Source organism: Paenibacillus sp. 276b (assembly GCF_900107875.1).
Lineage (GTDB): Bacteria > Bacillota > Bacilli > Paenibacillales > Paenibacillaceae > Paenibacillus > Paenibacillus marchantiae.
In genome coordinates, this window is the sequence record NZ_FNRR01000010.1 from 1 (window position 1) to 195,728 (window position 195,728).

General features: G+C 46.7%; 193 protein-coding genes, 2 tRNA genes, 1 rRNA gene, 1 other RNA gene and 1 pseudogene. 22 read left to right on the forward strand and 176 right to left on the reverse strand.

Annotated elements, in window-relative coordinates; genetic code table 11:
• From BLV50_RS29225 to BLV50_RS29275, 11 genes and pseudogenes are all read right to left on the reverse strand, one after another.
• Positions 1 to 92, reverse strand: a 16S ribosomal RNA gene (locus BLV50_RS29225); the annotation flags it as partial.
• Between the two features lie 781 nt (positions 93 to 873).
• A pseudogene (locus tag BLV50_RS29230) lies at positions 874 to 1,353 on the reverse strand (N-acetyltransferase family protein); the annotation flags it as partial.
• Between the two features lie 81 nt (positions 1,354 to 1,434).
• Complete coding sequence (locus BLV50_RS29235; protein WP_090811443.1) at positions 1,435 to 3,039, reverse strand: response regulator; 1,605 nt, start codon at positions 3,037 to 3,039, stop codon at positions 1,435 to 1,437.
• Complete coding sequence (locus BLV50_RS29240) at positions 3,036 to 4,346, reverse strand: sensor histidine kinase (RefSeq protein WP_090811445.1); 1,311 nt, start codon at positions 4,344 to 4,346, stop codon at positions 3,036 to 3,038. The genes BLV50_RS29235 and BLV50_RS29240 overlap by 4 nt, the downstream gene beginning before the upstream one ends.
• 5 nt (positions 4,347 to 4,351) lie before the next feature.
• On the reverse strand, positions 4,352 to 4,933 hold the full coding sequence (locus tag BLV50_RS29245) for a hypothetical protein (protein ID WP_090811447.1): 582 nt from the start codon (positions 4,931 to 4,933) through the stop codon (positions 4,352 to 4,354).
• Between the two features lie 27 nt (positions 4,934 to 4,960).
• Positions 4,961 to 5,809 (reverse strand): carbohydrate ABC transporter permease, encoded by an 849-nt coding sequence (locus BLV50_RS29250; RefSeq protein WP_072735806.1) that lies wholly within the window; start codon positions 5,807 to 5,809, stop codon positions 4,961 to 4,963.
• A complete protein-coding gene (locus tag BLV50_RS29255) occupies positions 5,806 to 6,756 on the reverse strand; it encodes a carbohydrate ABC transporter permease (RefSeq protein ID WP_090811449.1) in 951 nt (316 codons plus the stop codon). Before BLV50_RS29255 ends, BLV50_RS29250 begins: the two co-directional genes overlap by 4 nt.
• 46 nt (positions 6,757 to 6,802) lie before the next feature.
• Positions 6,803 to 8,137 (reverse strand): ABC transporter substrate-binding protein, encoded by a 1,335-nt coding sequence (locus BLV50_RS29260; protein ID WP_090811451.1) that lies wholly within the window; start codon positions 8,135 to 8,137, stop codon positions 6,803 to 6,805.
• A gap of 335 nt (positions 8,138 to 8,472) precedes the next feature.
• A complete protein-coding gene (locus tag BLV50_RS29265) occupies positions 8,473 to 10,770 on the reverse strand; it encodes a glycoside hydrolase family 88/105 protein (protein ID WP_090811453.1) in 2,298 nt (765 codons plus the stop codon).
• A gap of 256 nt (positions 10,771 to 11,026) precedes the next feature.
• Positions 11,027 to 12,601, reverse strand: coding sequence for an S-layer homology domain-containing protein (locus BLV50_RS29270; RefSeq protein WP_090811455.1), 1,575 nt, complete (start codon positions 12,599 to 12,601; stop codon positions 11,027 to 11,029).
• Positions 12,602 to 12,858: 257 nt separating this feature from the next.
• Complete coding sequence (locus BLV50_RS29275) at positions 12,859 to 13,677, reverse strand: endonuclease/exonuclease/phosphatase family protein (protein ID WP_090811457.1); 819 nt, start codon at positions 13,675 to 13,677, stop codon at positions 12,859 to 12,861.
• A gap of 282 nt (positions 13,678 to 13,959) precedes the next feature.
• On the opposite strand from BLV50_RS29275, the gene BLV50_RS29280 reads away from it, so the two are divergent.
• Both BLV50_RS29280 and BLV50_RS29285 read left to right on the forward strand, forming a co-directional pair.
• On the forward strand, positions 13,960 to 15,726 hold the full coding sequence (locus BLV50_RS29280; protein ID WP_218135450.1) for an SWIM zinc finger family protein: 1,767 nt from the start codon (positions 13,960 to 13,962) through the stop codon (positions 15,724 to 15,726).
• Between the two features lie 5 nt (positions 15,727 to 15,731).
• On the forward strand, positions 15,732 to 18,746 hold the full coding sequence (locus BLV50_RS29285) for a DEAD/DEAH box helicase (RefSeq protein ID WP_090811692.1): 3,015 nt from the start codon (positions 15,732 to 15,734) through the stop codon (positions 18,744 to 18,746).
• A gap of 104 nt (positions 18,747 to 18,850) precedes the next feature.
• Here BLV50_RS29285 and BLV50_RS29290 read toward each other — a convergent pair whose 3' ends face one another.
• Positions 18,851 to 19,315: a hypothetical protein gene (locus tag BLV50_RS29290; protein WP_090811461.1), complete on the reverse strand. Its 465-nt coding sequence runs from the start codon at positions 19,313 to 19,315 to the stop codon at positions 18,851 to 18,853.
• 306 nt (positions 19,316 to 19,621) lie between these two features.
• Between BLV50_RS29290 and udk the strand changes: the two genes are divergently transcribed.
• A complete protein-coding gene (gene udk, locus BLV50_RS29295; RefSeq protein ID WP_063566443.1) occupies positions 19,622 to 20,254 on the forward strand; it encodes a uridine kinase in 633 nt (210 codons plus the stop codon).
• 176 nt (positions 20,255 to 20,430) lie between these two features.
• Positions 20,431 to 20,760 carry a chaperone CsaA gene (csaA, locus tag BLV50_RS29300; protein ID WP_063566444.1) on the forward strand — a complete coding sequence of 110 codons (330 nt, stop codon included), beginning with the start codon at positions 20,431 to 20,433 and terminating at the stop codon, positions 20,758 to 20,760.
• 110 nt (positions 20,761 to 20,870) lie between these two features.
• Here csaA and BLV50_RS29305 read toward each other — a convergent pair whose 3' ends face one another.
• Entirely contained in the window at positions 20,871 to 21,710 is an 840-nt protein-coding gene (locus BLV50_RS29305; protein WP_063566445.1) for an AraC family transcriptional regulator, read from the reverse strand.
• A gap of 194 nt (positions 21,711 to 21,904) precedes the next feature.
• Between BLV50_RS29305 and BLV50_RS29310 the strand changes: the two genes are divergently transcribed.
• The gene (locus BLV50_RS29310) at positions 21,905 to 23,206 is read left to right on the forward strand and encodes an alpha-glucosidase/alpha-galactosidase (protein ID WP_064641282.1); all 1,302 of its coding nucleotides are present in this window, start codon (positions 21,905 to 21,907) and stop codon (positions 23,204 to 23,206) included.
• Between the two features lie 89 nt (positions 23,207 to 23,295).
• On the opposite strand, the gene BLV50_RS29315 is transcribed toward BLV50_RS29310, so the two are convergent.
• The 8 genes from BLV50_RS29315 to ytxJ form a co-directional block, all read right to left on the reverse strand.
• Complete coding sequence (locus tag BLV50_RS29315; protein ID WP_090811463.1) at positions 23,296 to 23,994, reverse strand: response regulator; 699 nt, start codon at positions 23,992 to 23,994, stop codon at positions 23,296 to 23,298.
• Position 23,995: 1 nt separating this feature from the next.
• Positions 23,996 to 25,576, reverse strand: coding sequence for an ATP-binding protein (locus BLV50_RS29320; protein WP_256338075.1), 1,581 nt, complete (start codon positions 25,574 to 25,576; stop codon positions 23,996 to 23,998).
• 8 nt (positions 25,577 to 25,584) lie between these two features.
• Positions 25,585 to 27,924: a histidine kinase gene (locus tag BLV50_RS29325; RefSeq protein ID WP_090811466.1), complete on the reverse strand. Its 2,340-nt coding sequence runs from the start codon at positions 27,922 to 27,924 to the stop codon at positions 25,585 to 25,587.
• Positions 27,925 to 28,052: 128 nt separating this feature from the next.
• Positions 28,053 to 28,613 carry a potassium-transporting ATPase subunit KdpC gene (kdpC, locus tag BLV50_RS29330; RefSeq protein ID WP_090811468.1) on the reverse strand — a complete coding sequence of 187 codons (561 nt, stop codon included), beginning with the start codon at positions 28,611 to 28,613 and terminating at the stop codon, positions 28,053 to 28,055.
• A 224-nt stretch (positions 28,614 to 28,837) separates the two neighbouring features.
• A complete protein-coding gene (gene kdpB, locus BLV50_RS29335; RefSeq protein ID WP_240321502.1) occupies positions 28,838 to 30,976 on the reverse strand; it encodes a potassium-transporting ATPase subunit KdpB in 2,139 nt (712 codons plus the stop codon).
• A gap of 67 nt (positions 30,977 to 31,043) precedes the next feature.
• Complete coding sequence (kdpA, locus tag BLV50_RS29340; RefSeq protein ID WP_072735798.1) at positions 31,044 to 32,723, reverse strand: potassium-transporting ATPase subunit KdpA; 1,680 nt, start codon at positions 32,721 to 32,723, stop codon at positions 31,044 to 31,046.
• 63 nt (positions 32,724 to 32,786) lie between these two features.
• Positions 32,787 to 32,864: a potassium-transporting ATPase subunit F gene (locus BLV50_RS33860; protein WP_072735816.1), complete on the reverse strand. Its 78-nt coding sequence runs from the start codon at positions 32,862 to 32,864 to the stop codon at positions 32,787 to 32,789.
• Between the two features lie 293 nt (positions 32,865 to 33,157).
• A complete protein-coding gene (gene ytxJ / locus BLV50_RS29350; protein ID WP_177031293.1) occupies positions 33,158 to 33,697 on the reverse strand; it encodes a bacillithiol system redox-active protein YtxJ in 540 nt (179 codons plus the stop codon).
• A 370-nt stretch (positions 33,698 to 34,067) separates the two neighbouring features.
• Between ytxJ and BLV50_RS29355 the strand changes: the two genes are divergently transcribed.
• Complete coding sequence (locus BLV50_RS29355) at positions 34,068 to 34,946, forward strand: hypothetical protein (protein WP_063566451.1); 879 nt, start codon at positions 34,068 to 34,070, stop codon at positions 34,944 to 34,946.
• A gap of 121 nt (positions 34,947 to 35,067) precedes the next feature.
• Here BLV50_RS29355 and BLV50_RS29360 read toward each other — a convergent pair whose 3' ends face one another.
• From BLV50_RS29360 to BLV50_RS29480, 27 genes are all read right to left on the reverse strand, one after another.
• Complete coding sequence (locus BLV50_RS29360; protein WP_090811470.1) at positions 35,068 to 35,499, reverse strand: VOC family protein; 432 nt, start codon at positions 35,497 to 35,499, stop codon at positions 35,068 to 35,070.
• 219 nt (positions 35,500 to 35,718) lie between these two features.
• The gene (locus BLV50_RS29365) at positions 35,719 to 36,120 is read right to left on the reverse strand and encodes a hypothetical protein (RefSeq protein WP_143038169.1); all 402 of its coding nucleotides are present in this window, start codon (positions 36,118 to 36,120) and stop codon (positions 35,719 to 35,721) included.
• Complete coding sequence (locus BLV50_RS32985; RefSeq protein ID WP_177031294.1) at positions 36,101 to 36,256, reverse strand: hypothetical protein; 156 nt, start codon at positions 36,254 to 36,256, stop codon at positions 36,101 to 36,103. The genes BLV50_RS29365 and BLV50_RS32985 overlap by 20 nt, the downstream gene beginning before the upstream one ends.
• An 80-nt stretch (positions 36,257 to 36,336) precedes the next feature.
• Entirely contained in the window at positions 36,337 to 36,564 is a 228-nt protein-coding gene (locus BLV50_RS29370) for a hypothetical protein (RefSeq protein WP_053782996.1), read from the reverse strand.
• Between the two features lie 118 nt (positions 36,565 to 36,682).
• The gene (locus BLV50_RS29375) at positions 36,683 to 37,474 is read right to left on the reverse strand and encodes a carbohydrate-binding protein (protein WP_090811474.1); all 792 of its coding nucleotides are present in this window, start codon (positions 37,472 to 37,474) and stop codon (positions 36,683 to 36,685) included.
• Between the two features lie 214 nt (positions 37,475 to 37,688).
• Complete coding sequence (locus BLV50_RS29380; RefSeq protein WP_063566455.1) at positions 37,689 to 38,561, reverse strand: sugar phosphate isomerase/epimerase family protein; 873 nt, start codon at positions 38,559 to 38,561, stop codon at positions 37,689 to 37,691.
• 12 nt (positions 38,562 to 38,573) lie between these two features.
• Positions 38,574 to 39,449 (reverse strand): sugar phosphate isomerase/epimerase family protein, encoded by an 876-nt coding sequence (locus tag BLV50_RS29385; protein ID WP_063566456.1) that lies wholly within the window; start codon positions 39,447 to 39,449, stop codon positions 38,574 to 38,576.
• A 139-nt stretch (positions 39,450 to 39,588) separates the two neighbouring features.
• Positions 39,589 to 42,690, reverse strand: coding sequence for an alpha-mannosidase (locus BLV50_RS29390; protein ID WP_090811476.1), 3,102 nt, complete (start codon positions 42,688 to 42,690; stop codon positions 39,589 to 39,591).
• Positions 42,687 to 44,999, reverse strand: coding sequence for a glycoside hydrolase family 3 N-terminal domain-containing protein (locus BLV50_RS29395; protein ID WP_090811478.1), 2,313 nt, complete (start codon positions 44,997 to 44,999; stop codon positions 42,687 to 42,689). Before BLV50_RS29395 ends, BLV50_RS29390 begins: the two co-directional genes overlap by 4 nt.
• Positions 45,000 to 45,043: 44 nt before the next feature.
• Positions 45,044 to 47,266: a helix-turn-helix domain-containing protein gene (locus BLV50_RS29400; RefSeq protein WP_176854836.1), complete on the reverse strand. Its 2,223-nt coding sequence runs from the start codon at positions 47,264 to 47,266 to the stop codon at positions 45,044 to 45,046.
• Positions 47,267 to 47,462: 196 nt separating this feature from the next.
• Positions 47,463 to 49,100 (reverse strand): type 2 periplasmic-binding domain-containing protein, encoded by a 1,638-nt coding sequence (locus BLV50_RS29405; RefSeq protein ID WP_090811481.1) that lies wholly within the window; start codon positions 49,098 to 49,100, stop codon positions 47,463 to 47,465.
• Between the two features lie 128 nt (positions 49,101 to 49,228).
• On the reverse strand, positions 49,229 to 50,137 hold the full coding sequence (locus BLV50_RS29410) for a carbohydrate ABC transporter permease (RefSeq protein ID WP_256338076.1): 909 nt from the start codon (positions 50,135 to 50,137) through the stop codon (positions 49,229 to 49,231).
• Between the two features lie 15 nt (positions 50,138 to 50,152).
• The gene (locus BLV50_RS29415; protein WP_090811484.1) at positions 50,153 to 51,133 is read right to left on the reverse strand and encodes an ABC transporter permease; all 981 of its coding nucleotides are present in this window, start codon (positions 51,131 to 51,133) and stop codon (positions 50,153 to 50,155) included.
• A gap of 313 nt (positions 51,134 to 51,446) precedes the next feature.
• Positions 51,447 to 52,859 carry an alpha-L-fucosidase gene (locus tag BLV50_RS29420; protein WP_090811486.1) on the reverse strand — a complete coding sequence of 471 codons (1,413 nt, stop codon included), beginning with the start codon at positions 52,857 to 52,859 and terminating at the stop codon, positions 51,447 to 51,449.
• A gap of 365 nt (positions 52,860 to 53,224) precedes the next feature.
• A complete protein-coding gene (locus BLV50_RS29425) occupies positions 53,225 to 54,283 on the reverse strand; it encodes a Gfo/Idh/MocA family protein (protein ID WP_063566462.1) in 1,059 nt (352 codons plus the stop codon).
• A 259-nt stretch (positions 54,284 to 54,542) separates the two neighbouring features.
• On the reverse strand, positions 54,543 to 55,409 hold the full coding sequence (locus tag BLV50_RS29430) for a sugar phosphate isomerase/epimerase family protein (protein ID WP_063566463.1): 867 nt from the start codon (positions 55,407 to 55,409) through the stop codon (positions 54,543 to 54,545).
• Positions 55,410 to 55,551: 142 nt separating this feature from the next.
• Positions 55,552 to 56,940, reverse strand: a complete 1,389-nt coding sequence (locus BLV50_RS29435) for an alpha-L-fucosidase (RefSeq protein ID WP_083584911.1) — start codon at positions 56,938 to 56,940, stop codon at positions 55,552 to 55,554.
• Positions 56,941 to 57,110: 170 nt separating this feature from the next.
• Positions 57,111 to 57,281, reverse strand: a complete 171-nt coding sequence (locus BLV50_RS32990; protein WP_161490621.1) for a hypothetical protein — start codon at positions 57,279 to 57,281, stop codon at positions 57,111 to 57,113.
• 186 nt (positions 57,282 to 57,467) lie between these two features.
• Positions 57,468 to 57,656 (reverse strand): hypothetical protein, encoded by a 189-nt coding sequence (locus BLV50_RS29440; protein ID WP_024629467.1) that lies wholly within the window; start codon positions 57,654 to 57,656, stop codon positions 57,468 to 57,470.
• A 101-nt stretch (positions 57,657 to 57,757) separates the two neighbouring features.
• Entirely contained in the window at positions 57,758 to 60,544 is a 2,787-nt protein-coding gene (locus BLV50_RS29445; protein WP_090811488.1) for a glycoside hydrolase family 3 C-terminal domain-containing protein, read from the reverse strand.
• A gap of 224 nt (positions 60,545 to 60,768) precedes the next feature.
• Positions 60,769 to 61,857, reverse strand: coding sequence for a low temperature requirement protein A (locus BLV50_RS29450; RefSeq protein ID WP_063566466.1), 1,089 nt, complete (start codon positions 61,855 to 61,857; stop codon positions 60,769 to 60,771).
• A gap of 60 nt (positions 61,858 to 61,917) precedes the next feature.
• The gene (locus tag BLV50_RS29455) at positions 61,918 to 62,880 is read right to left on the reverse strand and encodes a ring-cleaving dioxygenase (protein WP_072735784.1); all 963 of its coding nucleotides are present in this window, start codon (positions 62,878 to 62,880) and stop codon (positions 61,918 to 61,920) included.
• Between the two features lie 67 nt (positions 62,881 to 62,947).
• Positions 62,948 to 63,175 carry a DUF896 domain-containing protein gene (locus BLV50_RS29460; protein ID WP_090811702.1) on the reverse strand — a complete coding sequence of 76 codons (228 nt, stop codon included), beginning with the start codon at positions 63,173 to 63,175 and terminating at the stop codon, positions 62,948 to 62,950.
• Positions 63,176 to 63,376: 201 nt separating this feature from the next.
• Complete coding sequence (locus BLV50_RS29465; protein ID WP_063566468.1) at positions 63,377 to 64,393, reverse strand: SPFH domain-containing protein; 1,017 nt, start codon at positions 64,391 to 64,393, stop codon at positions 63,377 to 63,379.
• A 39-nt stretch (positions 64,394 to 64,432) separates the two neighbouring features.
• The gene (locus tag BLV50_RS29470; protein WP_177031304.1) at positions 64,433 to 65,212 is read right to left on the reverse strand and encodes a TPM domain-containing protein; all 780 of its coding nucleotides are present in this window, start codon (positions 65,210 to 65,212) and stop codon (positions 64,433 to 64,435) included.
• 23 nt (positions 65,213 to 65,235) lie between these two features.
• Complete coding sequence (locus tag BLV50_RS29475; RefSeq protein WP_090811492.1) at positions 65,236 to 66,267, reverse strand: TFIIB-type zinc ribbon-containing protein; 1,032 nt, start codon at positions 66,265 to 66,267, stop codon at positions 65,236 to 65,238.
• 46 nt (positions 66,268 to 66,313) lie between these two features.
• Positions 66,314 to 67,018, reverse strand: a complete 705-nt coding sequence (locus BLV50_RS29480) for a PspA/IM30 family protein (RefSeq protein WP_177031305.1) — start codon at positions 67,016 to 67,018, stop codon at positions 66,314 to 66,316.
• A 231-nt stretch (positions 67,019 to 67,249) separates the two neighbouring features.
• On the opposite strand from BLV50_RS29480, the gene BLV50_RS29485 reads away from it, so the two are divergent.
• The 5 genes from BLV50_RS29485 to BLV50_RS29505 all read left to right on the forward strand — a co-directional run bounded on the left by BLV50_RS29485 (position 67,250) and on the right by BLV50_RS29505 (position 74,347).
• On the forward strand, positions 67,250 to 68,932 hold the full coding sequence (locus BLV50_RS29485; RefSeq protein ID WP_090811704.1) for a sigma-54-dependent transcriptional regulator: 1,683 nt from the start codon (positions 67,250 to 67,252) through the stop codon (positions 68,930 to 68,932).
• 166 nt (positions 68,933 to 69,098) lie between these two features.
• Positions 69,099 to 70,085, forward strand: coding sequence for a 2-keto-3-deoxygluconate permease (locus BLV50_RS29490; RefSeq protein ID WP_063566472.1), 987 nt, complete (start codon positions 69,099 to 69,101; stop codon positions 70,083 to 70,085).
• A gap of 63 nt (positions 70,086 to 70,148) precedes the next feature.
• Positions 70,149 to 71,444, forward strand: coding sequence for a four-carbon acid sugar kinase family protein (locus tag BLV50_RS29495; RefSeq protein ID WP_090811496.1), 1,296 nt, complete (start codon positions 70,149 to 70,151; stop codon positions 71,442 to 71,444).
• A complete protein-coding gene (gene pdxA / locus BLV50_RS29500) occupies positions 71,441 to 72,442 on the forward strand; it encodes a 4-hydroxythreonine-4-phosphate dehydrogenase PdxA (protein ID WP_090811499.1) in 1,002 nt (333 codons plus the stop codon). Before BLV50_RS29495 ends, pdxA begins: the two co-directional genes overlap by 4 nt.
• A gap of 183 nt (positions 72,443 to 72,625) precedes the next feature.
• Complete coding sequence (locus BLV50_RS29505) at positions 72,626 to 74,347, forward strand: sulfatase family protein (RefSeq protein WP_090811706.1); 1,722 nt, start codon at positions 72,626 to 72,628, stop codon at positions 74,345 to 74,347.
• Between the two features lie 203 nt (positions 74,348 to 74,550).
• Here BLV50_RS29505 and BLV50_RS29510 read toward each other — a convergent pair whose 3' ends face one another.
• From BLV50_RS29510 to BLV50_RS29550, 9 genes are all read right to left on the reverse strand, one after another.
• Positions 74,551 to 75,060 carry a GNAT family N-acetyltransferase gene (locus BLV50_RS29510; protein ID WP_090811501.1) on the reverse strand — a complete coding sequence of 170 codons (510 nt, stop codon included), beginning with the start codon at positions 75,058 to 75,060 and terminating at the stop codon, positions 74,551 to 74,553.
• A gap of 150 nt (positions 75,061 to 75,210) precedes the next feature.
• Entirely contained in the window at positions 75,211 to 76,338 is a 1,128-nt protein-coding gene (locus BLV50_RS29515) for a glycoside hydrolase family 88 protein (RefSeq protein WP_072735776.1), read from the reverse strand.
• A 33-nt stretch (positions 76,339 to 76,371) separates the two neighbouring features.
• Positions 76,372 to 78,705, reverse strand: a complete 2,334-nt coding sequence (locus BLV50_RS29520; RefSeq protein ID WP_090811503.1) for a helix-turn-helix domain-containing protein — start codon at positions 78,703 to 78,705, stop codon at positions 76,372 to 76,374.
• Between the two features lie 49 nt (positions 78,706 to 78,754).
• The gene (locus BLV50_RS29525; protein ID WP_063566478.1) at positions 78,755 to 79,639 is read right to left on the reverse strand and encodes a carbohydrate ABC transporter permease; all 885 of its coding nucleotides are present in this window, start codon (positions 79,637 to 79,639) and stop codon (positions 78,755 to 78,757) included.
• Positions 79,640 to 79,669: 30 nt separating this feature from the next.
• Positions 79,670 to 80,596, reverse strand: coding sequence for an ABC transporter permease (locus tag BLV50_RS29530; RefSeq protein WP_063566479.1), 927 nt, complete (start codon positions 80,594 to 80,596; stop codon positions 79,670 to 79,672).
• Positions 80,597 to 80,676: 80 nt separating this feature from the next.
• On the reverse strand, positions 80,677 to 82,482 hold the full coding sequence (locus BLV50_RS29535; protein ID WP_090811506.1) for an extracellular solute-binding protein: 1,806 nt from the start codon (positions 82,480 to 82,482) through the stop codon (positions 80,677 to 80,679).
• Between the two features lie 106 nt (positions 82,483 to 82,588).
• Entirely contained in the window at positions 82,589 to 83,443 is an 855-nt protein-coding gene (locus BLV50_RS29540; RefSeq protein ID WP_063566480.1) for an aldo/keto reductase, read from the reverse strand.
• Positions 83,444 to 83,610: 167 nt separating this feature from the next.
• Positions 83,611 to 84,861, reverse strand: a complete 1,251-nt coding sequence (locus BLV50_RS29545) for a macrolide family glycosyltransferase (protein ID WP_063566481.1) — start codon at positions 84,859 to 84,861, stop codon at positions 83,611 to 83,613.
• Positions 84,862 to 85,087: 226 nt separating this feature from the next.
• On the reverse strand, positions 85,088 to 86,341 hold the full coding sequence (locus tag BLV50_RS29550; protein ID WP_090811508.1) for a mechanosensitive ion channel family protein: 1,254 nt from the start codon (positions 86,339 to 86,341) through the stop codon (positions 85,088 to 85,090).
• Positions 86,342 to 86,608: 267 nt separating this feature from the next.
• On the opposite strand from BLV50_RS29550, the gene BLV50_RS29555 reads away from it, so the two are divergent.
• Positions 86,609 to 87,265 (forward strand): hypothetical protein, encoded by a 657-nt coding sequence (locus tag BLV50_RS29555; protein ID WP_371129285.1) that lies wholly within the window; start codon positions 86,609 to 86,611, stop codon positions 87,263 to 87,265.
• An 88-nt stretch (positions 87,266 to 87,353) separates the two neighbouring features.
• Here the strand turns inward: BLV50_RS29555 and BLV50_RS29560 are convergent, their stop codons facing one another.
• The 10 genes from BLV50_RS29560 to BLV50_RS29605 all read right to left on the reverse strand — a co-directional run bounded on the left by BLV50_RS29560 (position 87,354) and on the right by BLV50_RS29605 (position 94,948).
• Complete coding sequence (locus BLV50_RS29560; protein WP_090811512.1) at positions 87,354 to 87,974, reverse strand: polysaccharide deacetylase family protein; 621 nt, start codon at positions 87,972 to 87,974, stop codon at positions 87,354 to 87,356.
• Positions 87,975 to 88,508: 534 nt separating this feature from the next.
• Complete coding sequence (locus BLV50_RS29565; RefSeq protein WP_090811513.1) at positions 88,509 to 88,871, reverse strand: hypothetical protein; 363 nt, start codon at positions 88,869 to 88,871, stop codon at positions 88,509 to 88,511.
• 462 nt (positions 88,872 to 89,333) lie between these two features.
• Positions 89,334 to 89,600 carry a uracil-DNA glycosylase family protein gene (locus tag BLV50_RS29570; protein ID WP_090811515.1) on the reverse strand — a complete coding sequence of 89 codons (267 nt, stop codon included), beginning with the start codon at positions 89,598 to 89,600 and terminating at the stop codon, positions 89,334 to 89,336.
• Positions 89,601 to 89,812: 212 nt separating this feature from the next.
• Positions 89,813 to 90,385, reverse strand: a complete 573-nt coding sequence (locus BLV50_RS29575; protein WP_090811517.1) for an ATPase — start codon at positions 90,383 to 90,385, stop codon at positions 89,813 to 89,815.
• Positions 90,378 to 90,575, reverse strand: coding sequence for a hypothetical protein (locus BLV50_RS29580; RefSeq protein WP_090811519.1), 198 nt, complete (start codon positions 90,573 to 90,575; stop codon positions 90,378 to 90,380). The genes BLV50_RS29575 and BLV50_RS29580 overlap by 8 nt, the downstream gene beginning before the upstream one ends.
• A gap of 162 nt (positions 90,576 to 90,737) precedes the next feature.
• Positions 90,738 to 93,266, reverse strand: a complete 2,529-nt coding sequence (locus tag BLV50_RS29585) for a hypothetical protein (protein ID WP_090811521.1) — start codon at positions 93,264 to 93,266, stop codon at positions 90,738 to 90,740.
• 57 nt (positions 93,267 to 93,323) lie between these two features.
• Entirely contained in the window at positions 93,324 to 93,818 is a 495-nt protein-coding gene (locus tag BLV50_RS29590) for a hypothetical protein (protein ID WP_090811523.1), read from the reverse strand.
• Positions 93,819 to 94,134: 316 nt separating this feature from the next.
• Positions 94,135 to 94,428, reverse strand: a complete 294-nt coding sequence (locus BLV50_RS29595) for a hypothetical protein (RefSeq protein ID WP_177031295.1) — start codon at positions 94,426 to 94,428, stop codon at positions 94,135 to 94,137.
• 2 nt (positions 94,429 to 94,430) lie between these two features.
• Positions 94,431 to 94,634: a hypothetical protein gene (locus tag BLV50_RS29600; protein WP_090811525.1), complete on the reverse strand. Its 204-nt coding sequence runs from the start codon at positions 94,632 to 94,634 to the stop codon at positions 94,431 to 94,433.
• A 98-nt stretch (positions 94,635 to 94,732) separates the two neighbouring features.
• A complete protein-coding gene (locus tag BLV50_RS29605; RefSeq protein WP_090811527.1) occupies positions 94,733 to 94,948 on the reverse strand; it encodes a helix-turn-helix domain-containing protein in 216 nt (71 codons plus the stop codon).
• A 116-nt stretch (positions 94,949 to 95,064) separates the two neighbouring features.
• Here BLV50_RS29605 and BLV50_RS32995 point away from each other — a divergent pair, with 116 nt between their 5' ends.
• Positions 95,065 to 95,202 (forward strand): hypothetical protein, encoded by a 138-nt coding sequence (locus BLV50_RS32995; RefSeq protein WP_177031296.1) that lies wholly within the window; start codon positions 95,065 to 95,067, stop codon positions 95,200 to 95,202.
• A gap of 191 nt (positions 95,203 to 95,393) precedes the next feature.
• Entirely contained in the window at positions 95,394 to 95,555 is a 162-nt protein-coding gene (locus BLV50_RS33000; protein WP_177031297.1) for a hypothetical protein, read from the forward strand.
• A gap of 76 nt (positions 95,556 to 95,631) precedes the next feature.
• Here BLV50_RS33000 and BLV50_RS29610 read toward each other — a convergent pair whose 3' ends face one another.
• Positions 95,632 to 95,841, reverse strand: a complete 210-nt coding sequence (locus BLV50_RS29610; RefSeq protein ID WP_090811529.1) for a LapA family protein — start codon at positions 95,839 to 95,841, stop codon at positions 95,632 to 95,634.
• Between the two features lie 106 nt (positions 95,842 to 95,947).
• On the opposite strand from BLV50_RS29610, the gene BLV50_RS29615 reads away from it, so the two are divergent.
• Positions 95,948 to 96,646, forward strand: a complete 699-nt coding sequence (locus BLV50_RS29615) for a hypothetical protein (RefSeq protein WP_090811530.1) — start codon at positions 95,948 to 95,950, stop codon at positions 96,644 to 96,646.
• A gap of 60 nt (positions 96,647 to 96,706) precedes the next feature.
• Here BLV50_RS29615 and BLV50_RS29620 read toward each other — a convergent pair whose 3' ends face one another.
• The 36 genes from BLV50_RS29620 to BLV50_RS29790 all read right to left on the reverse strand — a co-directional run bounded on the left by BLV50_RS29620 (position 96,707) and on the right by BLV50_RS29790 (position 126,241).
• Entirely contained in the window at positions 96,707 to 98,086 is a 1,380-nt protein-coding gene (locus tag BLV50_RS29620; protein WP_090811532.1) for a GH25 family lysozyme, read from the reverse strand.
• Positions 98,046 to 98,489, reverse strand: a complete 444-nt coding sequence (locus BLV50_RS29625; protein ID WP_090811534.1) for a phage holin family protein — start codon at positions 98,487 to 98,489, stop codon at positions 98,046 to 98,048. Before BLV50_RS29625 ends, BLV50_RS29620 begins: the two co-directional genes overlap by 41 nt.
• Positions 98,490 to 98,559: 70 nt before the next feature.
• Positions 98,560 to 98,703, reverse strand: coding sequence for a hypothetical protein (locus BLV50_RS33005; protein WP_177031298.1), 144 nt, complete (start codon positions 98,701 to 98,703; stop codon positions 98,560 to 98,562).
• 2 nt (positions 98,704 to 98,705) lie between these two features.
• A complete protein-coding gene (locus BLV50_RS29630) occupies positions 98,706 to 99,125 on the reverse strand; it encodes a hypothetical protein (RefSeq protein WP_090811536.1) in 420 nt (139 codons plus the stop codon).
• Positions 99,126 to 99,146: 21 nt separating this feature from the next.
• Positions 99,147 to 99,614: a hypothetical protein gene (locus BLV50_RS29635; protein ID WP_090811538.1), complete on the reverse strand. Its 468-nt coding sequence runs from the start codon at positions 99,612 to 99,614 to the stop codon at positions 99,147 to 99,149.
• Positions 99,615 to 100,229: a hypothetical protein gene (locus BLV50_RS29640; protein ID WP_090811540.1), complete on the reverse strand. Its 615-nt coding sequence runs from the start codon at positions 100,227 to 100,229 to the stop codon at positions 99,615 to 99,617.
• A gap of 2 nt (positions 100,230 to 100,231) precedes the next feature.
• Positions 100,232 to 103,000 carry a hypothetical protein gene (locus tag BLV50_RS29645; protein ID WP_090811542.1) on the reverse strand — a complete coding sequence of 923 codons (2,769 nt, stop codon included), beginning with the start codon at positions 102,998 to 103,000 and terminating at the stop codon, positions 100,232 to 100,234.
• Positions 102,993 to 103,313, reverse strand: coding sequence for a hypothetical protein (locus BLV50_RS29650; RefSeq protein WP_090811544.1), 321 nt, complete (start codon positions 103,311 to 103,313; stop codon positions 102,993 to 102,995). Before BLV50_RS29650 ends, BLV50_RS29645 begins: the two co-directional genes overlap by 8 nt.
• A 251-nt stretch (positions 103,314 to 103,564) precedes the next feature.
• Positions 103,565 to 103,966 carry a DUF2313 domain-containing protein gene (locus BLV50_RS29655; RefSeq protein WP_090811546.1) on the reverse strand — a complete coding sequence of 134 codons (402 nt, stop codon included), beginning with the start codon at positions 103,964 to 103,966 and terminating at the stop codon, positions 103,565 to 103,567.
• Positions 103,963 to 104,787, reverse strand: coding sequence for a baseplate J/gp47 family protein (locus tag BLV50_RS29660; protein ID WP_090811548.1), 825 nt, complete (start codon positions 104,785 to 104,787; stop codon positions 103,963 to 103,965). The genes BLV50_RS29655 and BLV50_RS29660 overlap by 4 nt, the downstream gene beginning before the upstream one ends.
• Positions 104,784 to 105,227, reverse strand: coding sequence for a DUF2634 domain-containing protein (locus tag BLV50_RS29665; protein ID WP_090811551.1), 444 nt, complete (start codon positions 105,225 to 105,227; stop codon positions 104,784 to 104,786). The genes BLV50_RS29660 and BLV50_RS29665 overlap by 4 nt, the downstream gene beginning before the upstream one ends.
• Positions 105,228 to 105,230: 3 nt before the next feature.
• The gene (locus BLV50_RS29670) at positions 105,231 to 105,554 is read right to left on the reverse strand and encodes a DUF2577 family protein (protein WP_090811553.1); all 324 of its coding nucleotides are present in this window, start codon (positions 105,552 to 105,554) and stop codon (positions 105,231 to 105,233) included.
• Positions 105,554 to 106,534: an XkdQ/YqbQ family protein gene (locus BLV50_RS29675; RefSeq protein ID WP_090811557.1), complete on the reverse strand. Its 981-nt coding sequence runs from the start codon at positions 106,532 to 106,534 to the stop codon at positions 105,554 to 105,556. Before BLV50_RS29675 ends, BLV50_RS29670 begins: the two co-directional genes overlap by 1 nt.
• A gap of 11 nt (positions 106,535 to 106,545) precedes the next feature.
• Positions 106,546 to 107,199 carry a hypothetical protein gene (locus BLV50_RS29680; protein ID WP_090811559.1) on the reverse strand — a complete coding sequence of 218 codons (654 nt, stop codon included), beginning with the start codon at positions 107,197 to 107,199 and terminating at the stop codon, positions 106,546 to 106,548.
• 3 nt (positions 107,200 to 107,202) lie between these two features.
• Positions 107,203 to 110,475, reverse strand: a complete 3,273-nt coding sequence (locus BLV50_RS29685; RefSeq protein ID WP_090811561.1) for a phage tail tape measure protein — start codon at positions 110,473 to 110,475, stop codon at positions 107,203 to 107,205.
• A gap of 153 nt (positions 110,476 to 110,628) precedes the next feature.
• Positions 110,629 to 111,039, reverse strand: coding sequence for a hypothetical protein (locus tag BLV50_RS29690; protein WP_062319527.1), 411 nt, complete (start codon positions 111,037 to 111,039; stop codon positions 110,629 to 110,631).
• 73 nt (positions 111,040 to 111,112) lie between these two features.
• Positions 111,113 to 111,352 (reverse strand): hypothetical protein, encoded by a 240-nt coding sequence (locus BLV50_RS29695; protein WP_090811563.1) that lies wholly within the window; start codon positions 111,350 to 111,352, stop codon positions 111,113 to 111,115.
• A 100-nt stretch (positions 111,353 to 111,452) separates the two neighbouring features.
• Complete coding sequence (locus tag BLV50_RS29700; RefSeq protein ID WP_090811565.1) at positions 111,453 to 111,896, reverse strand: phage tail tube protein; 444 nt, start codon at positions 111,894 to 111,896, stop codon at positions 111,453 to 111,455.
• 3 nt (positions 111,897 to 111,899) lie between these two features.
• Positions 111,900 to 113,252 carry a phage tail sheath subtilisin-like domain-containing protein gene (locus BLV50_RS29705; RefSeq protein WP_090811567.1) on the reverse strand — a complete coding sequence of 451 codons (1,353 nt, stop codon included), beginning with the start codon at positions 113,250 to 113,252 and terminating at the stop codon, positions 111,900 to 111,902.
• Positions 113,233 to 113,478, reverse strand: coding sequence for a hypothetical protein (locus tag BLV50_RS29710; protein ID WP_256338079.1), 246 nt, complete (start codon positions 113,476 to 113,478; stop codon positions 113,233 to 113,235). Before BLV50_RS29710 ends, BLV50_RS29705 begins: the two co-directional genes overlap by 20 nt.
• Positions 113,475 to 113,945 carry a hypothetical protein gene (locus BLV50_RS29715; RefSeq protein WP_256338080.1) on the reverse strand — a complete coding sequence of 157 codons (471 nt, stop codon included), beginning with the start codon at positions 113,943 to 113,945 and terminating at the stop codon, positions 113,475 to 113,477. Before BLV50_RS29715 ends, BLV50_RS29710 begins: the two co-directional genes overlap by 4 nt.
• Positions 113,945 to 114,469 (reverse strand): HK97 gp10 family phage protein, encoded by a 525-nt coding sequence (locus tag BLV50_RS29720; RefSeq protein WP_090811570.1) that lies wholly within the window; start codon positions 114,467 to 114,469, stop codon positions 113,945 to 113,947. Before BLV50_RS29720 ends, BLV50_RS29715 begins: the two co-directional genes overlap by 1 nt.
• Positions 114,459 to 114,782 carry a hypothetical protein gene (locus tag BLV50_RS29725; protein ID WP_090811572.1) on the reverse strand — a complete coding sequence of 108 codons (324 nt, stop codon included), beginning with the start codon at positions 114,780 to 114,782 and terminating at the stop codon, positions 114,459 to 114,461. The genes BLV50_RS29720 and BLV50_RS29725 overlap by 11 nt, the downstream gene beginning before the upstream one ends.
• Positions 114,779 to 115,165: a head-tail connector protein gene (locus BLV50_RS29730; protein WP_090811574.1), complete on the reverse strand. Its 387-nt coding sequence runs from the start codon at positions 115,163 to 115,165 to the stop codon at positions 114,779 to 114,781. Before BLV50_RS29730 ends, BLV50_RS29725 begins: the two co-directional genes overlap by 4 nt.
• The gene (locus BLV50_RS29735; RefSeq protein ID WP_090811576.1) at positions 115,143 to 115,472 is read right to left on the reverse strand and encodes a Rho termination factor N-terminal domain-containing protein; all 330 of its coding nucleotides are present in this window, start codon (positions 115,470 to 115,472) and stop codon (positions 115,143 to 115,145) included. The genes BLV50_RS29730 and BLV50_RS29735 overlap by 23 nt, the downstream gene beginning before the upstream one ends.
• The gene (locus BLV50_RS29740; RefSeq protein ID WP_090811578.1) at positions 115,472 to 116,404 is read right to left on the reverse strand and encodes a phage major capsid protein; all 933 of its coding nucleotides are present in this window, start codon (positions 116,402 to 116,404) and stop codon (positions 115,472 to 115,474) included. The genes BLV50_RS29735 and BLV50_RS29740 overlap by 1 nt, the downstream gene beginning before the upstream one ends.
• A gap of 29 nt (positions 116,405 to 116,433) precedes the next feature.
• Entirely contained in the window at positions 116,434 to 117,687 is a 1,254-nt protein-coding gene (locus BLV50_RS29745; RefSeq protein ID WP_090811580.1) for an XkdF-like putative serine protease domain-containing protein, read from the reverse strand.
• Positions 117,688 to 117,781: 94 nt separating this feature from the next.
• Entirely contained in the window at positions 117,782 to 118,612 is an 831-nt protein-coding gene (locus BLV50_RS29750) for a phage minor head protein (protein ID WP_090811582.1), read from the reverse strand.
• A complete protein-coding gene (locus BLV50_RS29755; RefSeq protein ID WP_090811585.1) occupies positions 118,605 to 120,086 on the reverse strand; it encodes a phage portal protein in 1,482 nt (493 codons plus the stop codon). The genes BLV50_RS29750 and BLV50_RS29755 overlap by 8 nt, the downstream gene beginning before the upstream one ends.
• On the reverse strand, positions 120,087 to 121,778 hold the full coding sequence (locus BLV50_RS29760) for a terminase large subunit (protein WP_090811587.1): 1,692 nt from the start codon (positions 121,776 to 121,778) through the stop codon (positions 120,087 to 120,089). It abuts the gene before it with no gap.
• Complete coding sequence (locus tag BLV50_RS29765) at positions 121,772 to 122,665, reverse strand: phage terminase small subunit-related protein (protein ID WP_090811589.1); 894 nt, start codon at positions 122,663 to 122,665, stop codon at positions 121,772 to 121,774. The genes BLV50_RS29760 and BLV50_RS29765 overlap by 7 nt, the downstream gene beginning before the upstream one ends.
• A gap of 255 nt (positions 122,666 to 122,920) precedes the next feature.
• Positions 122,921 to 123,130: a hypothetical protein gene (locus tag BLV50_RS29770; protein ID WP_090811591.1), complete on the reverse strand. Its 210-nt coding sequence runs from the start codon at positions 123,128 to 123,130 to the stop codon at positions 122,921 to 122,923.
• Positions 123,131 to 123,263: 133 nt separating this feature from the next.
• A complete protein-coding gene (locus BLV50_RS29775) occupies positions 123,264 to 123,872 on the reverse strand; it encodes a Mom family adenine methylcarbamoylation protein (protein ID WP_090811593.1) in 609 nt (202 codons plus the stop codon).
• Positions 123,865 to 124,380: a ParB N-terminal domain-containing protein gene (locus BLV50_RS29780; RefSeq protein WP_090811595.1), complete on the reverse strand. Its 516-nt coding sequence runs from the start codon at positions 124,378 to 124,380 to the stop codon at positions 123,865 to 123,867. Before BLV50_RS29780 ends, BLV50_RS29775 begins: the two co-directional genes overlap by 8 nt.
• A gap of 390 nt (positions 124,381 to 124,770) precedes the next feature.
• Complete coding sequence (locus tag BLV50_RS29785) at positions 124,771 to 125,004, reverse strand: hypothetical protein (protein WP_090811597.1); 234 nt, start codon at positions 125,002 to 125,004, stop codon at positions 124,771 to 124,773.
• Between the two features lie 892 nt (positions 125,005 to 125,896).
• Positions 125,897 to 126,241 carry a hypothetical protein gene (locus BLV50_RS29790; protein ID WP_063564844.1) on the reverse strand — a complete coding sequence of 115 codons (345 nt, stop codon included), beginning with the start codon at positions 126,239 to 126,241 and terminating at the stop codon, positions 125,897 to 125,899.
• A gap of 110 nt (positions 126,242 to 126,351) precedes the next feature.
• On the opposite strand from BLV50_RS29790, the gene BLV50_RS29795 reads away from it, so the two are divergent.
• Positions 126,352 to 127,179 carry a hypothetical protein gene (locus BLV50_RS29795; protein ID WP_090811599.1) on the forward strand — a complete coding sequence of 276 codons (828 nt, stop codon included), beginning with the start codon at positions 126,352 to 126,354 and terminating at the stop codon, positions 127,177 to 127,179.
• 55 nt (positions 127,180 to 127,234) lie between these two features.
• On the opposite strand, the gene BLV50_RS29800 is transcribed toward BLV50_RS29795, so the two are convergent.
• The 29 genes from BLV50_RS29800 to BLV50_RS29925 form a co-directional block, all read right to left on the reverse strand.
• The gene (locus tag BLV50_RS29800) at positions 127,235 to 127,726 is read right to left on the reverse strand and encodes a hypothetical protein (protein WP_090811601.1); all 492 of its coding nucleotides are present in this window, start codon (positions 127,724 to 127,726) and stop codon (positions 127,235 to 127,237) included.
• Between the two features lie 102 nt (positions 127,727 to 127,828).
• On the reverse strand, positions 127,829 to 127,954 hold the full coding sequence (locus BLV50_RS33640; protein WP_256338081.1) for a hypothetical protein: 126 nt from the start codon (positions 127,952 to 127,954) through the stop codon (positions 127,829 to 127,831).
• A complete protein-coding gene (locus BLV50_RS29805; RefSeq protein WP_090811603.1) occupies positions 127,955 to 128,134 on the reverse strand; it encodes a hypothetical protein in 180 nt (59 codons plus the stop codon).
• Positions 128,134 to 128,508, reverse strand: coding sequence for a LexA family protein (locus tag BLV50_RS29810; protein ID WP_090811605.1), 375 nt, complete (start codon positions 128,506 to 128,508; stop codon positions 128,134 to 128,136). Before BLV50_RS29810 ends, BLV50_RS29805 begins: the two co-directional genes overlap by 1 nt.
• Positions 128,505 to 128,960 (reverse strand): hypothetical protein, encoded by a 456-nt coding sequence (locus BLV50_RS29815; protein ID WP_090811607.1) that lies wholly within the window; start codon positions 128,958 to 128,960, stop codon positions 128,505 to 128,507. The genes BLV50_RS29810 and BLV50_RS29815 overlap by 4 nt, the downstream gene beginning before the upstream one ends.
• Positions 128,957 to 129,229 (reverse strand): hypothetical protein, encoded by a 273-nt coding sequence (locus BLV50_RS29820; protein WP_090811609.1) that lies wholly within the window; start codon positions 129,227 to 129,229, stop codon positions 128,957 to 128,959. Before BLV50_RS29820 ends, BLV50_RS29815 begins: the two co-directional genes overlap by 4 nt.
• Positions 129,229 to 129,654, reverse strand: a complete 426-nt coding sequence (locus BLV50_RS29825; protein ID WP_218135452.1) for a zinc-finger-containing protein — start codon at positions 129,652 to 129,654, stop codon at positions 129,229 to 129,231. The genes BLV50_RS29820 and BLV50_RS29825 overlap by 1 nt, the downstream gene beginning before the upstream one ends.
• Before the next feature lie 74 nt (positions 129,655 to 129,728).
• On the reverse strand, positions 129,729 to 130,604 hold the full coding sequence (locus BLV50_RS33010) for an ICP22 family protein (protein WP_177031300.1): 876 nt from the start codon (positions 130,602 to 130,604) through the stop codon (positions 129,729 to 129,731).
• 2 nt (positions 130,605 to 130,606) lie between these two features.
• Complete coding sequence (locus BLV50_RS29835; protein ID WP_090811613.1) at positions 130,607 to 131,140, reverse strand: crossover junction endodeoxyribonuclease RuvC; 534 nt, start codon at positions 131,138 to 131,140, stop codon at positions 130,607 to 130,609.
• Positions 131,137 to 131,289, reverse strand: a complete 153-nt coding sequence (locus tag BLV50_RS33015) for a hypothetical protein (RefSeq protein WP_177031301.1) — start codon at positions 131,287 to 131,289, stop codon at positions 131,137 to 131,139. The genes BLV50_RS29835 and BLV50_RS33015 overlap by 4 nt, the downstream gene beginning before the upstream one ends.
• Positions 131,277 to 131,411 (reverse strand): hypothetical protein, encoded by a 135-nt coding sequence (locus BLV50_RS33645; RefSeq protein ID WP_256338082.1) that lies wholly within the window; start codon positions 131,409 to 131,411, stop codon positions 131,277 to 131,279. The genes BLV50_RS33015 and BLV50_RS33645 overlap by 13 nt, the downstream gene beginning before the upstream one ends.
• A 53-nt stretch (positions 131,412 to 131,464) precedes the next feature.
• A complete protein-coding gene (locus tag BLV50_RS29845) occupies positions 131,465 to 131,659 on the reverse strand; it encodes a DUF6906 family protein (RefSeq protein WP_074092991.1) in 195 nt (64 codons plus the stop codon).
• A 12-nt stretch (positions 131,660 to 131,671) separates the two neighbouring features.
• Positions 131,672 to 133,105: a replicative DNA helicase gene (gene dnaB / locus BLV50_RS29850; protein WP_090811618.1), complete on the reverse strand. Its 1,434-nt coding sequence runs from the start codon at positions 133,103 to 133,105 to the stop codon at positions 131,672 to 131,674.
• Positions 133,068 to 133,409, reverse strand: coding sequence for a hypothetical protein (locus BLV50_RS29855; RefSeq protein WP_090811620.1), 342 nt, complete (start codon positions 133,407 to 133,409; stop codon positions 133,068 to 133,070). The genes dnaB and BLV50_RS29855 overlap by 38 nt, the downstream gene beginning before the upstream one ends.
• The gene (locus BLV50_RS29860) at positions 133,396 to 134,391 is read right to left on the reverse strand and encodes a MarR family transcriptional regulator (RefSeq protein ID WP_090811622.1); all 996 of its coding nucleotides are present in this window, start codon (positions 134,389 to 134,391) and stop codon (positions 133,396 to 133,398) included. The genes BLV50_RS29855 and BLV50_RS29860 overlap by 14 nt, the downstream gene beginning before the upstream one ends.
• 22 nt (positions 134,392 to 134,413) lie before the next feature.
• Positions 134,414 to 134,695, reverse strand: a complete 282-nt coding sequence (locus BLV50_RS29865) for a hypothetical protein (RefSeq protein WP_090811624.1) — start codon at positions 134,693 to 134,695, stop codon at positions 134,414 to 134,416.
• Positions 134,692 to 134,886 carry a hypothetical protein gene (locus BLV50_RS29870; RefSeq protein WP_090811626.1) on the reverse strand — a complete coding sequence of 65 codons (195 nt, stop codon included), beginning with the start codon at positions 134,884 to 134,886 and terminating at the stop codon, positions 134,692 to 134,694. The genes BLV50_RS29865 and BLV50_RS29870 overlap by 4 nt, the downstream gene beginning before the upstream one ends.
• 2 nt (positions 134,887 to 134,888) lie before the next feature.
• The gene (locus BLV50_RS29875; protein WP_090811629.1) at positions 134,889 to 135,077 is read right to left on the reverse strand and encodes a hypothetical protein; all 189 of its coding nucleotides are present in this window, start codon (positions 135,075 to 135,077) and stop codon (positions 134,889 to 134,891) included.
• 5 nt (positions 135,078 to 135,082) lie between these two features.
• Entirely contained in the window at positions 135,083 to 135,790 is a 708-nt protein-coding gene (locus BLV50_RS29880; RefSeq protein ID WP_090811631.1) for an MBL fold metallo-hydrolase, read from the reverse strand.
• The gene (locus BLV50_RS29885) at positions 135,790 to 136,827 is read right to left on the reverse strand and encodes a recombinase family protein (protein WP_218135453.1); all 1,038 of its coding nucleotides are present in this window, start codon (positions 136,825 to 136,827) and stop codon (positions 135,790 to 135,792) included. The genes BLV50_RS29880 and BLV50_RS29885 overlap by 1 nt, the downstream gene beginning before the upstream one ends.
• Positions 136,828 to 138,906 carry an AAA family ATPase gene (locus BLV50_RS29890; protein WP_090811633.1) on the reverse strand — a complete coding sequence of 693 codons (2,079 nt, stop codon included), beginning with the start codon at positions 138,904 to 138,906 and terminating at the stop codon, positions 136,828 to 136,830. It abuts the gene before it with no gap.
• The gene (locus BLV50_RS29895) at positions 138,903 to 139,103 is read right to left on the reverse strand and encodes a hypothetical protein (protein ID WP_090811635.1); all 201 of its coding nucleotides are present in this window, start codon (positions 139,101 to 139,103) and stop codon (positions 138,903 to 138,905) included. The genes BLV50_RS29890 and BLV50_RS29895 overlap by 4 nt, the downstream gene beginning before the upstream one ends.
• A gap of 94 nt (positions 139,104 to 139,197) precedes the next feature.
• Entirely contained in the window at positions 139,198 to 139,446 is a 249-nt protein-coding gene (locus tag BLV50_RS29900; RefSeq protein ID WP_090811641.1) for a hypothetical protein, read from the reverse strand.
• A gap of 131 nt (positions 139,447 to 139,577) precedes the next feature.
• A complete protein-coding gene (locus BLV50_RS29905; protein ID WP_090811643.1) occupies positions 139,578 to 139,814 on the reverse strand; it encodes a hypothetical protein in 237 nt (78 codons plus the stop codon).
• The gene (locus BLV50_RS29910; protein WP_090811645.1) at positions 139,811 to 140,056 is read right to left on the reverse strand and encodes a hypothetical protein; all 246 of its coding nucleotides are present in this window, start codon (positions 140,054 to 140,056) and stop codon (positions 139,811 to 139,813) included. The genes BLV50_RS29905 and BLV50_RS29910 overlap by 4 nt, the downstream gene beginning before the upstream one ends.
• 9 nt (positions 140,057 to 140,065) lie before the next feature.
• Positions 140,066 to 140,581 (reverse strand): transcriptional regulator, encoded by a 516-nt coding sequence (locus tag BLV50_RS29915; protein WP_090811647.1) that lies wholly within the window; start codon positions 140,579 to 140,581, stop codon positions 140,066 to 140,068.
• Positions 140,582 to 140,673: 92 nt separating this feature from the next.
• Positions 140,674 to 140,841: a hypothetical protein gene (locus BLV50_RS29920; RefSeq protein ID WP_218135454.1), complete on the reverse strand. Its 168-nt coding sequence runs from the start codon at positions 140,839 to 140,841 to the stop codon at positions 140,674 to 140,676.
• An 84-nt stretch (positions 140,842 to 140,925) separates the two neighbouring features.
• The gene (locus BLV50_RS33245; protein ID WP_218135455.1) at positions 140,926 to 141,066 is read right to left on the reverse strand and encodes a hypothetical protein; all 141 of its coding nucleotides are present in this window, start codon (positions 141,064 to 141,066) and stop codon (positions 140,926 to 140,928) included.
• Positions 141,066 to 141,317, reverse strand: a complete 252-nt coding sequence (locus BLV50_RS29925) for a helix-turn-helix domain-containing protein (RefSeq protein ID WP_090811651.1) — start codon at positions 141,315 to 141,317, stop codon at positions 141,066 to 141,068. The genes BLV50_RS33245 and BLV50_RS29925 overlap by 1 nt, the downstream gene beginning before the upstream one ends.
• Before the next feature lie 155 nt (positions 141,318 to 141,472).
• On the opposite strand from BLV50_RS29925, the gene BLV50_RS29930 reads away from it, so the two are divergent.
• Together BLV50_RS29930 and BLV50_RS29935 are read left to right on the forward strand one after the other, a co-directional pair.
• Positions 141,473 to 142,414 carry a helix-turn-helix domain-containing protein gene (locus tag BLV50_RS29930; protein ID WP_090811653.1) on the forward strand — a complete coding sequence of 314 codons (942 nt, stop codon included), beginning with the start codon at positions 141,473 to 141,475 and terminating at the stop codon, positions 142,412 to 142,414.
• Between the two features lie 222 nt (positions 142,415 to 142,636).
• Positions 142,637 to 142,861, forward strand: coding sequence for a helix-turn-helix domain-containing protein (locus tag BLV50_RS29935; RefSeq protein ID WP_090811656.1), 225 nt, complete (start codon positions 142,637 to 142,639; stop codon positions 142,859 to 142,861).
• Positions 142,862 to 143,084: 223 nt separating this feature from the next.
• On the opposite strand, the gene BLV50_RS29940 is transcribed toward BLV50_RS29935, so the two are convergent.
• Positions 143,085 to 143,501, reverse strand: coding sequence for a LytTR family transcriptional regulator DNA-binding domain-containing protein (locus BLV50_RS29940; RefSeq protein WP_090811658.1), 417 nt, complete (start codon positions 143,499 to 143,501; stop codon positions 143,085 to 143,087).
• Positions 143,502 to 143,604: 103 nt separating this feature from the next.
• On the opposite strand from BLV50_RS29940, the gene BLV50_RS29945 reads away from it, so the two are divergent.
• A complete protein-coding gene (locus BLV50_RS29945; protein WP_090811660.1) occupies positions 143,605 to 144,330 on the forward strand; it encodes a hypothetical protein in 726 nt (241 codons plus the stop codon).
• Positions 144,331 to 144,411: 81 nt separating this feature from the next.
• Positions 144,412 to 145,857, forward strand: coding sequence for a recombinase family protein (locus tag BLV50_RS29950; protein WP_090811662.1), 1,446 nt, complete (start codon positions 144,412 to 144,414; stop codon positions 145,855 to 145,857).
• A gap of 66 nt (positions 145,858 to 145,923) precedes the next feature.
• Here BLV50_RS29950 and ssrA read toward each other — a convergent pair.
• The 10 genes from ssrA to BLV50_RS30000 form a co-directional block, all read right to left on the reverse strand.
• Positions 145,924 to 146,286, reverse strand: a transfer-messenger RNA (tmRNA) gene (ssrA, locus tag BLV50_RS29955).
• Positions 146,287 to 146,913: 627 nt separating this feature from the next.
• Positions 146,914 to 147,396, reverse strand: a complete 483-nt coding sequence (gene smpB / locus BLV50_RS29960) for an SsrA-binding protein SmpB (RefSeq protein WP_024629496.1) — start codon at positions 147,394 to 147,396, stop codon at positions 146,914 to 146,916.
• Positions 147,397 to 147,576: 180 nt separating this feature from the next.
• Positions 147,577 to 150,354 carry a ribonuclease R gene (gene rnr / locus BLV50_RS29965; RefSeq protein ID WP_090811665.1) on the reverse strand — a complete coding sequence of 926 codons (2,778 nt, stop codon included), beginning with the start codon at positions 150,352 to 150,354 and terminating at the stop codon, positions 147,577 to 147,579.
• 451 nt (positions 150,355 to 150,805) lie between these two features.
• Positions 150,806 to 151,039: a preprotein translocase subunit SecG gene (gene secG / locus BLV50_RS29970; protein WP_024629498.1), complete on the reverse strand. Its 234-nt coding sequence runs from the start codon at positions 151,037 to 151,039 to the stop codon at positions 150,806 to 150,808.
• A gap of 220 nt (positions 151,040 to 151,259) precedes the next feature.
• Positions 151,260 to 152,546 (reverse strand): phosphopyruvate hydratase, encoded by a 1,287-nt coding sequence (gene eno / locus BLV50_RS29975; RefSeq protein WP_063566488.1) that lies wholly within the window; start codon positions 152,544 to 152,546, stop codon positions 151,260 to 151,262.
• A gap of 240 nt (positions 152,547 to 152,786) precedes the next feature.
• Entirely contained in the window at positions 152,787 to 154,331 is a 1,545-nt protein-coding gene (gene gpmI / locus BLV50_RS29980; RefSeq protein ID WP_090811667.1) for a 2,3-bisphosphoglycerate-independent phosphoglycerate mutase, read from the reverse strand.
• Positions 154,331 to 155,083 (reverse strand): triose-phosphate isomerase, encoded by a 753-nt coding sequence (gene tpiA, locus BLV50_RS29985; protein WP_063566490.1) that lies wholly within the window; start codon positions 155,081 to 155,083, stop codon positions 154,331 to 154,333. Before tpiA ends, gpmI begins: the two co-directional genes overlap by 1 nt.
• A 33-nt stretch (positions 155,084 to 155,116) precedes the next feature.
• A complete protein-coding gene (gene pgk, locus BLV50_RS29990; RefSeq protein ID WP_024629502.1) occupies positions 155,117 to 156,298 on the reverse strand; it encodes a phosphoglycerate kinase in 1,182 nt (393 codons plus the stop codon).
• Between the two features lie 149 nt (positions 156,299 to 156,447).
• Positions 156,448 to 157,455: a type I glyceraldehyde-3-phosphate dehydrogenase gene (gene gap / locus BLV50_RS29995; protein ID WP_024629503.1), complete on the reverse strand. Its 1,008-nt coding sequence runs from the start codon at positions 157,453 to 157,455 to the stop codon at positions 156,448 to 156,450.
• Positions 157,456 to 157,563: 108 nt separating this feature from the next.
• Complete coding sequence (locus BLV50_RS30000; RefSeq protein WP_063566491.1) at positions 157,564 to 158,589, reverse strand: sugar-binding transcriptional regulator; 1,026 nt, start codon at positions 158,587 to 158,589, stop codon at positions 157,564 to 157,566.
• 483 nt (positions 158,590 to 159,072) lie between these two features.
• Here BLV50_RS30000 and BLV50_RS30005 point away from each other — a divergent pair.
• Together BLV50_RS30005 and clpP are read left to right on the forward strand one after the other, a co-directional pair.
• Positions 159,073 to 159,147: transfer RNA gene (locus tag BLV50_RS30005), tRNA-Arg, on the forward strand.
• Positions 159,148 to 159,325: 178 nt separating this feature from the next.
• Positions 159,326 to 159,922, forward strand: coding sequence for an ATP-dependent Clp endopeptidase proteolytic subunit ClpP (gene clpP / locus BLV50_RS30010; protein ID WP_063566492.1), 597 nt, complete (start codon positions 159,326 to 159,328; stop codon positions 159,920 to 159,922).
• Between the two features lie 284 nt (positions 159,923 to 160,206).
• Here the strand turns inward: clpP and BLV50_RS30015 are convergent, their stop codons facing one another.
• From BLV50_RS30015 to BLV50_RS30170, 32 genes are all read right to left on the reverse strand, one after another.
• On the reverse strand, positions 160,207 to 161,304 hold the full coding sequence (locus BLV50_RS30015) for a stalk domain-containing protein (protein WP_177031303.1): 1,098 nt from the start codon (positions 161,302 to 161,304) through the stop codon (positions 160,207 to 160,209).
• A gap of 371 nt (positions 161,305 to 161,675) precedes the next feature.
• Complete coding sequence (locus tag BLV50_RS30020; RefSeq protein WP_090811671.1) at positions 161,676 to 162,431, reverse strand: SIMPL domain-containing protein; 756 nt, start codon at positions 162,429 to 162,431, stop codon at positions 161,676 to 161,678.
• Positions 162,432 to 162,578: 147 nt separating this feature from the next.
• Positions 162,579 to 162,848 (reverse strand): HPr family phosphocarrier protein, encoded by a 270-nt coding sequence (locus tag BLV50_RS30025; RefSeq protein ID WP_017691248.1) that lies wholly within the window; start codon positions 162,846 to 162,848, stop codon positions 162,579 to 162,581.
• A gap of 254 nt (positions 162,849 to 163,102) precedes the next feature.
• Entirely contained in the window at positions 163,103 to 164,041 is a 939-nt protein-coding gene (gene whiA, locus BLV50_RS30030) for a DNA-binding protein WhiA (protein ID WP_063566495.1), read from the reverse strand.
• A gap of 6 nt (positions 164,042 to 164,047) precedes the next feature.
• Positions 164,048 to 165,034 (reverse strand): gluconeogenesis factor YvcK family protein, encoded by a 987-nt coding sequence (yvcK, locus tag BLV50_RS30035; protein WP_063566496.1) that lies wholly within the window; start codon positions 165,032 to 165,034, stop codon positions 164,048 to 164,050.
• A gap of 13 nt (positions 165,035 to 165,047) precedes the next feature.
• A complete protein-coding gene (rapZ, locus tag BLV50_RS30040; protein ID WP_053782949.1) occupies positions 165,048 to 165,947 on the reverse strand; it encodes an RNase adapter RapZ in 900 nt (299 codons plus the stop codon).
• Between the two features lie 51 nt (positions 165,948 to 165,998).
• Entirely contained in the window at positions 165,999 to 166,949 is a 951-nt protein-coding gene (locus BLV50_RS30045) for an ROK family glucokinase (protein WP_090811674.1), read from the reverse strand.
• 491 nt (positions 166,950 to 167,440) lie between these two features.
• Complete coding sequence (locus BLV50_RS30050) at positions 167,441 to 168,472, reverse strand: AI-2E family transporter (RefSeq protein ID WP_072735810.1); 1,032 nt, start codon at positions 168,470 to 168,472, stop codon at positions 167,441 to 167,443.
• A gap of 160 nt (positions 168,473 to 168,632) precedes the next feature.
• On the reverse strand, positions 168,633 to 169,592 hold the full coding sequence (trxB, locus tag BLV50_RS30055; protein ID WP_063566502.1) for a thioredoxin-disulfide reductase: 960 nt from the start codon (positions 169,590 to 169,592) through the stop codon (positions 168,633 to 168,635).
• Positions 169,593 to 169,762: 170 nt separating this feature from the next.
• On the reverse strand, positions 169,763 to 171,496 hold the full coding sequence (locus BLV50_RS30060) for a tetratricopeptide repeat protein (protein WP_063566503.1): 1,734 nt from the start codon (positions 171,494 to 171,496) through the stop codon (positions 169,763 to 169,765).
• A gap of 194 nt (positions 171,497 to 171,690) precedes the next feature.
• Complete coding sequence (locus tag BLV50_RS30065) at positions 171,691 to 173,445, reverse strand: hypothetical protein (RefSeq protein ID WP_090811676.1); 1,755 nt, start codon at positions 173,443 to 173,445, stop codon at positions 171,691 to 171,693.
• A 95-nt stretch (positions 173,446 to 173,540) separates the two neighbouring features.
• Positions 173,541 to 174,413, reverse strand: a complete 873-nt coding sequence (locus BLV50_RS30070; RefSeq protein ID WP_063566505.1) for a carbohydrate ABC transporter permease — start codon at positions 174,411 to 174,413, stop codon at positions 173,541 to 173,543.
• A 62-nt stretch (positions 174,414 to 174,475) separates the two neighbouring features.
• The gene (locus BLV50_RS30075) at positions 174,476 to 175,372 is read right to left on the reverse strand and encodes an ABC transporter permease (RefSeq protein ID WP_063566506.1); all 897 of its coding nucleotides are present in this window, start codon (positions 175,370 to 175,372) and stop codon (positions 174,476 to 174,478) included.
• A gap of 142 nt (positions 175,373 to 175,514) precedes the next feature.
• On the reverse strand, positions 175,515 to 177,116 hold the full coding sequence (locus BLV50_RS30080; RefSeq protein ID WP_072735756.1) for an extracellular solute-binding protein: 1,602 nt from the start codon (positions 177,114 to 177,116) through the stop codon (positions 175,515 to 175,517).
• 334 nt (positions 177,117 to 177,450) lie between these two features.
• Entirely contained in the window at positions 177,451 to 179,703 is a 2,253-nt protein-coding gene (locus tag BLV50_RS30085) for a helix-turn-helix domain-containing protein (protein ID WP_090811678.1), read from the reverse strand.
• A 293-nt stretch (positions 179,704 to 179,996) separates the two neighbouring features.
• Positions 179,997 to 180,944, reverse strand: coding sequence for a ribose-phosphate diphosphokinase (locus tag BLV50_RS30090; RefSeq protein WP_063566509.1), 948 nt, complete (start codon positions 180,942 to 180,944; stop codon positions 179,997 to 179,999).
• 270 nt (positions 180,945 to 181,214) lie between these two features.
• Positions 181,215 to 182,039, reverse strand: coding sequence for a histidinol-phosphatase HisJ (hisJ, locus tag BLV50_RS30095; protein WP_072735754.1), 825 nt, complete (start codon positions 182,037 to 182,039; stop codon positions 181,215 to 181,217).
• Between the two features lie 11 nt (positions 182,040 to 182,050).
• Positions 182,051 to 182,779, reverse strand: coding sequence for a bifunctional phosphoribosyl-AMP cyclohydrolase/phosphoribosyl-ATP diphosphatase HisIE (gene hisIE, locus BLV50_RS30100; protein WP_090811680.1), 729 nt, complete (start codon positions 182,777 to 182,779; stop codon positions 182,051 to 182,053).
• On the reverse strand, positions 182,772 to 183,533 hold the full coding sequence (gene hisF, locus BLV50_RS30105; RefSeq protein WP_063566512.1) for an imidazole glycerol phosphate synthase subunit HisF: 762 nt from the start codon (positions 183,531 to 183,533) through the stop codon (positions 182,772 to 182,774). Before hisF ends, hisIE begins: the two co-directional genes overlap by 8 nt.
• A gap of 68 nt (positions 183,534 to 183,601) precedes the next feature.
• Positions 183,602 to 184,336, reverse strand: coding sequence for a 1-(5-phosphoribosyl)-5-[(5-phosphoribosylamino)methylideneamino]imidazole-4-carboxamide isomerase (gene hisA, locus BLV50_RS30110; RefSeq protein ID WP_024634114.1), 735 nt, complete (start codon positions 184,334 to 184,336; stop codon positions 183,602 to 183,604).
• Positions 184,337 to 184,438: 102 nt separating this feature from the next.
• Complete coding sequence (gene hisH / locus BLV50_RS30115) at positions 184,439 to 185,059, reverse strand: imidazole glycerol phosphate synthase subunit HisH (protein ID WP_072735752.1); 621 nt, start codon at positions 185,057 to 185,059, stop codon at positions 184,439 to 184,441.
• A 3-nt stretch (positions 185,060 to 185,062) separates the two neighbouring features.
• Positions 185,063 to 185,692, reverse strand: coding sequence for an imidazoleglycerol-phosphate dehydratase HisB (hisB, locus tag BLV50_RS30120; RefSeq protein WP_063566514.1), 630 nt, complete (start codon positions 185,690 to 185,692; stop codon positions 185,063 to 185,065).
• Positions 185,685 to 186,989, reverse strand: a complete 1,305-nt coding sequence (gene hisD, locus BLV50_RS30125; RefSeq protein WP_090811683.1) for a histidinol dehydrogenase — start codon at positions 186,987 to 186,989, stop codon at positions 185,685 to 185,687. Before hisD ends, hisB begins: the two co-directional genes overlap by 8 nt.
• 107 nt (positions 186,990 to 187,096) lie before the next feature.
• Positions 187,097 to 187,756: an ATP phosphoribosyltransferase gene (gene hisG, locus BLV50_RS30130; RefSeq protein WP_063566516.1), complete on the reverse strand. Its 660-nt coding sequence runs from the start codon at positions 187,754 to 187,756 to the stop codon at positions 187,097 to 187,099.
• 1 nt (position 187,757) lies between these two features.
• A complete protein-coding gene (locus BLV50_RS30135; protein ID WP_090811685.1) occupies positions 187,758 to 188,951 on the reverse strand; it encodes an ATP phosphoribosyltransferase regulatory subunit in 1,194 nt (397 codons plus the stop codon).
• A gap of 499 nt (positions 188,952 to 189,450) precedes the next feature.
• The gene (locus BLV50_RS30140; protein WP_063566518.1) at positions 189,451 to 189,972 is read right to left on the reverse strand and encodes an acyltransferase; all 522 of its coding nucleotides are present in this window, start codon (positions 189,970 to 189,972) and stop codon (positions 189,451 to 189,453) included.
• The gene (gene ppaX / locus BLV50_RS30145) at positions 189,969 to 190,619 is read right to left on the reverse strand and encodes a pyrophosphatase PpaX (protein WP_090811687.1); all 651 of its coding nucleotides are present in this window, start codon (positions 190,617 to 190,619) and stop codon (positions 189,969 to 189,971) included. The genes BLV50_RS30140 and ppaX overlap by 4 nt, the downstream gene beginning before the upstream one ends.
• A 6-nt stretch (positions 190,620 to 190,625) precedes the next feature.
• On the reverse strand, positions 190,626 to 191,663 hold the full coding sequence (gene lgt / locus BLV50_RS30150) for a prolipoprotein diacylglyceryl transferase (RefSeq protein WP_063566520.1): 1,038 nt from the start codon (positions 191,661 to 191,663) through the stop codon (positions 190,626 to 190,628).
• Positions 191,664 to 191,789: 126 nt separating this feature from the next.
• Positions 191,790 to 192,728 carry an HPr(Ser) kinase/phosphatase gene (gene hprK, locus BLV50_RS30155; RefSeq protein ID WP_063566521.1) on the reverse strand — a complete coding sequence of 313 codons (939 nt, stop codon included), beginning with the start codon at positions 192,726 to 192,728 and terminating at the stop codon, positions 191,790 to 191,792.
• 263 nt (positions 192,729 to 192,991) lie between these two features.
• Positions 192,992 to 194,116: an ABC transporter ATP-binding protein gene (locus tag BLV50_RS30160; RefSeq protein WP_063566522.1), complete on the reverse strand. Its 1,125-nt coding sequence runs from the start codon at positions 194,114 to 194,116 to the stop codon at positions 192,992 to 192,994.
• Positions 194,117 to 194,219: 103 nt separating this feature from the next.
• Positions 194,220 to 195,416, reverse strand: coding sequence for a PucR family transcriptional regulator (locus BLV50_RS30165; RefSeq protein ID WP_256338083.1), 1,197 nt, complete (start codon positions 195,414 to 195,416; stop codon positions 194,220 to 194,222).
• A gap of 162 nt (positions 195,417 to 195,578) precedes the next feature.
• A tRNA-Lys gene (locus BLV50_RS30170) sits at positions 195,579 to 195,651 on the reverse strand.
• Between the last annotated feature and the right edge of the window lie 77 nt (positions 195,652 to 195,728).

Below are 195,728 nucleotides of genomic sequence, written 5' to 3' on the forward strand. Positions count from 1 at the left end.
GAGAAGCAAGCTTCTCTTCAAGTCCGCTCGACTTGCATGTATTAGGCATGCCGCCAGCGTTCGTCCTGAGCCAGGATCAAACTCTCCAATAAAGTATTGAAAAGAGCGATAAGCTCATTTTGAAACTGACGAGATTAAAAATCTCATTTATTTTGCTTTGAAATCATACAGTCCGAAGACGCGTACCGATTTCTCAGCGTCGATCTTGCAAGCAAGATCGTTACTCACTCGTTGTTCAGTTTTCAAAGATCAAACTTGTTTCACTGCAGCGTGTTGTTCACCTCAGCAACTTTTATATCTTATCACATCCGAACCAACTTTGCAAGCTCTTTTTTTAAGTTTCTTTCGAAGCTTATTTCATTTGCTTGCCGCACCGTGTTTCTCGTGTTTTCTTGGCCGGAATTAGAATATACCATGTACAAAAATAAATTGCAACCCTTAATTAATATTTTTCTATCTCCGTTTTATGAGAACAAATAGAACCGTTATATCTCCCTTCTATTTATAATCAATCTTTGTCTTGCAATCAGCCCCCATCTGCTACACTCAATAGATATGACAATGTTGAATATCATTAACTTATTGAGGAAGGTAATAGTTAATGTTCATAGTAAACTGAGATTCTATTCGTTTTGAAGAAACAATATTTAGTAGCTCAAGGGATACTTAGTCTTGTATCGCACATATCTATTAGCCTCTATAACAATATATGAAATCAGATTTTAAGAAAATACATCTAATAGATATTAACTCTCTCCATGAGAGATAAGTAGTTACTCGTGTATCTGTTCTTTCATATAAAAGAATAGTTATTGAATAATAAAAGGAGTGGCGTATATTGTTAGCCAACCTCTCACCACCACCTTCTCCCCCTCAGCCCCTGAACCTTCCCATCATAACTGTATCGTAATACCGACCGTCCGCGTGTCGTCGATCCTTTTTCACAGTCCCCTCTATCTCGAAGCCCATTCTTTTGTAAAGCACCATCGCTTTATCGTTCGTCCCCACTACGTTCAATGTCATCTTCTCAATTCCATTCGTGTCTGCCCAATCTATTGATAGTTCGAGTAGTTTCTTGCCGATCCCGTAACCCCAGAACTCTTTCGCTACACAAACGCCAAATTCAACCTTATGAGAAAATCGCTTTAGATCAACACCTTCACACCTGGAATACCCGACGATTTGTTCCTTTACAATAGTAACGAGAAACAGGTTTCTCTCTTTCTCCGAGTCCAAACGGATTATTTGTTCAAATCTAGCTGGATCAATAAAGCCTTCACCTTGCTCACGATCCATATACTCGGTTTCTCCATCCATCTGTAAACGAAGTGAAGACAATGCCTCAGCATCCTTTTACGTTAAACTCCTGTTGATCGATGATCATACGTTGTAGTCCGTCCAATCTATTTTATTATGCTTACCCTATTGATGGCTCTACCCCACCTCAGACGGACTCTTGCCCGTAAGCATCTTGAACACCTGACTGAAATACGTCGCGTTGCGGAACCCAGTCATTTCACTAACCTCGTAGACCATGTAATGCCCTGACTGTAATAGTTCCAGCGCACGTTGAATCCGATACCCATTTACATAACTCACAAAGTTCTCTCCGGTCACCCTCTTGAACAGCTGACTCAAATATTTGGGGTGTACAAACAGTCCCTTGGCAATGGCTTCAAAACTAATCTCTTCAGCATAATGCATTTCAACGTACTGTTTTACCTGCTCCACTAGTTTATTGGTTTTTTTCTCGCCCATTTCTTTACGTATCTGTTCCATCCAGTTTCGAATAATACCATCCATCCAGCATATCAGATCCTGCAGCCCATATTTCGATTGAATTTCCCGCAAAAAGTGGCTCATCGAGAGCGGTGGTGCCAGCATGGGATGATGCCGGTTCCAACTATGAATTAACGTGTCGAACAGGCTCACAGCCACAACCTGCACATCCTGAATACTGGTACCACCCCCTTCTTCCAGCAGATTGCGAAGGTGAACCCATATCTCCTCTGCCAGATCAGTCCTCATACCTGCCCATGACTCACTCCATTGTCGCAGCAATTGCGAGTAATCCGTTGCGCTCGGGGTTAACGCATCTGATGAATCATATCGATATACACGGCTCCCGCCTTGAAACTCTGCTTTCTCCAGCGCCTCTCTGCTCTCCAGATAGGAGTCCATCACTTCGCATAAGTGCTCTTTGGACGTTCCAATACCTGCGCTCATTTCGATTTTGAGATACGTAAAAATCTGATCAATCATCCGTTCAACAATGGACTCAAATTGCTCTAGCGGGTCCTTCTCGTCAAATAGAAGCAGCACTAACACCTGGTCAGAGTAATCCACGATCTCAACCTGGCAGTCGTTTATCTGCGAAATCTGCTCTTTGACGGTCTCCTGAATAATATCAGCTGCCCCATATCTTAATAGCTGCCAGTCCCTCTCTTTCATCTTTGTCAAAAATGCAGGCCGGTACAACTGTAGACTGATGGCGCGCACTTGAGAGGGTATACGAATGCCCACATAATCCATACGCTCCGCAGGTAACTCCTCTTCCCGGTAGCGTGTGGTTAACAACTCGTGGAGAAACAATTTGCGAAGATAGGGAACCACCCGCCCAATCTCCTGTTTGTACGTCTGCTCCAGCTGCTCTCGCCGCTCACGCACATCCTCTTCCAGTAGCACCTCACGCAGAACAGACTCAATCTCCTCCACTTCCGCAGGCTTTAGCAAAAAATGATTCACGCCCCAGCGCATGGCCGCCCGGGCATTCTCGAATTCGTCATATCCACTAAGAATGATGATCGGCAGATGGGGATGGTCCCGCCGCAGCGCCTGCGTGACCTCAAGTCCTGTCATTCCTGGCAGATAGACGTCCGTCATCACAAGATCAGGGCGCAGCTGTTGGAACAGCTCCAGTGCGTCCACGCCATTGGAAGCTGTTCCTGCAATGTGGAGGCCAATGGATGGCCAATCAATATGGTCGGTCAATGCTTTTACAATATGCGGGTCATCGTCTACAAGCATAATGGTTTTCATTCATTTTCACCGCCCAGCCATAAGTTTAATTGTTCTGCCGTCTCAATACGTGGCAGCGTAATGGTCACTTCTACTCCGCCTAATTCACCTGCGCATATATCAACGCCGTACCCAGTGCCGCAATACAATTGAATGCGTTGATGTACATTTCGTATACCAATGCCAGTCGTCTCCTCTAGCTTCCAACCCTTAGGCAAGCCCTGTCCGTTATCCTTTATGCAAATGATGATTTTGGATGGTGGATCGTTGCCCTGCAATTCCCGCATATCCACCTGTATGCGAAGTTGTCCTTCCTTCGGCTGCCCATGCATGACCGCATTTTCGATAAAGGGTTGCAAAATGATTTTGGGAATGTAACAACTTCGCACTCTCGGATCAATCTGTTCCTGATAATCAATAGAGAACGGCAGCCGCTCCGACTGAATGCTAACGTAACAACGAGCATGCTCCAACTCATCCCGTACTCGGATGAATAATCTGCCACCGCTCAATCCAATACGCAGCAGTTTGCTGAGTTGAACAATCATGCGGCTGATGTCCTTGGCCTCATAATCGAGAGCACGCCAGTGGATCATGTCAAGTGTGTTGTACAAAAAATGCGGTTTGATTTGCGCCTCCAGTAAACCGGTCTGTGCTTCACGCTTCGCCCGGCTCTCTTCCTTGACCTGCTCCATCAACTCCGTCAACTGTGAAGCCATATGGTTGAATCCATACGCCAAATGGACATATTCTTCGGTAAACGAAAGCTGAACCCGGGTATTGAAATCCCCCTTCTCCAGTTGCCTCATCCGCTTGATCAACTGACGTAAAGGACGAACAATCCGCCAAACGAACAGATACGCAAGTACCGCTGAAAATAGTAATCCCAGCACAGCTATTCCAAGGACCTGCCATCCGGCCTGCCTCACAGGAGATAACAGGGTGTGAACAGGGATGGTCTGTACCAGTCGCCACTGAAGCATGGCAGGTCTTGAATACAGAACCAGCTGCGCTCCACCAGGCTTGCCGGAAACCACTTCAAATCCGTCCTGCTCATGTTCAACATGCTCCCGAATCCATGCACGATCGACGACTGGTTCGCTTTCCCCAGCAGCAGCTGCATTAGCAGATACATTAATAGAAGGAAAAATTTTTGAGGCTCCATGAATTAAGCTTGAATCCTCAGCAGAATTCACCCCTAAATTGTCATCGCCCATCTGCATGACGACGTTGCCTGCGGTATCCACCAACAGCACCTGTCCATCCAGCACCATCGGCATATCCGCAAATCTGCGTACAATATCGGCGCGACTCAGGCGGATGAGCACGTAGGCTACCGTACCACCCGGCTGTCAAAGATTCGCTGGGCGTATCCGATTAGCGATTGGCCTGATTCGTTTTCCCGCAGAGGTACCCAAGCCGCATCCGCATGCTCCAGTGCAGCAAACCATGAATCACCAGCAATCGTATCCACTGAATAGATGCGGTCGGCCATCGTGACAGTGACACCGTTGAAGGCATCCGTATACAGCTCCACTGAGGTAATACCTTCACTGACTACCACCGTATGATCCAATATTTTGGACACCTCACGCCGTTGATGGATCTGTGTCAGCCTTCCCGTTCCCTTCGTTTCAAGCAGACTCGACAGCTCACGGTTGCTCGCCAAAGAATAAGCCGTGCCTGTCACACCTGTAATAAAATCAAACCCTCGGCGTGTACTCTCATTCAGAAGAGCAAGTCGTGCTTTGCTGATCTCGGTAAACGTGACGGCAGAGAACGACTGGTATGCCAGCCAGACAATAACCGAGACGAGCAGCAGGTTAAACGCAATAAAGCAAGTCACCATCAACGTGGAGAGCTTGCTTTGTTGCAGCTTATGATTTAGGAATACAGATAATCTTCGTTTCCGCATTAGGAATCAACTCGTTTCGTCTTGGAATTACCCTTTGAGCCCAGAAGTCGCGATTCCTTCCACGAAATACTTTTGACACACGATAAATACGATAAAACAAGGCACCAGTGACAGCACTGACATCGCAAACATCGGTCCCCAATCGGATTGGGAACTGGAATCGAGGAACAGGCGTAAGCCTAGCGGCACCGTATATTTGCTGACATCACTCAGATAGATCAACTGGCTGAAGAAGTCATCCCATGTCCACAAAAAGGTAAAGATCATCGTCGTCACCAGCGCCGGAAAGGCCAGCGGAATGATAATTTTGGTGTAAATTCGTACAGGACCACATCCATCAATCGTAGCCGCTTCATCCAACTCTTTAGGCAATCCCCGAAAGAACTGGACCATCAGGAAAATGAAGAAGGCATCGGTCGCCAGCCATTTCGGCACGACCAGCGGCAGATACGTATTCACCCATTCCAGATGGTTAAACAGAATATATTGAGGAATCAGCGTCACATGGTGTGGCAGCATGATCGTCATCAGCATTAAGCCAAAGCAAATCGCTTTGAACCGAAAATTCAATCTGGCAAAGGCATACGCCGCCATCGAGCAAGAGATGACATTGCCAAGCACAGCGCCCAGCGACAGGACGACCGAGTTGGTCAGAAAACGAGAGAAGGGATTGCCCTGAATTCCTGTCCAGCCATTGATGTAGTTTTGCCAGTTCCATTCTTGCGGCCAAAACCAAGTTTCGGTGAAAATCATATGTCCCGGTTTGAATGAACTGCCCAGCATCCAGAGCACCGGGTACAGCATGACAAAGGCAATGACCGAGATAAGTATATGTTTGGCGACTACCCACGCAGCAGAATTACGTTGTCCAATCATGATTTTCCACCATCCTCATAGTGCACCCACAGCTTGCTGCTGCGGAATACCAGCAATGTAAAGACACCGATCAGAATCACCAGCACCCAGGCCATCGCGGACGCATAACCCATCTGGAAGAACGAGAACCCTTTTTTGTACAGGTATAAAGAGTACATTAATGTTGAATTGACTGGCCCCCCGCTGCCGTTACTGATGACAAAAGCCTGAGTAAATGACTGGAAGGAGGTAATCAGCTGCATCACGAGATTGAAAAAGATAACCGGCGACAGAATCGGCAGTGTGATATAAAAGAATCTCCGGAGTGGGCCTGCTCCATCAACGGCGGAAGCTTCGTCATACTCAGGTGGAATCTGTTTCAAGCCTGCCAGGAAAATAATCATCGACGATCCGAACTGCCATACCGACAACAGTACGATCGAATACAGGGCATATTTCGGGTTGGCTACCCAATCGGGTGCCTTAATGCCGATCATGGCAAGCACCCCATTGAGCAGTCCGTCACCGCCCAGCATTTTGCGCCACAGCATCGCAATCGCCACACTTCCCCCAAGCAGGGTTGGGATGTAATACACCGTTCTGTAAATGCCAAGCCCACGAATGCCTTTGTTCAACAGCATCGCCACCAGCAGGGCAAAAATCAGCTTGATCGGTACGGATACGGCGACATACGTAAATGTGACTTTGAGCGATTGGATAAACAGTTTATCCGATGTAAACATCGTGGTGTAGTTATCCAGACCGACCCAGGAAGGGGCGGCCAGGATACTGTAGTCTGTGAACGAAATGTATAAAGAAACGAGCATCGGCCCAAGTGTCAGAAATAATAAACCAACCAGCCATGGGGCCAGGAAAAGAAGCGCTGCTCCATTATGGGCATATCTCCGTTTCACCCGCCGGGCTGTCACACGCTCGGTTCGTGCTTGACTGACCTGTGTTGTACTCATCTTCGCAACCTCCCCGCGGAATATGAAGTCTGGAACCGTTCAAGTGTTATTGACTTGATGCAAGTGTCGCCTTGGCCCCTTCAATGAACTGGGCAATCACATCCGGTGTGTTGTCTTGACCAAAGGCAATCTGCTCGCTTGCACTCTTAAAGCTGGTATCCACTTCGGAAAATCCTTGCGGGTATGGCGGATCAATTTCACTGGAGTTTTTCGATACCACATCGATAAATTGGAAGATAGCTTGCTCCGCTTCTGGCAGTGTAGGCTGCATCTTCTCACGGATGCTGGCATTGACGGGTACTCCGCGTTCCGAGCCGAGAATGGCGGTAGCTTCGGGATCATTTACCATGAAGTCGATAAACATCGCCACTTCCTTCGGATGTTTCGTTTTGGCATAACCGGACAGGAACTGACCTGCTTTCAGGTATTCACCGATTTGCTTTTCACCCACACCGTGCGGAAGCACTTGTATCCCAAGCTTATGATCCTGGTTTTTGTTCACCTGCTGGAACGTCAGCAATTGGTTAGACCAGGCAAAGTCCATGGCAGCTGTACCAAGTGAGATTGGGCGTGTCTCCAGTGCATTCGTAGTGGACGCCGTCACTTCTGCGGAGGTAGCACCTCCGTTCTCACGAAGCGCCCCCCACATGTCAAACCATTGCTGTAACTCCTCGCTGGTCGCTGTCAATGTCCCGCCATCAAATAGCCCCTTGCCTGTTTGCCGGATAAATACCTCAAACATGTTAGTAGTTCCCGATACATCCGCCGAACCGTAGAAACCGTTACCCTTCTCTGCTGCAATCTTGGCAGCTACGTCACTAAAATCTTTCCACGTCCAGCTTTCCTGCGGCTCCTCGATTCCGAGCTCCTGGAATACGGTGGCATCATAGATGACACCTGGTGCATTTACACCCAATGTAATCGCGTATAATTTATCGTCAATCGATCCGGCTTTGAGCATGCTCTTGTCATGGTCTTCTGTGCGCAGCTCTTTGCTCTCTGCGTATGGGGTCAGGTCAAGCAATGCACCACGCCGGGCAAAATCGGTTAGAAAAGCGTAATCCATCTGTATGATATCCGGTGCATTTGAACCGGCTACCTGTGTGGTCAGCTTGTCAAAGTATCCGTCCCAACCGGAATATTCCGGCTTGATGGTAATGCCAGGGTGTTTCTCTTCAAACAGCTTAATCACTTTGGTCGTAAGATCGTGTCGAGTCTGTGATCCCCACCAAGTCATACGAAGTTCAATATTGCCGGAAGTGCCCCCTTCTTCTCCTTCATTGGATGAAGCAGATGGTCCTGATGACCCTCCGGAACAGGCTGTAGCGAACATTAACAGGGATAGGCAGAACAAGGTTACCCACTTTTTGGTATTCAACATGAATGAATTTCCTCCCCTTTAGCTTTTATGGAATCGCTTACAAAAACTATTGTAACGGCCTATGGCTGCTCATGACATAAACAAAAGTAAGCTTTCCTGTCAAAAAAGTAAGGGGTTGGGACAAATGTCCATTCAATTGTCTTCAATATTCTTAGTGATTAAATAACCACCAGGAATGACGCTCCCAGTGGTTATTCGTATATACAGCATTCTTCGTGCCGCGTACTCTACCTCGCTCCATCTCACCAGTGGTCATCCAGCCGTCTGCAATGAAACGTTAGAGTAGATATCATGTGAGATTTCGATCAAGGTATCCTGTAGTTTTACTGACACTTTCAGGATTGCGTCACAGCAGTTGATGACACCTTAGGCTGGGCCAGATGTTTCTTCATCTTCGCCACTTCGGTTCCTGCCAGCATCATAATGCCAATACCGTGATTGTCATTCGTTACCGTGAGCAGGTCCTTATTGTAATATTCTGCAGTAAAGGCATATCTCGAACCACTGCATACACCATGTACATTACCCTGACGATCAATCGCTTTACGGGTTAATCCGTTCCAGGCCCGCTCAGCCGCTTCAATGTAACGTGCAGGTTGATATAACCAACCAAAACGTACTCCCCGTGCAAAACCATAAGCAAACATCGCTGTACAGGAGGCTTCCTGGTAGGTTTCCGAATCATTCAATACCTGATGCCACAATCCGCCCTCTCCTTGCAGAGCTGCATATCCTTCACATAATTCATTAAAGAAGGCAATTAAAGTCGGGCGCTCCGAATGCTCTGCTGGCAAAGCTTCCAATACCTCAGACAGCGAAAAAAGCGTCCAACCATTTCCCCGTCCCCACGGAATTTGTGTCGCCTGTCCATATTTAAAATCGTATACGTGGGACATGATCTTGAATTCAGGCATGAACAGATATTTCCGATACAATAAAAATTGTCTAGCAGCTTCATCCAGTGCTGAATTATTTCCCGTCAGTCGGGCATACCGCACAAGAAACGGAGTGCTCATATAAAGGTCATCTGCCCACATCGTATTCTCGGCAAATTCACCGATACACTCACGGTAAAATGCACCGTCCTCCTGTCGCTCCAACCGGGTCAACATAAAATCTGCAATTCGATCGGCAATCGGCAAAAACGTCGGCTCCTGACATTCGGAATAGGCTTCCAGCATGGCTGAGCCAAAGGAGCCACAGTTATCCAGCATTTTCATCATAACCAGCTGCTGGTTAACCGCTGGGAAACCATACTGCTCCCGATCCCATAATGAGTACTCATCCATACGGGTACACGCCTGCACATGTTCTGACGCATAACGCGTAATGTCGGGCCGCTGCAAATAACGTCCAGTTTGCAACAGACCATATACGGTGACACCTAAAGGATAGTCCCAGCGACCATAGTTGGTTACACTGCCTACGGTCCATTTGTTACTGAGCATTGCATTTTCATAATAGGGGCGTATCCACGCATCCGGTCTGTCCAATCGCCAATATATGCGTTCCTTCCGTGTATGTTGGCTTCCCATTTCTTCTGGGTTATCGTTCAATACACTTCCTTTAAACACCCGATCAGTACGCATTAGATCCTGCAAATCAGGTTCTACGTCCTCCGATTCAAAAGGTCCTAGATATAGCCACGGCTCTCCAGAAGCTCCGTGCACACGCTGGGGAAGCTCCAGTTCCAGTTGCTCTCCATTCACCGTTGCATTTATTACAAAATTCCATGGCTCGGCCGTATCGCTACATTCACTGCAAACCAACAGGTCGTTCCGTCCAAAAGATCCGGTTATGTTCGCCTCGAATGGACCCGCTTCCTTCAATTGCACTGCCGATACACCGTTCAGCCATATATTCAGTGGTCCGGAAGATTGACCAGACAAACGGATCGGGCAATCACTTGAATCCCTGTTGATTAACCGTGTCCACGCATAGACTTGCTGACCTGGAAGATGTCCGTATATTCTCTCCAGGGATGGTTGCGTCTGTTTCTCCTCTGACCATTGCGCGTCAGGCAGCCAATCTAGTCTGTGATCCTCTTCTGACCCGAGCAGATTCCATTCCGGATGATTCTCCTCCGAACTTATCGGTTTGGAATACACCCATCCGGCCTGTCCCTGTCTCTCCTGGAAAGGAGCAAGCACATTCAGAATACGCACTTTCCCCTCGTCCGAGCCAAACTGGCATCCAAAGCCCGCAGGTGTATACTTCATCTCCAGCAACAACATATTCCATCCCGGTTTAATGTCGATTCCCAGTTTCACAGTCGCGTCCAGGTTGATCTCATCCATGACCGTGGAGCGATATACCAATTGCTCGTTAAAATAGAAGCGAACCGGTCCATAACAGCGGATCAGCACATCCAGATTTCGATCTTCATCCCCCCATACCAGCGCTGCGGCATAAGAAATCTGACCTTTCTGTGCATCAGGGAAACGTTTACTCAAATTCAGATCATACAGACCCTTCTCATTTTGCAAAATACCAGACTTCTGAAATACGCGATATACAAAATCAGCCTGCGCGTTGGCGCCGATATACCTCTCTGCCAGCACCTTCAACACCTGATCCTGATCTTCTCCGAATCGATAATACATGCTCTGCGGTTCACTGAAATACGTTGTCATTGAATGCCCACATTCCTCTCCCGATGGAATACATAGGTATAGCGCTTAACCTTTGTGAGAAAATCCCTTTTTGGTGAACGTTGATGATCCTCGTTTATCTTTGGAATAGCCAAATAATAAACCAAGTATAACTGACCTGCTTCCCGGTGGCTACAGATTTTTGATTACGCTTACAAATAAATAATTGTATTGTCAGTCTGACGATAAGACAAAACAACGGACTACATCGTTGTAGTCCGTCTCATGTAAATTAAAATTATCCGAAGATGTCAAATTTAACGAATAGCTTCTCTGTTTCTTCATATACAGATTTGGTTAATCCTTCGCCGTCAGCATCTACACGAATGATTAAATCATATTGACCTCTTGTCTCATTCATCTTATTTCCCAATTGCAAAATAATAGGTGTGCCGGGTTCTACATTTACTTTAAGCTTAAGCGTATGACCATCATTACTGATCTGACTGCTATCTATTGTATAATTCTCACCATCAATTTGGTAAGAATCATCTATGCTAAACTGGAACGCATCGGTCCAATACTCGATGGTGCCATCCACAAATTCTTCCCCTACATCGTAGTTTAGAGAAAATGGATTATTTCCATATTGAACTTGAAGATACTTTGTTTTAGAGTTGCTTGAGTCGAAGCCAAACTTACTGGAACCTATAGTCGGCACGTCTACTGGCATTTCTCCGTTTACAAGCGTAAAAGTAAATACATGCGCCGCATCTTTAGGAGACTCATTACCTGCTGAATCCTTGGCAGTAACCACAAATTTGTAGTCTCCTGGAGTCAAATTTTTCAATTTGGTAAGCGCAAGTGAACCATCCGATTTGCTTTTGGCAAGGGGAATTCCTTCGTCCAACTCTCCTTCATCCACGACTCCATTCGTATTTGCATCAGTCCAACTATAGAAAGTTACAACGGCTCCTTCTTCACTTACTGCTCCAGGATCCCCCTGAACTTGATCCCAGGTTCCGCTGTAATTATCGATAATGCTAAATTTGCCTACATCCACCGTCGGTGCTGTTATATCCACAGGTACAGATGGATTCATGTTCCCGCTATCGCTACTTCCACCTGATGAGGTCCCGCCATTATTCGAACTGGTAGGTGGAGCCGGCGTAGGCACGGGCGTTGGTGTTACCTCTGGTTTTGGTGTTGGCGTAGGCACTGGTTCAGGTTGCGGACCTGTAGTTTCTTTTATCGTTTGCAGCAATCGGGAAGCCGTCAATGCTGCAGCTTGACGATCCGCTTGCAAAGCCGGTTTGAACATGTTGTTTTGATCTCCGATAATGTATCCGGCTTCTAGTGCCGCTCCAACCGCATCTTTTGCATATTCCGAGATGCTTGTGCTGTCCTTAAACGTTAACGAAGCAGCTTTGCCCGTTACGTCTGTTCCCTTCGCTCTCATCAGGGTTACGACCATATCCTGTCTGGATAATGTCTGACCGCTCCCGAATTTCCCGCTTCCCATGCCTTTAAATATACCTGCTTGATATACCGCTTCAACAGAAGCATAGGCATAGCTGGTCACAGGAATATCTGTAAATGTCGGATTGGATGGGACGTTATTGTTTACATCCAGTTTTAACGTTTTGGCAATCAGGATGGCAAAATCCTGTCTGGTAATCATACCGGACGGATTAAATTGGCCATCACTGAATCCAGTGACAATCCCTTCGTTTTGCAACTCTACTATGGCATCTTTGGCATAGGATTTATCGATATCGGTAAATGATACTGCGGCGTTAGCCTGTGTCGTCCACAAAGGTGTTGTCAACAAGGACGCCGCGAGAATCGAGCTGATGAAATGATTTTTTTTCAAATGAATGCCCCCCCAATATGAAGTAAGTTCGTGTCATTCCAACGCAAAATCCAATCGAGGATCTTCCTTAAATAATATGGACATGTACGATAATGCACATTATATAGAGAGGCTCTGAACCGATTCTGAACAAATCGCCTTATTTCGGGTATTGGCTTTAAAATTAAAAAACCTCCGACTGCACTTTCCTTATAAGGAAGTGAGCGGAGGCTTTCGTTTTATTTTGATAAAAAATTGTGTACATGGCTGACCAACTATTAAATTTCCACAGCTACGCCGTAATGGTCAGAGACTACAGGGCCGTTCTTTCCGTTGAGAACTACCGTCGAAGACTTCGCCTGTACCGGACGATTCGAGAAAATATAATCAATACGCAGATCGCGTTTGTTATCCGCCCATCCGGCAATGGCTTTGACCACGGTTGCACCGTCATCCTTTTGCACAGCCGTCGTGTACAGGTCGTTCCAGCCCTTGCTCATCATATAATCGTAGCCTTGCCCACGTACTTCCGCGACATTATTGAAATCGCCCATAATATACAGCGACTGGTCCATATATGGAGCGAGCTTGCTCTCAGTCAGTTCCCACTGCCCCTTGAAAGGCTCTTGTTCATCATCCCACCAGTTATAGTGTCCATTCACAAACCAGGTGGCTTCACCTTGTACTTCAGTCTGAACACCTACAATTTTGCGTGTGCGGTAGTTATCGTAATCCCGCATGTGGGATACATACTCTCCAAAAGCCTTTGTGATCGGCGTCCGGCTCAGGATAGCCAGCCCTTCATCGTATTTTTGGAAACCGACGTGGGCGGGAATCCATGTCCAGTAATAGGTCTCGGTCAGTTGCGTAAGCAGAACGTAGGCGTAGTTGTCTTTTTTGATCACAGCATCCGATTCCGTAGCAAAGTAATGTTTCAGTTCCTCCGCGGACAGCGTTGCTTCTTGCATTGATTGATTAACCTCTTGCATGGAAATCACATCAAATTGGTGTGTATTGATAAAATCAGCCAGCTGACTGATCTTGTTCAGTTGGTCTTCTTCTGCCCAAGCGTGCGTATTTAACGTAAGTATTTTCATATGCTCTCTCCTGTTGTTTAAAATTAAGCCGAATCCCGGCCTGCATCGTTCCTGAAAGGAATACATACGATAAGCATACACAAGACGAGCCTATTATGCATGGTTTATGGTAAAAAATAGAGATCGGTACTCTTGGGTTTCACCTATTAAAAAGTCCCATCCAAGTTCTCAGAACCGATGCACGGAGCACATGATAACTGATATGATGGATACATGAAATGTACACCATTACGTCAAGACGTGGTGATTACTGAACCTATGATTTCCCCAGGAGATGGAATGATGAACATACCTATTGACATGAACATGGATGATGCGCAGTGGCAACAGCTGATCAGGCAGGTCGCTGAACATTTTAACAACCTGACGATTATGCGCGGATTTCAATATTATAAACAGAAACGCGTCGGAACATTAACCTTCACTGAACAAAACGGAATTTTGGCTGAAGTGCAGGGCTCCGATGATTATAAAGTAACCCTGAGCTTGCAATCGTTGAACACCAGTCACTGCACCTGTCCGGTAGGATCTCATTGCAAACATATGATAGCCGTTCTAATGAGTTATGCGGAGCAACTGGGGCGACCCGTACATGGCATCGTCAATGCTCACTCCAGTACTGCACTGAAACAGGCTCCAAAACCTGCTGCTATGGCGACTTCAGGACGTTCGGATTACGCAGCGCACGAAGAGGATCTCACCATCCCTGATAACCAGTATAGCCAGATCAAGGAACGTGCAACGGAACTTGCAGAACTTGAAATCACGGAATGGCATGAGCTGTTTCGGGCATGCCTGAAACGACTCGGGATAGGCACGCCAAGTACATCGTATGTGCAGGCCGCAGCGGACGAGCTCTATTCCATTAAACCTAAGCTATCCGCTGGCATGGACCAGTTATTTGAGCTGCATGTTCAGTTGCACCTGATTCGCTTCTGTGTGCCTGGCCGCAATTCAATCACACATACACCGGTGTATCTGAGCTATCCTGCTCAACTTGCCGTGGATGCGCTCCAGAAAGGACTGGAACAGATCTTTAGCCGTCCGTTGGATCTCTCAGGTCTGAAGGGCACGAAGCTTGAACAACTTTGGAAAAGGCTTGAGGAAACCTCATCTTACCTGCGTATGCAGATGATATCCGAGACATCCAGCATGATGTTCTTCACCCCGATGTATCGACAGCTTTGGTTAAACTGGATCGTGCCTCATCTCCAGGAAAACCGGAAAACGCTAGAGTCAGAGCTGGCGTTTCTACAGGAAATGGAAAACGGACTGACTGCTATTTCCAAACCCGCCAAACCTGGTGAGAGCGTGCTGAGCGTATCGAATCTAACGGAAAACGGGCGCAATGCGCCGATTAAATCTGTCACTCTGCCCTTGCCGCTGGTATTGGCGCAGAGCTGGATGTATTTCCATTTGGGACAAGATGATCAGGCTTGGCAGCGATTGATTAGCGGAGGCTCGGCATATGGCATCCCGCCGGAGCATCTGCTGCATTTTCTTCATGTGCTTGCAGATTCTTCAGACTGGAAACGGCTAGGCGAGTGGTTAGTACAGCTCGGACCTCTGCTCGCGAACCGACGGAACTCCCCTCTGAATGATTACATGCAGTTGTGGGACACAGCCATTCATCATCTTCCTGATGTAGAGCACCGCATGTGGGACACATTGGTCAGCATGCTGCCTCATTCCCGGCCAGCTTATGAAGAAGCAATGCATTCCCGGGGACAGTGGCGGCGGTGGATTGATTTTCAACTGAGCACGGAGACAGAGCCGCTAGAATTCCGGGTAGCGGTGCTACAGCCGATTGAAAAGGATGCACCCGAACTGCTTTTGCCTTTCTACCATCAAGCAGTGGATCGTTATATCGGACACAAAAACAGGGACGGATACAAAGCAGCAGTGAAACTGTTGAAGCGTCTGTCCAAAATTTATAAAAAATTGAAGCAGGAAGAACATTGGGAGCAGTTTATCACCACATTGGCTGTTCGCAACAGCCGACTGCGCGCCCTGCAGGAAGAGCTTCGGAAAGGTAAGTTGATCTCATGAGCCTAATGCACCCTTACACCGAAACAATTGAGGTCCATGTTGCATTGACAGGATACGGGGACGCCTTGTTCTATGGAGCGCTGAACACCCATCACTTTGTATCGGGACAATCACTCAAGCAGCGATTATTTGCTTGGCATGCCCCTTCTTTCTACGGTACAGAACTTGAAACAAGACAGATCGAAGAAATTGAACTGGTCGTACTGCCTGCGGAAGAAGTGATTCCTTTCTTCAGCGAAATGAACACCCTTCTACACATAGAATGGAAATGGGACGAGCAGGCAGAGCATTTGATCCGGCTGGCCCCGGTACTCGCAGCATCGATTGAGAATCGTAAATACATCCCTAGCTTCACCGCATTTCGTACCGGACAACTGCAATGGACCTGGGACCCGGACAGCTTGAAAAAGCAGGATCGCACCACTCTTGGCAAAGCTCTGGAACAAACGGATGAGAGCTACGCCGAAGGGCTGAGTGCTGCCTTTTCCGCTTCCGTGTTCCAGCGATGGTACAGTACGGAGGAAGCGGCCACCGATCTGCGGCGAGAATTCCCGCAGTTGTTTCCACAAAGCGGAACAGCTCCGCAAACAGCCGGCATGGATGCCCAATCCTGGCTGGTGTCCATCGGCTGGAAAGCAGACGCAGCCCCATTCCGTCCACTCCTGCAATTGCTGGAGCCGGAAGATGATGAACCGGCTTGGCGGCTACGGCTGGTATTGCAGAACAAACTGGATGCAGCCGTACTCGTTCCCGTGAGGCTGGATTCACGTGGCCGGTTGGAAGGTGAATGGCCTGACGTGTGGACGCCGTTCATCCTTGATCGTTCGGGAGGATGGCTGGAGCAGCTGCGTGCACATCTGCCCCGAATTCGCCGCGCTATCAGTGGCAGTCGGGATGTGCTCAGTGATCCATTGGAAGATCAGGATGCTTGGCTGTTCCTGACGCAAGACAGCGGACGACTACTCGAAGCTGGCTGGCAAGTGCTGCTTCCGGGTTGGTGGGAAGCTGCACGCAAGAAGAAACCCAAGCTGCGTGCCAAGGTGAAACCGGAGGAAGGCAGTGAACGGGGACAGTCGTTCTTTGGACTGGACTCGATCATTCATTTTGACTGGCGTATTGCGATTGGGGATACGGATCTCAGCGAGGAAGAATTCGCTGATCTCGTAGCCCGTAATGAACGGCTGGTCCGCTTCCGTGGAGAATGGGTTCCCCTTGATCCGGCCTTGCTTGAGCAGATTCGCCGGGCCATGGGCGGTGTGGATCAGGAACAGGGGCTATCGTTTCAGGATATTCTGCACCTGCATCTGCTGCATAATGAGCAGCGAGAATATCGCAACCAGAAACGCAAGGAAGGACAAGAAGAGGAAGAAGAACAGCCACAATCCAACGAGAACATTCGACTTGAGGTGGAACTGAACGAACACCTGAACCGGGTAATTGCACAGCTTGGCGGCGGGCAAGGCGGCGCTCCTTCCCTGCCTATTCCGGAAGGATTGCATGCTGAGCTGCGTTCTTATCAAAAAGAAGGTTTCGCATGGCTTGGATTCCTGCGTAGATTCGGTCTCGGGGCTTGTCTTGCGGATGACATGGGACTGGGAAAAACGATACAGTTCATTACGTATTTACTTCATCTCAAAGAGCATGAGCAGCGCTTGCCTGGGCAGGCCCCGGCCCTTCTCGTCTGCCCCACTTCCGTATTGGGAAACTGGCAAAAAGAAATCAGCCGCTTCGCGCCTTCAATTAACGTCAGTTTGCATTACGGGGCACGAAGACTGAGCGGAGAAGAGTTCCGGGAACAGACTGAACAGGTAGATATCATCATTACCTCCTATGCAACAGCTACTCTGGATCAAGAGATGTTGCAGTCATATACGTGGGCATCCATCTGTCTGGATGAGGCGCAAAATATTAAAAATGCCCAAACGAAGCAGTCCATGGCAGTACGCAGCTTCCCGGCAAAACACCGTATTGCACTGACTGGTACGCCGATTGAAAATCGGCTGTCCGAGCTGTGGTCCATCTATGATTTTATTAATCCAGGCTATTTGGGCAGCGCGCGGGCATTTCAGACTCGCTTTATCAGTGCGATCGAGAAGGATAAGGACGAGCAACGCATGCAAGATTTGCAGCAGCTCGTGAAGCCATTCATGCTGCGCCGCAAGAAGAAAGATCCGAATATTCAACTCGATCTGCCGGACAAAAATGAGATGAAAACCTACATTCACCTTACGGGTGAGCAAAGTGCACTGTATGACCAGTCCGTTCAGGAACTGATGGACAAAATGAAAGAGCTGGAAGGCATCAAGCGCAAAGGTGCGATTCTGTCTGCCTTAACCCAGCTCAAGCAGTTGTGTGATCATCCCCTGCTGCTGACCAAAGAAGCCTTGCCGGAAACGATCTCCTCGGAAGGCTCTGTAACAGAGTATGACCTGTACAGTCCACAGGATATGGCCATGCTGATCAGTCGCTCCGCGAAGCTGGAACGACTGATGGAACTGGTCCGCGAACTACGGGATGAGGGCGAACGGTGCCTGATTTTCACACAATACATCGGCATGGGACAGATGCTGCAACAAGTATTGAGACAGGAGTTGCAGGAACCTGTGCTATATCTGCATGGGGGTACGTCCAAGACTGGAAGGGATCGCATGATTGATGAGTTCCAGTCCCGGACGTTGCCTCCGGCAGAGCAGCCGTCGGTCTTTATTCTATCCATCAAAGCAGGCGGCGTGGGCTTGAACCTGACCGCAGCGAATCATGTATTCCACTTTGACCGCTGGTGGAACCCTGCCGTGGAAAATCAGGCTACAGACCGCGCCTATCGGATGGGACAGACGAAGGATGTTCAGGTACACAAGTTCATCTCGCTGGGCACACTTGAAGAACGCATTGACGAGATGCTGGAGAGTAAACAGCAGCTCAGCGACAATATTATCACCAGTTCTGAAAACTGGATTACCGAACTGTCGACGGATGAGCTGAAGGATCTGTTCACCCGGCGCCGCGACTGGTCGGGATAACTCCAGACTGGGTTGATGCAACATACGCAACCTTGTAAATAGTAGAATACAAAAAGAGCGAAGTGTCGGAAATGCATTCCGTCTTCGCTCTTTTTTTTACATTCCTAGCGCATGTTTCCGATGATAGACGATCTTGAATCCTGCATTTTCTTGATGAAGTTAGTCATCACATCAAAGGCTTCATTGCGTTTGTTGGACAAAGACTGCAAACGCAGCATATCCATTTGTTGTGAGTTGCTCAACGCATCGATTTGGCCTTTCAGTTTTTGAGCTTGGGCAGTATCCCCATTCTGATTAGCTGCCTGCAATTGTGCGTTCAGCTCTGCAATCGCTTGATTTCGATTTTGAACTTCTTGAATTTGTGCCTGTAATTGGATATCCAGCAATTTCGTGCGTTCTTGCTGAACCATCATCAAAGCTGTTTCGATATCCATGCTGCTCAGATCAATAGCTGAAGACCCCACCGGATTTACCGTAGATACACTTGCTGCAGAAGCAGAAGTTACAACGGATACAGCTGCGATGGCAGCAATAACTGTGGAAGAAATGACTTTGCTTGATTTTTTCATAACGTACACCTCCTTTTATATTTGTAGATACCCCCCATTAACTGGCATCTTTCGACATCATATATCGAAGGTCCTAGATCCTACAACCTATATTTGCGAAGTTGAGACTAAATTGATACAGGTTGATGGGTAGTTCTACAGAAAAATGTGGTAATTCCCTAAGGTGAAAAAAGTGAGTTGCTGTGCTACAATAGAGGAATTGTGCATTCACAGACAGACATGTGGGTAAGGACTTGAATCTATCCCGATTCATCCATTATTTATCCATAACCATGCTGCCATTCTAGGGAGGTTTATGGAACAATCATGCTCATTATTGGTATCGCCGGAGGAACCGGCTCCGGTAAAACGACGGTAGCTCGCTCCGTCATAGACCGTCTTGGATCGGGCAAAGTGACTTTCATATCCCAGGACAATTATTACAAAGACCAGTCACAGCTCACCCCTGAGCAACGTCGACTCACCAATTACGATCATCCGTTTGCATTCGATAATGATCTGTTAATTGAGCATCTTACCCTGTTAAAACAAGGACAAACGGCATATGCTCCCGTATATGACTTCACCATAGATAACCGTGCCGCTGATGAAACGGTTGAACTGGCACCGAACCATATCGTTATTGTGGAAGGACTGCATGTCCTGATCGATGAACATCTGCGTGCCCTTCTGGATATCAAGGTATTTGTTGATACGGATTCCGACGTGCGTATTCTGCGCAGAGTACTGCGGGATATGGAAGAACGCGGCCGTACGATTCAATCCGTGTACAAACAATATCTCGAAACCGTCAAACCGATGCATGATGCTTTTATCGAGCCTTCCAAAAAGTATGCAGACATCATCATTCCCGAAGGTGGACATAATGAAGTCGGCATTCAGATGTTATCCATCCTGACTGAGAAATATCTGACTGGTGAAAAGTGGAATGGCGCATAATTTAACATGATTTTGCTGCATTAGGCGTTATGCCCTGCTCACGTCTGAGTGAGACAAAAACGGGCATCGCTCATACAATATCAGCACTAAAATCCAGGTTGCGATTAGCGCAATCTGGATTTTTTGGGTATTTCTATTTTATAATGGACTCCATAGCTGAAAGGAGACATCACAACATGGCTACTTTTGAAGAGTTTATACAGCATGATATCCGCGTTGGTACAGTGGTAGAAGCCGAACCTTTTCCAAAGGCTCGCATGCCTGCCATTAAAATGACCATCGATTTCGGCCCACTTGGCCTTAAACGTTCGAGCGCCCAAATTACGAAACGTTATACCCCTGACATGATGGTAGGTAAGCAGGTTATTGCTGTAGTCAATTTCCCACCGCGCCGAATTGCAGGTTTTGTATCCGAAGTACTGGTGCTTGGCGGCGTGCCTGATGAAGGTGATGTTGTATTGTTAACCCCCGACCAGACATTACCGAACGGAACACCGATTGCCTGATTTTTTATCATATCGCTATTCCTGTCTTTTCACCTTAAAGTATAAGGCTATGAATCTTCGGATTCGCGGCCTTTTTTTTGCATTTTTTGAGGTTCACAACATAATGAAGACTAATCTCCCTGTTCCATGCTTCTCGACCCTTTTGGAGACACCCCCGTCACACGCTTGAACATCTTGGAAAAAAGTAATGGATCTGTATACCCCACAGAGTGGGCCACTTCACTAACCGACAGGGCTGAATGCTGCAGCAGTTCAGCTGCACGATTCATCCGGTATTCGAGAAAGAAAGCCTGTAATGACTTGCCGTACCTCTCCTTAAAAAGCCCTGACAGATATGTGCGATCCAAACCTACGGCTCGGGCAATATCTAGAATTGAAGTTCTCTGACTATACCTGTTCTCCATAAATTGAACGGCCTGCCTGATGTATTCCTCTTTAGTGGACAGTGGCCGTTGCAGCTGCTCTTCTGCGGGAGAAGATGCAATCAATTCGGCGATCAGCCGGTACAGCAGGCTCTGGTTGAACACATCTCCCCCGGTACGTGTTGATGCTTGAACCATCTCCGTATAAAGACGAGCAAATGTGTCTCGATCTCTAGCCTCAAATACAGGATGTTCCGGACTGATGTGCGCCCGCTGCATGAATGCCTTGGCATGAACACCTTTGAACCCGAACCATGAATAAGTCCATGGCTGCTTCGCATCTGCTTCATAATGAATAAGTGTATCCGGAAGAATGACAAAGCCTTGACCCTGTGTAAGCTCGTATTGTTGATCCGCCATAAACACAGTGCCCTGTCCTTCATGAATGTAATGAACAATGTAGGCATCCCGAACACCCGGCCCCCAATAATGCGACGGATCACATGCCTGCCAACCGAAAAATAACAGTACCAATTCCATCTGCGTCAAATCCATAGGAACCACGTTCGTTTCGATTAATTTCAACATTCCACACTCCCTCCGTTCACCACAACAGGCAATCTCTTCACTAAAATTATAACAGGTAAATAGATGAATTATTAGCTGTAAGCGAATCCAAAAATGGGATTATGCCATGTTTCAGAGAGGTTGAGCCATAGTTATATAAGCCCAATCCGCCTATATTGGAGGTACACCATTTATTCAGGGAGGCTGAACTTGAGATGAACAAAATTACGTTCCTCGGTGCGGGAAGCACCGTTTTTGTCAAAAATGTATTGGGTGACGTTATGATGACCGAAGCACTTCAGGATTTTGAGCTGGCGTTGTTCGATATTGATGCTGAACGCCTAAGCGACTCAGAGCGTTTGCTTACCAGTATGGCCCGTTCGCTCGGAAGCCAATGTGCCATCAAAGCTTATACCGACCGCAAGGAAGCACTGCGCGGAGCCAAATATGTGATTAACGCCATTCAGGTGGGCGGTTATGATCCATGTACCATTACGGATTTTGAGATTCCGAAGAAATATGGATTGCGTCAGACGATTGCCGATACGCTCGGGATTGGCGGGATTTTCCGTAATTTGCGGACGATTCCGGTGATGCTCGATTTTGCACGGGATATGCAGGAAGTGTGCCCTGATGCGTGGTTCCTGAACTACACCAACCCGATGGCGGTACTAACGAATGTCATGAACGTGCATGGCGGAATCAAAACCGTAGGTCTGTGTCACAGTGTACAGGTGTGTGTACCGCATCTGTTTGATGCACTGGGGATTGATCAGACGGGTGTGGTCGCGAAAGTTGCGGGTATCAACCATATGGCCTGGCTGCTGGAAGTGACACGCGATGGTCAGGATCTGTATCCGGAGATTAAACGTCTGGCGAAGGAAAAGCAGAAAGAGCAGCATGATGACATGGTGCGTTATGAGCTGATGCAGCGCTTCGGATACTATGTAACCGAGTCCTCCGAGCATAATGCCGAGTACCATCCTTATTTTATAAAACGAAACTACCCCGAGCTGATCGAACGCTTCAACATTCCGCTGGATGAGTATCCGCGCCGCTGTGTGAACCAGATTGAAGGCTGGAAAGAAATGCGTGAGAAGCTGTTATCCAGCGAAAATATTGAACATACGCGCAGCCGCGAATACGCTTCGCATATTATGGAAGCCATGGAGACGGATCGCCCTTACAAAATCGGCGGTAATGTCATGAATAACGGACTGATCACCAACCTGCCTCGTGAAGCCTGTGTTGAAGTGCCTTGTCTTGTTGATGGATCAGGTATCAGCCCGACGTATATCGGGGACCTGCCTCCGCAACTCGCGGCATTGAACCGCACGAATATTAACACCCAGCTGTTGACCATTGAAGCGGCGATTACGGGCAAAAGAGAGCACATCTATCATGCCGCGATGCTTGACCCGCATACAGCTGCCGAGCTGTCCATCGATGATATCGTCTCAATGTGTGATGAACTGATCGAAGCTCATGGCGACTGGCTGCCGAAGTACACGTCATAAGAAGTTCATTGTTTGCAATTCAAAAGCTCTAGTCTCCTCTCAGCAGGGAGGGGCTGGTGCTTTTTTGAGCTTTCATCTTGTTTCCCAGCCTAATCCTGAAGCAGAAAACGATAGCCGATTCCCGGCTCGGTCTGAATAAAACGTGGACGCGTGGGATCTTCCTGCAATTTTTTGCGCAGATGACCGACATATACCCGCAAGTAATGGCTGTCAGACTCATGATGATGCCCTCCCCACACCTGTTGCAGCAGCTGGCGTTGGGTAATAATTTTGCCTGCATGGGTTGCGAGCACTTTCAGCATTTCATACTCGGTTGGTGTTAACTTTACTTGTGATCCGTCCAAATCGACCTGTCTCTGGGCCAAATCAATCGTAAGCGGACCAAAACGCAATACCGGCTCATCCGTCGTTTTGGCCACATGGCGAAGGGCAACCCGAATACGGGCAACGAGCTCCCCCATGCCAAACGGTTTGGTGACATAATCATCCGCCCCGCCATCAAGTGCAGCAATTTTATCCTCTTCGCGTTCCTTTGCAGTCAGCACAATGACTGGTACCTGTGACCATTCCCGAATCCGCTGAAGTACATCCATTCCGGACATACCGGGCAAGCCCAGATCAAGCACAATCAGATCAGGATGCACAATGCTCGCCTGAATGACCGCTTCTTCGCCGTCGGCGCATTCGTGAATCTCAAATTGATGCGCCTGAAGCGTAACCTTCAGCAGTTTACGGATTTGTGGTTCATCATCCACAATTAATATACGCGCGCCTTGCGGTGCCGTCATGTCATTCTTCCTCTCCTTGTCCCATATACGGGAATGATGCTTCGGGTTCCTCTGTGGGCAAACAGATGCATACCCGCGTCCCGCCTCCCGGATTCGGTTCTGCGGTAATCGTACCTCCGTGAACTTCGACGATTCCTCTACAGATGGCAAGCCCGAGTCCCGTACCTGTCACATGCCGTGACGATTCGGATCGATAAAACTTCTCAAACACCCGCTCGCGCTCTACTTCCGGAATCCCAACACCCGAATCAGCCACCACAATGGTCATTCGTCCATGCCGATCATCCACCTTCACCGTAATGACGATTTCACTGTCCTCTGGTGAATATTTGATGGCATTGCTGATGACGTTGACCAGAACCTGCTCCAGCAAAACCTCATCCCCGGATACAAACGGCGGCTGATCGGGCAATTCAACCCGAATGCGACGGTGCTGGATGAATTGTTGAACCTGGGTTAGCACAATGCCGATCATGTCGCCCACGTCGCACCATTTTCTGCGCAGCTGCAACATGCCACTCTCCAGCTTCACCATGCCCAGCAAATTGGTTACCAGCCTGTTCATGCGCAGCGCTCCATCCCGAATATTGCCTGTCAGTTCTTTTCGATCCTCCGGGGTAAAAAGAGAATCATTCTCCAGCAAACCTGTAGCTGAACCAATGATGGCCGTAAGGGGTGTCCGTAGCTCATGGGACACCGAGTCCAGCAAAGCGGTGCGAATTCGTTCCGATTCAGCCGTCACTTGCGCGAGTCTCGCTTCCTCAGCCAGCTTGACACGGGCAATGGCGCTTGCTGCCAGCCCGCCACACGCTTCCAGCAAACGTAGCTCTTCCCGCTGCTCCTGAAGATCACTGGATTCCAGATTCACAGCAAGCACCCCATGTGTCTGGTCTTCTGTACGCAGCGGCACATACAGACCAGACGATTCCCGCAGGCTGGAGGAGCCGCGTCCGGCGATTTCGCCATGTTTATACACCCATTTGGCAATAGCGACTTCAGCTTCTCCTTCACCCCAGGCTATTGAATCCGAATCCTCCGAAGAGGAGGTAACCTGAAGTTCGCCTTGAGCATTCGGGAGATATATTGCCGCCGGAGCCCCAAGTGTCAGTGACACTTGTCTCACAATGTTGCCGAGTAGAGTATGCAAATCTGTAACAGCCGTCATCTGACGGCTTAAAGCATATAGCGAATTCGTCGTAATCTCGCGTTGTTTTACTACCTCCAGCTGCTGCCGCAGGCGCCCCGCCAGACTCGCCGTTAATACCGCCACTGCCAAATACACTATAAAAGAAAACATATATCGCAAATCTTCAACCGTAAAACTGAGAAACGGGGGAACAAAAAAGAAGTCAAAGGCAACAACGCTAAGACTTGCTGCATATATGGCCGGACCCATTCCCCAGTACACAGCACTGACCAATACCGGAAAAAGATAAATTAGCCCCACGTTAACCAGGTCATCACTAATCCCTATCGCATGAAGCAGAATGGTTAGCAATGTGATTCCAAGGGTTACCCATATATATTTGGGAACACGGTTCAGCTTCAGCCGGAAGTCTTCCCCTTTATTTCGTTCAGACACAGCACATCTCACATCCCGCTCAGATCATAATCGTAGTCCGCAACGATCAATACGTCCATATGTCTGGATAACCGCACCAGCCTGCTGACCACCGTTCCCTTTCCACGATAGCCGTTCAGCCACCAGACTCGTCTCGCTTGACCAACCACCAACTGCGTTGCTTTTTCTTCAGAAGCTTTACCCGCCAAAATACCAGGCACATCTCTCAGCCTCTGGCTATGATGAATATGAAATTTGCCGCCCAGTCGAACGGTCAGCTGTTCCAGCTCCTCCAACTGGCATTTCACTTCATCACTCATGACTTCACCTACATGAACATGGTGCACATGCCAGACCGCCTTTAACCGGTAGGCTGTACGAAATCCGCGGCGAATCAGCCGCTCCGCATGCTCATCACTGCTTACGCAGACAAAGACCGCCTCCTGTCTGCGCCAGGGACCGCGAAGTGCACTTTTGCGCTCCTGTGATTCAAGGCGTTCATCCACATCATCGGCCAATTCCCGCAGGGCAAGTTCCCGTAAGGCAATCAGATTACCAATGCGAAAAAAATGACCAAGCGCTTGTTCCACCTTGGCTGCTGCATAGATTTTACCCTCCCGCATGCGTTGCCGCAAGGCTTGGGGGGCAACATCGATAAGTTGGACCTCATCTGCCATTTGCAAAATCTGATCCGGCACGGTCTCTCGGACTCGAATTCCCGTAATATGTTCCACCGCATCGTTCAGACTTTCCAGATGCTGCACATTCACGGTAGTGATGACAGAGATGCCTGCATCCAACAGGATCTGCACATCTTCGTAACGCTTTTGCCGCAAGCTTCCCGGGACATTCGTATGCGCGAGCTCATCCACCAATACCACTTCAGGACATAGACGAAGAATGGCATCAGTGTCCATTTCCTCGAGCTGCACCCCTTGGTACACCCGCTGCTCTCGTGGAATGATGGATAACTGGCCGATCTGTTCCAACGTCTCCGCCCGATTATGTGTCTCCAGCAGACCAATCTGTACATCGATGCCTTTGCGGAGCAGATCATTGCCTTCCCGGAGCATCATATAGGTTTTTCCCACACCTGGCGCAGCACCGATGTATACCTTGAACTTACCACGCCGAATCTGACCAATCTGTGCCTTCATCTCCTGCTCACTTAACCTGCGATATGTTGGAGTCTCTGTATCCGGCAATCGGGTCGGAAGTACCCGCTCGCCCTCATGCTGTGCCCGATCGGCGAGTAGAAACAGATCGACACCCCGCACTCTGCGCAGCAAGGAATTAACAAATGATCCCCGCCACAGCTCCTGCCAGCGACTGTGCCGTGAGTGTCCCATAACAATACGGGTAATCTGATGCTGGACTGCGTAGCGTGCAAGTGTAGATGGAATGTTACGGCGGTGTAATACAGGCAATTCCTCAAACTGCCCTCCAAACTTCTCCACCAGTTTGATCATGTTGCGACGAAAAACAGTAGCTTCCTTGGTTAGCGGCTGCTTCATATTGCGAAAGGTCACGGCATGCAGATCCCCGTTTAATCTCTTCGCAATCTGCTGTCCGCGCCGAATATAGATGGACCCGTTCCAGTGATATTGGGTGGATACCAAAATGCGTTCCATGATGCCTGTCGTAACCGTAATTCCCATCTCTTCCCGGTGCTCACGCAGTGATTCGTTGACCCCTTCCGCAACAAGTCGAAGAGCCAGTTCACGCAAAATGCCCAAATTGCCATGCCGAAACACCGCTTCACCTTCATGTCCCCGAAGGTGTCCCTCCGCAAGACGGCTTAATACGGTTTCCGGGGTTACATCGATCAATTTCACTTCATCGGCCAGTTCAAGGGTATCGGCAGGTACAGTATGCTCTGCTGCAATTCCCGTTAGCTGGCGTGCAAGCTCCGTATATCCCTCCAGTTCATATACATTCACCGTTGTAATGACACTGATGTTGTGTCGCAGCAAATACTGAATGTCTTCCAGTCGGGTTGCATGACGCGCCCCTTTTCGGTTTCTATGAGCAAGCCCATCAACGAGCACAACCTCCGGATTACGTGCCAGCAGAGCATCCAGATTCAGGTCCTTCATCTCCATGCCATCCTTCCAGCGAGACCAATGAATGCTTGGAATCCGCTCCAACTCGCCGAGCTGCTCCACGGTCTCCGGTCTTTGCATGGTAGACACAGCGCAGATAACCACATCGATCCCCTGATGGCGTAATGTGTTTCCTTCCCTAAGCATATGATACGTTTTGCCCGAACCGCTGACCGGACCGATATATATCTTCAAGGTGCCCTGCTGCAGCTTCGTGATCATCTTCAAGATGTCTTCCGGGGACTTCCGCTTGAAGCTGTCTTCCATCCTGTTCACTCCCCCAACATAACCTTTACTTAAAATGGAGAAAGCCCCTTCCGAAGCTCGGAAGAAGGCCTGATACGAACAACCGAGGGAAGTTGTATTCCCCGTGGATCTACCCAACACGATGCCTGTTATTTTAGCTCAGCCGTCAACGCTTGATTCAGAGCGGTCACATTCACACGAGGCTCACCGAAAATGCCTAGCTGTCGCCCTTGTGTATGTTCCTCGACGATCTTGGCAAGCTCTTGCTCACCAAGGCCCGTTGACTGGCTAATCCGGGGAATCTGTGCTTTTGCCGCTTCCGGTGACAGATCGGGGTCAAGACCGGAACCGGAACCTGTCACGAGATCTGCAGGAATTTGCTGCAAGCCCGGATTCTCTTGCTTGAGCTGATCCACCTTTTCCTTCATTTCAACTATATACGCCTCCGATGCCACAGCGCGATTGGAACCTGCCGAAGCGGTTCCATCATAATTAGCGTTCGATGCCCGGGGCTGGAACAGCCCCGGCGATTTTACTTCCTGCGCCAGCAGAGACGAACCGATGGTTTTCCCGCCTTGTGTGATCAGACTGCCGTTCGCCTGATTTGAGAAGAGCAGCTGCGCCACTCCGGTTGTAACAAGCGGGTAGATAATACCGCAAATTAGCATAAGTACGACAGACAACCGAATGGCGGGCAGTACCTGTTTCATATGAATCACATCCTGATTTGTTATTGTAAAAACTCAACCTATACGTGTTACACTGGTTCACTCCGATTGCAGCACCATCCTACGATCGCTGTTATCCCCAGATTTTTTTTGATTCCCTTTTCCAAGGGATAAAATCCGGGGATAAAGGCGAACACTTCGTTTCTTCAGATTGGTTCTGCACTCTTCGTTGTCGTGTAAATCAAGGCTTCTTTTTAAATACTTAGTTAAATAAGCCCCGACAGTACCAGATCAATCAGCTTAATTCCGATAAAAGGAACGATTACACCGCCCACGCCATAGATGAACACATTCCGTCCAAGCAGCCGCTCCGCGGACATAGCCCTATATTTCACACCCCGCATGGCGATTGGGATTAGCAGTGGGATAATGATGGCGTTGAAGATCAGCGCTGACAGAATTGCGGACTGCGGTGAAGCGAGATTCATAATATTGAGTGCCTGAAGCTGCGGCATGGCTAGAATAAACATGGCCGGAATGATGGCGAAATACTTGGCAATATCATTGGATATCGAAAAGGTCGTCAGTGCGCCGCGGGTAATGAGCAGCTGCTTGCCAATGGAGACCACCGACAACAGCTTGGTCGGGTCGGAATCCAGATCAATCATGTTGGCCGCTTCCTTGGCCGCCATGGTGCCCGAATTCATCGCGAGGCCGACATCGGCCTGCGCCAGAGCAGGAGCATCGTTCGTGCCGTCGCCGGTCATGGCGACGAGCTTACCCTCCTGCTGCTCTTTTTTGATCGCGTTAATCTTGTCTTCCGGCTTGGCCTCGGCAATAAAATCATCCACGCCCGCTTCCAGCGCAATGGTCGCCGCCGTCAGGGGATTATCCCCTGTACACATGATCGTCTTGATGCCCATGGCTCGCATCTCTGCAAACTTCTCTTTCAGCCCTGGTTTCACTGTATCTTTCAGATAGATCACACCATAAATCTGGTCATCAATCGCAACAGCAAGCGGTGTACCCCCAGCTTTTGCAATTCGGTTAGCTATATCGTCCAAATCGCCGGGTATCCGTCCTCCACGGGAGGAAATATGGCGTTTGATCGCATCCACCGCACCTTTGCGAATTTGCTTCCCACCGCTTAGATTCAGACCCGACATGCGAGTTTCTGCAGTGAAGTTCACATGTTCTGCATCTGCATATTCTGTCTCCGCCCAGTTCTCACCCTGCTTGCCAGCCAATTCAACAACCGAGCGCCCCTCCGGTGTCTCATCGACTACGGAAGCTTGCAGCGCAGCCCGAGTCATCTCCTGTGCAGATACGCCCTGAACAGGAATAAACTCCGAGGCCATGCGGTTGCCGTACGTAATTGTTCCGGTTTTGTCCAGAATCAGCGTATCAATATCCCCTGCCGCTTCCACCGCTTTACCCGACATGGCGAGTACGTTGAACTGCGTGACACGGTCCATCCCGGCAATACCGATCGCGGATAACAACCCGCCGATCGTCGTCGGAATCAGACAGACAAGCAATGCGATAAGGGTAGCCAGATCGAGCCGGATGCCCAAATAGTTCGCCATTGGCACCATGGTCATGATGACAATCAGGAATATCAGGGTCAACACGGCGAGCAGTGTTGTCAGCGCAATTTCATTCGGCGTTTTCTGGCGCTGTGCGCCTTCAACGAGTGAGATCATTCGGTCGAGGAACGACTCCCCCGGATCGGTCTGCACACGCATCACGATATAGTCAGAAGTAACCCGCGTGCCTCCGGTAACGGAGGAAAAGTCACCGCCCGCCTCCTTGATTACGGGAGCCGATTCCCCGGTAATAGCGGACTCGTCGATAGAGGCCAGCCCTTCAATAATCTCACCGTCCGTGGGAATCAGTTCGCCTGCTTCTACACGGACGATATCTCCTTTTTTCAACTGGGTCGAAGACACTTGCTTAATGGTCCCGTCTTTCTGTACCAGCTTTGCAGTCGTGTCCGATTTCGTCTTCCGTAGCGTATCTGCCTGAGCTTTACCCCGTCCCTCTGCCAGTGCTTCAGCAAAGTTGGCAAACAGCAACGTGAACAACAGGATGAGAAACACCGCGATGTTGTACCCTCGCCCTGCCTCGGATGCAACAAATAGATCTGGATTGATACATAACAGCAATGTGATGAGTGTACCGACTTCGACGATAAACATCACCGGATTTTTGATCATGACGACCGGGTTCAGCTTCTTGAAGGCATCCAGAGATGCCTGGAGCAGAATGTCCCGACTTAATGTTTTGCTTCTTTTGGGCGTACCGGGATCCGTACCCGTACCTCTCGTTCCTTTACCCTGGGTTCTGATCGTGCCTCTGTCTAATCCTTCCACCGTCTGCTCCTTCTTTCGTTCTACTACATTCATTGTGATAATCCACCTCCGCACTTTACGTCCTTGCTCCTATTCCCATATCCGATCACCGTGCCGTTCATCATCGGATCATCGCCAGATGTTCTGCGATTGGTCCAAGCGCCAGTGATGGGAAGAACGTCAACGCCCCTACTACCACAATCATCATCACCAGAATACCTGCAAAAAGAGGCGTATGCGTACGCAGTGTACCCGTTGTTACGGGAACCATTCGTTTAGTGGCCAGTGATCCGGCAATGGCGAGCATCGCGATCATGGAAATGTATCTTCCGAGCAGCATCACGACACCAATGGCGATGTTGTAAAAGTCTGTGTTGGCATTCAGCCCGGCAAACGCCGATCCATTATTGGCAGCCCCGGATGCAAAGGCATATAACACCTCGGTCAGACCATGCATGCCTGAATTCGAAATTGAAGCGACAGACTCAGGACGCATAAGCGCCAGCGCGGTCGGAGCCAGAATAATCAAAGGATGAACAAGCAGCGCGATAGACGCGAGCTTCACTTCCTTACCCTCAATTTTTTTGCCCAGAAATTCAGGGGTCCGCCCAACCATCAGCCCACAGATAAACACAGCCAGAATCACATAGAGCAATCCGTTGAGCAAACCTACCCCTTTACCGCCGAATACGTTGTTGAGCATCATCTCAGCCAGTGCAACCATGCCACCAAGCGGGGTAAGAGACTCATGCATATTGTTCACCGACCCGGTTGTGGCTGCTGTAGTCACCGCTGTGAAAAGCGCCGATTCGGATACCCCAAACCTGACTTCTTTGCCTTCCATATTACCTTGGATTCCCACCGCATCCAGCGCTGGCACACCGCGATATTCCGAAACAAATACCGTGGTCAGCATCACGAGGAAAAGTAAACTCATAGCCGCAAACAGCGTCCAGCCCTGCTTCCGGTTGTTCACCATGATGCCGAAGGCGTAAACCAGCGCAGTAGGAAGCAGCATCATGCAGACGATATGCACCAGATTCGACAACGCTGTGGGGTTCTCAAATGGATGCGCTGCATTGGTTCCGAACCAACCTCCACCATTGGTACCCAAGTGTTTGATCGACTCCAGCGAAGCGACCAGCCCGCGGCTAATCGTCTGCTGTGCCCCGTCCAGTGTGGTTGCGTTCACCGCTCCCGCCAGTGTCTGCGGCACACCCTGGAATACGAGGAACAACGCCACAATGAAGCTCAGCGGCAAAAAGATTCTCGTAATCGACCGTACCACGTCGACGTAGAAGTTCCCCAGTTCATCCCGTCGGCCCACCAGGCCGCGAATGAAGGCAATAGCGACCGCGAAGCCGGTCGCGGCTGAGGTGAACATTGGAAACGTCACGGCCAGCATCTGCGACAGATACGACAGGGCATTCTCACCCGTGTAAGACTGCCAGTTCGTGTTGGTCATGAACGATGCAGCTGTATTAAAGGCCTGTGCCGCAGGCATATTACCGATGCCATCCGGGTTGAGTGGCAAATACTTTTGCAGCCGCAGCACCAGAAACATTAATAACAGCATGACGAAGTTTGAAATGAGCACGGCTGACAGGTACTTTTTCCAACCCATCGACTCGTTCTCCTTCACCCCCATCAATCGATACAACAATCGCTCAGGCCCGCCAAATATCCGATCCAGACCTGTTCGTTTGCCGTCAAACACCTTCACCAGATAACTCCCCACTGGCTTCACCAGTAGTATGATGATCAGCAGCGTCACCGCCACTTGTAATAAACCGCTACTCATATCCGCATTTCCTCCCTAAAATCGACGATCCGAGTGCTTCTGGTTTCGTGCCCCAAGCGACCATCAGAACTTCTCCGGCCTCACTAGCACGTAACCAAGATAGACTACCAGTGCGAGCACAATCATGCCGATGACGATCATACGGCTTCTCCCCTTTCATGCCCTATGCATTCATGCTTTCTCACAAAATTTCACAAAGCCCCAGAACACCACAAACAATAGCACGACCAGCCCAATTATCGTGGCATCATTCACCATGTGCTCCCCTCCCTCTCTCTACCGTTCTTGCAACCTTCTACATATGAAATCGTAATACGAAACGCTGTAAAAAGGGGGTAAAGAAATACCCTCCAGGGTGTAAAAAAAGCGTAAAAAAGACCCGTTCCACTCAGCGATTAGCTGAAGGAAGCGGGTCTATGTATGTTGGGTGCCCTTTATCCAAACGGATTCTGGGCCCATTGCAGCAGTCTCTTCCGGGTAATTTTCCCGTGTGACGTATGTTGAATAACTTGGCCACCGTCTAACAGCAGGACTTGAGGCGATTCATGGTGAACCTCGGTATCTTCCGCAATGCGGCGGGAAAGCGAGCGGCTTTCGATGACTTTGACGATTCGGTACTCCATCTTCTGTGCGGGATCTGATGCATTCGAGCCCACAAAGGCCATAAACTCCCTGTATGCTCTCGCACTGACTGGACAAGTTGTACTGTGTTTCAGAAGCAGCACCGGATGATCCTGTGACCGCTCAAGTACCTCTTCCCATTCCTCCTGCTTATACAATTCCTTGACATGTTCACTCAGCATATCATCCAGCCCCGAGCCTGCACGTTTGCTAACGACAGATCCAACCACGACGCCCATTGCCACACCAAAGGCAACCCCCAGAGCGATCTGGTTTGTTGCCACACCAATACTCGTTCCAATGGCAATACCCACCCCAAGCCAAAGTGTTTGAGGATTCACTTTTTTGTCCATGGAGATCATCCTCCTTAAAGATATTTATAAAAAAATATTAATTTTAATGTAGGAACAGTCACTCATTTGCCTGTATAAAATGGCTATGATAACATAAGAATAGACAACATGTAGAGGTGAAATCCTCTTACGGCGCACGTCTGTTCAGATGCAGAGCAAATCCCACCGCAGGAGTTCAACCTGTTTAACGGTGGGTTTTTGTTTATGACTTCATTACGGTAATGCCCACCCGTTGTCTACCAAAATTATACCATAGGCGCCTACGCAGGCGCTTTTATATTCCTCATCGAAGAGTCCACTTTTGTGATACACTGAGTGTAATTTGGCAACGATGAACATGAAGATATGATTGGAAAGGCGGAAATTCGTTATGGCATATGCTTTTATGATCGAACCGCAGTATTATACCGCTTTGGAGAACGAGGACGAGTTGATTGAGAAGTGCCAGGAATGGGGCTTGCTTTCGGAAAAAGCAACAAAGGTCAAAACGTTCTATTATAAAGGGAATGGGCTGAATATGCCTTGCACCATCATTGGCTTTGTCGATCATATGGCAGCAGTCATTCAATTGGACAATAACCAGAAACACTGCATTCATCCGTCTTATCTGAAAGAAATGCAGGCGTCCAGCTATAATGTAAAAAGTCCGGTTGGAGCGGGTACGGCAAAGGACAAATCTAATGAACCAGTCGCTACAACCAACTTAGAAGAGCTCCCTAGCTCTGATGCTGCACAAGATCCTGTTACTGCTTCCTATTCGGATAAGATTCCATCCGGTATGAGTGACTTTGATTCCGAACTGGATGTGGACACGGATAACGATGATACCTCCTCCGAGCTAAAAGGCGACCCTGATGGTCTGGTGGAAGAGTATGTTGGACCCGCTAACGCAACAAGCAGTGCTGCTAAACCAAAGGCAAAAACCGCAGGTAAAGCTAAATCGCTTAAGATTGAATTGCCGGAGGGTAAAGTGAAAATGTCCGCTGTTGTGAAGGAATTTACGACCGTGCCGAACCATTTCTCCGACAATGATGATGAAGTCATTATCTATGAAGCTCTTACGATCACCGAGCCCGAGGTTATTGACGTTGGCGAAGCCTGGTCCAGCCACAGTGCCACGATCAAGAAGCAGGAGCTTGAGGTTGGCGATGTGCTTACTTTTGAAGCAAAGATTATCAAGAAAAAGCTGACCAAGAACCCTGTTCCCTACAAAATCAACAATCCTTCCAAGATTCAGAAAGAAGTCTAATTTTCAGATTAGCAAGTATACACACTCCTTGCAGGAGTCACAAAAAAACCTCCAGACACGTTACTCATGTCCTGGAGGTTTTGTAGTTTTATCTTCTATGTCAGAGACACTAACTTACATTTTACTGATGGTTGGCTGCTGTACAGCTGATCTGGAACTGAACTCCAAATTTATCGATAACCATGCCGTAGGCTGGACTCCAAAATGTTTCCTGGATCGGCATTTTCACTTCGCCACCGTCTTGCAACTGGTTGAAAATTTCTTTGGCTTCATCCGCAGTATCCGTGTTCACCGTAACATTCACATGATTACCCACAATATAAGGCATGCCAGGGAATGTATCGGATAACATCAGTACAGAACTGCCAATCTGCAAAGAAGCATGCATGATGCGGTCTTTCGCTTCGGGAGGTACGGGGTGGTCTGGGTTGGAAGGACCATCGCCAAATGTCTGGAGAGCCAGCACTTCCGCTCCAAATGCCTTTTTGTAAAATTCTACTGCTTCACGTCCGTTACCATCCGTTACAAGATACACATTCAAGCTAATCGCCATTCGTGCTTCATCTCCTTGATATCATGTAATTGAACCATTCCTGCCACTTGCGACAAGAGTATATACGAATAGGTTGTCCATTGACAAGAAGGTATTTCCACAAGCTCCTCTAAGAACAAATTCCCCTCTCCAAAGGAGCTCTGACCACTATCATTCCACTTCCAGCAGTACTGGGGCACAAAAATCATCCAGTGGTAGGATTGTCCTGTATTCCTTATTTTATCCCCGGTTTGTGCGAGCGAAATGAAAGATTGTTAGGATAATACCCGGTACCAGCGCAGCAAAACTGGCAGAGATGAGACACCATTTCAGCAGAGTAAAAATGGGAGTCAATTCCGCTACCACGGGAGTATGTACAGGATAACGATACATCGTCAAGGAGGCACCTGCATTTTCAAGCATATCTAAGGCCCATCCTCCAACTGGAAGCAAATTAAGCCTTCGCCAGCGATTCTTTGGCGGAATCACTCGATACAGAATAGACAACAAAACCAACAACAAGAACAGATAAACGATCGGCCAGACGAGATCAAATGTAAAACGTGCCTGGATATAAGCGCTACGCCCTTCTTCACCATATTGTTCAGCCATCTGGTAGAGATCATTTGCCGAATACTCCACTTCCTGTTACTTCTTTCGACTTCGCCGCCTGCCAGGGAAGAATGAATGCAATAAAGCATGCAAAAATAACAACTGAAGCCACCACCCATTTCCAATTCACCCAATGGTATAGCCCTCTCGAGAGTTTGCTCAGCATGGTCTGTTCCTCCTATTTCAAAAAAAAAAACCACTCTCCCGAATCCTGTCGGTAAAATGGCTGCGGTCGATCCTATGAGTTTAGCGCGTTTTTACGATGCTATCTATTTCACTTTTCAACAAGAGGTATCGGTGAACACTTCTCATGATCGGGACCTTAGTTAGTTTATTCTTGTCTACATAAAGTTTCATCTGATCTTTGGTCAGACCGAGCAAACTCCCTGCTTCAGATACCGTCAATACAACCTCGGGATTCGTAGCATTAAACGTTTTTTTCACTTTCTGGTTCCAGTCCTCGAATACCTGCATAGATCAGTGATCTCCCCTATCCATAGCCAGTCATTTTCCAGGCTGAATAGATCTATTATACCATACTTGTGATGATCGTAACTTAATCCTTATCGAGAACCAATTAATGTTAATGAATTTAGGCTTCGCGACCAAACACCTCGAACTGACTTAATGCCGGGAATGGAGAGGGATCTGACGACTTGATCAGTTCGCTTAACGTTACCCATTCCACGTCCTTCGACTGAATTGCGATCGTTTGTGGTTTATGAGTTTGGATCAAACTGGCCTGCTCGGAGCTGCCATCGGAAAAGGTAAGAGTAACCCGCTCCCAGAAGTTATCGTGGGGAAAATCTGCACGCAAGGTCAGGACTACTTTGTCGATAGACACCTTGCGTCCAAAGTTGACTGTAATGGCAGCATCATCCCGCTGGTTGATCCCCCAAGATTCGTAAGGCCACTCGCCATGTGAATCATTGGCGCTGTTGCCATTAATGGCGTTACGTGCTGCAAATACGGACTCTCCACGGGTTTCCACGTTGGCGGAGGCATGGGGAAAACAGCTTTCGTTTCCATGCTGATCATAAGGATTCAGCGCTACATTTTTATATGCCTCAATCTCTTCACGTGTAGCCAACCGAGCATGTAGAACATGCTTGTCACCCGTAAATGACTTTGGTGAATAGGACACTCGTTTCTCGTCAAAAGGAATGGCATAACGATACTCCTCACCTGTAAAATAAACGAAAGCCGGGTTCATGGAATCCTCCAGCTGGATGATCAGATATACGTTTACATCAGAGCTTCTTAGAACGATGCTGTCCCCTGATCCATAGGCCTGTCTGTACACAAGATTTACTAGTTCACTGTCCGTCCGCGTTTCGAGCACCACACCGTCCACATTTTGAATTTCGAGCGATAAGTTCGTCATCTACATTCTCCATTTCTATTAATATTATTTATAATTTTCTTGATCCGAAAATATGAAAGCGCTTCGCTTTATTATACTTTATCATAATCACGGGACTGGGCATCCCTGAATAATGACTTATTTAACACAAAGACGAGTATATTTTTCAACATAAGAAGTGCAAAAAGAGCCACTTCCTTAAAGTGGCCCCACAATGTAAAACTAAATGATTGCCCTAAGCCTCTTCCCAGAAGCGGCGCAGGTTGCTCATGGCGATTTTGGAAGCAGATTTGCATTCCTCCATGCCCTCAAACTCAATCGTAATGTTACCATCATAACCGGAGTCTTTGATCAGCCTCACAATTTTGCGAATTGGAATATCCCCTTGCCCAACAATGGCACCGCGCAGGAAGTTGCCGTAAGCGGTTGTGAACCATTCCCCTTCACCCGGATGCTCATCATAAGGGCGGAAATAAAAGTCCTTGAAGTGGACCAGAGAAGCGTACGGCAGATTTTTCATGACCCCGATAATCGGATTCTCATCCACGCACATGAAGTTGCCGATATCGAGTGTCGTTTTGAAGTTGGGACGATCTACGGCATGAAGCACACGCTGCACACGATCACTGGCCTGCACACTGAAGCCATGATTTTCAATGGTTGTTGTAATACCAAACTGTGCAGCATAATCAGCAATGATCTGGCTTCCCTTCACCATCAGCGGCAAATTTTCCTCAAACCAGGCAATGGTCATTTTCTCCTTAGGCAAAGTAAACGCCGTTACGTCATGACGCATATGCTTTACACCCATCCGGTGTACAACATCGACATGTCTTTTGACCCGAGCTATCTCTTCTTCAAAAGCTTCTTCCGTCTCCTGCACGAAATTCGCAGGCATCGAATAGTTGGACAGCTCAATACCCGCAGAAGCAGCTCGCTCCCGAATGGCGTCGGCGAGATCAGGATTGTCCTCCACGGTGTAACCATACGGAACCATCTCCATATGCTCGCCACCATTTGCAGCAATCCAGTCGATGATATCCAGAACCGTCATTTCACCCGAATTCAGATCGTTCAACAAGCTATACGTACTCAGGCCCACTTTCATCTGCTCAGCTCCCTATCGGTATTGTTGGATAAATTTAACCGCTTTGCGAATGTCCTGTTCCGGCTGGTCGCCTACCTCGCGTTCAATCGTCAGATAACCTTTGTAGCCAATATCCCGAAGGGCTGCAAAGTATGCGTCAAAATCCACACTGCCCTCGCCCAGCGGTACCTCACGGAAGAATGTTCCGGAAGAGACCATTTCGGCAATTTTCTCATGATCCATAGGCGCATATCCCACTGCACCGTATACGTCCCTCGGGTCGACTTCCTTCAGGCGCACACCATCTTTCACATGGGTATGCACAATATAATCCTTGAGCAGATGAACACCTCGTGCAGGGTCATCTCCGGTAACCATCACCATGTTCGCCGGGTCAAAGTTCACTGAAACCCCGTTAGTCGACAGGGTATCCAGAAACCCTTTCAGGTCTGCTGCCGTTTCCGGTCCCGTCTCAATCGCGAAGTAGGCTCCTGCGCTTTTGGCATATTGACCCAGTTCCTCACATGCGGCATGCAGTGTGGCATACACTTCGGAGGAAGGATCGTGCGGAACAATACCGATATGTGTTGTGACGATATTCGTACCTAGATCCAGAGCAAGATCTACAATGCGCTTGGACTTCTCTACTTTCCACGGATTATCTTCCTTGACCTGGAACCCGTGACCGCCCAAATCGCCGACCAGGGCAGAAATTTCAAGACCAAGAGAATCGATATAACTTCTTAACTCCTTGCGAGCTGTCGGAGAGAGGTTCTCAGGGTCCATCTCTCCATGGACTGCATAGATCTGTACGCCTTCTGCACCTACATCCTTCGCTTTGCTTAATCCTTCACGTACACCTACACCGAAGCTATCCACGATAACGCCAATCTTGTTTGTTAATTTCATGCCATACCCTCCCGTTAAATCGGTATTTGATTTTTCATTCCTGGTGAGCCTTCATGATGGACGGAATGCTCTATACAATTTTCGACCCCTACCCGGTCACTCCTTTTTCTCCGATCATTTCTTATCCGGTTTCCTGAAACTAATCTGCTGAGACCAGCTTCACGGTTTGAATTTCATATGGCTTGAACGTCAGCTCAAACTTCCCTTCATGACAAGCTAGTGGCATGATTTCATCCTCCAACAGATTGACTACAGACGTCTGTATACGCGCGTCAGCCCATTGAATCTCAACCGTTTCTCTTCCACCAGATGACTCATAGAAACGAAGTACCGTTCCCGTACCGTCTTCGGAAGCCTTAATCGTATCCAGAATGATATGTTCACTATGAAAATGAACCCAGCTGTGTTCTGCTGGCAATGTGCCAGAGTGTCGATCACTCGCAACAACCCGAACCGGGTGGTTTAGTTCCATCGCACGTCGCACCACACCCGCTTCCCGCCAATCTCCCTTATGCGGCAGCAGGGAATACGTGAATTCATGCTCACCCTGGTCAGCATGTTCATCCGGCCATTTAGGAGCACGGAGCAGGGAAAGACGGATCGTCTGATCCTTGATGTCATATCCATATTTACAATCGTTCAGCAGGCTTACACCACTATTGCCCTCTGAGATATCCGCCCAGCGGTGACCACACACTTCAAACTGGGCCTGCTCCCAGCTGGTGTTGTTATGGGTTGGCCGCTCCAGCGCACCAAACGGAATTTCATAGGCAGCTTTCGCTGATACCAAATCAACGGGAAAAGCCACTTTAAGCAGCTTATGGCTCTCCGCCCAGTTCACCTTTGTCTTGAAATCAACACGTCGCTGATGACGATACAGGATAATATCCTGGTGAATCTCCGATTCGTTTAACTTCCAGTGAAACCGAAGGATATCCTGCGTTACTCCACGCTGTACTACTTCTTTGGAGATCAGCTCTGCCACTCCTGCTCGCTGCGATTCAAACCGCGGATCAATATCCCAAGCATCCCAATACGTTGGCCTGTCATGGAAAAACTGTAACTCATTCGCTTTATCGCCCGGCTTCAGCCACTCCCGTTGCATGGATTTGTCATACCATCTGGTGATCTCTCCTACATCGTTAAACTCAAGCGTGTAAAAGTCCGTTTCCCAGACAGAAGGAAAGGATTCATCCTGCTTCAATGCAGGAAGATTGGCATCCGGTTCATGGCGTAGCCATAACGTTGTATATCCAAAGGCCGGAATAGATCGGACATAGACTGACAAGGTCAGTGCGTCTCCATTTGCCTCAAGGTCACTCGGCAGACGATTACCCTGATGGTCAAACGCTGCTATACCGCTCAGTTTCTCGTCGCCTGTAATCGTAACGACTTCTCCCCGCTCCCAGCCCAGACTATTAAATACAACATAGGGCAGACCGTCGAAGCCATCTGTCGCAATGCGGTCCTCAATACGGCCAAGAGTACCATCCATAGCCGATGTCCCCAGAGCGAATACTTTCGTATACTCTTCCATAGATGTTACGTATACTTCGGGAATGGACGTGCCCGGGATAATATCATGGAATTGATTCAGCATAATCAGCTTCCAGCCTTCATCCAGATCACTTTTCGACTGAGCTGCTTCAACTCCGGCAAACTGCCCCCAGATTTCCGCTTCCCGATACAACACCTCCGCTTTGCGATTGCTCCGTTTGTTGCGCGCATGGGTTGTATAGGTTCCACGGTGCAGTTCCAGATATAAGTCGCCATGCCATTGGGGCAGCTTAGGATTGTTGTTCGAAATTTCCTCAAAAAACGCGCCTGCTGTACTAAAATTGCTAATGGGCTGCCCAACCATGAAATGGGATCGCTCTGCGAATGCAACCATTTCGTTCGTTACCCCGCCTCCACCATCGCCATGCCCATAAAGCAGCATTTGCTCGGGGTGTACATCCTTCTGCTTGTAGGATTGCCAGTGCTCATCGACATCTTTGGGCCGGGTATGTTCATTCACTCCATGATTGAGATACGCAAGCACCGAGGTGCCGTCAATGCCCACCCAGTGGAACAGATCATACGGGAAAACGTTGGTATCATTCCAATTGAGCTTAGTGGTCATAAAATAAGGAATATCAGCCAGCTTGAGCAGTTGTGGCAGCGAAGCACAGTAGCCAAACGTGTCAGGAAGCCACTCGATGTTTGAACGCTTGCCGAACTCCTCCTGATAAAAGTTCTGCCCGTATAAGATCTGCCGCACCAGCGATTCGCCACTCGGAATGTTCAGATCAGGCTCTACCCACATGCCACCAACTAGTTCCCAGCGGCCTTCGGCAATTCGGGCTTTGATGCGTTCGTACAGCTCTGGATAGTGCTCTTTCACGAATGCATACAGCTGTGGTTGACTCTGCGAATACACGAACTCCGGATACTCATCCATCAAAGTACACATCGTGGAGAAGGTGCGGCTGGACTTGCGCACGGTCTCACGCACAGGCCACAGCCAGGCAATATCGATATGGGACTGCCCAACCAGATGCATGAATCCGTCCCGGTACTCTTCCGGGTCTTCCTCCTGCACCGACTGTGCGAGCCATTCTTCCCAATGCTGCACCCACGCCGCTTCACTCCAGCGCTCCGGCTCGTTGTACATCTTATCCATCACCTGATGAATATCCCGGATAAGACGGGTGCGCTTTAAGTCTTTCTCCGGCAATGCTCTGAGTGATTCTGCAAGTACCGTAATGCTATACATTAGACTCTGTAAAGGCGAATTAACACGAACCAAAGCGGCTCGGATGCCCTGAATTGGCGGCTGGATGACCGCCTGTCGATTCAAGGGGTCATGTGGTTCCGGTATGGGATCATATAGCTCAATCTCCAGCAAAGGCGTAGTTCCCACACGGCTCTTCGGTAACGGTACATACCCATGATTACGGTCCAGTCCGTGATAAGGCATGCCATTTACCCTTAGCAGCCCTTCACCCCCGGCCTCGAAGATCAATCCGACCACATCTTCCTCCCAATTAGCCGGAATCTTTACGGTTTTGCTCAGAAAATAAGTCGTTCCATGGTTGCTATGGAGCGGATTCAAGCTTTGAACAGCCGCATTCTCCTGTTCATTCTCATATACCCCTGGCCGGATATACTTGGTCTTCTGCATCTGCCACTCTGGAAGCTCAAGGGTATCCTTCCATTGCTGCTGAGCCAGATCCTGAATGAATCGCTGAATTCGAATCATACCTCCACCCCCACCTTCTGGATGTGTAAACTACAAGCAGTCCAGTCTCTGGAGCTGCTGCCAACCATCAGTCTGAATTCACCAGGCTCCACAACAGGCTGAAGACGGGAGTCGATCAGCTCCAGATGTTCTTTTTGCACAGGGAACGTCACCGTCTGGGTCTGTCCCGGCTCTAGATGAATTTTACGGAAACCCTTCAGCGAAATTTCGGCTCGGGTGACCGAAGCCGATACATCCGTAATATACAGCTGCACCACCTCATTTCCCGCAACCACTCCCGTATTTGTGACCTCTACCTGCACCTCTGCTTCATCGTCTGGTCCGATCACTTCCGGCACAACTCTTACATTCTCGTACTTAAATTCTGTATAACTCAGCCCAAAGCCGAACGGATATTGTGGTACCAGATCGATCTCCAGATATCGCTTACCCCGAGTGCGTTTGGCATTGTAGCTGACCGGAAGCTGACCTACATGCTTGGGAATGGAGACGGTAAGACGACCAGATGGATTCACATCACCGAACAGAATATCTGCAATAGCGTTGCCTCCCTCCTGCCCCGGATACCACGCTTCCACAATGGCATGGGCATGCTCATCAATCCATGATTCAGCAATCGGCCGGCCGTTAATATATACGACAATAACCGGTTTCCCCAGCTTATGTACTTCCTGCACCAGTTCCAATTGAACCCCCATCAGGTTCAGAGACGAGCGGTCTATCCCCTCGCCGCACTCCATATCGTTCCATGGATCATCCGTAACAACGGATGCCCCCGTCCGCAGATCAATGGTCCCTTCGCCAAAATCCCGGCTACTTGACCCTCCCATCACCATAATGATGGTGTCTGCTTCTTCAGCACAGGCGAGCGCTTGCGCAAAGCCCTCTCTGGAATCCCCTTTGATCCGGCAGCCTGGTGCGTACAGCACCTTTCCGGTTTCAGCACCAAGCTTGCGCGTAATCCCATCCAGCACCGTAACGATCTGTCCTCTCGGCTGCGGCGAGGTGTAGTCGCCAAGCTGGTTGTAGACGTGGTTCGCATTTGGGCCAATGACCGCCAGTTTTGTACCTGTTTTACCGAGCGGAAGGGTGTTGTCTTCATTTTTGAGTAAAATGATTCCCTCTTGCGCGACTTTTCTCGCCAGCTGAATATGTTCTTCACATCCGATCACCTGCTCTGCAAAGTCAGGATCAACGAAAGGTTGTTCGAATAAGCCCAGTCTGAACTTCATCTCCAGCACCCGCCTTACCGCTGTATCCAGATCCTGCTCTTCAATTAATCCTTGCGACAGGGCCTGCCCGAGATGCTTACGGTACATGTACCCGGACATTTCCATATCCACCCCTGCCTTAAGCGACTGAGCGACGGCCTGCTCCCCGTTCTTCGCGGTGTTGTGTCCATTGACGAGCATCTGAATTGCACCAAAGTCAGTAATGACAAATCCGTCAAACCCCCATTGCTCGCGCAGGAGATCATTCAGCAGATACGAACTCGACGTACAAGGCACACCATCAATCTCGTTATACGCTGTCATGACAGAACATGCTCCGGCTTCCACTGCTTTCTTGAACGGCAGCAGATCCACCTCGTGCAGCTCTCGCAGTCCCATATGCACCGGAGCAGCATTGCGCCCACCCTCCGAGCTGCCATAGGCTGCAAAATGTTTGAGTGTCGCCACAATCGTCCGATTAGAATCGAGCCGGTCACCCTGTAAACCTTTTATCGCTTCAACCGCCAGTTCACCGATCAGGTATGGATCTTCGGCAAAACATTCCTCCGTCCGTCCCCATCTCGGGTCCCGTACGACATCAAGCACAGGAGAATATGTTGCCGCTCCTCCCTGGCTCCGAGTCTCCACAGCAGTCGCTTCACACATCTTGCGGTACAATTCCGTGTTCCAAGCACTTCCTATTGCTAACGGCACCGGGAATACAGTTGCCCCAATGGCCATATGCCCGTGAGAACACTCTTCCCCGAACAAAATGGGAATTCCCAGCCGGGAGTTCTCCATGGCATACCGCTGAATTTCATTAGTGGCAACAGCTCCTTGCCTAGGGGTCAGGCCAGTCTCCAGCGTCACTTCCGTCCAGGGATCAGCACGAAGTGCTCCATACAACGACCCAATCCCGCCCTCTGCGATGTCCTTTTTAAACTCATCTGTAACCTGAACCGTACCATCTGCTTCCTTAACATAAGTCTTCCACCCCATCGGCTGGATCAGCTGTCCTATCTTCTCCTCCGTGGTCATCCGTCCGAGCAGATCTTGGGTCCGCTCCTGAATGGGAAGCGAAACATCTTTATAGTCCATATGCACATTCTCCTTATGAGTTCGGCTTAGTCTGGTGCATGGGCTCACATGGCTTTTCTGTAGTCGCTAGGCGCTACACCCACCACATTCTTGAACGCCCGATTGAAGGAATTGTAATTCGTATACCCAACTTCCTCACTGATCTCCTGAATGGCCTTATCCGTCTCCAGCATGAGCTGCTTCGCCTTCTCAATACGGTGACTAATCAGAAGATCCACGAACTTCTCACCAATTTCGTCCTTAAACAGCTTGCTTAAATATTTCGGATTGATATCAAATAGATCACTTAGATAATTCAGCGACAACTCGGGGTTGTTGTAGTTCTGTTCAATATACTTGCGAATTTCAAGAATATGAGATCGATGTTTTCTGGAGCAATGAAGCGTCTGCATCTCATCAGCCAGCTCACGGAAACCCTCCCAGCACAGCGCGCGTAAATCATCCAACGTCTCCCAACCTTCCAACCTAGGAAGAAGTGGTGTAAATACAGATGCCCATCGCTCCTGATACTCTCGTGGAAGTTCTGCGAACTCCCGGTTATAGTGCTGGAACAGCAATTGGACCGTATTCATAATCTCCTGGCGGGAGAGCACGGATTCATGGATCTGTTCGAACAAGCGATCAAAATGCTTCTCCCACACATCTTCCGAGAGTCGCATCGCCTGCACCAGCAAAGAGATCGTCTTCAGGAACTCATACACATCATTGGTTGAGCTCGGTACCTCCCCGCATGGAATGATCCGATTCATGCCGAGCACAGCCTTGTATTCCAAGGCATGCACCGCCTCCTTCAGCGAAGCTCTCAGACCACGGACATCCACTGCCACTCTTCCAATACCAATGGTTACGGTGAAGTTCAAATACTGCCCAACCCTGTCAAGATAACCGGAGAGCAGTCTCTGCTCGGTTTCCTCACCTTTCTCCATTTCGGGAATCCAGAGTATGGCATACAGACGCTGATCCGATATCCACTCTGCCCACACTTCGGTGCCCTCGTGCCTTGCACTCTCCTGCAGAATGCTGGATAACACGAATTTCAGAAGGGATTGATCCTGATTGTGGTACTCCTCCATGAACCGTGAATACTGATCAATCTCCACCACCATTACAGCCCATCGATCCTCTAACTGCGGGAGCTTGAACCTGCTCATCTCCGCTGTCAGTTCATTTCCAGTAAAGTCCCGCGTACCCTCCAGCAGCTCCTGAAAGAAATATTTCTTCTGCAAAATCAGGTTCTCTTCATGCTCCTCCTGATATTGCTTGGTTTGATCAATCATTCGCTCCAGCGTAGTCTGGATAAAACGGAACTCGTTATCCTTCGTATAACCCGCCCCAGACTGTTTCTGCGAAGCCACCGTCTCAATCAACGTGACAATCTGCTGGATGGGCTTGTAATTTCTCCGTGTCACATAGATCACCCACACCACACCAATCAGGACAACTGCAACGGCAAAAACAAACCAGATATTATAAAATTTCAGGGCAAATTTGACGATCTTGCCATTATTCAGTCCCGTCTGTACCTTCCAGCCGCTGTAGCTGGATGTAAACTCGGAGAATACTTCACCTGAGTCTGTTTTGGGAGAAACCGCTGTAATTCCATCCTGAATTCCTCCGTCCCACAGATTGCCACCCGAGCGATTGAAGATATTCACGAAGGTGAATTCAGGGTCATACATCTGCATGATGGATTTCTGCAAGGTCGGCAGATCGACGTTAACAACCACAAGACCCGTGCCGTTTCCGACACCGCGAATGAGTGTAATGACCTGTTTTCCTTCCTCTGTCGGGAATGCCTTAAAGGATCTCGCCCCCACCCACTTTTGCGTTGCCGCAGCACGACTGTCTTTAATAAACGCTGCATCCGGGAATTCCTCAATCGGCACTGCCTTGCCGTTGCTGAATACCGTATCGTCGTTGTATCTCACCAGATATATGGAATCAATCAGCGGATACTCTATTTTTAATTCATCAATAACCTGGACTGCTTGAATTCCGGCATACACATCCTCGCTTCCGGTTACCGAATAATAATTTTTCAGGTTGGGATTGGTCAAAATATCACGCAGCACCTTGAAGTCGATGGAGCGTAGTGAATTGTCCAAATATTGCGTTACCTGTGACGCCAGAAATTCATTGGCCTTGAGTGCTTCTCTCCGGTTCTGTTCATTAAATACCTGAAAGAAGATAATAAACAGGATTGTGGTCACGATAAAAAAAACAGGCAAATACGAAAGCAGCAAACGTCTAAACCAACTGTTGTTCATCTCCGAGGCCCCCCACCACTGTTTATACGCATGAGCATTTTGCATAAGTTAGAATGACAACCGCGCCAATCTGGTCGCTAAGTTTCCATAAATATTCAGTAAATTATATCGAATGAAGTGGGGTAGTCAAAAGGAGAAGACCGTCCCGATTCCTGTGTTGGCATCGGGACAGCCTCATTCATGAATCCATTAATCTTTATTGATTCTTCTCAATCGCACGCTGGTAAATCTCAAGGTAATTGCTGAGTCCCAGACCATCAAAACCTTTCACGTACGCTTCCCATTCCTTATCGATGCTCTTGCTGCCGATAATGAATTGAGCCATATTGGTCATCACGTAATCCTTGACGGCTGTCGTGAGCTGCGCAGCGGTTTCTGTATCTTCAGGACGGATAAATACGTTCGCAGGATAGACTTCTTTTGGCGCATAAGGTTCATATACATTGGTTGCTTGCGCCAGACGTGTACCGTAACCCTCCGCTTCCAGTGGATTCTGACCTTCTGCAAACAGATTGCGGAACGTATTGGACAAGTCATGTGCTCCGATCTGTGACCAACTCTCGTTGACTACAACATTTGGGTCACGCTCAGGCAGGTTATAGTAGCTGTATTTGGCAGGCTCACCATTGATGTTTTTCTCATCGGCATCCGCCTTCTTCCAGCCCTTGCCTTCTGTCGGACCGTACTCTGCATACAGGGCACCTTCTTCACTGAACATGTAATCTACAATTTTGATCGCTGCGATCTGTTGTGCTTCAGTCGCTTTATTGGTGATGGCGAACTCAAACTCACCTACGCTTTGCGTAGCGCCTGTCGTCTGCACACCATCCGGCCCTTTCAGTGGAGGCACGATGTCCCAGTGCTGGTGGCGGGTGATATCTTTGTCATACGTGTTCACGAGGTAGCTAACCAGCGCTGTCGTTATAGAGCCGACCACCTCATCCCCTTCCTTGTTACCCAACTGCCCGATTGCCTGATCGTTCTGTGTGAAGGAAGCCGGATCAATCAGGCCTTCTGAATACAGCTTATGCATGTACTCCAGCCCTTTTTTCCACTCTTCCTTATTCGCTGCAAAATCAACCTTGCCATCATTCACGATCAGATATTTATCGTTGTCATTATAGATAAAGCTGTTCATTAAATAGGCATCGATGTTGCCGTTCCACACGTACTTGTTGGGTGCACCCGTGAGTGGAATCTCATCGGCTTTGCCGTTGCCATTCGGGTCTTGTTCCTTGAACGCCTTCAGAACCGTGTAGAGTTCTTCTGTCGTGGTAGGCATTTTGAGACCCAGATTGTCCAGCCACTCGGTGTTAATCCAGTATTTCTGAGCGTACGTACAGTGGTAACATTCATTGAAAATCGGCAGAGCGTAGATGTTGCCATCCGGCGCAGTTACCGCTTCTTTGAAGTACGGCTTCTCCTCCATCATCTTGGACAGGTTCGGACCGTACTGCTTGATCAGATCCTGCAGCGGGAGGAACACGCCCTGTTTTCCGTATGTTTGAAGGTCTGAGGTCGTGAACTTGCCATGGAGGAACACTTCGGGATAATCCCCACTCGCCAGCAGCAACTGTCTGCGGTCTTGCAGAGCGTCCGTCGGGGCCAGATCCCATTTCAGGGTAACATCGAACTTGTCTTCGATAAATTTGGTGAACTCATTTTCTTCCATGGACGCTTTACCTTGTGGGGCAAAGAAGGTCATCGTTACCGGGCCACCGCTCTCCCCGCTACCGTCGCTCCCTGTACCCGCATCCTCGGATGAACCACATGCGGACAACAAAGCCATCGAAGCAAAGACCAGAAACAACATCGAAATCCAAGATTTTTTCAATCTGACTCCTCCTTTTTGTTGAAAACGGCATAACATTCTGATTACGTACTCGTGTTAAACCTTATCCCGGAAGCCTGAGTGTTCCCCCACCTCCTTTCAAGTGGCGTAACGGACACAGATGACAAAGATCATCCTTTGAGCGAGCCAACCATAACCCCTTTAACAAAATGCTTCTGCACAAACGGGTACATGATGAGAATAGGAATACTGGCAACTACGATCAGTGCGTATTTTAGGACCTGCTCGAACCCCTGATCTCTTAGCTGCTGGCTCGTATTGGCCAACATTGCCGGGTCTGCGGCGTTTAGAATTAGTAGATTGCGCAGCACATACTGGAGTGGGAACAGCTTCTCGGAACGAAGATAGATCAGGGCATCAAAGTACGCATTCCAGTGGCCCACCGCATACATCAGGGTCATGACCGCCAGAATCGGCTTCGATAATGGAAGAACCACGCTGATCAAATACCGGATATCCCGACATCCGTCCATTTCCGCCGCCTCCCCCAGCTCTTCCGGGATGGAAGATTGGAAGAAGGTTCTCGCTACGATAACTTGGAACACTGCGAGCGCCCCTGGCAGCCACATCGCCCAGCGTGTATCCAGCAGATGAAGGTCTTTCATCAAGAGATAGGTTGGAATCAGACCGCCATCAAAGAACATCGTGATCATCATGAAAATAATGATGGCACCCCGTCCGTAAAACGACTTGCGCGATAGCGGATACGCGAGCATGACCGTTAGCGCCACATTGATAAATGTGCCTACAACGGTATAGATGATCGTGTTGTAGAAACCAAGCATGAGCTGCTGGCTTTTGAAAATGGAGATATAGGCCTTGATGTTAAAGTCTACCGGGAACAGCCACACCTGACCGGATGTAACGGCACGCGAGGAGCTGAACGAAGAACTGATGATATACAAGAGCGGGTAAAACACTGTTAGAAGTATGGCGAACAGAAAGATATAGTTGAATGTCATGAAGACACGGTCACCGAGCGGGTCCTTGATCCGGTTACGATTCATCAGGTTGAACATGGATGAGCTCCTCCTTTACCACAAGCTGTTCTGGGATACTTTGCGGGAAATGCCGTTGACGATAACCAGCAGGATCAGGTTGATCACGGAGTTGAACAATCCTACCGCCGAGGAGAAGCTGAAGTTGGCCCCGATCAGACCGACCTTGTACACATACGTGGAGATGACTTCCGAAGCACTCGTGTTGAGCGGATTCTGCATTAGATATATTTTTTCAAAGCCCACGCCCATAATGCTGCCCAAACTCAGAATCAGCATGATGACGGTGACCGGTACGAGCGTTGGAAGATCGATATGCCAAATTTTCCGAAGCCTTGAAGCGCCGTCCATCTTCGCTGCCTCATAGAGGGATGGATCAACCCCAGCGAGAGCCGCGATATAAATGATCGATGAATAGCCCATGCCTTGCCAGACACCCGACCACACATAGATGGATTTGAAGTATTCGGGAATGCCCATAAAGTTGGTCATCGGGAAACCCAGGAAGGTAAATAGCTTGTCTACAACACCCACATGCGGTGACAGCATCAGAATGATAATGGATACCATGACGACTGTGGAGATAAAATGCGGAGCGTACGTGACCATCTGGACGGTCTTTTTAAAGTAACCTGTTCGGATCTCATTCAGCGCGAGCGCCAGCAGGATCGGAATGGGAAATCCGGCGAGTAACGAGTAGAAACTGATCCCAATCGTATTTTTGATCAGCAGCCAGAAGTTTGGGGATTCAAAAAAGGCCTCAAAGTGTTTCAGTCCAACCCATGGGCTGCCCCAGATTCCTTTGACGACACTGAAGTCTTTGAAGGCAATCTGTACACCGACCATTGGAATGTACTTGAAGATCAATAGATACAATACGGGAGGAAGCACCAGTAGATAGAGCTCCCAATGCTTTTTGAGGCTTCTGATAAATGGATGCTGTCGCTTAGGTTCTGCGTAATTCCTTCCTTGCTGGAGCTCCACCAGTGCAGGTATGCTTTCCGTAGCTCGACTCATTCGCGTCACTCCTTCTACACCTTAAGTGTAATAATACATTACATTTACATCCCTTAAACATCCTTTTCTTTGACTCATTTTTCTGTATTAGCGTCATCCGTGTGAAGATTAATGTCAGGTAACGCTTTCTTAAATCGATAGTACCTTGAGCGGTGTTCTTTTATCAATTTGCAATTTTCTCCCACCTCTCCTTATTCCCAAAACCCTTGCCGAACAAGGGAAAATCGTCCTTTAGCATAGGTATATCGCAAAAATCACCAACCAAAAAAATCCCGGGGGACTTTAAAAGTCCCCCGGGATTTGAAGTATAGATTTATTGGTTTGTGAACAATCTGAACGTCAGCGTGATAGGTGCTACTTCTGTAACTACCGCTTGCGGCAACTCTACAGCAAGTCCATCTTCTGTCCGTTGGAATGACAGCACATCATCTGTGCCGACGAGTTCAATTCGCTCCACCTTTTCCACGTATGGAATGATTACCTGTGATTGTACTGCCTCGTTCTCGCTTCTGTACAGACGGAAGGCATACGATACGTTGAGATCTTCCTTACGTGTAAAGGCCCACTCTCCTGTGAAGTATGGTCCGCAAATCCGCGTACCATAGATGCCCTCCCCGTGAGTACCGATCCATTCTCCGAGGGCTTTAATGCTTCGCACTGCCCCTTTTGGAAGACGCCCGTCCGGTTGTGGTCCCACATTGAGCGCTAGGTTACCACCCTTGGATACTACCTCAAGCAGTATATGCGCCAGCTGTCTTGCTGACTTATACTGATCATCATATCCAAACGCAAAGGAATTGCCCACCGTGATGCAGCTCTCCCAAGGAATATTCATTGGATGCTCAGGGATGGTCTGTTCCGGAGTTACGATATTCTCATACGGTCCACCTACTGTGCGATCTGCTGCGAGGAGCCACGGCTGAGTTGTCTGACGTGCCCGCTCCACCACTTCGCCCAATCGGATATCCTGACCGTGACGGCCTTCACGTACCCAGCCTGCGTCCAGCCATAGACATTCGATTCGTCCATAGTTGGTCAGCAGCTCCATAATTTGCTCATGCGTAAACTCCACGAATTTCTCCCACAGCCATGGATACGCTTTCGGATCATAGGATGGTCCACGCCACATATGGCTTCCCCGCTCCATGCCAGGTGTCCAGTAATATGGCGTATGCCAGTCCGCTTTGGAGAAGTAAGCTGAGATCCCAAGCCCCTTGGCACGAAAAGCGTCAAAAAGCGCCCGGCAAATGTCCGCATACTTATGAGTGTGAAAAGGAGTATCCTTGCCCGTGATGCGATAATCGGTGGTATGTGTGTCCCACATGCAGAAACCATCATGATGTTTGGTGGTGAACAGGAAATATTTGAACCCGTTATCAGCGGCCATCTGTGCCCATTCCTCAGGTTGAAAGCGAATCGGATTGAAGGTTTTGTTGAGATCAAAGTATTCTTGCTTGAAATGCTCCATGTCGTCAGTCCAGTCGATATCATTGCGCGACCAATCGCCATCCTCATCACTTAGCGCCCAGGACTCCACGAGTCCAAGTTGGGAATAGGGACCCCAATGCATCATCAGCCCCAGCTTCTGATCCTTGAACCACTCCAGGCGTTCATTCAGCAACGGATCTTCAGGCTTCACCCATTCCTCTTCTTTGCTAAAGTTATGCACCCCAGCTTCGACGACCTGTTCTTCCTGTTCCAGCACCGTATCTTTGGTTTCGCTCATCCCGTTCATCTCCTTTGGATTGGATATAAGATAAACTACACAAGTTAAGCTCTGTCACTCCAATTGCAGTACCATCTTCCGATCGCTGTTATCCCCGGATTTCTTTGATTTCACTTTATAATTGGTCGAAATCCGGGGATAAAGGCGAGCGCTTCGCTTCTTCAGATTGGTTCTGCACTCTCCGTTTTGGCTTAAACGTTCAGTTTCAACTTATAAAGACCTATAAGCCCAGTCATTTCGATTGCAGTGCATTCTTCAGATTGGTTCTAACTCCGTTTTGGCGAAATGTTTGGTTCAACAAGTATAGACTTGTTAGACCTCACTACTTCGAGCGGTGTTGCCATTTTCGGATTGCAACACCATATTTACAGTGAAATTTCGCGTCCTTCACGTGCGGACTCGTAGATGGCACAAAGGATTTTCATGATTTCAACGCCATCCTCAACGGGGCTTAGCGTCTCTTTGCGCCCTTGAGTACTGTCGATAAAATGATTGACTTCATTACGGAAAGAACCTGCGAAATCAAGGGATTTGAAATCCACCTGTGGCGTCATGTTCAAAATGGTATCGAATTTCTCACCGATCAGTGAAATTTCCGGTTCCAGTTCAGCGCCACCTTTATCGCCATAGAGTCTGACCGAAGTTTCATCCTGCTTCGCGTGCAGTGTGAAGCTTACATCCACCAGCAGGCTTGCCCCGTTCTCGAAACGAATCAACGCATTAGCCATATCCTCCACGGTGTTTTTGTTCGCATCATAATCCGCTGCCTGGTAGAAAGATAGATTACGGATATTGGCACGGTTACCCAATCGATTGGAGACATTCGCGGAGACGGTTTTCACTTTCGGTTTGCCCATTAGGTACCAGGAGATATCAATAATGTGCACGCCAATATCGATCAACGGGCCCCCGCCAGAACGCTCCACATCTGCAAACCATCCACCCGGATTGCCCAAACGCCGCAGACAGGATGCCTTGGCATAGTAGATCTCTCCCAGCTCACCTTCATCAATGAACTTCTTCAGGATCTGCGCATTGTCGCTATAACGGCGTACAAAGCCAACTTGAAGCAGCTTTCCACTGCGATGAACAGCCTTCTCCACTTCCAACGCATCTTCTACCGTCTGACAGAGCGGCTTCTCGCAAAGTACGTTTTTACCAGCATCCAGAGCAGCAATGCTGATCTCGGCATGTGTATCATTCCAGGTACAGATGCTGACCGAATGGATTTCAGGTAGTGCCAGGAGTTCCTTATAATCGGTGAATACATGGGTAGCGTTATATTTTTTCGCCGCTTCCTGGGCACGTGCTTCATTCAGGTCGCATATAGCGTATATTTCAACTTCGGGATTACTGTCATACGCTTGTAAATGAAAATCGGAAATCGAACCTGCACCGATAACGGCAATTTTAAGTTTGGACATGGATTTTCCCTCCATAATAAGTTGAATGATGGTCATATCAGTTGATTCAAAACATATGATAATCGGCTTAACGTAACTACGGTGAATGTTTGGACTTTCGGCCGCTGCTGTCTACAGATTTCTTGTATCAACTGCTCTCAGCAGTTGAAATCCGCAGACAAAGGCGGACGCTACCGCTCCTACAGTTCCAAACTTCACCTCTGTTACTTCAGCCTTACATATAAAAATTGATTCGACTTATATAGTAGTAAGTAGCTGCTTATGCTTCCTCCCAGAAGCGGCGGACGTTATCCATCGCGATTCGGGATGCTGTTTTGCAATTTTCCATACCTTCAAATTCTACAGAGATGTATCCGTCGTAACCGGACTGCTTCAACACACGGAATACTTCCGGCATGTCGATATCCCCGTGACCCACAATCGCTCCGCGCAGGTAATTGCCGTGTGCGGTCTGGAACCAGCCCTCTCCGGGATTACGGTAGGAAGGTCTCCGATAGAAATCTTTGGCGTGCACCATGGATGCATAAGGAATGTTGTTTTTAACAGCGCTAACCGGGTCTTCATCCACACACAGGAAGTTGCCGATATCCAGCGTTGTCTTGAAGTTCTCACGTGCCGTCTCATGCACCAACCGCCGGACTCGCTCACTGGACTGCACATAGTAACCATGATTCTCCACACTTGTGGTAATGCCGTGACTCGCTGCGTAATCGGCAATTCGCTGACAGGCCTTCACCAGAACAGGCAGATCCGCCTCAAACTGAGCGACAGTGCCCTCCTGTGCAGGACGAAACGCAACATCATGGCGCATTCTCGTAACGCCAAGTGCGGCAGCGACATCCACATGCTTCATGACAGCAGCAATCTCATTTTCAAGTGCATCCGGGCCTTCTCCTGTAACGAAGTTGGCACCTATTGCGTAATTGGAAATATCAATTCCCACGTCTTGCGCAGCCTCTCGAATCTGGTTAATTAATTCCGGTTGGTCGATCAGGCTGTACCCGATCGGAACAATCTCCACATGTTCTCCGCCCTGCTCGGCGATGTAACGGATGGCGTCGGGTACAGTCAGTTCCTTGGCATCCAATGCCTGTTGCAGACTGTATGTGCTGAGTCCTACTTTCATATCCTCTCATCCTCTCCTGCTGGTGTGTGGCTCTACCTTACATATACCTTTTTCCATAAGATCATACAATTACCAATAATCGTTTGCTACTCTATTTTCCATGGGATGAATCCAAAATCGGCTTATCTACAAATGTTACGGCTCAATCGCCAGCTTCATGCACCTCTTGTTTGCTCAGATATACACCCAGCCAGGACAACGTTGGATACCATCTGGATTCATGAATGGCCAGACGAATAGTTCTGGCGGTAAAAGGTTCGAAACTACAGATTTGTTTGTGACCAACAATCGTGCCGCGATACAGCTCCTGCCAATCCCCACCCTCACCCTTTGCCTCCAGCGTAAACCGCTCAATTCGTTGGCCTGAACGGATATGCTCCATGAGAACGACTCGGTCGAACTGCTTTTCCTCCGGCAGTTCTATCTCCAGCCAAGCCAGTTCAGCTCCTTCAGATGGGCACCAGAACGTATCAGATTCCTCAAGCAATACCTGGGTAGCCACATGTTCATCACCCATGGTATCCGATGCGTGAATTCTCGCCCCAACAGCCAAACTTTGCCGATAAGTACCGCACAAAAAGTCTCCGAGCTGCTGCAGCCGCTCAACATCCTGTTCGTGAATAAGGCCGCGTCGATCTGGTGGAAGGTTTAGTAGAAAATTGGCGTTGCCGCCAACCGCTCCATCATAGATGCCAAGCAGTTCCTCCAGCGATTTGACTTGATCGTCCTCGCTTGCATGATAGAACCAACCCGGACGGATGGATGTATTCACTTCTGCGGGATACCAGATGAGCTTGCCCTCATGCTGCCGGATCACTTCCCGACTCCCCAAATCGGCATCCTGTGTATTAATTCTGCTGGCAAACTCACCATCATCCACCTGCTGCGATTGCTCCTGGATCTTCTCATTATCTTGCAAGTAGGCAGGTACGACGCTCCATTCCGAAGTCCGGGTATGACCTGCCTCATTGCCGCACCAGCGAACATCCGGTCCACATACCGAGATTACAGCCTCTGGCTGCAACTCCCGGATCAGCGCATAATAGGAATCCCAATCGTAGACCTGCCTTTTCCCATTCGGCCCCTCTCCGCAAGCTCCGTCGAACCACACGCAGAAAATTTCACCATATTGGGTTAACAGCTCACGCAGCTGATTTTCGAAAAATTCGTTGTATCGCTCTGAATCTCCGTAGGATGCTTCATGACGGTCCCAAGGAGACAGATAGATACCGAACTTCAACCCGCCTTCACGGCAGGCATCGGCAACTTCTTTCACCAGATCACCCGCACCATTTCGCCAAGGGCTGGCGGCTACCGTATGTTTCGTGTACTGGCTTGGCCACAAACAAAACCCGTCGTGATGCTTGCATGTGAGAATTAATCCGGTCATACCGGCAGATTTGCACGCCTGAACCCATTGCCGGGCACTCAGATGAGAAGGGTTAAAGATATCGGGATCTTCATTTCCCGTTCCCCACTCCTGATCTGTAAACGTATTCATGGTAAAATGAATAAATGCATAGAACTCCATCTCCTGCCATTTCAGCTGACGTTCTGATGGCACGACCTGTGCTGCTGCCTTCACCCAATCGGTTGTATTTACTGGATTCCTCTCCTCTCATGCCGGTTCTCTGTCCGCTTTCCGTCAAATGCCATAAAGGACCGACAGAGCACAGCATCTCCAGCGGTCCTTAATTATGTTCATCTGTCGTTGAAAGTCAGCTGCCTGATTGCAATTCGATCCCTGTGCCACGAAGACTCTACCAATCTCAGCGGAACGATCCACGAACCCTCCTGCTGTCCCCACATCCTGCTCACCACATCCATTGCCTTTTCATGCTTGCCTGCAAACCATGCCGCCATAACCTTCATGAATGGGTCTCCTTTCGGAAAATGATGGGTTAGCCATTGGAGTAATCACATTTGTTATTTTCGTTATCATAAAAATGTTATTGTTTTATTCATAAACAGTCTAAGACGTTATGAATGAAACGTCAATACACAAAAAAGACACCCCTAAGGGTGCCTCTCTCTTGATCGATATCGAATATTATATGTTCATTTTCGCTTTGCCTTTGTCATTCGATTAAACATGATCAGTGCAGCAATCAACATGGCAACAATTGCGATATTACTTGCTGCATCATGCGACATGCCGAACAGAACGCCCAGATTGGTAACCAGGCCTCTGACAATCAGCGCAACCGCAATTAGCAGAATGGGGCTCCAAAAATTATACCTTCTCATCCTTCGCAACACTCCTGACCAGATTGTTCAGAAATTCCGGATCTCATAACACAATCATAACAGTCGTCATGTTCAGTTACAACAGATCAGACGATCCTGCGTTACACTTGTTTGAATTCGATCCAGTCGATCTGCAGACCTGGTTTGGTGAAGTCCAGCTTCAATTCGTACAAGCCTGCTTCCAGCTCCACTTTGACAAGTTTCTGTCTGATCCACTTACCTTCAGTACCATTGGTTTGAATGGTTGTCATCAATTGATCATTGAGAATCACATTACATGCACTTTGTGCCAGTTCCGGCTCAGGAGACATGATCTGTACAATAATCCGATATTGACCTGCTTCATCCACTTTCATGTAGACAGGTTCGCCCACAACGGGTTTGACCTGTGCATTATCAGCCAGCGCTTGTGCCTGCTCTGAGGAAAGTGAAGCATTCGCTTGGAATGAAGCGACATTCTCTACAATCTCATGTTTTCTGGAGAAGACAGGTGCATTCATGATGAACTCACAAATATTCATAGCCGAGCGCTGAAGCTCTCCGCGTGTCAACGTCCCATTTTCCAGAGATTCGATCGTGTTATCATCCCAGCCGTTGATTTCTGCGCCATAGTTAGGTACAACCATGTACAGATCGTTTTGAGCGCGAACCATCCAGTTGGTGTTTTTCCGATCTGCTGGTCCACCTTCAACGCCATCGTTCATAATAGCCCACCAGTCGGTCATCACGATACCTTGGAAGCCCCACTCCCCACGAAGAATGGTCGTGTTCAGATCGTAGTTCGAAGCCGCCCAATGTCCATTAATCGGATTGTAGGAGGTCATGATCGAGTTCGCACCGCCTTCTTTCACGGCAATCTCGAACCCTTTCAGATAGATCTCACGCAATGCACGTTCAGATACAACAGCATCCACTTTACTGCGATGTTTCTCCTGATTGTTGCAGGCGAAATGTTTCAGTGTAGCATTAGAGCCACCCTTCATGATTCCTTTTGTGCAAGCAGCAGCAAATACACCAGAAATCAACGGATCTTCTGAGAAATACTCAAAGTTACGTCCATTCATCGGACTCCGGCGAATATTCAATCCAGGCCCGAGCAATGCATCCACCTGATTTCTCAGCAATTCCTGACCTTCCATCACATACAGCTCTTCGACAAGTTCTGCATTCCATGTTGCGGCCAGCAAAGTTCCAATGGAAACTTGTGTAGCCTTCTCCCCGCTATCCATACGAATACCGGATGGACCATCTGCAGTACATGCAACAGGGATTCCGTAATTGAACAGACTGTCACTCACGCCGCCAAATGCGGAAGCTGTACCCGATGTAACGAGCGGGCTGCTCATACCTTCGCCTCTTACAATGGCTGCCAGATCCTGATCACTCAGTTGGGCAATAAATGCTTCCAGGCTGACTTTGCCATCCTTCACATCTCTCAGCTTGTAGCCCTGATTGCCCGTTTGCTCCAGCGTTTGCGGTAAGCATTGTTCAATTCGTTCAGCCATGGATACTTGGCGCGTCGGTACATCTGCAAAAATCAGCTCGTAAGATCCGTCTTCTTTGCGCGCTCCCGGCTTCATTCTCGTAAAGCCTTCAGTCGGTGCCATTGCCTCCTGGAGCTGTTCCACGAGTTGAATCGTTTCTACGACGTAGCCATCTTGGCCATCAATGCTGACATGCTCCACATTTTTGACACTGGTTCCTACGTACAAACGATATGTTCCTGGCTCAAGTACATACGCCGATGCATGTCCTGTTACGCCAGCATCATCATAGGAAGCCATGGAATCCACAGGGAAGCTCACGGTCAGGCGCTGAGACTCACCTGGCTGAAGCAGATTCGTTTTGCCGAATGCCACCAGAGCTTTTGCAGGTTTCCCTAATTGACCTTGTGGGGCTTCATAATAGATCTGCACTACTTCTTTACCGGCATAGGTCGTGCCCGTATTGGTTACGGTTACATTCACCTTAATGCTATTTTCTCCGTCTTGGGAGATCAATTTTGCGTCTTCTGCCTTGGTTGTGAACGTGGTATAGGACAAGCCGTATCCAAATTCAAATTGTACTTTTTCAGGTCGAAACGTTTCGAAATAACGATAGCCTACGTAGATATCTTCTTGATAAAGGTTCTTAAACTCATTGCCATAATTGCTTGTGGAAGGATAATCTTCAATGGAATACGCAATCGTATCCGTTAATTTACCACTTGGTGTAACGTCTCCGGCCAGTACATCGGCGATCGCATTACCACCCTCCATACCGCCATGCCACGAGTAAATGACACTTTGGATCGGATGAACGTAAATTTCATCATTCAACCAGCTCATGTCCATGATGTTCGATACATTCAACACGACGATTGTTTGTTCAAAATGATTCGTGACCTGCTTCAGCATCGCTTTCTCATCTTCCGTCAACCGGTAGCTGCCTGGTGCATCCACATTATCCTGATCTTCGCCTGCTGTTCGTCCAATCACCACGATTGCTTTGCTGGATTTACTTCTGGCTTGGGATACCACTTCATGCGTTAAAGGCATTTCTTTCTGATTCCAAGGCTCTGCTGCCCATACTTTTCCACCGTCATCAAACGGGTTTTCTTCAATCCATTTTTCATAGACAGCTGCCAATTCTTCATTAACTTTAAGTCCTTTTTTGCTACGCAGACCATCCAGCAAATTGGTTGTATACGCCACATGAACGCTGCCGCCTGAGCCTGTACCACTGCGATAATAGTTGACTTGAATCCGTCCAAACACTGAAACGTTTTCGTCTTTACGAATCGGAAGAGCCTGTCCTTCATTCTTCAAAAGCACTGCGCCTTCAGCGGCAACCGTGCGGCTAAACTCTGCAAACCCTTCCAATGGAACTCCGATTTGATGTGTGCTCAATGATTTCCCTCCTGATTGTCATCTCCATACCCACGAATCACTATATATATATTCGTTAATCTGGTAGATTCACTTGTATCTAGTCTCATATTAACAGATTCTATAGTAGAAAATAAATCAGGTTAAACGTTTTTTCTCACAGTGGACATGATTTTACGATTATCCAACTTAAAAAGCCACGAACGTCATTCGTTCGTGACTTTTATTCTTGTGCGACCTATGCATTATGTCGTTAATTTGGCATAGACAAGGAAGAACACCATGTTCTCTCCCACGATAGCATAATTAGGCACCCGATAGATCAGATCCACAACGATAAACGCGGCCATTATCCCCAGCATAAACACCAAGTGACGCGGACGTAACCGCAGATGAGCATGCCTGTATCGGTGGAATACCAGCGAGGTGGACAGAAAATACAGCAGAACTGAACCAAAAACAAAGGCTAACATGAAACCATAATTGAGTTCATCCAGGTATAACAGTTGAATAGAAGCGGCAATCATGCTCATGGATATATAGATGAACAGATGGCCGTATATGATCGCTTGCCCGGCGGTCTGGATCTCTTTGCTGACCTTTTTCTCAACATTATCAAAATACTGCCACCACATCGCAATCACGAATATGGATGTAAACGCCGCGAACAGAACAGATCGTACATCCCAGTGATCCATTTGCAGCACGGCAATGATACTGACGACCGACTCACCCAGCAGGATGAGAGTGAACAGAGCGAAACGTTCCAATAAATGATGCGTGTGTATCGGAACCTTCACCAGATTTTTGCGTCCGATGAGCGGGAGAATGATATCCACGGCAATTCCCACGTACAAAATCGCATATCGCAGCCATGAATCAAAGAACAGGGAACCTGTTGAGATCAATATGCCGATGATGAAGCATACGCCCAGATAACGAGCGGCTTTTTGTTGATGTTCGCTTTTGGAATTATGAATCATAAAATATTGAATGGCTGTCAATGCCCTCGAACCGATATAACCCGCAAAGAAAGGAAGATAGTATTGATCAAAATCAACCGAGAGACTCGCCGTCATCACCAGAACAGACAGGAGTTGAAGGATAAGAAAGACTCGATGGATGAAGATATCCTGACCATAACGGTTAATGAATAGGGTCTGACCGACCCATGCCCACCAGACAGGAATAAAAATCAAAACGAATTTCATCAGATATTCAAACGAAATCACGCCGTGTTCGGCATGCAGCAGGACATGCCCCGCTTTGGAGACCGCTGCTACAAAAAGCAAATCATAGAACAACTCCAGCCAGGTAACCTTTTTCTCCATCATCCTTCAATGCTCCTTTTGGTTAAACTCTTATCAAAAAGATTGCTTATTCTTGCCTCTTGTTTAACGTGCCATCATAGAATGCGAAGGCTCTAACGTTCTTACTTGGATCGGCTGCAAATTGCCTTCAATTTGGGCACGATATGGCTCAAACCACTCAGGCAGCATGAGTTTCTGTCCGAGCGACTCCGCTGGCTCATCTTTCGCGAATCCAGGAGGATCGGTAGCAATTTCGAACAAGATTCCGCCAGCTTCTCTGAAATAGATTGCGTTAAAATATTGACGGTCCCGAACTGGGGTTGGCTGATAGCCGTACTGTTGTACAGCTTCTCTCCACTGCTCGTGTTCTGCAAAATCTTTGGCACGCCACGCAATATGGTGGACCGTCCCTGCTCCGCCTGCCCCCAAAGCCATCCGGGTGACAGGAACATCCACGATATTGCCGATATCTCCGAAGGACCGGAAACGTACATACTCCTCATCTTCATCTACTTTGGTGAATCCGAGTATTTTGTCCAGCGCATCCATCGTTCTCTGCGGATTGACGCTGAACAGCACGGCACCTCCAAATCCTTTGATGGCTTTGTCCGCTGGAATGCCTTCATGCACCCAGGTGCTGGCTGGGCCCTCTTCACGTTCAACCAGTTCCAGACGCAAGCCCTCACTGTCTTCGAATTGCAGCAGCTCTTCGTTAAAACGACTTGTTTTGGTTACCTCAATGTTATACTGCTCCAGCCGATCCTGCCAGAAGCCAATAGTCCCAGGTGGAATCACATATGAGGTGATGCCGACCTGACCGCCACCAATTTTGCCTCGCGGTGATCCGGCTGATGGGAAGAATGTGATAATGGTACCCGGACTTCCGTTCTCATCCCCAAAGTACAGATGGTAAACGTCTGGTGCATCGAAGTTAATCGTTTTTTTCACAAGACGTAGTCCCAGAACTCCAGCATAAAAGTCGACATTGGCCTGCGGATCTCCCGCAAAAGCTGTAATATGGTGAATACCTGCAGTTTGAATGGTCATCATCATTTCCTCCTAGGTTATAGATCATTTATATTATCTTAATATTAAGATAATTAACCGAGCTGATTCAGTTATTATTTTGTTGGGCCTGTTCCTGTTTCAGTTTATCCGGAGTGACGTCATCGCCGTTCGGATCATAGATGGTTACATTCAGCAGAATATCGTTGATCGAACCGCGAAAGGTTTGCAGATATTCCTGGCGCAGACGAATTTGTTCCGCTTTCTCCATATCCGTCAACCCTGCGACTTTGGCTTTTCTTGAAAGTTCATTTATTCTGGTCAATGTTGGAATCATCATCTTGATCTCTCCTTGTAAATCGGAATTAAGATATTTGTTTTTCTCGCTGTGATTTATATTCAAATTAAATATCTTAATTTAAAGATAAATGATTTATGATCCGTTGTCAACCGTTTTCTCCCATTTAAAATAGATTGAAAAAAGGGCCTACTCCAAAGTTTGACCTTAGAGTAAGCCCTTCTTATATTTAGATATAGGTTAACCCAACTTCTGACCACAGTTTGGACAGAAATTTGCTCCTTCATTCTTAGCGCCACAGTTCGGACAGAAATTCGGCTTTTTATTGTCTCCAGACGAAGAAGATGCACCTGCATCGCTGTTTTGATTAGCCGCAGGCTTTTGATCCGAATTCTGATTCTGGTTGTTCTGGTTCTGATTCATGTTCTTCATCATTTCATTTGCCATGTTCATGCCCATCATCATGCCCGCCATATCCGAAGCAGCGCCGCCACCCTTAACTTTACCGGATGAGATACCATCAGTCATGCTGACCTGCTGATATTTTTGCAAATTGCCGATCATTTCATGTGAAGCCGTCTTCGTAATCATATCCTGGATCTCCTGCGGATAATTGAAGCTCATCACCTGGAAGCCTGTAATTCCGATTCCGATGTCCATCATTTGCATATCCAGATCTTCCTGAATACCTTTGGCAATATCCGAGGCATTCGCCTGCAGGTTGAACATGTCCTTACCCTCACGGCTAATCCATTTCATTAGCAACTGATCCAGCACAGACGTAATCCGGATTTTGACATCCTCGACCAGATAGCTCTGCTTGATACCCGCGATTTTATCGATCAATGTAACATAATCACTCACTTTAAAATTAAACGTACCATTCGCACGAACCGGCATTCCACCTGGAAGTTGAGGAGTTGGAATCAATACCGGACTTTGCGTACCCCATCGAACCGTAAACTCCTTCGTATTCACAAACAGCACTTCGACCCGCATGCCGCTGTTGAATCCGAATTTGAAGCCTTTTAAGGTAGACAGAAACGGAATGATCTCGGAATCAATATTAAATGAGCCCTCATCCTCAAAAATCCCTTCCACCTTGCCGTTATTCAGGAAGATCGCATCCTGCCCCGAACGGATAATCAATTTACTTCCCTTCTTGATCTCACGGTTACTCCACTTCCAGAAAATCATATCATCTCTGAACTCTTCCCATTCCACCACATTCGAAAATTGATTTTTGAAAAATCCCATACTCGTTCCCATCCCTTCTATTTGGTCTTACTTCGTATCTTAGAAAGATCTGCTGCTACCACTGTGTGAATGACCGCCTCGGCTGGTACCTCCGCCCCCGCCTCCTCCTCCGCCACCGTTATTGTTGTTCTTCTCAATTTTGCGTTTGGTTACGGTAGTACGGATATACCGATCCTGACGATCGATCACACTGGAAGTACTTGAATCCTCATAAGTAGCACGATTGACTGTAACTCGCCCACCGGAACGATAGGCCATTACCCCAACAGCAATACCTCCAATCGCTACTGACGCAGCAAGTTGGAACCAAATATTGAAGAGGATATTATCAGGATTTACTCCCGGTCTAATTCCCATATATTCGTAGGACAGCTTGATATACTTTTCAAAAGCCAGTTTATAATTACCGTCCGTTACATCTGGTGCAATCTTAGCTGTGATTTTATCTGCTCTGCCGTTGTCGATATACTCTTTCCCTTTATAAAAACCAGCAAGATACATCTTCCGGTTATACATATCAATTGTCAAAATAACTGCATTGCCATGAGCCTTATCGTAACCAAGCCCCTGATCATCGTAAAAATCCTCAGTGAGCAGTATTTCACTCTTTTGCTCCTCATTATTTGAGGTATAAATAACAAAATCCGTCTGCCTCTCTGCCCCATACTCATTCGCCAATGCGTTCAGTTCACTTTTCTCCTGCTCGTTCAACAGATTAGCTTCATCGTAAATCAGGTTTTTGCTGTCTGCTGCCGATACCACTGACATTGGAATCAATGGAGAAACGAGAGTAATCACCAATAAAATGAGTGCTGCCATCCATGCCAGATGTTTTCTTTTTCTCACAGGAATCCACCTCCCATCATCCAGGAGACCAGTTTCAATGACAACAAAGAAACGGCTGAAATCCCTGCAAACCATCCGGCAACTTTAGCTTTGCTAATAGGCGGTTTACCCACCACTTTACCTGTCTGACCATTCATGGCAAAGGTATACTGCGAACGATTGTAGTCATAGTAAACCATCCATACCGGGAGCAGCACATAGTCTGCATTTTTTAACGTAGTATCAATCTGTTTATCTGTGTAACTGACACTGTTATAACCTGAAACCGTTGATGCAATATAAGAATCGATATAAGAGCTCGTTTTTTCCTTGGCGCGCGGGTATAGTTCATCATCGGTATAACTATATTTTTCCGCAATGTACCCGGCGAGATACGGGGTTTTGAAAAGCTTTAACTGGTTATACGGAAATGGCTCCAGCTTATCCATCAGTTCATCTTTCATTTTCTCCGAAGCATCGATGGGCAGATTTACATAATTCAGCCGGATTCTCCGGTAAATATCGAAATGCTGGGTTTCCGTATAATGATAATCACCCTGCGTGTAGGTTCTGATTTTTGTGCCACGGCCATGAACTTCGATTTTGTTATGTAACTCATATAACCAGAAGGGCACGTAAATCCCGGTAATGCTCTTGACCCGGTCAGCTGTCATGAAGCCGCTAGGAGTCAGCAAGCCGTTTCTGCACCACTTTTTGAACGCCTGCTGGGCCTCATCCTTACTGATCGAAAAGGGTAAGACCATGGCCGGTGCCAGATCTCCCGTCAGTCGATCACTCAGAACAACGGCAGCTCCACAGAAGCTGCATGTCGTTGCACTTGTCTCCGGCTCAGTCACAATATCCGCGCCGCAGCTGTTACAGTGGTACTCCTTGACCTCATTCTCCGTGAACACCTGTTTCTTCAGCGGATCGGGGATCTGTTCGATATTATCCTGTCGTCCGCAGCTGGGGCAGGATAACGCTCCAGTTGCACTGTCAAAAAGCATTCCACTGCCGCAGTTGGGACATTTGTACTCGATTACCGGCATTTGCTCACCTCAATGTTTAACGAAATGTACTACATGATATATATCATTATTTATCTTCCAATTTCTTCTGAATTGCTGCAAGCTCTTCCTCTGGACTCGGCGTCACCTGTGCATTATTACCCGCTTCGGCATTCATTTGCTGCTCCAACTGCGCAATGAGTACATCCAGATCATCTTCCTGTGCCCCAGCACGAAGTTCAGCCAACGCCTCAGCTTCGTTAAGTGCCTGATTCGCTTTGTCTTCCATCGCCTTCAAAGCAGCATTCGCATTGGTAGCGGAGGCGTTCCGTTCATTGGCCTGTTGTTGCGCATTGGCAGCGGCCATTCTTCCCTTCACCTCGGAATGCCGAGCTTCCAATTGCCCCATATCCGCAACCAGCTTCTCGTGCATATGCTTCATCATTTTGGCTTTGGCAGAAGCCCGATCATAGGCAGCCTGTAATTCATTCCGTTTCACAGTGTGCGATGCCTTCTTTTCCAGAAAACCCCGTGCCTTGTCTTCATCACCGGACTCCGCAGATTTCTCTGCATACCGCTGTAATTTCTTAACCTCTGCGCTGCATTCGTCCAGAGCTCTCTTCGCCCGGCTCTCATCCGAGAGAACCGCAGCCGTCTCTGCCTTCACCTGACCCAAATCACTGCTCAAGCTCCGCATATATTCATTCACCGTCTTCTCCGGATTTTGCGACCGAGCCAGCACATGGTTCACATTCGCTTTCATCACGTCCCTAAACCTCGATAAGATTCCCATCATCCGTTCCTCCTTCGATCAGTTCATATGTACTATAATACATGAATATGAGGTTGAAGGTTTCATTTACTGCCACTGCAACAATAACCATTGCTGATGGTTAAGGGATATTCCCTGTCCGTCAGGAGCCAGGGATGCCATTCCTCTGCAAGTTGGCTATAATAAGGAAAGCCCTCTGGTCTGATGTACCAGCAGGAACCATGAATGATTTTTATAAAAGGCAGGAAAATTATGCGTACACGAGTTCATATTATCGCTCCTTACGAATCCATGACCACTATTATAGAAGAATGTATTCCTCTATTCCCCCAGTTAGCCATTCAATATGAGGTGGGCGACCTGATGAAAGGCGCCGAATTGGCGGCTCAGGCTGAACGAAACGGAGCGGAGATTATGATTAGCCGCGGCGGTACTGCCCAACTAATCAAGGAAGCCGTAACCATTCCCGTCATTGATGTGCAGTTATCCGGATATGACATGATTCGTTCGCTAACGCTGGCAAGCCAGTTCAACGGCCAAACCGCTATTGTTGGCTTTGCCAACATTACTTCAGGGGCACAGTCGATTATCGATCTGATGGAACTGCCTTTAAAGGTGTATACCATACGCAGCTCCGAGGATGTGGCAAGGCTGCTGCTGGAGCTGAAAGCGTCAGGGTATCGTCAGATTGTTGGCGATGTTATCACCGTGAATACAGCCAAAACCTATGGAATGGAAGGATTGCTGATCCAGTCTGGCAAGGAATCCATCCTCAGAGCGCTTGAAGATGCACAGTTGGTATATCGGTACTTGAGCAAAAATCACGCGATATCCATCATACTGAACAACCTGGTTACCCAGGAGCATCCAAATCTCATGATCTTGGACGACCAGAACGAAGTTGTATTCGAGAATTTAACTGATTTTGAGCAGAATCCGCTTACCGATAATCAGATTTACCTCACCAATACCAACCTGGATTTCCATCAATCCCAAGTTCAAAATGTGTTCATCGTGGATGATTACCAGCTTACGGTGACGGCCTACGAAACGACGTTAAGTAAAAAAACCTATAAAGTATACTCCCTTGAAAAAGGACAGCCTTATGCTTTTGCACAATTCGGCATAACGGCATATACCGATATATCCATGGAGCCGATTGTTGCCGAATCCCCTGCCATGCAGGCCGTATTGAAGAATATCCGGGCGCTTTACGAGAACCATGAACCCATTTATCTGCTAGGCGAAGCGGATTCGGGCAAGTCTTTTCTGGTAAAACATATTCATCAAATGTACTCCAGCGGTGGGCTGATGCTCCAAATCGATCTTGCCCAGGTTCCTCCAGGACATTTGCACAAAATTCCACTTTCCAAAGTGCGAAACGTAGAAATTAATCTTTTGGAAAATGGTTCGAAAGATGAGGAGTTGATCTCATTCATTCAGACCTGTCTACAGAGGCAGATCGGGGTATTCATCCTGGGGGAACAGGGATTGAATCCTAATAAAACGCTGGATGTCGAGCTGAATACGATCATTATGCCGAGCCTTGTGGACAGGCAGGAGGATCTTGCGCCACTGATCCAGCACTTCCTCAGCGATTACTACCAGAAGTATGGGACAGTTGCGGTGAAGATGAAAGAGGACGCGTTGCAGCTAGTTAAGGATCAAGTTCCGCATATGACTGTAAACCAGTTGAGACATGTAATCAAACAGGCTGCACTGAATGAACAGGACTACGTGATCTCAGCCGAGACCTTATCACATCTGCTCGGTGAACAACCCTCATCCAATACGATGAAACTCAGTGGTACGCTGAAAGAGATCGAAAAAGAAATTATTCAACTCGTTCTACATGAGGAAAACAATAATCAATCCAAGGCGGCCGAACGCTTAGGGATTAACCGTGCCACGTTATGGCGTAAACTTAAAGAGTAACTTTAGGTTTACGCTTTTTTTACGATTATATGTGTTGCATAATTAAACACTTATAACTATTACTTAAAATTTACAATAATTAAGTGTTGCTAAAATAAACAATATGAGATAACATAATCCCTGCAAACGCTTTATAAAAACGATTACTTCATAAGGAGCCACTACTATGAACATTAAAGCAACATTAGATCGTATTCCTGGCGGTATGATGGTTGTTCCCCTGTTGCTCGGTGCAACCATTAACACATTCTTTCCGAATGCTTTGCGAATCGGGGGTTTCACGGAAGCCCTGTTCGTAAATAGCTCAAGCACATTGATCGCCCTGTTCCTGTTGATTGCTGGTACGCAAATTACGTTCAAGACGGCCGGTTCTTCGGTTGGTAAAGGCGTTACCTTGCTTGTGTTCAAGTGGGCAGTTGGTGCAGTATTAGGTTTGATCGCCATCTATTTTGCGGATTCCAATGGTTTATTCCTTGGTTTGGCACCGCTTGCCATTATCGCTGCAATGACGAATTCCAATGGTGGACTGTACATCGCCCTGGCCGGACAATACGGCAAAGAAGATGACAAAGCGGCTTATCCGTTCCTCGCGCTCAGCGATGGACCGTTCCTCACCATGGTTGCTCTTTCCATTTTCGGTGCGATGGGCTTTGCCAACGGCATGTTCTCCCCGATGGCTTTTGTAGCCGTACTGCTTCCACTGATCGTCGGTGTTGTTATCGGTAACCTGGATCGCAACCTTGCTGAATGGCTGCACAAAGGCAGCGATAAGCTCGTTCCATTCTTCGCCTTTTCACTCGGTATGGGCATCAACTTCTCGTCCATCATTCAAGGCGGACTTAGCGGCATCATGCTGGGTGTAATTACTGTATTGATTACTGGCGGCGTCGGCTACCTGCTCTTCAAAGCCATTGGCTGGAATCCCATTGTCGGAGCTTCGGAAGGTTCCACAGCCGGTAACGCTGTAGGTACACCTGCTGCCATCGTGGCTGCCAATGCTTCATTTGCCCCGATTGCCGAGATTGCTACAGTACAAATTGCTGCGAGTGTTGTGACGACTGCCATTCTACTGCCGATCTTCATCGGATTCCTCTCCAAAAGGCTGGAGAAATCAGGCGGTGTCGAGAAATACAATCAAAGACCGTCCACATAAATGCATTGAATTTAGCTGACCGGACTTATATTTAATTTTTGATTTTCAAGGAGGGATGACTGCATGAAATTAGCCATTATTGCAGATGATTTGACCGGCGCCAATGACAGCGGGGTGCAGCTTGCCCGTCATGGATTAAAGACAAGCGTACTATTCAACATGGACGAAAATAACATTCGTAATTACGATGCGGTCGTGTTTGATACCGACAGCCGTTCCATCACACCGGAGGATGCGTATCAGCGGGTTAGTCGAGCAGCCGAACTGCTGTTAAAGAACGGATTTGGCACCATTTTCAAAAAAATGGATTCAACCATGCGCGGAAACATCGGGATCGAGATCGACGCTTTGTATGATGTGGTCAAGCCCGATTTTATGATGATCGCCCCAGGCTATCCCAAGAACAATCGCACCATTCTTAATGGCACGCATTATCTGAACGGGGTTCCACTGGCCGATACCGAGATTGCGAATGATCCGAAGACACCTGTCACTCTTTCATATCTTCCGGATTTGCTCAAGCTTCAGACCAAGTATGAAGTGGGCGAGATTACGGTGAGTGATCTTGAATCGGGTACAGATCATATGAAGACGCAACTGGAAACCTTTAAGGCAAACGGCATTCCCTATATCCTCGTCGACTCGACAGATGAACAGCATTTGGAGCAGGTTCTAAGCATCACCAGCAAGCTTGATTATTCATTTGCCTGGGCAGGATCGGCGGGAATTGCGAACTATCTTCCCACTCATTACGGCTTGGGAGCAAAATCTGCGGAATTGACCATTCCGGCAAATCCAGGTCCGATCCTCACCGTTGTAGGGAGTGTGAACAAAAACTCTCGTGAGCAGCTCAAGCTGTTGCTACAGAAAACCGACGTATCATCCATCCCGTTCCACTCGTTCAAAGCCGTATCGGGTGCAGCAGATCGTGAGCAAGAAATCGATCGTGTGTATGAGGAAGTGATGGCCAAAGCCGTAGAAGGCAATGACGTTGTCCTCTATTCAACCGCCGAACAGGTAGATATTGAACTAGCACGTGCTACGGGTGAAGTCAGAGGACTTAATCACACCGAGGTCAGCAATGAAATTGTACGGGCCATAGGTGAAATCTGCGCCAAGCTGCTGGAGAATGGGTATTTCAAAGGTGTATCTATGACGGGCGGAGATACAGCTAAACAAATTTGTATGAAGTGGAATATCAGCGGTTTTGAGCTGCTTGATGAGCTTGAAATTGGTGTACCGATATCGAAATTTATTGGAATTGAGGATTTGCACGTAATTACCAAAGCGGGCGGGTTCGGCAAGCCCGACGTCTTCATCCATGCAATAGAAAAATTAAAAGGAGGAGTTACCGTATGAAACCAACCGTAGGAATTACAATGGGCGATGCAGCAGGTATTGGACCCGAGATCATCATGAAAGCATTGGGCCATCAGGAGGTCTACAACAATTGCAATCCACTCGTCATTGGCGATGCAAAAATATTGGAGCGTGTCCTGCCTGTCATCGGATCGAGCCTGAAGGTAAATGCTATTCATGAACCATCCGAAGCCAAGTATGAATTCGGTACTGTGGACATTATTGATTTGGATCTCATTCCTGCAGATCTGGAATATGGAAAAGTATCTGCCGTTGCGGGAGATGCAGCATTTCAGTTTCTGGCGAAGGCTATTGATCTAGCGAAAAAACAGCAAATTCACTCCATCTGCACAGCGCCTCTGAACAAGGAAGCCCTGCACCTAGGTGGGCACTTGTATCCAGGTCACACCGAGATTTTGGCTGATTTGACCGATACCGAGGATTTCTCCATGATGCTGACTACACCCAATCTGCGAGTGATTCACCTTACGACGCATATGGGTCTGATTGATGCCATTGCCAGCATCAACCCGGAAAGAACATACACTGTGGTTAAACTGGCTCATGATACTTTGAAAAAAGCTGGCTTCGAAAATCCGCGTGTAGCTGTTTGCGGTATTAACCCGCATGCAGGTGAGAACGGACTGTTCGGTAATGGTGAAGAGGAAGAAAAACTGCAGCCCGGCATCGAACGTGCACAAAAGGAAGGCATTAACGTCGTTGGTCCACTTCCGGCGGACACGTTATTCTTCCGCGCTGGACGTGGCGATTTTGATATCGTTGTGGCTTGTTATCACGACCAAGGACATGCACCAATTAAGGTCATGGGCATTGAAGAAGGCGTGAACATTACGGTGGGTCTCAAAGGCGGCATTATCCGTACTTCTGTAGACCATGGAACAGCCTTTGACATCGCAGGCAAAAACATCGCCGATGACAAAAGCATGCTGGCCGCCATCCGTTCCGCCATTGAACTTGCGCCCAAAACGCAAATTTAAAGTAATCCAAGAGATATATACAGTAACGACCGTTCCCCATTCTTCTACTGGGAAACGGTCGTTTTGTGTACAAGCGCAGTCAGTGGATATGGACTTTTCGTAATCATCATCACATACCTTAAAGTAAAAAACGATTGAGGGTGTATGAACTCCGTGAACAATACTTCCCTGCCATCTTCTACTATGGAGAAACCCAACTTTCTCGTCATTCTTGTAGATGAAGAGCGTTATCCTCCTGTATATGAGAGTAAAGAAATACAGGCATGGCGTAGAGAAAATCTGATTACCCAGGAACGTTTAAAGTCTCATAGTATGGAATTCCATCGGCATTATATCGGAACAACCGCCTGCTGTCCCAGCCGGGCTACCATTTTCACAGGTCAGTATCCATCACTGCACGGTGTCAGTCAGACTGTCGGCATTGCCAAGGAATCGTATGACTCTGACATGTTCTGGCTGAATCCTAATACGGTGCCTACGATGGGCAATTACTTCCGAGCAGCAGGATACCAGACGTACTATAAGGGAAAATGGCATATATCCAATGCGGATATCATCTCTCCCGGCACCCACCAAAGCGTTCCCAGTTACCACCCCCTGACCGGGGTTCCTGAACCCCAGTTGGAAAGCCTGTACCTTCACGCGAGCCGTCTGGAGGATTTCGGATTCTCCGATTGGATCGGCCCTGATCCCATAGGCAGAAACCCCCGAAACTCCGCTTCCTCCGCCGCTTTTGGCTTAAGTGGACGTGATGAGGTATACGCCGCCGAAACAGTTCATCTCATTGAGTCCCTTGATCGCAGGAAGAATGAACACCAACAAGTCGAGCCCTGGCTCATTGTCTCTTCCTTTGTGAACCCCCATGATATTACGTTATATGGTGATCTCGCCGCGCGCCTACCCGATTTCAAATTCGAGGTAGATCCGATGCCCGCAGTCGACGCTCCCCCGACAATACACGAGTGGCTGGGTACCAAACCACGTTGTCAGGCAAATTACCGAGACTTGTATCCAAGAGCTTTACAGCCTATCACCGATCAGAGCTTCTATCGCCAGCTATATTACCAATTGCAAAAAAATGCGGATCGCCAAATGCTCAAAGTGTATGAAGCTCTTACGCGCTCCTCCTTCTATGACAATACCATTGTTATTTTCACATCGGATCATGGCGATCTGTTGGGCGCTCACGGCAATCTTCATCAAAAATGGTACTGTGCCTATGAGGAATACCTTCATGTTCCTTTTTTGATTCACAATAAACAACTGTTTCCCGAGCAACAACATGTGCATAGCCTGACAAGTCATGTCGATCTGCTGCCAACCATGCTGGGTCTGGCAAATATTAACGTTTCCGAAATCCATGGACGATTGCAAAAGAATTTCAGTGAAGCCCGCCATTTGGTAGGACGTGATCTCACGCCTCTTGTTTATGGAAATAATAATCCGGCGCTGACCCAGCAACCGGTCTATTTTATGACGGACGATGATGTCACACGTGGTCAGCACCAAACCAATCCATTAGGCATGCCCTATTCGTCTGTGGTACAACCCAACCATATCGAAACCGTAATTACCACCCTTTATAAAAACAACAAACCGGAAATCTGGAAGTTTTCCCGGTACTTTGACAATACTCAATTTTGGAGTCAGCCTGGGGTAAAAGATGTCATCACACAGACCGTTGGAAAGCCCGCTTTAGGACAATGTGTAACGTTAACGAAAACAGAGCCGGTACAGGATGAATATGAATTGTACAACTTGACAGATGACCCGCTGGAGACCTGCAATCTCGCCCATTCCGCCTATGCCACTGCGCAGACGATGAACATTCAGCAATGGATGATGCAACTTCTGGAGGAACAACGGAAACAAAAACGTTTGTATCCTCATCAATCTACGATATAGAGATTTGGAGAAATAACATCTCTATCATTCGTTAAACCAAATCGTAGACTTATGGAAATTGCAGCTAATAACATATGCTCGGTTCGTTAAATAGTAATAAGCTAAAAAGGATGTCCTCGTCATGTTCATGACTTATGGGACATCCCCTTTTATATATTTATATTAATATTGAAATGGAGACTCATCATCCAAGCCCAATTTCGTTATTTATCTGATCCATACAATCTTAGCTCTTCTGCATCATCCGAAAACCGGATCATTTTTTCGAATTTTAATCCCAGTTTTTCAAGAAGCTTTGCAGATTTTTGATTATTTGATGAAGTGATCGCCACGATCCGATCGAAGCCCAGCACCGTTCTTCCATGGTCCAATGTTGCCGCAGCGGACTCGTACGCATATCCATTCCCCCAGAACTGTGGAAGAAAAGCATACCCGATGTCCACATCTTCCAAAGAATCTCGTTTGATCAGCCCACAAATCCCGACCGGAACACCATCCGCTTTCCGCTCCGTCAAGAACAGCCCGAACCCTAAGCGGTTGTACATCTCGACTGGGCCATTCAGGATATATTCACGTGCGCCTTCCACGGTTCTCACACCTCTGTCGCCAATGAACTCCAGCCAGGAAGGATCAATCAAAAGCTCAAGCATAAACTCCCCATCATCCGATGACAGCCAACGAAGGTTTAACCGATCTGTTTCAAGAACTTTCAAGAAAACATCCCCCTTCTGGAGCATGGACGATGAAACCCACCAGAATATAAATGTTTGGCCCAGTACTCTCAATAGATAACATTATACTGACCCTTAATCTTACTTCACAAGTTGATACAACAAAAAAACTAATGTATATAAGGAGTCACCTTATCGATCGTACCAATATCCAGGAATACCTCTTTCCAGACGCATCAGCGCCTCAAGATAAAAATAATCGCCCCAGATCGTGTAATCATCAGGTGAATCTCCACCTCTTACGGAGTATGAACCATGCTTCAGCAGACCCTCCGCTGTATCCGAGCCCTGCGTGGAATAATGATTAAATAAGGATTTCATGGACGATTCCGCTGCTTTCCGAAAAGCCTCCCGCTCAGGATCGGCTTCATCAAGCCGTCCGGCAATTTCTAGCAGACCACAGGCAACAATAGCCGATGCAGAACTGTCCCGTTTCGGTTCAGGCGTCTGCGGGGCATCAAAATCCCAATACGCTACTTCGTCCTCCGGAAGATGGGCAAGGAAATAACGGGCAAGACGTTTGGCTGTCTCCAGCATCTCTGTACTTTGCAGATAGCGGCTGCACAGTGCAAATCCGTATATTCCCCATGCCTGTCCGCGAGTCCAGGTAGAGCCATCATTGTAGCCTTGATGCGTACCGCCTCGAATAGCCTCTCCGGTAGCCTGGTCAAAATAAAAGGTATGATAACTTGAGTCGTCTCCACGAACGAGGAAGCGGCGGCTTTTCAGTGCATGCAGTTCGGCAACGCGGCGATACTCCTCGTTATTGGTCTGCTCATACGCCCAGAACAGCAGTGGAAGATTGAGCAGGCAATCGATAATAATTCGCCCTCCGTTATTCACATCACCTTTCCGCCCCCAGGCCTGAATCAGTCCAGCATCCTCCCGCCAGCGTTTCATCAGCATATCGGCTGCCTCCAGCGTGAGTTCCCTTGCAGCGACGTCATGCTCCACAATCCATTGTGCCTTAGAAGACAACGAATAAAGGAAGCCAATATCATGATGATCGAAAATAATTTTCTGTTCCATTCGCCGACGGAAGTTATCGACGCTATTCACGGCAGCCTCACGAAACCTCGGGTCCTGAGTATACTCCGTGCATAACCACAGGATGCCTGACCAGAACCCTGCCGTCCACTCCGTATTATCGTTAAGCACATAATGCTCATCCCCATTACTAACATGGGGAAAGCGTCCTTCGAATCGATCTATATTATGCCGAGTGACATGGAGTGCATCTTCAATAGCTTTTTTCCACATGGAACAGTTCCTCCTCTAGACAAGTCATATTCTTCAAGCCTCTTGCTGGACAAGTCTGCTATTTTGCTTATATTGACCGGGAGTGATCCCCTCATATTTCTTGAAAACACGAATGAACGAATTGCTGTTCAGGAAACCCACCCGCTCGGATACGTCCTGGATCGTCAGTTCCTCTGCCTGTAGAATTTTCTTGGATTGCTCAATTCGATATTGGTTGATGTAATCGATCACGTTGACTCCAGTCTGTTCCTTGAAGTACTTGGAGACATAGGTTGGATGAAACCGAAAGCGCTCGGATAAATGGGTCAAGCCCAGATTGACATCTGCATAACTCTCATGAATGAATTCCACCAGTTGATCCCTCAATTCCTCACTGCGGGACCGCTTGCGCTCATGCACCGTCTGGCATACCGTCTCCAGTATCCGAAGCAATTCGGACTCAATCTCCTCAAAGGTCTCACATGCAAACAATTGCCGAATCAGATCGTTGCGCTGCGTCATCTCGTTCTGGTCGTCCGTCTTGATCTGCTCCGTAGCTTTCAGAAAGGTACCGATCAACTCAAACATCAGACAGCGAGCCAGTTCAACAGACAAGGGCTCTCCCGCAAAATTAGTCATGAGAATCTCATTCATCACTTCCGTGGAACGGGCATAATTTCCAGTAGCAATATAATTGATGAGCTGTCTCTCCAGATCAAGAGGGTAATACAGCTCCTCCTTAGGCCGACGAATCCGGTTCGGATCAATAATTTGACCGATCCCCAGAATCAGCCTGTATTCCAGCGCTTCTTCCGATTCCCGGAAACAATCCGCGATTTCCCCAATACGGTGATGAACATGGCTAACGCCAACAGTGAAGTACACGCAGAATCGGGAGCCGATGAAACGCTGGGCTTCTTTGACTGCACGAATTAACCGATGACTGGTATCCTCCTCACACTCCCGAATATTGATCAGGAACGCAATTCTTCCATCAATGTCCGCAGAGTATACATGACCGATTGAGCCGATCATCTCCTCCAGCACATTGGTCAGAATCAGGTGCACAAATTGATGCTTCTCCTCCTGGTCCTGCTCACGTACTCTGGAACGGAACAGCCCTTCAACATCCTCAATGTGCAGGAGCAATACAGCAAACGACTCCGTCTCGAATCGAATACCTGAACGTTCCAAGGTCAAAGCAAACTCCTCACCCACCTGTACCCTACCCTTCATCAACTTGGAGAGCAAACTGCTCCGTATAACGCTTTGCTGATCCTTAAGCCTGTTCGCAAATTGATCCTGCTCTTCCCAGGCTTGGATCAGAACAGATTGCAAAATGCCATATTCATCGTCCGGCTGTTCCAGTTTCCATTTGACCTTATCCGAGATAATGTTCATGATCCGTCCCAACGGACGGTAATTCCGTCTGGTGAACCACCAGGCTGCCACCCCGCCGAGGATAAGCCCTGCGGCAACGCCTCCAAGCGTAATATCGCGGATAACCGTCAGCTTCTTCGCATAGATTCGGGTAGGTATGATGGATACATACTTCCAGTCCTGGATCTTAGAAGAAATCTGCGATATGGTCACGGATTCTCCGTTCCAATCGATCGTTTCCGTTCTTTTCCCAGCATCATCGAAAAGGTTAAGGTCCTCCCCACTCATGTAAGGGGTTTCAAGTGATCCGGTAGAAAATAACGTTTGACCGTCGTGATCCAGAATGAACACAGTGCTCTCTTTTTCCAAACGTACGTTATCAATGGCTTGCTGGAATCGGTTAGGGTCCAGGCTAACAACGAAGGTCGCAGGGCTGTCAGCGCCATTCTGAATAGGAAACGGCTGAATATAGACAAGCGTGTCTTCAATCCGTCGATCTTCACTCCGAACCTCCATCTTTCGGTACATGCTCTTACCGGAATCATGCATAAGCCGGGTCCAAGCTTCCTCGGTTACATTGGTGCCCTGATAGAACATGTCATATAGATAATTTTTTTGAATCAGTGAAGACGAGGACAACGCGATATCGGATTGTTTGATATAAATATACAGTTCACTAATCAAGCCGTTTCCGACGCGTGTAGATTTCAGGTTTTTGATCAGATCAATCCCCATGAACCTCCAGCGGGCATCCTGTTCAGACGCATGATTAATGAAGCTCATGAGTTGGGAGTCAGCCATTAGTTGATTGCTAATGCTGCCAATATCACCAATCTGGTTATCAATGGTTTCCTGTACCTGAGATAACAGCACCATGTTGGAACGATTCACTTCTTCCTCAAGCAACATCCGAGACTCGGCAAAAACAGCAGCACCGATCACAATCGGTATGAGCAGAATGACCATGTAAGAAATGCCCCAGGATAACAGGATGCTTTTTCTCTTCATGCGTCTCCTCCTCACCGTTTGTTATTTGGTATGGCTTGATAAGGCAACTCTATTCTTTGATTGCTCCGATCATAACACCTTTAACAAAGTATTTCTGCAGAAACGGATAGATGAACAATATAGGCAGGGTGGCTACCATGACGGTTGCGTATTTCACACTTTCCCCGATGGCCTCTTTGTCCATAGCGGTCGCTCCTGTGGTCATCGAGTCTGTACTGTTCTGAATCAGAATTTCTCGCAGCACCAGTTGAAGTGGAAACAGGTTCCGGTCCCGAATATACAGGATCGCACTGAACCATGAATTCCAATGACCGACGCCATAAAAGAGAATCATCACCGCAATAACGGGCATAGACAATGGTACGACGATCCGCCACAGAATGAGCATCTCTCCTGCCCCGTCTATACGGGCCGACTCTAGTAGACTTTCCGAGATTTCCGCAAAGGAAGTTCGCATAATAATCAGATTATAGCTGCTGATCAGACCGGGTACAATCAGAGCCCAGAGGCTGTTGCCCATATGAAGCGTGTTATTGATCAAAAGATAAGACGGTATGATTCCGCCGTTAAAAAACATCGTAAATACAATCGCCAGCATAATCGGATTGCGGAGCATAAAGCTTTTGCGGGACAACGTGTACGCCCCCAGAATAGTAAACAGCAGATTAAGCGCCGTGCCCACCACCACAATGAATATCGTGTTCCTGTATCCGGATAGGATGTTGGGGTTGCTCAGTACCAGCCTGTAGCTCTCCATCGTAATCCCTTTGGGGAAAAGCAGCAGGCCTCTATGGGCCATGAGTTGACCTGAGTCGCTAAGCGATGCATTTAGCACATGCAGCAGTGGATACAAGGTTACGATAATTAGCCCTGTCATCAGAATCGCGTTGGCACCGCCAAACAGACGCTCTCCCATGGACCTTTTCATTCGCAAAGAAACTCCCTCCCTTCACCTCGTTCTTGGCTAGAACAGCTTGGTATTGGATATCGCCTTGGACAGGCGATTGGCACCGATTAGCAGCGTAAAGTTAATGACCGACTGGAAGAGACCCACCGCGGTTGTATAGCTGAACTCGGCACTTTCACTAATCCCTTTGCGGTAGACAAACGTCGAAATCACATCTGCTGTATCATACACATTCGGATTATAGAGCAGAATAATTTTCTCGAACCCAATCTCCATCAGTCCACCAATGCGGAGTATGAGGAGGATCATAATCATCGGAATGATGCCGGGAAGCGTGATATGCCACACCTGGCGAAGCCGACTCGCTCCGTCCACGTTGGCAGCATCGTAAAGCTCGGGGTTAATGCCGCTAAGTGCAGCCAAATAAATGATGCTGGAGAAGCCAAGCTCCTGCCAGATCGATGAGGCGGTATAAATGGTACGGAAATTGGCTGGATCGCTGAGAAGCGCGCTGCTCTGACCGCCAAAATAACCAATGATGGTGTTGAATAGACCATCTCGGGACGAAAAATCAACAATCATGCCACAGATGACAACAATGGAAATAAAGTGAGGAATATACGAGATCGTCTGCACCGTACGTTTGAAGATTTCATGTCTGAGCTCGTTAAGCAGAAGAGCAAGAAGAATGGGAGCCGGAAAACCGAACAACAGCTGATAAAAGCTTAGCAAAAGAGTATTCTTCAGAATTCGCCAGAAATAATAGCTCTGAAAGAAATCACGAAAATGCTGCAATCCGACCCAATCACTGCCCCATATGCCTTTGCCCACCGAGTAGTCTTTGAACGCAATGATGGCTCCGTACATCGGCAGGTATTTGAAGACGAGAAAATATAAAACGACGGGGAGAGCCATCCAATAGATGGCTTTATTCTTTTTGTAATTGAGCCATAACAAGGAAAACTTGTGCGACAACTCCTTCATCCCCTTCCTTTTTCATTCCAAAGAGGGCATCCACGGCAGCAAAGTCGTAAAACGGCTACACCACCGTGGACATCTCTTCCTTATCTGGCTTTATAACGGTCCAGGGCAGCTTGCTGAATTTCAATAGCCCGTTTCACGTTAAACTTGTTGATCTGATCCACAAACTTGTCAAAGTTCTCAATCGGCTCAACCCCAATGACAAATTTGACGAACATCTCGTCCCGGTAGGTTCCAATATCACTCATGATCTTGCTGTACTCCGTAGATTCTTCTGTTGTCAGACTGGTTGGAGGAAGGCCCACCTTCAGTGTATTCTCGCTGTATTTGGAGAACAGAACCGCCGCATCCTTCTGCTGTTGGAGCTGATAATATTGCTCGTTGTACCGATCGTCATCCTCCCCCACGAAGGGATAGTTCGCAATAAAATGTTTGGCCATGGCCTGAGCAACCGACAGACCGTCTGGATTTTTCAAAATCTCATCAGTATAGGTCGGGTAACCGTCCTTCATCGTATAGGTGAGGCCCTCCATACCGAAATTTTTCAGCATATGTCCTTCTTCACTGAAGAAATAATCGAGTGCTTTGACCGTTTCCTCCGGATGTTTGTTGCTATTGGTGAGCACAACGCCGCTACTGCTCCACTCCCAGGAGCGTCCGGTAAACAGTGGTTCATCACCCTTATTCAGCACCGGATATTGAGTGGCTGTCAGGTTGGCGTTCGGATCCGTTTCCTGCAGAGCGGGCAGGTAGCGGCCTACACCTCCACCGATGAAGGTGAAAAACGCACCAGCTTGACTGCTCAAAATTTTGGCGTCGTATGTTTTCTGATCATTGGTAGCAAAATCGGGATCAATCAATCCCTCCTGATACCAGCGATGGAACATCGTTAGAAATTCCTTATATTCTGGCTCGATTGGTCCATAGACCACCTTGCCATCTTTCATAAACGTATTATTAGTGATGCCGTAAGCCTCCAGATATGTCGGTGCGGCTGGTCCCATCGTGCTCATTTTGGGTGGTGCACCAAACAACAGGGGCGCTGCTACGCCTTTTTTCTCCTTGAAGGCCTTGAGTACCGTCTCCCATTCCTCAATCGTTTCCGGTTTCTCCAGCTTCAGCTCATCCAACCAATCCTGACGGATGAACGTACCGCCGAAGGTTTTGTATTCCCCAAGCCGCAGATGCGGTATCGCATAGATATCTCCGTTGTCGGCTTTTAACTGTTTGGCAACCTCGGGATTCTCGTCCAAGATCTTTTTCAAATTGGGAGCGTATTCATCAATAAGATCGTTAAGTCGAATGATGATACCATCATTGAATAGCTTGGCGTAATCTCCATTGACAAACATGGCATCAGGCAGCTGATTCGAGGCAATCATGACATTGAACTGTTCGGTCTCGGCACCCACAGCGGGATGCTGGAATTCGATTTTGGTATTGGTTTTCTTCTCCCATTCCTTAATCGCCGTGATTTCATTCATGCTCTTGAGTGTGATGGAAGCATTGGTATTCATCGACATCCAGATTGAAATGGGGGTAGGTCCATCTCCTCCTGCTTCACCTGCACTTCCGTTGTCTCCTGAACAGCCCCCAAGAGCAGCAATGCTCATCATTAGGCAGATTCCAATTGTCAGTCGTTTTCTCCATGACCTTTTCATCACTTCACGTCCCCCCATTGAATTTGTATCGTGGATAAGCAGCCCTGTCATCGCTCTCCATAAAGTTACCGTTTGCCCGCTATATTGGCTATCCTCCATTCTTGCCGACATATCCAAAATTTGATATTTCCATGCGCGGCGCAGGATTTGCACATGAATGCAAGAGATCAAGATCATATATCCAGATTGAACGGTGAGTAAATAAGTGATGAACGTTTGTAAAAACATACATCAAAAAGCCTCCTAATCTACATCTCTGTAGGTTAGGAGGCTATTTTTATTTTATAACCATTCAACTCACCGTAAGGTGAACCGAACTTTTTATAATAAGCATTTAAAATTCTTCGTATTCACTCGGGTCCTGATTCCACAACCGTCCATCTTTACGATTATAAGAAGAAATGACTTCCATCTCCTTCTCGCTCAGCTCGAAATCAAAAATATCGATATTTTCTTGCTGGTGTTGAAGCGAGCCTGCTTTAGGGATCGGAATTGACCCAAGCTGGGTATGCCAGCGCAAAATAACCTGCGTACCCGTTTTGCCATGAGCCTCGGCAATACGAAGGATCTGCTCATCTTTTACGATATCTTGTACAGCATCATTGCCACGACCAATCGGACTCCACGATTCGTTAACAATGCCATGCTGCGAATCCTTCTCCCGCTGATCCGCTTGATCAAAGAATGGATGCAGTTCAATCTGATTCAGACTTGGCGCTACTCCGGTCTCCTTAATCAGGCGTTCATTGTGTTCCGGAAGGAAATTGCTAACTCCGATTGAACGGATATATCCGCGTTTCTTCGCCTCAATGAGTGCCTGCCACGCTTCCACATACATATCCTGCTTGGGATTTGGCCAGTGAATCAGATATAGATCATAATAATCAAGATCTGCTCTGTATAGAGATTCTTGGATGGCTACAATCGCCTTTTCAAAGGCATGGTAACGCCCTGGCAGTTTAGATGAAATGAGCAGGTCTTCTCTGGAAACGGAGCTCTGTTTAATGGCCTTCCCAACAGTCGCCTCGTTCTCATAGTTATACGCTGTATCAATTAGTCGGTAACCTGCATCCATCGCGGACGCTATGGATTTAACACCTTTTTCTCCTTTTAAGCTATAGGTACCAAAGCCAATGGCAGGTACCTTTAAGCCATCATTCAACGTATATTCCGGAATTGTATGATTCATCTGTAAACTCTCCTTTGCGAAAGATATACTAAAACGATATGGAAAAGGTGATATGCCCTCTCCGTTTATTCTACCCCTCCATACGCGGATGAATCAAATATAAGCCACCACCCCGTTGACGGGGTGGTGGCTTTCTCGTCTAATTTTAATAGAGGCAAGTCGCCTCTTTATTCAAGCGAAGAGATGGGCGTGGCCGATAACGACCGCTTGCCCATAAAGTTCTGAATGGCGATAGCAGCCTGCTTGTACCCACCAGCATCGCGTAACGTTTTCCCAATAACCTCAGCATGTTCCTTGTAGGAGGCATTACCGAGCACTTCTAACACCGCGGTTCTCAGTACGTCGGGTGTAAGGTTATTTTTATCCACGATGACACCTGCTCCGAGCTCCTGCACCCGGCCTGCTACACGTGGCTGATCCGAGGTTAACGGGAGCATGACCAACGGTACATTATAATACAAAGCTTCACTTGCACTGTTCATGCCCGCATGTGTCAGAAAAGCATCTACACCCTGCAGCACTTCCAATTGTGGGAGATAGGGTCTGATGATGAAGTTGTCAGGAATAAGATCAGCAATGGGCTCCAAATCAGTATCCTTCCCTGAAGACAATATAAACTGCACAGGCAAATCACGAAAAGCCGTAAAGCACAGCTTATAAAAATCAAGATCCTTATTTAAAATGGTTCCCATCGAAATATAAACCGCCTGTTTATAAACGGCATGCAGAGATTCCTTTGCAAAGGATGGTGCATCCTTGCGGGGGGTAATAGATGGGCCAGTGAACACAAAGCTGTCGTCCAGCTTGTCCCCCATGGGTTGAAAATAACGGCTTGTATAAACAATCTTCAGTTGTCCTGGGTGCCCTGAAAGATCCGCTAGAGAAGGAACAGCCACATTGAACTGAGAAGCTAGTTGCTGGGACATCTCGATGATGCTGTTATATAGCTCCTTAACCTCCTCATCGTCATCCTTCAGTTGATTTTGATTACCTGATCCGAGAGGCTCCACAAAAACAAAAGTTGTGGTTGAGCATACCGCTGGTATACCCAGCTTTTCACCTAAAATTTGTCCTCCCCAGCCTATTATGGAGTCAAAAATTAAATAATCGTAGGTTTCATTTTCGATCAGATTCAGAACATCCGGAATAAACCGCTGAATAATTTTTTTCAAAACCATATATAAAAATTGGTAAGGGTGCTTGATTTCAAATGGCTTCATATCTGGGTTGTTGAGCAGGCTTGCCTCGTTGAAGGAGTACGCTTTAAATTGTGCGCCTAACGCTTCAATCTTCGTCCGATATTTTTCCGTACAACAGTAGACGACTTCATCTCCGTTCTCTATCAGTTCCTTGATTATTCCGAGCGTCGGATTGATATGCCCTTCTGCAGGCATCATTACAACTAATACACGTGCCACGAAATTCACCTCCATTAAATTTTCCAATCTTCAAAGCGGGACATTTTATTTCTAGCTTCAAGATACGATACGTGTAAAATAAAATCTGGAAATCATGCCCATATGAATATATTATTAATTATTTCCAATTTTGTAAATAGTGTATATGTCACTTTTTGAACAAAAAAAGCACCTTTACGGTGCTCTCTCTGTTCATATTCATTTTGGATCAGGTAAATAACAGATCTCAATATCCTCTCGAATATTGGGGGCTTTCTTTTAGTTGCACGATATCATGTCCTGTTGGATTTTGGAAGGCACGAAGGCCAAATGTCGGCGCAACCGCGAAGATGTGGTCAAAAATATCCGCTTGAACCGATTCATACACACCCCAGGTGATATCATTGCTGAATGCATAGATTTCAAGAGGTAGTCCGTTATCTCCAGGCGCCAACTGTCTCACGATCAACGTCATATCCTTATGAATTTTCGGATGATTCCTTAGATATTGATGGATATACTCCCTGAATACACCCACATTCGTAAGCTGTCTACCGTTCACAATGCTGTCCGTATTAATGTGGTGTTCCATGTTGTATTCGTTAATTTCATTTAATTTTGTCGCGATATAATCCGTAAGATAGTGGATCTTCTGAAATTCCCCAATCATTTCCTTGGTGCAGAAGCTTATGCTGCTTGTATCGATATAGACGCTTCGCTTAATCCTTCTACCACCGGATACCTGCATGCCTCTCCAATTTTTGAAAGAATCCGAGATGAGCGCGTAGCTCGGAATCATCGTGATCGTTTTATCGAAATTCATAACCTTCACCGTGTTTAATGTAATATCGATGACGTCGCCGTCTGCATTATATTTGGGCATTTCAATCCAGTCACCGACACGCACCATGTCATTCGATGATAATTGCACGCCTGCCACCAGTCCCAATATGGAGTCCTTGAAGACAAGCATCAGAACGGCAGATAAAGCGCCGAGTCCACTGAGAATAATCAACGGATTCTGACCAATGAGGCTCGAGATGACGATAATGCCTCCAATGATGAAAAGAATGATCTTGGCTACCTGAATGTATCCCTTAATGGGTCTAATCTTAGAGATTTCATAGGAACGATATATGGTATCAAAGGCATTAAGCAGCGCATTTAATACCGTGATGGTTATGACGATCATATAAGTTAAAGCTGCTTTTTCAATCAAAGCTTGATAGGACGGGAAGACATACGCAGAATAATAAATGATAATCGCCGGTACCAGATGCGAGAGGTTGTGGAACACTTTTTTCTCCACAATGATTTTATCCCACGTGTACCGATTGTTGTTGATGATTTGGATAATAATCTTCAGTACGATTTTTTTGGCTATAAAATTGGCCAGTATGGAGACCACAGCTATAAATACCACCATGATCAAATTCGAAAGATATCCAATGGTTTGTTCACTCATGCCAGTTCCGTCTAGTTGATTTTTGATAAAGTCCATTGTATCCTCCTGACGCGGTTTATATTAACTTATTATTATAAATTACATTCTAGTACGAAGTAAAATTTCAAAATAATACAGTAATCGGTTGATGGGTAAAGGGTACTTGCCCCCGCTCATGAGTATCACGTCACACAAATGGGCTAATGTGCATAGACTGGGCTAAATATAAACCAGATCCTTGCATTGGAGATGTGAACATTGAGTAATACAAAAAATAAGGCTAAGACTCAGCAATTTCCCATGAAAAAGCTTTCTCCCGTAAGCATGGTAACAGAACTTCCACCCGTACGCGGTAATTTAAGAACCTCTTCCTCAAATCCAAATAAGGCCATTCATAATGAAAAGGACACAACATCCGCTATCGATGCATGTGTAGACCGTGCTTTTCGTATTCCTATATTTTTGAGTACAACCAACACGGTAAATGGCCCGCAAGAGCAATTTTTGAACCGTCTGATTAGGGAAATTGAAGATGCATTGCTCTTTCCCCGCACATTGCCCGTTAGTGAACAATACCCGGAAAACATTCTAACGAATATACGACGCCTGGTTTTTTCAAGCTATGGTCTGCTCGCGATCAACTTCCGCAGATTTTTTGTTCAAATTCTTGAATCCAATGTAGGGGAGCCACCAACGACCACTCCGTTCTGGGAAGGATCGACCTTTTCTCAAATCGAGCCTGCCATGGCCTTTCAATTCGGTATTCCAATCTTATTAGTGAGGGAGAAAGGCACTGACGTCAGTAATGGAATTTGGGCCGGAGGAATCACACCTCTCAACATATTTGTTGACTGGGATTCCGACAACCAATCCGTAGACGATTTCTTTAACAGTGTTCAATGGAGAGAAGTTTTTGCTTATTGGGCTGCAGAGGTAAGGGGTAACTATTTGCTTCGCACGGAGCCGTTGTTCAATAATTAAACTTCTGGGCTGGTGGATACTGGACAAGAAAGAGGACCCTATCATTCCAATGAATGATGGGCCCAATCAACAATTCTCTGTTTATCGATTACGAAGAAAATCTCAACAATTCACTTACCGTGACCAATCGGTACCCTTCCGCGACGAGTTCATCCACCAGCACTCGAACCGCCTCCACTGTCTCGGAACGATCCCCGTACCCGTCATGGAATATTAACACGCTCCCGGGTTTCACCGCAGACCGGGTATGCTCCAGAATGTGCTCAACGCCGGGATTGTCCCAATCCTTCGCATCACCGTTTACCGCACCAATCGTTTGATATCCGCGCTCCGCCGCCAGAGACAGAATGACATCGTTTACGCCAAAATACGGCGGGCGGAAGCACCGGGTAGGTTGCCCCGTAATTTCTTGAACAAGACTTTCTGCACGTTGCAGTTCCTCTCCAGCTGCTTTCAGCGTCAGCTTTGTCAGATCCGGATGCGTGTACGTATGGTTTCCGATCTCATGCCCTTCACGGTGCACCTCCGCCGCAATCTCCGGGTGAGCCTTCATCTCTTTGCCAATCATGAAAAACGTCGCCCGCCCACTCGCACTGCGGAATATCTCAAGCAATTGACGTGTATATACCGGATGAGGCCCATCATCAAACGTGAACGCCACAACCTTTTCCCGAACAGATTCCTGCTCTACCAACGTGATATTAACCATAAAGCAATGCCCCCTCTCTGCAACTGCCTGTCTACATTCTCCCTTATTATTCCATGATTATATACTCCGGTCTAGTTCAGAGATCACACCTTTACCTGCTCTTCTAATCTAACCTTTGATCGCACCTGCGATCATGCTCTTCTGCACCTGTTTGTTCAACAGCAGATAGATGACTACCGTTGGCACCGTCGTAATCATCAGTCCCGCACCAATTATGCCCCGCAAGGAGTACTGATTTATAAAATTTTGGAGGTACAGAAAATAAGTTGTGGTTTATGCCGGATGGAGAGTGATGCGCGGGACGCGGAGGTTCTTAATACACAAAAGACGCTGATAAACATCTACCTCGATATGTGCATACTTTTGAGCAGAATTACGATATGTACGAGTATAATTCTTGCTACTGACAGTACGTTGATCGAGTGGTTAAGTGCGAAATCCGTATAATGAATTTAAGTGGGGAAAGTGTCGGGGGCACACCGCCCTCGGGTAGGAGAAGTACAGTACGTTATGGTAAGAAACAGCGAATCGTGATCAAAGCGAGAATTCGGTAACGCCTTTTTTGGAGGCATATTTCAGTGTGTAGCTTCCTTCTATGCCGTATGGCATCGTAGCGATTTGGATACGGGTGTAATCCAGCCGACTCTCTCTCAGCACTTTTTTAATTAGCGCTATGCTCCGATCCTCGTCCGTTACTACACAAAAAATGTTCATTACATATTCCTTTGGATCAGCCACACGGCTACCCAGATCACATCCATCCACCTCTCCCAAATCCGCCTGAGTTAGAACGGTTTCCAGATATTCCATCACCTTTTCCTTCAACCAATTATCTCGTTTGCTGCCCTGCGCACTCTTCAGCGGATATTGCACCACAAGCCAGTATTTTTCACTCATTCAGCTTCACCAACCAATCTTTATATGATAGGGCATTACGGTATGTGTACAGCACTTGGACGATAAGGTGCATATGTTAGCCTTACATTCCTCCAGTTCAAAATGGGCTAGATAATTGACCATACTGCTTTTTGGAATTGTACTGCCCTTCCATTTGCAGGATGAGGAACATGGTGATGTTTAATGAGATGGCTGCTTAACGTGTCTGCTGACTTTCTGCCAATAGCCACGATCTGAGCAGGATTGAGTTGCATAAGCTGTCTGGCGAATTAAACATCATCCTCCAACTCTGCCAAAGTCGGCGTTCGATTCGTCATCCTGTTTTCAGAAGATTGATAAGGATGAAAGAGATAGATGTTCCAAAAAATAAAGTCCGTTGGTTTCCACCTTAAACTGGATAACACTTCGCACCATATGATGGATACTGCCGGTTCTGCGAATCCATACAGTTCCTGACTCCGGTTAGGTTTGACGATACTGGGCAGGCTTGTTCGGATGCCCGGCCTCACCTGAAAAAATCATCTGGTTCACCAGCGAGTGATTCCCGGTAACCATCCACTCGGACGTCAAAGGTACGCTGGAGAACCTCACCCCTTGATAGCCCACCGCTTCGGGGCTGATATCATAGCCCGTCACATAATCTCTCCAAGAATTAATCACATATACTGGCGAGACATATGCCTGTATCCCTGTAACAAACTCGCGGATCTGTTGCTGCGTTTGGTTCATGCTTTTTTGCCTCCTTTGGGAGATTACAGAGTATGTCGGGCCTGCATCAGCTTATTTCACAAAGATTATATCATAAACAGAAAAACCACCAACCAGAACGCTGGTTGGTGGTTTTTGACTCTAATGGAGGCGAGAGGAGTCGAACTGCTGTCCGAAGATAACGACACATAAGCTTCTACGGGTTTAGTCAAAGTTTTAATGTCACTCAATTATCAGTAACCCACAATAACAGGATTAGCCCACACAGGTATGGACTCAACACAATAGATCAAATTACTCTGTCTGATTTCCGCAACAATTAAAGGCTCGTATGTATTATCAATGATGATAACCTGATCTGCGATGGCTAAAGCCGGTTTAAGATTCTTCAATGACTGACCATATCGATAACGAATGTCTTCTTCTGCAATCCAATGTCCACCTTGTTCAACACGAGATGCAACACGATCTATATGCATTTGAACATCCTCAAGGCCGATGTAGTATACGACAATTTCGTAATTGTTTTCTTTTGCGATTTCCATATGTTTTAAAACAAATGATCCGGACAATGTCGTTTCAATAGCAAAGTTTATACCACTTTTAATGAGAGATCGGATTCTTTTCACAGCTTCCCTGCCAGCAGACAGGTCAGCACTGCGCGGATTCTCTGGCTTCAACTCTCTTGCAATTTGATCCGGATCAACCAGTTCACCAAGCCACTCTCTCATTTGCATGCTGAGAGTACTTTTCCCTGCTCCATTGGTTCCAGCAAACACAGTCATGACTGATCTGATTTCACTCATGATATTCAAACTCCCTGCGTTTCCCAGTAGCATCAAATATAATTTCGAATTTATTGCCTTCAGCATCCTCACGAACGCGTTTGTTATTCTTTATATAATAAATAGAGGCACCTGATTCTTTAGCTTTTTTCCGTGCATGTTGATTCGCCTTTTTTAAAATTTCTTGGAGCTGTTCACGATTTTCAAACATCTTGAGTCCCCCAATCTAAATTCATGTTTATTATATCATAAACTGAAAAACCACCAATCAGAACGCTGATTGATGGTTTTTACTTACTCTAATGGAGGCGAGGGGCGTCGCCCCCCATTTGGTACTGAATAAAAAAGATCGACCAGCAACGGTCGATCTTTTTTATTCATTTTCTGTTTCATGTAATGTACTTTTTATGCCGTCACCAATTTGGAACATAGGATTATCCATATTCGGGCAATTAGCATTTTTTAAAGCAATAAGTTCCTCCGCCTCTGTTTCAGCTAGATACTGTGCAAACACTTTAGCTATATCAATAAAGCGCCTATTCCTTTGGAAATCTACTGTATTTAGTGATCTTTGATAGAGACCCGCTATTCTATCAGCTGTAGCTTGGTCTGCAATCGGCGTATCAATTGCTACCAATGCTAGGTAATACGGGTTCGTTTTCAAGTAATTTAAATAATAATACCCGCTTGGTCCCAACATAATAAAGTCTTCACCATTTATGGTAGAGATGGTTCCCTTTAAATTTATTAACGCTCCCTCTTTCTGTAAAAACAAGCATATATCCATAAACGAATCTATATCTTTAACCGTATATTTGAAACATTCATTATACATATCCTTTAATTTAAAAAAACCTTTAGGTAGGTTGCCTATAGTAAGATTCATATTAGACTGAGCATAATGAAAAATTCTGAGATAAGTAAAATGAGAAAAAAAGCCATCGTTGTTAATTCTAAATATATTTAACAACTTAGAATTGTCACTTGAATAATGAACACGATTGTCTAATGCAAGTCCTCTTAACAACTCTTCATATTTCACCCTTCTATCGCTCGTTGAATTAATAGAGGAACTTCCTGCAGCCGTCAATAAAGAATCGTAGTTAACATTTGGAGATGACACAATTCTCTTAAATAGTTTCAAAGATTCCCGCACATCTCGATTGGAAATCATCTCGAGTAACAAAGCATTATCATTGTTACCTAAAAAAGTTTGGGTTAACACTTCAATAATATCAAGCTTCTTTACAGTGACAGACATGCCGTTCGAAGTTCTTATATCAAATAAAACATCATCGATCTCGAATTCCCCTTTTGCTGCCTTGAGCCTTTTCGCTAAAACATTAAGAACTTTAGGGGCAGGGATATGGAATACGTCACAATCTGAAAAGTTAAAACTCTTATCATTCTCATGTTCATAGTAAACTTCCTCTCTAAGAGAGAGAATCACAGTAGTCCTTAGGCGTTCTTTCAATGCATTACCATGTAAGAATATTTTCTCTTGAAGTGACGCATCTAATTGGTCAACATTGTCATAAACCACACATGTTGATAACCCCTTTATGTTCTGGACATATTCAAAAATCCTCTTCACATATTGTTCTTTATTTTTGATAATGTCCATTATTATGTTGTACTGTTCCTTTTCTCTTTCATCATCTTTTAGGAACGCAAGTGCTGCATTATGTTTTTTTAAGTCACTTGCAAAAACACTACGTAAAACACTTTTGTCTTCGAACACACCCAATACTTCACTATATTTTTCATATAGCTCGTCTACGATTTTATCATAAACATACTTATCTAAATTAGTATCATGGGCACACTCTTTACAGTCTAGATAAATCCACACTGTATTAACTCGATCCTCTTCAGATAGAATAAAATTGAAAAATCTATGAATGAAAGTCGTTTTCCCTCCACCAGCCCCGCCAATTAACAAGAACATTTTTGATCTATTCCGCGATTCAGAAAATCGACCATCAAATACATCAGCACTTTTTTTCTTTGTTCTTATATCGGTTATCTCGGAAGTAACAGCCGTTTCTTCAAGAACCCTGTCATCTGATACGATATCTTCAACAACTTTACTGAGTCTCGGGGCACGGTCTCTTAAAACATATTCAATATTTTTTTCATACTGATGCGCACCCTCATAGTCACAATAACACTTCTGCAGAAGCTCATAATCGTTTATTATCTCTGCAAAATATTTGTCATGTATCGATCCTAAAAAGGAAGCTAACTGATTATTTTGTAGAACATCAGCTGGCATGTCCTGCTTCTGCAATATTTTAGTTGAAAATGATGGCCTGGGTCTAAGAATTTGATTCTCTTCAATTTTTAATAGCCCTGTTAACTTATCTTCAATTTTAGATGTAGGAGAAAACAAGTTATAAAAGCTGATAAAGTCATCTCCGATCTTTTCATGACTTTGAAAAAGATATGTATCAGGAGCAGCTTTGTGGAAGTGATGTACGTATGTAACTGCAAGTTGCACTCCGTTAAGAGCTACCACAACATTAATTCCTTTTGGAACTGCGTAGTTCACCCCTTGCCTTATAGCCTCATAAAGTTCAGAATATTTCGTTTTTAAAGTTTTCGCTTTAACGACTCTACTAACCGGCATTTGAAAAGTAACATATTCTCTTTTAGCTTCTAGAACAAATTTGTTGTCATTTTGTGAAAATATATAGTCATAGTATCCAATACTATTAAGGTGTCCCTCTCGGTCGATTTGCTTTTCTCCCCAACCTAGCACCTCTTTAAACAACGGATCAATTATTTTATTTCTTGTTTCGGTCTCATTTAAATCATTATCAATAAATTCATTTGATTGTTCTTTCCACTGCACAAACCTTTCAAATGTAGCACTATAAGTTAAGTCCATTTTAGAAATCATACCCATCTCCTACAAAAAAAGGATTTTACATGCATTATACATGTAAAATCCTTTTTTTTAAACTACCTTATTTAACAGTTCCCACGATTGATGCATTGCTCTTTCATAAGGCTTAAGGAATGGTTTCTTCTTTATTAACAAGTTCGAAAGATAATCAATATCTTTAGTGCGTCCTTCTTTGCTCAAATACTTCAGGGATGCACATATCTCAAGCCAAAAAATATTAGGACAGTCAAACGGTTTACCCGCTATAACTCCTTTTAGGAAATCTAATCTAGGTAGCACATACTCGTGAATTTTCACATAAGAGCAGTCCTCTTCAAAATCTTCACGATTCTTCTCGAAATACCTTAACGCAGAAGCGAGTGACCGGGAGTAAGGACCACGTTTATGCCAAAAGAAACTCAAATCACCCAAATGGATACCTGCATCTTCAACGAGATAACCGATTTTTTGTGCAATAATCCGATCCTCGTAATTGTCAGCACTAGGTAACTTTCCGAGTAAATGTTCATGAACTTTTGAATATGCAACTAGGTTCTTATTGTCCATAATCACACTCTCCGCACTAAGTTATACTTAAATATTATCACCATATTACAACCGATTCAAACCAATCGTATTATTATATAATATTCCAAGGTGTTTTGACAATGAAAAAAATGTAATTTCTTTTTACCATCATATTCATTGAGTAAACATTCAGTACACTTTTGAAAAGTAATTGTTACAATATTTATACGTTGAATACCATTATAAGTTAAGATTTTTTTTACAACACTCGAGCGGGTCACTGTACAGAGTTGAGTTAATTATAGTGCGACTGGGTTTATATGTAAACAACCACTTTATCTCACCCCTTAAACTGTCAATATTCGGTCCAATAACTTAAATCACTTGGTCGCGACGGCGGAGGTACCTTGGGAAGCTTAGGCTTTTCCGATTCTCGTTCCCAGCCTTCCAGGATAACAAGATTGCTGGTGTCAGATTTATCTTCCCAATTTATGTACTCCGCTTTAATTAGACCATCAAGAGCAGCCATAACATCCAGCTCACCCTTACCCGTCTTAACCGTAAGTTCATGAATCGTCGGTAATCGTCTGCGGCCGCTACTGTAATTAAACAAGATCCTTAGTACTTTCCGTTCGTAATCAGTCAACATGTTTATGCCCCCTGTGCTGTCGTCATGATCGGATGACATGCAAGTAAACCGGATTCCTTAAATGTCCGTGGCTGCCCCGACAATAGATCATCAGCTTTAATCATTCCCGACCGTATGCTCTTGACCTGGATACGGCGTTTCGTGATTTTTCCGCTTTGGTCCTCGTAAATGATCTCCATTAACCAACCCAAGTATTTCACTGGCATGTTCATCCCTCCAATAATAAGAACGTATGTTTTCTTTTTTTATTATTATATGCGAATATACGTTCGTTATTCAATAACTAAAAAAAGGAACAACAGGATTACCCCTGCTGCTCCTTTTCGTAATTAATCAATTGAGATATATCGTTAAGTTCTAATGCTTCCATTATCTTGTTCAGGTTGTCAGGCGACCAAGCCTTGGACTTGTTCTCGGCCATATCAGCAATCGTATTCCAACGAATGCCCGTCTTTTTACTCAGTTGCCGTGTATTCAAGCCACGTTCGTCAATGAGTTCAGCCAGCTTCAACTTCAACATTTATAGTCTCACCTCAAATTAAATATATATTATTGCGATGCATAATTCAACTATATTCGTTTACTTTCAACGATATTCGTTGTATAATTATATATGTAAGGAGGTGAACAACAGCAATGAAAACGTTAGATTGGGTCTTGCTCCTAACAGCGATCGCAAACATGACGACGGCCATCGTCAATATGCTAAGCACCGCCGCTAAGAGCAAGAAAAAGAAAAAAGGAACCAAACGCCGCGGACCACGCAAACGTTAAAAGTTCCCGAGTAGGCGGCTAACACAGCGCCTGCTCATCCCAATCTTAACACAGATGTAAAATAAAATGAAACTGGAGGTATGCAAAATGGATATCGCAATCTGGATTATTGCTATAGGTGGATTCGTTATCTCAGTAGCTGCTTTAATACTGTCGATCAGAAACTTCAAAAAGTAATAGAAGGGTTGGGATTGGGGATGCAAATACCTTGGAAGTATAACAGTGCAGGAGACATCACATACATTTATGTGACTGGGGCAGATAAATACTATCAAGCGGTCTGGATCTTCAAACGATTACTGGACCGCAAAACTGCAGCTGAGCTGCGGACAAACATGCACCGGGTTGTCTGATAAAACTATATATGTAAACAAAAAAAAGACACTGCCAGCATTACGCCAGCAGTGTCTTTTACCAAGGATATATCTCTTAAATATGATCATTAAAATTCTTTCCACTATCCTCAACCTTCTGCTCCAGCATACGAATTTCTTTCCTTAATGCTGATATTTCTTCTCTTAATCCAGACCTTTTTATAGCAAATGAAAATACAAGATATAGCACAAAACCAATAATAGCAAAGATGAGAAGTATCCCTATAATCCCTCCAACTCCAACAACTCCAGCAGATCCATCCATAAGATAATTATCTCACCCTTTCCTATTTTTTCTAAAAATCTATTTACAATTATACCATATTAAAGCATAATATCTATATACTCAAAAAAGGGAGGATTTTACTTTTATGAAAAAATTGTTATCTTCATTTCTTTGTTTGGTATTTATTTCAACTTTAGTGTCTAGTGCTATCTTTGCGGATAATAGTAGTTCTTATTATGATGGTTATGAAATTTTGAGCACTACTGAAGGACAAATTGAATTGGACAATGGGCTTGATGGTACATACACTAGAGTTGAAATCAAAGGAACTGCCGAAGATTTGGAACAGTTAATTTCCAAATTGAATAATGAAGGGCACTCAATTATGAAGAAGCCTGAAATCAATGAAGATGAGGTTACTCCTATGTTGGGGTTTGGTGAAGGGCAATGGAGAGGCACGTTGTGTGATAGAAGTTTTGAGGATCTCTGGATGTGTAATTATCCAATAATTAATTTTTCTTGGAGACTAGGTGGGTTGACAGGTGCTGCAATTAATGGAAATGTAACTTCTCAAATCACAGGACCAGCAAAAGTGTATACTAATATGAAAACTACGCCTAGAGCTCGAGTTATCGGTTACGGTCTCACTGGCAGAGATAGTTTTGTAATCGGAACTTATGATTTTAAATCAACGAACAATGGTACTCTTGTTTCTTGGGACTTTGATGAAATCGCTGCCGGAGTATTTGTCTATGTTGAGTTGTTTGGTGGAGCGGATTATTCTTTTAATGAATATGGAATTGCAAGATCAAAAACTATTTGGGCTCCTCTAGTTAAGCAATAAGTTTCAATACAAAAAAAGCCTGCCCAACATTTGGGCAGGCTTTAAGTATGTTAAGACTTACTATTTTTCTTCTGCTTCAATCTTTTTCAACCGATCATCCAGATCAGAAACATTGCCGTTGATTCCCGCAATCAGCTTCAGGATATTTTTCCTTAGCCTGTTCGTAACGATCCCGGATTCCTCTCGTGTGATCATCGCTCCAGGACGGGTACCATCATAGTATCCATTTGCCGTAACCTCTGCCCATGCCGCTTCTGCCCATGGGCTCACAACGTTAATATCCCTTTGTGACACTGGCTTGTCCTCCTTAACGGGCGTCTGCCCATAGTAGTTATTTAGGTATTGTGTCGGCTCCACAACGCCCGCTTCTGTGGCTGTATAACCAAACTGAGGTGTGCAAGCTTTACGCACTTCATAATGCAAATGAGCTCCACTGCTGATGCCGGTACTGCCTTGCTTACCGATCAGTTGGCCACGTTTGACTTGTTGGCCAACTTTTACGCCTGCAGCTGATAGATGAGCGTATACGTGCAGGTAACCCTTGTCATCTTTTATGGCCACAACAATTCCATAATTGCCAAAGCCGGATCCGGACACACCCATTTTGGCGTGAATGACCTCGCCAGCTACAAAAGCATAAATGGGTCCGTCTGCAGGTGTGACAACAAGATCCACACCCCTATGAAACTTATTGATGCCACTCACTGGATGCTTCCGCATACCATATGGGCTTGTGAGCCGGTACCCTTCAAATGGATTACTCATCTCTTTCTCCTTCCCATATCGTGCCTTCAGATCTGATAGGCTGCCGTTGAATTCATTCAGATCCACGTTACCTGTAATGCCTGGAACTTTCCCTGCATCGCTATACTGCCAGATCGTCCAGTTCTTCCACGCAGGCTGATCATCCGGAACACGAGTATTACTGTAACGTGCAATCCATAAGTCATAACCAGACAATCCGTCATCAAAGTTACCAGCAAATGAATTGCCCGTGTAAATGATCGGTTTGACACCTGTCAGCCGTTCCAGCTCCGTCAGAAATGCTTTGGCCACAATGTTGATCTGTGCCTTGCTGATCCCACTCGGGTTATTCTCATAGTCCATCACAGGCGGGAGCTGCAGGGCTTTTGCCCCGCCAATCTCCTCGAGGGATTTTGCATAATGAACTGCTTCCGCTTTAGCTACTTCTGCCGACGTGGCCCGCAAGAAATGATACGTACCTACCAACAACCCAGCCGATAACGCTCCCTTGACGTTGGTCGTGAAATTCGGATCAGTGTATGTCTGGCCTTCCGTAGCTTTTATGAACACAAATTCCCGCTTGTCCGCTTTCACCTGCAGCCAATCAATTTTGCCTTGGTAACGGGAAACATCGATTCCTTGAACATTGTTCTCCTTACGCGCTTGCACCTGTACCAGCTCCTTTGTCGTTGTCATTGCCACCTTTACCCTTCAGCACTTCGATTGCCTGCTTGATTACTGACGGGATAGGTGCACCCATTTTCCCGCCATTTTCAGTGATGGATAACAGCTCATTCGCGATATAAAAGAATGCCACCGTATCCCTGAATAAGTGGCCATCACCCAGGATTCCATCCACCAAGTGGCCCACCGCAACCATAGCGAAAATAAAAACTTTACGAGCAATTCCAAACATCCCGATTTTGCTTCTAAGCTCCCCCGACATCCAACCTGCAGCAACCCCAGTTAAATAATCAAAAATCACAAACACCAATAACACTCCAAGCACAGCAGACCAACCCCCAAATAAATAAGACACCGACCAACTACCCACAGCCAAAGCCCATTTCCCCACGTTCTCCAACTTCCTATCCCCCATCTATCTAATATGAAAAGCCCCCTGACCACTCCAGAGGGCATAAAAATAGCGCACCACTTGGGTGCGCTTGTTAAGCAGATGTTGTACCGTTGACGACTTCCGTCACGACTACTTTTAAGTTAAACAATGCCGGCACCTGATCGACCTTATACACTCCTGTCATCACAAGACCGACCCACACTTTCACCAAACCGCTATCTTTAGTGTATGTCATAATTATTCACCTCCTCCCATGACTGCTGCTAGAACCAGACTCAATTCAGCCACGGCTTGCTTTACTTCGGTGTTCTCTTCCTGTAAACGGTCGTTATCTGCGGACAAGGCGGCAATCTGAGACGTGAACGATACCATAGGCGGTTGTGGTTCTTCGTCGCCTTTGGGTGGATAGTCAAAGAGCGGTTCCAACGTTTCCAGATCAACGCGAGCAATCATACCGCCCTCGGCACGATCCAGCATATAGGCTCCATGTTCAAGTTGGATCATGCCGACACTTTCAGGCACTTTGTCGGCCAAAGCCCGGTACAATTTAAAGTCCTGTTCCCTCGTGGTTTCGACAACGACCCCAGCGCTTTCAGGTGTAATGACGATTACGTTCCCGGATTGCAAGTCGTAGTAAACCTTCATCCCGATTTTCATTTTCGCTTGTCTCCCCTATCTCTATATATTCACCGTTCCAAAAGCTTCCCAATAATAATTTGTTCCCCCATAAAATACAGGCAATATAAACCACCCTACGCCAACACTTGGCTTCGGGGTGGCTGGAGGCGAAGTCGTTGAATATTCGTACGTTCGTATATTACGCGCATAGTTACTTGTTCCGACTGAAGTTGTTAGATTATGATTAGCTCCATCTGATGTAGGTGTACGGCCTCTGCTTCTGATGCTGTAAGTGACCATCCATACACCCTGAATGTCTGTTGGACTGTAATATAAGATTATCCTTTCAGGTTTGAAATCTAATCCGTTAACAGTAAGCAGATTGTATACGTTGGATACGGACTCCCCTTTATCATCCGAAACAGTAGTAAGAACAGTTCCTGAAGTGGCAACACCTGTAGCGTATTTAATTCCGCTCGGCCCATCGATCAAGTAATTATCCAATAAATAATTATCAATTAAAGGCATTTACTGCACCACCTTTTCTAAGATAAACGCTACTCTACCAACTGATCCGGATACGTGACGGAAGCTAAGACCCGTGCTCTTTTCAATAAAATACTGCATCTTATTCAAAAGAAGAGTATCATAGCCAGAAAGTTCTTTTTGTATCAAACTCCATGGAGCACTAACTCCTAAAGTAGAAACAGTACTATTTGGATTTACGACAATGATCGATCTCAAGATCATGTCAGAGTCTCGCGTAATAGATTGAGTTGCTCCGCCGGAAGTAGGCGTTCCCGCTACTACCAAGTAAGGATATTCGGAAGCTATATAATCATCTTCGTACCCAGACATAACAAAGGTACATAGCGCTCCTGCGGCTCTTATTGTTACATATTCTCCTGGAAGTAAAGGAATATCCAAGTCGGCAAATAACAAAGTGCTATTTGCCTTTAAAGTATGACCGATGATAAATGATATTGAACCGATGTATACCGAAACTTGCGCATCAGTGTTGTTGTTATTCGCGATAGTCAACGACTTAACAACAGCATATTTATCAGACGAAACTTTGTACATATCTGTATTAGTATTAATCATGGGAGCTGCCCATCCAAGCTTTTTATTTACCTTTGGCATAATTACATAGGCCCCCAAACGTTTCTTCTATTTTGTTGAATCAAGGCTTGAAGTGCTTCGCTTAATGATCTTTCAACAACAGATAAGGATGAAGCACCTTGCTGTACAATGTCATTTAAGTCAGCAAGTAATGCCTTTTCGTTTTCGGCAATTGATCCGACGAATGACGCAATTGGGAACGTATCCAACATTAGGTATGTGACACTGTAGGATTTAGACTTATCCAATACACCGACAAATTGCGCTACTCCTCCGCCATTTGCGTTCGCAATATTCGACAACATTTTCCATCTAAAGTCTCGTAATCTGTCAACATACACTCCTAAAATCTTATTTGTTTTGTTTGTTAGATTCCCTTTTGGATCGGGAGAATTATCATTTATGTTGTTAATACCAGCCCCGTAAGTGTACGGAATAACCGTTTCTCGTAACACGATCCCCGTTCCTACTTCAACTTGATTATTGCCTTCGATTAACGTCAATTGTCCCTCGGATGTGATCGGTTCGACAGTTGGCGTTGCAAGTTGATATACGAGTTGGTATGGCGTCCATTCAGAATATGAATTAATCGGGACTGTTGGGACAGCTGGAGTTGTAGGGCCGTAAATGTTAAACCATTGCTTAGTTCCACTCGTATACGGCGTTGTTCTATCTGGTGCTTGATACATTCTCCATCCCATGAAATACGCCTTAATCTCGTCGGCTGTCGGTGTGTATGCATCTCCCCATCCGCTGTCAGCGTTGGGCACGCCTACATATAAAATATTGTTTACATTGTCAATGTAACAACTATCAGGTTGTAACGGAGCTTGTGCCGACACCTTGCCGTCATACTTTACAAGCCAAGCAGCACTTGAAGATGAATTTGGAGAAAATGAAAGAATTCTGACGGTCTTGGACCCTGTTGGATTTTGGTAAGTAGTCCAAGGATGATTACCATCCAATACAACCTTACGCCACTTCTTCAACTTGAAATATTGTCCGTCCTTCTCGAACACTTGGTCAGCATTCGCCCCTGTCACTGGATCAGCGTATAGATCCGTTTGCAATGCGAGTATAACGTCTTCACGCGGCTTGAACGGTTTGGTTGTGTTGCCGATATTGAGCATTGGGTTTTTAAAGGTGAATGTACCTACTACCCCGGTCGTTGAGTTATAGTTTCCGAAAAACACATATGCAACGGAATTTTGTCCTACGTTGAAAGTAACCTCTTTTGCGTTAGTCCACGGAACAACTTGATTATCCCCGTTCCCTGTTGTTACCGCTATATATCCGTCATGATCACAAGTTAACGTGTAGTTACTGTTAGGTGCTACAGGAATTTGAAAACGGATATAATGTCCATCGGTACTATTGGCTTTTTGTATAGCAGTATAAGGCTTCTCAAAGTTCCACGGAGATACGGTAATACCTGCAGAGGATTCATATTCATAGAACGGAGGCAACAAGTTTTCTCCGTATCGAATCGCATACGGATTTCGCACAGGCTGCACGCTATCAACGTAAGGATATTTAGCGGCTACCTGTTGCGGCGTCATACTATCGAGTGCAGCATATTCAGCAGCGGTAATTTCATAGAATCTCACCGCGTCAAAATAAGCATATTGACTCGTAGCACTGCTATTGGTTTGTATAATTACCGAGGCAACAACATCCGCAGTAGGCGCATACGCCCTCCACAAAGGTACGAATTGAGTAGCATCGGTAGTAGTATTGATACCTTTAGTTGCTGTTAAACCGTTGCTATAAAATGATGCGTTCGTCGCATTTCCGTTTTTAGCATCTACTATAGCAAGGTAGAACTTATTAGCTTTGGCATTGATCGTATTTACAGCTGTCGCCGTGGCAAAAGAACCCGAGGTAACCGTTAACTTGATTCCGTTCATACCCTCGGTTTTATTTGTATTGTCTGTAGCTGCTGACCCTTGAAACAATAACCACCTAGCGATACTCTCACAATTACCATCACGCCCCAGCAAGTTAACCAGCGTACGTCCCGTAAGTCCGGTCAACGCGAAAGGAGCATCTTGATCCGCTTGAATTACTTGTAAGCCTGGCTGCAAAGTTATCTTAGTCCGCTGGGGAATATCTAACCTGCTGTTCACGTATTCTTTAACAGCGTCAGCTTTTGTTTGTGCTCCGGTTTTAGTTTCACCATCAACACGTACAAACTTTGCATCAGCACCCGTCATCAGGCCGCTGGCGCCTCCTGTAACAGCTTCTTTAATATCAATATCCTTTATTTTCTTCAAGATCTCTTCCATGCTAATATTTACACGATGATCGGTAGTAGAAATGACACCACTTGTGTCAGTTGCCACATAAAAGATCGTTAATCCCTTCTTGGCCGTTGCTTGAGAAGTCGTTTTTTTGACAGCTCCGTCGATGTCCACATACAAGTATTGTCCTTGCGTTGGATTCAGTGTCATTTCACCTGCAGCTACCTGGTACCGGCGACCGTTTACATAAGCTATCCCGGCAGTCCATGTCGCTTTAAGACCTTGGGCGCTACATAGCAGACCCATAGTCCCATCAATAGGAACAACAAAGTTACCGCCCAGCTCTTTGGCTAATTGTTCGACCAATGTATGAGCTGCTTCAATGCCACCTTCCATAGTGTTGAGGCGGCTTGAAGTGATTCGGGTACCGGATTGCACCAGTTCAAAAAGAGGTCTGCCCGTTTGTGGATCTGTCTTCTGTTTTCCTGAAGCATCATAAATGGGCTTTGTCATGTCGGGGATCTCGTCCAACCACGTTTGCTTGTTATACAATTGCTTTCACCTCCAGCTTAATCAAAAATTCGAATCCAATCAGAAAGCCCCGATCATTCTTTACAACATTCAACGCCTGGTTAGCAAGCGTCCGACCTTGATTATCCATGAGCGAAGCACCAAGGATCTGTTTTCCGATAACTTCGGTATCTTTCAAGAACACGTACTTGCGGATCGATCTTCCGGAGATGACGGTATTGTGGATCGGATATTTCACCAGTTCACCACTCACGTTTACCAGGGCATGGTCAAAATGTGAGTCCGCATCCGTAACCGCATAATCAAGCATCAACGGTTGAATAATATCTGCCATTATGGCGTCCCTCCTTGCATGGGTATTTCTAATCCTGTAATTGGACTGTCAATCCGGGCGTATGATGTCACTGCGCCCACCGTGACGTTTTGAGTAGCCAATACGCCACTCGTCCCCAATTCTAGTGGCATTTCGAACCCGCAGATCGGAAAATCTACGGAGTGTGAAAAAACTTTCCCGCCAAATGTGATGACTGGTGTCGTTGTTTTGGCCACCGGTACTGCACGATTAATATGAACGGGGCGAATGTACTAAAAATCATAAAATAGCCCCGCCATGTTGATTGGGGAGCTGCTGTCGTATTCAAAGTGAATCTCTTTGGCGAGGAATTCCTCACGCACCTGCAGTAACTTACCATACTGCGAACCGATCTGTCGGAGAATGGGCAGTTTGAATGGTTTCTTAGCAAGGCGTTTCCTTCGTATCGCTTCTCGTCGTTGATCGATTGTGCCGATCTGCTCCGTCCGGAAATAAATCCACTCCGAAAGATCAAGGCCCCAAGTTGCTCGCTGAAGAAGAAACTGGTCCACTAATTCATCCATCTTCTTCTCACGTAGATCGATCTCTTCTTCCATTACGCCAAAGTGCCAGCCTGCTACTTCGTTTTCATACCAATACGGCGGTAAAACTTCCCGGTACCGAACTGGAATCATAGCAGCACCACCTCAACCTGCAGGAACGATACAGGTGGAACATCAATGTCCTGAACATCATCATTAAGGGTAAAGTCACTGTAGTTCTCCACGCCGGGCACGAGCAAAAGAGCTGCAATATAGTTGTATAACAGCTTGCTGCGACCGTTAGCATATGCGATTACCCGCTGACGGATCAGTTCGACCAATTGCTGCAGGTCTTCCGAAGTTTCCAATTTAGCTTTAACAGAGACCAGGAAGATCGGAGCAGGATACACGGCCAGATCGTGACCAGCTATACGGTATTCCTCCCACATCAACGCTTTGACTTTCTCCGCAAACTCGGCTGTAATTGGTTGTCCGGCCATGTCTGTCAGATACAGATCAATAGAATTATCATGACGTTCCTTTTCCACGGCCACTGCACCGCCCACGCCCTGGATCTCTTTGGCCCAAATTTCATAATCTTTACGGCGGCCGTTGCCTTCTTCAACAAAAGCTCGATCAAGAATCCGCAGGCGGTAATCATCGTTGGATTCACCATCTTTCCGGACCATACCATCTGCCCAACCATGTGCGTCCAAGAATTCGTCATCGGCCCAAATCGGTGTTGACTGCAGCACGCCATAGCCCCACAATTCTTGTTGTTCAGCCAGCTCCTGGGCAATGGGATACCAAAGATCATAAAAGTATTCACCCTCGCCCACAGGAGGCGGTGGCAGCCCTCTTTCGTTGGCCATCGTAATTGCCCGGTTAACCCATCGTTGATAAATCATGTCCGGGGTTTCTTCAAGCACAGGTACAACAGGGAATTTAGGCAAATCATTAATCGTTAAGCTCATGTATCGATCACCTCATTCAATTCAGCCACGCCTACAAGACCCGTAATTTGGATGGTCAAATCCATGCCCCGATCAACACGCGTCATTGACGTAACCTCGGCTTGCTCAATCTCCTGGTGAGCCGTTAACGCTTCTTCAATATCTCGGATGATTTCAGTGTCCTCCCAGCCCGGCCACTCCGATTTTTCAACGCCAATGTCAGCACCATATACAACATATTGGAATCTCTCGGTGCAAAGGATCTTCATGGCGGTTTCAACAAGAAATTCCTCATAACTGGTTGTCCGGACTGGACGCCCTGATTCATCCAGGACAGCCCTGCGGTTGCGGTAATCCATCTTGTATGTCCATTTGGTTGCAGAAGGAATGTTGTCCACCAGATCGGTAACGTCCACTTCTTCTAGTTCCATTTCAGGAAATAACGTTTCGTCCTCATCCATACGTTACCGCTCCTTCCCCAATACGTAATAGCGTTGGCCTGTCATACGCGATACCAGGAGTCGATCACCCACCTGCAGGGGGCTTGGAATGATCATTTTGCCTTTTAATACTGAAGGTGCTGGTTCCAATACATCAAAGGTGACTTCAATTTCCTGTTCCTGCAGGTAATCCGCAAAGACAAGGCTGCTCGACTCATAAGGATACGGATCGCCATCCACCTCGATTTTGGCATTCGGCCAGCTCAGCAGGGTAGCGCGTTCGGTATCCCGAGCATCGATGTGACCCGCTACCTTCTGTTTTAAAAGATTCATTGCATCACCCATCATTACGCTTCCCTCCGCTCCAAAACCATCTTGACTGTAAATATGCCGTTGCTCCAGCTTGTATCTACGCTTTCCACAATCCATTTGGTGACAACAGTTGTCTTGATCAGCACGAGCCAGCCAGCCCGTAATCCAGCCAATGTATGGTCCTCATGACGTACGGTGATCTTCTTGATCTGCTTGGGCTTTGACATGCCCTTCAACCGTTGCGTCGCCACTGTCGTCGGGTTCTCGTCTTCTTCCACTTCGATGATCTCTTCCATGCGACCGAATGTCTTCAATGCACTGGCATCCGTTTTAGTGACTGATGCTGATAGTTTGTCATCCTTGTACTTCTGGGCGGTGACAACGGTGTAAGTGTCCTCAATGTTGTATCCTGCGCTGCTGGCTTCCATTTGTTCAGGCACAAAAATAGGCACCTTTTCATTGGTGCCTTCCCTCACAACCTGCAGGTAAAAATGTTTTTCCGTACGGATAGCATCCACATGGTACCTGTAGCCGCTACGCTCATATGCCTTTTGCAACACATCCAATATGACCTCTGAATGCGCCATCGTCCCATATCGTTCATCCAGGGTAAAGCCAAGTTTTGGGCAACGGAAGTCAACACCAGTCGTCTGAATGTACTTCTGCAACTCAGCCCCTGCTTCACCTTTCAAATACGGCCGAGTCCCTTTGTTCTTGGCAAGGTACCAACCAATTTCGCGGGCTTTAATCTCCCATGCACCTGTAAATTCATCTCTTTCATAGTCTATTATCGGACCATGAAAGAACTGGTTCTTGTGATGCAGGAGCGCCTTGCCGATCCGGTGGGAAAAGCACATCAGCATACCGGCCACACTAACCGTTGGAATGTCACGCAGCCGAACCGTCAAACTGCGCGCGATTTCATCCCGTTGCGATGACCAAGATATGTCCGTTATAGCAGGAGTCAGGGCAGACCTGGCATCCTGTTTACCGTATATGACTGCAAATTTATCCATGGTCGCCCTCCTTACTTCACTTTGTTGTTGGCTGCTGCAATCTTGCTTTTGCGGCCAGTGTAATCAAATGCGCCTGTTGCATTATCTGCTGCATCCTTTGCTGCAGCTGCACTCTTCTTCTTGTCAGTGGCTTTTTTCTTCTTTTTGGTCGACTTCTTTTTGTCCTTTTTGCTGGACTTGGCCGTTGTGTTGGGCCGACTCTTGGATGACTTCGTTATAATTACGCCAGGCTTCAGGAGTTGCTTGGTATTGCTATATGAAACGATCTTAACCGGCTTATGCTCGACCAGGCTCATCGTCATGTGGATGTTGCCTTGGCCGTCTTTATAAACAATCTCCATGTTCTCGATCAACATAGTCTGGGAAAACAATTCCTCAAAATTCAACACGACTGGCTTGGGCTTCCACTTCTCAAGCAGCTGCCACGTCGTTTCTGGTCGTTTGTAAGTAACAGTCTGTTTCTTATCCGTCTCCCACAATTCACGCCATTCGCGTGGCAAAATGGTCGAAAAAGAAACCCGCTGCAACTTGGCAGTGGGTTTGCCTGTCCTCTCTTGACCTATGATGTTATTAAATGTATCGACATCATTTCCGGTTGTAATTTGTACCTCGGCCGGAGTGATCGGGAAGGTCAGCCGAATGGCCCCCTGTGACATTGCCAACATGCTTTAACCCCCTGTCTCCAATGCTTTGTATATTTCTTCACCAGTGACATCACGGATCAATGCGCGCCCTTCTGGGCTTGTCAGAGCCTTGGCAAAGGATTGGAAGTCCGTAATGCCCGCTCCAATCCCAGTGAGATCCACCGTAATATTACCGATCGTTACCGACTTACTTCCTGTGGCGGTTTGTGACCCTAATGGCGTCGTCCGGATAGGAATATTACCATCAGACAGGTTCGGACCTTCAATGCCATTCACACCGTCCTGCATAGTCCCAGCAATCACACTCATTCGATCTTTAATAGAGTCCGGCCGTAATCCATCCGAGAACATGGAAACGAAATTCCCCGCCCATCGGTCCGACTTGCTGGCAGGTCCTTCCTTGGTCGGAGAGCTAAAACCAAGGTAATCCTTAATAACACCTGCAGCCTTTGACACAATGCTGGTCAGGGTAGGGAATTTACTTTGCATACCCGCCGCCATCATGCTAATCAGATTGCTCCCCCAGCTGCTGCCTTGACTGGATACTGTAGAGAGTGACATAAGATGCTGACGAGTCAGATCGATCGCGCTTTTGGCTGATGAGCTCACACCACTAAAGCTCAATGCAGCTTGGCCGTTGCCGCTGATAATGTCCCTTGTGCTATTTTTTGTTGTAACGCCCAGGTCCTTGGCTTTCTGTTCAGTTTCCTTGGCTGCCGTCCCAACAGCTTTGACGTTACTTTCAGCCTCTCTGGATTCAGTACCTTTGAACATGCCAGAAATTGAATCTTTGAATTTATCTGAAGCATTTTTGATGCCGCTCTGGTCAATCGCATCGCTAAGTCCTTGCCTTAACCCGCTCTTTACAATATTAGAGTGGATATTCTCCATAGTTTCCTTGATTTTAGCTTGACTTTCACTTGAAATTCCTGCATTAATAGTGACTTCAGCCTTTTGTGGGAGGAGAGGTCGATTAACAGCTTCTTTCTTGCTGAAACCCATCCACCCTTTAACGGAGTCGGTGAATGAAGATACCTTGTCTACTAAATCTCTCGTGACGCCGCTTGAATCCGCCCATGCACCAAGTTTCTCACCTGCCCAACTACCAACTGCAGCGCCTGCAGCTGTGCCAAGCGGACCTACCAACGAGCCAACTAGACCACCGATAGTGCCACCAGCTAAGCTACCGACAGTTGAACCACCCTTTGTGGAGATGGCTTCTTTCCAACCTTGTTCTTTTGCTGTGTCATACATGTCATAAGCAGACATGCCCACATTGGCTATCGTGCCAAGTACGCCAAGGCCTTTTATTACGCCTTTGGCTGCACCCCCGATAGTTTTACCACCTGTTGACAACAAACCATCGGCACCGAGTTTTGGACTGAATTTTGGCGTTTTGGGAGTCTTAGCGGAAACGTCTTTAACTTTTGACTTCTTATCACCCACAATATCCGTTCTGGTTGTATTTTTGGTTGAAGTGTTGGATTTAGACTTTGATCCACCTGAGCCGCCATTCCTTCTATTCTTACGTCTGTTCTTGCTATTTCCTCCGCCGTTGCCACCCATGCTGCCATTAACGTACACACGAGTCGCATTCACGTTCATTCTGGACACAAGATCAGATCCGCCAATTGGAGAAGATCCTCCACCACCAAACTTACGAGTGCCGGGAATTTTGTTCCAGGCCCACTTCCCTGCACTAGTAACATCGCCATAAAGATTCTTAGTTCCCTTTACCATACTAGCTGTGCCCTTGAGCGCTAAAACCCCAGCTAATCCAATGAATACCTTGTTAATGACACCAGAAAATTCATGATAAAAGCTAACGATATTACTAATTCCTGTTGCAATCCCAGAACCCAATGCTTCAATTTGCGCTTTGTTATCTGTCAACAAAGAATTGAACTCTTTCATGGCAGGGACTGAAGCCTGTATAATGTTGCCGCCAATATCTTGTAATTGTGTCTTCATTTGATTTTGTGTCTGAATGTAATCTGTCATAGGGTTTGCCGCTTGTTGCTGGGCAACCATTCGATCAGTTGTACCCGTCATATCGGGTGCTTTCTCAAAGGCAACGCCATACGTCTTCAAGATTGAGTCTGCATTGTCTTCTCCAGTAGCCGAACCCAATTTCGTTAAAGCTTGCTTCAATTCGTTGCGGTCGAGACTTGCCATGTCAGCAACCAAAGCTGCTATAGCACCTTGAGCTCTTTGTGTATCACCGGAATTGATGTCTGCAGTAAAAGCTTCAGCTTGTCGTGCAGCATCTTTCTTTCCTGATCCCCGAGCACCAAAGTAATCAGCCATGTCGTCAGCATTAAGAGCCTTAACGCCGAAAACTTCCTTGAAAAAATCGCCCGGCTTGTCAAAATTAAAGGCCCCTTCTTTGACCGTTTGACTTAGAAAATTACTCATTTGAGCTGAGCTTGTGCCGCTACTTGCAAAGTAAGGGCTATATTCCCAAAACGTGTCCGCTAGGTCTTTTTGAGGATCTCCTACTGACATGTAAGCATGAGCTATGCTATCAGCAACTTGCGAATAGGATTCCTTAAAGTTTTTAGCTGTTTGGGTGACTGCTCTCTGCATTTCCTCAGATCCGGAATCGGGAATAACTGCTTGTAGTTTGGTTGTGGCCGCGAAAGCCTCGCTAACCTTCGATTTGTCTTGAACCATAGGTGTAAGGGTGGAAAGTTCAGCAGCTCCTGTGGCTCTATCAGAGATAAGCCCTTGAGCAACTAATCGGTCATTTGTGGCCATAACATCTGAACGCTGCTGAGTTGATAAGTATGGGGCAAGCCGTGAAGATTCCTTGTAATAATCGCCCACGCCTCCGAAAATGGCATCCGACATACCGCCGCCGAGTATTAACCCGCCACCAAGAGCAGCCAGACCTGATATCTTGGCCGATATGTTGTCAATCAACGGACTGATTTGATCGTCAGCATGCAATCTTACATGAGCATCGGAAACGCCTTTGACCTCCGCATCGGCACGGGACACGGTGCGACGGAAGTTTTCGGCGCTGGAACGTGCCCGTCGGAATAAGTCCCCGACTACAGCACGACCGAGCTGCCTGGTCTCATCTGCAGCTCGTCCGACTTGGGCTCCAAGATCACGCGCTGACTCCCCTGCACGATGTATGGACGATGAAAACTCACTGCCCATACGATCTGCAGCACGGCGAAGACCACCAACATTGTCTTGCGTATTTCTAAGCCCGTTCTGCATACGACGCAGCGTACCAGATACGAGATCCCTTGCTTCAATAGGTACCGTTATTCTAGCGGCCATAGCCATATCTTTCACCCCCTCCCTATTTCTTATTGAGCTTCTTCATTTCTTCTTCGGCCAACATCGATGCGGCCAAACAAAAATGATACTGCCTGTTTCGATTTACTTCATACGGCAAGACTTCGGAAGGTAATTTCTTCTGGTTGATCCAAAAGGATGCTATCCAGCTTGCTTCGCCGTCTCGCCGGATGAGTTTTTTGCTTCTTTAAGCAACTCTTCCTTTGTTTCTTGGAAATTACGAACGGCTTTGGCCAACACAGCATAGTGATCAGGGTTGTTTAACATACGTGGCGGTAACTCGTTTTTGTTCACGCAATTGTACGCCTTCAGAAGTTCAATGTTTTTCCAATCGAAATCATGCTCTGTGGCTTTTACGATCATGGCATCAATGTCGTTGAACGACCCTTTTTCTGTGCCATCATCGTTATAAGCTGCCTCATAAGCGCGACGCAGGTCCATAGTAGTCAGACGACGCACAGACCATTTTTCTCCGTCTACTGGCACTTCAATTTGTTCAGGTTTGGCCGCCTCTGTACCGGCTGCCAAATATTTTTGTAATTTGTCGCTCATTGTGATTCCTCCAGTGATTTTAATTTTGGCAATGAAAAAGACCGTCATATAAATGACGGTCACATTAAAACCCTTATAATAATGACGTTTTGACAAGTGTGATTATGCAAAAAATAGAAACTACTAATAAAATAATCGCTGTGTAGCGTTGGCTCTTCCAAATTCGAATCCCATTAGCAATAGCAAGGATGAGCATTGCAATGGCATTTAATGCAGTGGAATACCCTTGAACTGTGTTAATAACAAGCAAAATCATTACCACTACCCAGGCAAACCAGAACCAAAGTGGGAACTTCTGAAAAAACTCTTTCATCGTGATTTTCTCCTTATGGCTTTTATTCTGTCTGTAGTAGGGTATTCTTCAACTTATATCAAATTCCTTTATTTGGATTATAATCGCTACGAAATTAATATTAAGCCATGTAATCAGGGAACTGCTCTACAAACTCGAAATCCGTAGCTGTTCCCTCCAAGGTGATATCAATACCAGTATTGCTGTCTATCTGAGCAACCAAAATGTCCATGTTGCCGTGGATATGAATCCCTGTCAAAAGGACCCGTTCCGTATTTCCCGTTTGCATGTCTTCCAAGGAACCAGTGATGCGATCGAGGAACATGGTCTTACCTGCTTTAAAGTCCTCCAACAGACGATAACGCATCCTGGATTCCAATTTGGACATGACCAGTTTAACCGGGATTTCATAACCCACAATTTGTTTAGTCTTCGCCATTCGACGAGCTCGCACAATATCCAATGTTTCCGGATTCAGTGTGACTTCAATTTCCTTGATAGTCTGAACTGAATCCCCGTTATCATCTTCACAAGAAAGATTCCGGCCAATAAGTTCGCGTTCCATTTATTATGCCACCTCCCATGTAATGTAGAATGCTTCAATGGCATCAAGCGGCTTGGCGAATAACTTGAAATAAGCGTAATCGAAGTCACTCACATTGTTCGGATCTTCCGTGAAGGTATAACCTTCATCAATCGCTTTTTGGCTCCTGCGGATTGCCAAGTATTCAAGCACAGCTGCAATAAACATGCCCCGACCGTCCTTGTCATTGTCGAGTTTAGCTTTCCACTTCTTGGCCGTGGAATAGATATCGTTCAATACCTGATCAATCGTCATAGAGACACGGATCTTGCCGAAGTCTTCACGCTCACCTGCGCCCATCGTGGTCAGAGTATTCACTGCAGACTCAATGATGTAATCATAACCGTCACGAGTTGCCATCAGAGTGCCTTCAGCCAAACCTTTAATGACTTCAGAATGGCTCCAGTCAACAGCCGCTTGTGTCATCGGTACCTTAACCCCTGTGAAAGACTTATTCGCAGGCGTGCCCGCCATCAGGCCAGCCACCCAAGCAGCCCATTGCACTGAGTTGTATGTTTTGCCGTTGATGTGAGTACCAGCGAGTGAGTTATTAACAATGAAACGGGCATTCATGGCGCGACTTCTGACATTATGCTTCTCAATGTCCGTATCATCCAATGCGATGCCAGCAACGACCAACTGAGCGAGTTTGCGGGCCTTCATGCGACGATCCAGTAGCCATTGTTTTGCAGCCGCTTGGACAGCTGCGTCAGTGGAAGGTAAATAGAACACATCGAAAGTGAGGCCATCCACCCGATTAAAAATACGACTCCAGTCGGACGCTGTGATTGTTGCAGTGCCGGTTACTGCACCTGTCAGCGGTGTGTATGCCATATCTGCCCAAGCAACAGCACCTGTTGATTTGAAGCGGACCATATTGGACTTCTTCAATGCTTCTTCAGCAGAAGATTTATCTGCCACTGTGAAAGTTTCTGTGTCGTAAATCCCTTTGGTGTCTCTGATGATGACCTCTTTCTTGGAGGAATCCACCAAGCTGGCACGGATCATGTATTCAAAATCATTACCGCGCAGTCCTGGGTACCGTGCTTGAATTGTGTAACTGTCGGTAACTGCAGAAGCAGCAGCCTTTTCCGAACCGTTGGTTACCCGGTACCCGACCACAGTCGCTCCGGTTTCCGATGCCAGCTCCAATTCATCCACCTGCAGACCGCTTTCCTTTAATCGTTCGGACGTGTCCGCCATATCAACAGCTTGGTTGACTGCCCCCCACTCCGCTTGATATGGGATCAATACACGGCCTGTCACTGGCACTACCCTTGCTTTGGCCAAAGCGATCAACTCAACGTATCCCCCTGGTCTAACCCTCTGAATCGACATTCAACGATTCCTCCTTCGTTACCGCTGGTCGCAAGTATGCATCCAGTCGGTTTTGTACTTCCTGCTGTGATAGCAGGGTGTTTGCTTGGCAATCAAAAAGGGCGCCCGCCACCTCAAAGCGTTCATGCTTCAAGGCGGCTGCACCCTCAATCCATTCTAGTTTGGTACGCTTGTTCAGGTCTTCCTGGACAGCGGCAACAAGCCTTTCCTTTCGTGTTGTACTCATGGTGTGAGCTCCTTTCCTTCATATCCGATATGGAATTCATTAATCTTCGGCACCGGAACCTTCGGAACGGATAGCAGATATGAATACCTGCAGGTGATTTCAACCCGATCCTTTTCAGGTCGGTTGCGTGGTGGTTCCATAACGAGTGCAACACCAAAGCGTTTCGAAGCGTAAAGGTACTTTTTTTGGCGTAAGAATGTGAAAAACGGAGCCAGATCAAAGGGGATAGGTTCACCTTCGTCTTCCTCCGTCACACGTTCCTTGTCAAAATGGAACGCCAGCCCCACATCTTCGACTATCCGGTTAGCACGCGGGCTATTAACTTTATCTGATACAAGATCCGTCTCAATAAAAACAGAAGGTGTATCAAAGTTCCCGGCCAGCCACTGTGTCCGGTCCCGCAAGATCGTCAGGTTCGGATAAACATGCCTTACAATCTCAGCCCAAGCCTTCAAGCCTGCATCCATCAGCGCAACACCCTTTCCATTTCTTTGTCCAGGCGTTGTATGATGAGCTGATTCATCCCGCCTTCAAATTGGGCTACAGCAATATCAAAATACTTCCGACCAATGAAGCTACGCGGCTTGGCCATAAATCCACCTTTGGCATTTCGGTCATACACAAAAGACCCACCGCTGTTCCAATACCCCGGAACAAAGTGAGCCTTATGAATTGTATAGCCTTCATTGATCAGACGGGGATAACCCCATTCACCTTGTTTGGATGAACCCGATCCCAAATCAGAACCGACCTCCAGCGTGATCGCATTTCGGTCCACGTCCCATTCCCATACGTTACCGTCACCGCCGCGAGTGAATGAGTTCCACATCAAGCCCGTATCAATCAGGCCTTGCCGATCAATCTCGTCAATAATGTGACTTAACAGGCTCTCACCCATGGCCTCGGCAATATTGGTCAGGACTTGCTTCATTCCCTTGTCGGCCAGCTTTCTGAAACGCCTAGCCAACCCGTCAAAGTCGTTAACGATCATTGCCCTTCACCTCACACGTGACCAACAATTCACGCCAATAACGGCGCGGATCAGAATCAATAACCAAGTAGCGCCGCCCAAAGAGGACAACTTCGTCACTAACCCGAACTTCAGCTGTCTTTGGAACACCGATTGTCTTTTTGACGATGTACATCACGGGTTTGGCATCAGCCTTGTCGGAAGTTTCCGTCTTGATGATATGACATTTGAGGTCCGCAATCTTCCCGCTCTTCCGATCATTAAACAGATCGTCACCATCACGATTGCTGCCCACCCGGTAGACTGCAATCGGCGTTTTAAATCGGTGATTCACAGCAAATAGGCCGTGATGTTGCCATCGTCCGGCCCTTCCTGTTGTTTCTTCACCCACAAGAACAGGATCGCATCCACGTCCGGGTTCCCCGTGGTCTTCCCTGCGATGGCCTGACGTGTGTATGTCCAAGCCCCGTCACTCTCAGAAGCATAGTTCCGGGCGACGGAAGCAAGGTATTCCTCGCTATCCTGCAGAGAAAGCCCTTCGGCCAGCTTCACCCATGCAAGCATGAGCTGCCGATCCACTTCTTCGGGGAATGGAATAGGCAAATACAATTCAATTCGCACTTGTGCATCATCAATATACTGTTCCAACTGCTCCGTTTCAGCTTCCTGAATTGGTGCAACCCGACTGCGAGTCTTAAGAAGTTGGGGCGTTAGCATAAGGATCATCCTTCTGCGGCAGAGCTGCCAGTGCATCGGTCAGTTCTTGCTTGTTCATGGATGAATACCCTTTGATACCCGCGGCCTTTGCCTGCTCCTTCAGCAAAGTTAAGTTTGGTCCATCGTCCTTGCCACTATCGTCAGCTGGTGGAGCTGGGTCAGGTTGAATGTCTTCAACTGTGAAGTGTTCTTCCTGACTCAGCTTTTCCGCGATCTCAGCATCAACCAGAATAGGCTTACCTGGTACGAAACGATGGCCATATTTGGATATTGACGTGTTTTTGCCTGTGAAGGTCACCTTACGCATTAAAACGTCACCCCTTCCGCAATTGACACAGCGCCCGGCTCTTCAAAGATGGAATCGTAGTCAGAATGGATAGCATAGAAGCGTTTATCCTCGTAAATTGCTTCCTTACCTTCAGTCGTCTTACGGATTTGCATGTCATAGGTGTTCACCAGAACAAAATTATCGTGATACGTGAAAATTACGACACCTTCAGGCATGTGCGCGACTTCTTCAACATCATAAGAGTTGATCTTTTTCACGCCACCCATAATTTGCAACTGAATGGATGCGCTAGTGTCCTTCTCGGCCAACTTCTCCAACCGCTCGGAGAACGTGTTGGGGTGCATGAAGTATTTAAATTCACCTGCAGCACGCAAACGTGTCGGTACAGCACGTTCCAGTTGAAAGAAGATCCCGATTTTCTTTTCGTCAGGCAGTGTTGCCCAATCTACGAGATTTCCTTCTGCCTTAGCTTTCTTCAACCATCCATTGTTGATTTTCAAGAAATCATAATCTGGATCAGTGTTTGGTGTAGATGTATCACCATTAAAGCCAAGATCCTGCATGTTATCCGCGTAGTTCTTGGTCATAGCTGTCATGATGATATCCTCAGCATTTTGGCCACGCACGCGTTGCGTTTGACGGATGAACTCTTCGGTAATTTCAAATGCCAGCACAACAGGTGCAACAGCATACGGAACTTGCGGGAATGTTGGGCGTGTAATTTTACTTACCGTATTGTTTTCCACTTTACCGCGAAGATTCCGACCAGTTACACCAATTTTATCAATAGTTCCCTTAGAACTTGTACGGGTAACTGTACGAATGCCTTTCAAGAAAGCTGTTGATTCATACGCCATTTGCAAAAAGGCATCAACTTGCTGATAGTTAAGAGCTGGTGAGTCCATTGATGTAACAGTAGTAGATTTGATAACTTGTCCATTGGTTTTCATATGTTTAATTGTCTCCCTTCAAATTTGAACTACAGCAAGCCGCTGAAGCTTACGCTGCCATCAGCTTTGTGAATATTTTCATCCTGAGCCCCACCTTGAGCAGATCCACCACGGCTGTTTTTAACGATTTGCACATCAGCAGCCAACGTGGTCATTTGCTCAGTCAATGGAGCGAGAGCCTTGGCAATGGCATCAGTCACTGCGTCAGCCTCTGGATTAGCGCCTGTTCCTGCATTCGGTGTTCCAGCGTTAGGATCAGGATCACCTTCACCATCCTGTTTCTTCAGTTCAGTCACATCAGCAGCCAATACTTCCATTTGTTTAACAATAGGTCCAACAGCAGCCTGAACGGCTTTTTCAATATCTTCTGGTTTCAATTCGTCTTCCTCCTCTGGTTCCTGATCATCTGCAGGAGCCGTCTTATTTTTAAGGTCGGTCAATGTAGCAATCGCATCATCAATGTGTTGCAGGTTGCTGGCAGAAATCTTTTTCCCAGCTTTGACGATGGCTTCAGGAGGTTTCCCGATAGCCTTCACGATATCTTCCTGCACCAATACGTCCTGGGCGATCTCAACAAAATCTTGCAGGGCTTCTCGGATAACTTCGGGATCTGTTTCCATTCCCGACTCCCACGAATCCCATCGGAACAAGACATCATTCAGTGCATCTTGCGCCGCCCAAAACTCACGTTTCTTACGATTCTTGTTGTATTTGTCAGCAACAACACCTTTGACGATCGGTGCCACCGCTGCGTTAATCGCCTTTTTGATGGTCTGCATGAGTCCTTTTGAAACTGTTTCGTCCTCAACTTCTTCACGCTTACCCACGCCAAACATTGAAAAGCCTGTGATGTCACCTTTCTGGATTTCTTCCCAGGTATCATCATTAGTCACCTTCACACCAGCAACCCAAGATCCTTTTGCAATCACTTGGTCGCCAATTTCCATATCACAAGGGGCAATATAGGATTCAACAACGTATCCTTTGTCCGGGTCCAGATCGTGCTGCTTATCAATGTTGTAGGTGTGCTGGTTCTCCATGAACAAGTGAGCTGCCTTTTCGATCTCGACAGCATCCATCATGTCACCATGGACATCTTCGACATCAGGCTGATATACCACACCAATAACAATGTGTTGTGTATCGTCCACCTTGGCGATTTGGACTTGCTTTTGAATAGCGTTTTTCCCAGGGGCCTTGATAATGGCAAACGGCACACCATTAGCGCCCTTATCTACCAGCGACAAGTGCGTAATCTTTGCGTCCTTCATTTTGTAGGTCATTTCTTCTTTCACCTCCTCTCATGTACAGTTCCATAGCAAACAGGCATGACCACAACAGCACCATACCAACACTTTTCATATTCAGTTCACCTCACTAATCAAGTACCAGTTGCATAGTGCAACGGCAGTGTATGATTTCCTTTGCTTCGCCTGAAGGATCACCCGGATACATCAGCTTGCTTTTGCCGACCTTAAACGGCTTGTCCAGCTCAACCACTTGGCCACTTGCCTTGCGGTGAGTCTTTCGTGTCCTCGTGCCGGCAGCAGAACGCCATTTCTTACCCTTGGCAATCTCGGATTGCTTCCAGCCTTCCAACTTGCCACCATTGGCCGCTGCCGTGCTCATCGTTCGTGATACCCGTTGCGCTCGTACCATGCTGAACGGTCCATCTTCACCCGTAGCGGCAAGAACGCTGATCTCTTGGACCAGCAAAGCACGTTCTGAAGGTGTCTTGCCTTCCTCAATCGCCTTTTTGAAGCTGCGCAAGAGTGTATCCGTTGAAGACTGGTTCATATCGGGTACCAGGCTGCGGATCTCCTTGACGAATTTCTTGGCCGCCTTATTCCCCGTACTCCAAACCTTTTCCTCATCCAGCTCCAACAGCTCAGATTCCCCGGCCAGATCGAATAGCGGCTCAAAGGCTTCTTGCACTGCCTGTTCAAACAGATCAGCAAAGACATCAGAAGTGTGCAAAGCAAGAAGAACCTTCCCCAACTCACCGATATTCCCGAGGGCTTCCTCGCTCAGTTCAGCTATCGCTTCCTGGAGTGCTTGACCTTGTAGTTCCAAGATCTCTATGATCCGGTCCTCACCCTGCTTGTACAACTCTTCAAGCAACTTGCGTTCCACATAGGATAATTCCAGACTATCCAGAAACTCATCGTCATCTGCTTTAACGATCAGCTCCCAACAAGCTTCACACATGAGCGCCCACCTCAGCTGAACCTTTCCGTAGTAAACGCTTGGCGATGATCGAAACACGCTCCTGCAGATCATCAACGTCGCTTTGTCCTTCCGGATCAAGAATAGCCGGCTGGCTTCCTGCCAATTGTGCAATCGGCGTATCAAGGTATTCCGGGCTGAACTTGCTTTCATCGATCGTCGTACCCAAAACGTCCTCAGCAATTGGGATAAGGTCACGGACCAACATAATGCCGCGGTCAGCGATAAAATCCAACATAGCTTTACGATCTGCTGGATCAATGATGCTTGGTGCCCGAAGCACCGCCTTAACTCGGAAGATTCCCATGGCCGGGAACAATCGCTTGTTGAATATCTCATTCATGATCCATTTACGGTAAGGCTCAAATACCTGTTCTTCTGCAAACTGCAATGCTGCCTGAGCCGTAGCCCGGTTATAGTCTGAGCTCTGACCAACTAGGATTGGCGGCAATCGGAAGGATGACAATATATCAGCCTTCTTTTCCTTCCCGTAATCCAGGAAGAGGGCATCCTGCTGCAGTAAGTCATTCAGCTTGTCCATCTTGATGGATACCTTCTCAACCTTCTCATCCATGGGGCCGCCTGTCTCTTGCCCTTTGGCTTCAAGGTAGAGAATACCGCCTTGAGATTGAGATCCTTTTACTTTGCTCAATAGTTCCATGGATTGCTGAGTGAGTCGCCCATTCGTCACAGTCAGGATCATAGAAAGCATCCGACCATTTGAGAAATAGGATACGTTCAATTCCTCAGCTTCACGGGAGCCGACCACACCAGGCGCGTTCCCAAACCAGCGGGGTTCACCGTAGGCACCGTCATTGCCAACCTTCAACGGAATGACCTGATTCTCGGTACCATCGGTACCAAACAAACGGAACCATACAACCGAAGTTCCCCGCTTCATTGCATAACGACGTGCGTAAATCTGTTGAGTGAATTCCTCAACCGTCTTGGTGGAACTGATCCGCCGTTTGCGTTTGATAGTCGCTGGATTACTTTCCTTGGTATAACGGACGTACTTCGGGTCCATACGGAAGATCGTCGGAAACTCGCTACCTGCAGGCCAAGCAACTTCCATGTTGGCCATCCCCGTGCTTTCCAAATCCTCAATAAGTTGGCCAATGATCTCTTCAGGATTGTCTTCAAGATTGCATGTCTCCAAAAAGCGTTCTGCACGGTTCCATTCTTCCTTGGCCGTTTCATCACTCTCACCTGGCAAATATTCCAGCGCAATGCCGTGGCCAGCAATGTTGCGCTTGTATGCCTCAATACACTGAGGAATGATGTTGCTGTTTTTGACAAGCAGCCTGCAGGATGTAGGATCGTTACCTGATTCAAATGGTAACAGCCCGTGATGATCGTATAAGCTGTCGAATGCATCGGGAAGTTGGGCACTGGATGGAATGTGCTTACCTTCCTCTTTCGCAAATGGAACCCATGATGCATTGCCTTCACTCAATTAAATCCACCCCGCTCCCCCATTGTGTTCTTCATGCTTCGATTCCTCCTGTTGCTGTTGTTTTTTCTTGAACCACTCAAACCATTTGTCAGCTACTTGTCTCACCTGTAGGGCAATGGAATACGCCATGATTCGGTCATCGTGACAGCCGCTATCGGCTTCTGCTTTGCCTTTATTGTCGATGAACGTCATACACTCACCGAACAGATCAGGACAGTAAATGTCATAAAGCTCATCCCGAATAGCTTCTTTGAAATCACTGATCATCACCGGACGGGTTGCCTTATTGGTTTCCCATCCAAGCTTGCCCTTCTTGTGTAGGAACAGCAGCGGGTAATGACATGTGTTGAACAACGTATTGAGAACAGATTCCCCAGTGTTGTTGTTTTCCACTGCCAGCAGTGCCGTGTTGTAATACAAACCCAGCGTGTTCAGCTTCTTCCCGTACAAGTCTGTGTCCCACTTGCCATGCAGAGCGGCGCACATTTCGCCTGTACGCGCATCAATCACATAAGCAGCGTCATAGTCGCCATCTTCGGTACCCTTTGCTGTATCTGCAGATAAAATATATTGCTTCCCTTGCTCTGGAAGGTGATAGATGACCAGTTCCCCCGCATGAGCCGGGATAACCTGTTCTTTAACAAAATCAATTTCATGAATAGCACCTTTCAGTTTAATTGCTTCCTTCAGGCGCTTAATGAATTTGTTATCAAAGATGCTTTCACCAGATAATAGGAACCCTTCATCAGGTTCAGAAGGATACTCCTGTTCGAATTGCCGTGAATCGCCACCACAGTCGTTTCGGATGGTGTAGCGTCGCCATTGCAATTGCTCATCATCCAGCCTGTATTTCGCTTTCAGCTCCAACTCTTCTTCAGTCAGTTCAAAACCAGGAGGAACGGGTTTGCGATAGTCAGGCATTTCGAACCATGCAAAAAAGAGCGGAGAAAAATCATTCTCGCCCTTCACGGCTGCATCCCATATTTGTTTAAACTCTTCCATGCCGTTTGCAGTCGATTCGATAATCCCAATACTCCCCGGCTCCTTCGACAATGCGGCCAAGAGCGACAACAAGTGACGCTTCTTCTTCTTGGCTGGCCAGAAGGCAACCTCCGACGCATGAAGATAATGAATCGTATCGGAACGGGCAAGAACTCGGCTTTCGGCTGTCTGAACGGTGATCTTCGATTTAAGCCCCGGATTTAAACGACGGTCTGCCGTCCTGATCGCGGGATTCTCAAAGGTCAGCTTCTTGGCGTTGTTCTTGCGATTCATCGGCTGTATGACCGACGGTACTCGCTCATAATACAACTGGAACATATCAAACAAGTTACTGGAAGCATCTGAAGACTGAGCAACGATAAAGGCATTCTTTGCTTCCTGCAGTGACGTGAAATAGTAGATCAATGCCTCAGTCACCGTTGAAAAGCCCATTTGCCGAGCTTTCAGAATGATGATCCGAACGGGCTTCCCTGCTTCCAGATCCTCAAATACCTTTGCAGCATAACGCCGCTGGGCATCATTGAGGATCAACCGTACCATAGCACCGGACTTGTCCTTGATCTTGAGCATCCGGTAACAGAACTGTTCGAAATCAAGCAGGATCGCCTTTAATTCAGCCAGCTTGTCCGGTCGTTGTTGCAGCTTACGCTTGATTCGACGACGGTGTTCCTTTGCTAATGCGATTACCAATCTAAATCATCCCCATCGTCATCGTCATCGTCTACATCACTTCCGCCCCCACTCTCATCCCCATGACCCAACGCCTTGTATTTGTCCAGCTCAAGACGTTCACGGGCGATTCTCAATTTTTCTTCCTCTTGTTGCAAGCTGGCAATCAGATTAATAACCCGCAATTTCTTGTCCCTCGTTTTGACCAAGGCTTCCTCTTGTTTAAGGATTTTGTCCAGCTTGGACGTGACAACGGTCGTGATCTCCGTGACTTTCATACCTTCGGTAAGCAGAGGTACCGTTATTTCCTTCCCCGTCTTGGGACTTGTAACAGGTACTTTGTCCTTCCGTTGCATGAGCTCCTGCTTGGTCTTACGTTCTTCGTCAGTCAGACCGGCTTCAAGCAGCTTGACCCGCTTCATGTGCCTGCGTTCTTGCAACGACAGCATGATTAACTGTTCATTGAGCTGAGCAAGGGGGTCAGTGTCAATCTGATTGAACATATCCTGTTCATCAGGCTCTAACGCATCCAGGAAGATCGTTTCATACATACCCGTCTTCAACGCCTTCTTATTTCGGTATGGACCACCGGGGCCACCGCTGTTCCCCACGGCATTTTTATTCCCTGGTGGAGCACCGCCTCGATTACCAGCTGCGTTCTTGTTGCCTTTGGGCGCTCCCCTTGATTTCGGAACGCTCCCATTCGTTCCATTTGGAGCGTTCCCTTTGAGAGATCCCTCAGCGCTCCCATTCAATTCGTCTTCCCAACGATCCATGGACTTCCATTTGCGGACCCTGGACTCAGGAACAGAAAGAGCGGCGGCGATGTCTTTAAGCTTCATCGTTCCGCCGCTCTCCAGCCACATCAGTTTAGCCTTGTCCCGCTCGGGACTTCTCTCTCTGGCCATCTACATTCATCACCACCCCCAACAATAAAAATAATTTTATTTTCCATAATAGAATTTGCGTGTAGATCGGACATTTATATATATACCAACAAAAAGGAGATGTTAAGATGATCAGAAACATGTGTATTCACTGTCTAAAGGAAAGGAGTCTTGTAACCGAGTCTGTTCGTTTCTTTGAGCAAAAACCAGAAGATAAGTTGGTGAGCTTCCGTTGTACTGATTGTCAGGAACTTATCTCGGTGATTATTTACAACATCATAAGTCATCCTGCTGAAGCTTGATATCCAATTCGATAAGCCGTTCCAAGTCCTGAACGGTCTGCATTTTTATATGTCCAGCCTGCAGATCACGAACCCACTGGGCAATGGCTGCTTTAACGATTTTGCGATATTGTTCCTTGCTTTCAAGGATACCTTCTGCCACTTCGAGTTCATGCTGCAACAAAATTTCATCTTGTGTTCTCATGTGGAATCCCCGACTTTCCGTTATGATGGAATGCGAGATAGCGGCGGTGTCGATAAATGCCGCGCGCGGCGGGCCGCTATCTCAGCCGGGGGATACCCTGGGAGAATGGGGAGACGTTACCGCGTCTTCCCTTTTATTTTGGGTACGGTTTGTGCAAAGGCAGGATCTTACGCCGCATCTTCTTGTTCAGCGGCATCAGGTACTTGTGCTTACCCTCTGTCCGATACAATTCGGCATTGGCATCCAGGTTGTTCCTGATCCAATCGATGCGTTGACTGCCGGTACCGTACTTGCTGTGAATCGATTTGGGATGTGTCTTCTTCCCTTTAATGATGAAATAATGCTCCCCGTCCGTCTTTCCCTCGTAGATCCAGTTCGTTGCCTGATAGATCCCGCCGTGATGCTTTTGCTCAACGTCCGCATAACTGACGATCAACTCCACATTGGGGGATTGCTCCTTCAAAAACCGGATCGCTTTGGCAAGGATCTCCGATACAAATGATTGATGCTTGGTCAATGCAACCCGGGTCAGTTCACAACATTCGCGTTGCGTCAGGCCGTAAGGAGAACCGATATTCTGAGTCGCCCCACGGCTGAATATAACAACCCCGATAAACTGGCCATTTTCCCACGCTCCCACCTTCACCGACTTCCCTGCGGGCAAGCTGCGGCTATAGTGGAAGTTCTCGCAAGCAAACTTCGCTGCTTCATGTGTCGCCCAATCGACTCTCAGATCAATCATGTTCAAAGTCCTCCCCGCAATGCGGACAAGTCACCAGCTTTGAACTCAATACCCCCAAATCACCTTGATCCTCGGAAGTACCTGCTTCGAAATTCGGGATCTCAATTTCACCAAGCATTTGCTTCAGGTCCACATCGTCGAACCCGGATAAGGAAATATCCACGCCTTCCTGTTGCAACTCAACAAGTAGCTGCGATAAGGCATCTTCATCCCATCCCCCTGATACCTTATTCAAAGCAATATTCAGGAGCCGTTCCTGCTGATCGTCCAGATCCACCGCGGAAACCTGCAGTTCAGTGTGCCCCAGCTCGTTGACCATGATTTTATAACGTTGATGGCCACCGACCATGTTTCCCGTACGTTCGTTCCAGACAATCGGCTCCACATAACCGAATTCCTCAATGCTACGGCGAAGCTTTTCGTATTTTGGATCTCCTGGCTGAAGGTCAACCCGGGGGTTGTAGGCTGCTGCATTAATCTGATCGATTGACACGATTCTGATGTTCATGATTTCTACCTCCATTTATTTTAGCAACAATACTTATACATAGAACGATTCTTATTGTGAGCCCACAACGGAAGGAGGCAAACACATGACAACAGCAGTTCTGTTCCTCGCTATCTTCGTTATCGCAATCCTCAAGAAGTAATCAACACACCATTTTAAGTAAAGGAGATGAAGGAATTGAATCAACGAGATCCACCTGATTTGTGTTGAGTTGGTTTCAACGTTTGGGTGACCATCATATCCATGCGTACGCTCACTCAGACGCTGTTCTCCGCTCTTCAATAGACTGATCCCTGCAAACGGACGTTCTCATATAAACAAGCTTAGAATGGCTCACATTCTGTCATATGAAGGCAAAAGAAAAAGCACCACGATGGGTGCTTAGTTAAATTACTTTGGTGGGGTCAAATTGAGCTTCAGCTCCATCTTTTCTTTGTCGCCTACTACTTCAATTTTCAAAATATTTGGAACATGTATAAAATTATCACCATATTCCAGCCATTCTTGTTTGTTCATGTTTAACATCCGAAGACTTTCACGAGCATCTTTTTTATAGTCGTAGTCTGTTTCGAACTCTTCTTTTTCACCATTAATGTAAGTGAAGATATATTTTACTTTGCTCATGTTGTCACCTCCTCGACATCACAATTCGACAATCAGGAAGGTTTTTCCTCTTTGGGACAGACAGGTCTACTACAGAACTGCTTCACTCCATCCCATCTTCCCCATACACAACCTTTGCATTTCTCCGGCTGCTTGTTGGGGCGAATGCGTATCCTCTTACGTCTTCTGCTGATCACTTCAATTCCTCCAATAAAAAAAGCCGATCCAGTGAAGGAACGACTTTAATGTGTTATGTATGATGTTGGTGTTACGTCCTAAAAGCATGCGCCCGACACGGTCGCCGCAAAAACGCTGCGCTCTTTGCTTTAAATGCATACGTTCTAAGTTACTAGAGAGGAAGAACAAGACCATTTTACTGATTAAGCAAAACGGGGGTCAAGCTCTTCAAATTTGATTCTTGCCGAAATTCACTATTCCATCTGACATTTACGAGAAGATACTCACTAATTCGATATAAGACACGATATTCGACACCGAAATGGAATAAATCTCTGGCGCTTTTCTATAACAATAATATGAAAACAAAATTGTTTTCAAAGACTTATAGAAAGGAGCGTGTATTTCATGAAATTATTCTATCTTATGGTAACACTCATTTCATTAGCAGTAGATCTGGTATCACTGATTGTTGAGCTTTTCAACCTGTTCAGTTAATAACAGAAAAGGCGAGAAGAGGAACGCCCCGGTCATGTGCCGCATTGTGCAGCCGTGCGTTTCATTCGCGCCTTTTTCTATGCTCCTAATGTATCATGGAAAATTGGTCATGTGGGGTTCAAAATGGTCTCAAGAAAAACCATTATTGGGTCATTATAGGTTCAAAATTCTGAAAATATAATGTTGTACTAAAGTCAAACGAGCCTTAAAGAATTTAAGGCTCGTTTGACAATTCAGTTTATTCGAAAGTTACACTCTCACTTTTACCATTCCAATCAATTTTAAATATGATTGGATCTTTGGTTTTATCAGAATCGGTCACCAATCCAGAAATCTTAAATGGTGTTTCCTTTGTGCCATAAGCCTTACCCTCTTGGTCGATATTCGTACCAGTCACACCATATACCAGATCATTTATTTGTGTCTCATCCCCAATATATGTGATGCCAAATGATCCTGTTGATCTCTGGAATGCGACATCCCAGTGTTCACTTTTAATATGTTTAATATCACCATTTCCACATGCGCCTAAAATAATCAAAAGAAAAGTCAAACAAATAAATAACGATAATATTTTTCTCATGTTATTTCCCTCCTACCTAATTATAACCTAAAATGTGAATTTTGATTCAATAACTGGGACTTAGGTTAATTAAGAAATGAAATAAAAATCCAAAATTTAGGAGAGATAAGATGAGGAAAGTAAAGAAGTTATTTAGTACATTATTAGCAACAACGATGTTATTTGGCTCCGTCTCCGTTGCAGCCGCTTCACCAAACGGAGAAGTATTTCCTAATGAATCAACCGTTCCGGAAGGCTTCAAAGTAATTAAGGAATATGATACCGCTGACGAAAGTAATAAAGTTGATATGCAAGTAGAGGGACGTAGCTTCAACCCTGATTATGAAACTAATACTAATACTAATACTTTTAGTACATCTCAATCTACCAACTCTACAGAAGAAGTAGATTATGAAATTATAAAGAATGAGACATATATCTACAGAGATTTACAAAATATTGAAACAGGCGAAGTAGTTACTCAATTCAAGACCGATATGGTAGTGAATGCTGACCAATTTCATTGGACAGGCACTAACAAAAATAGCGAAAATACAGTTAATTTAACAATCACACTGTACTATCATGCAACAACTAAAAATCGATTCATATACAACGGCTTGGATAAAGTTTACTATCGGTATGATAAAGGCACCAATTGGAGCACCAATAATGCTAAACCCACAGGTACAAATTCATGTCAAGTAATTCAAATTGGTCCAGGAATCGACACCAAGGCAAAGAATCAAAAATATGATTGTTCCCGAAATTTTACACTTGTAGATTTTGGTAAAACATATTTAGTAACCCCTCCTTCAAGTTGGGTAGAAGTTCTTGAAGATGGATTGGCATCTCAAGTAGGTCTCAAAGTTCAAACGAGTTTTATAAATCAGTCTAATAATAATAAGGTTTTCAATTATGGGTGGGAATTAAAAATTAAAGGTCAGAGTCCTATTTGACCTTCTTATATGGAAGCTAAAATCCAGTTGGATTTTAGCTTCTTTATTTTTAGAGTTAGAAATTTGCATCATCTTGCTCAAAGAATCCGATAAGCTTCAATGTATTGCCAACGCTCTCAATACCCTCATCGATCTTCCGCTTGATGCTACTATCACTGAGGGAACGCCTGAAGAAGAGTATCGTTTCCTTGCGTGAGTAGCCTTGGATGTATCTGTAGTCGACTGCCTTACGGGCTTCTTCGTCTTTAATTAGACGTTGCGCCCTTTCCAACTGGTGTGTATAGAAGTCATATCTTTTGTACACCCAGCGTTGTTTCTCTATAAGAATCGTAGCGTTTGCCGTTTTGTCAGCATGCAAATCTGTCTGATCGATGCGGCGAGCTGCTTCGCCATCGATGCCTACTTGTTGCATATCCAGCTCAAATTGCTCAAAGTCTCTCATCAAGGAGACCATATCTGTATATTTATCGAGCAGGAACTTTGTCCGCTGGATTTCCTGTTTAGATGCTTTTGCAAAGAGTTCCCCTTGTCCCCATGCCATCGCCATTCCCCTCATTCCCCTTTATCCTGTGATATACTAATAAGAGGAATGAGGAAATAACATCCACTACATCCCCCGCCTGGCCGCCAAGCTCGCGGGGGATATTTATTATACTGGAATAACTTCGTTGCAGAACTCGTCCCACTCCGCTTCACATTCTTCAACGGACCAGCCGTTTACCAGGTCTAGCGGATATCCGTACTCCAAAAGCAACGCCCTAAAATCCCGTTCCAATTACCACTCACCCCCGCGTTTGTAGTACCTACTGTTGCCATTGTGCTGTTGTGGAGCAGTAACCGCCTTTTGCAGCTTGTCAGGCCGTTTAGGTGGATGCTCAGCGCCAATTGCTTTCAAATGCTGTTCAATCCTCTCCTTGGTCCACGTTTCTTTTTTTACATCCCGATAATCGATCATCAGCAAATCCTCCCCGACTGAATGCCTTCCTGTAGATCAGCCAGCAAGTTATATACAGACGCATCATGTGTTTCCTCAATGCCTTGATCTTGAATCCATCTCATGATACCCGCTTGAGTTACAACCTTTGGCCGTTTGCCCTTCTTGGTCAATGCCAGGGTGCGAACGCCGCCAGAAGATTGCGTTAGATACCCTTTCCGAATAAGTGAATTCACATGTGAATGAACCGTTGAAGCAGATGACAACATAATTCCATCCGCAATTTCGCGAATCGTGGGACTGTACCCGTTGTCTTCAATGAACATCCGTACATAATCGTAAACGTCCTTTTGACGTCGGCTGAGTGGCTTGTCCAATGTTGCCGATGTCGTCATGCCTTTTCCCCTTCCTGTCCCAGATAGGCCCTTGCTCGTTTGCCTTCATCTTCTGAAACTTCACTTTCCGCAGTGCAAGCAGGGTCACTGGGCCAAAGCTTAGTATTTACGTAGTTCGATGCATCCGCATACCATCCAATTACATTTCGAGCTTCTTCAAGCTCCTTAAGGAGCTGATCAGCTTCAGCACGAGCATCCAACATTTCACCGATATTCTCACCGCGTTTCGCTTTGTAATCCCGAAGTTCTTGAATTGCTTGATTCCTTTCATAGATTGCAAACTCAGCGGCCTTTAACAATTCGTCGAATTCATCATCGGAATCCATAGTTAACGGTGTGCAGTAATCTGCTGGCCTGCTGAACAAAACCCGATCTTCTTCCGACCACAACAACTGCCCTCCGTCCGGCAAGTCGAAAACCTTATATCCGTTCACATCTCGTTTAATACTCATGACTGTTCACCCTCCGCCTTCTTGTCTTTTGAACTTCGTACCCATGTGAATCCTCGGTACCGATCTTCGATCAGATATGACTTACCCTGCGGCACAAAATTACTCGGCTCTACCCGCAACTTACCAAAACCCGTTTCAACTGATCCTTGTTTCACCAGTTCCGTACCTGCAGCACATACCATTTTGATCTGATCGATGCGGCAGCCGGTTCGAATTAACGGTGCAAGCTTCTGATCGATCAATTGAATTACCTTTGGTGAGATGGCCATCAAGCTGTCTCCCCCTTGTACCAGTCAGGTTCCTGCAGGACATCAATAGCCTTAATCAGCAAATCCTTGTCGAACCAACCAAAATGGCATTCGTTTACGGGTATACCTAACCTTGTGGCCAATATGCTGTATGCCTGGCGGCGTTTAACCTTCTTGCCTTTCCAAGCAGGATCGAATAATGAATGACATTTCTTCTTGAGCTGCCGCAACTCCCGGTTGGCCAGCCGACCCAAGGGGATATCCGTTCCAGTGTGAACACCCACATAAGCGTCACAGCATGTGCATTTGTACACCCGGCCGTTACCATACTCTTTACCGTAAATCGCTGCGTTGCTGGTATAGATAACGTCACTGCTGCAGTAAGAGCACGTGACGGGTATCGGATAGCTGTCGATCTTCATTAAAAGGCTCCTTTCTACGATCATACGTTCCGTTTGATGCATGCAGTAGGTCACCCCGGCGAACGTTCGACCGGGGGATGCTGCTATATGAATGATGCTTAGACTGCTACGCCATCCTGCATCATCTTGGCTACTCTCTTTTTGTAGGCGTTGAACTTGGAGCTGATCTGTGAACTTGGAATGTTCATTTCTTTTGAGATCTCCAACCATGTCTTGCCCTCTACCTTCCGTTGCTGAAGGAGTGCAGGGAAATCAGCAGGACCATCAGCGAACTTGATATCATCAAAGATTGGCCGTTGATTGAGAATGAACATCTCAAGTTCTTCCTTACCGATCTCAGCAGGTGCACTATCTTTGTCACCTGCAGGCGGATCTTGCTTCACTTCCTGCTGTTCATCTGCTGGCTGCTCATCGCCTTGCGATTCTTCGGAAGAGAAGTCCATTTCCTTCGATCCGGGGCGATCATCCACCCCTTTCATCCAATCAGGGATATCGTCGTTATCGTTATCACCGTATGGATCATTTGGATCGGTACCAGGATCGGTACCAGGATCTTCACCATCTGTCGGTGAAACAGTTGGTTGTTCGTTCTCATTCTCCGATTCTTGGCCGTCTCCGGTCGGCTCCTGCGGCTGAATCGGTTCTCCATCTGAACCAAACAACTGAGCTTGGTTATCGTCCTGCTCGGGTTCATCTCCTGGCTTTTCAATCTTAGTAACCACACCAGATTGATCAGTGGTTACGCGATGGCCATTCCATTTGCGGTACATATCATCACGTTCTTCGTCATCGAAATCAAATGCGGCTTGCGGATCTCCCAGATGGACCATAACGTCTTGCCCTTGGCTGTTGCTCAAGAATTCCAGGAATGGAACAGCCGATTTCAATGGGATAAGCAATTTCACCTCAACTTCAGAACCAATTTTGATACCCTTTGCTACCTCTGCTGTAAATTTCGCGAATTCAATTGTCATGATTATGCAACTCCTTTGATATATTTTTGGTCATATGCCCAACAAAGGGCTAAAGCATCGGACTGATCGTACAAGCGTTCTTTCAAGTCACCAGCTTTGTATTTTCCTTTACGGTCGTCTCTCTTGTAGTACACAGGAATTGCGATCTTATCTAAATCAAGGTCGAATAGCATTTGCATCTCAACCGCAACCGTTTCTTTATCTGCATTTCCTTTGCCTGTGAACATCTTCAGTTCCGAAGGACGTATCTCAGCAATTCGAACGCGATTGTGGAGTGCAGCCAATGTAACCATGGAATACGCACCAACCAAAGCGATTACGCTATTCGCATTTTTGAAATGTACGGGTCGTTCCAAAATGACGACATCAGGTTTGTGAGATCGAATCATGTCGTAGTTGTCCTGATAAATGGCGTTCAAGACCTTGGGCATCGGTATTTTGGAATAGTCCTTTAAACCGAAATCGATTGGTTTGCCCTTCGTCATAGTTGCCCACCCCGCATAATTGGTCCCGTGATCAATGCCCATAATCTTCATCGTATGGCACGATTCCTTTCCTTACGCCGCTGCCTTGCAGGCAACATGTCCCGCTTAATGACAAACACCTCGGCCAGCTTACGACCATCGTCCCCGCGAACAACGTAACTCAAATGTGTCTGATGGTGCGGATCAATCAGCTTTCGCATGCTGCACCTCCAGTTCCGACAATTGCATCAAACTCAGCGATCCCTTCGTGGAGCTCAGTTTGATCAATCCCCGCAAATTCCGCCTGCAGCTCGTCCCTGTCAGGAACTTGTCCCGTGTTCATGAATCGATGTCTCATGTACTCTGACACGGACCATCTGGTATAAGGACTGCCCATCAAGTACGCACCTTGTACGGCCGCAACATGCCATCGATCTTGTCCAACAACCAGCGTTTCCCCGAATGCTTGTTCAGCAGTACAACACCTTCAGACGTTTCCCTTTCAGACAACCAGTTTTCCAACGTTACGCCTGGTCTGGCCTTGAGCAGATCGATCTTTTGTTTCTTGGTAAGCCGTTTACCCTGTTTCATGTCCGTTCCTCCTTACGCCCATTGGCGTTGTTCAATGTTTTGGGGCTGTTGTGGGGGTTTTGGTCCGAATGAATCGTTATGAGTGCGTTGGTAATTGACGAATTTATTGAACTGTTTCAGGAAGACAAGTTCGACGGTACCCACGGGACCATTACGTTGTTTACCGATGATGATCTCGATGATGTTCTTCTTCTCTGACTCCTGGTTGTAGTAGTCGTCCCGGTACAAGAACGATACGATGTCGGCATCTTGCTCAATCGAACCAGATTCACGAAGATCACTCATCATTGGCCGTTTGTCCTGGCGTTGTTCGACTGCACGGCTGAGCTGGGATAAAGCAACAATGGGAGCATCCATTTCTTTGGCTAATTGTTTCAATGTCCGAGAAATAAGGGAAACTTCCTGCTGCCGGTTCTCGCCAGCTTTAGAACGTCCGGTCACCTCAATCAGCTGCAGGTAATCGATGACGATCAGCCCAAGGCCCTTTTCCTTTTTGAGCCTGCGGCATTTGGAACAAATGTCTTGAACCGTTATGCCTGGCGAATCATCAATGAAAATATTAGTTGCGCCCAATGTGCCAACCGCATCTGCGAGGGTTGTCCAGTCTTGATCCATCAAATCCCCGCTCTTCATCACACTGGCATTCAAGTTGCCTTCTGCACTGACCATCCGCTGCACTAACTGACCCGCTGACATCTCCAAACTGAAAATCGCTACAGTCTCATCCGTCTTAATCGCCACGTTCTGTGCAAGGTTGAGCGCAAAAGCAGTCTTCCCGACCGAAGGACGCGCTGCAACGATAATGAGATCCGTCTTTTGTAAACCGCCTGTGATGCCGTCAAGATCAGCGAAACCTGTCTGTAAGCCCGTGACAATGCCATTTTTCAAGTTGGTTGCCTTCGTTTCTGTCGTTTCAACGAAATCCACCAACACTGTTTGAATCGGCTTAAAGTCTTGTTCAGGCGCCGCTCTGTCTGCTAATTTCGCATTAGTTTGATGGGCACTAGCCAAAAGTTTTGGAACCTCAGTGCCTGCCGCAGCTTGTTGAATCTGCAGCAGGCTCGTCCGGATGAAATCCCGACGAATCGCCGTGTCTTTTAATTGATGGATGTATTGGTTGTAATGTTCCACATTGGAAGCTTTCGGAACTGAACTTGCCAGCTCGGAAAGATAAGTTACACCGCCAATATCATCTAGATCACCCTTATCTTTGAGTCTCCCGACCACTGTTACCAAATCAACAGGTTCCTGATTCTCTGCCAGTTCCACGAGTGATTGGAAAATCAAGCGATGCTTTGCGCTGAAGAACTCATCTGAATCAAGTTTAGTGGCGATTTCTTCAGCCATTTCAACATCAATGAGTGCCGCACCCAATATAGCTTGTTCGGTCCCAATGTTTTGTGGCAGATCAATCCCTGGTAGTACGAAGTTTTGCAAGTAAACCATCCTTCCATCCTGCGGGGGGCAGTGTTGCCTTTGCCCGGTTAGCTTCTCGTTGATCCAAGTACGCTCTGGTTGCTTCCAGCTCACGTTCTCTCGTAGCCTGATCAACAGCAAAACCTCGTATCTCAGAGATCTTGGGGTAAAAACTGTTTGTCTCGATGTGCCGTTCAACGTTTTGTACAGCCGTTTCAAAAGGGAAATCTTTCAGCGCCTTGAGATGGCGATCCACGTTCTCGTCACTGTCATCAAAATTCGGATATTCATCGGTTATCAAAACGAATAACCTAAGGACATCAGCTCTTTCCACGGGCTTCCTCCTCTCTCAGTCTCTGCTTTAGATTCTCTCTCTTTTGCTGTTGACGGTTTAACCTGCGCGGCTGAGTGGCCGCTGCCGCTTGTGTGTTTGGAACTAAAACAGGTTTAAATGGCTGTTGGTCCTTTGCTTGATGAATTTTCCAAGCTTGTTCAATGCCCTCGACGTAATACAAAAAGCTCTTAGGCATTGTAAAACTTTCTCCCTCACGTTGACGTTTTGCCTGAAGCAGGCTTGCCATAGTTTGGATGGTAAAAGGGTTAGGCGTACCTCCGGCGACCATCTTACCCATGGCTACACGTTCGTTTTGAGAAACATGAATATCAAGTTTGTTGTTCATCTTGCAATAAGCATCCAATATTTCAATCACTCCACCGTCTCCGGATGGAACAGGATTTAATATGTCATCCCATGAATCTTCACTAGTAGTAGTTGTAGTAGTAATAGTAATAGTAGTACTATCTTTTAGATCGGACAGTTTTGTCTGATCACTACCCAAATTTGCCGTGTGATCGGACATTTCTGTCTTATCACTAGGCGACTGATCAGACAATATTGTCCGATCACCGTGATTGTGATCGGACATATTTGTCTTATCACTGACTTCATGATCGGACACTTTTGTCCGTTCACTTTCGACTGATCGGACATTTCTGTCTGATCTCTTTTTGGAATTTCGAACCTTCAGGATCAATCCTCTTGGTGCCCTGGTCACATTGATGTACTGATGTTGTTCAAGTGCATCCAGCCATCTACTGACGGTTTTGTCATTGACTTCGAAATACCCGGCTATCTCAGACAGCTTCATTGGCTTACCGCCGAGGACAACGCCCCAGACAGTTTCCTCTTCCTCAATCTCCTTCGTAGTTGAACTGATGCACCAGAGGAAAAGCCATATCGCGTTGCCTATTCGTTTGTAGTGTTCTGGCTCCAAGATGCCGGAGTAGATCGGAAACGGGTAACTGCCTTCTGGCATGCCGTTCATCCCCTCGTTAGTGCTATGATCTAATTATTGAATTGATTTCGGCACCGAGTTTACATTCAACTCCATGTGTGGTGAGCATCCCAACTTCAACCCCCGTACTCAACTCAGAGACAACAATGTTAAGGAAATCAGGCATCTTATCACGTTCACCAACCACAGCCATTTGAGCACCAAGGGCATATGCTGCAGCCCTAAAATAATCAACTGTTGCACCTGGCCCTGCAGTAGTCGCTTCATCAAGCAACTTTTCCATGCCTTCAAATACATTCAAGCTTAACTGTTGTTGATTGCTCACTTTGGTTGCCCCTTCCCCAATCCCTTACGAATCTGATCTTGAACAGTAGCCCAAGCATTTTCATAGACAGCTTCTGGATTATCTCCCGGCTGAAGTTCCATGTTTATACTTGCATCCACCTTGAGGCTTTGGAAATTCCCCAAATTTTTTGTGAATGAGATCCCTACGGATATTTGCTTAACGCTTGCCATACTCATTGCCCCTTTCTGTGTTGCAAGAATACGTGCGGATATTTGACCCGCTTGACCTCCCAATCCGGGTAACCACGTTCAAAGTAAGCTAATGTTTCCCGTTGAAACGCTGCTTTGTCTGTATCAAACAGTTGCCAGATCCGCTGACCCATCATGCTCTTCAGGAGCGGCTTGCCTGACAAATCATTCATATCGATCACCTACCCGCTACATATACCAACTTGCCTGTCAGTGCTGCTATCTCTCGTTTGAAAAGCGCTTCGTCGCTGTTGTTGTCTGACAAGTGAAGCAAATGAATCTCTTGCACACGACGCATGTCATTCGCTCTAATGAATTCCTTCACGTTCTCGAGCGAGAAGTGAGAGCGGAGCAAACGATTTTTGAGAACCGCCGGCACACGGCCAGCGGCAATATTTTGATTAAGTATATTGATTGAATAATTGCATTCCACCATGATGTGGGTTAGACCCGTGAACCGATGCTTGATGTAATACGTGTCTGTTGCAAACAGAAGCTTGCCCCCCGCCGTATTAGCCAAGAGGAACCCCAAGGGCTCCGCTGCGTCATGCTGAACATCAAAGGGTAGAATTGACCAGGTACCAATGGTGAACGGCTCAAGTGCCGATACACGCCGCACACGGTGACTGTCGAGACGCAAAGCATCTGCGGTACCGGAACTGGTGTATATGTCCACGCCTGCCTTGATCAGATCCTTGATAGCGATGCTATGGTCGCCATGATCATGACTCACAAGGCATCCGGCCAGCTCCGACACACGGAAGGCAAGACCACGCTGAATGTCCTTATAGCGCAGCCCTGCATCCAGAAGCAGTGGCGTGTGGCCATCCGTGATTCGGTAGGCATTACCCGCGCTACTGGAGCCAAGGGAAGTAATCTCTATCATCAGAATCCCGGTCCGGTTCCACCGGAAGTATCTTCATCACCGAAAGTCATTTCACGTTGTTCATCACCCGAAGGTTGATCATCGTTAGGAACATCGTCCAGGTGTGGCGGGGTAACATCAATTACGTCACGATTCGCATTCGCTCTTATCTCTTCTGAAACCTCAGCATCTGACAAGTCGCTCTCTATCTGTTTCAGGCGCAGATAATCGTCATCGATCTTCTGACTGTCTATGGTGATATCGTTATGAGCAGCGCGATATACGGTTTTCCAAGCCATTTTGTCATGCCAGCCTTCCACCGTTTCCGTACCTACCTTTTTACCTTTCTCCCATTTGTCTTTCTCGCCTCCCCAGAACTCGGCACTAGCTTTTTCTGGTTTTCTCTTCTCAATCTCCTTGAGCGTCATCATGACCAACTTGTTTTTCTCAGGAGTTTTTATGAATGAGTGAAAATAAAATCCCCCAAGAATAGTGCCACGATCAAATGGATTTTTAATTTCAAACTCGTAACTTTCATGCGGGTGATTTGCATCTTTCTTAATAGGTGAAAAGTAATCATTGGAGTAAACCAGTTCAACAGTTACATGGTCCGGAACGTCTAGACCGTATTTCACTGATTTAAGTTCAAGGCCCCGGTACCCTTCGATGAAGCCGATATCGTATTTACCTGTATTGTTGTTTTTAAAAGGAATCAGGCTGATATGGTTCGGCTGCGCTGGATCAAAACCAATACGAGCATAAGCAACTACATCACGTGACAACTTATCCATGTTCACGTTCGCCCAAGTCATAGGAACAGGATCACGATACTGGTCAGATTTTTTCAGGCGCTTTTCTTCTGCAGTCTTCAAGACTCCATCCAAAGCAATGAAGTAATTCTGAGCAAGACGCTTCTGGAAGTTGGTAAGTGCAACTTCGCCAACGCTTGAACCAAACTCGGAAATGACTTTCGTCATGAACCGTTCTGATTGTGTAGGTTCCGTTTTAGCAATGGCTTGTTCCCCTGCTTGGGGAGCTTGTTGTTTTTCTGTACTCAATTAAATCGCCTCCTGGATGTCGTTATGCTCCAAACGGAGCTTCTTGTTTCTATCTCTCCAAGCAGCTTCAGCATCTTCATAACTGCCATGTAGCTTAGCCAGCTCTTTTTGTGTCTCTTTTGGCAAACTACGGAACGTTGGTGGAACAACCAAACGAATCATTTGGGCATCCGTTTCAATCAGTTGCGTTACTGCCTCAGCGTTATCCACGAAGATCGGGGCCGTGAAACCGTAATGCTGTCCAAGCGTGTTGATGATGTCCAAGCCGACATTGATCCGTGCAGCGTTATTCAAACCGCCCTCATACGGAACGCCGTTATAAAGCGTCTTGCAAACGTCCTTCAGGCCGCCGTTGATCTGTTCTTCAAAGAGTCTGAACCGGGCATATTTGAATTTGCTGTTGATCTTGGATTCAAGGATGCTGACTTTCGTCCGGGTAAATTCTTCCGTAAGGAACAGCTCGTGTTCCAGCTTTTCAAACTCCGCTGCAAGCTTACGTTCTTGTTCAGCCAGTTCAGCAATTCGTTGTTCTGTAGCCGCTACTGTCGCCAGCTTCGCTTTGTCCGCTTCCAAGTCGTCCACCTGACCGCGAAGGATTCGGATTTCAGCTTGTGCTTTGCCCATAGCATCAGCAGCAGAAGAACGCAGCTGCTCAATTTCAGCACGAACTTTTTCAGCTTCCCGCTCTATGGATTGATATTTGGTATTGTCAGCCGGATCAGCAATGTTGATTTGCAAGCTTTGCAGGGTTGCTTCAGCTGCCGTGATTTCTGCGGCCTTCGATGCAATTTCCTCCTGCAGATTGGTCAACACGCCTTCAAGTGTTTTCAATGTCTTTTCCAGTTCATTTTTCTCTGCTGCAGCCAGTTTGCCATCAGCACTAATTGCTTCAAGGCGTTTGGACTTGTCCAGATTAAATGCTTCCAGTGCTTTGTCCTTTGCCGACTGTACTTGATCATCCGGAAGTGCTTGTCCGCATGTAGGGCAGTTTGCATCATGTTCGTGTTCATGCACCGGATACTGGAGACTGTCAAGTGACGTCCATTCTGCCCGCAGCCTTGTAATCTGGCTATCAGCACGAGTGATCTGTCCTTTATAGCGCTCTGCCTCGCGTTGTCCCGCGTTCAACCGGGATTGTAGCTCACTAGATTCGCCTTTTAGTTGCATGACCCATCCACGTTGGCCAGCAACTGCCTGCAAGCCATCTGCCTGAATCACTTGCTTAATTTCAGTCAACTCCGCGTTGATCTCACGCAAGCGGATCTCCTTGGCCGACAACTCCCCACCGGATTGAATCCGTTGAAGTTCGGCTGTCTTGGTATCCACTCTGCCGCGCATCGTTTCGATGTCCTCCTGAAGCAGTTCAGCGTCCAGATCGGATACATCAGGCATGCTCCGGCGAGCTTCATCGATGCGAACCGGGATCTTCTCCAGTTCCTTATTGATCTCTGATCGACGAGCTGCGATTACCTTGCGGTGATCCTCTAGGCTTCGACCTCCCAGGATGTCTGCCAGCGGTGCCAATTGCTTGTTGCCTGCAATGATTTCGGCATCTGTCATTCCGCCACACACATCCAGGAGCACTTTACGGCGGGCATCCGGTTTAAGAATCTCGTTAAAGTAAGAAGGACTTGTCAGCAGTTTGAAAATGTCCTCACTGATCAGCCCATCGACTTCGGCTTTGTACTGCCCTTGCTTAACTGGTACGCCATCGATGTAATAATCTGTCGAGTGTCCGTTAAACTCCCCCGTTGCTTGCCCACGCTTACGCGTCCATTTCTCGGCGAACACTTTTTTGAAGGAACGACGGCGACGATCAACCATCAGGACTGCTTCAACCTCATGTTGTAGGCCGTGTTCAGCAACTTTCCCGGCTTCATCCAGACCTTTGATTTCAAAGTCCGTCCGATTTTGGCTGTCTTTACCGAACAGCGTCCATACAAACCCATCAAACAACGTTGTCTTACCAGTGGCGTTGTCGCCGTAAGCAGAAACACTGCGACCGTCGGCTTCCAATACAAAATCCCGTAACCCTTTAAAATTGCGAAGAGTCAGGGAAGTCAAAGTAATTTGTCTCATGCGCTCTTCTCCTTTGATTTGAAGTGCTGGCTGATTGCATCCGCTACAGCCGCAAGTTGATCGTCATCGGCCATCAGTTCAACAGAACCGAATGAGCCCTTAACGGTAAGAATTGCAGGCGTGTAATGCATCGCTGGTTTAACAGCAGCATCAATGGATTGAGCGGTTAAATTGACAGTAAAAGCAGTGGTTGGCATAATGTCCTCCTTGTTTGACACGGTCACCCATGGTAAGATGGCCGTGTATCCATATTTAGTTTTGAAAGATCAGGATGACCGCCTTAGCCCGCGGTCATTTTTTGTTTTCTGGAACAGGTCCGTCTTCTGCGATTGTCTTCCAATCGACGATAACTGGAGCATTCTCAACGCTTGTGATCAGTTGGCCGTTCTCGTCCAGAACATAAAACTCAGAATGAACGCGATCGGGAAATTCTTCTCCCACTTGCTTGATTTCAATGACCTCGCGGCCTTCAATTTCGGTACCAACTTCAAAAACACGAGTGGGATTGCTGACTACTGTCAGCCGATGAATGATTTGCACGGGTTATCCTCCCTTCTTATGTATTGATGCGTCAGCCGCATCTCACCGCCAACGGAACGGGAGTTGGTTATGAAACCCGTCCCGCAAGCAGTGAGACAAGGCCGACAATGGCCTGTCCATAACTTGTATCGTTAAATCTTCTCAATCTCCGCCACAGCCTGCGCCATGTATTCTGGCGGCAACTTACGCAAGGTTTCAGCAGCGTTGTGCCAGCGATTGAAAATATCGTCCCTCGCCTGCCAAAGTGCTTCAAACTCTGGTTCCAATGGTGAGCCTTCATAAGATGAAACAGCAGCTGTGTTCTCTCTGAAGGCTTTAGCGGATTCAACGTAATTAACAATGATTTGGATGTACAATATATCTTTCATACCGATTCCCCCTTGCGCTTTGACTCGGGAGACGATAAAATGAGCAGCAGAAGAGACTTTAACCATGTTCTCTTACCGAGTGTCCGCCGTGCCAGGCGGGCATTTTCTATTTCCCCACAAGTTAATTCATGAATTTCTTTATCCAAAAACCAATTCCATTGCCCATCCTCTGCTTGAGTCACTGACAATCGTTCCTTCATAGATGTGAGTTCATCAATGCGTTGCTGTACGATGTTTTCCATTACTGTTCCTCATTTCATGTATTTTTTGGCCTTCAGGTCGGCCCTGTGCTCTTTCCAAGTCGCAAGCCAACTGAAGGAATATTCCTTGCACAATATCGCTGCGAAGTGCGTCAATGCAGTTATGGCTTCAACCGTCTCCATCAACAACCGCTTCATTACTTGACGTTCGGATTCAGTAAGCTGATCGGCTGTTTTGCTGATTGGTGCTTCTGAACTCAACGCTAGGACTTCCTTCATTTCCTCGACCGTTTTAAACAAAACTGATGCCCTATGTAGATCCACATTGTCCAGCCAGGGAGCAAATGCACCGCCTGTGACTTCCCCAGCTGCAGCAATGTATAACTGGCCATCATCGTAATGTTCAGCCGCATTCCGCATAAGCTCTTTCGATGGATTGCGTGTGCCTTTAAGCACTTTACCTATCTGAGATCCATCCATGTGCACTGCTTGCCCAGCCTTTGCCAGAGTGTCACCAGTACGTTTCATAACTTCATCTAACGCTTGCGGAAAATGTCCAATTGCCATAATTTATTTGGTCTCCTTTGTCCGTTTTAGTCTGATGAACTTGGACAGAGGACTGATGTAATATTGTGTTGTAAGGTCTTCCCCTGATCCCTTCATCGTCCGCCGGCTGCCGGTACAGCTCCGGCGGATTTTCTTATTCTCTTGAGCTCAGCCTCGCAGTCACATTTCAATGACTGAAGCTCTCGCTTAGGAATAAGATGTGGATTTTTGCACTGGCGTTCGAGTGACAACGTGTAATCGATGGCTTGATCCATTGTCATCTTGCCGGTGTTGACCCTTGTCACTACTCCAGCGATGAAACATGCTCTGGATGTTGACTTGATCCAATGGAACCTCATCGTCGCTCACCTCTTAACTGTTTTCTTCGAGTTGAGTTTTTCTTTATTAGCCTTAATTTCGCGGCAAGCTCTTTCGAGTAGTTCGCGATCAAATACACCAGTATCAATAACGACCTTGTTTGTGATAGGCTGCGTTTTGGTTTTCATCAGATAATTCCTTTCTGATTAGCCACTGCAGCTGTCTCATGATCTAAATATCCAGCGGTTCTCATCATTTCCTCATATGTTCTGTTTAGAGGAGTCGCTAACTTCTTCAAAGTTGCTGGGGTAGGAAATTGGTCTCCATTTTCAATCCTTGCAATTGTCGCATTGCTGACACCGGAAGCAACAGATAGTGAGCGTTGACTATCGTAGCCAGCCTTTTCACGAAGGGATCGTAATCGTTCGCCAAAATTCATTTATTAGCACCTCTCTTCTGTTTCGTACTCTACACAAATTATAATAACACGCGTCGTGTACTACACGCAACACTAAATTTGTATTGCTATACACACTAATTTTGTTTCGCATACGCCACACTTTGATAAAATAGAAGTAAGGGGGAGTTGATCGAATGGATTTACAAGAATTCGGATTATATTTTGCTGAGTTAAGAGAAAAAAGTGGGTTTAGTAGCCAAAGGCAACTAGCTCAAAAAAGTGGAATAAGTAATGGAACTATAGCAAGGATTGAATCTGGGGTTCAGAAAGCGACACCTGAAACTTTAATAAGCCTTGCTAGACATTTGGAGGGGAATCCTTACTTAGACTTTCTCTCTAAGCTTGGATATGTAACAGTATCCGATATATCAAGTCATAATGAATTACTTAAAATAGAAAAGTACAAAAGTTTATTTTCATCTTTGTATATAGCTTATCAGTTCTTAAAGAGTGAAGGGGTAGCAAAGGATTTCATAGATGAAATGAACTCTGCAGTTTCAAAAGAAGCAAAGAAACATAATATTGAGTTTGATATAGCAGCGTTTGAAAAAGATCCAGAAAAAACTATTACCGAAATTTTAAGACAAACTAAAATGGAGTATTTAGATTTAATTAATGTCACTTCAATTAATGAGATACGAGGATATAAGGACATAGATAAAATAATCTCTGAAAATGTAGATTTCGATAAAAGGTTAGATCTGTTGAAGGAAGAGAGACAGAAGCTTAATGAAGAAATCGAAAAAGATTTTCTCGATAATTATAGGAAAGTTTTTTATGATAGCAGTTTCTCTACTGAAGAGAATGGTTTGGTGAATGACTTAATTAGAAAAGCCGTAATCTCTAAAAGAACAGGTAAACCTCTCTCAACAATAGGACTTGGTTTATATGAAAAGAACAGAGAAAAAAAACTCGAACCTGCAAATGAAGGTGCTGAGTTTTTTGATGGTGATATCGCAAAAAAAATCGAGTTTTTTGAGCACTTGGAAAATGATTTGAAATTAGACCTCACTGACCCTGAGGTTCAAAAAAAACTCAAGAGAGCCGCCAAAATTATCTTCTCCGAGGAAGACTGACTCAAGATCAGACGCTAATTGCTTCATTTCTAGCTCATCTATATGTAGATCTCTCAATTCACAAATTATCTTTTCTAATTTAGTATTTACCATGCTGTCACTTCCGTTCCTATTTCTTGGCTGAATGAGAACACTTGTGCTCATTCAATTATACATGTGCTCATTAAATTGGTAAACCACAACAACCGTTTTTTTGATAATTTTAAATTAAGGAGCAGCGCGATGCGGTATGAACCGGATCGTTGCCAACTCAAGCTTCTATACAAACAGACAGGCATATCCCAACGGATGGTTCACATAATTACTGGTATCCCTGAAAGCCAGTTAAGTGATTACGCGAACAATCGAACAGTAATGGGATACGGCACTGCTGTTACTATCGCCAAAGCATTGAAACTTGATAATAATGAAGAAATCTATACTTGGCGAATTATAGAAGAATCTTGAATTGGCATCAGGAGGTCACCCTCCCGATCCCGTTCAAAACTTCAAGAAATCTTGAAGTAGTAGTGAACCCTATCTGCTAACCTTTGAAATAGATCACTCCTAGCCTGTAGCATCTTGCGTAACGATTTCATAGTTAAACCTTACCATTATCCGACATTATTGTTTGTCGAATTTTGGGGTAAAAAATAGGGGCTTAAACCCGGTTTAAGGGGTATTGACAACCCTACAATTTTGACCTTACACGTACAAAAGTACCATCATCGAAGTAAATATTGCTCCCGCTGTCAGTTGTTTCAGTCTTAGCGATCCTATTTTCGTTAATAATTGTCGAACTGTCGTAAGGCTTAAAACCATAATTTGCGTATGCCTTTGAAACATCCTTGAGAGTCCGCAGACTTAGGTATGACCCGCCTTCTGTATGATACGCAGGGCATTTTTCTTTACTTTTTGTTGGCTGCCATAGGTCGATGTAGTTCACATCACCAAGAGATAATTCGACAAAATCCGATTCCATGCCTGTACGATCGTGAATTTTCACGCCTATTATAATCATGATGTCTACTCCTGAGGTTTTAGATTCATAATATGTCAGTTGTACATGATTGAGCATCGCACAAATATTTCCTGTTCTAATTACCATCACTTCATTCTTTTTCTGTATGAATGGTGTTTATATATACATACATCAATGTACGAGTAAATTCCCCAGCCGATGGGACAAAGAAAAGAGAAGGTATAAGAAGATGAAAAAATTAGCTTTATTCACAATGGTTTTTGCACTTGTAGCAGTACTATCAGCTTGCGGAGACACTAAAGATAGCGCATCTCAAGCTAGTCAAACAGACGCGAAGCAACAAGAAGTTGAAGCTGAAAACCAAAAATTGAAAGAAGAAGCAGAAGCCTTGAAAAAGGAACTTGCTGAAAAAGAAGCTGCTGAAGAAAGTAAAGCAGAAGTTGAAACTGTTGCTGCTGAAGCAAATACAGAACCTCAAGAACAACAGAGCGCTGTAACAGCAGAAATGATGAGTGTAGTTGTTCCGAACCTTGTAGAAGGTGGATCTGTAGATCAAAAAACATACGATTACCTTGTAGAGCACGCTGATCTCTTTCCAGCTACATCAGCAGAAACAAAAAAAGCAGCAACAAAAGAGGTAGACAGTAAAATCACATCAAGACATCTATTTAAAAATATCACTCCTTATATTGATAAGATGGTAAAAGTATCGGGTTCTGTCGTCCAAGTACAAGAGGAAGAAACTGATTTTGGTACTGTAGCGTCTATACATATTGTGGACGAAAACGGTAATTCATTAATAGGTTATTACAACAACTCCACAGGTGATATCCTTGATGGGGATGATGTAACTATGCGTGGTGTTCCTACAGCAGTATACTCTTTTGATAATATTAGTGGCGGAACTACCAATTCTATTCTCTTGGCAGTGTCTACAGTCCAAAAAGTTCAATAGTATGAAAACGTCAGATAAGCCCTTCGGGGCTTTTCTTCAACCTCATGATCCGAACATACATTCTTAAAAGGAGCGATTTAGATGAAGGCAGCCTTATACATTCGTGTCAGTACAGATAGGCAGAACGAAGAAGGATTCTCTATGGAAGCCCAGCACGATGTTCTTATGGAGCTGTTGGAGAAGAAAGGTATGGAGCTGTACCGCGTTTATTCAGATCCAGGCATTAGTGGACGCACCATTAAAAAACGACCAGGTATACAACGACTTATTGCCGATATGAAAGCTGGCAAGTTCGATGCCGTTCTAGTTCACAAGCTGGATCGTTTGAGTCGCAACTTGGGTGATCTGTATGAATTCATTGCCTTAATCAACAAGTTGAACAAACGGTTCGTTGTAGCGTCTCTGGGAAGTGAGGAAATTGATACACAATCCCCAATGGGTAAAGCATTCCTTTATTTCAATGGTATCTTTGCCGAAATCTATTCGGATAACCTTCGTGAAGAAACTCTAAAAGGACTTACCAAGAAGATGGAAAACGGTGGGCTGCATATGTCAAAGGCTCCACTTGGATATGATATTGAAGTCATCGATGGGGAACGTAAGCTCATCATCAATGAATATGAGGCGAAATTAATCAAAGAGGTGTGTAGGCTATATCTTGCTGGCAAAGGGGTTGTGTCCATAGCAAAGCATATGAATGGTCATAGTCGTGGTAAGGAAGGAGGAGTATGGGACAGCAAGTACGTGAGGATCGTTCTGCAAAATCATACGTACACTGGACATAATCACTTTAAACCTGTGCTATGGGAAGAAAGCAAACGAATTATTAAACCTGGAGAACATGAAGCAATTATATCTATGGAAGATTTCCTGAAGGTTCGTAAGATGATGGCGAGACGTGGAGAAGGTCACATGGCAAGACATAGTTATGAATATCCATACGGCGGGATTGTTAAATGTGGTTTGTGTGGAGCAACTTACATCGGTAATGCGTCGAAACAGAAGCTGGCAGATGGAACAGAACGTGTGTATAGAAGCTACCGCTGTCGAAATCAATATTCTAATAAAACTTGCGATGCTCCTGGGATTTCGGAACTTCATTTGCAGCAGCTCATCTTTGAGAAACTACAGATCACAAACAAAAAGCTTCAGGACAAAAAAACGAGTGCTCAAGCTAAGAGCGATCAGCGTTTACTACAGAAAGAGATCGAAGTATCTAATCGCCGCCGGAAGAACTGGATGCTTGCTTTAGGTGATGGGAAGCTGTCGCCTGACGATTATGCAAACCTGATCGATGAAGAAGAAGACAGAATGAAGACCATCACTGCTCAATATGAAGAGAAAGAAGATTATTATATCAATGAGCTGTCTACAGAAGAAATTAAAGACATGATGGCCAACTTAAAAGATAACTGGGTTCTGATTGAAGCTGAAACACAGAAGCTGCTAGTGCAATCGATGTTCCGTCAGGTTGTAATAAAAAAAGAATCAGACAAGTGGGGCATCCTTCAGATGCGTACCGTCTGATTCCTTTTTTTCTTGGAGATTTTCTCTAAACGCCTTCAACATAGTACTTACTCATTAAGTACCATCTTGGAGGCGAGGGGAGTCGAACCCCTGTCCGAAGATAACGACACATAAGCTTCTACGGGTGTAGTCACAGTTTTGATGTCACCCGAGTATCGCCCCGTAACCGGCTATACGTTGGGTCAGCCTGATTGTCTTCTTCAGCACACCCCAGGCGGAGATGTGACAGCGTATCCCACTACTTGTTAGCCCCTAATCCTGTCACATGGGCGATGCAGGTTAGAAGCACGCACACAGTTTCTTAGGCTGCGAAAGCGTAGTTTGTTTGTTGTTTGCCGTTTAATAGGCTTTAGCGTTGATGAAGTGGACGCGTCCCCACTACCCGCTACCCATGCTCGAACTATCCCCGTCGAATCCATAAACGCCCCCTCATATTGAAGGGCTCCAGGATTAATCCGTGAATACGGAGCAAAGATGCTGCACATCTTTTTCCTCCAAGGTAAAAAGATGCTTCTTTCAAACTCGGCATTCCTGTCTGCTACAAGAACATCATAACACAGGAACAATCACCGATATAGTACAGATTGCTGGAAGACGTTCCAGCATGCTGAGCAACTGTGCAAGCTTAACCAACACACATATGATGCTCATGCGTCTACATATTATACCGCGTCCCTCAAGGGAAGTAAAGTTGAGTACCGAAGTGCAGACCATTCATGAGCATGAACAGCTTTTCTTAACTATCTTACCCACGATCCTAACAAACTACGCAGCCATTAGCAAACATACTGCAACGATTCTTTCCAGCAACTCTCACAAAGCTACCCGATACATCACTACTAACAATTTCTATTAGACAGGTTACATGGCAAAGTGTTGTATCTCCTATCAGACCTGGCACAAAAATCTGACAGACCACCGTAACTGGGACCTCTAATCAAAACAAAAATCCCAAGCTCTACCCAACTACGGGTAAAACCTGAGATCCTAATTTCTAGCATAACCTGCTTATCACTAACTAACTTACCATGCGTCATTCAACACATAGCAACCCAATCAACGAGCAACTTTCTGCTTCTCGCGCAGTACCCGTTGAATATCACGTTGTGCATCGCGTTTTGCAGCAGACTCCCGTTTATCATACTGCTTCTTACCTTTACCCAGTCCGAGCAAGAGCTTCGCATACCCGTTACGAATATAGATCTTCAGCGGTACAATGCTGTATCCATCCTGCTTCGACAGCCCAAGCAGCTTGTGAATCTGCACTTTATGCATCAGCAGTTTGCGTGTACGTGTTGGATCAATTGGATTATGACGGTTCCCTTGTTCAAAAGGACTAATATGCATATTGTGAATATGAATCTCACCGTTCCGAATCGTGGCAAATGCATCTCCAATATTCGCACGGCCGTTACGAAGAGATTTAATCTCCGTTCCGGTAAGCACCATGCCCGCTTCATACGTATCTTCAATGAAGTAGTCATGGGAAGCCTTTTTATTCTGTGCAAGCACTTTACTCTGTCCATCATTCTTGCCCATGTCCTCACTCCTTCTCCGTAAAATAAGCCGGTACCTATGCTCTACAGCAGCGCACCATACATTTCCTCAGGTACCACATGCCAGACCTTAATTGTAGCAAGGACCGCTGTTAAAATCAAGAAAGAGGCGGTCTGCGCCGCCCCTTCCCATTACACTCATTTCATGCTCAGCGAAACGCGATTACTTTTTCTTCTTCCGTACAAAAGCCGCCGTTCCGTTGGCTGGTGCGCCTTTACTCTTCTTGCGCTTACGGCGTGGTGCTCCGCCTTCCTGAACACCGCCCGGTGTAGCTCCTTCTCCGATAAACACACCGCTAGGTGAGGTGTTTTTGCGTCCACTACCGCCTTTGCCACCTTTACCTCCGCCTTTACCGGATTTGAAGCTTCCTTCACCACGACTGCTGCCGCTGTTCAGAGCATTCCCTTGTCCACTAGCTGAAGTGCCTTCCTGGCCACCTGCGGTAGAGCTATAACCACCTTTGCCCGAACCAAAACCAAAGCTTACCGCCCCCTTGCTCCGGCCTGCTGATCCGCCGGCATCTCCAGCACGACGCTCACCTCTCGGTTTGCCGCCACCTTTGCCACCCGAGCTTCCTACTGTGTTCGAAGCTCCGCTACGACCGCCACGTCCGCCTTTGCTGCTTTCATCGGCTGATCTGCCGCCACGGCTGCCTCCAGCACCGATTGGCGCGCCTTTACCACCACGCGAGCCACTGAATCCACCAGAACCACTCTTCGCGCCGCCGCGTGCTCCGCCACCAGCAGGACGTCCACCTTTACCGCCACGTCCACCGCTGAAGCCACCTGGACGTTCGCCGCGAGGTTTCATGTCAACCATTTCAAAGTCAATCGTGTACTCTTCCATGCTCACACGCGCTACACGAATCTTCACCTCATCACCGATGCGGAAGACCTTGGAGGTGCGTTCGCCAATCAGAGCCATATGTTGGTCGTCAAAATGGTAATAGTCGTCTGTGAGCGCACTCAGGCGAATCAGACCCTCTACCGTATTTTCCAGTTCAATGAACATACCGAAGCTGGTTACACTGCTGATCATGCCTTCGAACTCTTCGCCGACTTTATCGAGCATGTACTCTGCTTTCTTCATTTTCTCTGTATCGCGCTCAGCTTCAACCGCCACACGCTCACGTTCCGAAGACTGTTGAGCAATATCTGCCATACGTCCCGCCAAATACTCCTGACGGTTCTCAGGCAAAGCCCCATTGTTCTCAATCACTTCCCGAATAACACGGTGAATGACGAGGTCGGGATAACGACGGATCGGTGATGTGAAGTGACTGTAGAACTCTGCTGCCAGACCAAAGTGACCGGACATCTCGGAATCATACTTGGCCTGTTTCATGGAACGCAGCATCATTGTACTGATAACCGTTTGTTCCTTCGTTCCATTAATATCCTCAAGCAGGGATTGAAGAGCCCGTGGATGAATCGCGTTGCCACGTCCTTTGACGTGGTGTCCGAAATTCGCCGCAAAGGCGAGAAAATTTTGCAGTTTTTCCTGATCTGGATCTTCATGCACACGATAAATGAACGGAACCTTCAACCAGTGGAAATGCTCTGCTACCGTTTCATTGGCTGCCAGCATGAATTCCTCAATGATTTGCTCCGCAATCGAACGCTCCCGTTTCACGATATCGACTGGTTTGCATTCTTCATCCACGATGATTTTGGATTCTTCAAAATCAAAGTCAACCGCACCGCGGCGCATACGCATCGCACGAAGCTTCAAAGCAATCTCTTTCATCAAGTGGAAATCATCCACTAGGTCCTTGTAACGCTCCAACAATTCAGGCTCTTCACCTTCAAGAATTTTACGAACGTTGGAATACGTCATCCGCTCTTTGGTCTTGATAACACTTGTGAAAATGTCGTGTTTCACAACCTTCATCTGGTCGTTGAACTCCATCTCACAAGACAGGGTCAAGCGGTCTACCTGCGGGTTCAAACTACAGATCCCGTTGGACAACCGTTGCGGAAGCATCGGAATAACACGGTCCACCAGATACACGCTGCATCCCCGATTGTACGCTTCCTGGTCCAGCTTGGAGTTCTCCTGCACATAATAGCCTACATCGGCAATATGAACGCCCAGACGATAGTTACCGTTAGGTAGTTTCTCCACATTGACAGCGTCATCGAGATCCTTCGCGTCTTCGCCATCAATCGTAACGATATTCAACCCACGCAGATCGCGGCGACCTTGCTGGATAATTTCTTCTTCCGTAATGGCATCCGGTGCTTTTTCGGATTCTTCCACCACTTCATCCGGGAAAGCTTCAGGCAGCTGATGTTTACGGATCACTGACAAAATATCAATGCCCGGTTCATCCTTATGACCGAGAATCTCGATCACTTCACCTTCTGCTGCTGCCCGGCCCTCTGGATAGCTGACGATTTTCGCAACAACTTTTTGCCCATCAACAGCTCCATTAAAGTTCGTCCGTGGGATGAAGATATCCCGGTTAATCCGCTTATCGTCCGGAATGACGAAGCCATAAACCTCGTGGCTTTGGAATACACCGACCACTTGCGTGACCGCACGGGTAACAATACGGACAATCTCGCCCTCCAAACGCCCACCGGAAGGACCTTGAGAAGTCACTTTAACAAATACCGTATCTCCGTTCATCGCGCTTTTCATATCATTGGCATGGATGTACACATCCGGGTGTTCCCGATCCTCAGGGATGAGGAAAGCAAACCCCTTCGCATGAGCCTGCAAACGTCCGCGCACCAAATCCATACGTTCTGGCATGCCGTAGCGGTTATTGCGAGTCAGCAAGACTTTGCCGGATTCCTCCAACGTATTAAGCATAATTAAAAAGGCTTTGAAATCAGCCGCGTCTTCAATCTCGAAGTGCTGTTCCAGTTCCTGATAAGTCATCGGTTTATAAGCGGTATCCCGCATAAAGTCGAGCAATTGTTGTTCTGTTATCATTAATATTCACCTCGGGAAACATAAAAGTGTAATCTTGTCTCATCTCTCTATGTATCAGAAACCTTACAAATAGAAAAACCAATTAACTCAGGCCTCACTATCTCATACCCTAGTATACACGAATTCAATCCGGCGCATCCGTACCCTGCAAAATAAACCAAGCATGCATGGCCCCTTGCATAACCGCGCTTTCATGCATCATAACAGCATTTATGCTACATGTGTTTTGCTCTCGAAAAGACAGAAAAGAATCGGCCCAGAACAGGGCGAATATGTAGGAAGGTTACCGAACGGAAGTGAGAAGAAATCGAAGATCAGAATCATGTAGTTCATTGGAAAAGACTGGTCATGAATGAATTTATTAAAAAACCTCCGTTTCTTCTCGAAACGAAGGTTAATCATTCAAGCGTTCCTGCTCGAAACTATCGCGTTACATAAGGCACTCCAACTCTTACTTGGAGACAACCGTAACGATGATAGACAAAATGAAGAATCCTGCACCCAGTACAACTGTTGCACGTTGCAGGAAAAGATCCAGTCCGCGCGCTTTCGTTTTACCGAAAAGATGTTCCGCACCACCGGAGATGGCACCCGCCAAACCAGCGCTTTTCCCGTGCTGCAGCAATACTACAGTGATTAGACCGATCGAAAACACCACGAGCAGCAATTTCAAAGCAATATCCATTCTTTCCACCTCCTACCCATGTGGGCATAACATCTCACCATAAAAACAGTTACTTTAATTGTAACACAGCTATTAACGTGATACAAGTAGTGGCATTTCCTCAATTACTGAGATATAGCCAACATTTTCAACCCTTTTAATCTTCTTTAGTAATTAAAATCAACTTAATAAAAAAGACAAGCCGGTTACCCGGCTTGCCCATGAGTTGTCGTAAGACAACTTATTTTTTGAGGTTGTAGAAACCTTTGAGACCATTGTATTGAGCCAGTTCGCCCAGTTGATCCTCGATGCGGAGCAATTGGTTGTACTTCGCGATACGGTCTGTACGGGAAGGAGCACCCGTTTTAATTTGACCCGCGTTTGTTGCAACAGCGATGTCAGCGATTGTGCTGTCTTCGGACTCACCGGAACGATGGGAGATTACAGCAGTGTATCCTGCACGTTTAGCCATTTCGATTGCATCGAATGTTTCAGTCAATGTACCGATTTGGTTAACTTTGATCAGGATGGAGTTACCGATACCTTGTTCGATACCTCTACCCAGACGCTCTGTGTTCGTTACGAACAGGTCATCACCAACGAGTTGTACTTTGTCTCCCAATTTCTCAGTGAGCAATTTCCAACCATCCCAGTCATCTTCGGACATACCGTCTTCGATTGTGATGATTGGGTATTTCTCAACCCATGAAGCCAAAAGGTCAACATACTCAGCGGAAGTGTAAGATTTACCTTCGCCAGCAAGTGTGTACTTACCATCTTTGTAGAACTCAGTGGAAGCTACGTCCATACCCAGGAATACGTCAACGCCTGGTTTGTAACCTGCTTTTTCAATAGCTTCAATGATTGTAGTGATTGCTTCTTCGTTCGAACCAAGGTTCGGTGCGAAGCCGCCTTCGTCACCTACAGCTGTGTTCAGACCTTTGGAGCTCAGTACGGATTTCAGGTTGTGGAAGATTTCCGCTCCTACGCGAAGAGCTTCTTTGAAGCTTGGTGCTCCAACTGGAAGAACCATGAACTCTTGAACGTCGATGTTGTTGTCAGCATGCTCACCACCGTTGATGATGTTCATCATTGGTACTGGCAGTACTTTAGCGTTGAATCCGCCCAGGTAAACGTACAATGGCAGATCCAAAGCGTCAGCAGCTGCGCGAGCTACAGCCATGGATACAGCCAGGATTGCGTTAGCACCCAGTTTACCTTTGTTTGGCGTACCATCCAAAGTAATCATCAATTTGTCGATACCCAGTTGATCCAATGCATCCATACCGATTACTTCTGGAGCGATTGTTTCGTTTACGTTTTTAACAGCTTGCAGAACGCCTTTACCCAGGTAACGGGATTTGTCGCCATCGCGAAGCTCAACAGCTTCGTGGGCACCAGTAGATGCACCAGATGGAACGATTGCGCGTCCGATTGCGCCGGACTCCAGGTATACTTCAACTTCAACTGTAGGGTTACCGCGGGAGTCGAGGACTTCGCGAGCGTACACGTCAGAAATAATAGTCATGAGTGATAATCTCCTTTTAATTTGGAATTTTATTTTAATACGTTCAGAATAGTTGAGTTTCACCAGGCCACTCCGCATGCAGTACCGTCTTCCGATCGCTGTTATCCCCTGATTTCTCTGAACTTATTTTTATAAGTTGAAATCATGTGATAAAGGCGAACGCTTCGCTTCTACAGATCGGTTCTGCCCGCTTCGTTAAGGTTCAACTTAGGCCTTATTCAATAACCTATTAAAATTATATTATTTACGGCTAGCGATGACAGATGTACCTGTCATTTCAGCCGGTTTAGGCAATTGCATCAGGTCAAGAATCGTTGGAGCGATATCCGCGAGGATTCCGCCTTCACGCAGGGTAACGTTAGCATCTGTAACGATGAGTGGAACCGGGTTCGTTGTGTGAGCAGTGAACGGACGTCCTTGCTCATCGAACACCATATCCGCGTTACCATGATCCGCAGTAATCAGCACAACGCCGCCTTTAGCGAGAACTGCATCCACAACACGGCCCATGCATTCGTCTGTTACTTCTACTGCCTTAATGGTAGGCTCCAGCATGCCGGAGTGTCCAACCATATCAGGGTTAGCGAAGTTCAGAATGATGGCGTCATGTTTGTCTGCTTCAATCTCACGAACACATGCGTCAGCTACTTCATACGCGCTCATCTCCGGCTGCAAGTCGTACGTTGCAACTTTTGGTGAGTTGATCAGCACGCGTGTTTCGCCCGGAAGCTCAACATCACGGCCGCCGCTGAAGAAGAAGGTTACGTGCGGGTATTTCTCGGTTTCTGCAATACGCAATTGTTTCTTGTTGTTCTGTACCAGAACTTCACCCAGCGTGTTGTCGAGGTTTTTAGGCGAGTAAGCCACGTAACCTTCAACGGTCTCGCTGAACAAGGTCAGGCACACGAAGTGCAAGCCCACAGGGAACTTCGGACCGCGGTCGAAACCACGGAAATCCTGGTTCGTGAATACTTGCGACAGTTGGATCGCACGGTCAGGACGGAAGTTGAGGAAAATGACGGAATCGCCGCTCTCCACCAAACCTACCGGCTGGCCATCCGCTTTAACGATAACCGTTGGTTCAACGAATTCGTCAAATACGGATTTTTCATACGATTCTTCAACTGCTTTGAGTGGATCAGTGTATTTTGGTCCATCACCATAAACGATGGCACGATATGATTTCTCAACACGTTCCCAACGTTTGTCACGGTCCATCGCATAGTAGCGACCTTGAACCGTTGCGATTTGTCCTACACCGACTTCCTCGATTTTGGCAATCAGCTTCTGCATGAACTCTTTACCGCTATCTGGCATAACATCACGGCCATCCATGAAAGCATGAATGTATACGTCATTCATTCCTTCTTTTTTGGCGAGATCCAGCATAGCGAACAAGTGGTCGATGTGACTATGTACGCCGCCATCGGACAACAAACCATACAAGTGAAGCTTTTTACCGCTTTGTTTCGCTTCGCGAACAGCTTTAACGAGTGTCTCATTGTCGTAAAATTCACCGTCACGAATCGATTTGGAGATACGAGTCAAATCCTGGTATACGATCCGGCCGGCACCAATATTCAGGTGACCTACCTCGGAGTTCCCCATTTGCCCTTCAGGCAAACCTACCGCTTCACCGCAAGCAGTGAGAGTTGTGTGTGGGAATTGGCTCATAAAACGGTCATAGTTCGGTTTCTTGGCTTGCGCTACCGCGTTGCCTTCCACCGTGTTACGAAGACCAAAGCCGTCCATAATGATCAGTGCTACAGGTTTTGGAGCTGTCATTACTTCGCCCCCTCAACAAGCGCGATGAACGAAGCCGGCTGCAAGCTGGCACCGCCAACAAGCGCGCCGTCGATGTCGCTTTGTCCGAGGTATTCTGTTACGTTCTCAGGTTTAACACTGCCGCCGTATTGAATACGAACTGCATCTGCTACCTTTTGGTCGTACAGATCCTTCACCAGCGTACGAATGTAAGCAATAACTTCATTCGCATCTTGGGAAGTGGAGGATTTGCCTGTACCAATCGCCCAGATTGGCTCATAAGCGATAACCACTTGTGCTGCCTGATCTGCGGACAGACCTGCAAAAGCAGCTTCCGTTTGCACTTTGCACACGTCTTTCGTTTGATCAGCTTCGCGCTCTTCAAGCGTCTCACCAAGACAAAAGATTGGAGTCAATCCGTGACGGAATGCTGCATGCAACTTTTTATTGACAGTCTCATCGGTTTCCGCAAAATATTGACGGCGCTCCGAGTGACCAATAATGACGTAATCCACACCCAGGTCTTTCAGCATCACGCCGCTGATTTCACCTGTGAATGCACCGTTGTCTTCAAAATGAAGATTTTGTGCACCAATTTTGATGTTTGTGCCTTTAACGGCTTCTACCAGGGATGGCAGATTCGTAAACGGTGCGCAAATAACAGTCTCTACGCCTTCAACTTCCGCTTTTCCTTTAACTTCCTGAATGAAGTCATTGGATTCGGAAACCGTTTTGAACATTTTCCAGTTACCTGCGATAATCGGTGTTCTCATGGTTTTCAACTCCTTCATGCTATAGCTTAAAGCTTACTTGTCGTTCAATGCAACTACGCCAGGAAGCACTTTGCCTTCCATGAACTCGAGCGATGCACCGCCACCTGTAGAGATGTGGTCCATTTTGTCAGCCAATTTGAACTTCTCAGCTGCTGCTGCGGAGTCACCACCACCAATGATGGTGTATGCTTCTGTCTCTGCACAAGCTTCGGCAACCTCACGTGTACCGTTAGAGAAAGGCTCAATTTCGAATACGCCCATTGGTCCGTTCCATACAACCAGCTTGGAGTTTTTGATCACTTCAGCATAGATTGCACGAGTTTTCGGTCCGATGTCCACGCCTTCCCAGTCTGCAGGGATGCCGTCGATACCAACGATTTGTGTGTTTGCACTTGCACTGAAGTCGTCAGATACAACGATATCTACCGGCAGGTAGAAGTTTTTGCCCAATTTTTTTGCTTTTTCAATGAAACCAAGAGCAACGTCCAGTTTGGAATCATCCAACAGAGATTGTCCGATTTCATGTCCTTGTGCTTTGAAGAACGTGTAAGTCAGGCCGCCACCGATGATTACGTTGTCTGCAATGTTCAACAGGTTGTCGATCACATCGATTTTGTCTTTAACTTTGGAACCACCGATGATTGCTGTGAAAGGACGCTCAGGGTTGGAGATTGCTTTGCCCAACACTTCAAGTTCTTTCTCCATCAATAGACCGGATACTGCTGGCAACAAATGAGCGATACCTTCTGTCGAAGCGTGTGCTCTGTGAGCTGCGCCGAATGCATCGTTAACGAATACGTCAGCCAGTTCAGCAAATTGTTTTGCCAATTCAGGATCGTTTTTCTCTTCGCCTGCGTGGAAACGAACGTTCTCAAGCAACAATACGTCGCCATTGTTCAGTTCAGCGATTTGAGCTTTTACTGTTTCGCCAACGGAATCATCCGCTTTAACGACTTTTTTACCGAGCAATTCGGACAAACGCTCAGCAGCTGGAGTCAAACGCATGGATTCAACCACTTCGCCTTTTGGACGGCCCATGTGGCTTGCCAAAATAACTTTAGCGCCTTTTTCGATCAAGTAGTTGATCGTAGGAAGCGTGGCACGAATACGTTTGTCATCTGTAATTTTACCATCTTCGAGCGGCACATTAAAATCTACACGGACAAAAGCCCGTTTTCCTGTCAATTCGATATCGCGTACACTTTTTTTGTTCATCTGTATTTCCTCCGCACCCATGTATTTGGTGGACCAATCAAGAGCTGAAATCCCTTGTCAATCCTGGTGTTTTTGAGAAATTTGCAAAATGTTGATATATAAAGAGCGGAAACAATAGCATCTGTTTCCGCTCTATGTTATTGCAGATATTACTTAATCATTTTTGCAAAGTGCTCCAAAGTGCGAACCAGTTGAGCAGTGTAGGACATTTCATTGTCATACCAAGCTACAGTTTTAACCAATTGTTGGTCGCCAACAGTCAGAACTTTAGTTTGAGTTGCATCAAACAGGGAACCGAAAGTGATACCTTGGATATCGGAAGATACGATTTCGTCTTCAGTGTATCCGAAAGTTTGTGGATCGGAAGCTTCTTTCATAGCTGCGTTAACTTCTTCAGCAGTTACTTTTTTGTTCAAAACAGTTACGAGCTCAGTCAGGGAACCAGTAGCTACTGGCACACGTTGAGCTGCACCGTCGAGGATACCTTGCAGTTCTGGAATAACCAGACCGATTGCTTTAGCAGCACCAGTTGTGTTAGGGATGATGTTTTCAGCTGCTGCGCGAGCACGACGGAAGTCACCTTTAGGGTGTGGAGCATCCAAAGTGTTTTGGTCGCCAGTGTAAGCGTGAATTGTAGTCATCAAACCTTGAACGATTCCGAATTTGTCTTGCAGTGTTTTTGCCATAGGTGCCAGGCAGTTTGTTGTGCAAGATGCGCCGGAGATTACAGTTTCAGTACCGTCGAGGATTTCATGGTTTACGTTGTAAACGATGGTTTTCATGTCGCCAGTAGCTGGTGCGGAGATAACAACTTTCTTAGCTCCACCTTTCAGGTGTTTCTCAGCTGCTTCTTTAGTTGTGAAGAAACCAGTACATTCCAGAACGATATCTACGCCCAGGTCGCCCCAAGGAAGTTCTTCTGGGTTACGGTTAGCCAATACTTTAACTTCTTTACCGTTCACTTTGAAGAAGCCATCGTGTACTTCAACATCGCCATCGAAGCGACCTTGAGTTGTATCATATTTGAGCAAATGAGCCAGCATTTTAGCATCAGTCAAGTCGTTGATTGCTACTACTTCAATGCCCTCTACATTTTGAATACGGCGGAATGCCAAGCGTCCAATACGTCCAAAACCGTTAATACCTACTTTAATCATGAGTAAGTTCCTCCCAAGTTTTGATTAATTTTTTTTATGAAACTTATATATTCAAGACAGACCGTGAAGTCCGTCAAGACAACAATGGTTGTGGTGAAAAGTAAACTCTTATTCCATTTCGGCAACGATGACTTCGGCAGCAGCCTCGTCAATAATCAGAATATCTTCCTGGCCAAATCGCAGCACGGAGTGAATAGCAGCAGCTTTGCTTTTGCCACCTGCAATTCCGATCACGACATCGGTTCGTTCAATATCCTGGAGTCGCATGCCCAGCGTAAGCATGGTGTGTACCACCTCACCCTGATCATTAAAGTAATAACCGAAGGATTCAGATACGGCCCCTTGCGCCTGAAGTTCATCTATGATCTCTGTCGCAAGTTTACGGCGCCGTGCCATCTCTACGGCATCACCGATTCCATGAATGACGATCCGCGATTTTCGAATCAGCTGCAGAATCTCCTGAACACTTGGGTCCTGGATTAGTGATTCGTAAGCATGATCACTAAGCAAATCCGGTACATGCAGGAGTTTGTATTGGGCCCCTACCCGTTTTGCCATCGTGGATGCAATCGTATTGGCCTGAATTTCAAGGCTTTCTCCCAGCCCACCGCGTGCCGGTACAAACCAGACACCTTTCAGCGATGTTGGCGGAGTCAGTTGCTCTGCGACTCCAGCCGTTGTTGAACCGCCAGTTACGGCGACAACATCGTTATCAGTCATAATATTACCCAGAGCCTTCGCTCCGGCTCTACCCAGTTCCCGTTTGGCAAATGGAGAAATGTCCGAATCACCAGGAACCACAACTACCTTTTGCAGACCGTAGGCTTGCTTGATGCGCTCTTCCAGTTCGGATAATCCGAACAGCTCTTTGGCGACGGGTTCCAACTGCTGCAGCAATTCATGCCCTGCCTCACTGATCTTCATGCCTGCACTGTCAATTTCAATAAGTCCCTGAGCCTTTAACAAATCGGTCTCAGCCCTCAGAACCCGCTCGGTCATCTGCATGGAATTAGCTAACGTTCTTCGTCCGATCACATCCGATAACATGATCTGGTGCAGAATCGTATACCTCTTCTTCAAGACATCCATGAGATCAGGCAGAAGCTGCTTTTGCACTTCTAAAATCGTTCGCATGCTTTCCACTCCCGCAAGCTTCTCGTTCCAAGCTTTCTTTCATGGCCCCAAAACGTCCCGGGTTAACTTTTTAAGTCCCACGTCTATTCTACCTAAAACTGACGTGACATGCAAGTGTTTCGAAGCGTTAAATCGACACGTTTCAGGCGTTTGTACGCGCCTATTTTCACAATGTCAATCTACTATGATCGAGAACAACCTGTTCGACACCATATATAGAAGCAAAGTAAAATTCTCATCTACATATTGCTTGCTATGGTTTTTCATATGGCATGTCCAAAACCTCTTTTAGCATTTACCTATTTGCGCTCTTTATCCACTTATTTTCATCATGATCAATTTCAGGGTATTCCAAACCAAAACAGCGAACATCAGCTTGCAATTAAATTACTCATGAGCTATAATCATTATTGCTGTCACATATTTGAAGCTTCTATTACAAAACTGCTTTTATGCAACTATGTTTGCAGCAATAATCAATGTGCGCCCGTGGTCCAATGGATATGACGTAGGCCTCCGAAGCCTGAGATCCAAGTTCGATTCTTGGCGGGCGCGCCATTCTTAATTAGTAGCTCATAACACTCTTAACCAATGAAACCGAATAGGTTTCTTTTTTTTTCAAACTTAGTTTGACTTTCTTTGACTTTTTGTTTGGAATTGTTTATGATGTGGGTAATACGGTAACAGTTTATATATAACACCAATTAACATTTACATTTCTGAGGAGGTTTTTCACGTGAGTTATATTCCAATGGTCGTTGAACAGAGCAACCGCGGTGAGCGCGCCTATGACATCTATTCCAGATTGCTGAAGGATCGTATCATCTTCCTTGGCAGTGATGTAAATGACGTTGTGGCGAATTCCATCATGGCACAGATGTTGTTCCTTACTGCGGAAGATCCGGAGAAAGACATTCACTTATACATCAATAGCCCCGGCGGCTCCATTACAGCCGGTATGGCGATTTACGATACTATGCAATTCATCAAACCGGATGTATCTACCATCTGTGTAGGTATGGCGGCTTCGATGGGTGCATTCCTGTTGAATGCAGGTGCCAAAGGTAAACGTTTTGCATTGCCTAACAGCGAAATCATGATTCACCAACCACTTGGTGGTGCGCAAGGTCAAGCTTCGGACATCGAAATTCGTGCCCGCCGCATCCTGAAAATGCGTGATACGTTGAACCGCATCATCGCTGAGCGCTCAGGCCAACCGCTGGAGCGTATTGAGAAAGATACAGATCGTGACTACTTTATGAGCGCTGCTGAAGCTGCCGATTACGGTATCATCGATAAAGTTATTGAAAACGTAGGTTCCCAAGGCATCTAAGCCGAGGCGAATCGCCAATTAAACGGATATACCATATAGCCCACTCAAACGGCAACGCCCAGTTGAGTGGGCTATATGAAAAAAGGACGCTCTCGTCAATATGACGAGGGCGTCCTTTTTTTGAAGATAATTTAAAAGTGCATGATAAATATTTAATTGATTCACTTTAACTCTCTTAGCGTTACGTTTGCAATAAGCCCAAGACTAATACTAAAGTTACATTTACGAACCGAGCTACGCATACGCTATTAGCCATCATTTCAACGAAATGAAATTCTAATACTTTACTTGTTTGCTGTTAAGCCACTGAACGGCTCTGTGCCTTTAGGAAGCAACTCTTTGTATGTGAACGGGAATTCTGGGAAGCCTTCCGCATAAGCTGTATACTCATACAACTGGAAGAATACAACTACACCTGTTGGTGTTACATAGAAATCCTGATCTTTATTCAGACCTTTATAGCCTTCAAGGTAACCACCGCTAGCTTTAAGCTGATCTCCAACTTTTTTGCTTACTGTCTGACGCACAGTTTTGTTATTTTGAATTACATCATCCAGACTCAATTCCTTGCCGGAATCCAGAGCAAAGGTGTGACCTGAACGGAACGTCATGCCATGTGCACCTGCATAGTCCTGATAACTTTGCGTAATGAGTCCAAGCACACCATTTTCGTTGTATGTCACGACATAAGAACTCTCAAATGCATATGGACGGTTCGCTGCTGCGTCACCAAATTCCTTAGTTTGTTTTTTGAAATCTGCTACAAAAGCATCGACTTCATCTTTCAGCACCTTGTTGATAGCTGCTTCTGCTTTATCGTTAGCCAGTCCGCTAACCTGAGGATATTGAATATCGACTTCAGCGTTCTTGATGCTGACTTTCACTGTTGCCGCTTTGACTGTCACGCTATTTTGCTTCACTTTGCTCAGCGTCAGTGTCTTGGCTTTGCCATCCCAGTTGCCCTGAACACCCAAATAATCTCTCATTGCAGAAAACGGAATATAAAATCGGCCATTGATCAGCTTCGCTTCCACTTGTGGATAGTAGTTATTAATTCTAACACTCGGTGCCCCATCAATCAGGCTGATGGTCATCGTATTATTAGCTGCCGTTAAGGAGTACTCCTTAGCCTTTGCATCATATTTCAAGCTTCCACCTGCAACATCTTTCACTGCGGTAAGCGATACCCAAGTGGAGCCACCTTGAAGCAGTCCTTTTTGAGTAAGAGTTTTGCCTCCCGACTTCAGAGTTACCTCAGTAGGTGTTGTCACTTTCGTGGATACTGAAGCTGCCTGTACAGAACTATCCTGCCATACAGCCCCGCTCCCCACAATAATTCCTGCCGCCAGTAGTGCACTAGTCCATTTTTTCCATGATGTCATATATAAAACTCCTCTCTCGAATTCAAATTTGAGTGTCATTGCGTATGTATCCTGATTTGATCGTATGCCTCATACGCTCACCTCTTTATTATAATTAACCCAATTGCGGAAAGGTTTACAGCTCCAGTTACAATGTTGTTCGATCCAGATACCTATAATGAAGGTTTTGTTACGAACAAATGGACAAAAAAGATACCAAAAACCAGCAATTTATTTCGGCATATTTCATCTCTTCTTTCCAAACTTCATCAAAGTGCGCCTTTACAACAAAAAAGACGCTGTCCGATGGACAACGTCTTTGTCATTATTGCCTTTCGCCCGCTCAAGCATATTTTTTAACGGACATCCAGCCTTTATTTACTTTACTTCACTTATTTCATTTCATAAGTAATATTCAGCGTTGTGCTTACTTTAACCTGTCCTGTTTCAATTTCTGTGCTACCAGCAGAATCAGCTGTTGCTTTGGACATCAAAGCCTCACTTGCATAGAACACAGGTACATTGGCGTCACCTTGGCTCACGGAGAGAACAGCACCCAGTTGACGTTTAACCGCTTTTGCAATAGCTCCAGCTTTTACATCAGCATTAGCAACAGCTTTTTCAATTACCTGAGCTTCAAAGCTCTCCGGTTTTTCTACCGTAAAACGTACATTTTCAATATTGTTGGCACCAGCTTGGGATGCAGCATCCAGGAGTTCACCAATCTTGTCCATCTCCCGGTAAGTTACAGTCAATGTGTGATGAGCTGTGTACCCTTTGATCTTCTGTCCGTCTTTTTCACTATACGTGTAGTCAGGCTGTACGTAGAACTGGCTGGTTTGAATATCATCCGCACTGATTTTCCACGTACTTTTCAGCAGATTGCTAACCTTTTGAATTTTCGCTGCATTCGCTTTTTGCGCAGAGGCTGCGGTATCTGCCGTACTGTTCACTCCAATGGAAAGATAAGCGATGTCAGGCTTCACCTGAATCTCACCTGTACCCACAACGTTAATCACGTTTTGCTGTACCCCCTGTATCTCAGCAGCATATGCGTAGTTACTTGGTGCCACCCACGCAGTACCTCCTACTAGCAATGTACCTGCGACCATCACCGCGCCCAGCGGTTTCATCCATAATTTACCCATTACGTTAGCCTCCTTAAGTTTTAACATCTCAAACTCAAATCGATTTGATACCTAACAGACGGGCTTAATTCCATAATGTTGCACTTGACAGTCATAAAACGCAAAAAAGCCCCTTTCGGGACTTCTTCATTGAGTTCAAATCATATCTTATTGGTTCTCAAGCTCTTCCTTGCTTACCAGACTAACTAAAGCGTTTACAGCCTGTTCGGCGTCCGCGCCTTCTGCACTAATCTGGATTTCCGTACCAGTACTGATTGCAAGGCTCATGATCCCCATGATACTTTTTGCATTTACTTTTTTGTCGTCCTTCTCGACGAACACTTCAGATGAGTACTTATTCGCTTCTTGAACGAACAGTGCCGCAGGTCTGGCATGGAGACCCGTTTTCAAACGGACAACTACCGGGTGCTTTGTCATGGAAACTTACCCCCTATTATGAAATCTGGACATTAAATACACAATTATATTTATAACATTATACCATATAACCAGAGCAGGACACTAGAAGAAAAAACTCAGGGTGATTGGATGTCATTATTATGACCCATTTTAGCCTTTTTACATCACCTCATTACACCTGAGTAGCTCTCCAAGATAATTACAGGCTGACTTTAAGCTGACCTTTTGGTGAAAACCAAAGCAATCAGTTTTGCCAGCAGCCTACCCTTCATTTAACCATAACGCTCGGTACGAACCTTTTCTGCCAGCTCATCAATCTTGCGAAGCCGGTGATTCACCCCGGACTTACTTACTGTACCTTTAAGCAGTTCGCCTACTTCCTTCAAGTTGATATCCGGATGAGCGAGTCTGACTTCAGCCACTTCACGAAGCTTTTCGGGCAACGACTCCAGACCAACTTCCTTTTGCAACAGTCTGATGTTATCGATCTGTCTGACGGCTGCTCCAATCGTTTTGTTCAGGTTCGCCGTCTCACAATTGACGATTCGGTTGACGGAATTACGCATATCTCGCATGATACGCACATCCTCGAACTTGAAAAGGGCCTGATGTGCACCAATGATACTGAGCAGTTCAATGATTTTCTCGCCTTCCTTAATGTATAGAATAAATCCTTTTTTGCGTTCTATACACCGGGCATTGAGATGAAATTCATTCGCCAGGTCCACCAGGGCCTGACAGTGCTCCTCGTACATGGATGCAATCTCCAGGTGGTAGGATGAACCTTCAGGATTGTTGACTGAGCCTCCTGCCATAAATGCTCCTCGAAGATAAGCACGTTTACAGCAGTTATTTTTGAACAGCTCTCCACTGATCCCAGGAGTAAACAGAAATCCTTCGGAAACAATGTACAGATCTTTTAAAATCACCTGTACCATGGTTGGAATCCGAACAATATATACATTGTTCTTTTTCAGCCGCATTTTTTTGCGGACAAGCAATTCCGTATGCACTTGAAAATGCTTTTTAAGCAGAGAGTATGCCCGTCTTGCAATGGCGGCATTCTCCGTCGAAATATCCAAGATGACTTTTTTATTCGATAACTGCACCGCACCAAGCATACGGATGAGGGCTGAAAGTTCCGCCTTTTCGCAGCACGGTTCGCTTTCGATCATCGTTAGTTCTTTTTTGGTCTGTGCTGCAAACGACATGGGACTTCACCTCTTCCGTAACATCCAATTTTGTACAAGTTGATAGATGTGATGGCTCAGCTTGTCGGCATCATGACGCAGATAAGTCCGGAATAGGACCAAAGTATCCGCAACCACTTGATAGCCGGCACTCTTCAGCACATTCATATCCAGGACAACTGGTTTAGCTCCTTTTTCCGCATACTTATTCTGCACCTGCAGCGGAATATCACCATTATTTACAATGACATAGTCGAAAATTTGTTGTCCTACATGCTCATGTACCGCCTTGAGGTGGTCACTCACCGTGTAATTATCCGTCTCTCCTGGCTGTGTCATCACATTACAAATAAACATTTTTACTGCGTCAGCCTCAACGACAGCTTCAGCCAGCTTAGGTACAAGCAGATTGGGCAGAATGCTCGTGTAGAGACTACCTGGTCCAATCAGAATGGCGTCTGCCTGACGAATAGCCTCAACAGCCTCTGGCAACGGCTCCACGTGATCCGGTTCAAGGAAAACGCGTTTGATCCGTAAGCCAGCTTCAGGGATCTTGGACTCGCCAGTAACAATCGATCCGTCCTCCATCTCTGCATGCAGTATAACGGCCTGCCCGGCTGCGGGTAATACCTCACCCCGAACGGCAAACACGCGGCTAAGTTCCCGCACAGCGGTCACAAAGTCGCCCGATATATCCGTCATTGCAGCCAAAATCAAGTTACCCAGGCTGTGGCCTGCAAGCCCCGCGCCTGTATTGAAGCGATAATTCAGCATATCCGACAACAACGGTTCCACATCTGCTAGCGCCGTGAGTACGTTACGAATGTCGCCCGGAGGCGGCATTTGCAACTCATTACGCAGGATGCCCGAACTTCCTCCGTCATCCGCCACCGTCACGATGGCCGTGATGTCCAGCGGCTTTTCCTTCAAACCGCGCAGCATCACGGATAATCCGGTTCCGCCGCCCATGACTACAATTCTCGGACGTTCTCTTCGTGGTCCGGCTTCTTTCATCCCTTCACCCTCTTCAATGACGGTCCCGGTCGGCGTCGCGATGGCTCACGGTGACAGCCTCAGTTTCGCTGCTTCCCAACATTTTGCCCAAATATTCCGATATTGCTACCGAACGATGCTTGCCTCCGGTACAGCCGATTCCAATAATAACCTGGCTTTTGCCTTCCTTCCGGTATTGCGGAATCAGAAAATGCAGCATATCCAGCAGCTTGGTCAGAAACGCCTGCGTCTCCGGCCATTTCATAACATATTCATATACATCACTATTCTGTCCCGTATTCGGACGTAAATGTTCAATATAATGCGGATTTGGCAAGAAACGAACATCAAACACCAGATCCGCATCGATAGGAATACCGTATTTGAACCCAAACGACGTAATATTTACCGACAGCATATGGCTTTCCAGATGAGAAAAGCGGGATATGATGCGCTCTTTCAATTGAGCAGGCTTCATCGTACTGGTATTCAGTACCTGAGTGGCGGAATTTTTGAGTTCCTCCAGCATCTTACGTTCCAGCCGGATGCCGTCCAGCGGCATGCCCTCAGGAGCCAGTGGATGTCTGCGCCTGCTCTCCTTATAGCGCTGGACTAATACAGAGTCTGTCGCGTCCAGGAATAATATTTCACAATGAATGGTAAAATGATCTTTAATATAGTTCAGTGACTCGGACAAAGCCGTAAAGAACTCACGACCGCGAAGGTCGATAACCAGTGCGACCTTGCCAATTTTGCCGTTCGATTGCTCAATCAACTCCGCAAATTTTGGAATCAATACCGGTGGAAGATTATCCACACAGAAGAAACCAAGATCCTCCAGGCTTTGTACTGCAATCGTCTTGCCTGCTCCGGACATGCCCGTAATGATAATGAGCGTGGCGCCTGTGCCCGGTGAAACTTCACCTTCAAGCATAAATGTCCCCTCCTTATCATATTGCTGTCGGATTATACTGTTACGAGGTTACTAGGAACGCAAGAGAAGACCAGCCGCGCCAACAATCCCTGCATTATTGCCAAGCGTTGCTTCAAGAATATTAACCCCTTCTTGTAGCGGTTCAGGTGTCAGTTTCGCAAATACAGTGCGTACTTCATCAAACAAAATATTACCCGCTTTGGATACACCGCCACCGATAATGAACATCTCAGGGTTAATCACAGCCGCTACAGCCGCCATTGATTTGCCCAGATAGAACGCTGCACGATTGACGATACGAAGAGCAACTTCATCGCCCGCTTTAGCTGCATCAAATACTTCTTTAGCTGCAATCTTGTCCACGAGTGCCAGTGATGTATGATCTCCTCGCTCTACAGCGTCTTTGGCCATACGAATAATTCCGGTTGCTGAAGATACAGTTTCCACGCATCCCATTTTGCCGCATCCGCACTGAATGGCTTCCAGATCAGGAACAACACTGACATGACCAAGCTCACCAGCCATACCGGAGAAACCTTGATAGATCTTGCCGTTCAAGATCAGTCCGCCACCAACGCCTGTACCAAGCGTATAACATACACAGTTGTCCACACCCTTGCCAGCACCTGCCCAAGCTTCACCCAGTGCAGCCACGTTTGCATCGTTATCTATTTTGACTGGCTTGCCCAGACGTTCTTCCAAAATCGAACGAATGGCTACATTCCGAAATCCAATGTTAGGGGCAAGAACGATAATTCCCTCGCGTACATTGGTGAACCCAGCCACTCCTGCTCCCACACCTTCAAGCTGTTCCCAGCTGTAAGGCGATTCAGCAACGATATGACGGACATACTTCTCGATGTTGGCAATGACCGTGTCAACGCCCTTATCCACTTCAGTCGGTCCTTCATACGTATGCATAAGCTGACCGTGTTCATCACATATACCGACCTTGATTGCTGTTCCGCCGAGATCGACCCCAACGTAGATTTTCTCAGACATGCTACAAGCCACCTTTATCTATCTATAATAGTTTAATCCTACGTACCAACTATAATTGAAGGATACGCCTGGGTCAAGACGATAAGACCTTTGCTGTGATTAGCTTCCTCGCTATTGTGAACAACATCACAGGCTATTTTTGAATACGTATACAACCTTATTTGTCTCTATTAAAAACGCAGGCTTCATTCCTTCCTCCATAGAGGAGGAAGCCTCAACTCATGATATTGCATATCCACTCGTTCCATGCGTAAAAGATGACAATTGTCATCTGAATTTCATGACAATCCTTACTAATCACGTCTCAGACAGTTCGGTAAAATGGAAATATCTTATAGACCAGACGTGATTCAGGATAAGTTCACTCGTGGTTCAGTTGTTGCAACCCTTAGCCTAACGGCGCAAAAAACGCCTTCCCATAACAGGAGGCGTTTATCTACTTTTATGAACATTACCTAAACCTATACCTTCAGCAGCTATTCAGCTACTGGTCACAGCTTCGTTTCCACACGTACGGGCTCTTCCGTTTTTTCCATCTTGTTGACGTCCAGAATATCGAGCAGGAAGACAAAGATCGGTATACCGATGATAAGCCCCCAGATCCCCAGGAAATGTTGAGACAGAATCAGTACGATAAACGTGTAAAACATCGGCAATTTGGTTTTGTGAGCCATCAGCTTCGGATTCAGGAAATACGTTTCCAGCGCATGAATGATGATGATCATAATAATCACGATCACGCTGAGCTGTAATCCTCCCAGTTGATAACCGATCAGACACAGCGGAACTAGTGAGATGATAACCCCCGCAACGGGTACCAGACTCAGCATAAACACCAGAATGGTCAAGGCGAACAAGTACGGGAAACCAAGTATCCATAATCCTAGGATCGTCAAAGCCGTATTAAACACAGCAATCATCAATTGTGCCTCGATTACTTTACCAAAAGAAGATACAAACTTATCTCCGAGATAGGCCACTTCATTATAGAACCAGCCGATTTTGCTTGTTTTGAACTTGGAGGTAAACTTGGAAATCTCCCGCTTCTGCAACAAGAAGAACAGACTCAGGATGATAACCAACAGAATGAACTCCAACCATTTGCTTAACGCAAAAATATACTTCAATGCATCGTTGGTATAGTTTTTGATATCGAACGATTGAAGATAACCAGCAATTTTGGAAGCAAAATTATCTCCGTCAGCGGTATCAAGAAATTTCATGATCTCATTCGTTAACTGAACGACCTGATCCACAATTCGTGGTGAATACTTGGAGATGCCCAGTACAATGGCTGCAATAACGATAAGATAGAGCAGGATGACTACAACTTTATAGTTAACCGGAAATAAACGATTTAACTTCTCTGTGATAAAATGCTGCAACCTGTTCATGACATACGTCACCAGGAATAACAGCAAAATCATGTGCAGCATACTCCCCATGCTGAATAGAACCAAACAAAACAACAGCAGGATCAAAAATCGCCGCACTGTTGCATTCTGTAACCAATCTTTTATCATTTCCCCCAAAGTCTTCACCTCACAGCTAATATGCCCATTATGTATACGATCTCATGCCCACTTTGGTTTCAAAAAAAGAGAAGCCTTCCGGCTTCTCACATTATGAGACTTCCCGTTGTCTCTTCTACTTAATTTATGCCAAACCATACCCTTTTCATGCTTACTTATCCAGTGTTTCGCTCCAGTCATGCACAATACTGCCTTCAAGGAATTTCTCGCAGTCCATTGCGGCCATACACCCTGAACCTGCTGCTGTAATGGCCTGACGATACTTCGTATCCTGAACATCACCACAGGCGAACACACCCGGAATGTTGGTCTCGGTTGTACCCGGTTTAACGACAACATAGCCGTGTTCATCCAAAGTAATCTGGTTGCTCAGGAAACCCGTATTCGGTGTATGTCCAATGGCAATGAATACGCCATCGGCTTCAAGCAATTCTTCCTGTCCAGTCTCGTTATTACGTACCTTAAGCCCTTTAACACCAAGAGCCTCAGGCACAACTTCGAGCGGTGTACGGTTCAAAGCCCATTTCACCTTCTCGTTGCTGCGAGCCCGATCCTGCATAATTTTCGATGCACGTAATTCGTCCCGGCGGTGAACCAAGGTAACGTCTGTTGCAAAACGGGTCAGGAAGCTGGCTTCCTCCATCGCGGAGTCTCCACCGCCAACAACGACGATCTTTTTACCACGGAAAAAGAATCCGTCACAGGTGGCACATGTACTTACCCCACGTCCCACATTCTCCTGCTCTCCGGGAATACCGAGATAACGGGCCGATGCACCGGTAGAGATAATGATTGATTCGGCTTCCAGTTCACCGATGCCTCCAACTTTAACCTTGAAGGGCGGTTTACTGAAATCCACTTCTTCCACCCAACCATTTTTGAACTCAGCTCCAAAACGCTCCGCTTGCTTGCGCATATTGTCCATCAGTTCCGGACCCATAATGCCTTGCGGAAAACCAGGGAAATTCTCAACTTCCGTTGTCGTCGTCAATTGACCACCCGGCTGAAGACCTTCGATAACCAGTGGGTTAAGATTAGCACGAGCCAGATATATCGCTGCTGTCAGACCCGCAGGTCCGGTTCCGATCACAATCGTTCTGTATTTAGACATATAGATACAGCCTCCTTAATAAGGTTGAGAGTGTGTTGAGTGGCGATTAACTTGCTATGATGATATCCTACAGGCATGTCGAGACCTATTCGTTAAGTTTACCCGTTTTCCAGGCTTATGTATCCTTCACGCAATGAAGTCTATCCCAAAGCGAGAATTTCAAGGAACATTTACTGGACCGGTGGGTTGGAATTGCACACTTTATTGATTTGCCGTGCATATTTGCTGACTGTGGCAGCTGATATGCCATACCGGTCGGCTATGCTTTGGTAGGTCACTGGACGACTATGAATTTTAGCAGCCAGATATTCCAATCCCGCAGCCAAGCCTTCAATTTGCTTCGTGCCAGGCACCTCCAGGTGTACGCGAGATACATAGTCGGTCCACAACCGCTCCATTTCTTGCTGCAATTCGGCTTTGGCTTCAGACATCTGTAACGCACGGTCCACGACCGCCTGCCAATGCGAAGAAGCTTTCGTCTCCGTTTGTTCCGTCATCGACTCGATCTTCGGAATAGTGCGTTTGCTCAACGCAGTTAGCGGTCGCAGAACAGGAGAATCATCCTGCTTAGTTCCTTCTGAACCAAGACCGTTTAATACGGAACGAGCGGCTTCCACCAGATCCTGATCTTCACCAGGTTCCTCGATAAAGGATTGCAGCGCCTGCTGCACCTCGTAATCACCAATCATGCCAAGAGCATGAATGACCTGGAGCTTAGTTGCCCGGTCCCCATGTCGCAACGCCCAGAAGAAAGAGGAACGGATCAAGGGATCATTTTTCATCTCTTCAGGTATGCCGTTGCCATAGTTCTCCCATTGTCTGAATTGCTCGTCAAATGGCAGATGATAGTGATAACTTAGTTTCTCCGGATCTTTCTCTCCCTGTCTCACAGCCTCAAGACCCGACAGATAGTACCGGGATACTTCCGAACCTGGATCCAGCTTGCCTACATGACGCCACAGACGTTCAGCGGAATCGTAACGTTCGGTATTATAAGCTGCGACTGCTGCATAATGTGCGAGAGCTGGGTCCGCAGCGGTTTCTTCATCCTTCAACAGGCGACGGAAATGTACATAAGCCGTATCATGTTGACCTAGGATACCCATCGTGGTAGCCAGTTTGTAGACCTGTTCGTGCTGGAAAGGCACGATGACACGCAATTTTTTGATCAGAAGCAGCACTTGGTCGGCTCGATTCTCGTTCTGATGAAAGATCGCCAGATTACACAGTGCATGCAAATTACCAGGCTCCTGCTCCAGTACCTCGGCAATCGTCTCTTTCGCCTTGGGAAACAGCCCCATATAATAATAGGCAAGCGCCAAGTTGTTGCGAGCAGCCAAATAATCAGGATACTCGGGTGACATGCCTTCCAGCAGCTCAGCCGCCTGTGCAAACTTCCCTTGTTCCAACAATTCCCGCGCCTGATCGTGTTCAACGACACCCTTACGTGATTTGATCCGGTTCAGTTTGGCTGGTCGATCCAGCTCGTAGTAAAGAAGCTCCATCATCTCTTCGGCTTCCGTCATAAACTGACCTTGGGTATCCTCCTCCAAATACGTAACAAGCGCTTGCTCAGCTTCTTCAAACCGATCCATATTCGCATAATTGTTCGCCATGTAGAAATAACATTCCGTCATGGACGGATCTACCACGTCGAGCACATGCGCAAGAACGGCATTGGAAGCCTCGTAATCCCCCTTCTCTGATAATATACCCGCCATATTACAATGATTCACCGGATTTTCCGGCTCATATTCAACAGCTTTACGAAAATATTTTAATGCCTTGTCGACGTGATTACGGTCCAGCGAGCGGACAGCTCTCTCAAAAAAGAAAGAAGCATCCAAGTGAATCGGTATTACATTGGCAAGGTGTCCCTCAGCCCGCAGTAGCTTGCCCTTCATCTTCCAAGGCACCTCCTCTTTGCTTTCATTCATACTCTCCAGTATACCACATCTTAAGGCCCACTTCTCAATATGTAGTTTCATGTCGTTTATGCCAAAAATGCGCAAAAAAAGATGACACCCCCTCATCCCTTTCGAATGAAATGTCATCTTTTTGCTTCATGTACTCTTCCTTATAGAGAGATTCATCAGAATTACAGCTTCAACGCCATGGATGGCGAAAGAGAGATATGAACTGTCTTGTGGAAAGGGGTCATAAAGTTAACCAGTACAACCTTACACTTATTTGGCAGCTTTGCCTCACGTACGGTTGGTGCCAAATGCCCCACCTCGCCTCCGGTCAGCTCAATCCAGTCATCTCCACAGGAATAACGCAATGTGCCGCTCTTCCACAGATAATGGCCTTCATCTGTCTCAAGCAATTCCCCCTGGGAAAGCTCGCCCTCGCTGCTGAACACGAAAGACAGCTGCACCATAAGCTGCTCCGGCTGCTCTCCCGCCAGCTTCAGGGTCCAGCCATTTTCCGTTCTTAATACTTCCGTCTGTACAAGGAACGTCTGTTCATGGGTGAGATCTCGACTCTGATGGGGCAACAAATACCACGGACTGATAGCTGTTCCCGCCGTCTCAGGCAGTTGGCTATCCGGGATCGGGCCGTAGTAGCCTTTCCTCTGTTCGCCCGTCAGACGGTAACCTGCTGGCAATCGAGACATCTGCTGCATCGGCACATACCCTGGATTAAAATAGGAGGCCAACTGAACGGCCAGCAGACGTACGGCACCATGACGAAGGGCAAAGAATGAAGGCACCTCCGTCATTACAGTCGCACTTGTATTACCGGAACGAATACGTGCTACAGGTGCGCCGAAGTCCGTATGCAACCGGCTGTGCGAGATGTGTCCATGATGACCTGCCGAATCCATTCGCTGTAAATAGCCCTCCCGCACAAATCGTTCGTTCAGTATGATCTCGTACCGCTCAGGCAGCTGTTCCCGTGCCTTACCAGCCTGCTGCTGAAGCTCAGGCTCCAGCAGCAGCCGAACGAGCGCATTGACCGAACAGACGCCGGGATCTGTTAACATTTCTCCAGCCCAATCGGCCATGCCGGCAAAGATCGGATCACCGTCCAACCGAGCCATAATGGCATACGGCAAGTAATACGGTGATAAATCATGCACGCTCCCCAGATCCTGGCGACCTGAGTATTCTGTAACAACCTCACCTGTTGGATGTACAAGATACACCATCATACGAAGATTGAGTCTCACCGGGTCCAGCAATTCGGGACGGTTCAACAGGCGTGCCGCATGAATCAGCATGATGTCGCTAACCGCGCTGTAGATTCCGTTGCTTCGTTCAGTCCACTCCCCATCAGGCGTAATATCCATACCTTCAGCCAGCCACTGCTCTGCACGCTGCACAGCTTCCTCCAGGTCAAACAATTGATGCAGGAAACCGAGCGCCGCGCATAGCACCCAGCGATGATTCGGCGTATGACAGCCTCCAGTCAGCAAGACTGGAGCAGTTCGTTCCAGAAACAGGCGCATATTGTCCAGCACAGGTTGCAATGGCTCCCAGTCTTGCTGCTGAAGAAGTTGATATAACTGGGCATATCCCACGACAAGAAATGCGGTATCCGGCGGAGAATGGGAATTGGTCCAACCGGGGGAGATGGAGCCGTCTGCATGCTGATTACGGAGTACGTACTCCGATGCAAGCTGCAGACGATTTAACAGATCTTCATCCCGATAATAGATCGAATCCGGATTGGCGAGTGCAGCTCCCCAGTAACACATGTCCGTAGGTGTTCCGGTCGTATGGTTGACCCAGGCGATACCTGTAGAGGGGTCAATCGTTCCTCCATAATAGCGGCTGTCCGGATCAAGCACTTGCCGCGATATCCCTTTTTGCACTGCTCTGTCATTGCTTTCCACCAGTTGTCTGTACATGTCCAGTCCCTCCAAACAAATGCCGATGAACGGAATATTCGGCGCAATAATTCTTGTCATCTGGTTAATCACGATTGGCTTAAGAAAACCTATGATCAGCCCTTAACAGCTCCAAGCATGGCACCGCTAACAAAATATTTTTGCAGCCATGGATAGACGAGCAGAATCGGTACGGTTGCAAAAATAACGGTGGCCGCCTTGAGACTTTCCGGGGTTAATGGAGCGCGGTTGGCACCTTCCATCTGTGTGAGCTCACTCACCATGTTGTTTTGCACCATTTGGAACAGTTTGAGCTGAAGTGGATACAGCTTAGGATCATTAATGTACATCAGGGAATCCTGAAAGCCATTCCAGCGGCCAACAGCATAGAACAACGCCAAAGTTGCCATGACCGGCATTGAAAGCGGTAATATGATTTTCAACAGTGTATGCAGATGTGAACTGCCGTCAATTTCAGCGGACTCCTCCAGACTTTCTGGTATACCATTGAAAAATGAGATCAGGATAATCAGGTTAAACGGACTGACCAGACCTGGCAGAATTAGCGCCCACGGCGAATTAAGCAAGTGCAGGTCACGAATGAGCAAGTACTCAGGAATGATCCCCCCGCTAAAGAACATCGTAATGATGATCACGTACATGAAGAGCTTGCGGCCCTTCATTTTTTTCTTGGTCAACGGGTATGCAGCTGCGATTGTGAACACCATGCATAACACCGTTGTCACAATCGTTAACAGGGTCGTATATCCCAAGGAATACAGCATCGAATGATCGGAGAACACCTTAACATACGCATCCCAATTGAACTCCTTAGGAAAAATGGTGACTTCACCCGATGTAATGGCACGATTGGAGCTTAATGATATGGCAATCGTGTGCAGAAACGGAGCGAGACAGAACACGACGAACAAGCTAATAAATAGAATGATAACGGTATCAAAAATCCGGTTTGAGGTGCGTTCACTCATATGCGCACAACTCCTTTACTGATGGTATACATATAAAGCAGCTAAGCGTACCTTCTGTTCTTTTAAAGAATTCCTTCACCTGTTGTCTTTTTCGATATATAGTTCGAACCGAGTACAAATATAAGTCCCACGACTGCCTGGAACAGTCCAACGACGGTTGCCAGCGTATATTGTCCCGATTCCAGCCCGACCCGGTATACAAAGGTACTGAGCACATCAGAATATTCACGTACTGCCGTGTTCCCGATAATATAAGGACGATCAAATCCGATGCTGACCATATGTCCCAAATTAAGAATGAGCAGAGTAACAATAGTAGGCTTGATGCTTGGCAGGGTTATATGCCAGATTTTCTTCAGCCGTGTCGCTCCATCAATCTCTGCCGCTTCGAACAATTCCTTATTAACACCCGTCAGCGCAGCCAGATATAGAATAGTTCCCCAGCCTGCACTTTGCCAGACACCTGTGAACAGGTAGGTCACAAGCCACGGGTTTTTCTCCGTCAAAAATGGAATCGGATTTAAGCCCATACTTTCAAGTACACCGTTTACCATACCGGATTGGTTGCCGAATAACTGGTACACAATTCCCCCAATAATGACCCACGAAATAAAATGAGGGATATACAGAATCGTCTGCGATATTTTTTGAAACCATTTAAACCGGATTTCATAGAGCATGATGGCTAATATAATGGGAGCAGGAAACGAAACGATCAGATCAAGAAAATTCAGCATAAAGGTGTTGCGCAACGTGGTGTAGAAATCTCGCATCCCGAATACCTCGCGAAAGGCATCAAAACCGATCCACTCACTGCCGTTAATACCTTGAAAAAGATTAAAATCTTTAAATGCGATCTGAACGCCATACATCGGTCCGTAGCGAAACACCACGAAATAGATGAGGGGCAGTGAAATCAACGCGTATAATTGCCAATACCTCTTCAAGTATGCGGTCAAGTCGGTCTCCTCCTAACAACGAAGAAACACTGTGCCGCCTTAACCTCAGCCGACGGCACAAGTCCCTTCATAAATGATCCGATATCAAGCTTGTGTAAGTTGGATTACTTTGGATTCGTACGTTCACACATATCTCCGACTGCTACTTCGCAGCAAGCTCCTGAACCGCTTGATCCAGTTCCTTCTTCAATTCTGTGCCGCCCAGGGACATGAAATCATTCATTTCCCGTTCATACACTGCGTCGAATTCTTCCGGTTTAGCCATTGCTGTTTTTACGATAATGACATTAAGCTTATCTTTGAGCGCCGTGCTGTACTTCATCTCTGCCTGAATCGGTTTGTCAAAAATGATGGGTCCTACCGTATCGGTGTTAGCAATATCAATCGACTGTTTAAGCATCTCCTGATTATTTTGCGGGAAGCCCATGATCCATGCTTTTTCGTTGGTAGCCTGATCACCGATATTTTTACCATTTGAGATAATAGCTGTATCCCCTGCGTTGAACAGACGATCCTTCGCTTCCTGTGAAGCATCCTCTTTGACAACAGGAATTCCGTCTACCAGATCGTAGTTCTCTCCTTCCACGCCGCTGTAAATATCAATCAGGTTATTGTCTGATGCCATCCAATCCAAATATTTGATTGCTTCCACCGAACGTTTGCTGCTCTTCGGAATCATGATGTACATGCCGTTTGAACCGTAACGGGATTTGATATGTTTGTTGTCTACGTTTGCGTTGGTGTACGCATCAACCGGAAGCACTTTACTGCCCTGCGTATTTTTAAGCAAGTTATCCAGAGTGCCATCTGCATAGAAAATAGCGTCGACATCCTCAGACCAGTAGCCGATGTTTCCGTTCTGTACATCCTTCACCAGTTGGGCCTTATCTTCATCCAAACTGAAGTCCTTGCTGATCAAGCCTTCATTGTACAGCTTGTTCATGAACTTCATGGCATCCTTGAAGCCCTCATGGAGAGGCAATTCATAACGTTGGGCATAAGTCAGATCCCCGCTGATCGGCTTGATGAATGAGTAAATTAATGTTTCGAACTGAGCTGGCGCCAGTGCCATTCCCATTGGAATGTTTTTGCTGCCAAGTCCACCAGGGTCTTTATCTTTAAATGCTTTCAAAGTGGTATACAATTCATCCGTCGTCTTCGGTACTGGCAATCCCAGTTTATCCAGCCAATCCTGACGAATATAAGAGCTATATCTGCCTGTGATGGCACGTTTGCCAGGAACTGCGAACTGCTGGCCCTCTAATTGACCAAACTTAAGGGTGTCCTCGCCAAGGAATTTTTTCAGGTTAGGTCCGTATTGATCAATCAACTCTCCCACATCAGTCAGACCGCCTTGTTCGGCGTAACGATAAAATACACTTGAGTCATAAACAAATACAATATCCGGAACATCCGTATTACTCGCCATTAGGACATTCAGCTTGGTTACTTCCTCCGAGCGCTGAATCGGTACGAATTGTATATCAATGTTATTCGGATCGCCGAACCGTTCCTGGATCAGTTTGGACAAATAGTTATTCGTAATGGTATAAGGTGAAGGACTATTCCCGCGGTCAAACACCTCCACTTTTAAAGTGACACGCTCGCCATTGCCTGATGCACTGCCTTCTGATTCCTGATTCGATGCAGATGAACAGCCGGCTAGCAAGGAAACTCCCATTACCATAGTAAGCGCCAATCCCATCCATTTCTTTAGACTCCCTTTGGTTGCTTTTCCTGTCATTTTGTCATCTCCTTAGCATTGCGTGAATGTTTAAAGCTTGCCCAGAGTATTCCACATCTTTCCGCGCTCTGGCAATAAACTCGTTTCGGAAACGCTTACATAAGGATAATGGTTTATCCCGAGCGACGATTTTCGCAGACTGACTATATTCGTAAAGGACCCGAAAACAGGCGTAAATCAAGGATTTCTTGCATAAGCGCAAGCTTCCAAGACGGAATATAGGTTTACACTAGCAGCAAAAAAGGCGGACTCCTACATGGCTTCTCCTGAGAAAAACCTGCATGAATTCCACCCTGTGCTTAGCACGGTATAATACGTAGCATGAGCCTTTGAATTACGACTCGGAATCGTGATGTTCACGTTTCATACGGCGATAGTCTCCCGGTGTAATACCCTCAACCCGTTTAAATACACGTCCCAAGGTAATTCCATTGGCATACCCCACCTTCAAGGCAATGTCCTGTAGGGAAAGATCCGTACTCCGCAGAAGACGCTCCGTTTCCTTCATCCGCAATTCTGTAAGAAAGTCTACAAACTTCATATTGAACTCTGTCTTGAACAAATAACTTGCATGTTTGCCGGTAATCTGGAATCGATCGCTCAGATGTTTCAGCGAAAGATCAGGATTCGCAAACTGTTCCTCGATATAGTTTTTCATTTCATTGACCATCGCTTTGTAGCTCTTGGTTTCAGTTACCGACACATAAGTTCTGAACAAGTCCGTCAGGTCATCAAACAGAATGTCTTTGACACCTTCAAGTGTCTCCGCTTCTTTCATCAGCATCAACCACTTGTTTATGTTTTCCTCCGATAATTTCTCCTGCAGCTGTTCGGACATGACCGCTACTTCCCGGCTGAGCATCTGTAGCATCGCCTGAATCAAGGAGTGAATCTCATCATCTGGCAGCTTATCACGTTCAAAAGCCGCGAAGATCTCCTCCAGTTGATCACGCCACTGACTGCTCGACATCCGAAACCGTTTAACAAAATCAGCAATCATCTGCAAATAGGTATAGGTATCAAGCAGCTGCTGCTGGGTTTCTCCATACCCGGCCAGAGCGATATCACCATCTCTCAGCAATCTGCGGTGCATCACAGTCTCAGCCGCTACGTATGATTCACGAATAGCCTTGATGCCCTCCGCGATCGGTCCGATACCGAAACTCAATGATATACGCAGATTCTGCTCAACCCAGGATCGGCATTCCTCCGCAACTAAGCGAATTTGCTCCGTCATATCCGCGTTACCGTCTGTGGACAGGAAAAGGATCGCAATCTGATCTGAGCTGACCCATTCGGTCCAGCATTGCATACCCGCATCGCGTGAGAGCTCCTGCAGCACATTCATTAACGCAAATTTGAGTGTATTCTGCTCGCCTCTCGTAAACCGTTCCTGGAATCCTTTCTCATATCGGTTGATTTCGCCAACCACAACAGCGAAGCATGACGAAGTATCCACGCCAGTTAACGGGGAAAGATCCTTTAATCGCTCTACCGCATGATCCAGATTCTCCCCATTCAGCAGATCGTTAAAAAGTTTGCTGCGCTGCAGCAGCACGTTTTCTCTGCTCTTTTTGTCCGAATCCATCATATGGTTTATTAGGTTTTCCAACACGCCATCAATCAATTTCATCTCATCGGTCCGTGAGCCCGATTGCTCCAGCACCCGAATCTGATGCGCCTCAATCCGATTCATAATAATCTGGATGGGTTTATAGTTGCGACGAGTGATATAGATAATATAGACGATCGCACAAATGACGGTAACAACCGCAATAATCACCCATACATAGGAAACCACCGAGACCCACCCATATAAGTTCCCCTCCTTGATCCCACTGGAGATCGTCCAACCCAATCTTTCCAGCGAAAGGGTGTTCAGCTCTTGGCCTTCTACAGCACCTTCACGATCTGAATGTGCATCGTAAACAACCTGACCGTCATGGTCAAGAATGCTCATGAAAGAAAGCTGTCCATTAACCATACTATCAATGCTCTGCTCGATGCTACTCATCTTGATATTAATGACAAGCACCCCATCAGAGCCAAATGGCAAGGGCATATCCTTATCTACCGTCAACACCCGAATAGGCGTACGCTGATTAACTCCTGCATCGTATTCCCTGACAGGCTGCCAGCCTGAAGTAAGAGAACCAGAGTCGATTCGGTCGATCCATGCCTTGTCTGAAAAGCTATCTACCTCCTTGGAGCCGCTTGAGGTTAAAACGCTTTCATTTTTCTTGTCATACAAATAAATGGATTGGATCCAAGGGTTGGAACTCGTCAGCTCACGCAAGTTTTGAGCAATGCTATACACGGTCTCTTTGCCCACCTGGTTCTGGCTATTAAAATAGTACTTATAGGCCTGCTCACTCTGCACCGCTTCCATAACCGACAACTCAATATCCCGGATCGTCCGGTCCAGACTGTCCACCAAATAGCTGGAGGAGATACGGTCTGCTTTCCTTGTTTCTTCCCTGGAGATGTCATTAATGAAAACAAAAGCGATAAAAATGAGTACGGTCATGGTAAGAAAGAAAATAGGAAAATAAGAAAACAGTAAACGATAATACCAAGTCCGGGACAATAGACCCCACTCCTCACTCCACGACACCGTTGTATAATAGCCGTGGTTCTACTGTTCATCACATCAGTTACATCTCTGGGATTGAATTCCCTATATACGCAGCCATAAAATCAATTTTAAGTTATTATAGCACAAGCCCCCAGGCAGCAAATCAGTAATCGATTCCCTCCTTCTCCTTAACTCATCCGCATCTTTACCCTAATCCATCATAAAAAAACAAAAACCGTGCTGAGTAGCAAACCACTCAAACACGGTACAATACACCTGGATTCGCACAGATCTGTGCTGCATGATTAAATCCCTGAATCTTTAAACAACGTCGCCATGGAGCCGCCATCCACAATAATGCGAACAGCACGTGCAAGCATTGGAGCTACGGGCAACACTTTGAAGCATTCTGGGTGATCATCCGGCAGTGCGATGGAGTCTGTGACCACCACCTCGGCTATAGACGGGTGATTAAGTTTACTTAGAGCTCCGTCCGAGAACAGACCATGTGTTGCACATACATATACGTTTTTGGAGCCTCGCTCCTTCAATCCTTCAACAACATTGAGAATTGTCGTTCCGGTATCGATCAGATCCTCAATAATAATTGGAGTTCGACCTTCAACATCCCCAATAACGTGCGTAATAATCGATTCATTGTGGCTTGGCCGCTTCTTGATCATAATGGCAAAAGGTGAATCCAGACGATTCGCCAGTTTCTCTGCCATCGAGGCTCGTCCCGCATCAGGGGAGACAACTACCGGGTTTTCAATCCCTTTACTCAGCAAATAATCACTGATGAGATCCAATGATGTCATGTGATCCACAGGAATATTGAAAAATCCTTGAATTGCCGCTGCATGCAGATCAATGGTAACTACCCGGTTTGCCCCAGCAGTAGTTAACACATCCGCAACCATCTTGGCCGAGATCGGCTCACGCGGAGCAGACTTGCGTTCCTGACGGGCATATCCGTAATAAGGAACAATAATATTTACCGTACGCGCAGAAGCCCTTTTGGCTGCATCAATCATGACTAGCAGTTCTACGAACAACTCATTGATCGGATGAGATAATGATTGTATCAGAAATACATCACAGTTGCGGATCGTCTCTTCGTAGTGAACGTATATTTCTCCGCTCTTGAACCGGGACAGTTTGATCTTGCCTAGTTGTACACCCAGCTTGTCGCATACCTGTTCTGCCAGCTTAGGGTTCGATGAACCGGAAAAAATACGTAACGAATGCTGCATAATGCCCTCCCGAGGGTTGAAGTCCCAATATAATCCTTTATCAGTCTAAAAGTGAATGTTCAAAAAGACCCGTTTTCAGTACCGAGAAGATGGGATAAAGCTAGAAATGGAGTAGCGGAGCGTAGGCAAAACTACGTGAGCAACGAACATTTCGGCTGAATTCCAGCTTCGACGCTGATGATGCCATTAGGCATCCTTCGTAATCAAAAGCGGACTTTTTTGAACTACCTCTAAAAAGGTTATTTCCTACCCTCATTATACTCCACTACCTTATACATTTAAAGAAAGGAACGAGCGCTGTCGACCTTCAAAAACGGCTACCTCCGTACAGCCCAGCTCACGCAAGAGCGCCTCGGCCTCAGGCAGATAATCGCCTAGCTTCAGCGGATCATGTGCATCGGAGCCAAGGGTCAGCGGAATTCCCAATCGAATGGCCTCCGTTAACATCCGGCGACCAGGGAACATCTCTGCGCATGGCTTCGATAATCCTGATGCATTGAGCTCCATAGCACAGCCACTTTTTGCGATAGCTTGCAGCGCCGCATTCTCCAGATCTATACGCTCTTCAGTCTGCTCTGGTGCCGGAGTGAAGCCAAAGCGCTTGATCACATCTGTATGACCCATAATATCGTACATTCCCGTCGCTGCCGCTTTGCTCACAGCATCATAGTACTGACGATAGACTTCTAGTACGTCTTTCCCTTCCCAATGATGGGTCTGGCGAAAATCCGTAATGTCCCATTCCCCGAGAAAATGAACCGATCCAATCACATAGTCCCATGGATACCGCTCAATAATGGCCCGAATTTCTGTCTCCCAGCCTTCGATATAGTCGCCTTCGAGGCCGACACGCACATCAATCTGACCACGGTAGCGCTCTTTCAGAGAGAAACACTCTTCCACGTAACGCGGCAGCTCGTCCATAGGCATTGCCATCTCAGGATAATAGTGAGCAGGGTCTACATGCAGCAAAGGCATGTGATCCGACAGCCCAATCTGCGACAAGCCAATCTCCACCCCACGCTGCACATAAGCCTCCAGCTTGCCAACCGCATGACCACACCGCTCATGGTGTGTATGATAGTCTATTAGCACAGGCTCGCCTCCTAATCGCGGCGAGGCCGCTCGTGGCGACGGCTCAGCTCTGACATAATGTCATCCAGCGGCAGCTTGCGCTCTTGCAACAGAACGAGCAAGTGGTACATCAGGTCACTGACCTCAAGACGAAGCTCGTCATTGTCTTTATTTTTGGCGGCAATGATCGTCTCGGACGCTTCTTCACCGATTTTTTTCAGAATTTTATCAACGCCTTTATCGAACAGGTACGTCGTATATGCACCTTCCGGACGCTCACGTTCACGCTCTGCAATGACCGATTCCAGTTCAGCCAGTACTTCAAAACGGCTTTCGGAGCTGGCACTTGCAGTCGTTGCAATAGAATCACCTGAAGTCTGATTTGCTGATTGCTCTGGCAAGCCCACGATTTCATTATGGAAACACGTCATTGCTCCGGTGTGGCAAGCAGGTCCGTTCGGCTTCACTTCAACCAGCAAGGTGTCACCATCACAATCGTATTTCAATGAAGTAATCGTCTGTACGTTACCTGAAGTTGCGCCCTTGTGCCACAGCTCTTGACGCGAGCGTGACCAGAACCACGTTTCACCGGATTCCAGCGACAATTTTAGGGATTCCCGATTCATATAAGCCATCATCAGAACTTGACGTGTCTCTGCATCCTGCACAATGGCAGGTACCAAACCATCGCTCCAGCGAATGTGTTCCACAACCTGCTCCAAGGATAACTGCTCCTTAATCTCATTGCTTACATTAGTCACGGATCTCCACCCCTTGGTCTCTCAAATGTTGTTTTAACGCCGGAACGGCGATTTCTTTGTAATGGAATATCGTTGCTGCTAGACCTGCGTCCGCTTTGCCTGTCGTGAACACATCATAGAAATGCGATTCCTTGCCCGCACCGCCTGAAGCAATGACCGGAATACGTACCGATTCGGATACCGCTGCGGTCAGCTTCAGATCGAATCCGTCCTTCGTTCCGTCCGCATCCATGCTTGTCAGCAAAATTTCTCCAGCGCCTAAGGCCTCCGCCTGTTTAACCCAGTCAAGCGCCTTTATCCCTGAAGGTTTACGTCCACCATGCGTATACACTTCCCATTCGCCCCAAGCCTCATTATACTTGGCGTCAATTGCAACGACGATACACTGGGAACCAAAGCGGCGTGCTCCGTCTGCAATCAGCTGAGGATTAAGCACAGCTGCCGTATTTACCGCAATCTTGTCCGCTCCTGCACGCAGAATGCGCTTCATGTCTTCCACCTTGGAGATCCCTCCACCTACGGTAAAAGGAATGGCGATCTCGCCTGCGGTTTGCCGCACTACTTCTTCCATCGTTTCGCGGCCTTCCACCGAAGCGGAGATATCGAGAAACACCAGTTCGTCCGCACCCTCGCGGTCATACAGCGCCGCCAGCTCCACCGGATCACCCGCATCGCGGAGATTGACGAAGTTAACGCCTTTGACAACCCGGCCGTCCTTCACGTCCAGACAAGGAATGATTCTTTTTGCCAGCATGCTCCTCTTCCTCTCTCCTGATGATCGTTATCGTGCCAATGTTTATTTGAGCCTATATAGTATCGCTATTATTTATTTACCGCACGTACCGCTTCGGAAAGATCAATACTACCAGTATACAGCGCTTTACCTACGATTGCTCCTCCGACACCATCTTCCGCATGCTTGCTTAAACGAAGCAGATCATCCATGACACTAACTCCCCCGGAAGCAATCACCGTACGGCCACTCGCCTTCGCAAGAGACACGATCGCTTCCACGTTAGGACCCTGCATCATGCCATCACGGGAGATGTCTGTGAAGATGAAGGTTTCGGCACCAAATGCCGCCAGCTCCTTCGCCAGTACCTCAGCTTGAACTTCCGATGTCTCCAGCCACCCGCGTGTCGCCACATAGCCATTGCGTGCATCAATGCCAATAGCTACTTTGTCTCCATACCGTCCCAGTACTTCTTCTGTAAAGGCACGATCTTCAATAGCGGCTGTCCCGATAATAAGACGACTTACACCGAGACCCAACAAACGTTCTACATCAGCCACTGTACGAAGACCTCCACCTACCTGAACAGGCACGTTCACGGCCGAAGCAATACGCCCGATCAGCTCATCATTCACGGGATGACCTGCTTTTGCACCGTCCAGATCCACCAGATGAACGTATGTACCACCTTGCTTCTCCCAGGAAAGAGCAACTTGAACCGGGTCATCGTTATATACCGTCTCCTGATTGTAATCTCCCTGCACAAGTCTTACACATTTGCCGTCCCGGATATCAATTGCCGGATATATGATAAAAGATGACATACAAGGCCTCCTGAATATATTCATATTTGTGCTCTATATAAGATTAGCTACGTATTATTTTATAAGGATGGAATTAAAAAATCATATGATCGCTGATTATGATTACGCCTTTGATCCAGTCAACGCCAGGAAGTTTCCAAGCAGCTTCATACCCAGCTCTCCGCTCTTCTCCGGGTGGAACTGCATACCGAAATTGGAGCCTCTGCCAACAATCGCCGTAACCGGATGTCCGTAATCCGTTACTGCCAATAGATCGCTCTCTACGTCCGTACGTGCATGATATGAATGGACAAAATAGACATGACTTGCCTCAAGCCCCGCGAATAGCGGATTTTCCGGGTGCAGGAACTGCAATCGATTCCAGCCCATATGTGGAACCTTTAGTTCTCCCGGTGCAAATCGCACCACTTTACCCGGCAAAATATTCAATCCTTCATGCTCGCCATGCTCCTCACTTGAGCTGAACAACAGCTGCATGCCCAGACAGATCCCGAGCAGCGGTGTTGGTCCAGCTGCCGCTTCCTTCACCACAGCGTCCAAGCCACTCTCTCGCAAGTGCACCATGGCATCGCCAAATGCACCTACACCTGGCAATATCACACCATCTGCACCAAGAATCGCATCCCGGTCACCTGTGACCAGCGCTTCGTAGCCAAGACGTTCGACCGCTTTGCCGACGCTGTGCAGGTTCCCCATACCATAATCGACAATTGCAATCGCCATCGTCTACAGCACTCCCTTCGTGGAAGGCACACCCGTTACACGTGGATCAATCGTTGTTGCCTCGTCCAGTGCACGTCCCAATGCTTTGAAGATCGCCTCGATCATGTGGTGTGTATTTTGTCCGTAGTGCACGATAACGTGCAATGTAATGCGCGCTTCCAGCGCCAGTTTCCACAGGAACTCATGTACCAGCTCGGTTGAGAAGCTGCCCACTTGCTGAGATGGGTATTGTGCGCGGTACTCAAAGTGAGGGCGGTTGCTGACATCGATGACTACCTGAGCGAGAGCCTCATCCATAGGCACAAAAACACTCGCATAACGTTTGATGCCCCGCTTGTCACCCAATGCTTCACGAAGGGTCTGTCCCAGACAGATTCCGATATCCTCCACCGTGTGGTGGTCATCAATATCAACATCGCCGCGCGCCTGTACGTTCAGATCGAATTGTCCATGCTTTGTGAACAGATCGAGCATATGATTCAGGAAAGGTACGTCCGTTTCAATCTCGGATTGCCCGGTTCCATCTACGGCAAAAGAAAGCTGAATGTTCGTTTCATTTGTTTTGCGGTCTACCTCTGCCTGACGTACAGCACCCTTATTCTGAAGGTCCAAACCATTATTCTGCTTATCCATTATCCGATTCCGCCTTTCCTTCCTGTTCTAACCGTACAGCGATCGCACGGGCGTGTCCTTCGAGCCCTTCATGCCGGGCCAGCTCTATAATAGCCGCTCCATTTTGGAGCAACGCTTCCTTGCTGTAATAGATCAAACTTGATTTTTTGATAAAATCATCCACATCCACAGGTGAGCTGAATCGTGCCGTTCCATTTGTCGGAATAATATGATTCGGTCCCGCAAAATAATCCCCTACCGGCTCCGAGCTATACGGGCCGAGGAAGATCGCTCCGGCATTCTCAATCCGGCCAGCGTAAGCCATGGGCTCCTGCACCATGATCTCCAGATGCTCCGGTGCGAGCCGGTTCACCACATCGATTCCCTCATCGATGGAATCGACCACAATAATTGCGCCATACTGCTCCACGGAAGCAGCAGCGATATCACGCCGCGGCAGCACTTCTAGCTGCTGCCGCACTTCGGCCTGCACGGCTTCCGCCAGCACGGCCGAGGTTGTGACGAGAATGGCCGATGCCATCTCGTCATGCTCCGCCTGCGACAACAGGTCGGCGGCGACATATACCGGATTCGCCGTATCATCGGCGAGCACCACAATCTCACTCGGCCCGGCGATACTATCGATATCGACTGCGCCATAAACCTCACGCTTCGCGAGCGCCACGTAAATATTGCCCGGTCCACAGATCTTGTCGACCGGGGCAATACTCTCCGTGCCGTAAGCGAGGGCGGCGATTGCCTGAGCGCCGCCAACTCGGTACATTTCGCTCACGCCTGCTTCCGCAGCAGCCACGAGAATGTACGGGTTAATACCTTCACCGCCATTTGTTGACGGCGGCGTCACCAAAACAATCTCCGGCACGCCAGCCACCTGTGCCGGAATCACATTCATCAGCACCGACGAAGGGTACGCTGCTTTGCCGCCAGGTACATAAACGCCGACCCGATTCAGCGGTCGGATTACCTGGCCCAGCAGACTGCCGTCCGGCTGCCAATCCATCCATGAGTTGCGCTTCTGCTTCTCATGAAACGCACGAATGTTAGCGGCGGCCTGACGGATCGCCGTCACGAAGGAAGGCTCCACAGCTGCATAGGCTGCTTGCAGCTCTTCCTGCGGCACGCGAAGCTCCGCAGCCGTCAGCTTCGTGCGATCCAGCTGCTCTGTGTAACGCAACAGTGCCGTATCTCCTTCCCGGCGAATGTCGCTGACAATGCGCCGTACCGCTTCATTTTGCTCAGGTGTACCGTATTCCACTTCCCGCTTCAAATCAAACTCCCGTGCAGGTACAATTTTCATGAGTACAACCTCCCTATCCCTGTATAACCTGTGATACCTCTAATATCCGTTTATGCTATATGATCAATCATCGATTAGTTACTTCTGCTCCATCTTACATGCTAGATTTATCCCCGAAAGATCCCCGAAGACACCTCATTCGAGGCTGGAATGACCTGTTGGAGAGCATCGCATAATGCTTGAATCCGTGCATTCTTCATCCGATAACTGACCCGATTGGCAATAAGGCGGCTTGTGATATCCAGAATACCCGTCATCTCCACGAGTCCATTCTCACGCAACGTCTGACCAGTCTCCACCAGATCGACGATTCGATCTGCCAGACCGATCAGCGGCGCCAGTTCGATGGACCCGTTCAGTTTGATTACTTCCACCTGCTGTCCTTGCTCGCGGAAATATTGGGAAGCGATTCTCGGGTACTTTGTTGCCACTCGCTGCTGAATGCCAGGTGTCCAGTCCGGTAGTCCAATAACAGACATGCGGCACTGGGCGATACCCAAGTTCAACAATTCGTATACGTCCCGATTTTCCTCAAGCAGAACGTCTTTACCCACTATGCCAATATCCGCTACTCCATACTCCACATACGTTGGCACGTCTACGGGCTTCGCCATGATGAACTCCATCCCCGCTTCCGGCACTTCGATGACCAGCTTGCGCGTATCGTCCACGTCTTCCGGAATATCAAGCCCTGCTTCACGGAACAGTTTGGAGGCTTTCTTATAGATTCGGCCCTTCGGCATAGCTACCTTCAAAATATCCGACATCTCAGCGTCCCCCTCCATTTTCATGTCCGTACGTGATAACCTGCTCAGCCTGGATTGACTTGTTGCCTGTTAGAGTCTCTGCTCCATCTTTAGGAAGGAGGTACGTTACTACATTTTGACCGATGCTGCGTAGTCTCGCCGCCTCTGTTAGAGCCTTAGCCCGGCATTCCGAAGTATATTGAATAAGTATAGGTTTCTTCTCTTCCATCGTAATTCCATGAACACCATCGATAATTCGGTTTGTTTTGAGTGCAAATCCTGTAGCCGGTAATGAACGGCCAAACTGCTGTAACAGATTATCATATCGTCCGCCACTGCATACCGGGGATCCGAGCTCTGCCGCATACCCTTCAAACGTCATGCCTGTATAATAGGAGAAATCACCAATCATCGTCAGATCAATCAGCACATGCTCAGAAACACCGTACGCTTCCAACACTTCGAATACTGCACAGAGATGTGCAATGGACTGTGCTGCTTCAGTACTTGAACTCAGCTCTGCTGCGTGTGTACATACTTCTTTACCGCCACGCAGACGCAAAATAGCTTCAAGCTGCTCCTTCAGTTTCGGTTCCAGATTCAATGCTTCAATGGATTGGCGATAGCCGACATAATCACGTCCCAGCAATCCTTCTTTCAACTGTTCCTGTTGTACCGTTTGACCCGGAATGACTTCTTCCAGTAACCCGTTCAGAAATCCCATATGACCCATCGCAATTTTAAAGGAAGACACACCCGCTGCCTGCAAAGAAGCAATCGCAAGTGCTACAACTTCTGCATCTGCTTCTGGCGAATCATCACCGACAAGCTCTACACCTGTCTGGAAAAATTCCGCCTCACGTCCTGCTTCCTCTTCAATGGAACGAAACACATTCGCATGATAGGACAAACGCAGAGGAAGCTTCTCATCCTTTAATAGAGAAGAGACCACCCGTGCAATCGGAGCTGTCAAATCTGATCTTAGCACCAGCGTAGTCCCGCGACTGTTCAATAATTTAAACAGCTTGCGATCCGATGTGGAACTAGCTACACCTACGGTATCGTAGTATTCAATCGTTGGCGTAATGATTTGACGGTAACCCCAGCGTTCCATGCATTCCAGTACATTCCGCTCAATGGTTCGCAGCTTGGTCACCACATGTGGTGTATAGTCACGAAAACCTGTCGGTTTTTCAAAGCCTTTTGGTTTGGACATTGGTATTATTCACCCCGAGTCAGTAATTTAAGATTGGTAGACGTTCTATTTCAACAGGATTTATGTAGTGTAAATCCCCATTCTATCTTGTAACCTGAATTTTTATTGTTGCTGCCAGGCAGCCTTCAGAAAATGTTTAGTAAGTGTTCTTCATTTCTGCTTAACTATACTTAACTTTTGTCCCTTTTCTTTAACATGGTAAAGTGCTAACAAACTAAAGGATATGGGATATGATAACATGAATGACTATCCATCGTCAACAATACAGCCCCTTTGGGGGGGCTTGTACTATATCCTCCATTTTGATCCCAATGCTGAACATGAGTCTAACTATTTGTATACGAAAAAAGCTGCCATCAGCAGCTTCCTTACTCCAGTCAATTCGACTTATTGCTCTTCCCCTGACTGAACCCATTCAGGTTAATTTTCGTCCGTGTATTCTTTGCGATGATCTTTTGCAGATATATCCGTAGGCCGTCTCGGCCGTCTCCCAAAATCATTACTCATCAGCCTTTATGACAATATCCTCCGCTGATGCATTCGAGCGAGACAGATCACGAAGTGGATTCCCACCAACAAAAGCTCCCGGAGCTACATCCTTATGAACAACTGCTCCTGCAGCTACAACCGCACCGTCTCCGATGGTCACACCCGGCAGGATGGTTGAATTAGCACCGATCAGTACATTTTCCCCAATAATCACCTCACCGAGTCTGTACTCTTTAATAAGATACTCGTGAGCCAGGATCGTGGTGTTGTAACCAATCACGGAATTTTCGCCCACCGTAATTTTCTCCGGAAAGAACACATCAACCATCACCATCAAACCAAATGCCGTATGTTTACCCACCTTCATGCCAAGCATGCGACGATAGATCCAGTTCTTGACCGATAGAATCGGGCAGTACCGTGACAACTGAATCCAGATAAAATTACGCACGCCTTTCCACGGACTCACTGTCTTGTAGATATGCCAAAGTGCGTTATGACCTTCTACGGGATAGCGGGTTACTTTTCTCATGAACGTTCCGTTTCAATCAGCTTAAGCAAGTCCTTCATGTCGTGCAAAATGTAATCCGGGTTATAGCCGCTCAATACGGCCTCTCCCTTAAGGGACCAGGCTACGCCTGCCGCAAGCGCACCCGCGTTCTGTGCCGATTGAATATCGACAGGGCTGTCACCCACCATCAATGTTTTGGACGGATCTGCACCCAACTCTTCGATCGCCTTTAGCACCGGTTCAGCATGCGGTTTGGGATTGGTTACATCGGTAACTGTTACAATCGATTTCATATACTTCAACAGGTCAAAACGCTCCAGCACTTTAAGAGTAGATGGACGAATCTTCGTCGTGACAACACCCATCACAATTCCTGCCTCATGAAGAGCCTCAACAACCTCAATCACGTGAGGAAACGGCTGAACCATCGCCTCATGATGAACGTCGTTGTACGCCCGATATCCTTTGACATACTCCGCAACATCCTCTTTCCCAGAAAACGTACGCATCTGATTCTCCAGTGTTCCTCCCATATGAGGAATGATCTGTTCGCGTGTCCAAGGGGTAGATAACTGCAAATCCTCCATTATATGAAGGAAAGAGTTAATAATTAGTTCATTCGTGTCGATAATCGTTCCATCCAGATCAAACAAAACCGTGTCAATCATGTTGCATTACTCCTTTTTCTCTTCAGCTTGCTTCAGATCCTCTTTGGTCGAGACTGGAGTTACCGTGTCCTCTTTGCCTGCAACCGGGCCTGTTTGCACCATATCATCCGATGATTCTGAAGGAACCTTGGAAGATACAATCGGATCGCTATAACGTACATCTGCCTTGCCTGTCATTCTTCTCACGACGATGAAGACTACCGCAACAACAATGATCCCAATAGCCAGCAGCTGCGAAATTCTTACGTTACCGTAGGCTGGATCAAGATATCCTTGCTCGAAGCCCATAGCTGTCATCGGTGACCATAATCCATTAACCATGGAGGCAACCCATTGCGGAGCCTGGAATCCCAGACTGTCGGTACGCAGCGCTTCGATAAAGAATCGACCGATCGAGTACCAGATAAAATAGGACATAAACAGCTCACCAGCACGCAGGAACTTCTGACGACGAAGCACCAGCAAGATGATCAGACCAACAAGACTCCACATCGATTCATACAAAAATGCAGGATGATGGAATACACCTTCCACGTTCATCTGATTAACGATAAAGTCCGGCAAATGAAGCTTGTCTCTTAAAAATGATTCTTCTACAGGACCGCCATAGGCCTCCTGATTTACAAAGTTACCCCACCGTCCGATCATTTGTCCAACGATCAATCCAGGTGCACAGATGTCGGCCATGCGCCAGAAGTTATACCCTTTACGACGGAAGAAAATGACTGCACATATGATCGCACCAATCAGTGCGCCGTATATGGCGATACCGCCATTCCATATTTTAAAGACATCCCAGAAATTATCCTTATAATCGTCCCATCGAAATGCCACGTAGTATATGCGGGCACCGATAATGGCAGAAGGCACACCAAGCAGAACCATGTCCATGAACACTTCCTGCGGAATGTTATACCGTTTGCCTTCCCGGATGACGAGCAGCAAACCTACAAGTGCCGCTGTACCGAGAATAAGCCCGTACCAGTGAACCTTTAACGCTCCGATGGAGAACGCTATCGGGTTCAACAGTAATAATGTATCCATTCATTCACACTCCTATAAATTGACTCATTCACAAGCATGACCAACTGCTGTATGTCTCCAACGCTCTATAAAGGAGTAAAACACATCAACAATTGGCCTTTAATCATATAATAGATCCTTCTCTTCTTAGTCCATGTCTTCCATATCTTCAGAGATCGTTGCTGTCAGCTTGTTCGTAAATTGCAACGCAGCATTCAGCCCCATCTGTTTCAAGCGATAGTTCATTCCCGCTACTTCAATGATAACAGCCAAGTTCCGCCCCGGACGAACAGGAATCGTTACAAGCGGTACATCTGTGTCAATGATGCGTGTCGTCTCTTCATCCAGGCCAAGACGATCATATTGTTTATCCTGCTGCCAAGCTTCCAGACGAACAACCAGTGTAATCCGTTTGTTATTACGAACCGCACCCGCACCGAACAATGTCATTACGTTGATGATCCCGACACCACGGATCTCAAGCAGGTGACGGATCAATTCTGGCGCAGTTCCGTGCAGCTGGAAGTCTGATGTCTGACGAATTTCTACCGCATCATCGGCGATCAATCGGTGACCACGTTTTACCAGTTCCAGTGCAGTTTCACTCTTACCAATGCCACTGCTTCCGGTGATTAACATCCCTACTCCATACACATCACAGAGTACACCGTGAATCGTTGCTGTAGGCGCCAGTTTCTTCTCCAGAAATCCAGTAATCCGGCTGGACAGAATCGTTGTAGCCATGTTGCTGCGAAGCACAGCAAGGTTCTGTTCTTCACTGATGTCAATCAGTTCCTGTGGCACTTCAAGTCCACGGGTTACTACAATACATGGCGTTTCTTCCGTACAAAGGCGTTGCATCCGATCACGGCGCTCATCTTCTGGCAACATTGCAAAAAAGGCCAGCTCTGTTCTACCAAGCAGCTGTACCCGTTCTTGTGGATGATATTCAAAATAACCGGCCATTTCCAGGCCAGGACGGTTCAAATCGTCTACAGTAATGACTCTCTTCAGTCCGTGAGATCCAGAAACAACCTCCAACTGGAATTGTTGTACCAATTCAGATACTTTCACTTTTTTCGCCATTTGTCTCTTCCTTTCAGCATTCGCTGCCCTCTATGTACATCAGCATTAGCGTCATTCCATTGCATTAATAGCGCATTCATGTTGTTTGTTACAGCATCTAACCTTCAAATAATCTTAAATGAATTCCGGGATGAATGCAATCTTGGCTTCCACCCGTGTATGAGTAAAAAAGCCCCTTCCAGCAATAACGGAAGGGGCTCAGATTACAATGTATGATTGCGTTAACTGATAGATTCTATCGTTACCGATGAATCTCAGTACTATTAGTCTTGAAGAAGAACGTTTGCTTCAGTCTCTTTGTCAAAGATATGAACTTTGTTCATGTCAATTGCCATTTTAACTGTAGAACCATCACGAGTGTTGGAACGTCCGTCTACACGTGCGATTGTAGTGTCGTTACCTACACCGCTCAAGTAGAGGAGCATTTCGTGACCCAGGTTCTCTGTTACGTCTACGTGTGTAGAGAATACAGAGTTCGGGGATGCTTCCAGGAATACTGGCTCTTCGTGAATGTCTTCTGGACGAACACCCAGAATGACTTCTTTACCAATGTATCCTCTTGATTTCAGCACTTGTGCTTTACCTTGTGGGATTTCAACGTCCACACCAGGAGCTACGAAATGCATGCTAGCACCTTGCTCAGCCAATTTACCCGAGATAAAGTTCATTGTCGGGGAACCGATGAAACCAGCTACGAACAGATTAGCAGGGAGGTTGTAAAGCTCTTCCGGAGAAGCAGCTTGTTGGATGATACCATCCTTCATAACAACGATTCGATCACCCATTGTCATTGCTTCGATCTGGTCATGCGTTACGTAGATAACGGTTGTTTCCAAACGTTTAGCAAGTTTAGTGATCTCAGCACGCATTTGACCACGCAATTTTGCATCCAAGTTGGAAAGAGGCTCATCCATCAAGAACACTTGTGGATCACGGACGATCGCACGTCCCAGAGCGACACGCTGACGTTGACCACCGGACAATGCCTTAGGTTTACGCTCAAGCAAATGCTCGATATCCAGGATTCTAGCTGCTTCACGTACACGTTTGTCGATCTCATCTTTTTTCACTTTACGCAATTTCAGACCAAACGCCATGTTTTGGTATACGCTCATATGCGGATACAAGGCATAGGATTGGAATACCATCGCGATATCGCGGTCTTTAGGAGCAACATCATTAACGACGCGGTCACCGATATAGAGTTTACCTTCAGAAATTTCCTCAAGGCCTGCGATCATACGCAGTGTTGTTGATTTACCACAACCGGACGGACCTACCAGTACCAGAAACTCTTTATCTTTAATGTCCAGGTTAATATCAACTACTGTTGCTTTATCAGAACCCGGGTATTTTTTGAAAATATGCTCTAAACGTACACCAGCCATGATTGTTGCCTCCTCAGAGATCATTTTGTAATCGAATACATTTTGTAGTTTTATATTAACCCATTTGCATGATGTTTGACTATTCGCAAACTGCACAAAAATATCAAAGCTTTTTCGTCACTTTGTACATAAGCAATAAAAGTCGCACCAGAACAGCACTTTCGAAGTTTCTAACATCATATCCAATCTCCTGTTTGATCTTATCCAAACGATATACCAAGGTATTTCGATGAATAAAGAGTCGCTTTGCCGTCTCGCTGACATTACAATCGAGATTGAAGAAGGTCTCCAGTGTAGCCAGTGTTTCACTATCACTAAACAACACAGTGCCTTTCCCCGTTTCCTGTATAAAACGAAGTCGCTGTTGCACAGGAATACTATCTACCAAACGCTCAAGGTGCAGATCCCAAGGAAGATGAATGTGTTGCACGACATGGAAAGCTCTGCCCAAGTGAACACTCTCTTGAAGAAGTGCCGTGACAGAAGATAGCTGTTTTGCAGGGATACACGGTAAGGATGCGGACAAATGAAATACACCCGCCCATTCACTGGCTACCAATTCATAGAGCCCCTGACAGAAGGCATTCAACAAATCTTTTCTGGCTTCCGTCGTATCCTCTTCAGCTTCGCCTGTGACAATCTGTTCATCACCCAGAAACACCCACTCCTGCGCTCCCACAGGAATCAGTATAATCTCTTCACCGAAGTAACTTTCGAGTAACTTGTTCAATTCCTTCGAACGAATACGATGAGCATCAGGTGTCTCACATTGCAGCAAAAATGGGATTTTCTCTGTGTTCAATTCTCCATCCAATGAAAAATGATCCGGAATAGGTTCCTGCTGAACTCTTTGCTCAACCTGTTTCCGAAGCCACTGTCCCAATTCAGCAAGCTGTTGTTCTCTATCGTTTTCATATATCACAGGCTGTTCTTCATCTAACGATTCCCTATGACTAGTAATGAGAAGTTCAATTAAACGCTGTACTTCCAGCGTAACGGCATCAACAGAGCATCCCCAATATAAAACAGTACCTTCTTCCTCGTTCATCCCGATTTTAAAATATATTAGGTCTTCTGTACGCCAACTGCCTACATCATTTGCAAAACCATCCATCTTCTCATCATCACGTAAGAAACCTTCGGCCTCTTTTGTAAGAGTATTATGAGCCACTGGAACAGTTCTACGGTGAGCTGAGCTCAATCCATATTGATTCCATTCTTCTATAGTTATCACGGATTCGTCCAATGTAGTACCTATAATTGCTTCGATTTGTTTTTTTAGATCAGGTATGAGCTTCATATAATGAACGCCACCACTCTGCTTTTTTCTATTATTTTATCATATCTTGCGCAGCATCGCCTTTTTCAGTCTTTATCAGAGTTTCCATATTATTAATTTATTTATCTATAACAAAAAAGAGTGATTAATCAAATTAATGATCAATCACTCTTTTTCAAAAGATGAGTCATGAAGGGCTCGAACCTTCGACACCCTGATTAAAAGTCAGGTGCTCTACCAACTGAGCTAATGACTCGAAAAACTGGTGGAGGATGATGGATTCGAACCACCGAACCCGTACGGGAGCAGATTTACAGTCTGATGCGTTTGGCC

Bases quoted from the DNA above. Each gene is read 5' to 3' on its own strand.
- hprK (WP_063566521.1), bottom strand. From the start codon at position 192,728: ATGGCGAAAAAAGTGAAAGTATCTGAATTGGTACAACAATTCCAGTTG.
- BLV50_RS29625 (WP_090811534.1), bottom strand. From the start codon at position 98,489: ATGGGGGATAGGAAGTTGGAGAACGTGGGGAAATGGGCTTTGGCTGTG.
- BLV50_RS30090 (WP_063566509.1), bottom strand. From the start codon at position 180,944: ATGCAGCATTCGTTACGTATTTTTTCCGGTTCATCGAACCCTAAGCTG.
- BLV50_RS29905 (WP_090811643.1), bottom strand. From the start codon at position 139,814: ATGAAAGATATATTGTACATCCAAATCATTGTTAATTACGTTGAATCC.
- BLV50_RS30135 (WP_090811685.1), bottom strand. From the start codon at position 188,951: ATGTCCAAACCAAAAGGCTTTGAAAAACCGACAGGTTTTCGTGACTAT.
- BLV50_RS29945 (WP_090811660.1), top strand. From the start codon at position 143,605: ATGAAAAAATTAGCTTTATTCACAATGGTTTTTGCACTTGTAGCAGTA.
- tpiA (WP_063566490.1), bottom strand. From the start codon at position 155,083: ATGAGAACACCGATTATCGCAGGTAACTGGAAAATGTTCAAAACGGTT.
- BLV50_RS29720 (WP_090811570.1), bottom strand. From the start codon at position 114,469: ATGATCGTTAACGACTTTGACGGGTTGGCTAGGCGTTTCAGAAAGCTG.
- BLV50_RS29775 (WP_090811593.1), bottom strand. From the start codon at position 123,872: ATGATTGATCTGAGAGTCGATTGGGCGACACATGAAGCAGCGAAGTTT.
- kdpB (WP_240321502.1), bottom strand. From the start codon at position 30,976: ATGAATGTAGTAGAACGAAAGAAGGAGCAGACGGTGGAAGGATTAGAC.
- BLV50_RS29770 (WP_090811591.1), bottom strand. From the start codon at position 123,130: ATGAGAACACAAGATGAAATTTTGTTGCAGCATGAACTCGAAGTGGCA.
- BLV50_RS29275 (WP_090811457.1), bottom strand. From the start codon at position 13,677: ATGAAAATACTTACGTTAAATACGCACGCTTGGGCAGAAGAAGACCAA.
- BLV50_RS29685 (WP_090811561.1), bottom strand. From the start codon at position 110,475: ATGGCTATGGCCGCTAGAATAACGGTACCTATTGAAGCAAGGGATCTC.
- BLV50_RS29520 (WP_090811503.1), bottom strand. From the start codon at position 78,705: ATGAAGAGAAAAAGCATCCTGTTATCCTGGGGCATTTCTTACATGGTC.
- BLV50_RS29665 (WP_090811551.1), bottom strand. From the start codon at position 105,227: ATGGATGAGGACGAAACGTTATTTCCTGAAATGGAACTAGAAGAAGTG.
- BLV50_RS29495 (WP_090811496.1), top strand. From the start codon at position 70,149: ATGAAATTAGCCATTATTGCAGATGATTTGACCGGCGCCAATGACAGC.
- ppaX (WP_090811687.1), bottom strand. From the start codon at position 190,619: ATGATTGACACGGTTTTGTTTGATCTGGATGGAACGATTATCGACACG.
- BLV50_RS29670 (WP_090811553.1), bottom strand. From the start codon at position 105,554: ATGATGGGTGATGCAATGAATCTTTTAAAACAGAAGGTAGCGGGTCAC.
- BLV50_RS30140 (WP_063566518.1), bottom strand. From the start codon at position 189,972: ATGAGAAAAGTAACCCGCTATCCCGTAGAAGGTCATAACGCACTTTGG.
- BLV50_RS29475 (WP_090811492.1), bottom strand. From the start codon at position 66,267: ATGCCGGTAATCGAGTACAAATGTCCCAACTGCGGCAGTGGAATGCTT.
- BLV50_RS29325 (WP_090811466.1), bottom strand. From the start codon at position 27,924: ATGGAAGACAGCTTCAAGCGGAAGTCCCCGGAAGACATCTTGAAGATG.
- hisG (WP_063566516.1), bottom strand. From the start codon at position 187,756: ATGTCGGATATTTTGAAGGTAGCTATGCCGAAGGGCCGAATCTATAAG.
- BLV50_RS29305 (WP_063566445.1), bottom strand. From the start codon at position 21,710: ATGTTGAAATTAATCGAAACGAACGTGGTTCCTATGGATTTGACGCAG.
- BLV50_RS29535 (WP_090811506.1), bottom strand. From the start codon at position 82,482: ATGTTTTTACAAACGTTCATCACTTATTTACTCACCGTTCAATCTGGA.
- BLV50_RS29795 (WP_090811599.1), top strand. From the start codon at position 126,352: ATGAGGAAAGTAAAGAAGTTATTTAGTACATTATTAGCAACAACGATG.
- pgk (WP_024629502.1), bottom strand. From the start codon at position 156,298: ATGAACAAAAAAAGTGTACGCGATATCGAATTGACAGGAAAACGGGCT.
- BLV50_RS29455 (WP_072735784.1), bottom strand. From the start codon at position 62,880: ATGACCATTCAAACTGCAGGTATTCACCATATTACAGCTTTTGCGGGA.
- BLV50_RS30160 (WP_063566522.1), bottom strand. From the start codon at position 194,116: ATGGCTGGTGTACGTTTAGAGCATATTTTCAAAAAATACCCGGGTTCT.
- BLV50_RS29785 (WP_090811597.1), bottom strand. From the start codon at position 125,004: ATGAGCAAAGTAAAATATATCTTCACTTACATTAATGGTGAAAAAGAA.
- BLV50_RS29425 (WP_063566462.1), bottom strand. From the start codon at position 54,283: ATGTCCAAACTTAAAATTGCCGTTATCGGTGCAGGTTCGATTTCCGAT.
- BLV50_RS29450 (WP_063566466.1), bottom strand. From the start codon at position 61,857: ATGATGGAGAAAAAGGTTACCTGGCTGGAGTTGTTCTATGATTTGCTT.
- BLV50_RS29315 (WP_090811463.1), bottom strand. From the start codon at position 23,994: ATGACGGCACCGCAAGGCGCGCGTATATTAATTGTGGATGATGAACCA.
- BLV50_RS29680 (WP_090811559.1), bottom strand. From the start codon at position 107,199: ATGTTGGCAATGTCACAGGGGGCCATTCGGCTGACCTTCCCGATCACT.
- BLV50_RS29715 (WP_256338080.1), bottom strand. From the start codon at position 113,945: ATGGATGCAGGCTTGAAGGCTTGGGCTGAGATTGTAAGGCATGTTTAT.
- BLV50_RS33860 (WP_072735816.1), bottom strand. From the start codon at position 32,864: ATGATCGTCATCGGCATGATTGTGCTCGCACTGGTAGTCTATCTTGGT.
- BLV50_RS29605 (WP_090811527.1), bottom strand. From the start codon at position 94,948: ATGTTGAAGTTGAAGCTGGCTGAACTCATTGACGAACGTGGCTTGAAT.
- BLV50_RS29920 (WP_218135454.1), bottom strand. From the start codon at position 140,841: ATGACAATGGATCAAGCCATCGATTACACGTTGTCACTCGAACGCCAG.
- gpmI (WP_090811667.1), bottom strand. From the start codon at position 154,331: ATGACAGCTCCAAAACCTGTAGCACTGATCATTATGGACGGCTTTGGT.
- BLV50_RS29435 (WP_083584911.1), bottom strand. From the start codon at position 56,940: ATGGAGTTCTATGCATTTATTCATTTTACCATGAATACGTTTACAGAT.
- BLV50_RS29410 (WP_256338076.1), bottom strand. From the start codon at position 50,137: ATGTTCAACCTGATGAATCGTAACCGGATCAAGGACCCGCTCGGTGAC.
- BLV50_RS29870 (WP_090811626.1), bottom strand. From the start codon at position 134,886: ATGGCAAGCGTTAAGCAAATATCCGTAGGGATCTCATTCACAAAAAAT.
- BLV50_RS29360 (WP_090811470.1), bottom strand. From the start codon at position 35,499: ATGGCGATTAGCTTGAATGTGTATCTTGTAACGGATGGTAACGGACGT.
- BLV50_RS30015 (WP_177031303.1), bottom strand. From the start codon at position 161,304: ATGACATCATGGAAAAAATGGACTAGTGCACTACTGGCGGCAGGAATT.
- BLV50_RS29655 (WP_090811546.1), bottom strand. From the start codon at position 103,966: ATGATTCCAGTTCGGTACCGGGAAGTTTTACCGCCGTATTGGTATGAA.
- eno (WP_063566488.1), bottom strand. From the start codon at position 152,546: ATGACTATTATTTCTGACGTGTACGCTCGCGAAGTCCTCGACTCCCGC.
- BLV50_RS30050 (WP_072735810.1), bottom strand. From the start codon at position 168,472: ATGATAAAAGATTGGTTACAGAATGCAACAGTGCGGCGATTTTTGATC.
- BLV50_RS29650 (WP_090811544.1), bottom strand. From the start codon at position 103,313: ATGGCAGATATTATTCAACCGTTGATGCTTGATTATGCGGTTACGGAT.
- BLV50_RS29845 (WP_074092991.1), bottom strand. From the start codon at position 131,659: ATGAAACAGGGTAAACGGCTTACCAAGAAACAAAAGATCGATCTGCTC.
- BLV50_RS29245 (WP_090811447.1), bottom strand. From the start codon at position 4,933: ATGCGGAAACGAAGATTATCTGTATTCCTAAATCATAAGCTGCAACAA.
- BLV50_RS29825 (WP_218135452.1), bottom strand. From the start codon at position 129,654: ATGATCGTAGAAAGGAGCCTTTTAATGAAGATCGACAGCTATCCGATA.
- yvcK (WP_063566496.1), bottom strand. From the start codon at position 165,034: ATGAAAGAAGCCGGACCACGAAGAGAACGTCCGAGAATTGTAGTCATG.
- BLV50_RS29890 (WP_090811633.1), bottom strand. From the start codon at position 138,906: ATGAGACAAATTACTTTGACTTCCCTGACTCTTCGCAATTTTAAAGGG.
- BLV50_RS29695 (WP_090811563.1), bottom strand. From the start codon at position 111,352: ATGAAAGAGTTTTTTCAGAAGTTCCCACTTTGGTTCTGGTTTGCCTGG.
- smpB (WP_024629496.1), bottom strand. From the start codon at position 147,396: ATGGGCAAGAATGATGGACAGAGTAAAGTGCTTGCACAGAATAAAAAG.
- BLV50_RS29740 (WP_090811578.1), bottom strand. From the start codon at position 116,404: ATGAAAACCAATGGACAAGTTATCAAATCTACTACTGTTACATCAATG.
- ytxJ (WP_177031293.1), bottom strand. From the start codon at position 33,697: ATGGACAAAAAAGTGAATCCTCAAACACTTTGGCTTGGGGTGGGTATT.
- BLV50_RS29575 (WP_090811517.1), bottom strand. From the start codon at position 90,385: ATGAGTGAAATCAGATCAGTCATGACTGTGTTTGCTGGAACCAATGGA.
- BLV50_RS29790 (WP_063564844.1), bottom strand. From the start codon at position 126,241: ATGAGAAAAATATTATCGTTATTTATTTGTTTGACTTTTCTTTTGATT.
- BLV50_RS29290 (WP_090811461.1), bottom strand. From the start codon at position 19,315: ATGAAAAAATCAAGCAAAGTCATTTCTTCCACAGTTATTGCTGCCATC.
- BLV50_RS29875 (WP_090811629.1), bottom strand. From the start codon at position 135,077: ATGAATGATTTGTCAGGCAAGCCGCTCCTGAAGAGCATGATGGGTCAG.
- kdpA (WP_072735798.1), bottom strand. From the start codon at position 32,723: ATGAGTAGCGGTTTATTACAAGTGGCGGTGACGCTGCTGATCATCATA.
- BLV50_RS30020 (WP_090811671.1), bottom strand. From the start codon at position 162,431: ATGGGTAAATTATGGATGAAACCGCTGGGCGCGGTGATGGTCGCAGGT.
- hisD (WP_090811683.1), bottom strand. From the start codon at position 186,989: ATGAAAATTGTACCTGCACGGGAGTTTGATTTGAAGCGGGAAGTGGAA.
- hisF (WP_063566512.1), bottom strand. From the start codon at position 183,533: ATGCTGGCAAAAAGAATCATTCCTTGTCTGGACGTGAAGGACGGCCGG.
- BLV50_RS30065 (WP_090811676.1), bottom strand. From the start codon at position 173,445: ATGTACAGACAACTGGTGGAAAGCAATGACAGAGCAGTGCAAAAAGGG.
- BLV50_RS29540 (WP_063566480.1), bottom strand. From the start codon at position 83,443: ATGAATCATACAATTCCGGAATATACGTTGAATGATGGCTTAAAGGTA.
- BLV50_RS29750 (WP_090811582.1), bottom strand. From the start codon at position 118,612: ATGTGTGAAGCTTGTTGGGAGCTGATCGTTAAAGCAGATGACGATGAG.
- BLV50_RS29375 (WP_090811474.1), bottom strand. From the start codon at position 37,474: ATGACGAACTTATCGCTCGAAATTCAAAATGTGGACGGTGTGGTGCTC.
- BLV50_RS30080 (WP_072735756.1), bottom strand. From the start codon at position 177,116: ATGACAGGAAAAGCAACCAAAGGGAGTCTAAAGAAATGGATGGGATTG.
- secG (WP_024629498.1), bottom strand. From the start codon at position 151,039: ATGGATATTGCTTTGAAATTGCTGCTCGTGGTGTTTTCGATCGGTCTA.
- pdxA (WP_090811499.1), top strand. From the start codon at position 71,441: ATGAAACCAACCGTAGGAATTACAATGGGCGATGCAGCAGGTATTGGA.
- BLV50_RS29595 (WP_177031295.1), bottom strand. From the start codon at position 94,428: ATGTTGACTGATTACGAACGGAAAGTACTAAGGATCTTGTTTAATTAC.
- hisA (WP_024634114.1), bottom strand. From the start codon at position 184,336: ATGTCATCTTTTATCATATATCCGGCAATTGATATCCGGGACGGCAAA.
- BLV50_RS29710 (WP_256338079.1), bottom strand. From the start codon at position 113,478: ATGAGTACAACACGAAAGGAAAGGCTTGTTGCCGCTGTCCAGGAAGAC.
- BLV50_RS29265 (WP_090811453.1), bottom strand. From the start codon at position 10,770: ATGACAACGTATTTCAGTGAACCGCAGAGCATGTATTATCGATTCGGA.
- BLV50_RS29940 (WP_090811658.1), bottom strand. From the start codon at position 143,501: ATGGTAATTAGAACAGGAAATATTTGTGCGATGCTCAATCATGTACAA.
- BLV50_RS29580 (WP_090811519.1), bottom strand. From the start codon at position 90,575: ATGTTTGAAAATCGTGAACAGCTCCAAGAAATTTTAAAAAAGGCGAAT.
- BLV50_RS30025 (WP_017691248.1), bottom strand. From the start codon at position 162,848: ATGACAAAGCACCCGGTAGTTGTCCGTTTGAAAACGGGTCTCCATGCC.
- BLV50_RS29505 (WP_090811706.1), top strand. From the start codon at position 72,626: ATGGAGAAACCCAACTTTCTCGTCATTCTTGTAGATGAAGAGCGTTAT.
- BLV50_RS29260 (WP_090811451.1), bottom strand. From the start codon at position 8,137: ATGTTGAATACCAAAAAGTGGGTAACCTTGTTCTGCCTATCCCTGTTA.
- BLV50_RS30165 (WP_256338083.1), bottom strand. From the start codon at position 195,416: ATGAAGCTCATACCTGATCTAAAAAAACAAATCGAAGCAATTATAGGT.
- BLV50_RS33645 (WP_256338082.1), bottom strand. From the start codon at position 131,411: ATGAACACGGGACAAGTTCCTGACAGGGACGAGCTGCAGGCGGAATTT.
- BLV50_RS29615 (WP_090811530.1), top strand. From the start codon at position 95,948: ATGAAAAAATTGTTATCTTCATTTCTTTGTTTGGTATTTATTTCAACT.
- BLV50_RS29910 (WP_090811645.1), bottom strand. From the start codon at position 140,056: ATGGAAAACATCGTACAGCAACGCATTGATGAACTCACATCTATGAAG.
- lgt (WP_063566520.1), bottom strand. From the start codon at position 191,663: ATGGATACATTATTACTGTTGAACCCGATAGCGTTCTCCATCGGAGCG.
- BLV50_RS29370 (WP_053782996.1), bottom strand. From the start codon at position 36,564: ATGCAGGTATTCGAGGACTGGAACCAGAAAGTGAAAAAAACGTTTAAT.
- BLV50_RS29800 (WP_090811601.1), bottom strand. From the start codon at position 127,726: ATGGCGATGGCATGGGGACAAGGGGAACTCTTTGCAAAAGCATCTAAA.
- BLV50_RS29730 (WP_090811574.1), bottom strand. From the start codon at position 115,165: ATGCTAACGCCCCAACTTCTTAAGACTCGCAGTCGGGTTGCACCAATT.
- gap (WP_024629503.1), bottom strand. From the start codon at position 157,455: ATGATTAAAGTAGGTATTAACGGTTTTGGACGTATTGGACGCTTGGCA.
- BLV50_RS29860 (WP_090811622.1), bottom strand. From the start codon at position 134,391: ATGCCAGAAGGCAGTTACCCGTTTCCGATCTACTCCGGCATCTTGGAG.
- BLV50_RS29460 (WP_090811702.1), bottom strand. From the start codon at position 63,175: ATGATTCCAACATTGACCAGAATAAATGAACTTTCAAGAAAAGCCAAA.
- BLV50_RS29915 (WP_090811647.1), bottom strand. From the start codon at position 140,581: ATGGCAATTGGACATTTTCCGCAAGCGTTAGATGAAGTTATGAAACGT.
- BLV50_RS29355 (WP_063566451.1), top strand. From the start codon at position 34,068: ATGGCATATGCTTTTATGATCGAACCGCAGTATTATACCGCTTTGGAG.
- BLV50_RS29660 (WP_090811548.1), bottom strand. From the start codon at position 104,787: ATGAGCTTAACGATTAATGATTTGCCTAAATTCCCTGTTGTACCTGTG.
- whiA (WP_063566495.1), bottom strand. From the start codon at position 164,041: ATGTCGTTTGCAGCACAGACCAAAAAAGAACTAACGATGATCGAAAGC.
- BLV50_RS29585 (WP_090811521.1), bottom strand. From the start codon at position 93,266: ATGATTTCTAAAATGGACTTAACTTATAGTGCTACATTTGAAAGGTTT.
- BLV50_RS33005 (WP_177031298.1), bottom strand. From the start codon at position 98,703: ATGACATACACTAAAGATAGCGGTTTGGTGAAAGTGTGGGTCGGTCTT.
- BLV50_RS33015 (WP_177031301.1), bottom strand. From the start codon at position 131,289: ATGCGAAAGCTGATTGATCCGCACCATCAGACACATTTGAGTTACGTT.
- BLV50_RS29835 (WP_090811613.1), bottom strand. From the start codon at position 131,140: ATGAAGATTATGGGCATTGATCACGGGACCAATTATGCGGGGTGGGCA.
- BLV50_RS29745 (WP_090811580.1), bottom strand. From the start codon at position 117,687: ATGACCTACAAAATGAAGGACGCAAAGATTACGCACTTGTCGCTGGTA.
- BLV50_RS29635 (WP_090811538.1), bottom strand. From the start codon at position 99,614: ATGCCTTTAATTGATAATTATTTATTGGATAATTACTTGATCGATGGG.
- dnaB (WP_090811618.1), bottom strand. From the start codon at position 133,105: ATGGTTTACTTGCAAAACTTCGTACTACCAGGGATTGATCTGCCACAA.
- BLV50_RS29590 (WP_090811523.1), bottom strand. From the start codon at position 93,818: ATGGACAATAAGAACCTAGTTGCATATTCAAAAGTTCATGAACATTTA.
- BLV50_RS30045 (WP_090811674.1), bottom strand. From the start codon at position 166,949: ATGTCTGAGAAAATCTACGTTGGGGTCGATCTCGGCGGAACAGCAATC.
- BLV50_RS29255 (WP_090811449.1), bottom strand. From the start codon at position 6,756: ATGAGTACAACACAGGTCAGTCAAGCACGAACCGAGCGTGTGACAGCC.
- BLV50_RS29600 (WP_090811525.1), bottom strand. From the start codon at position 94,634: ATGCCAGTGAAATACTTGGGTTGGTTAATGGAGATCATTTACGAGGAC.
- BLV50_RS29390 (WP_090811476.1), bottom strand. From the start codon at position 42,690: ATGATTCGAATTCAGCGATTCATTCAGGATCTGGCTCAGCAGCAATGG.
- BLV50_RS32995 (WP_177031296.1), top strand. From the start codon at position 95,065: ATGAAAACGTTAGATTGGGTCTTGCTCCTAACAGCGATCGCAAACATG.
- BLV50_RS29810 (WP_090811605.1), bottom strand. From the start codon at position 128,508: ATGACGACATCGGCAACATTGGACAAGCCACTCAGCCGACGTCAAAAG.
- BLV50_RS29620 (WP_090811532.1), bottom strand. From the start codon at position 98,086: ATGACAACGACAAAGGAGCTGGTACAGGTGCAAGCGCGTAAGGAGAAC.
- kdpC (WP_090811468.1), bottom strand. From the start codon at position 28,613: ATGAAACAGGTACTGCCCGCCATTCGGTTGTCTGTCGTACTTATGCTA.
- BLV50_RS30000 (WP_063566491.1), bottom strand. From the start codon at position 158,589: ATGCGAACGATTTTAGAAGTGCAAAAGCAGCTTCTGCCTGATCTCATG.
- BLV50_RS29805 (WP_090811603.1), bottom strand. From the start codon at position 128,134: ATGATCGATTATCGGGATGTAAAAAAAGAAACGTGGACCAAGGAGAGG.
- BLV50_RS29530 (WP_063566479.1), bottom strand. From the start codon at position 80,596: ATGAAGGAGTTGTCGCACAAGTTTTCCTTGTTATGGCTCAATTACAAA.
- BLV50_RS30060 (WP_063566503.1), bottom strand. From the start codon at position 171,496: ATGAAGGGCAAGCTACTGCGGGCTGAGGGACACCTTGCCAATGTAATA.
- BLV50_RS29440 (WP_024629467.1), bottom strand. From the start codon at position 57,656: ATGAGAAGGTATAATTTTTGGAGCCCCATTCTGCTAATTGCGGTTGCG.
- BLV50_RS29470 (WP_177031304.1), bottom strand. From the start codon at position 65,212: ATGGCAGCACTCATTTTATTGGTGATTACTCTCGTTTCTCCATTGATT.
- BLV50_RS29735 (WP_090811576.1), bottom strand. From the start codon at position 115,472: ATGCGTAAGGTGACCTTCACAGGCAAAAACACGTCAATATCCAAATAT.
- BLV50_RS29235 (WP_090811443.1), bottom strand. From the start codon at position 3,039: ATGAAAACCATTATGCTTGTAGACGATGACCCGCATATTGTAAAAGCA.
- BLV50_RS29250 (WP_072735806.1), bottom strand. From the start codon at position 5,809: ATGATTGGACAACGTAATTCTGCTGCGTGGGTAGTCGCCAAACATATA.
- BLV50_RS29550 (WP_090811508.1), bottom strand. From the start codon at position 86,341: ATGGACTTTATCAAAAATCAACTAGACGGAACTGGCATGAGTGAACAA.
- BLV50_RS29385 (WP_063566456.1), bottom strand. From the start codon at position 39,449: ATGAAATTAACAAACAAGATTGGCGTTATCGTGGATAGCTTCGGTGTA.
- BLV50_RS32985 (WP_177031294.1), bottom strand. From the start codon at position 36,256: ATGCTGAGCAAACTCTCGAGAGGGCTATACCATTGGGTGAATTGGAAA.
- BLV50_RS29415 (WP_090811484.1), bottom strand. From the start codon at position 51,133: ATGAGTCGAGCTACGGAAAGCATACCTGCACTGGTGGAGCTCCAGCAA.
- BLV50_RS29820 (WP_090811609.1), bottom strand. From the start codon at position 129,229: ATGGCCATCTCACCAAAGGTAATTCAATTGATCGATCAGAAGCTTGCA.
- BLV50_RS29935 (WP_090811656.1), top strand. From the start codon at position 142,637: ATGCGGTATGAACCGGATCGTTGCCAACTCAAGCTTCTATACAAACAG.
- BLV50_RS29285 (WP_090811692.1), top strand. From the start codon at position 15,732: ATGCACCCTTACACCGAAACAATTGAGGTCCATGTTGCATTGACAGGA.
- BLV50_RS29950 (WP_090811662.1), top strand. From the start codon at position 144,412: ATGAAGGCAGCCTTATACATTCGTGTCAGTACAGATAGGCAGAACGAA.
- BLV50_RS29570 (WP_090811515.1), bottom strand. From the start codon at position 89,600: ATGAACCAAACGCAGCAACAGATCCGCGAGTTTGTTACAGGGATACAG.
- rapZ (WP_053782949.1), bottom strand. From the start codon at position 165,947: ATGCTTGAAGGTGAAGTTTCACCGGGCACAGGCGCCACGCTCATTATC.
- BLV50_RS32990 (WP_161490621.1), bottom strand. From the start codon at position 57,281: ATGAAGGTTATGGCGGCATGGTTTGCAGGCAAGCATGAAAAGGCAATG.
- BLV50_RS29675 (WP_090811557.1), bottom strand. From the start codon at position 106,534: ATGGATAAATTTGCAGTCATATACGGTAAACAGGATGCCAGGTCTGCC.
- BLV50_RS29420 (WP_090811486.1), bottom strand. From the start codon at position 52,859: ATGAGCGAAACCAAAGATACGGTGCTGGAACAGGAAGAACAGGTCGTC.
- BLV50_RS29640 (WP_090811540.1), bottom strand. From the start codon at position 100,229: ATGCCAAAGGTAAATAAAAAGCTTGGATGGGCAGCTCCCATGATTAAT.
- BLV50_RS29485 (WP_090811704.1), top strand. From the start codon at position 67,250: ATGCGTACACGAGTTCATATTATCGCTCCTTACGAATCCATGACCACT.
- BLV50_RS29280 (WP_218135450.1), top strand. From the start codon at position 13,960: ATGAACATACCTATTGACATGAACATGGATGATGCGCAGTGGCAACAG.
- hisH (WP_072735752.1), bottom strand. From the start codon at position 185,059: ATGGCGATTGCAATTGTCGATTATGGTATGGGGAACCTGCACAGCGTC.
- hisB (WP_063566514.1), bottom strand. From the start codon at position 185,692: ATGGATAAGCAGAATAATGGTTTGGACCTTCAGAATAAGGGTGCTGTA.
- BLV50_RS29700 (WP_090811565.1), bottom strand. From the start codon at position 111,896: ATGGAACGCGAACTTATTGGCCGGAATCTTTCTTGTGAAGATGATAAC.
- BLV50_RS29565 (WP_090811513.1), bottom strand. From the start codon at position 88,871: ATGAGTGAAAAATACTGGCTTGTGGTGCAATATCCGCTGAAGAGTGCG.
- rnr (WP_090811665.1), bottom strand. From the start codon at position 150,354: ATGATAACAGAACAACAATTGCTCGACTTTATGCGGGATACCGCTTAT.
- BLV50_RS29560 (WP_090811512.1), bottom strand. From the start codon at position 87,974: ATGGTTAATATCACGTTGGTAGAGCAGGAATCTGTTCGGGAAAAGGTT.
- BLV50_RS29705 (WP_090811567.1), bottom strand. From the start codon at position 113,252: ATGTCGATTCAGAGGGTTAGACCAGGGGGATACGTTGAGTTGATCGCT.
- BLV50_RS30070 (WP_063566505.1), bottom strand. From the start codon at position 174,413: ATGAGTGAACGCACCTCAAACCGGATTTTTGATACCGTTATCATTCTA.
- BLV50_RS29880 (WP_090811631.1), bottom strand. From the start codon at position 135,790: ATGATAGAGATTACTTCCCTTGGCTCCAGTAGCGCGGGTAATGCCTAC.
- BLV50_RS29490 (WP_063566472.1), top strand. From the start codon at position 69,099: ATGAACATTAAAGCAACATTAGATCGTATTCCTGGCGGTATGATGGTT.
- csaA (WP_063566444.1), top strand. From the start codon at position 20,431: ATGGCTACTTTTGAAGAGTTTATACAGCATGATATCCGCGTTGGTACA.
- BLV50_RS29610 (WP_090811529.1), bottom strand. From the start codon at position 95,841: ATGGATGGATCTGCTGGAGTTGTTGGAGTTGGAGGGATTATAGGGATA.
- BLV50_RS29555 (WP_371129285.1), top strand. From the start codon at position 86,609: ATGGTAACAGAACTTCCACCCGTACGCGGTAATTTAAGAACCTCTTCC.
- BLV50_RS29780 (WP_090811595.1), bottom strand. From the start codon at position 124,380: ATGAACATCAGAATCGTGTCAATCGATCAGATTAATGCAGCAGCCTAC.
- BLV50_RS29480 (WP_177031305.1), bottom strand. From the start codon at position 67,018: ATGGGAATCTTATCGAGGTTTAGGGACGTGATGAAAGCGAATGTGAAC.
- BLV50_RS29465 (WP_063566468.1), bottom strand. From the start codon at position 64,393: ATGGGATTTTTCAAAAATCAATTTTCGAATGTGGTGGAATGGGAAGAG.
- trxB (WP_063566502.1), bottom strand. From the start codon at position 169,592: ATGTCTAAATACAGAACGATTGTGATCGGAACCGGACCTGCGGGTCTG.
- BLV50_RS29430 (WP_063566463.1), bottom strand. From the start codon at position 55,409: ATGAAAGTAGGACTCAGCACATACAGTCTGCAACAGGCATTGGATGCC.
- BLV50_RS29925 (WP_090811651.1), bottom strand. From the start codon at position 141,317: ATGAATTTTGGCGAACGATTACGATCCCTTCGTGAAAAGGCTGGCTAC.
- BLV50_RS29815 (WP_090811607.1), bottom strand. From the start codon at position 128,960: ATGAGTATTAAACGAGATGTGAACGGATATAAGGTTTTCGACTTGCCG.
- BLV50_RS29395 (WP_090811478.1), bottom strand. From the start codon at position 44,999: ATGGACTATAAAGATGTTTCGCTTCCCATTCAGGAGCGGACCCAAGAT.
- BLV50_RS33245 (WP_218135455.1), bottom strand. From the start codon at position 141,066: ATGAAAACCAAAACGCAGCCTATCACAAACAAGGTCGTTATTGATACT.
- BLV50_RS29310 (WP_064641282.1), top strand. From the start codon at position 21,905: ATGAACAAAATTACGTTCCTCGGTGCGGGAAGCACCGTTTTTGTCAAA.
- BLV50_RS29690 (WP_062319527.1), bottom strand. From the start codon at position 111,039: ATGAGCGACAAATTACAAAAATATTTGGCAGCCGGTACAGAGGCGGCC.
- udk (WP_063566443.1), top strand. From the start codon at position 19,622: ATGCTCATTATTGGTATCGCCGGAGGAACCGGCTCCGGTAAAACGACG.
- BLV50_RS29515 (WP_072735776.1), bottom strand. From the start codon at position 76,338: ATGTGGAAAAAAGCTATTGAAGATGCACTCCATGTCACTCGGCATAAT.
- BLV50_RS29765 (WP_090811589.1), bottom strand. From the start codon at position 122,665: ATGGCCAGAGAGAGAAGTCCCGAGCGGGACAAGGCTAAACTGATGTGG.
- BLV50_RS29400 (WP_176854836.1), bottom strand. From the start codon at position 47,266: ATGAACAACAGTTGGTTTAGACGTTTGCTGCTTTCGTATTTGCCTGTT.
- BLV50_RS29895 (WP_090811635.1), bottom strand. From the start codon at position 139,103: ATGCCAACCACTGCTTTTACTGTCAATTTAACCGCTCAATCCATTGAT.
- BLV50_RS33010 (WP_177031300.1), bottom strand. From the start codon at position 130,604: ATGACAATTGAATTCGCGAAATTTACAGCAGAGGTAGCAAAGGGTATC.
- BLV50_RS29630 (WP_090811536.1), bottom strand. From the start codon at position 99,125: ATGAAAATCGGGATGAAGGTTTACTACGACTTGCAATCCGGGAACGTA.
- BLV50_RS29930 (WP_090811653.1), top strand. From the start codon at position 141,473: ATGGATTTACAAGAATTCGGATTATATTTTGCTGAGTTAAGAGAAAAA.
- BLV50_RS29380 (WP_063566455.1), bottom strand. From the start codon at position 38,561: ATGAAAGTGGGCCTGAGTACGTATAGCTTGTTGAACGATCTGAATTCG.